The 230,686-nt window shown below is 31.0% G+C and carries 231 protein-coding genes, 1 pseudogene and 2 riboswitches (1 of these 234 cut by a window edge); of the genes and pseudogenes, 133 read left to right on the top strand and 99 right to left on the bottom strand.

The annotated features are described in order from the left end of the window. A protein-coding gene (locus tag N5D90_RS03050) for a cold-shock protein (protein ID WP_038330556.1) crosses the window boundary here: on the top strand, positions 1-157 show its 3' portion. It extends 35 nt beyond the left edge of the window; 157 of the gene's 192 nt are visible here — the last part of the coding sequence; its start codon lies beyond the left edge, outside the window; it ends in the stop codon at positions 155-157. A gap of 54 nt (positions 158-211) precedes the next feature. Here N5D90_RS03050 and N5D90_RS03045 read toward each other — a convergent pair whose 3' ends face one another. Beyond that, on the bottom strand, positions 212-757 hold the full coding sequence (locus tag N5D90_RS03045; RefSeq protein WP_280061512.1) for a hypothetical protein: 546 nt from the start codon (positions 755-757) through the stop codon (positions 212-214). A gap of 41 nt (positions 758-798) precedes the next feature. Between N5D90_RS03045 and N5D90_RS03040 the strand changes: the two genes are divergently transcribed. Genes N5D90_RS03040 through N5D90_RS03030 form a run of 3 tightly spaced genes read left to right on the top strand, consistent with a single transcriptional unit; the run spans position 799 to position 3,454 of the window. Next, a complete protein-coding gene (locus N5D90_RS03040) occupies positions 799-1,131 on the top strand; it encodes an MGMT family protein (RefSeq protein WP_038330558.1) in 333 nt (110 codons plus the stop codon). Positions 1,132-1,189: 58 nt separating this feature from the next. Then, positions 1,190-2,122 (top strand): ABC transporter ATP-binding protein, encoded by a 933-nt coding sequence (locus N5D90_RS03035; RefSeq protein ID WP_038330560.1) that lies wholly within the window; start codon positions 1,190-1,192, stop codon positions 2,120-2,122. 12 nt (positions 2,123-2,134) lie between these two features. Further along, a complete protein-coding gene (locus N5D90_RS03030) occupies positions 2,135-3,454 on the top strand; it encodes an ABC transporter permease (protein WP_038330561.1) in 1,320 nt (439 codons plus the stop codon). Positions 3,455-3,523: 69 nt separating this feature from the next. Here the strand turns inward: N5D90_RS03030 and N5D90_RS03025 are convergent, their stop codons facing one another. Next, positions 3,524-4,462, bottom strand: a complete 939-nt coding sequence (locus N5D90_RS03025; RefSeq protein ID WP_280061511.1) for a hypothetical protein — start codon at positions 4,460-4,462, stop codon at positions 3,524-3,526. Between the two features lie 137 nt (positions 4,463-4,599). Between N5D90_RS03025 and pepE the strand changes: the two genes are divergently transcribed. Then, a complete protein-coding gene (gene pepE / locus N5D90_RS03020; protein WP_280061510.1) occupies positions 4,600-5,322 on the top strand; it encodes a dipeptidase PepE in 723 nt (240 codons plus the stop codon). 64 nt (positions 5,323-5,386) lie between these two features. Here pepE and N5D90_RS03015 read toward each other — a convergent pair whose 3' ends face one another. From N5D90_RS03015 to N5D90_RS02980, 8 genes are all read right to left on the bottom strand, one after another. Beyond that, a complete protein-coding gene (locus tag N5D90_RS03015) occupies positions 5,387-7,021 on the bottom strand; it encodes a S8 family peptidase (RefSeq protein ID WP_280061509.1) in 1,635 nt (544 codons plus the stop codon). 123 nt (positions 7,022-7,144) lie between these two features. Continuing rightward, positions 7,145-8,746 carry a S8 family serine peptidase gene (locus N5D90_RS03010; RefSeq protein ID WP_280061508.1) on the bottom strand — a complete coding sequence of 534 codons (1,602 nt, stop codon included), beginning with the start codon at positions 8,744-8,746 and terminating at the stop codon, positions 7,145-7,147. Between the two features lie 4 nt (positions 8,747-8,750). Continuing rightward, positions 8,751-9,356 (bottom strand): WbqC family protein, encoded by a 606-nt coding sequence (locus N5D90_RS03005; protein ID WP_280045574.1) that lies wholly within the window; start codon positions 9,354-9,356, stop codon positions 8,751-8,753. A gap of 99 nt (positions 9,357-9,455) precedes the next feature. After that, the gene (lepB, locus tag N5D90_RS03000) at positions 9,456-11,018 is read right to left on the bottom strand and encodes a signal peptidase I (RefSeq protein WP_180904453.1); all 1,563 of its coding nucleotides are present in this window, start codon (positions 11,016-11,018) and stop codon (positions 9,456-9,458) included. 26 nt (positions 11,019-11,044) lie between these two features. Beyond that, complete coding sequence (gene dapB / locus N5D90_RS02995) at positions 11,045-11,749, bottom strand: 4-hydroxy-tetrahydrodipicolinate reductase (protein ID WP_280061507.1); 705 nt, start codon at positions 11,747-11,749, stop codon at positions 11,045-11,047. 9 nt (positions 11,750-11,758) lie between these two features. Continuing rightward, complete coding sequence (locus N5D90_RS02990; protein ID WP_038330578.1) at positions 11,759-12,337, bottom strand: DUF5683 domain-containing protein; 579 nt, start codon at positions 12,335-12,337, stop codon at positions 11,759-11,761. Next, entirely contained in the window at positions 12,327-13,217 is an 891-nt protein-coding gene (locus tag N5D90_RS02985; protein WP_038330580.1) for a ParB/RepB/Spo0J family partition protein, read from the bottom strand. Before N5D90_RS02985 ends, N5D90_RS02990 begins: the two co-directional genes overlap by 11 nt. Before the next feature lie 5 nt (positions 13,218-13,222). Continuing rightward, complete coding sequence (locus N5D90_RS02980) at positions 13,223-13,996, bottom strand: ParA family protein (RefSeq protein ID WP_038330582.1); 774 nt, start codon at positions 13,994-13,996, stop codon at positions 13,223-13,225. A gap of 418 nt (positions 13,997-14,414) precedes the next feature. Between N5D90_RS02980 and N5D90_RS02975 the strand changes: the two genes are divergently transcribed. Both N5D90_RS02975 and N5D90_RS02970 read left to right on the top strand, forming a co-directional pair. Further along, positions 14,415-15,797, top strand: coding sequence for an arginine decarboxylase (locus tag N5D90_RS02975; RefSeq protein ID WP_180904450.1), 1,383 nt, complete (start codon positions 14,415-14,417; stop codon positions 15,795-15,797). 31 nt (positions 15,798-15,828) lie between these two features. After that, the gene (locus N5D90_RS02970; RefSeq protein ID WP_180904449.1) at positions 15,829-16,803 is read left to right on the top strand and encodes a deoxyhypusine synthase family protein; all 975 of its coding nucleotides are present in this window, start codon (positions 15,829-15,831) and stop codon (positions 16,801-16,803) included. A gap of 55 nt (positions 16,804-16,858) precedes the next feature. On the opposite strand, the gene N5D90_RS02965 is transcribed toward N5D90_RS02970, so the two are convergent. The 3 genes from N5D90_RS02965 to N5D90_RS02955 form a co-directional block, all read right to left on the bottom strand. After that, the gene (locus N5D90_RS02965; protein ID WP_280061506.1) at positions 16,859-17,458 is read right to left on the bottom strand and encodes a hypothetical protein; all 600 of its coding nucleotides are present in this window, start codon (positions 17,456-17,458) and stop codon (positions 16,859-16,861) included. Positions 17,459-17,570: 112 nt separating this feature from the next. Beyond that, positions 17,571-18,017, bottom strand: a complete 447-nt coding sequence (locus tag N5D90_RS02960) for a KTSC domain-containing protein (RefSeq protein WP_280061505.1) — start codon at positions 18,015-18,017, stop codon at positions 17,571-17,573. A 56-nt stretch (positions 18,018-18,073) separates the two neighbouring features. Next, positions 18,074-18,607: a hypothetical protein gene (locus tag N5D90_RS02955; RefSeq protein ID WP_280061504.1), complete on the bottom strand. Its 534-nt coding sequence runs from the start codon at positions 18,605-18,607 to the stop codon at positions 18,074-18,076. Between the two features lie 192 nt (positions 18,608-18,799). On the opposite strand from N5D90_RS02955, the gene N5D90_RS02950 reads away from it, so the two are divergent. The 5 genes from N5D90_RS02950 (at position 18,800) to N5D90_RS02930 (ending at position 25,911) form a co-directional block, all read left to right on the top strand. After that, on the top strand, positions 18,800-19,360 hold the full coding sequence (locus N5D90_RS02950) for a hypothetical protein (RefSeq protein WP_280061503.1): 561 nt from the start codon (positions 18,800-18,802) through the stop codon (positions 19,358-19,360). Positions 19,361-19,589: 229 nt separating this feature from the next. Then, entirely contained in the window at positions 19,590-20,084 is a 495-nt protein-coding gene (locus N5D90_RS02945) for a hypothetical protein (protein WP_280061502.1), read from the top strand. A gap of 7 nt (positions 20,085-20,091) precedes the next feature. Then, the gene (locus tag N5D90_RS02940; protein WP_038330599.1) at positions 20,092-21,333 is read left to right on the top strand and encodes an efflux RND transporter periplasmic adaptor subunit; all 1,242 of its coding nucleotides are present in this window, start codon (positions 20,092-20,094) and stop codon (positions 21,331-21,333) included. A gap of 13 nt (positions 21,334-21,346) precedes the next feature. Next, the gene (locus tag N5D90_RS02935) at positions 21,347-24,502 is read left to right on the top strand and encodes an efflux RND transporter permease subunit (RefSeq protein WP_280061501.1); all 3,156 of its coding nucleotides are present in this window, start codon (positions 21,347-21,349) and stop codon (positions 24,500-24,502) included. A gap of 2 nt (positions 24,503-24,504) precedes the next feature. Next, positions 24,505-25,911: an efflux transporter outer membrane subunit gene (locus tag N5D90_RS02930; RefSeq protein WP_280061500.1), complete on the top strand. Its 1,407-nt coding sequence runs from the start codon at positions 24,505-24,507 to the stop codon at positions 25,909-25,911. Between the two features lie 57 nt (positions 25,912-25,968). Here the strand turns inward: N5D90_RS02930 and N5D90_RS02925 are convergent, their stop codons facing one another. From N5D90_RS02925 to glsA, 5 genes are all read right to left on the bottom strand, one after another. Further along, on the bottom strand, positions 25,969-27,618 hold the full coding sequence (locus N5D90_RS02925) for a B12-binding domain-containing radical SAM protein (protein WP_280061499.1): 1,650 nt from the start codon (positions 27,616-27,618) through the stop codon (positions 25,969-25,971). A gap of 29 nt (positions 27,619-27,647) precedes the next feature. Continuing rightward, a complete protein-coding gene (locus N5D90_RS02920; protein ID WP_280061498.1) occupies positions 27,648-28,355 on the bottom strand; it encodes a peptidylprolyl isomerase in 708 nt (235 codons plus the stop codon). Positions 28,356-28,407: 52 nt separating this feature from the next. Beyond that, positions 28,408-29,367, bottom strand: a complete 960-nt coding sequence (locus N5D90_RS02915; RefSeq protein ID WP_280061497.1) for a YeiH family protein — start codon at positions 29,365-29,367, stop codon at positions 28,408-28,410. Between the two features lie 73 nt (positions 29,368-29,440). Further along, entirely contained in the window at positions 29,441-30,334 is an 894-nt protein-coding gene (locus tag N5D90_RS02910) for a LysR family transcriptional regulator (protein WP_219033970.1), read from the bottom strand. Positions 30,335-30,340: 6 nt separating this feature from the next. Further along, a complete protein-coding gene (gene glsA, locus N5D90_RS02905; RefSeq protein ID WP_280061496.1) occupies positions 30,341-31,369 on the bottom strand; it encodes a glutaminase A in 1,029 nt (342 codons plus the stop codon). 97 nt (positions 31,370-31,466) lie between these two features. On the opposite strand from glsA, the gene N5D90_RS02900 reads away from it, so the two are divergent. After that, positions 31,467-32,483, top strand: a complete 1,017-nt coding sequence (locus N5D90_RS02900; protein ID WP_280061495.1) for a YCF48-related protein — start codon at positions 31,467-31,469, stop codon at positions 32,481-32,483. 247 nt (positions 32,484-32,730) lie between these two features. Then, entirely contained in the window at positions 32,731-33,147 is a 417-nt protein-coding gene (locus tag N5D90_RS02895) for an OsmC family peroxiredoxin (RefSeq protein WP_125350069.1), read from the top strand. A gap of 52 nt (positions 33,148-33,199) precedes the next feature. On the opposite strand, the gene N5D90_RS02890 is transcribed toward N5D90_RS02895, so the two are convergent. Continuing rightward, positions 33,200-35,050: a CocE/NonD family hydrolase gene (locus N5D90_RS02890; RefSeq protein WP_280061494.1), complete on the bottom strand. Its 1,851-nt coding sequence runs from the start codon at positions 35,048-35,050 to the stop codon at positions 33,200-33,202. 173 nt (positions 35,051-35,223) lie between these two features. Between N5D90_RS02890 and N5D90_RS02885 the strand changes: the two genes are divergently transcribed. From N5D90_RS02885 to N5D90_RS02845, 9 genes are all read left to right on the top strand, one after another. Then, entirely contained in the window at positions 35,224-35,670 is a 447-nt protein-coding gene (locus tag N5D90_RS02885; protein WP_038330618.1) for an SRPBCC domain-containing protein, read from the top strand. A 22-nt stretch (positions 35,671-35,692) separates the two neighbouring features. Beyond that, a complete protein-coding gene (locus N5D90_RS02880; RefSeq protein WP_115000356.1) occupies positions 35,693-36,100 on the top strand; it encodes an SRPBCC family protein in 408 nt (135 codons plus the stop codon). Between the two features lie 12 nt (positions 36,101-36,112). Continuing rightward, positions 36,113-36,505, top strand: coding sequence for a VOC family protein (locus N5D90_RS02875; protein WP_280061493.1), 393 nt, complete (start codon positions 36,113-36,115; stop codon positions 36,503-36,505). A 3-nt stretch (positions 36,506-36,508) separates the two neighbouring features. Next, positions 36,509-36,964, top strand: coding sequence for an SRPBCC domain-containing protein (locus N5D90_RS02870; protein ID WP_115000354.1), 456 nt, complete (start codon positions 36,509-36,511; stop codon positions 36,962-36,964). Beyond that, complete coding sequence (locus N5D90_RS02865; RefSeq protein ID WP_280061492.1) at positions 36,919-37,899, top strand: DUF1801 domain-containing protein; 981 nt, start codon at positions 36,919-36,921, stop codon at positions 37,897-37,899. Before N5D90_RS02870 ends, N5D90_RS02865 begins: the two co-directional genes overlap by 46 nt. Beyond that, positions 37,899-38,363: a DUF1801 domain-containing protein gene (locus tag N5D90_RS02860; RefSeq protein ID WP_115000350.1), complete on the top strand. Its 465-nt coding sequence runs from the start codon at positions 37,899-37,901 to the stop codon at positions 38,361-38,363. Before N5D90_RS02865 ends, N5D90_RS02860 begins: the two co-directional genes overlap by 1 nt. Before the next feature lie 3 nt (positions 38,364-38,366). Further along, complete coding sequence (locus N5D90_RS02855; RefSeq protein ID WP_280061491.1) at positions 38,367-39,023, top strand: DUF2461 domain-containing protein; 657 nt, start codon at positions 38,367-38,369, stop codon at positions 39,021-39,023. 27 nt (positions 39,024-39,050) lie between these two features. Next, a complete protein-coding gene (locus N5D90_RS02850; protein WP_280061490.1) occupies positions 39,051-39,497 on the top strand; it encodes a VOC family protein in 447 nt (148 codons plus the stop codon). A gap of 120 nt (positions 39,498-39,617) precedes the next feature. Further along, entirely contained in the window at positions 39,618-40,208 is a 591-nt protein-coding gene (locus tag N5D90_RS02845; protein WP_280061489.1) for a hypothetical protein, read from the top strand. A gap of 19 nt (positions 40,209-40,227) precedes the next feature. Here N5D90_RS02845 and N5D90_RS02840 read toward each other — a convergent pair whose 3' ends face one another. From N5D90_RS02840 to N5D90_RS02820, 5 genes are all read right to left on the bottom strand, one after another. Further along, the gene (locus tag N5D90_RS02840; RefSeq protein ID WP_280061488.1) at positions 40,228-40,692 is read right to left on the bottom strand and encodes an OsmC family protein; all 465 of its coding nucleotides are present in this window, start codon (positions 40,690-40,692) and stop codon (positions 40,228-40,230) included. Between the two features lie 96 nt (positions 40,693-40,788). Further along, positions 40,789-41,514 carry a hypothetical protein gene (locus tag N5D90_RS02835; protein ID WP_115000346.1) on the bottom strand — a complete coding sequence of 242 codons (726 nt, stop codon included), beginning with the start codon at positions 41,512-41,514 and terminating at the stop codon, positions 40,789-40,791. After that, on the bottom strand, positions 41,511-42,320 hold the full coding sequence (locus tag N5D90_RS02830; RefSeq protein WP_115000345.1) for a DUF4097 family beta strand repeat-containing protein: 810 nt from the start codon (positions 42,318-42,320) through the stop codon (positions 41,511-41,513). Before N5D90_RS02830 ends, N5D90_RS02835 begins: the two co-directional genes overlap by 4 nt. A gap of 21 nt (positions 42,321-42,341) precedes the next feature. Then, positions 42,342-43,169, bottom strand: a complete 828-nt coding sequence (locus N5D90_RS02825) for a hypothetical protein (RefSeq protein WP_280061487.1) — start codon at positions 43,167-43,169, stop codon at positions 42,342-42,344. Further along, on the bottom strand, positions 43,162-43,725 hold the full coding sequence (locus N5D90_RS02820) for an RNA polymerase sigma factor (protein ID WP_280061486.1): 564 nt from the start codon (positions 43,723-43,725) through the stop codon (positions 43,162-43,164). Before N5D90_RS02820 ends, N5D90_RS02825 begins: the two co-directional genes overlap by 8 nt. Positions 43,726-43,947: 222 nt before the next feature. Here N5D90_RS02820 and N5D90_RS02815 point away from each other — a divergent pair, with 222 nt between their 5' ends. Together N5D90_RS02815 and N5D90_RS02810 are read left to right on the top strand one after the other, a co-directional pair. Then, positions 43,948-44,898 carry a M20/M25/M40 family metallo-hydrolase gene (locus N5D90_RS02815; RefSeq protein WP_280061485.1) on the top strand — a complete coding sequence of 317 codons (951 nt, stop codon included), beginning with the start codon at positions 43,948-43,950 and terminating at the stop codon, positions 44,896-44,898. A gap of 58 nt (positions 44,899-44,956) precedes the next feature. Then, on the top strand, positions 44,957-47,152 hold the full coding sequence (locus N5D90_RS02810) for a radical SAM protein (RefSeq protein ID WP_280061484.1): 2,196 nt from the start codon (positions 44,957-44,959) through the stop codon (positions 47,150-47,152). A 141-nt stretch (positions 47,153-47,293) separates the two neighbouring features. On the opposite strand, the gene N5D90_RS02805 is transcribed toward N5D90_RS02810, so the two are convergent. Next, the gene (locus N5D90_RS02805; protein ID WP_115000335.1) at positions 47,294-47,878 is read right to left on the bottom strand and encodes a hypothetical protein; all 585 of its coding nucleotides are present in this window, start codon (positions 47,876-47,878) and stop codon (positions 47,294-47,296) included. A gap of 10 nt (positions 47,879-47,888) precedes the next feature. After that, complete coding sequence (locus N5D90_RS02800) at positions 47,889-48,560, bottom strand: hypothetical protein (protein WP_115000334.1); 672 nt, start codon at positions 48,558-48,560, stop codon at positions 47,889-47,891. Positions 48,561-48,979: 419 nt separating this feature from the next. Between N5D90_RS02800 and N5D90_RS02795 the strand changes: the two genes are divergently transcribed. The 3 genes from N5D90_RS02795 (at position 48,980) to N5D90_RS02785 (ending at position 52,394) form a co-directional block, all read left to right on the top strand. Then, positions 48,980-50,137: a homogentisate 1,2-dioxygenase gene (locus N5D90_RS02795; protein WP_280061483.1), complete on the top strand. Its 1,158-nt coding sequence runs from the start codon at positions 48,980-48,982 to the stop codon at positions 50,135-50,137. Positions 50,138-50,329: 192 nt separating this feature from the next. After that, positions 50,330-51,460 carry a 4-hydroxyphenylpyruvate dioxygenase gene (hppD, locus tag N5D90_RS02790; protein WP_280061482.1) on the top strand — a complete coding sequence of 377 codons (1,131 nt, stop codon included), beginning with the start codon at positions 50,330-50,332 and terminating at the stop codon, positions 51,458-51,460. 145 nt (positions 51,461-51,605) lie between these two features. Next, positions 51,606-52,394, top strand: coding sequence for a phosphatase PAP2 family protein (locus N5D90_RS02785; RefSeq protein ID WP_260392444.1), 789 nt, complete (start codon positions 51,606-51,608; stop codon positions 52,392-52,394). Here N5D90_RS02785 and N5D90_RS17120 read toward each other — a convergent pair. After that, positions 52,391-52,531, bottom strand: coding sequence for a PLD nuclease N-terminal domain-containing protein (locus N5D90_RS17120; protein WP_350324676.1), 141 nt, complete (start codon positions 52,529-52,531; stop codon positions 52,391-52,393). The two genes, N5D90_RS02785 and N5D90_RS17120, sit on opposite strands and share 4 nt — an antisense overlap. Positions 52,532-52,696: 165 nt before the next feature. Between N5D90_RS17120 and N5D90_RS02780 the strand changes: the two genes are divergently transcribed. The 16 genes from N5D90_RS02780 to N5D90_RS02705 all read left to right on the top strand — a co-directional run bounded on the left by N5D90_RS02780 (position 52,697) and on the right by N5D90_RS02705 (position 68,959). Beyond that, a complete protein-coding gene (locus N5D90_RS02780) occupies positions 52,697-53,956 on the top strand; it encodes a dihydrolipoamide acetyltransferase family protein (protein WP_115000323.1) in 1,260 nt (419 codons plus the stop codon). A 5-nt stretch (positions 53,957-53,961) separates the two neighbouring features. Then, complete coding sequence (locus N5D90_RS02775; RefSeq protein WP_280061481.1) at positions 53,962-56,016, top strand: thiamine pyrophosphate-dependent enzyme; 2,055 nt, start codon at positions 53,962-53,964, stop codon at positions 56,014-56,016. Positions 56,017-56,132: 116 nt separating this feature from the next. Further along, the gene (locus N5D90_RS02770; RefSeq protein WP_280061480.1) at positions 56,133-57,470 is read left to right on the top strand and encodes a phenylacetate--CoA ligase; all 1,338 of its coding nucleotides are present in this window, start codon (positions 56,133-56,135) and stop codon (positions 57,468-57,470) included. A 4-nt stretch (positions 57,471-57,474) separates the two neighbouring features. Next, complete coding sequence (locus tag N5D90_RS02765) at positions 57,475-58,047, top strand: TetR/AcrR family transcriptional regulator (RefSeq protein ID WP_115000316.1); 573 nt, start codon at positions 57,475-57,477, stop codon at positions 58,045-58,047. Position 58,048: 1 nt separating this feature from the next. Continuing rightward, positions 58,049-59,131, top strand: a complete 1,083-nt coding sequence (gene paaE / locus N5D90_RS02760) for a 1,2-phenylacetyl-CoA epoxidase subunit PaaE (protein ID WP_280061479.1) — start codon at positions 58,049-58,051, stop codon at positions 59,129-59,131. A 22-nt stretch (positions 59,132-59,153) separates the two neighbouring features. Continuing rightward, the gene (gene paaA / locus N5D90_RS02755) at positions 59,154-60,119 is read left to right on the top strand and encodes a 1,2-phenylacetyl-CoA epoxidase subunit PaaA (RefSeq protein ID WP_038335708.1); all 966 of its coding nucleotides are present in this window, start codon (positions 59,154-59,156) and stop codon (positions 60,117-60,119) included. Between the two features lie 4 nt (positions 60,120-60,123). Beyond that, positions 60,124-60,411: a 1,2-phenylacetyl-CoA epoxidase subunit PaaB gene (paaB, locus tag N5D90_RS02750; RefSeq protein WP_038335709.1), complete on the top strand. Its 288-nt coding sequence runs from the start codon at positions 60,124-60,126 to the stop codon at positions 60,409-60,411. Between the two features lie 3 nt (positions 60,412-60,414). Then, complete coding sequence (gene paaC, locus N5D90_RS02745) at positions 60,415-61,191, top strand: 1,2-phenylacetyl-CoA epoxidase subunit PaaC (protein WP_180906687.1); 777 nt, start codon at positions 60,415-60,417, stop codon at positions 61,189-61,191. After that, complete coding sequence (gene paaD, locus N5D90_RS02740) at positions 61,185-61,673, top strand: 1,2-phenylacetyl-CoA epoxidase subunit PaaD (RefSeq protein ID WP_180906688.1); 489 nt, start codon at positions 61,185-61,187, stop codon at positions 61,671-61,673. The genes paaC and paaD overlap by 7 nt, the downstream gene beginning before the upstream one ends. 6 nt (positions 61,674-61,679) lie before the next feature. Then, positions 61,680-62,465: an enoyl-CoA hydratase-related protein gene (locus N5D90_RS02735; protein WP_180906689.1), complete on the top strand. Its 786-nt coding sequence runs from the start codon at positions 61,680-61,682 to the stop codon at positions 62,463-62,465. Positions 62,466-62,468: 3 nt separating this feature from the next. Continuing rightward, positions 62,469-63,626, top strand: coding sequence for a 3-hydroxyacyl-CoA dehydrogenase NAD-binding domain-containing protein (locus tag N5D90_RS02730; protein WP_180906690.1), 1,158 nt, complete (start codon positions 62,469-62,471; stop codon positions 63,624-63,626). A 14-nt stretch (positions 63,627-63,640) separates the two neighbouring features. Then, entirely contained in the window at positions 63,641-64,054 is a 414-nt protein-coding gene (gene paaI / locus N5D90_RS02725) for a hydroxyphenylacetyl-CoA thioesterase PaaI (protein WP_180906691.1), read from the top strand. A gap of 79 nt (positions 64,055-64,133) precedes the next feature. Then, positions 64,134-65,339 carry a 3-oxoadipyl-CoA thiolase gene (gene pcaF / locus N5D90_RS02720; protein ID WP_280061478.1) on the top strand — a complete coding sequence of 402 codons (1,206 nt, stop codon included), beginning with the start codon at positions 64,134-64,136 and terminating at the stop codon, positions 65,337-65,339. An 81-nt stretch (positions 65,340-65,420) separates the two neighbouring features. Beyond that, a complete protein-coding gene (locus N5D90_RS02715; protein WP_280061477.1) occupies positions 65,421-66,014 on the top strand; it encodes a transferase hexapeptide repeat family protein in 594 nt (197 codons plus the stop codon). A gap of 60 nt (positions 66,015-66,074) precedes the next feature. Then, on the top strand, positions 66,075-68,126 hold the full coding sequence (gene paaZ / locus N5D90_RS02710; protein ID WP_038335718.1) for a phenylacetic acid degradation bifunctional protein PaaZ: 2,052 nt from the start codon (positions 66,075-66,077) through the stop codon (positions 68,124-68,126). Between the two features lie 77 nt (positions 68,127-68,203). Continuing rightward, positions 68,204-68,959, top strand: coding sequence for an enoyl-CoA hydratase/isomerase family protein (locus N5D90_RS02705; RefSeq protein ID WP_115000303.1), 756 nt, complete (start codon positions 68,204-68,206; stop codon positions 68,957-68,959). Between the two features lie 55 nt (positions 68,960-69,014). Here N5D90_RS02705 and N5D90_RS02700 read toward each other — a convergent pair whose 3' ends face one another. Then, positions 69,015-69,416, bottom strand: a complete 402-nt coding sequence (locus N5D90_RS02700; RefSeq protein ID WP_125350276.1) for a hypothetical protein — start codon at positions 69,414-69,416, stop codon at positions 69,015-69,017. 206 nt (positions 69,417-69,622) lie between these two features. Here N5D90_RS02700 and N5D90_RS02695 point away from each other — a divergent pair, with 206 nt between their 5' ends. Continuing rightward, positions 69,623-70,351 (top strand): LuxR C-terminal-related transcriptional regulator, encoded by a 729-nt coding sequence (locus N5D90_RS02695; protein ID WP_185144194.1) that lies wholly within the window; start codon positions 69,623-69,625, stop codon positions 70,349-70,351. 34 nt (positions 70,352-70,385) lie between these two features. On the opposite strand, the gene N5D90_RS02690 is transcribed toward N5D90_RS02695, so the two are convergent. Continuing rightward, positions 70,386-71,282, bottom strand: a complete 897-nt coding sequence (locus N5D90_RS02690; RefSeq protein WP_038335725.1) for a hypothetical protein — start codon at positions 71,280-71,282, stop codon at positions 70,386-70,388. 87 nt (positions 71,283-71,369) lie between these two features. Here N5D90_RS02690 and N5D90_RS02685 point away from each other — a divergent pair, with 87 nt between their 5' ends. Continuing rightward, entirely contained in the window at positions 71,370-71,804 is a 435-nt protein-coding gene (locus N5D90_RS02685; RefSeq protein WP_052217810.1) for an FKBP-type peptidyl-prolyl cis-trans isomerase, read from the top strand. Positions 71,805-71,862: 58 nt separating this feature from the next. Here the strand turns inward: N5D90_RS02685 and N5D90_RS02680 are convergent, their stop codons facing one another. The 6 genes from N5D90_RS02680 to N5D90_RS02655 all read right to left on the bottom strand — a co-directional run bounded on the left by N5D90_RS02680 (position 71,863) and on the right by N5D90_RS02655 (position 77,105). Beyond that, positions 71,863-72,213, bottom strand: a complete 351-nt coding sequence (locus N5D90_RS02680; protein ID WP_280061476.1) for a hypothetical protein — start codon at positions 72,211-72,213, stop codon at positions 71,863-71,865. Positions 72,214-72,234: 21 nt separating this feature from the next. Continuing rightward, complete coding sequence (locus tag N5D90_RS02675; protein WP_280061475.1) at positions 72,235-73,917, bottom strand: RluA family pseudouridine synthase; 1,683 nt, start codon at positions 73,915-73,917, stop codon at positions 72,235-72,237. A 102-nt stretch (positions 73,918-74,019) separates the two neighbouring features. After that, entirely contained in the window at positions 74,020-74,814 is a 795-nt protein-coding gene (locus N5D90_RS02670; protein WP_280061474.1) for a hypothetical protein, read from the bottom strand. Positions 74,815-74,952: 138 nt separating this feature from the next. Next, entirely contained in the window at positions 74,953-75,717 is a 765-nt protein-coding gene (locus N5D90_RS02665; protein ID WP_152606144.1) for a hypothetical protein, read from the bottom strand. A gap of 7 nt (positions 75,718-75,724) precedes the next feature. Continuing rightward, entirely contained in the window at positions 75,725-76,612 is an 888-nt protein-coding gene (locus tag N5D90_RS02660) for a glycosyltransferase family 2 protein (protein WP_280061473.1), read from the bottom strand. Further along, a complete protein-coding gene (locus N5D90_RS02655; protein ID WP_115000293.1) occupies positions 76,572-77,105 on the bottom strand; it encodes a methyltransferase in 534 nt (177 codons plus the stop codon). The genes N5D90_RS02660 and N5D90_RS02655 overlap by 41 nt, the downstream gene beginning before the upstream one ends. Positions 77,106-77,194: 89 nt before the next feature. Between N5D90_RS02655 and N5D90_RS02650 the strand changes: the two genes are divergently transcribed. From N5D90_RS02650 to N5D90_RS02615, 8 genes are all read left to right on the top strand, one after another. Continuing rightward, positions 77,195-77,587 carry a hypothetical protein gene (locus tag N5D90_RS02650; protein WP_115000291.1) on the top strand — a complete coding sequence of 131 codons (393 nt, stop codon included), beginning with the start codon at positions 77,195-77,197 and terminating at the stop codon, positions 77,585-77,587. Between the two features lie 46 nt (positions 77,588-77,633). Beyond that, on the top strand, positions 77,634-78,125 hold the full coding sequence (locus N5D90_RS02645) for an ester cyclase (protein ID WP_038335735.1): 492 nt from the start codon (positions 77,634-77,636) through the stop codon (positions 78,123-78,125). Between the two features lie 63 nt (positions 78,126-78,188). Beyond that, positions 78,189-78,347 (top strand): lmo0937 family membrane protein, encoded by a 159-nt coding sequence (locus N5D90_RS02640; RefSeq protein ID WP_038335736.1) that lies wholly within the window; start codon positions 78,189-78,191, stop codon positions 78,345-78,347. A 287-nt stretch (positions 78,348-78,634) separates the two neighbouring features. Beyond that, positions 78,635-80,104 (top strand): histidine kinase, encoded by a 1,470-nt coding sequence (locus N5D90_RS02635; protein ID WP_280045588.1) that lies wholly within the window; start codon positions 78,635-78,637, stop codon positions 80,102-80,104. Positions 80,105-80,183: 79 nt separating this feature from the next. Next, entirely contained in the window at positions 80,184-82,763 is a 2,580-nt protein-coding gene (locus N5D90_RS02630) for a zinc-dependent metalloprotease (protein WP_115000287.1), read from the top strand. Positions 82,764-82,772: 9 nt separating this feature from the next. After that, on the top strand, positions 82,773-86,114 hold the full coding sequence (locus N5D90_RS02625) for a SusC/RagA family TonB-linked outer membrane protein (RefSeq protein ID WP_280061472.1): 3,342 nt from the start codon (positions 82,773-82,775) through the stop codon (positions 86,112-86,114). A gap of 12 nt (positions 86,115-86,126) precedes the next feature. Next, positions 86,127-87,446 carry a RagB/SusD family nutrient uptake outer membrane protein gene (locus N5D90_RS02620; RefSeq protein ID WP_280061471.1) on the top strand — a complete coding sequence of 440 codons (1,320 nt, stop codon included), beginning with the start codon at positions 86,127-86,129 and terminating at the stop codon, positions 87,444-87,446. A gap of 56 nt (positions 87,447-87,502) precedes the next feature. Then, on the top strand, positions 87,503-88,264 hold the full coding sequence (locus tag N5D90_RS02615; RefSeq protein ID WP_280061470.1) for a LytTR family DNA-binding domain-containing protein: 762 nt from the start codon (positions 87,503-87,505) through the stop codon (positions 88,262-88,264). A 290-nt stretch (positions 88,265-88,554) separates the two neighbouring features. On the opposite strand, the gene N5D90_RS02610 is transcribed toward N5D90_RS02615, so the two are convergent. The 3 genes from N5D90_RS02610 to N5D90_RS02600 form a co-directional block, all read right to left on the bottom strand. Further along, positions 88,555-89,310 carry a DUF4241 domain-containing protein gene (locus tag N5D90_RS02610; protein WP_038335748.1) on the bottom strand — a complete coding sequence of 252 codons (756 nt, stop codon included), beginning with the start codon at positions 89,308-89,310 and terminating at the stop codon, positions 88,555-88,557. Between the two features lie 80 nt (positions 89,311-89,390). Then, on the bottom strand, positions 89,391-89,990 hold the full coding sequence (locus N5D90_RS02605; RefSeq protein ID WP_038335749.1) for a hypothetical protein: 600 nt from the start codon (positions 89,988-89,990) through the stop codon (positions 89,391-89,393). Continuing rightward, positions 89,983-90,558: a Crp/Fnr family transcriptional regulator gene (locus tag N5D90_RS02600; RefSeq protein WP_038335750.1), complete on the bottom strand. Its 576-nt coding sequence runs from the start codon at positions 90,556-90,558 to the stop codon at positions 89,983-89,985. Before N5D90_RS02600 ends, N5D90_RS02605 begins: the two co-directional genes overlap by 8 nt. A 108-nt stretch (positions 90,559-90,666) precedes the next feature. Here N5D90_RS02600 and N5D90_RS02595 point away from each other — a divergent pair, with 108 nt between their 5' ends. The 3 genes from N5D90_RS02595 (at position 90,667) to N5D90_RS02585 (ending at position 92,317) form a co-directional block, all read left to right on the top strand. Beyond that, positions 90,667-91,074, top strand: coding sequence for an Rrf2 family transcriptional regulator (locus N5D90_RS02595; protein WP_280061469.1), 408 nt, complete (start codon positions 90,667-90,669; stop codon positions 91,072-91,074). 60 nt (positions 91,075-91,134) lie between these two features. Then, positions 91,135-91,791: an NAD(P)-dependent oxidoreductase gene (locus N5D90_RS02590; RefSeq protein WP_038335757.1), complete on the top strand. Its 657-nt coding sequence runs from the start codon at positions 91,135-91,137 to the stop codon at positions 91,789-91,791. A 94-nt stretch (positions 91,792-91,885) separates the two neighbouring features. Next, a complete protein-coding gene (locus N5D90_RS02585; protein WP_280061468.1) occupies positions 91,886-92,317 on the top strand; it encodes a hypothetical protein in 432 nt (143 codons plus the stop codon). Positions 92,318-92,370: 53 nt separating this feature from the next. Here N5D90_RS02585 and N5D90_RS02580 read toward each other — a convergent pair whose 3' ends face one another. Both N5D90_RS02580 and N5D90_RS02575 read right to left on the bottom strand, forming a co-directional pair. After that, positions 92,371-92,745: a hypothetical protein gene (locus tag N5D90_RS02580; RefSeq protein ID WP_052217816.1), complete on the bottom strand. Its 375-nt coding sequence runs from the start codon at positions 92,743-92,745 to the stop codon at positions 92,371-92,373. Positions 92,746-92,855: 110 nt separating this feature from the next. Then, complete coding sequence (locus N5D90_RS02575) at positions 92,856-93,221, bottom strand: methylglyoxal synthase (RefSeq protein WP_038335760.1); 366 nt, start codon at positions 93,219-93,221, stop codon at positions 92,856-92,858. Positions 93,222-93,320: 99 nt separating this feature from the next. Between N5D90_RS02575 and N5D90_RS02570 the strand changes: the two genes are divergently transcribed. Beyond that, positions 93,321-94,370: a 2Fe-2S iron-sulfur cluster-binding protein gene (locus tag N5D90_RS02570; RefSeq protein WP_280061467.1), complete on the top strand. Its 1,050-nt coding sequence runs from the start codon at positions 93,321-93,323 to the stop codon at positions 94,368-94,370. A gap of 67 nt (positions 94,371-94,437) precedes the next feature. Here the strand turns inward: N5D90_RS02570 and N5D90_RS02565 are convergent, their stop codons facing one another. After that, on the bottom strand, positions 94,438-95,760 hold the full coding sequence (locus N5D90_RS02565; protein ID WP_280061466.1) for a solute carrier family 23 protein: 1,323 nt from the start codon (positions 95,758-95,760) through the stop codon (positions 94,438-94,440). A gap of 148 nt (positions 95,761-95,908) precedes the next feature. Between N5D90_RS02565 and N5D90_RS02560 the strand changes: the two genes are divergently transcribed. Further along, on the top strand, positions 95,909-96,130 hold the full coding sequence (locus N5D90_RS02560; protein ID WP_280061465.1) for a heavy-metal-associated domain-containing protein: 222 nt from the start codon (positions 95,909-95,911) through the stop codon (positions 96,128-96,130). Between the two features lie 60 nt (positions 96,131-96,190). Here the strand turns inward: N5D90_RS02560 and N5D90_RS02555 are convergent, their stop codons facing one another. Then, positions 96,191-96,535, bottom strand: a complete 345-nt coding sequence (locus tag N5D90_RS02555; RefSeq protein WP_280061464.1) for a hypothetical protein — start codon at positions 96,533-96,535, stop codon at positions 96,191-96,193. Between the two features lie 28 nt (positions 96,536-96,563). Further along, a complete protein-coding gene (locus N5D90_RS02550) occupies positions 96,564-96,836 on the bottom strand; it encodes a hypothetical protein (RefSeq protein WP_280061463.1) in 273 nt (90 codons plus the stop codon). Positions 96,837-97,011: 175 nt separating this feature from the next. On the opposite strand from N5D90_RS02550, the gene N5D90_RS02545 reads away from it, so the two are divergent. Together N5D90_RS02545 and N5D90_RS02540 are read left to right on the top strand one after the other, a co-directional pair. Continuing rightward, positions 97,012-97,494 (top strand): hypothetical protein, encoded by a 483-nt coding sequence (locus tag N5D90_RS02545; RefSeq protein ID WP_280038000.1) that lies wholly within the window; start codon positions 97,012-97,014, stop codon positions 97,492-97,494. 23 nt (positions 97,495-97,517) lie between these two features. Beyond that, complete coding sequence (locus N5D90_RS02540; protein ID WP_280061462.1) at positions 97,518-97,964, top strand: hypothetical protein; 447 nt, start codon at positions 97,518-97,520, stop codon at positions 97,962-97,964. Here N5D90_RS02540 and N5D90_RS02535 read toward each other — a convergent pair. Then, entirely contained in the window at positions 97,961-98,410 is a 450-nt protein-coding gene (locus tag N5D90_RS02535; protein ID WP_125349355.1) for a hypothetical protein, read from the bottom strand. The genes N5D90_RS02540 and N5D90_RS02535 overlap by 4 nt on opposite strands. A 192-nt stretch (positions 98,411-98,602) precedes the next feature. Between N5D90_RS02535 and N5D90_RS02530 the strand changes: the two genes are divergently transcribed. The 3 genes from N5D90_RS02530 (at position 98,603) to N5D90_RS02520 (ending at position 100,851) form a co-directional block, all read left to right on the top strand. Beyond that, a complete protein-coding gene (locus tag N5D90_RS02530) occupies positions 98,603-99,352 on the top strand; it encodes a GLPGLI family protein (protein WP_280061461.1) in 750 nt (249 codons plus the stop codon). A gap of 128 nt (positions 99,353-99,480) precedes the next feature. Continuing rightward, positions 99,481-99,780, top strand: a complete 300-nt coding sequence (locus N5D90_RS02525) for a DUF3861 domain-containing protein (RefSeq protein WP_115000261.1) — start codon at positions 99,481-99,483, stop codon at positions 99,778-99,780. 6 nt (positions 99,781-99,786) lie between these two features. After that, entirely contained in the window at positions 99,787-100,851 is a 1,065-nt protein-coding gene (locus N5D90_RS02520) for a nitronate monooxygenase (protein ID WP_280061460.1), read from the top strand. On the opposite strand, the gene N5D90_RS02515 is transcribed toward N5D90_RS02520, so the two are convergent. Further along, entirely contained in the window at positions 100,852-101,424 is a 573-nt protein-coding gene (locus tag N5D90_RS02515) for a TMEM175 family protein (RefSeq protein WP_038335776.1), read from the bottom strand. A 139-nt stretch (positions 101,425-101,563) separates the two neighbouring features. On the opposite strand from N5D90_RS02515, the gene N5D90_RS02510 reads away from it, so the two are divergent. Both N5D90_RS02510 and N5D90_RS02505 read left to right on the top strand, forming a co-directional pair. Then, entirely contained in the window at positions 101,564-102,115 is a 552-nt protein-coding gene (locus tag N5D90_RS02510) for a DUF1697 domain-containing protein (protein WP_280061459.1), read from the top strand. 17 nt (positions 102,116-102,132) lie between these two features. Beyond that, entirely contained in the window at positions 102,133-102,549 is a 417-nt protein-coding gene (locus N5D90_RS02505) for a hypothetical protein (protein ID WP_280061458.1), read from the top strand. 69 nt (positions 102,550-102,618) lie between these two features. On the opposite strand, the gene N5D90_RS02500 is transcribed toward N5D90_RS02505, so the two are convergent. Together N5D90_RS02500 and N5D90_RS02495 are read right to left on the bottom strand one after the other, a co-directional pair. Continuing rightward, positions 102,619-103,179: a TlpA disulfide reductase family protein gene (locus N5D90_RS02500; RefSeq protein WP_180906761.1), complete on the bottom strand. Its 561-nt coding sequence runs from the start codon at positions 103,177-103,179 to the stop codon at positions 102,619-102,621. A 70-nt stretch (positions 103,180-103,249) separates the two neighbouring features. Further along, on the bottom strand, positions 103,250-103,843 hold the full coding sequence (locus tag N5D90_RS02495) for a thioredoxin family protein (protein WP_280061457.1): 594 nt from the start codon (positions 103,841-103,843) through the stop codon (positions 103,250-103,252). 111 nt (positions 103,844-103,954) lie between these two features. On the opposite strand from N5D90_RS02495, the gene recG reads away from it, so the two are divergent. From recG to N5D90_RS02475, 4 genes are all read left to right on the top strand, one after another. Next, positions 103,955-106,060, top strand: coding sequence for an ATP-dependent DNA helicase RecG (gene recG, locus N5D90_RS02490; RefSeq protein ID WP_280061456.1), 2,106 nt, complete (start codon positions 103,955-103,957; stop codon positions 106,058-106,060). A 179-nt stretch (positions 106,061-106,239) separates the two neighbouring features. Further along, on the top strand, positions 106,240-106,404 hold the full coding sequence (locus N5D90_RS02485; protein WP_280061455.1) for a hypothetical protein: 165 nt from the start codon (positions 106,240-106,242) through the stop codon (positions 106,402-106,404). A gap of 238 nt (positions 106,405-106,642) precedes the next feature. Then, positions 106,643-108,166 carry a catalase gene (locus N5D90_RS02480; RefSeq protein WP_280061454.1) on the top strand — a complete coding sequence of 508 codons (1,524 nt, stop codon included), beginning with the start codon at positions 106,643-106,645 and terminating at the stop codon, positions 108,164-108,166. A 61-nt stretch (positions 108,167-108,227) separates the two neighbouring features. Further along, on the top strand, positions 108,228-108,746 hold the full coding sequence (locus N5D90_RS02475; protein WP_280061453.1) for an ankyrin repeat domain-containing protein: 519 nt from the start codon (positions 108,228-108,230) through the stop codon (positions 108,744-108,746). 58 nt (positions 108,747-108,804) lie between these two features. On the opposite strand, the gene N5D90_RS02470 is transcribed toward N5D90_RS02475, so the two are convergent. Both N5D90_RS02470 and N5D90_RS02465 read right to left on the bottom strand, forming a co-directional pair. Further along, positions 108,805-110,676 (bottom strand): Nramp family divalent metal transporter, encoded by a 1,872-nt coding sequence (locus N5D90_RS02470; protein ID WP_280061452.1) that lies wholly within the window; start codon positions 110,674-110,676, stop codon positions 108,805-108,807. Positions 110,677-110,771: 95 nt separating this feature from the next. Next, positions 110,772-112,679: an AMP-binding protein gene (locus N5D90_RS02465; RefSeq protein ID WP_280061451.1), complete on the bottom strand. Its 1,908-nt coding sequence runs from the start codon at positions 112,677-112,679 to the stop codon at positions 110,772-110,774. Between the two features lie 362 nt (positions 112,680-113,041). On the opposite strand from N5D90_RS02465, the gene N5D90_RS02460 reads away from it, so the two are divergent. The 5 genes from N5D90_RS02460 (at position 113,042) to ctlX (ending at position 118,649) form a co-directional block, all read left to right on the top strand. Next, positions 113,042-115,276 carry a bifunctional (p)ppGpp synthetase/guanosine-3',5'-bis(diphosphate) 3'-pyrophosphohydrolase gene (locus N5D90_RS02460; RefSeq protein WP_280061450.1) on the top strand — a complete coding sequence of 745 codons (2,235 nt, stop codon included), beginning with the start codon at positions 113,042-113,044 and terminating at the stop codon, positions 115,274-115,276. Between the two features lie 43 nt (positions 115,277-115,319). After that, a complete protein-coding gene (locus N5D90_RS02455) occupies positions 115,320-115,589 on the top strand; it encodes a hypothetical protein (RefSeq protein WP_280061449.1) in 270 nt (89 codons plus the stop codon). Between the two features lie 149 nt (positions 115,590-115,738). Further along, positions 115,739-116,716 (top strand): amidohydrolase family protein, encoded by a 978-nt coding sequence (locus N5D90_RS02450; RefSeq protein WP_180904365.1) that lies wholly within the window; start codon positions 115,739-115,741, stop codon positions 116,714-116,716. Positions 116,717-116,794: 78 nt separating this feature from the next. Further along, complete coding sequence (locus tag N5D90_RS02445; RefSeq protein WP_115000239.1) at positions 116,795-117,709, top strand: dimethylarginine dimethylaminohydrolase family protein; 915 nt, start codon at positions 116,795-116,797, stop codon at positions 117,707-117,709. A 1-nt stretch (position 117,710) separates the two neighbouring features. Then, complete coding sequence (gene ctlX, locus N5D90_RS02440; protein WP_038335795.1) at positions 117,711-118,649, top strand: citrulline utilization hydrolase CtlX; 939 nt, start codon at positions 117,711-117,713, stop codon at positions 118,647-118,649. Positions 118,650-118,685: 36 nt separating this feature from the next. Here the strand turns inward: ctlX and N5D90_RS02435 are convergent, their stop codons facing one another. The 4 genes from N5D90_RS02435 to N5D90_RS02420 all read right to left on the bottom strand — a co-directional run bounded on the left by N5D90_RS02435 (position 118,686) and on the right by N5D90_RS02420 (position 122,126). After that, entirely contained in the window at positions 118,686-119,447 is a 762-nt protein-coding gene (locus N5D90_RS02435) for a TIGR03915 family putative DNA repair protein (protein ID WP_038335797.1), read from the bottom strand. Next, the gene (locus N5D90_RS02430) at positions 119,447-120,712 is read right to left on the bottom strand and encodes a putative DNA modification/repair radical SAM protein (protein WP_038335798.1); all 1,266 of its coding nucleotides are present in this window, start codon (positions 120,710-120,712) and stop codon (positions 119,447-119,449) included. The genes N5D90_RS02435 and N5D90_RS02430 overlap by 1 nt, the downstream gene beginning before the upstream one ends. Positions 120,713-120,785: 73 nt before the next feature. After that, positions 120,786-121,214: a hypothetical protein gene (locus tag N5D90_RS02425; RefSeq protein ID WP_115000237.1), complete on the bottom strand. Its 429-nt coding sequence runs from the start codon at positions 121,212-121,214 to the stop codon at positions 120,786-120,788. Positions 121,215-121,310: 96 nt separating this feature from the next. After that, positions 121,311-122,126 carry a hypothetical protein gene (locus tag N5D90_RS02420; RefSeq protein ID WP_125349378.1) on the bottom strand — a complete coding sequence of 272 codons (816 nt, stop codon included), beginning with the start codon at positions 122,124-122,126 and terminating at the stop codon, positions 121,311-121,313. Positions 122,127-122,250: 124 nt separating this feature from the next. On the opposite strand from N5D90_RS02420, the gene N5D90_RS02415 reads away from it, so the two are divergent. The 3 genes from N5D90_RS02415 to N5D90_RS02405 all read left to right on the top strand — a co-directional run bounded on the left by N5D90_RS02415 (position 122,251) and on the right by N5D90_RS02405 (position 124,224). Further along, positions 122,251-122,664, top strand: coding sequence for a DoxX family protein (locus N5D90_RS02415; protein ID WP_221854462.1), 414 nt, complete (start codon positions 122,251-122,253; stop codon positions 122,662-122,664). Next, entirely contained in the window at positions 122,661-123,362 is a 702-nt protein-coding gene (gene def, locus N5D90_RS02410) for a peptide deformylase (protein ID WP_280045609.1), read from the top strand. Before N5D90_RS02415 ends, def begins: the two co-directional genes overlap by 4 nt. 76 nt (positions 123,363-123,438) lie before the next feature. Next, the gene (locus N5D90_RS02405) at positions 123,439-124,224 is read left to right on the top strand and encodes an alpha/beta fold hydrolase (protein WP_280061448.1); all 786 of its coding nucleotides are present in this window, start codon (positions 123,439-123,441) and stop codon (positions 124,222-124,224) included. A 40-nt stretch (positions 124,225-124,264) separates the two neighbouring features. On the opposite strand, the gene trmD is transcribed toward N5D90_RS02405, so the two are convergent. Then, positions 124,265-124,951, bottom strand: a complete 687-nt coding sequence (gene trmD, locus N5D90_RS02400) for a tRNA (guanosine(37)-N1)-methyltransferase TrmD (RefSeq protein ID WP_280035683.1) — start codon at positions 124,949-124,951, stop codon at positions 124,265-124,267. A gap of 252 nt (positions 124,952-125,203) precedes the next feature. On the opposite strand from trmD, the gene hemB reads away from it, so the two are divergent. Further along, entirely contained in the window at positions 125,204-126,199 is a 996-nt protein-coding gene (hemB, locus tag N5D90_RS02395) for a porphobilinogen synthase (RefSeq protein WP_038334133.1), read from the top strand. A gap of 55 nt (positions 126,200-126,254) precedes the next feature. Here hemB and N5D90_RS02390 read toward each other — a convergent pair whose 3' ends face one another. Further along, entirely contained in the window at positions 126,255-126,617 is a 363-nt protein-coding gene (locus N5D90_RS02390) for a hypothetical protein (RefSeq protein WP_038334136.1), read from the bottom strand. A gap of 116 nt (positions 126,618-126,733) precedes the next feature. Between N5D90_RS02390 and ffh the strand changes: the two genes are divergently transcribed. Continuing rightward, on the top strand, positions 126,734-128,095 hold the full coding sequence (ffh, locus tag N5D90_RS02385) for a signal recognition particle protein (RefSeq protein WP_115000224.1): 1,362 nt from the start codon (positions 126,734-126,736) through the stop codon (positions 128,093-128,095). Positions 128,096-128,548: 453 nt separating this feature from the next. Here ffh and N5D90_RS02380 read toward each other — a convergent pair whose 3' ends face one another. Beyond that, a complete protein-coding gene (locus tag N5D90_RS02380; RefSeq protein WP_181816309.1) occupies positions 128,549-128,689 on the bottom strand; it encodes a hypothetical protein in 141 nt (46 codons plus the stop codon). A gap of 275 nt (positions 128,690-128,964) precedes the next feature. Between N5D90_RS02380 and N5D90_RS02375 the strand changes: the two genes are divergently transcribed. From N5D90_RS02375 to N5D90_RS02360, 4 genes are read left to right on the top strand one after another with little or no spacing between them, the layout of a single operon-like run. Continuing rightward, positions 128,965-131,664, top strand: coding sequence for a TonB-dependent receptor domain-containing protein (locus tag N5D90_RS02375; protein WP_280061447.1), 2,700 nt, complete (start codon positions 128,965-128,967; stop codon positions 131,662-131,664). A gap of 27 nt (positions 131,665-131,691) precedes the next feature. After that, positions 131,692-133,020, top strand: a complete 1,329-nt coding sequence (locus N5D90_RS02370) for a DUF4876 domain-containing protein (protein WP_115000542.1) — start codon at positions 131,692-131,694, stop codon at positions 133,018-133,020. Positions 133,021-133,032: 12 nt separating this feature from the next. Continuing rightward, complete coding sequence (locus tag N5D90_RS02365) at positions 133,033-134,631, top strand: DUF6850 family outer membrane beta-barrel protein (RefSeq protein WP_115000543.1); 1,599 nt, start codon at positions 133,033-133,035, stop codon at positions 134,629-134,631. 7 nt (positions 134,632-134,638) lie between these two features. Continuing rightward, positions 134,639-135,787, top strand: coding sequence for a cytochrome-c peroxidase (locus tag N5D90_RS02360; protein ID WP_038334456.1), 1,149 nt, complete (start codon positions 134,639-134,641; stop codon positions 135,785-135,787). Positions 135,788-135,844: 57 nt separating this feature from the next. Here N5D90_RS02360 and N5D90_RS02355 read toward each other — a convergent pair whose 3' ends face one another. Genes N5D90_RS02355 through N5D90_RS02335 form a run of 5 tightly spaced genes read right to left on the bottom strand, consistent with a single transcriptional unit; the run spans position 135,845 to position 142,368 of the window. Further along, entirely contained in the window at positions 135,845-137,134 is a 1,290-nt protein-coding gene (locus N5D90_RS02355; protein ID WP_280061446.1) for a TolC family protein, read from the bottom strand. Between the two features lie 10 nt (positions 137,135-137,144). Beyond that, on the bottom strand, positions 137,145-139,559 hold the full coding sequence (locus N5D90_RS02350) for an ABC transporter permease (RefSeq protein ID WP_280061445.1): 2,415 nt from the start codon (positions 139,557-139,559) through the stop codon (positions 137,145-137,147). 22 nt (positions 139,560-139,581) lie between these two features. After that, complete coding sequence (locus tag N5D90_RS02345; protein ID WP_280061444.1) at positions 139,582-140,400, bottom strand: GIN domain-containing protein; 819 nt, start codon at positions 140,398-140,400, stop codon at positions 139,582-139,584. 11 nt (positions 140,401-140,411) lie between these two features. After that, entirely contained in the window at positions 140,412-141,122 is a 711-nt protein-coding gene (locus N5D90_RS02340; protein WP_280061443.1) for an ABC transporter ATP-binding protein, read from the bottom strand. A gap of 4 nt (positions 141,123-141,126) precedes the next feature. After that, positions 141,127-142,368, bottom strand: a complete 1,242-nt coding sequence (locus N5D90_RS02335; protein WP_280061442.1) for an efflux RND transporter periplasmic adaptor subunit — start codon at positions 142,366-142,368, stop codon at positions 141,127-141,129. A gap of 191 nt (positions 142,369-142,559) precedes the next feature. On the opposite strand from N5D90_RS02335, the gene N5D90_RS02330 reads away from it, so the two are divergent. The 3 genes from N5D90_RS02330 to N5D90_RS02320 all read left to right on the top strand — a co-directional run bounded on the left by N5D90_RS02330 (position 142,560) and on the right by N5D90_RS02320 (position 147,716). Beyond that, complete coding sequence (locus N5D90_RS02330; RefSeq protein WP_280061560.1) at positions 142,560-143,906, top strand: sigma-54 dependent transcriptional regulator; 1,347 nt, start codon at positions 142,560-142,562, stop codon at positions 143,904-143,906. After that, a complete protein-coding gene (locus N5D90_RS02325) occupies positions 143,906-145,228 on the top strand; it encodes a PAS domain-containing sensor histidine kinase (protein WP_280061441.1) in 1,323 nt (440 codons plus the stop codon). Before N5D90_RS02330 ends, N5D90_RS02325 begins: the two co-directional genes overlap by 1 nt. An 85-nt stretch (positions 145,229-145,313) precedes the next feature. Further along, positions 145,314-147,716: a heavy metal translocating P-type ATPase gene (locus N5D90_RS02320; RefSeq protein WP_280061440.1), complete on the top strand. Its 2,403-nt coding sequence runs from the start codon at positions 145,314-145,316 to the stop codon at positions 147,714-147,716. A 55-nt stretch (positions 147,717-147,771) separates the two neighbouring features. Here N5D90_RS02320 and N5D90_RS02315 read toward each other — a convergent pair whose 3' ends face one another. The 3 genes from N5D90_RS02315 to fumC all read right to left on the bottom strand — a co-directional run bounded on the left by N5D90_RS02315 (position 147,772) and on the right by fumC (position 150,189). Further along, a complete protein-coding gene (locus N5D90_RS02315; protein ID WP_280037933.1) occupies positions 147,772-148,224 on the bottom strand; it encodes an RES family NAD+ phosphorylase in 453 nt (150 codons plus the stop codon). Between the two features lie 2 nt (positions 148,225-148,226). Further along, complete coding sequence (locus N5D90_RS02310; RefSeq protein ID WP_038334185.1) at positions 148,227-148,661, bottom strand: antitoxin Xre/MbcA/ParS toxin-binding domain-containing protein; 435 nt, start codon at positions 148,659-148,661, stop codon at positions 148,227-148,229. A 130-nt stretch (positions 148,662-148,791) separates the two neighbouring features. Next, a complete protein-coding gene (gene fumC / locus N5D90_RS02305) occupies positions 148,792-150,189 on the bottom strand; it encodes a class II fumarate hydratase (RefSeq protein WP_038334188.1) in 1,398 nt (465 codons plus the stop codon). Between the two features lie 135 nt (positions 150,190-150,324). Here fumC and N5D90_RS02300 point away from each other — a divergent pair, with 135 nt between their 5' ends. After that, positions 150,325-150,531, top strand: a complete 207-nt coding sequence (locus tag N5D90_RS02300; RefSeq protein ID WP_038334195.1) for a hypothetical protein — start codon at positions 150,325-150,327, stop codon at positions 150,529-150,531. Between the two features lie 50 nt (positions 150,532-150,581). Here N5D90_RS02300 and N5D90_RS02295 read toward each other — a convergent pair whose 3' ends face one another. Continuing rightward, positions 150,582-151,034 carry an SRPBCC domain-containing protein gene (locus N5D90_RS02295; RefSeq protein WP_180904388.1) on the bottom strand — a complete coding sequence of 151 codons (453 nt, stop codon included), beginning with the start codon at positions 151,032-151,034 and terminating at the stop codon, positions 150,582-150,584. Positions 151,035-151,137: 103 nt separating this feature from the next. Between N5D90_RS02295 and pafA the strand changes: the two genes are divergently transcribed. From pafA to N5D90_RS02265, 6 genes are all read left to right on the top strand, one after another. After that, positions 151,138-152,784: an alkaline phosphatase PafA gene (gene pafA, locus N5D90_RS02290; protein ID WP_280061439.1), complete on the top strand. Its 1,647-nt coding sequence runs from the start codon at positions 151,138-151,140 to the stop codon at positions 152,782-152,784. A 265-nt stretch (positions 152,785-153,049) separates the two neighbouring features. Next, positions 153,050-153,472: a transposase gene (locus N5D90_RS02285; protein ID WP_280061438.1), complete on the top strand. Its 423-nt coding sequence runs from the start codon at positions 153,050-153,052 to the stop codon at positions 153,470-153,472. Positions 153,473-153,555: 83 nt separating this feature from the next. Next, the gene (locus tag N5D90_RS02280; RefSeq protein WP_280061437.1) at positions 153,556-154,617 is read left to right on the top strand and encodes a linear amide C-N hydrolase; all 1,062 of its coding nucleotides are present in this window, start codon (positions 153,556-153,558) and stop codon (positions 154,615-154,617) included. A gap of 53 nt (positions 154,618-154,670) precedes the next feature. Then, the gene (locus N5D90_RS02275; protein ID WP_280061436.1) at positions 154,671-155,840 is read left to right on the top strand and encodes a porin; all 1,170 of its coding nucleotides are present in this window, start codon (positions 154,671-154,673) and stop codon (positions 155,838-155,840) included. Positions 155,841-155,909: 69 nt separating this feature from the next. After that, complete coding sequence (locus N5D90_RS02270) at positions 155,910-156,686, top strand: hypothetical protein (RefSeq protein WP_038334203.1); 777 nt, start codon at positions 155,910-155,912, stop codon at positions 156,684-156,686. 84 nt (positions 156,687-156,770) lie between these two features. Beyond that, a complete protein-coding gene (locus tag N5D90_RS02265) occupies positions 156,771-157,604 on the top strand; it encodes a sulfurtransferase (protein WP_280061435.1) in 834 nt (277 codons plus the stop codon). Here N5D90_RS02265 and N5D90_RS02260 read toward each other — a convergent pair. After that, on the bottom strand, positions 157,547-159,307 hold the full coding sequence (locus N5D90_RS02260; protein ID WP_280061434.1) for a VanW family protein: 1,761 nt from the start codon (positions 159,305-159,307) through the stop codon (positions 157,547-157,549). The two genes, N5D90_RS02265 and N5D90_RS02260, sit on opposite strands and share 58 nt — an antisense overlap. A 236-nt stretch (positions 159,308-159,543) precedes the next feature. Between N5D90_RS02260 and N5D90_RS02255 the strand changes: the two genes are divergently transcribed. Then, positions 159,544-161,970 (top strand): outer membrane beta-barrel family protein, encoded by a 2,427-nt coding sequence (locus N5D90_RS02255; RefSeq protein WP_260392449.1) that lies wholly within the window; start codon positions 159,544-159,546, stop codon positions 161,968-161,970. A 97-nt stretch (positions 161,971-162,067) separates the two neighbouring features. Here the strand turns inward: N5D90_RS02255 and N5D90_RS02250 are convergent, their stop codons facing one another. Then, complete coding sequence (locus N5D90_RS02250; protein WP_260392450.1) at positions 162,068-163,168, bottom strand: PorV/PorQ family protein; 1,101 nt, start codon at positions 163,166-163,168, stop codon at positions 162,068-162,070. Positions 163,169-163,273: 105 nt separating this feature from the next. Here N5D90_RS02250 and N5D90_RS02245 point away from each other — a divergent pair, with 105 nt between their 5' ends. From N5D90_RS02245 to N5D90_RS02225, 5 genes are all read left to right on the top strand, one after another. Continuing rightward, the gene (locus tag N5D90_RS02245; RefSeq protein WP_280061433.1) at positions 163,274-164,014 is read left to right on the top strand and encodes a phosphatidylcholine/phosphatidylserine synthase; all 741 of its coding nucleotides are present in this window, start codon (positions 163,274-163,276) and stop codon (positions 164,012-164,014) included. Then, entirely contained in the window at positions 164,011-164,769 is a 759-nt protein-coding gene (locus N5D90_RS02240; RefSeq protein WP_180904396.1) for a 3'-5' exonuclease, read from the top strand. Before N5D90_RS02245 ends, N5D90_RS02240 begins: the two co-directional genes overlap by 4 nt. A 3-nt stretch (positions 164,770-164,772) precedes the next feature. After that, complete coding sequence (locus tag N5D90_RS02235) at positions 164,773-165,381, top strand: fumarylacetoacetate hydrolase family protein (protein ID WP_038334221.1); 609 nt, start codon at positions 164,773-164,775, stop codon at positions 165,379-165,381. A 204-nt stretch (positions 165,382-165,585) separates the two neighbouring features. Next, the gene (locus N5D90_RS02230) at positions 165,586-166,194 is read left to right on the top strand and encodes a hypothetical protein (protein ID WP_280061432.1); all 609 of its coding nucleotides are present in this window, start codon (positions 165,586-165,588) and stop codon (positions 166,192-166,194) included. A gap of 168 nt (positions 166,195-166,362) precedes the next feature. Beyond that, a complete protein-coding gene (locus N5D90_RS02225) occupies positions 166,363-168,132 on the top strand; it encodes a MutS-related protein (protein ID WP_280061431.1) in 1,770 nt (589 codons plus the stop codon). A gap of 10 nt (positions 168,133-168,142) precedes the next feature. Here N5D90_RS02225 and N5D90_RS02220 read toward each other — a convergent pair whose 3' ends face one another. Next, positions 168,143-168,799, bottom strand: coding sequence for an HAD family hydrolase (locus N5D90_RS02220; RefSeq protein ID WP_280061430.1), 657 nt, complete (start codon positions 168,797-168,799; stop codon positions 168,143-168,145). A 218-nt stretch (positions 168,800-169,017) separates the two neighbouring features. Between N5D90_RS02220 and N5D90_RS02215 the strand changes: the two genes are divergently transcribed. The 8 genes from N5D90_RS02215 to recN all read left to right on the top strand — a co-directional run bounded on the left by N5D90_RS02215 (position 169,018) and on the right by recN (position 176,196). Next, positions 169,018-169,485: a hypothetical protein gene (locus N5D90_RS02215; RefSeq protein ID WP_280048866.1), complete on the top strand. Its 468-nt coding sequence runs from the start codon at positions 169,018-169,020 to the stop codon at positions 169,483-169,485. 224 nt (positions 169,486-169,709) lie between these two features. Beyond that, positions 169,710-170,588 (top strand): 4-hydroxy-tetrahydrodipicolinate synthase, encoded by an 879-nt coding sequence (gene dapA / locus N5D90_RS02210; protein WP_280061429.1) that lies wholly within the window; start codon positions 169,710-169,712, stop codon positions 170,586-170,588. Between the two features lie 12 nt (positions 170,589-170,600). Then, a complete protein-coding gene (locus N5D90_RS02205; RefSeq protein ID WP_125349386.1) occupies positions 170,601-171,107 on the top strand; it encodes a ferritin in 507 nt (168 codons plus the stop codon). An 81-nt stretch (positions 171,108-171,188) separates the two neighbouring features. Further along, positions 171,189-172,070, top strand: a complete 882-nt coding sequence (locus N5D90_RS02200) for an outer membrane protein assembly factor BamD (RefSeq protein WP_038334250.1) — start codon at positions 171,189-171,191, stop codon at positions 172,068-172,070. 27 nt (positions 172,071-172,097) lie between these two features. After that, positions 172,098-172,421 (top strand): DNA-directed RNA polymerase subunit omega, encoded by a 324-nt coding sequence (locus tag N5D90_RS02195; protein ID WP_019973784.1) that lies wholly within the window; start codon positions 172,098-172,100, stop codon positions 172,419-172,421. Continuing rightward, complete coding sequence (gene coaBC / locus N5D90_RS02190) at positions 172,421-173,620, top strand: bifunctional phosphopantothenoylcysteine decarboxylase/phosphopantothenate--cysteine ligase CoaBC (protein ID WP_280061428.1); 1,200 nt, start codon at positions 172,421-172,423, stop codon at positions 173,618-173,620. Before N5D90_RS02195 ends, coaBC begins: the two co-directional genes overlap by 1 nt. 8 nt (positions 173,621-173,628) lie before the next feature. After that, positions 173,629-174,537, top strand: coding sequence for a DUF4835 family protein (locus N5D90_RS02185; RefSeq protein WP_038334260.1), 909 nt, complete (start codon positions 173,629-173,631; stop codon positions 174,535-174,537). Next, the gene (gene recN / locus N5D90_RS02180; protein WP_280061427.1) at positions 174,538-176,196 is read left to right on the top strand and encodes a DNA repair protein RecN; all 1,659 of its coding nucleotides are present in this window, start codon (positions 174,538-174,540) and stop codon (positions 176,194-176,196) included. Between the two features lie 71 nt (positions 176,197-176,267). Here recN and N5D90_RS02175 read toward each other — a convergent pair whose 3' ends face one another. The 5 genes from N5D90_RS02175 to N5D90_RS02155 all read right to left on the bottom strand — a co-directional run bounded on the left by N5D90_RS02175 (position 176,268) and on the right by N5D90_RS02155 (position 179,446). After that, positions 176,268-177,140, bottom strand: a complete 873-nt coding sequence (locus N5D90_RS02175; RefSeq protein ID WP_180904406.1) for a nucleoside phosphorylase — start codon at positions 177,138-177,140, stop codon at positions 176,268-176,270. Positions 177,141-177,205: 65 nt separating this feature from the next. Continuing rightward, the gene (locus N5D90_RS02170) at positions 177,206-177,535 is read right to left on the bottom strand and encodes a translation initiation factor (RefSeq protein ID WP_115002063.1); all 330 of its coding nucleotides are present in this window, start codon (positions 177,533-177,535) and stop codon (positions 177,206-177,208) included. Between the two features lie 85 nt (positions 177,536-177,620). Next, a complete protein-coding gene (locus tag N5D90_RS02165) occupies positions 177,621-178,349 on the bottom strand; it encodes a hypothetical protein (protein ID WP_280061426.1) in 729 nt (242 codons plus the stop codon). Next, positions 178,337-178,576 (bottom strand): hypothetical protein, encoded by a 240-nt coding sequence (locus tag N5D90_RS02160; RefSeq protein WP_038334320.1) that lies wholly within the window; start codon positions 178,574-178,576, stop codon positions 178,337-178,339. The genes N5D90_RS02165 and N5D90_RS02160 overlap by 13 nt, the downstream gene beginning before the upstream one ends. 168 nt (positions 178,577-178,744) lie before the next feature. Next, entirely contained in the window at positions 178,745-179,446 is a 702-nt protein-coding gene (locus N5D90_RS02155; protein WP_038334322.1) for a DUF1826 domain-containing protein, read from the bottom strand. Positions 179,447-179,557: 111 nt separating this feature from the next. Here N5D90_RS02155 and N5D90_RS02150 point away from each other — a divergent pair, with 111 nt between their 5' ends. From N5D90_RS02150 to N5D90_RS02125, 6 genes are all read left to right on the top strand, one after another. Continuing rightward, on the top strand, positions 179,558-179,773 hold the full coding sequence (locus N5D90_RS02150) for a hypothetical protein (RefSeq protein WP_280061425.1): 216 nt from the start codon (positions 179,558-179,560) through the stop codon (positions 179,771-179,773). 60 nt (positions 179,774-179,833) lie between these two features. Then, complete coding sequence (locus tag N5D90_RS02145; RefSeq protein ID WP_280061424.1) at positions 179,834-180,484, top strand: peptidylprolyl isomerase; 651 nt, start codon at positions 179,834-179,836, stop codon at positions 180,482-180,484. 96 nt (positions 180,485-180,580) lie between these two features. Next, positions 180,581-180,934, top strand: a complete 354-nt coding sequence (locus N5D90_RS02140; protein ID WP_280061423.1) for a YkvA family protein — start codon at positions 180,581-180,583, stop codon at positions 180,932-180,934. 162 nt (positions 180,935-181,096) lie between these two features. Continuing rightward, positions 181,097-181,558, top strand: coding sequence for a MaoC family dehydratase (locus tag N5D90_RS02135; RefSeq protein ID WP_280035653.1), 462 nt, complete (start codon positions 181,097-181,099; stop codon positions 181,556-181,558). Positions 181,559-181,653: 95 nt separating this feature from the next. Next, positions 181,654-182,568: a tRNA (adenosine(37)-N6)-dimethylallyltransferase MiaA gene (gene miaA / locus N5D90_RS02130; RefSeq protein ID WP_280061422.1), complete on the top strand. Its 915-nt coding sequence runs from the start codon at positions 181,654-181,656 to the stop codon at positions 182,566-182,568. Between the two features lie 3 nt (positions 182,569-182,571). Further along, positions 182,572-183,063 carry a 3'-5' exonuclease gene (locus N5D90_RS02125; RefSeq protein WP_280061421.1) on the top strand — a complete coding sequence of 164 codons (492 nt, stop codon included), beginning with the start codon at positions 182,572-182,574 and terminating at the stop codon, positions 183,061-183,063. 494 nt (positions 183,064-183,557) lie between these two features. Here the strand turns inward: N5D90_RS02125 and N5D90_RS02120 are convergent, their stop codons facing one another. The 7 genes and pseudogenes from N5D90_RS02120 to N5D90_RS02090 all read right to left on the bottom strand — a co-directional run bounded on the left by N5D90_RS02120 (position 183,558) and on the right by N5D90_RS02090 (position 187,265). Further along, positions 183,558-183,884 (bottom strand): DUF493 family protein, encoded by a 327-nt coding sequence (locus N5D90_RS02120; protein ID WP_280061420.1) that lies wholly within the window; start codon positions 183,882-183,884, stop codon positions 183,558-183,560. Positions 183,885-183,979: 95 nt separating this feature from the next. Beyond that, complete coding sequence (locus N5D90_RS02115; protein WP_280061419.1) at positions 183,980-184,501, bottom strand: GNAT family N-acetyltransferase; 522 nt, start codon at positions 184,499-184,501, stop codon at positions 183,980-183,982. Continuing rightward, the gene (locus tag N5D90_RS02110; protein WP_280061418.1) at positions 184,501-184,827 is read right to left on the bottom strand and encodes a multidrug efflux SMR transporter; all 327 of its coding nucleotides are present in this window, start codon (positions 184,825-184,827) and stop codon (positions 184,501-184,503) included. The genes N5D90_RS02115 and N5D90_RS02110 overlap by 1 nt, the downstream gene beginning before the upstream one ends. Positions 184,828-184,901: 74 nt before the next feature. Further along, positions 184,902-185,461 (bottom strand): annotated as a pseudogene (locus N5D90_RS02105) (Crp/Fnr family transcriptional regulator). A gap of 83 nt (positions 185,462-185,544) precedes the next feature. Next, entirely contained in the window at positions 185,545-186,249 is a 705-nt protein-coding gene (locus tag N5D90_RS02100) for a phosphoadenylyl-sulfate reductase (protein WP_038334367.1), read from the bottom strand. Between the two features lie 370 nt (positions 186,250-186,619). Beyond that, the gene (locus tag N5D90_RS02095) at positions 186,620-187,033 is read right to left on the bottom strand and encodes a hypothetical protein (RefSeq protein WP_280061417.1); all 414 of its coding nucleotides are present in this window, start codon (positions 187,031-187,033) and stop codon (positions 186,620-186,622) included. After that, complete coding sequence (locus N5D90_RS02090; protein ID WP_115000598.1) at positions 187,011-187,265, bottom strand: hypothetical protein; 255 nt, start codon at positions 187,263-187,265, stop codon at positions 187,011-187,013. Before N5D90_RS02090 ends, N5D90_RS02095 begins: the two co-directional genes overlap by 23 nt. A 122-nt stretch (positions 187,266-187,387) precedes the next feature. Between N5D90_RS02090 and ligA the strand changes: the two genes are divergently transcribed. Together ligA and N5D90_RS02080 are read left to right on the top strand one after the other, a co-directional pair. Then, positions 187,388-189,382, top strand: coding sequence for an NAD-dependent DNA ligase LigA (gene ligA / locus N5D90_RS02085; RefSeq protein ID WP_280061416.1), 1,995 nt, complete (start codon positions 187,388-187,390; stop codon positions 189,380-189,382). Beyond that, on the top strand, positions 189,382-189,939 hold the full coding sequence (locus N5D90_RS02080; RefSeq protein WP_280061415.1) for a hypothetical protein: 558 nt from the start codon (positions 189,382-189,384) through the stop codon (positions 189,937-189,939). The genes ligA and N5D90_RS02080 overlap by 1 nt, the downstream gene beginning before the upstream one ends. A 33-nt stretch (positions 189,940-189,972) precedes the next feature. On the opposite strand, the gene N5D90_RS02075 is transcribed toward N5D90_RS02080, so the two are convergent. Both N5D90_RS02075 and N5D90_RS02070 read right to left on the bottom strand, forming a co-directional pair. Next, the gene (locus N5D90_RS02075; RefSeq protein ID WP_280061414.1) at positions 189,973-190,938 is read right to left on the bottom strand and encodes a D-2-hydroxyacid dehydrogenase family protein; all 966 of its coding nucleotides are present in this window, start codon (positions 190,936-190,938) and stop codon (positions 189,973-189,975) included. A gap of 26 nt (positions 190,939-190,964) precedes the next feature. Beyond that, on the bottom strand, positions 190,965-191,507 hold the full coding sequence (locus N5D90_RS02070) for a hypothetical protein (protein WP_280061413.1): 543 nt from the start codon (positions 191,505-191,507) through the stop codon (positions 190,965-190,967). A gap of 327 nt (positions 191,508-191,834) precedes the next feature. Here N5D90_RS02070 and N5D90_RS02065 point away from each other — a divergent pair, with 327 nt between their 5' ends. The 6 genes from N5D90_RS02065 to hemL all read left to right on the top strand — a co-directional run bounded on the left by N5D90_RS02065 (position 191,835) and on the right by hemL (position 199,053). After that, positions 191,835-192,212 carry a VOC family protein gene (locus tag N5D90_RS02065; RefSeq protein WP_038334380.1) on the top strand — a complete coding sequence of 126 codons (378 nt, stop codon included), beginning with the start codon at positions 191,835-191,837 and terminating at the stop codon, positions 192,210-192,212. Between the two features lie 64 nt (positions 192,213-192,276). Continuing rightward, on the top strand, positions 192,277-192,924 hold the full coding sequence (locus N5D90_RS02060) for a DUF4846 domain-containing protein (protein ID WP_280061412.1): 648 nt from the start codon (positions 192,277-192,279) through the stop codon (positions 192,922-192,924). Further along, on the top strand, positions 192,896-193,030 hold the full coding sequence (locus N5D90_RS02055; RefSeq protein ID WP_262487866.1) for a DUF4846 domain-containing protein: 135 nt from the start codon (positions 192,896-192,898) through the stop codon (positions 193,028-193,030). The genes N5D90_RS02060 and N5D90_RS02055 overlap by 29 nt, the downstream gene beginning before the upstream one ends. A gap of 42 nt (positions 193,031-193,072) precedes the next feature. Then, entirely contained in the window at positions 193,073-194,239 is a 1,167-nt protein-coding gene (locus tag N5D90_RS02050; RefSeq protein WP_038334387.1) for a site-2 protease family protein, read from the top strand. 21 nt (positions 194,240-194,260) lie between these two features. After that, positions 194,261-197,707, top strand: coding sequence for an AAA domain-containing protein (locus tag N5D90_RS02045; RefSeq protein ID WP_280061411.1), 3,447 nt, complete (start codon positions 194,261-194,263; stop codon positions 197,705-197,707). A gap of 62 nt (positions 197,708-197,769) precedes the next feature. Further along, a complete protein-coding gene (hemL, locus tag N5D90_RS02040; protein WP_280061410.1) occupies positions 197,770-199,053 on the top strand; it encodes a glutamate-1-semialdehyde 2,1-aminomutase in 1,284 nt (427 codons plus the stop codon). A 41-nt stretch (positions 199,054-199,094) separates the two neighbouring features. On the opposite strand, the gene N5D90_RS02035 is transcribed toward hemL, so the two are convergent. From N5D90_RS02035 to N5D90_RS02025, 3 genes are all read right to left on the bottom strand, one after another. Continuing rightward, positions 199,095-199,505, bottom strand: a complete 411-nt coding sequence (locus N5D90_RS02035) for a hypothetical protein (RefSeq protein WP_280061409.1) — start codon at positions 199,503-199,505, stop codon at positions 199,095-199,097. Continuing rightward, positions 199,502-199,939, bottom strand: coding sequence for a hypothetical protein (locus N5D90_RS02030; protein WP_280061408.1), 438 nt, complete (start codon positions 199,937-199,939; stop codon positions 199,502-199,504). Before N5D90_RS02030 ends, N5D90_RS02035 begins: the two co-directional genes overlap by 4 nt. 312 nt (positions 199,940-200,251) lie before the next feature. After that, complete coding sequence (locus N5D90_RS02025) at positions 200,252-200,566, bottom strand: DUF4286 family protein (protein WP_280050922.1); 315 nt, start codon at positions 200,564-200,566, stop codon at positions 200,252-200,254. A gap of 111 nt (positions 200,567-200,677) precedes the next feature. On the opposite strand from N5D90_RS02025, the gene N5D90_RS02020 reads away from it, so the two are divergent. Then, complete coding sequence (locus N5D90_RS02020; protein WP_280061407.1) at positions 200,678-202,060, top strand: dipeptidase; 1,383 nt, start codon at positions 200,678-200,680, stop codon at positions 202,058-202,060. A 96-nt stretch (positions 202,061-202,156) separates the two neighbouring features. Continuing rightward, the gene (locus N5D90_RS02015) at positions 202,157-203,308 is read left to right on the top strand and encodes an FAD-dependent monooxygenase (RefSeq protein WP_280061406.1); all 1,152 of its coding nucleotides are present in this window, start codon (positions 202,157-202,159) and stop codon (positions 203,306-203,308) included. Between the two features lie 2 nt (positions 203,309-203,310). On the opposite strand, the gene N5D90_RS02010 is transcribed toward N5D90_RS02015, so the two are convergent. The 4 genes from N5D90_RS02010 to N5D90_RS01995 all read right to left on the bottom strand — a co-directional run bounded on the left by N5D90_RS02010 (position 203,311) and on the right by N5D90_RS01995 (position 206,648). Continuing rightward, the gene (locus N5D90_RS02010) at positions 203,311-204,966 is read right to left on the bottom strand and encodes an alpha/beta hydrolase-fold protein (protein WP_280061405.1); all 1,656 of its coding nucleotides are present in this window, start codon (positions 204,964-204,966) and stop codon (positions 203,311-203,313) included. A gap of 62 nt (positions 204,967-205,028) precedes the next feature. Then, positions 205,029-205,832 (bottom strand): AraC family transcriptional regulator, encoded by an 804-nt coding sequence (locus N5D90_RS02005; protein ID WP_280061404.1) that lies wholly within the window; start codon positions 205,830-205,832, stop codon positions 205,029-205,031. A 22-nt stretch (positions 205,833-205,854) separates the two neighbouring features. Next, positions 205,855-206,340: a hypothetical protein gene (locus tag N5D90_RS02000; protein ID WP_280061403.1), complete on the bottom strand. Its 486-nt coding sequence runs from the start codon at positions 206,338-206,340 to the stop codon at positions 205,855-205,857. Positions 206,341-206,345: 5 nt separating this feature from the next. Further along, positions 206,346-206,648: a hypothetical protein gene (locus tag N5D90_RS01995; RefSeq protein WP_038334436.1), complete on the bottom strand. Its 303-nt coding sequence runs from the start codon at positions 206,646-206,648 to the stop codon at positions 206,346-206,348. 169 nt (positions 206,649-206,817) lie between these two features. Here N5D90_RS01995 and N5D90_RS01990 point away from each other — a divergent pair, with 169 nt between their 5' ends. The 3 genes from N5D90_RS01990 to N5D90_RS01980 all read left to right on the top strand — a co-directional run bounded on the left by N5D90_RS01990 (position 206,818) and on the right by N5D90_RS01980 (position 209,126). Further along, on the top strand, positions 206,818-207,657 hold the full coding sequence (locus tag N5D90_RS01990; protein ID WP_280061402.1) for an aldo/keto reductase: 840 nt from the start codon (positions 206,818-206,820) through the stop codon (positions 207,655-207,657). Between the two features lie 123 nt (positions 207,658-207,780). After that, positions 207,781-208,875 carry a hypothetical protein gene (locus N5D90_RS01985; RefSeq protein ID WP_280061401.1) on the top strand — a complete coding sequence of 365 codons (1,095 nt, stop codon included), beginning with the start codon at positions 207,781-207,783 and terminating at the stop codon, positions 208,873-208,875. Continuing rightward, complete coding sequence (locus N5D90_RS01980; RefSeq protein ID WP_280061400.1) at positions 208,863-209,126, top strand: hypothetical protein; 264 nt, start codon at positions 208,863-208,865, stop codon at positions 209,124-209,126. The genes N5D90_RS01985 and N5D90_RS01980 overlap by 13 nt, the downstream gene beginning before the upstream one ends. Before the next feature lie 241 nt (positions 209,127-209,367). On the opposite strand, the gene N5D90_RS01975 is transcribed toward N5D90_RS01980, so the two are convergent. The 4 genes from N5D90_RS01975 to N5D90_RS01960 form a co-directional block, all read right to left on the bottom strand. After that, positions 209,368-211,434 (bottom strand): cytochrome c biogenesis protein CcdA, encoded by a 2,067-nt coding sequence (locus N5D90_RS01975; RefSeq protein ID WP_115000628.1) that lies wholly within the window; start codon positions 211,432-211,434, stop codon positions 209,368-209,370. Continuing rightward, a complete protein-coding gene (tilS, locus tag N5D90_RS01970) occupies positions 211,428-212,735 on the bottom strand; it encodes a tRNA lysidine(34) synthetase TilS (RefSeq protein ID WP_115000629.1) in 1,308 nt (435 codons plus the stop codon). The genes N5D90_RS01975 and tilS overlap by 7 nt, the downstream gene beginning before the upstream one ends. Positions 212,736-212,846: 111 nt before the next feature. Continuing rightward, on the bottom strand, positions 212,847-213,254 hold the full coding sequence (locus N5D90_RS01965) for an Rrf2 family transcriptional regulator (RefSeq protein WP_038334449.1): 408 nt from the start codon (positions 213,252-213,254) through the stop codon (positions 212,847-212,849). Between the two features lie 77 nt (positions 213,255-213,331). Continuing rightward, complete coding sequence (locus N5D90_RS01960) at positions 213,332-214,741, bottom strand: aldehyde dehydrogenase family protein (protein ID WP_038334472.1); 1,410 nt, start codon at positions 214,739-214,741, stop codon at positions 213,332-213,334. Positions 214,742-214,804: 63 nt separating this feature from the next. Here N5D90_RS01960 and N5D90_RS01955 point away from each other — a divergent pair, with 63 nt between their 5' ends. Further along, positions 214,805-215,239 (top strand): hypothetical protein, encoded by a 435-nt coding sequence (locus N5D90_RS01955; protein WP_038334450.1) that lies wholly within the window; start codon positions 214,805-214,807, stop codon positions 215,237-215,239. A 4-nt stretch (positions 215,240-215,243) separates the two neighbouring features. On the opposite strand, the gene N5D90_RS01950 is transcribed toward N5D90_RS01955, so the two are convergent. The 3 genes from N5D90_RS01950 to N5D90_RS01940 all read right to left on the bottom strand — a co-directional run bounded on the left by N5D90_RS01950 (position 215,244) and on the right by N5D90_RS01940 (position 219,415). Beyond that, positions 215,244-215,882: a LysE family transporter gene (locus tag N5D90_RS01950; protein ID WP_038334451.1), complete on the bottom strand. Its 639-nt coding sequence runs from the start codon at positions 215,880-215,882 to the stop codon at positions 215,244-215,246. An 83-nt stretch (positions 215,883-215,965) separates the two neighbouring features. Next, positions 215,966-216,697, bottom strand: coding sequence for an alpha/beta hydrolase (locus N5D90_RS01945; protein WP_115000630.1), 732 nt, complete (start codon positions 216,695-216,697; stop codon positions 215,966-215,968). A 96-nt stretch (positions 216,698-216,793) separates the two neighbouring features. Further along, positions 216,794-219,415: a valine--tRNA ligase gene (locus tag N5D90_RS01940; RefSeq protein ID WP_115000631.1), complete on the bottom strand. Its 2,622-nt coding sequence runs from the start codon at positions 219,413-219,415 to the stop codon at positions 216,794-216,796. 171 nt (positions 219,416-219,586) lie between these two features. Between N5D90_RS01940 and N5D90_RS01935 the strand changes: the two genes are divergently transcribed. Then, entirely contained in the window at positions 219,587-219,952 is a 366-nt protein-coding gene (locus N5D90_RS01935) for a DUF1573 domain-containing protein (protein WP_038334454.1), read from the top strand. Between the two features lie 12 nt (positions 219,953-219,964). Here N5D90_RS01935 and N5D90_RS01930 read toward each other — a convergent pair whose 3' ends face one another. Further along, entirely contained in the window at positions 219,965-221,566 is a 1,602-nt protein-coding gene (locus N5D90_RS01930; protein WP_407932332.1) for an LIC_10190 family membrane protein, read from the bottom strand. Continuing rightward, positions 221,566-222,222 carry a metal-dependent transcriptional regulator gene (locus N5D90_RS01925; protein ID WP_280045643.1) on the bottom strand — a complete coding sequence of 219 codons (657 nt, stop codon included), beginning with the start codon at positions 222,220-222,222 and terminating at the stop codon, positions 221,566-221,568. Before N5D90_RS01925 ends, N5D90_RS01930 begins: the two co-directional genes overlap by 1 nt. Before the next feature lie 106 nt (positions 222,223-222,328). Between N5D90_RS01925 and N5D90_RS01920 the strand changes: the two genes are divergently transcribed. Both N5D90_RS01920 and N5D90_RS01915 read left to right on the top strand, forming a co-directional pair. Then, positions 222,329-224,383, top strand: a complete 2,055-nt coding sequence (locus N5D90_RS01920) for a TonB-dependent siderophore receptor (RefSeq protein WP_280045646.1) — start codon at positions 222,329-222,331, stop codon at positions 224,381-224,383. Further along, on the top strand, positions 224,383-224,829 hold the full coding sequence (locus N5D90_RS01915) for a thioredoxin fold domain-containing protein (RefSeq protein WP_084106839.1): 447 nt from the start codon (positions 224,383-224,385) through the stop codon (positions 224,827-224,829). Before N5D90_RS01920 ends, N5D90_RS01915 begins: the two co-directional genes overlap by 1 nt. Before the next feature lie 58 nt (positions 224,830-224,887). On the opposite strand, the gene N5D90_RS01910 is transcribed toward N5D90_RS01915, so the two are convergent. Beyond that, positions 224,888-226,069 (bottom strand): homoserine dehydrogenase, encoded by a 1,182-nt coding sequence (locus tag N5D90_RS01910; protein WP_038331702.1) that lies wholly within the window; start codon positions 226,067-226,069, stop codon positions 224,888-224,890. A gap of 125 nt (positions 226,070-226,194) precedes the next feature. After that, positions 226,195-226,293: riboswitch (SAM riboswitch) on the bottom strand. 445 nt (positions 226,294-226,738) lie between these two features. Beyond that, positions 226,739-226,837: riboswitch (SAM riboswitch) on the top strand. Between the two features lie 45 nt (positions 226,838-226,882). Here N5D90_RS01910 and N5D90_RS01905 point away from each other — a divergent pair. Both N5D90_RS01905 and metH read left to right on the top strand, forming a co-directional pair. Next, the gene (locus N5D90_RS01905; RefSeq protein ID WP_280061398.1) at positions 226,883-227,881 is read left to right on the top strand and encodes a homocysteine S-methyltransferase family protein; all 999 of its coding nucleotides are present in this window, start codon (positions 226,883-226,885) and stop codon (positions 227,879-227,881) included. After that, positions 227,869-230,532 carry a methionine synthase gene (gene metH, locus N5D90_RS01900; RefSeq protein ID WP_280061397.1) on the top strand — a complete coding sequence of 888 codons (2,664 nt, stop codon included), beginning with the start codon at positions 227,869-227,871 and terminating at the stop codon, positions 230,530-230,532. The genes N5D90_RS01905 and metH overlap by 13 nt, the downstream gene beginning before the upstream one ends. Positions 230,533-230,686: the final 154 nt, after the last annotated feature.

The following is a 230,686-nucleotide window of genomic DNA, read 5'->3' as shown; positions in this document are numbered from 1 at the left end:
AAAAGGATACGGATTTATTAAAGATGACGAATCAGGAAAAGAGTACTTCGTACACGTTTCTGGTTTAACAGACAAAGTAGCTCAAAACGATAAAGTATCTTTTGACTTAGAACAAGGAAAAAAAGGCATCAACGCCGTTAATGTGAAAGTAATCTAATTAATATATTATCTCAACATATTTCTTGTAAGCGACCTGTTTAGGTCGCTTTTTTTATTCTTTGATTTCGTCACTATTTTGATAAAACTCTGCATCACGAAGCAATTCATTTACGAAATGATACAATCTTCCTAACTGATATTTTGCCAAATAATGACCATATAAACTCGCTAAATAAGTCCCTAAAGCAATCAATAACGCAACAGGTATACTCCAAATCCATACACTATTTCCTTGTACAATATATTCGGAAACCGCATAAGAGCCTAATGTGATAAAAATAGCTCCACTCAAACCATACAAAAATGCAAAAAATGTCCAAACATTAGAAGGCGGACCAATAATTCCTCTAACAACCAAATAATCAGGATGATCGTCATCTTCTTCAATTCGGATTTGCAATTGCGGATGCCAATATTTATCCTTGTCTTTTCGGACACGAATCATTGCAACTTCCTGATTGGCATAACCTCCGTATTCGGTAGAATTTGTTTCGAGGTGTTTTTTGATTAAATCAATAAATTCTTGTTTTGATAAATGTGTAAAAACCTTAAATCGTGGTCGGCTTAAAAGAGATTTAATTGGAACTTTTTGGCTCATATTCTATTACTTTCTTTAAATTTACAATAAATGTTTAGATTATGACAAAAATCATTTCTGATACTTATGAGAAAATTTATGAAATAGTTCGTCAAATTCCCGAAGGGCGTGTTTCTACTTATGGATTGATTGCAAAATATATAGGCGAAAAATTTTCTGCGCGTGTGGTTGGTTATGCAATGAATCATGCACATAATAGAGAAGATGTTCCTGCGCATCGTGTTGTAAACAGAAATGGTTTGTTAACTGGAAAACATCATTTTAATCCTTCGAGTTTGATGCAAAAATTGTTAGAGAATGAAGGAGTGGAGATTATAAATGATAAAGTGGTTAATTTTAAAGAAATTGTATGGGATCCGAACGAATCTCATTAAAATCTGTAACAAAATTTACTTTCTTCTTACTAATTTTACAAATCAAATGATATAGAAAATGGAATTTTTATTGCAAGCTCAAGGCTTAACAAGAAAATATAAAGATAAAGTTGCGCTTAATAATTTTAGTATCAATATTCCACAAGGTTCTATTTATGGACTTTTGGGACCAAATGGTGCTGGAAAAACAACTTTTATTCGTATTGTCAATCAAATTACGGCGCCAGATAGTGGAACGATTTTGCTAAATGGTGAACCTTTGACGAAAAAATCAATCGGACAAGTTGGTTATATGCCAGAAGAACGTGGTTTGTACAAGAATATGAAAGTTGGAGAACAGGCACTGTATTTTGCAAAACTGAAAGGTCTTTCTTCTGCTGAAGCTAAAAAACGTACCGAATATTGGTTCGAGAAACTTGATATGATGTCTTGGTGGAACAAGAAATTGAGTGAGTTGTCGAAAGGAATGGGACAAAAAGTTCAGTTTGTGATTACAGTTATTCATAATCCTTCTTTGCTGATTTTCGATGAACCTTTTAGTGGTTTTGATCCTGTAAACGCACAAATTATTGCGAATGAAATTCTTGAATTAAGAGACAAAGGAACAACAATTATTTTCTCAACACATCGTATGGAATCTGTTGAAGAAATGTGTGATCATGTGGCATTGATTAATCAATCGAATAAAGTGTTAGATGGAACGATTGAAGAAGTTAGAAATCAATTTAAGACAGGAAAGTTTTCGATTCAATTGAATGAAATTCCTGCTGATTCTCTTCAAAATTTAGCAAATGAATTTGAGATTTCGGATGTACGAAACATTAATCAACGAACTGAATTTAATTTATTGTATAATAAAGAAACACCAACCAATGTGATTTTAGATAAATTGATGCAAGTTGGACAAGTTCATCAATTCAAAGAGATTATTCCTTCGATGAATGATGTGTTTTTGGAAGCCGTTAAACAAAGTTCAATTCCTAATCTTTAAGCTAATTTTCAAATGAAAAATATATTTTTAGTTGCACAACGTGAGTTCTTTTCTCAAGTAAAAAACAAAGCGTTTATTGTTATGACTTTTCTTTCGCCTTTACTGATTGTTGGAGCAGGAGCGGTGATTTTCTTTTTGAGTTCTGCAAATAATTCCGAAGTGAAAAACATTGCAATTGTAGATGAAAGTACAGAGTTTGTAACCTCGTTTAAATCGACTAAACAAATGATGTTCAGTATTTACACGCCTCAAGAATTGAAATCGATCAAAGATACATTGAAAGGAAGCGAATATTTGAATGCGATTCTTCATATTCCAAAAAATACAGATGGAAATTATGATAATATCGAGAAAAATACAGAATTAATCACAAATGGAAATCTTGGAATTACTGATCGAGAAAAACTTTCGAGAACAATTAGTGATAAGATTGAAAAAGAAAAACAAGCAAAATCTGGTATTGATAAAGCTGCTTTAGAAGCTTCTAAGGCTCGCGTTAACCTGAATGTTTTCAACGTTACAGACGGAAAAGAAGACAAAGGAATGGAGTTGAAAATCGGATTATCGATGTTTTTAACTTACATTATTTTCATGTTTGTGATGATTTATGGCGTAAAAGTTATGCGTTCGGTTGTTGAAGAAAAGAATAATCGTGTTGTAGAAATTATCATTTCTTCTGTGAAACCTTTCGAATTGATGATGGGTAAAATTTTAGGAACGACAATGGTTGCAGTGACGCAATTTGCAATATGGATTGGAATGACAATGGGGTTATTGATTTTATTTCCTGCAATTGCAGCATCGAGAATGGATATGTCACAACAAATGATGAATCAAGCACAATTAGCGGAAACTAACCCAGATATGATGCAAAAAGTAACAGAAATTAGCGAAGTGTTGTTGACGTTTAATTATCCGTTAATCATTTTTGCTTTTATTGCTTATTTCATCTTGGGATATTTGTTTTACAGCTCTGTTTTCGCAGCAATTGGTTCTGCGGTTGACAATGATACTGATACGCAACAATTCACATATTTTCCTTTAGTTCCGATGATGATTGGACTTTATGGAAGTATGACAACTTTCGAAAATCCTGATGGTCCAGTTGCTTTTTGGTTATCAATGATTCCATTAACTTCGCCCATCTCAATGATTACTCGAATTCCTTTCGATGTTCCGATTTGGCAATTAGCTTTATCCTTATTTTTGCTTTTAATCAGCACCATATTTATGGTTTATATTGCTGGAAAAATCTATAGAATTGGAATTTTAATTTATGGTAAAAAACCAACTGTGAAAGAAATGGTGAAATGGATTTCCTATAAAAACTAATTTTACACAACTATAAAACCAAAAAAGAGCTTGATTTATCAAGCTCTTTTTTGATGATAGATATTCGATTTATTTTGTAATCAACGTAAATGTTTTATTCATAATAGAATCCACCTTAAAGGTTAATTTATCTGCACCTTTTGCATTTAAATGATCTGAATTTTTGAAATCTTTTTTACTGAAACTTTTATTATTGATAAAATAATCGATGAAAATGACATTATCATATTCCGATAAGCGATTAATATTATTTTTTAAGTTGAAATACTGAGGTGTTTTTATAACATAATTTTTATACAAATTAGTTGTAGGAGTAGCTAATAGAACAACTTTTATATCATTTGATTTTGCTTGTTTTATAATTTGTTCTAAATCATGATAATGTGTTTTTATAATATGTTGTATTTGATTTGAATTCAAATTTGCACAATGTCTTTCAAACGTTTTTTTAGCATAAATACTATCATTCCAACTTGGTTCGTATCGCTTATTTATATATCCATTAGTATCTATTGTCAAATTATTTTTATCCTCAATCCAATATTCTTTTATTCGATTATAATTAATATCAATAGGTTCTGAGAAAAATTCATAATTAAGATTTAAGTCGTTATTATTTATATCAATATTCCAATAAATTGAATAATATTTTAATTTTTTTTGATTAAAATCATTCAATTGTTTTGTAAACGAAAAATACGAAATGGGAATAATAATGGTTTTTAAATTGGGTAAATATTTTCGATTTTGTTCAAAAATTTTATAATCTAAATCCAATGATTGAGCAGAATGCGCAGCATTAAAAGTTTTATTTTTAAATAATTTTGGATTGAGTCCTGTAAAGGTATGAGAACTCCCAAGAATCAAAGTTTCTATTTGTTTTCCATTTTCTTTTAAATAATCTGCTTTGTATTTGTAATCGTTCGGAATTTTGCGAAGTGTTTGTTCTATTCTAATTATTGTCACAATAATAAATAAAGGTATAATGAAGCGTAATAATTTTTTCATGAAGATCTAGAAATCTTGAAATCTTGAAATTCCATTTTTTAGAATTGTACAAAAGTAAAGTAATTCGGTATAATTTTTTGTCAATTTTCTACCTATTTTCTTATTTTAAACTTACTTTTGAGTTAAAATTCGATAACATGATAAATCCAAATGATAGACTATTAGTGATAAGCACGAGTACTATTCACGGTTATAGTTTTTTAGAATATATAAAAGATGAAATCAAAGAATTTATTCAATCTGATGAAATCATTTTTGTTCCCTATGCGCGTCCTTCGGGAATTTCGTACGATGATTATACGCAAAATGTAAAAGATGCTTTGCAAACGGTTGGAATTTCTGTAAAAGGTTTGCATACTTTCGAGAATAAAAAAGAAGCCATTTTGCATGCGAAAGCGATTTTTATTGGAGGAGGAAATACATTTTTATTGCTAAAAACGTTATATGAACTTGGTTTGGTAGAAGAGTTGAGAAGTGCTGTACATAATGGAACGCCATATATTGGAACGAGTGCAGGAAGTAATTTGACTGGTTTAACAATTGGAACAACAAATGATATGCCGATCGTTTATCCACCAAGTTTTGATGCATTGCAATTTTTACCTTTTAATATTAATCCGCATTATTTGGATCCTGATCCAAATTCTACGCACAAAGGTGAAACAAGAGAAACGCGTATCAATGAATTTCACAAGTTTAATCATCAAGTTGTCGTTGGATTGAGAGAAGGAAGTTGGCTTCGCGTAGAAAATGGAGTGGTGGAATTGAAAGGAAAATTATCAGCCCGAATTTTTAGACAGAACGAACAACCAATTGAGATTGAATCTGGTGTTTTAGAGGAAAAAGTTTATAGTATTTAAATAAAAAATCCTCAACTAAATTTAGTTGAGGATTTCAATTTTAAAACAATTTATATAAAACTAATTACTTCAATTTTTTAGCAACATACATTTTTTCTGCTAATTGAACAGCTTTGTACGCATCAACAACACCGCCTGTTACAGAAATATCTGTTAAAGCAGGATTTTTGTTGACAGATTCTAACAAAATTTGTTTGATATCTGTTGCAGTTAATTTTGGATAATGTGCCCAAACCAAAGCCGCAACTCCCGCTACAACTGGTGAAGCCATGGAAGTTCCACTTTCGTTTTTGTATTCCCCATCTTTATTAGGAACGGTAGAATATATTTCATTTCCTGGTGCAAAAACGTCTACAGACTTTTTACCAAAATTAGAGAAACTTGCTCTTAAATTATTATTATCCATTGTGTTTGCTCCAACTGTAATTACGTTTTTAGAAACTTCTGCACCTTTGTTATCATAAACAGTAGGGAAGTGAATTTCGTCATCAATATTTACGTTTTCATTTCCTGCAGCTTTAATCAATAAAAGACCTTTTTTCTCAGCATATTTAAATGCATCCCAAACAATTTGTTTATCTGGAGAATAAGCTTTTCCAAAAGACATATTTAAGATTTTTGCTCCATTATCTGCAGCATAACGAATGGCATTTGCAACGTCTTTATCTCGTTCGTCTCCATTTGGAACTGTACGAACTGACATGATTTTTACATAACCATTTCCTGCGATTCCATCCATTCCAATTCCGTTCCCAGATTTTGCTGCAATAATTCCAGAAACGTGCGTTCCGTGCATAGAATCAGGACCGTCTACATCATTATTTCCGTAAAAACGTTCTGATTTATCAGCATAATTATCACCAACAATTGGACGAGGATCTAATTCTGTATTCAAGTTAATTTCAACTTGTTCTTTGTAATATTTTGTTCCTTCTGAAATTTCATTTCCAACTTCTGTTAAGAAATCTTTCATCGATTTTCCTTCCCAAGCTTCTTTCGGAACCATACCAAAAATAATCATCCCTTGTTGTGCTTCTTTAGAAACAGGTTTAAAAGACATCATATTTTTTTCATTCAAATCTTTTTCGCCCCATTCTTTAATCAAAGCAGGAAATGCAACAGAGAAAATATCATTCATCTGTACATATTGCGCAGCATTTTGTTTTGCTTCGGCTAATTTATTTTCGAACTCAGGTTTTATTTTTTGATATTCTTCAAATTCTTTTGGGAATTTCGTTTTGTTTGAAGCTGCATCTTTACTTTTTTCGAATAAATCGCGGTATTTTACAAAAAGACGTGTTAACTCTAATGTATCTCCATCAACATTTTTACCATCTTTTCCTCCGATAAAATTCCAACCGTGAATATCATCAACATAACCATTTTTATCATCGTCAATTCCATTCCCAGCAATTTCTTTGCTATTTGTCCAAATATTATCTTTTAAATCTGGATGAGTAATCTCAACTCCAGAATCTAAAACACCAACAATTAATTGTGATGGTTTACGTTTTTTTGATTCTAAAAATTGTAAAGCTTTTTGCGTATTTACACCATAAACACCACTTTCTTCGAAAGATTCGTGTTGCCAATATTTTTGATCAACTTTAGGTAAAGGTAGAGCAGTTGTCGTTTCTTGTGCGAACGATGCCACACCAACAAACATAGCAACTGATATACTTAATAAGAATTTTTTCATAATTGATTTTATCTATATGTCGAGAAACAACTGAAATTGTTACATCTAAAATTATCTCGATTTTAAACGCAAAAAAGGCTCCAAAATTTGAAGCCTTTTTATAATGTTGTGTTAAAATTAAAATTATTTCAACTTACGTTGTTTGTAAATTTCTTCAGCTTTTTGTACAGCTTTGTAAGAATCTACAACACCTCCAGCAACAGAAATATCTTTTAATTGATCGTTTTTATTTACTGTTTCCATTAAAATAGTACGAATATCTTCTGCTGTTAATTTTGGATAATGTGACCAAACTAATGCAGCAACACCAGCAACAGCAGGCGAAGCCATAGAAGTTCCGTTTAAGAAACGATATTGATCAACACCTGGATATGTTGCATAGATCTCTTGTCCTGGTCCAAAAACATCTACCGATTTTTTACCATAGTTTGAGAAACGAGCTTTTAAAGCATTTGGATCTTTAGTAGAAGCACCAACTGTAAGGACAGATTTAGAAACTGTATTTCCATTTCTGAAATTAGTTGGATAATGTACATGAACATCAATATCTTCGTTGCTATTTCCTGCAGCTTTAACGATTAAAACACCTTTATCAGAAGCATATTTGAACGCATCCCAAACTAAATCTGCATCAGGAGAATAAGGTTTTCCGAAAGACATGTTCAAGATTTTTGCTCCATTGTCAACTGCATAATAAATAGCATTTGCAACATCTTTATCGCGCTCATCTCCATTTGGAACTGTACGAACAGACATAATTTTTACATTATTTCCTCCTGTTGTTCCTTCAGAACCGATATTATTTCCTCTTACAGCACCGATAATTCCAGCAACGTGAGTTCCATGAGAAGACTCAGGTCCGTTAGAATCTCCGTTTCCATAAAAACGTTCTTTCTTATCATTTGGATTGTCAACATCTTTACGATCAACCAAATCTAGATTTAAGTGAGAAGATAAAGCATCTCCCTTCGCAGCACGACGAGTAGCTCCTAAATAGGTATTCGAAACTTCTTTCATCGTTTTGCCAACCCATTGCTCTTCTTTTAACTCACCAAAAATCCACAAAGCTTCTAAGATTTGAGAATCTGTTGGTTGATAATTCTTTAAAATATCTTTTGATAATTTAGTATCACCAAACTCAAGAACCATTTTATTTACACCACCTTCAACTGCATTCAATTTAGATTGAGCAACTTGTTGGTTATATTTTGCTTTTCCTACAGCACTTAAATATTCTTTTTCAATTTTTTGGAATTCAGCATATTCAGTAGGATTTTTTACAATAGCTTCGTGATTTTTCTTTTGATCGAAAGTTGCGTATTTAGATGATAAAGCTTTGTAAACACGTGTTAATTCAGTTGTATCATCATTGTAATTGATTCCTTTTGCAGTTCCTAAAAAAGACCAACCGTGTACGTCGTCAATGTAACCATTTTTGTCATCATCTATTCCGTTTCCTGGAATTTCTTTTGAATTTGACCACATATTTGCTTTCAAATCTTCGTGGAAATTTTCAACACCACTATCTAAAACTCCTACAATAATTGTATTTGCTTTTCTTTTGTTGTCTTTTAAAAATTGTAAAGCTTGATCTGTATTTACACCATAAACACCTGTTTGTTCTACACCTGCATGATACCATTTTTCTTTTGGTACTTCTGTTGTTTGTGCTTGAGCAAACCCTAATGTAAAGGCAAATCCTAAAGCAATAAATAATTTTCTCATGTTGTTATTTTATTAAGTTTTTTAAATATACTGCGGCACTTGGTCCTTCGCTAAAAAGTAAATCTAAGATACTCAAACCTTCTATAAACTCAAATTTATCATCAAAAACTTGCGCATATTCTGGTAAGTTATATTGAGGTGCTTTTTTAGCAGAAAATTGATTTCTGAAATCATTTTCAGGATTCAAATCTTGATAGGTTTCAGTTTTTGAAATATCTAAATCTAAGCTTAATTTCTTGTTGATGAAATCAATCGTTTTTAGATTAAAATCTAAAAGAAATTTCTCTTTTTGTTCTAAAATAGGAATAACTTCATCTTCATAATATTCAAAATATGGAGAACTTTGATAAGCTGATTTCAACGATTTGATGTGTTCTTTTTGCCAATCATATTCGTAAGAAGGTTGTAAATCTTTGAACAAACGAGTTCCGTTATGTAAGATTGGAATATTCAACATCAATTTACCATTTGCGCCCAAAATATACATGCGGTTACGGTAAGTTTGCTTTTGAAAATTTTCTTGAACTTCGATATCCAAAGTTTGGCTTTTTACCATTTCTGCATAGTAATCAATCGGTCCAAAATAAAAAGCTGCAAACGTATTTTTCATTCTATTATTTTATATGGAAATGTGCATTACAAGTAGCTTATAATGCACATTTATAGTGTTGTTAATTTTATAATTTAGAGGATTTTATCGCTCTTTTTATTAATATTTGTTTTTCTTCTTCTCTTTACGAGCTTTTACAATATCGTATCCAATCCAACCAATTAAGGCAATTAAAACATAAATTCCGTACGAAGTTTTGTCTGGATTATCATTATTGATTGATGTAAAGAAACGGTTCCAAATAAATTTCTTAGGAGCAGCAGGCTCGAACATTCCGTTCATATTTGCCCAAATCATAATTGGACGACCAATGATGTGATCTTCTCCAACATATCCAAAGAAACGCGCATCTAACGATTGATTTCTATTATCTCCCATCATGAAGTAATAGTTTTGTTTGATTTCGTATTTATTTGTTTTTTGATCGTTAATGTACACATCAAACTTACCATTCGCAGAATCTACACGCAAACTATTGTGCTCGTATTTACGAATTACATTGATGTATTGTGCTAAGGTTTCTTTGTTTACATCAACTACATCACCTTTTTTCGGAATATATAAAGGTCCATATTGATCTGTATTCCACGTTTTGTTTACAGGGAAAATCGTATTTGTACTATCAATTTTTCCATTTACAATGTGCTCTGTTTTTTCACCAACTGGTTGTAAAATTGGTTCAACAGAAACTACATTTGCATTAGATTTCATTGCTGTAACATGAGCATCAGTCAAAGCAGCAAATTGATAAATAAATGTTCCGTCAGCTTGTTTTGCAGCGTTATAATCAGTACTAATAATTCCGAAATTATCGTATAATAATTTATCGCTGAAAGGAGATTTTACAATAACTGTATACGCATGTTGAACTTGTGCATCTTTTTTCGGAATGAATTTTTTATCATTTACATATAAAACTCCATTACGAACTTGAATCGTTTCACCTGGTAAACCTACCAAACGTTTTACATACGCATCTTTACGATCGATAGCAGAATAAACAGAATCTGTAGGATAGTTGAAGACAACAATATCGTTCGATTTTAAATCTCTCCAACCTGGAAGACGCATATAAGGCAAACGCGCTTTGTCGATAAAACCATCACGGTAAATGAACTCAGAAAATGGAATTCCGATCGGCGTCATAGGAACGCGCGCTCCGTGACTTACTTTTTCTACAAATAAAGCATCACCAATTTTGATTGTATTTTCCATTGATCCTGTAGGAACAATCATTGGTTGAATAAACCAGTTATGAACCAAAGTTGCCAAAACAAGGGCAAAAATTAAGGAAGAAACAAATGTTGGTTTGCGTTTTTCTGGTCCTAAATATTTTGGATTATCAGAATAATTAACTGCAAAAATGTATAAACCTAAAGTCAAAACCATAATGACTTTGTCTTTTGTTTCAATTTTTCCGTAAGAATCTCCTAAATCAACAAAGAATACTAACCAAAAAATAGGACCAACAATTGGCAAATAAAATAGAATAATCCACCATTTTGGACGATGAATAATTTCTAAACCTTTCCAGATATTTAGAAAAGGAATATAAGCTTGAATTGCTTGCTTTCCAGCATTTTTATATAATTTCCAAGTTGCAGCTCCAAAGATTATATTGGCAATAATAAAACCAATTAACCAGTAAATTAGTACATGCATAAGTTTTTGATATTTAGTATTTTAATTTAGTTTAGTTCAAGTACATCTTTCATTGTGAAAACACCTTGTTTATTACAAATCCATTCCGCAGCAATCACGGCACCTAAGGCAAAACCTTTGCGAGAATGCGCAGTATGAGAAATCTCAATAGTGTCTACATCAGAGTTATATTGTACGATATGTGTTCCAGGAACGTCCTCGATTCTTTTTGCTTCAACTGGAATAATATCTTTTGCCTTTTCGTCCATCGACCAAGAATTATATGTTGAATTGTCAATAATTCCTTCGGCAATTGTAATCGCTGTTCCAGAAGGTGCATCAAGTTTTTGTGTATGATGAATTTCTTCTAGATTAATTTGGTATTCGTTACGATATTTATTCATCATTCGAGCTAAAATAGAATTTAATTCGAAGAATAAATTAACGCCCAAACTAAAGTTAGAAGCATATAAAAAAGCGGTGTTATTTGAAATTGCTAAATGATTAATTTCTTCTTGTTTATCTAACCATCCTGTTGTTCCACAAATTGTTGCGATTTTATTTTCAAGTAATACTTTAAGGTTGTCGTAAGCAAATTCTGGTCTCGAAAATTCTATTGCAACTTCAACATCATTTAATTCTTCCGCAAGTGGAGTACGAGATATTTTAAGTACAACTTCGTGTCCGCGTTGAATTAAAATTTCTTCAATGGCTTTTCCCATTTTTCCGTATCCTATTAATGCAATTTTCATCTGTAATTTCTAAAATTTTAAGTTAAATGCCAATCCTAAAACTGGCTCTAATGTCATTTCATCTTGAATGATTGTTGGTTTGAATGACATTTCTGTGTCATTACGAACTGTAAATAAATGCGCATCAACAGTTGCATCAACAATATTTAATAAATAAGCTAATGCTGTTAAAGCGACACTATAATCGCGTTTTCGTTTGTAATCGTCTTGAATAACTGCCAATTGTTCTGCAGATAAAATTCCTGAGAATTCGTTTGGTGTTCCTTCTCTTACTGCAATGTACGCTTTTCGGTATTTTTTGTACAAATTATTGTAATAAATCGTGAAACCAGTTCCTGTTCCTACTAAACCTAAAGCGATTGGTGCTTTCAACCATTTTTTGTTGTACAATTGTCCTGCACCAGGTAAGATAGCCGAATACAAAGAGGCTCTAATTGGACTTTTTTCCATCAAAACTTCTTTAGTTACGCTCATCGTATCATTTACAATAACATTATTTTCGACAACTACTAAAGAGTCAGTTTTAACTTGACCAAAAGCAAACGTCGATGAAATCGTTAATCCAAGTAAGAATGCTTTAATTTTCATTTAAGAATTTTCTTAATCGTTCAAACTCATCATCAGAAGTAAAATTCAAAATGATTTTACCTTTTCCATTATTTGCACGTTTTATTTCAACTTTTGTATTCAATGAATTTGAAATAGAACTTAATGCTTCCTTGTACTGAGAAGGCAATTCATTTGTTGCTTTTTTCTCAGGTTTTCCTTCTTTTATCGATTTGATTAAACGTTCTGTATCACGAACAGATAAATTGTTTTTGACAATTTTTTCGTAAATATCAAATTGTAAATCAGTATCATCAATAGCCATCAAAGCACGGCCATGTCCCATTGAAATCATTCCGTCACGAATTCCTGTTTGGATAATCGGATCTAATTTCAATAAACGCAAATAATTGGTAATAGACGTTCTGTCTTTTCCAACACGTTTACTTAATTCTTCTTGCGTTAACTTGATTTCATCAATCAATTGTTGGTAAGAAAGTGCAATTTCGATCGCATCTAAATCTTGACGCTGAATATTTTCGACTAATGCCATTTCCAGCATTTCTTGGTCATTTGCTAAACGCACATAAGCCGGAATTGTTTTTTTACCAGCTAATTGCGAAGCGCGAAAACGTCTTTCACCAGAAATCAATTCATATTCACCTGTTGGTTTTTTACGAATCGTAATTGGTTGAATAACGCCTAATGTTTGAATAGACGAAACCAATTCCTCTAAAGCTTTTTTATCGAAATTCGTTCGTGGTTGCCAAGGATTCGCGGTGATTTTTTCTAAATCTATTTCCAAAATGTTCCCAACCAATTTTTTAGCACCTTCATCTTGTGCTGTTTTTACAGTTGGTTCATCCTTTAATAGAGCAGATAATCCACGTCCTAAGCGATTATTTTTATTTGGCTTTGCCATTTTATTTAAACTGTATCGTTGTTGTTAATTAAAAATTCACGCGCTAAATTTAAGTAATTTTCTGCACCTTTACTTGCTGCGTCGTACTGAATAATTGTTTCGCCAAAACTTGGTGCTTCTGACAAACGTACATTTCGAGTAATAATTGTTTTGAAAACCATTTGCGGAAAATGATTGTTCACTTCGTCCAACACCTGATTAGAAAGACGTAAGCGCGAATCGTACATCGTTAACAATAAACCTTCGATATCCAATTCCTTGTTGTGATGTTGTTGAATTCCTTTTATCGTATTTAATAATTTACCTAAACCTTCTAACGCGAAATATTCGCACTGAATAGGAATAATCACAGAATCAGCAGCAGTAAGCGCATTCAGCGTAATCAAACCAAGTGAAGGCGCGCAATCTATAATAATATAATCATATTGATCTTTGATTTCTGATAACGCGTTTTTTAACATGTATTCGCGGTTCTCGTAATCTACAATCTCAATCTCGGCAGCAACTAAATCTAAATGAGCAGGCATCAAGTCTAGGTTTGGCGATTCTGATTGTAAAATAGCTTTGCTCGCAAGCACTTCATTTTCCAATACTTCATACGTTCCTGCTTCGATTTCATCCAAATCAAAACCCAAACCAGATGTTGCATTTGCTTGCGGATCTGCGTCAATTAATAAAACTTTTTTCTCTAAAACACCTAATGAAGCGGCAAGGTTTAACGAAGTTGTCGTTTTACCAACACCACCTTTTTGGTTAGCAATAGCAATAATTTTACCCATAATTTACGTTCAAAACGATTTCAAAAATACAATATTTAACCTTGCTAAACCTTAAAGAAAAAATAAATTTTTGAACAATTGTTGATTATTTGTCCTACATCATAAAACATCAGTTCTGTAAAGCTAAATTTTAATATTATTTTATCTTTTTAACAGAATTAAAAAACTTATATTTGCGGCAAGTATTTTTATAATTTTTTTAATAAAAAAAGTTGATGAGTTTTAACCTTTTATTCGAAAGCGTTGAGAATAGAAAGAGCTTTAACGCAGTAGTTTTAATGAATAGAAACGAATTTAAGAATTATTCTTTCCCCTTATTGCTTCGCAATGTATATTATGCGATACGTCTGTAATACCCTAAATTTTTTCTCGCAAAATTTTTAGAATTATTCAACACACGTAACATTTATAAAGCATAATGAAAACTAAATACATAGATTTAATCACGCAATCATTTGACTTTCCACAAGATGAATTTGAATTAGATGGAGAGTACTTAAAATTTAATGGAATTGACCTAAAAGCATTGGTCGAAGAACATGGTACACCATTGAAATTTACTTATTTACCTAAAATCTCGCAAAACATACAAAAAGCGAAAGGTTGGTTTGAAAAAGCGCGTGAAGAGTTAAACTATGAAGGAACTTACAATTATTGTTATTGTACAAAAAGTTCTCACTTTCGTCACATTTTAGGCGAAGCATTAAAAAACGATATTCACATCGAGACATCTTCTGCATTTGACATTAATATTGTCGAAAATTTGATTGGAGAAGGTCTGATTACAGACGATCAATATGTTGTTTGTAACGGTTTCAAACGTGAAGAATATGTAGAAAACATTGCTCGTTTGGTAAACAGCGGACATCGTAAAACAATCACAGTGATTGATAATTACGAAGAAGTTGATTTGTTTTCGGAAGCGATAGAAGGCGATTTTGAAATCGGAATTCGTATTGCATCTGAAGAAGAACCAAAATTTGAGTTTTATACTTCTCGTTTAGGAATTGGCTACAAGGATATTGTACCGTTTTATCAAACAATGGTAAAACCAAATGAACGCATTAAATTGAAAATGCTTCATTTCTTCATTAATACAGGTATTAAAGACAATTCATATTATTGGAATGAGTTGACAAAATGTTTGAGAGTTTATGTAAACCTTAAAAAAGTTTGTCCAGAATTAGATAGTTTGAATATTGGTGGTGGATTCCCAATCAAAAATTCGTTGAATTTCGAATATGATTACGAATACATGGCGAAAGAAATCTTGTTGCAAATTAAAATGATTTGTGATGAAGAAGGAATTCCCGTTCCAAATATTTTTACAGAATTTGGTTCGTTTACAGTAGGAGAAAGTGGAGGAGTGGTGTACAAAATTCTTTATCAAAAGAAACAAAATGATAAGGAATATTGGGATATGATCGATTCTTCTTTTATGACAACTTTGCCAGATGCTTGGGCAATTTCGAAACGATTTGTCATGTTGCCAATTAACCGTTGGTACGATAAGTATGAGCGTGTATTATTAGGAGGTTTAACATGTGATTCTGATGATTATTACAACTCAGAACAACATGTAAATGCTATTTATCTTCCGAAATATGATCAAGCAAAACCATTGTACATTGGTTTCTTTAATACAGGAGCATATCAAGATAATATTAGTGGATTTGGTGGAATTAATCACTGTTTGATTCCTCAACCAAAATATATTTTGATTGACGAAAATTACGAAGCAAAAGTATATTCTGAAGAACAAACGCATCAAGATGTGTTGAATACTTTGGGGTACAAATAATTGAATTTTAAATAAATAAAAAACAAATAAAATGAGTAAAGGACCAATCAGTCAGTTTATAGAACACAACTATAGACACTTTAATGCAGCTGCTTTAGTTGACGCTGCAAAAGGATATGAGCAACACTTGTTAGAAGGTGGTAAAATGTTAATTTCTTTGGGTGGAGCAATGTCTACTGCTGAATTAGGAATTTCATTAGCTGAAATGATTCGCCAAGATAAAGTGCACATCATTTCTTGTACAGGAGCAAATTTAGAAGAAGACGTAATGAATTTAGTTGCGCATTCTCACTATAAAAGAATTCCAAATTACCGTGATTTAACACCAGAGCAAGAGCGCGAATTGTTAGATACACACTTCAACCGTGTTACAGATACGTGTATTCCAGAAGAGGAAGCTTTTCGTCGTTTACAAGAGCATTTAGAGAATGTTTGGCATGCAGCAGAAGAAAAAGGAGAGCGTTATTTACCACACGAATTCTTATACCAAGTTGTAAATTCTGGAGTTTTAGAGCAATACTACGAAATTGATCCGAAAGATTCTTGGATTGTTGCTGCGGCTGAGAAAAATTTACCGATTGTTTGTCCAGGTTGGGAAGATTCTACAACAGGAAATATTTTTGCATCTAATGTAATCAAAGGAAATTTAAAAGCGTCTACAGTAAAATCTGGAATTGAATACATGATTTACTTAACAGAATGGTATCGTGCGAATTCTGATGGTAAAGGTGTAGGTTTCTTCCAAATTGCAGGTGGTATCTCTGGAGATTTCCCCATTTGTGTTGTTCCAATGATGTATCAAGATTTAGAGTGGACAGATGTTCCTTTCTGGGCATATTTCTGTCAAATCTCTGACTCTACAACATCTTACGGATCATATTCAGGAGCTGTTCCAAACGAAAAAATTACTTGGGGTAAATTAGATATCGATACACCAAAATACATGATCGAATCTGATGCAACAATCGTAGCACCACTGATTTTCAACTATATTTTAGGAAACTAATTAGAATATATTAAACATAAAAAAAACCACTTCATTCGAAGTGGTTTTTTTTGTGCTACTCTTTTCGTTCTAATAAATACCATTTATCATTCAATTTTTGAGAGATTTTATATTTATTTGGAAACTCATCATTGTTTTTATTCACTGAATTTTTAGCGTAAAACAATTTATTATAATTAAGTAAACTATATGTTTTTGTATCATGCTTTTTATTGAAATAATAACCAATAATTTGATTATTCTTATAAAAATCGGATTTCTTTTTCGAATCAATGAATAATTTAGATAATACTGGATTATTATTTATTGCTAAACTATCTGTTTGCATTATATTATTTTCTATATATTCTACTTTGATTGAATAAGAATACTTGTATTTATAGAAACTAACTTTTGAAGGATGATGAATTAGTTTTTTATAATCATCAAGAATCTTAGATTTAAAAACTCTTAAATTTTCTATAGTATCATTCTCAAAGTAAAAGTAATGAGTTGAATCGTTATAGAATACATTCATTTTACCTCTTAATTCATAATTAAGTTCAAATAAATTATCATTAGCTTCAATTGCTTGAATTGTTTTTTGATAATCAATTTTCTTAGAACAGCTTATTGTTCCTATAATAAGTACTGTGAAAAATAAAAAAAATCTCATTCAGTTTAAATATGATTTACAATAGGTAATATACATATTTTTAATCAAAACAATAGAAACCAAAAAACCACTTCTTGCGAAGTGGTTTTTTGGTTTTATATCGTTCCGATAATTAATCTTTCATTGCTTCACCAGCTTTTCTATGCGTAAATTTTCCATAGATATGTCTTCTAGCAAAACGGCTTGGAGAGTCAGAATTTACCATTTTGATGTACGTATTTTTAGGAACACCGAAATATTCGTAATGGTTTCCATCTAAATGTTCTACTTTCAAAATTTGTTCATCCATATAAAAATCATGAATGTTAGATTTTGCAGTTGTAATCGTATATTCTTCTTTGTTTTTTTCGTGCGTTTCAGGATTAATACTTACTAAAAAGTGGTATGCTTCGATCACAACTTTACTTTTTTCTTCAGCTTCTATTTTACCTGCATCGTCGTTGATAAATTTATCAGGATGCGCATCTTTCATCGTATTTCTGTAAATTGTTTTCAACTCTTTTAGAGTGACATTTTTATCAACTCCAAGTAATTTTCTGTGTTCTACAACGCTTTTCATAATTATAATCCTTTTTTCGGAGTGCAAAAGTACGGATTATAAATCACGAAATACGTTTAATATCCATAAGTTTCGTTAAGGTTATGATAAATAATTTTCTTTTTGTTGAGAATTTGATATTCAATTCCAATACTATCCTTGTTTATAGAAATCAGTTTAGCTTGCTGAATAGGTTCGTTTTCGTATTCATATCGCTTTGGATCATCAGAATTAATATTTAATGTTTCAGAAACAATATCACTATAATCTGGTCTCGCGATATTGTTTGATTTTTCTAAAATAGGAAATTTAGATTCAGAATTATAGATATAAGCACGTTTCATTGCCATAACTTTTTTCGTAACTACTATTTTATATTCATCATTTACTTTAATGGTTTGAATTGTATTCATATTGAATAAAAAACTAACGATAGATAGAAACGGAATTGCCATTGGTAAAATGCTCAATCCAACTAAAGCAAAAAGTAAAAAACCATAAATTTTGATATAGATAATTTTCCAAAATTTAATAACGATGTAAAAGGTGAAAATAATCCAAGTCCAAGCAAGAATTTGATAGGTATATTCTCCTTTTAAATTCAACCCCATAAGGTTTAAACTCAATAAAAATAAAATGAGGAGAACTGAAGAAATGATGTAGATTTTGAGTGATTTTGGCATTTAGGTTATGATTTATTTTTTCGAATATACATTATTTATATGATTTAATCGTTTTGTGTAAAATGAATTATCTCGAATATTTTTGTAATTTTAAACAAGCTAACAACAAACAAAATAAGTATGAAATTGAAAGACGTTCCTGAATTGAAAAACTCTATCTTAGATCTTCCTTCAAAGGAAAAAGATAAACTTCTTTTGCGTCTTATCAATAAAGATGAAACTTTAGTAGAACATTTGCATTTTCAATTATTAGAGGGTGAAAATGATTTGCAAGATCGTGTAAAAAATATTTATGAAAAGATTGATTTGCAGTTTAAAAAGTCTCATCACTTAATTAATCAGATTAATATAAATAGAAGTCATCGTCAATTGTTGTTGACGCTAAAAACATTGAGTGGAATCGTGAATTATCATGTTCAAATTACGAAAGATAAAGTTTCCGAATTTGAATTGAGAAAATATATCATTCAAGAATCTTTTAATCGTTATCCTTATCTTTTTGAAACTTATACAATAGGAGATAATGCAGAAAAATTATACAACTATCAACATGGGAGATTGAAATTGATTTTTTCTATTTTTAATAAATTTCATGAAGATTTAAAATTTGATTACCAGAACGATATTGATGAAATTAATACTTTTTTAAGAAAAACTCCTATAAATTTTAAACTTCAATAGTTCTTTTAAACAAAAGGTTGCTTATCTAATATTGTATAAAATAATAATTAAATTTACTATAATTGACTTATTATTAATTGGTTTGGTCTATTTTTTGTTAGTCTTAAAAATAGTGGATTAACAAATTATTAATTTAATTTATTGTTAAATAACGAAAAAAATACAGTTAGTTCTGTTTTAACCGAACTAACTTATATATATTTGCACGGTTTTATAGACTAAACACATTATGAATATAGATAATCATGCAGGTAACATGGTCTTATTCTGTAGTTTTAGTGCTTTTTTAGAGAAAACGTATAAGTTTCCTCCTTTAACAGCCAAATTGCAGGCATATATGGTTTTAGAATCAACTGAAGAAGGATTTACTTTTGAAGAACTTTTAGAGGTTTTCAATGTTAGTAAGAGTTCTTTGTCTAATTCGATTAATTACTTGCTATCGATGAAACATATTGAATATATAAACAAGATTAATTCTCGTAAAAGATATTTTAGATTAAATTTTAATTATTTGATAGAGAAGTTAGATTTTTTATTTGAAATGATTTCTCAAGATATAGGTTATACAAATCGAATAAAAGAACATAAACTAGCGAATAATACGCTTTCTAAGAATGTTGAAAATAGAGTAATTGATATCTATTTGGAACATCTTAATCAAACAAAAGTGATATTAGACGAAACAATACAAAAAATAAATAAAATTCAACTAGAAAATAAGTAAAAGTAATATGAAAAACGTTAACGTTATAATGGTTGGTGCTTTGGCAATAGCTTTGAGTTCTTGTGGAAAGAAAGACAATGCTGCTGCTCAACAAGCACAAGGTCCAACACCTTATCCGGTAGTTGATGTGCCTACGAAAGTGGTGACGAGTTATGATGAATACCCTGCAAATATTCAAGGTATCGTAAATAATGATGTTCGTGCAAAAATCCAAGGATACATTACAGAAGTTTATGTTGATGAAGGCCAATATGTACAAGCTGGTCAGCCTTTGTTCAAATTAGAAACAAATGTTTTAACTCAAAATGCGGATGCTTTAAAATCTGGTGTTGGTGCTGCGCAAGCTAATGTAAAAGCGGCTCAGGCTAATGTAAGTGCAGCGCAAGCGGCAGTGCAAGCAGCTCAGGTAGAGGTGAACAAATTAACTCCTTTGGTACAGAAAAACATTATTAGTAATGTACAATTAGAAACTGCAAAAGCTAATCTAGCAAAAGCACAAGCGAGTTACAATCAAGCTGTAGCGGCTAAGTCTCAAGCGCAGGCTGGTGTTACTCAAGCGCAAGCAAGTTATAAAGGAGCGCAAGCAAATGTTGACTATTCTGTTGTAAGAGCACCTATTAGTGGAGTAGTTGGTTCTATTAATTCTCGTCAAGGGACATTAGTTGGTCCTACGGATCAAACTCCAATTACTACAGTTTCAAATACAAGTAGAGTATATGCTTATTTCTCTATGAATGAGAAAGAATATTTAAACTTTATTTCTAAATCTGAAGGAGCTAGTTTAAAAGATAAATTAAACAAAATTCCAGCAGTAGAATTAGTATTAGCTAATGGAGATGTTTATCCTGAAAAAGGTAAAATACAAACTGTAACTGGTCAAATTAATCCAACAACAGGTACAATTGATTTCCGTGTTACGTTCAATAATGAAGCTAAGCTTTTGGCAAATGGTAACTCAGGACGTATTCGTGTTCCAAAAACTTATGTTGATGTATTGGTTGTGCCAGAGGCTGCAACATTTGAACAACAAGGTATGACTTATGTTTACAAAGTAACAAAAGATACAGCTTATGCAACTCCAATTACTGTTGTAGAGAGAGCAAATAACATGGCAGTTGTAAAAGACGGAGTAAAAAAAGGTGATAAAGTTGTTGCACAAGGTGTAGGTAAATTACGTGATAAAACAGCTGTTAAACCAACTCCAGCAAACTTTGATCAAATCGTAGAATCTACAAAAACGGTATTCTAAATTGTAAATAGATATGTTAAAAAAGTTTATTGAAAGACCCGTATTATCTACGGTAATTTCTATCCTTATATTGATATTGGGGATACTGGGGCTTATATCGCTTCCGGTAACACAATATCCAGATATTGCACCCTCTACTGTAAAAATTTCAGCTTCGTATCCCGGAGCGAATGCAAAGACAGTAATGGAGTCTGTAATTATTCCGATAGAGGAACAGGTGAACGGGGTTGAAGGAATGGATTATATTTCTTCTACTGCCTCTAATAACGGTTCTGCTTCTATCGATGTTGTATTTAAACCAGGTGTAGATGGAGATATCGCACAGGTAAACGTACAAAATCGTGTAGCACGTGCTACACCATTATTACCTTCGGAGGTGACTCGTTCTGGGGTTGTGACGCAAAAACAACAGACATCAGCATTGATGTTTGCTTCGTTTAGTTCAACAAACCCTAAATATGATGAGATTTATCTTCAGAATTATTTGAACATCAACATTATTCCAGCCTTAAAACGTGTAAACGGTGTAGGGGATGCAACTGTGTTTGGTGCGATGACTTATTCTATGCGTATTTGGTTAGATCCTTCTCGTATGGCTAGTTATGGTTTAGTTCCTTCTGAAGTTTCTGCAGCTTTATCTCAAGAATCTCTTGAAGCTGCTGCTGGTTCGTTAGGTGAAAACTCTGGACAATCATTCCAATATACAATCACATATTCTGGACGATACAAGACAGAAGATCAATATCGTAATATTGTTATTAAATCTTTACCAAACGGACAGGTTCTTAGATTAAAAGATGTAGCGAATGTAGAATTTGGTGCTCAATCTTATGCAGGACGTTCTGCAATGGATGGAGATCCTTCTGCTGTATTTGCTGTCTACCAAACGCCAGGATCTAATGCACAAGAAATTATTGTAAACTTAAGAGCTGAGTTAGAAAAAGCTTCTAAATTATTACCAGAAGGAGTTTCTTACACTATCTTAATGGATACAAATACATTCTTAGATGCGTCTATTTCTAAAGTTGTTCACACAATGATAGAGGCGTTTATCTTAGTATTTATTGTTGTATATATTTTCTTACAAGATTTCCGTTCTACATTAGTACCATTGATTGCGGTACCAGTGTCTATTATTGGTACATTCTTTTTCCTTAATCTGGCAGGATTCTCGTTAAACTTATTAACGTTATTTGCCTTAGTACTCGCCATTGGTATTGTGGTGGATGATGCCATTGTTGTTGTGGAAGCCGTGCATGCTCGAATGGAGTCTCATCACGAAGCTCCTATGGATGCAACGAAAAATGCGATGGATGAAATTTCTGGAGCGATTATCTCAATTACATTAGTAATGTGTGCGGTATTCGTACCAGTAACATTTATCTCAGGACCTACCGGAGTATTCTACAAACAATTTGGTATTACTTTAATTGTTGCCATTTTAATTTCGGCATTAAATGCTTTGACGTTATCTCCAGCATTGTGTGCTTTATTCTTAAAACCACATCAAGAAGGAGAGCAAAAACGTAACTTTATTCAACGATTCTTTGATGCTTTCAATGCTTCATTTGATCGTATGACACATAAATATGGTAATTCATTCAAATTTTTAATTAAACACAAATGGATTTCATTCTTATTAATTATTCTTAGTGGAGTAGGAATTTGGGGTATTGGAAAAATGATGCCAACAGGTTTCGTACCAACTGAAGATAACGGATTTATTATTGGTAATATCGAATTACCAGCGGGTGCTTCTATGGACCGTGTGTATGAAGTTGAAAAAGAATTCCAGAAAAAAATTGAAAAAATTCCTGGATTAGATAAAGCAACAATTATCTCAGGTAACTCTATTATTTCTGGAGCTGGTTCTAACTATGGTATGATGTTCATTAAATTGAAACCATTCGAAGAACGTACAACAGATGCTTTATCAGTACAATCAATCATTGGACAATTATTTGGTGCTGCAGCTCAAATTCCTGATGCTCAAATGATTTTCTTCCAACCACCATCAATTCCAGGTTTTGGTATGTCTTCTGGTTTCGAATTGAAATTATTAGATAAAACAGGTGGAGATATTGCTGATTTTGATAAAGTTGCAAAGGAATATATTGGTGCTTTAATGCAACGTCCAGAAATTATGTATGCTCAAACTTCTTTAAATACAGGTTTCCCTCAATACGAAATCGATGTTAATATTGAAAGAGCAAAACAATCTGGTGTTTCAGTAAGTTCTATTTTCTCAACTTTACAAGGATATATTGGAGGATTATATGCAGCTGACTTTACACGTTTTGGTAAACAATACCGTGTGTACATTCAAGCTTCACCAGATGATCGTATCAATGAAACAAGTTTAAATAAAATGTTCGTGAAAACGGATGCAGGTTCAATGACACCAGTTTCACAATTTGTGACTTTAAAACGTGTATATGGTCCTAACTCTGTTAACCGTTTCAACTTATTTACATCAGCTAATATTACAGGAGCTGTAAAACCAGGATTCTCTACAGGTGATGCAATTACAGCAATTAATCAAGTTTCTGAACAAACATTATCTACTTCTTACGGAACTGACTTTACTGGTCTTACTCGTGAAGAGATTAATTCAAGTTCTCAAACAGCAATGATTTTTGCTTTATGTATCGTATTCGTGTACTTTATTTTATCTGCACAATATGAATCTTATGTTTTACCATTCGCAGTATTATTATCTGTTCCTTGTGGTATGATGGGTGCATATTTATCTCAATGGTTAGCTGGATTAGAAAATAATATCTATTTCCAAATTGCCTTAATCATGTTGGTTGGTTTACTCGCCAAAAATGCCATTTTGATTGTAGAGTTCGCTTTACAAAGACGTGTACACGGAATGTCAATTATTCAGGCAGCTATAGATGGAGCGAAAGCTCGTTTACGTCCAATTTTGATGACATCTTTTGCCTTCATTTTAGGATTAATGCCATTAGTATTTGCAACAGGTGTATCATCTGCTGGTAACCGTTCTGTAGCAACAGGAGCAGCATTTGGTTTATTAGTTGGTACAATTTTAGGTTTATTTGTTATTCCAGTATTGTTTGTTGTTTTCCAAACGTTACAAGAAAAAGTTAAACCAATTAAATTTGATCGTCCACAAGAAGAAATTGAACATAATAATTCAATCTAAAAATGAAAAAGTACAGAATATTTAATATTACTTTAATCGCAGCTGGATTGTTTGCTGTTCAATCTTGTTTCGTAGCAAAAGATTATCATCGTCCTGAAGCTGTTGTAAATGAAGCAAATTTCAGAACAGATGTTATTGCAAAAGACAGTGCAAGTGTTGCAACTGTTTCTTGGAAACAAATTTTTACAGACACTCAATTACAAGCTTTGATTAATCAAGGTTTACAAAATAATTTAGATATACGTTCGGCACTGCAAAATATTGCAGTCGCTGAGGCGTATGCTAAACAAGGTAAAGCAGGTTATTTACCAACTTTATCTGTAGGTCCAAAATATACGTTTACAGAAAACTCTCGTAACACTCAGTTTGGTGCATTGATGTCAAAACGTGCACAAAGTCAATACGAAGTTTCAGGGAACTTAAGTTGGGAAGCAGATATTTGGGGTAAAATTAGAAGTAATCAACGAGCATCAGCTGCAACTTATTTGCAAACTGTAGAAGCGCACAAAGCGGTAAAAACACAAATTGTTGCTTCTATTGCAAATGCGTATTACAACTTATTGGCTTTAGATGAGCAAAAAAGAATTTTAGATAAAACTTTAATCAATCGCGAGCAAAGTTTAGAAACAACGAAAGCTTTGAAAGAAGCTGGGAATGTAACAGAAGTTGCAGTTAACCAAACAGAAGCGCAATTGTTCAATGTGAAATCATTATTGGTTGACGTGGAAAATGGAATTAAGATGAACGAAAATGTGATGAGTATTTTGTTAGGAACAAATCCTCAATCTATTAATCGTACAAACTTAGCTTCTCAGAAAATTAATGAAAAATTATCTGTTGGTGTTCCAGCTCAATTATTAGAAAATCGTCCTGATATCAAAGCTGCAGAGTTTGGATTGATGAACGCTTTTGAGAATGTTAACGTTGCAAATGCAAGTTTTTATCCTTCTCTTTCTATTACTGCTACAGGTGGTGTACAAGGAATTGATATCGATAAATTGTTTAGTGCGCAATCTTTATTTGCGACGGTTATCGGTAGCTTAACTCAACCTTTATTACAACAACGTAAATTGCGTACGCAAAAAGAAGTCGCTTTAGCAAATCAAGAAAATGCTTTGATTAATTACAAAAGCAAAATCTTAAATGCAAGTAAAGAGGTTTCCGATGCATTATACACATACGATGCAGCAACGAAGAAAGCTGAATATAAACAAAAAGAATATCAATTATACAATCAAGCAATTACCTATTCTGAAGAATTGTTAAACTACGGTATGGCAAACTATTTAGAAGTAATTACAGCAAGAGACAATGGCTTAAATGCTGAATTGAATGTTGTTGATGCGAAATTATCATCTTTATCATCAATGGTCGAATTATATCGCGCTGTTGGAGGTGGATGGCAATAAGCAATTCTAATCTTAACAAAAAACCTCTCAAATAGTTGAGAGGTTTTTTTTATGCTTTTATTTCTCTAAAACTTCGCAATGAATAATATTATGTGAAGTTCCTACAAATTCTATTAACCAATTTTCTGTTGTTTTTTCGATTCGATCTTCGTCTATCCAAATTTGATAATCAAATGAAATTGGAATCGAAACGAATTTACTTTTCGGATGCGAGGCAAGTTCACTCAAATCTTCCTCTATTTTTTGTTCCATTTCAAATAAATCTTTTGGCTTTGATTTATGAAAACTATAATAATCAATCGCGATTAATTCTAACACAATTTTATCGTTTGTAAATGTTTTTGCAAAATCAAACATCGTCTGAAAAACATCATTCAATGTATGTTTATGGAACAAATGATGTTGCTCAAAATATTGTCCTAATCCCATCAAAAAGTCAAAAATCGAATAGTTTTGCGAAATATATTTCAATGTTTCTGGCGTTCTTGGTTTGTTCCAATAAATCTCCAACGCATTTTCTAAAGCTGTAATATTTTCTAAATCTTTTTCACTTAAAAAATCACTTTTTATAATTTGATACGGAGGTAATTGATCAAAATGATAGCCGTAATTCTCGTATTTTTGACGAACTGGTGTACCTTTCAAAAATTTCAAAAAACCTAATTGCAATTCGGGTGGATAAAGCTTGAAAGTTTCTTCGAAACTAAACTTCAAATCATCAATATACTCTAAAGGCAAACCAACTATCAAATCTAAATGCATTTCGATTCGGTCTTTTAATTGATTGATAACATTTGACGTTTTTTCAAAATTTTGCTTGCGCGAAACTTCTCGATTACTTTGTTGATTAACAGTTTGAATTCCAATTTCGAAACGGAAAAGATTTTTTGGAACTTTTTCGTTGATGAATTTGATAATATCTGGATGAACAATATCGGCAGTAATCTCAAACTGAAAAACATTTCCTTCACGATAATGATCCAAAATAAATTGAAACAATTCAATTGTAAAATCTCGTTTGATGTTAAATGTTCGATCCAAAAATTTGATTGTTTTTCCATGTTTCATCAAATACAACAAATTTTCTTTGATAGTTTCCATTGGCAAATAGCGCATTTTATTGTCTAAACTTGCCAAGCAAAACTCGCATTTATAAGGACATCCACGAGAAGTTTCGATGTAACAAACCTTTTTCTCCAAATCCGCTGGATTATCGTATTGATAAGGATTTCGACCTTCTAATCGATTAATATCAAACTGAATATTTTGCGCATTGAAAACAACTTCGTTCTCTTTTTTGTAAACTAAATTCGGTACATTTTCTATTGCTGGATAATTCGCAGCAAATTCTTCAAACGGAATTTCTCCTTCACCTACAATAATATAGTCGATATAATTATTTGCAATCACATCGTCATATTCGTAACTAACTTCTGGTCCACCTAACAAAATTTTAGTTTCAGGAGAAATTTGTTTGATACGTTTACAAACTTCTAACGTCTGAGTAATATTCCAAATGTAGCAACTAAAACAGATAATATCGTATTTAGCACATTTTTCTGCAACTTCATCAAAGTCAGATTTAATCGTGAATTCTTTCCAAAAAATATTTCCACGATGATGATTCAAATCGTACAAAATACGAATCGCCAAATTGAGGTGAATATATTTTGCGTTTAAAGTCGTTAATAAAATTGATGATTGCATAATGTGTTATTGATGTGCAAAAATAATAATTAAAAACCAATCGCTGTTCCGCCTAGTGAAACACTGGTTTTGTTATACTTTGTAGGCGTTTTTTTCTTTTTCACTTTGATTGAAAAAATAACAGGTTCTAATGGTAATTCGTTTTTCGTTTCAACATTACTAATTTTCATGATTTTGTCTAGACCTTTTGTAATTTCTCCAAAAACTGTAAAATCATGATCTAAACGAGGTTGACCTCCATTTTTCAGATACTCAGTGTGTTGTTCTGCTGTGAATTTGATTCCTTTCTTCGCTTCTAAATTATCTAATTCTTGTGCTGTAATTTTCTTTCCTACAACAAAATAAATTTGATTATAATACGATGCTTTCTCTTTATTTCCATCTCTACCAGCGCCTAAAGCACCCATTTTATGAAAAGCTTTCGGATTAAATTCTGGTGCTAAACGAATCGGTTTTTGTTCTGGATGTTCGGCTTCTCGCGCCAAAATAGGGTCATCTAATTCTCCTCCTTGAATCACGAAATCTTTTACAACTCTGTTAAATTGAGCATTTGTATAAGTTCCTTTGTTAATTTCACTCAAAATCAAATCGCGATGCTTTGGTGTAAAATCGTATAGCATCACATCAAATTTTCCGTAATTCGTTTTGAATTTTAAAGTATAAGTTTGTGCAGAAACAAAACTCGAAATTGAAAATCCAATTCCGAGTGCAATATTTTTTAATAATCTATGATTCATTGTAAATTTTCTTGTTCTAAAGATAGCAACAAATATAGAAACCTGAATGATTTTAAGCTAAATTCATAATCATAATTAAACTTCCAACTCCAATAATTACCCACAAAATAATAGCCATTAATAGAGGTTTGTAACCAATATTTTTCATCATTTTGAATGATAAACTTGTTCCGATTAAGAATAATGTAAGCGTAAGTGCTGCTTTTGATAAATCGATAATAATTGGGCTAAATTGATGAACAAAAGGTATATAGGTATTCACACAAATAGCGATTAAAAATAGACCAATAAACCACGGAATATTAATTTTTGATGTGTTGTTTTTGAAAAACAATAAGGTTAAAAACGATAATGGAATAATCCAAAGTGCGCGAGCTAATTTCACTGTTGTAGCGATTTGTAAAGCTTCTTCTTCGTATTTACTTGCTGCTCCAACGACAGAACTTGTGTCGTGAATTGCGATAGCGCACCATAAACCAAATTCGTGTTGAGATAAGTTGAATAAATGTCCAAGCGGTGGGAAAATCAATAATGCAATTGAGTTTAATGTGAAAACTACTGCTAAAGCAACCGAAATTTGATTGGGTTTTGCTTTTGTAATTGGCGCGATTGCAGCGATTGCACTTCCTCCGCAAATTGCTGTTCCAGCGGAAATTAGGTAGCCTGTAGCTTTTTCAATTTTGAAGAGTTTGGTAAATAAAAATCCTAAAATCATCAACGTAGAAATACTTACAACGGTGAATACAATTCCTTCTTTTCCTGCTTGTATAGCCGAAAAAATATTCATTCCGAATCCTAAACCTACCACAGCAACTTTCAGTAAAGTGTTTGATACTTTTCGTGATTGTACTTCGTATGGATTTCCAAATATTTGCGCAACAACAAATCCTAAAACTAATGCGATAGGAGAGCTTATAAAAGGCATTAAACATAGAAATGCACAAATTAAAAAGATAACTTTTTGTGTAGTGAATTGTTGAAATAAGCCTTTTTCTGAATGTATAATTTTCATGATTTGAATAATTTTATGGTACAAATTTCTTGTACTTATTATTCAAAAAGAAATGATAAAAAGTAATCTATTATTACTTTAAGTTATAACTATTGCAAAAATTAATAAACAAATTCACCAATTTAGATTGATCACCTTCTGGAATGATAAAATTGAAATTACGTTCTATCACAAGGTTTTTAATGTCAATAATAGTTAAAGTTTGATTTTTAAGTTCTTGTAAAATAGATTGAATTGATAAAAACGCTAAAGCATCAGAATGTAACACATACGATTTTATACTTTCTGTACTTCCCAATTGAATTTCGATATTGAGTTCATTTAGCTTTATATTTTTCGATTTTAAAGCTAAATCAATGGTTTCTAAAGTTCCAGAACCAGGTTCCCGAAAAACCAACGGAATGTTCTTTAAATCATCTAATTTGATATTATTTTTGGTAAAAATAGAATGATTTTGACGAGAAACTAACACAATTTCATCTTTCATAAACGGAAAATAATGAAACGTTCTATTTTTGATTTGAGCTTCAATTAAACCGACATCGATTTTATGATTTCCTAATAATTCTTCAATTCTTTCCGAATTTTGAATCACCAAACTCAATTGAATTTCAGGAAATCTTTTTCGAAATTCTGCCAAAATAGGAGGTAATACATATTGCGCAATTGTCGTACTTGCACCCAAACGTAAAATTCCTTTTTGTTTTTCTTGTAATTGCCCAATTTCAAATTCCATTTTTTGATAAACAGAAAAAATTTCTTCTGTATATTTTAATAGAATTTCACCAGCTTTGGTCAATTTTATTTTCGTCCCATTTCGTTCAAATAACTTAATGTTAAGATTTAATTCAATTTCTTTAATGTGTTTTGTAACAGCTGGTTGTGTTATGTTTAATTCGTTTGCTGCTTTCGTGAAATTCAATCGTTTAGCAACCGTATCAAAAACTTTTAATCTAAAATCGAACATAAGAAATTATTGAAATAAGCTTAAATTGTATTGCTTTACCAAATCCAAAATCATATGATATCCAGCTGCGGAATTCCCATGTTCGTCAAGTGCAGGACTGAAAACGCCGATACCAATTTTGTTTGGAACGGAAACGGTAATTCCGCCACCAACGCCAGATTTACTTGGTAAACCAACGGTGCGTGAATATTTGCCACTAAATTCATACATTCCAGCAGTCAACATTTGAGATTGAATTAACTGTGAGATTTCTGGATTTTTATACGTTGCATCACCATCAAAACGTGTGCATTGATGCGCAAAGAAATAACCAATTTTAGCTAAATCTTCGGCAGTTACTTCGATAGAACATTGTTTGAAATAGTTGTTCAACTTTTCTTCATCACCTTCAATCAAGCCATTATTTTTCATCAAATAAAACATTCCACGATTTTTGTGTCCCGTTTCTTTTTCAGAATTATAAACGGATTTGCTATAATCTATCGAATTATTTTTGGTGATGTAGCGAACCATTTCAAGGATTTTTTTGAAAGGAATTTCACCTTCACCATCAATCATAGAAGTTGTTAAAATCGCACCAGCATTCATCATTGGATTCAGAGGTTTTCCTGTCGTTTCAAGGTTTGCGTAATGATTAAATGGTTTATCTGTTCCGAAATAACCCATTTTAGAAAATACATTTTTCTCCCCTTTTTCTGTAACAGCAATCATCAACGCAATGATTTTAGAAATACTTTGAATTGTAAATTTTTGATTGATATCGCCAACATTTATCACTTTACCATTTTCATTAACTACAGAAAAAGCAATTTTATCGGCTTGCATTTTTCCTAATTCTGGAATATAATCGGCAACTTTTCCTTCTTTGTAAAAAGCTTTATTTTTCTCAAGAATATCGCTTAATGTTTTTTCATTAATCTGTAAACTTTTCGAACTATTTTTTGACGTATTTTGCCCATAAACCGTTTGATTGATTGGATTAAAACACGTTAAGGTAAGACTTAAAAGTAATGTTGAGAATGTATATCGTTTCATTTTATTTGATGTAAAACACAAACTTAAAAAATATTTGGTTGATTCGCCGAGATAAAATAGTTTTATATAAAATGTAGAATCTAAAATTTATATAAAAATGAAATATTTCGTCCTATTGTTATCGAGTTTGTCTTTTGCGCAAACCTATCAAGTGATTAATGAGGAAAATTCGTCTGTTAGTTACCGAGGTTTGGCTTTTCAGGATGCAAAAACGTTTATTGTTTCGGGTTCAAAAAATACAATTGGTAAAACGACAGATGGCGGAAAAACATTTAGTTGGATTAATCCCAAAGTTGTAGAAAATAGAGATTTTAGAGATGTAGAGGTTTTAGGAAAAGATAATTATTTGGCTTTAGGAATTGATTCTCCTGCTTATATTTTGCAATCGAAAGATGGCGGAAAATCGTGGAATAAAGTGTATGATAATAATGAAAAAGGTATTTTTTTAGATGCAATTTATGTGGATAAAACTTCGAAGAAAATTACTGTTTTAGGCGATCCAATGTCACCAGATAAACCATTTGTATTAACGTCTTCGATTACTGATCCTACAAAATGGGAAGTTGCTAAATCGCTTCACGGTCAACCTTTACGTCTAAAAAATCCGAAAGAAGCTTTTTTTGCGTCAAGTGGAAGTAATTTGTATGTAGATGCGAAGCAAACCTTGATTGCTACAGGTGGAGAGTTATCAAATTTGTACTATTATACGCCAAAAGGTGGACAAATGTACGTATTAGAGAAAACGAAAAGTTCTACTTCTGGAATTAATGGAATGGCTTATGACGCGACAAATAATGTTGGATACTTGGTTGGCGGAGATTTTACAAAACCAGAAGATTCGAGCTACAATTTCTATAAATTTAAGTTGGCAAATGGAAAAATTACCTTTCAAGATTCTTGGAAATATCCAATGGGATATAAATCTGGTGTAACAATTATTTCAAAAGATAAAGTCTTGGTTTGTGGCTATTCTGGAGTGGATTATTCAGCGGATGGAGGACATAATTGGACTACTATTACAGAAGATAGTTACAATACTTGCACAGTTTCGCCAGATAAAAAATATGTGATTTTGGTGGGAAATAAAGGAAAGATTGGAAAAGTTACGTTGTAAAAGATTTCTAACATTAAAATTAGATTAGAAATTGATTTTCAATTTTATAAATAATCATTTTCTTAGTATATTCGAATAACCTAATACAATTCATAGTAAAGGGTGGTTAGTAGTTTTTTTAGCAAAAGTTCAGATAATTTTATCTGAACTTTTTTCGTTAAAATTATTCTTAAAGTTGAGAATTTATTCTTCTAATGATTTCATAATCTTTAACTTTAATAAAATTCAATCTAAAAAATATTCAAAAATGAAAAGAAGTGCAAAAGCAGTTTGGAATGGTTCGGTTACAGAAGGATCAGGAACATTAACCACACAAAGTACAGTATTAGATAATACACAATATTCGTTCAAAAGTAGATTTGAAGAGGGAGTAGGAACAAACCCAGAAGAACTTTTGGCAGCGGCTCATGCAGGTTGTTTTACAATGAAAACTTCAGGTTTATTGGGAGAAGCGGGATATACAGCAGAAAAATTAGAAACCGATTGTAAAATTGTTTTTGAAGGAGGAAAAGTTGTTCGCTCAGAATTAAGTTTAACTGCAAAAATTCCTTCGATTACAGATGAAGAATTTCAGAAAATAGCAAAAGAAGCAGAAGAAACTTGTCCGATAAGTGTTTCATTTAGCTTCGAAAAAGTATTGGTGTCTGCAGTTTTAGTGGAATAAATTGTTAGAATCAAAATAAAAAATCCAACAAATTACTTGTTGGATTTTTTTGTTATTTCAAAACAGGAATTTCGATATAAGAATCGTGATAAATTCGTTGTGTTTGTTTCAAGAAATCTTTCGCAGTTGCTTCGTAAACATTCATAAATTGTTGCGGATTACGGTCGGCTAAAGGAAACCATGTATTCTGAACTTGAATCATGATACGATGTCCTTTCTTGAAAGTATGTCCAACATCTGGCATAGAATACGTCACGTTTGTTTTCAGATTAGGAACCATTGCTTCGGGTTTTTCAAAACTATTGCGGTATTTTCCTCGCATAATTTCGGCACGAATCAAATTTTGATATCCAGCTATCAATTTTCCATTATATTTTGGTATATCTTCAGGGAAAACATCAATCAATTTTACTACATAATCAGCATCTGTTCCCGTTGACGAAACAAATAAATGATTGATAATTGGACCTGTAATCGTCATATCTTCCGTTAAAATATCGGTTTGATAAACCATAACATCAGGACGAGTTGACGCAAATCGTTGATCGTCGACCATATATTCTCGCGGACGACTTTCTAAAACACCACCTTGATACGGAACTGGATTATTTGGATCTGCTACATATTCATCAAAACTTACATTATTAGTCTGTTGAAAAGATATTTTTCCGTTAGCTTGTAAATACATTTTCTGCGTTGTCACATTCTTTGGAGGCCAAGTATCAAACTGTTTCCATTCGTTAGAACCTGTGATAAAAATTTGCGCTTCTGTTGGTTTGAAATTTCCTTTGTCTTTTAAATAATAATTGAAAAAAGGCAACTCAATTTGTTGTTGATAATATTCACCTGTTGGCGTTCCAAACTGCATATCACCAAATGTATCGGCTTTAGAGCGAACCCAACCACCATGAAACCAAGGTCCAGCTACCAAAATATTTGTTGCATTCGGATTTTGCTTTTCAATTGCTTTATAGGTTTCAAATGCACCATAAACATCCTCTGCATCAAAGAAACCACCAACCGTCATCACAGCAGGTTTCACATTGGTAAGATGCGGTAAAGGATTTCGATCTTGCCAAAATTGATCATAATCAGGATGCGCAAACAAATCATTGTAGAATTTGATATTATCTTGGAAATATTTATCCTTCAATTCCTTTACAGATCCGCCTTCTAAATAAAAACGGTAATTATCTTTGATTGGATATTCTAATGATTTTGGACCTTTATCTGGCGTAATTGGTTGCGGACGTTTCACACCAAATGACGACATAAATTTGAAAGAATCATTCAGAAATAAAACACCATTGTGATGAAAATCATCACCTAAAAACCAATTCGTAACTGGTGCTTGTGGCGAAACAGCTTTTAGCGTTGGATGTGAATTAACCAAACTCATTGTCGAATAAAATCCTGGATAAGAAATTCCATAGATTCCAGCTTTTTGGTTGTAATTTTTCATGTTTTTTGCCAACCATTCCAACGTATCGTAGGTGTCTGTACTTTCGTCTATTGCCTTTTTATTTTTCGTTTTATTAACTGGTCGTACATCTTCAAATTCGCCCTCGCTCATCCATTTTCCTCTCACATCTTGGTAGACGAAAATAAACCCTTCACGCATTTCTGCAGGGAAATTTCCAAGCGATTTTTTATACTCATTTGCTCCGTAAGGCGCAACTGTATAAGGCGTTCGATTAAGTAAAACAGGATATTTTTTGGTTTGATCTTTTGGCGTATAAATAGCTGTAAACAATTTCTTTCCATCTCGCATCGGAATTAATTGTTCAGTCTTTTCATAATACTCTCTAACATAGGCAGAATCTGCTTTTGCATCTTGCGCATAGCTAATCCCACTCATCAAAATAAGACTAAGTAGAGTGGCTTTTTGAGTAAATTTTTTCACGTGTTTATCAATTTTACAATACTATAAATGTAAAAAACTTTTAAATTTTACACTTATAAATCGAATTATTTTCTACAAATGATTTCAATATCGATAAAGTTTTAATTATTTTTTATGAATTCGAAAATTCGAACACTTTTTTTGACTAAATTAGTTAGCCAAAATCAATTGAAATGAAGTTAACTGTAAAAGCAACAATTCAAATTCAGAAATCTAAAAATGAAGTTTTTGATGCGATTGTTAATCCAAATAAAATGAATCAATATTTTATTGCTTCTTCGACGGGTGCTATCGAAACTGGAAAAATTGTTGAATGGAAATTTCCCGAGTTTGATGATATTTTTCCTGTAATGGGAGGCGATTTAAAACAAGATGAATATATTTCTTTTGATTGGAGCGGTGGAGTTGATGATATGTTGGTGGAGATTTTTCTCGAAAAAGGAGAAAATGATTCGACAATTGTTAAAGTCATTGAACATGAAATGAATGATGATGAAGCTGGAATTAAGCAATTGATGGGACAAACAGAAGGTTGGGCGAATTTCTTGGCGTGTCTGAAAGCTTATCTCGAATACGGAATTAATTTGCGCAAAGGTGCTTTTGATTTTATGAAACCTTAAAAATCAACAAAAAACTATACGTATGATCACAATCGAAACAATAATAAATGCTCCATTAGATCAAGTTTGGAAAGCTTTTAATTCTCCTGAAGATATTGTAAAATGGAATCAAGCTTCTGATGATTGGCATTGTCCAAAAGCAGAAAATGATTTGCAAGTTGGAGGAAAATTAAACAGTACGATGGCTGCGAAAGATGGCAGTTTTCAATTCGAATTTGAAGCTAAATATGACGAAATCATTCCAAATAAGTTTATTCGTTATTACATTGCAGATGGTCGCAAGGTTGAAATCAATTTTCATGAAGAGAATAATTTAACCAAAATCACAGAAAAATTTGAACCAGAAAGTCAAAATCCTACTGAAATGCAACAACAAGGTTGGCAAGCTATTTTGAATAGTTTCAAGAATTATGTTGAATCAAAACGCTAAAAATAGTAGAAGATGGATGAAAATAAATTGAAAATTGGTCAAATGGTTTGGGCTGATTTAACTGTTGAAAATTCGACTGAATTAAAAGATTTTTACAAAGAAGTGATTGGTTGGGAAGTCAAAAATGTTGCGATGAAAGATGACGAAGAGGAGTACAATGATTATGTAATGATGTCTTCTCCAGAAAATGCAGCTGGTGGAGTTTGTACGAAACGTGGGATGAATAAAGGAATTCCTTCGCAATGGATTATGTACATTAGTGTAGAAAATGTTGCGGAAAGTTTGCAAAAAGCGTTGGAAATGGGAGGGAAATCTATTCATGAGATTAAAAATAAAGAAGGAAATCTTCAATTTGCAATTATAGAAGATCCTGCTGGAGCTGTTTTTGGATTAGCAAATGCTTAAAATATGAAAAAAGTATCGTTTACAGAAGTTATTTATGCGCAGCCTAAGCATGTGCATAAAGTAATGATTGCACCAGATTCGTATAAAATTTGGACAAGGCCGTTTAGTGAAACTTCAGATTTTAAAGGAGATTGGTCCGAAGGTTCTCACGTTTATTTCACTTATGAAACTGAAAAAGGTTCGGCTGCGATGATTGCTACAATAGATGAAAATATTGTAGGAAAATCAATCAAAATGCGTCATATCGGAAAGCTGAACGAAGATGGTCAAGAGATTTTTGATGGACCAGAAATTGATGCGTGGAAAAATACAGAAGAAACCTATAAATTGGAAGATGTTGAAGGTCATACACGATTAACCTGTTCAGTAGAAATAGATGATCAGGTTTTTCCAGAAACTCAAGTCAGAGAAATGTGGATAAATGCACTACGCAAGCTGAAAGAGATTTGCGAGGAATAATGATGATGACAGATAATTTTACAACTATTGATGAATATATTCTTGGGTTTGATCAAGCCAAACAAGATATTTTAGAAAACATAAGAAAAATTATTTACGAAGTTGTACCACAAGCAACAGAAACGATTAATTATAAAATGCCCACTTTCCGATTAAATGGAAATGTGATTCATTTTGCGATGTTCAAAAATCATGTAGGGATTTATCCTGGAGCTGAAACAATCGAACATTTTCAAAATGATTTGACGGATTATAAAACATCAAAAGGTGCGATACAACTTCCTTTGGATAAAGCTTTACCGAAGAAATTATTGAAGGAAATTGTGTTGTATAAAGTTAATTTGATGAAGGATCAAAAATCTGGAGAATGGACAAAATATAATGGTAATTGGGTTGAAGCGAATGAGAAAATTCAACAAGTTGTAAATGAAACAGAACTAGTAAAAGAGTTTAAATGGGGTGGAGATATTTACACGTTCAACAAGAAAAATGTGTTAGCATTTAGTGGTTTCAAAAATCATTTTGCGTTGTGGTTTCACAATGGCGTTTTCTTGAAAGATCAATACAAAGTTTTGGTGAACGCAAATGAAGAAAAAACGAAAGCTTTGCGTCAATGGCGATTTAATTCTGCCGATGAAATTGATGTCGAAAAAGTAAGAGAATATGTCTTAGAAGCGATTCAATTGGTGAAAGATGGAAAAGAAATAAAACCTCAAAAATCTACGCCAAAAGAAGTTGATGGGATTTTGAAAGAAACTCTAAATCAAGATGATAAATTATTTACTTCATTTAAAGCTTTAACCCCTGGAAAGCAAAAAGAATACATCGAATATATTGATGAAGCAAAACAAGAGAAAACGAAAATTTCTCGTATCGAAAAAATAAAACCTATGATTATGGAAGGTAAAGGTTTGAATGATAAATACCGAAAATAATGCAATACGAAGTCGAAAATTTAGAAGAATATTTAACGTCAATTCCTGTAGAAAGAAAAGAAGCTGTTGAGAAATTAATTAAAATTTTGGCGGATAATTTACCCGCTGGTTTCGAGTTGCAGTTGAGCTATGGTCATCTTGGGTTTGTTGTCCCGCATTCACTTTATCCGAATGGTTATCATTGTGATCCGAAATCGCCGTTGCCGTTTATCAATATCGCTTCTCAAAAGAATTTTATTGCGTTATATCACATGGGAATTTATATGGATGATAAATTACTGAATTGGTTTGTTGATGAATATCCAAAATACTCGAAACGTAAATTAGATATGGGAAAAAGTTGTATTCGTTTCAAAAAAGTGGAAGATATTCCGTTCGAATTACTCGGAGAATTAGCGCAAAAAATTACGCCACAACAATGGATAGAAAATTATGAAAAAGTTCTACTTACTCGAAAAAAATAAATCATGTCACAAATCGATAAATTTTTAAAAAAAATAGAAAAAAATAATAACCGCGAATGGTTTACAGAACATAAAGTTGAATTTCATACGGCGAAAGCGGAAGCAGATTCAATTTTCAATGCGATTTATCAAGAATTAAGTAAAAAGGAAGAATTAGAACCGCTCAAAATTTATAGAATTTACAGAGATGTTCGTTTTTCTCACGATAAAACTCCTTATAAAACTCATTTTTCTGCACAAACAGGTCGTAAAAAACCACTTAATAGAGGTGGGTATTATTTTCATATTCAACCGAATCATAATTTTATTGGTGTTGGTTTTTGGGGACCAGAGCGCGATGATTTGCTTCGTATCAGAAAAGATATTGAAGTTTCGGATGAATTAGCAAAGATTTTGCAATCAAAAACGATTCAGAAAGAATTTGGAAAAATGCAAGGAGATGAAGTGAAATCTGCACCAAAAGGTTTTTCTAAAGATCATGAACGAATTGAATTATTACGTAAAAAGCAATATTTATTCATCAAGAATTTCACGGATGAAGAAGTTTTAGCAAAAGATTTTCCGCAGAAAGTGGCGAAATCAATTCAAGTTCTTCAACCATTTTTAGATTACATGACCGAGGTTTTAACAACCGATGAAAATGGTCAACCATTATATTAAAAAAATAATCACAAAAAATACAATATTATGGCTAAAGTACACGCTTACTTAAATTTTAACGGAGATTGCGAAAAAGCATTTCAGTTTTATGAAACTGTTTTTGAAACGCAAAATATTGGGATGTATAAAATGGGTGATATGCCGCCAAGTACAGAATTTCAGATTCCAGAAAGTGCAAAGGAAAAAGTTTCGCATGTGGCATTGTTTATTAATGAAACAACAATGTTAATGGGTTCTGATGTTGTCGAAGAATTTGGACAAAAATATCAAGCAGGAAATAACAATTACATTATGCTTGATGTCGATAATCCTGCAGAAGCGCATCAATTATATGATCGTCTTTCGGTGAATGCAAAATCATTAGAAATGCCTTTGGCAGAACAGTTTTTTGCTGAACTTTATGCGTCTTTTATTGATCAATTTGGAACACCTTGGATGATTCATTTTGAAGGAAATAAAGCGCATTCGATGTAAAATAAAATATTGTACTATTATTACAGATTTAATAACGAAATTGAACCTTAATAAAATAAGTATGAAAGATTATCGAATTCATTTTTACAGTCAAATTTTGGTAAAATCTTATTTATATCCATGAAATATAGCTTTTTACTTTTAATAATTATTTTTACTTCGTGCAATTCGTATAATGTAAATCGCCTCGAAAAAAATGTTTCTTTAAATGAAAATAATACTGTTCAGCTTAGTTTAGAGGAACAAAAAAATTATGTTATTATAAAGAATGATTTTCCAGAGGGTTCAGATAAACTTCATGAAAAAATTGACCAATCTGTAAAAGGATTATTTAATGATGAAAATACGATCGTTAATTCATTAGAGTTTTATGATAAATACTATAAGTCTAATGAATTTATGAATTTTATAAATCATGATACTTACTATGATTATGCATTTATTGTAGAGTTAAAAGTAGAACCGTATATTCAAGTAGCTCAGTATCTAAGTCTTAATAAAGCGAAATTACCTGAAGAAGGTAAAAGTAGATATAGCATTGCTTTACAGGTTCTTAATTTAAAAAATAGAGAGCTATTATTTTCTCAGCAAAGAAATTTTGAGTTAAATAATACAACATTAACTAAATCTCCAGAATTTATTACGTCTTATGAGGAAAATTATTTTATTAATAATTTTTCAGATATTTTTAGAAATATAATAAATTATTAAAACCGAGTTTAGCTCGGTTTTATTTTGCGCTACATTTTGCGTGATGATATACAGGAAAATTGCATGAATTCGCAATAAAGCACAATTCGTTTGCTTTTTTATGAAGTGAAATCGCCAACTCAATTTGTGATGAATCAGAAATAATGATGTCAGGAAATAAATCTACTTTTACAATCTTTCCGCTTCCATCAGGATTGACTTGCAATGTTGCTTCCGAATGATCTTGGTAAGAAATTACATCAATTTTATGTTGCATACAACAATATAAATACGACATCATGTGACAAGAAGTCAAACTACTCAAAAGTAAATCTTCGGGATTGTATAAATTTGGATCACCTTTGAAAGCTTTCGCAGCAGAAACCTCTAAATCAGGTTTTCCTTCAATCGAAATGTGATGACTTTTTGTATAAATTCTGCTTAAAGAAGAAGAAATATTATCTTTCTTCATCCAATTTAGCGCAACTTTAAATAAATGATTCATTGCTTAATTTTTATCAAAAATAATCTTTTCTAAAAGAAAAACACAACTGAGAATCCTCAATTGTGCTTTCAAAAAATGTTATAATTTATCTACTATTTATTTTCTCAAATAGACATTTCCATATTTAGAAGAAAATTCTTGCAATGGCTGTTTACCTACGTTTGCTGCAATTACTGAATGAAAATTATCTGACTTTATAGTCTTTATTGCAAAATCTAAATTCGTGTACATCTTCCCAAAAAAAGTTTCCACTTTTATTTCTCCAATTTGTTTTGCATTCATTGTTGCATCCACACTTCCGTAAGTTGATTGTGCAATAATCGGCGCATCAAAATTGATAACTTCAATTGTTCCATAAGTCGATTCGATAGCCGTTTTCATATGTTCAGGAACTTTGATTTCCAATACAATATCCATTTGTACGCCTGTAGAAACCGAAGAAGATTTAATGTCATTTGCATCAACATATTTCTGGTAATCCTCTTTGGTTTGAAATTGTTTTTTCTCACTCCCAAAAGTCGCTGTCACTTGATGCGGAATATCTTTTAGGTTAACAACTCTACCTTCGATGGTTTTTCCTTGACCGTTTTTGCTTTCAGTTAAGTTAAAATTCGAGTCATTTTTACCATTATTGATATTTACATTTCCAGAAATACTCACTTCGTTTTGTTTCCAAGTGGTGATTTTAATGATTTGTGGATAATCAAATTTTAATGTTAATTCTTGCCCTTTTTCAACTGAAAAACTCTTCTGAATTTTTGTTTGAGCGATTGATAAATTTGCCAATAAGCCCATTGCTAAAGATAAAATTACTGTTCTCATAACGCTCTCAAATATATTTTACTGTAATCTGATCTGAAAAGGAAACTTGTTCCACCACCATTTAACGTTCCTGTTGCTTGATTGTTAATTTTTATCATGTCAGACGAACTATTGTTCGCTTCTAATTTTAATGATAATTCGGGTGCAATCAAAATATCACCAAACGAAGTTGTTAATTTTACATTTGCTTTAGAAGATTTCGGAATCGAAGCATCCACGTGACCATAGATCGACACAAGCGACAAAGGACCTTTTACATTTTGACTAAATTTAGCATCGATAGAACCATAAATCGTGTTGATTGTTGCAGGACCCGTTACATTCTCTAATACAATATTGTTGTAGCTTGCAGTTGCTTCAACTTCATTTTCAATATTTTTGAACGTAATGGTACTTCCAAATTGAGATTGATGATTAAATGAAATTGTTACACCTTTCGGAACCAATATTTTGATGTTTGGAGGTGTCATTTGTTGAAGTTGTTTTACTTCGATTACACCATTTTTTTCTACAACATTTATTCCTAATTCAGTGTTGTCTTCAAGTCCTAATGAGTTGATTGAGCGCAATCCTTTTGCTCTTTCGTCATTATCTCGCGATCTTGTTTTAGTAGAAAAAACAATTTCGTTTCCATTGTAACCTTCGACTGTAACTCGTCCAAGATCAAGGTTCAGTTTTCCTTTACTTACAGCTAATTTGTACGTTTTCGAATTATCTTCATTCGCACTTTTCGATTCGTTTTGCGCAAAAGTGTACGTAGACATCATCATAAAAGATGCAGCTACCAAAAATATTTTTCTTATCATTTTTTGATTTTTTGTTAATTATTATTTTCTAAAAAGAACCGCGTACGCTTCGTCTTTCACAAACGGTTTTGTTGTAGGATCCAAAACCATTTCTTGTAATTTATTTGTTAATTTCAAATCGATTTGATCGTTATTGATATGCGCTATCATTCCTATTAATTCCATTTGTACCATCGGATCATCTTGCTTCATAAAAATGTCTGTTAACTCTTTTGAAACGTCCGATTTAGGTAATTTTGAAGCAAGTGCTTCGAGTGCATTTAGTCGCACAATTGTATTGTTGTCATTTAAAGCTAAGTTGTATAAACTCTTTTTTAAATTGTGATCAATACTTGGTAAATCAGCTATTTTTGCAATTGCATTAATACGATTACTTGTTGATTCTTGATCGTTTAATGAACTTAAAATTTCATTTTTAAGGTTTTCATCTATACCAATTAATTCTTCTTTTGCTTGAACAACTTTTTCAACTTTTTTCTCTTTCGTAATTCTTACAAACTGAATTTCTTTTTCATTTTGTTCAGTTTTAATTTCAGTTGGATAAACAATTTCTGGTTGAACTTCTTCTACTTTTTTAACCTGTTTTTCCTTAACAACTTCAATTGTTTTTGGCGAATTTACTTGATCATTTTTCAAGAAAAAATATCCACCAACACTCAATAGAACAAGCGCAGAAGCAGCAATACTCCAATTCTGAATTCTCCATTTCTTAGGTTGTTCAATTACCAAAGTTTTTTCCTCCTTTTTAGGAATCTCAGCCTGAATTCTTTTCCATAATTCAGCAGAAGGTTCTTTGTTTTGAAAGGCTTCTCTGTTTTTATCAATATGTTTTTTTAAAGAATCATTCATTGCAAACGGTTTGTTGTAAGGTTTCGTAAATTTTCTTTTTTGCACGATGATATTTACTTCTCACCGTGTTGTGGCTCAATCCCAAAAGTTGAGCAATGTCTTCTTGCGGCATGTCTTCGAACAGAAATAGATTCACAATTGTTCTTGTATCCGTAGGTAAATCTTCAATAGCTTGTTGCAATTCTTCAATTTTACCATCCAATATTTGTTTTTCTTCCAAACTTTCTTCACTGTCATCAATAATATTTGCTCCATCAACATCAGAAAAATAAACTTTGTTTTTTCGTAAATGCGAAATCGATTTATTAATCGCAACTCTACTGAACCAAGCTCCCAAATTCTCGATGTTTTTCAACTTTTGAATGTCAGAAAAAAGTGAAATAAAAATTTCTTGTGTCAAATCTTCCGCATCAGAAACTTCTGTCACCAAACGATAAACAGAATTGTAAACTGATTTCGAATAGCGATGATAGAGCTGAGTATAACCAGCCTCTACACCAGATTCGCACCAATCTAATAGTTGTTTATCATTTATTGAAAAATTTTCTTTCTCCAAAATTTTCAAGGTTTCATTGTTGTTTCTATTGTATAGACGCAGCAAGTTTTTGAATGTTGCATCAATTTTTAAAAAAGTTTTTGAAATTTAACAATTATTGAATTATTCACCCTGATTTTCAGTGATAATAAGCAAAATTAAATTTCTAAAATTATCCTATTCATCTATATTCTTGATTATTTTTCTATTTTTGTTAGACGTTATACTTAGTCGAAATTGAATATGAAAAAAATAGTTATCATCTTATCTTTGGTTGTAGGAACCAAGTCTTTTGCGCAAGAAATTGAAGTCAAAAATCTTAAAAAACACGTTTATTTTTTGGCTGATGATAAAATGAAAGGAAGAGGAACTGGAAGTGAAGAAAATTTGAAAGCTGCAAAATATATTGCGAAAGAATTCAAAAAATATAAACTTCAACCTTTAGGAGAAGATGGTTATTTTCAAGGATTTGAGGCGAAAGTAAAAAAAGTAAAAGTTGTTGATAGTATTCGTTCTGCAAAAAATGTGATTGCTTTTTTAGATAACAAAGCAGAAAAAACGATTGTGATTGGTGCGCATTACGATCATTTGGGAGAAGGAAAACAAGGAAGTTCTTTGGCGAAAGATAGTTATGGAATGATTCACAATGGTGCTGATGATAACGCTTCTGGCGTTGCTGGTTTGTTAGAATTGGCAAGATTTTACAGTAAAAATAAAGTGACAGAACCTGTTAATTTTTTATTTATTGCTTTTGGTGCAGAGGAGTTAGGTTTGGTTGGTTCACGTTATTTTGTGAAACATCCAACGTATGATTTATCCAAAGTGCATTGGATGTTGAACATGGATATGATTGGTCGTTTGAATAAAGAATCTGGCGTTTCAATTATAGGTTATGGAACTTCTCCAGCTTTTGAAACGATTTTTAACGAAATTAATCCGACTGATTTTGTCAAATTTTATACAGGTTATGAAGGTAGAGGTGGTTCGGATCAAACTTCGTTTTATGAGAAAGATATTCCAGTTTTATTTTTTCATACAGGCGGCCACGACGATTATCACAAACCAACAGATGATGCAGATAAAGTAGATTATGAATCGTTGAAAGGAATTCTTAATCTCGAAAAAGCTGTGATTGAAGGAAGTTTCAAAATTGAGATGATGCCATTTAGAAGCACTGATAAAACTGAAAAATAATTTATAAAATCTAAAATTATTTTTTTTCAATCCGTATTTTTGCAACAAATTTCAACGATTGAAAACGGATCTTTTATTAATCACACCACCTTTTACGCAATTAAATACACCATATCCTGGAACAGTTTACTTAAAAGGATTTCTAAACACACTTTCATATTCAACTTTTCAAGCTGATTTAGGTTTAGATGTCATCTTACAATTGTTTTCAAGAAAAGGTTTAATTGATTTATTTGAATTTATTCAAAATCAAGAAATTGAATTAGGTGATAATAGTAAAAGAATGGTGATGTTAAGCGATGAATATATCGCAACTATTGATCCTGTTATCCGATTTCTACAAGGTAAAAATTCGACCATAGCTGATTCAATTATTCAAGATGGATATTTACCAGAAGCTTCTCGTTTTGCTGAGGTTGAAGATTTGGAATGGGCTTTTGGTTCGATGTCTTTTCAAGATAAAGCGAAGCATTTGGCAACGTTATATTTAGAAGATTTATCGGATTTAATTATTGAAGCGGTTGACGAAAATTTTGGTTTTTCTCGTTATGCCGAACGTTTGGGAAGATCAGCAAATTCTTTTGATGAATTGTATCAAGAATTACAAAAAGATCCAACTTATATTGATAAAATTACACTTTCGGAATTAGAAAAATTAATTCAGAAAACGAATCCAAAAATGATTGGTTTTTCAGTTCCTTTTCCAGGTAATTTATATTCGGCTTTTCGTTGTGCTCAATATATCAAGGCAAATTATCCTGAAATTGTTGTGGACATGGGCGGAGGTTTTCCGAATACAGAATTACGTTCTTTAAGCGATCCACGAGTATTTGAGTTTTTCGATTTTATTACATTAGATGATGGTGAAGCACCAACTGAACAGTTGATAAAATACATCAATCAAGAAGTTGAAATTTCTGATTTGAAAAGAACTTTTACCCTTCAAAATCATCAAGTTTCTTATATCAATAATCAAACTATTCGAGATTATAAATTTAGCGAAGTTGGAACGCCAGATTATACGGATATCAAATTAGATCAATATATTTCTGTCATCGAAGTGGTTAATCCAATGCATCGTTTGTGGAGTGATGGGCGTTGGAATAAGCTGACAATGGCGCATGGTTGTTATTGGGGAAAATGTACGTTTTGCGATATTTCGTTAGATTATATCAAAATTTATGAACCGATTGCAGCAAAACAAATTGTGGACAGAATGGAAGAGTTGATTGAAACAACTCAAAATACAGGTTTTCATTTTGTTGATGAAGCAGCTCCACCAGCATTAATGCGAGAAGTTGCGTTAGAAATTCTTCGAAGAAAATTGACCGTAACGTGGTGGACAAATATAAGATTCGAGAAAAGTTTTACATACGATTTATGTAGATTACTAAAAGCTTCGGGCTGTATTGCGGTTTCTGGAGGTTTGGAAGTAGCTTCGGATCGATTGTTAAAACTGATTGATAAAGGTGTGACAGTGGAACAAGTTGCGATTGTGAATCGTAATTTTACCGAAGCTGGAATTATGGTACATGCGTATTTGATGTATGGTTTTCCGACACAAACGAAGCAAGAAACAATTGATAGTTTGGAAATGGTTCGTCAAATGTTCGAATTAGGAATTCTTCAATCAGGATTTTGGCATCAATTTGCGATGACAGCACATAGTCCAGTTGGGTTGAATCCAGAGAAATATGAAGTGATTAATCATAGCACCGAATTAGGAACTTTTGCGAATAATGATATGATTCACGAAGAAAAATCAGGCTTAATTCACGATCAATTCTCGTATGGATTAAAGAAATCATTGTTTAATTATATGCACGGTGTTGGTTTTGAATTGTCGCTGAATGAATGGTTTGATTTTAAAGTTCCGAGAACGTCAATTCAACAAAATTATATCGAAACTGTTCTAAATAATGAAACTTTTGTAACGCACAAACCAACGCAAAAAGTAGTTTGGTTAGGAGGGAAGCCTCAAATAGAATTTGTTACGAAAACCAAAAAAGGGAAGACTTTTGAGAATGCTGTTTTACAATTTCATACCAAACAAGATTATCTTGAAATTGTTGTAGATAAAGCGATTGGTGAATGGTTGGTTGATTTTGTTCAATACTTGAAAGAAAGTCCAAAAGCAGTTTCGTATCAACAAATGAAACAAAATTTTGAAGAAAAAATACAAATTGATTTTGAGATTTTTATCTATTCAAAACAAGCTGAAAAATTAAAAGAAACAGTTTTATTGATTGTTTAAATATATTTTATTAAATATACTTTTATTGATAAAGATAAGATTAATAAATCTTGACGATAAAAAATGAGCAAAATTATCAATATGGATTAGTAGAAGTAATGATGAAAAAAAAATCCAACTAATTAAGTTGGATTTTTTTATTTAAAAAGGATAAAAATCTTCTCTATTTTCTGCAGCAACAACTGACTTTCTTATAAAAAGGATATCAACAAAATTTGAATTTTCGTTTACTCCATTTATATCTCCCCAAATTACCCATCTTTTTAGTGTCGGATTTGTTCTTAACTGCCAAGAATGTAAATGATATTCGTTAAAAATATTATGTATTGCTCTAATTTCAGAAAAAGAGAAGCCAACATTTGAAAGAAAAGCTTCCCATTTATCGGAAGACATTTGTGTATCAAAACCAGCTCCATTACTTGGGTAATCACTGATTTTATATCTTTTTATGACAAACATTGCAGAAGAATTATCATCTGCCGTAAAATTCGCTACATTTTTATTAGGAACTAAATTTCCTTTGGTTGTTTTTCCAATTACATTATAATTTTCTGAATTAACAACAGGATTATGAGATGTTGAAGATTTTATAGGTAAATTATGTACACGTATTGTACCATTTACATCTAAAGATTCTGTTGGAGTATTGCTATTAACACCTACTTGTGCAAAAGCAAAATTTAGAAAACCTGCTAAAAATAAAGAAAATGTAAATTTTTTTTTCATTTTAATAGATTTAGAGTGAACGATCTTCTGCTGCAACATAATTAGACTTGATAAATAAAACATCAACATAAGCTTGTTCTTGTAGATTTATGATATCTCCAATAATTTTCCAAGTTCCACCGGAAGCCCCTTTCAGTCTATAATTGAAATAATCATCTTTCTTAAACTGAGCTTGAGTATCACTTGTAGCAGTTAGGAACTTATAACTTATATTCGAAATCATAGCTTGCCAGTTATCTACTTTCATACCTGTGTCACCATCGAAAATACCAGTAGAACTTCCTCCTGTGTAATTTGGATGATAACGACCAATGGCTCCTCCAACATTATCATAGAGATGATATCTTTTTATAACAAAATAGGCTTCAGAATCATTATTTGTAGTAAAAGATGTCCCAATTGTGTTATTAGGTATTAATTTTTCGTTATTCACTATTCCTAAAACACCATTAGCATCAGCTACAACAGGATATTGAGCTTTAAATAATTGATCTGGATTTTGAGAGGCAGTTCCAGAAGGAGTTGTATGTATACCTATGGTTCCGTTGTCTGGAAGTGTACGTACTCTAAGTGTCCCATCAATGTCTAATGTTTCAGTAGGTGTATTTGTTTTAATACCTACTTGAGAATAAGAATTTGAAGATAAAAGCCCTACTACAAATAGAATAAAATGTTTCTTCATAAAAAAGGTTTGTTGTTTGATGATTGAATTTTATATAAATTAAAGATATTAAATATTTATTTATCAAACGGTAAAGATAAAAATAATATTTATTTTCTTTATATGTATAATTGTGATTTACTTTGAAAATTTAAACCTATTTACAAATTAATTTTTTAACTCGCTTTTACATATTTTAATTATTCTAGTGTATTTGTTACATTCAATAAATAATTACTATATTTGAATTACAACAGAAAATAAATGCAAAAAATTAAGGAAAATATTAAACCTTTATTTGTTGGAATGAATAAGCAAACTTCTGCTTTACTTTCCAAAATTGTATTTGCTCAATATTCACACTAGAATATTGCAGATTATTTGTTGACGAATCTCGTCATCTATCTACCTTTTCATCAAAATAACAAACAAAATACGATATGCCACTTTATCATCATTTGGGAGAATTCCCACAAAAGCGACATACGGTATTCCGAAAACCAAATGGAGAATTATATGCAGAAGAATTAGTTTCTACGCATGGATTTTCGAGTACGTATTCCAATGTTTACCACTGTTATCCGCCAACTTTGGTAAAAGCGATTAGCGAACCTTATTCGGTAGAACCTAAAATTGCTCGCGCAAAACATTTAAAACATACATCTTTAAAAGGTTTCAAAGTAAAGCCAACCAAAGATTATTTAGAATCTCGTGTGCCAATTTTGGTTAACAATGATTTGCATATTTCATTGGCTGCGCCACAAGAATCGATGATAGATTATTTCTACAAAAATTCGATGGCGGATGAAGTAATTTTCATACACGAAGGTTCTGGAGTTCTGAAAACTGGTTATGGACAAATTGAATTTGAATATGGAGATTATTTAGTGATTCCACGCGGAATTATTTATCAGCTTCATTTTAATGATTCTAATAATCGTCTATTTATTACAGAATCATTTAGTCCAGTTGAAACGCCTCGTCGTTATCGTAATCATTTTGGACAATTAATGGAACATTCGCCTTTTTGTGAGCGGGATATTAAACGTCCTCAAAATCTTGAAACCAATGATGAACATGGAGATTTTAAGATTATGATCAAAAAAGAAGGATTAATTTATCCATATGTTTATGGAACTCATCCTTTTGATTTTGTAGGTTGGGATGGTTATCATTATCCATGGGCTTTTTCAATTCATAATTTCGAGCCAATTACAGGGCGAATTCATCAGCCGCCACCTGTTCATCAAACTTTTGAAGGTGCAGGATTTGTGATTTGTAGTTTTGTTCCGCGTCTTTTCGATTATCATCCAAATGCGATTCCAGCTCCTTATAATCATAGTAATGTAGATTCTGATGAGATTTTATATTATGTGGATGGAGATTTTATGTCGAGAAAATCGGTTGAGAAAGGGCAAATTACATTACATCCAGCAGGAATTCCACATGGTCCACATCCAGGAACAGTTGAAAAATCTATTGGAGCGAAAGAAACTCACGAATTAGCGGTGATGATTGATCCTTTCAGACCATTGATGTTAACTGAACAAGCGTTAGAAATAGAAGATCCAGATTATTATAAATCTTGGCTTGATTAAAAGTTATGAGTTGCGCGATTTGTCATCGTGAACTTGTTTCAATATCTCATAGGTTAATTTGAAGAAAAGCTGGAATAAATTAAGCTTGGCGTAACTGTCATTCTGAGCTTGTCGAAGAATCTAAATAATTATAGTAAAACTTAATACATTTTACTTTTTACATAATATATAAAAATAAAAAACACAATAAAAATGAGTACACAAACATTTGCAGAAAAAATAGCATTAGCACAAGATTTTCTTCCAATCAATGGAACAGATTATATCGAATTTTATGTTGGTAATGCAAAACAATCTGCACATTATTACAAAACAGCTTTCGGATTTCAGGAAGTTGCGTATGCAGGGCCAGAAACAGGAGTGAGAGATAGAGCTTCTTATGTTTTACAACAAGGAAAGATTCGTTTGGTATTAACTTCTGGTTTAAAATCAGATTCTCCAATTTGTCAACATGCAATGAAACATGGTGATGGAGTTAAAATTTTAGCACTTTGGGTGGATGATGCGTACGATGCTTTTGAGCAAACAACGAAACGCGGAGGAAAACCTTATATGGAGCCAACTACGATTACAGATGAGTTTGGAGAAGTAAAAATGTCTGGAATTTATACATATGGTGAAACGATTCATATGTTTATTGAACGTAAAAATTATGAAGGTTCTTTTATGCCCGGTTATGTGAAATCTGAATCAACATATCAACCAACAGATTGTGGTTTGTTGTATGTAGATCATTGCGTTGGTAATGTAGGTTGGAATCGCATGAATGAGGCGGTTGCTTGGTATCAAGATGTAATGGGATTTGTAAATATTTTATCATTTGATGACAAACAAATCAATACAGAATATTCAGCATTAATGTCGAAAGTGATGAGTAACGGAAATGGTTATTCAAAATTCCCTATTAATGAGCCTGCAGAAGGTCAAAAGAAATCTCAAGTTGAAGAATATTTAGATTTTTACGAAGGAGAAGGTGTGCAGCATATTGCAGTTGCAACTAAGGATATTGTAAAAACTGTAACAGAGCTTAAATCTCGCGGAGTTGAGTTTTTATCTGCACCACCAGAGGCTTATTACGATATGATTCCAGAACGTGTGGGTGAAATTGATGAGGATATCAAGAAGTTACAAGATTTAGGGATTTTGGTTGATTGTGATGAAGAAGGTTATTTGTTACAAATTTTTACAAAACCAGTTGAAGATCGTCCAACATTATTCTACGAAATTATCGAGCGTCATGGAGCACAATCGTTTGGAGCAGGTAATTTCAAAGCATTGTTCGAAGCTTTAGAAAGAGAGCAAGAACGTCGAGGAAATTTATAAATAAATATTTTTAAAAAAGCCATTGGATTATTTCTAATGGCTTTTTTCTTAATCAAATCTTAAGTTTTGTGTAAGGAGGTTTCAAATACATTTGTTCAATAAAATGAATGTGAAAATGAACCAAATTAAAACAAAAACGATATTAATGAATTGTGTATTACTTTCAATATTTTCGATAAAAGGGAATGCACAAGATACGATACAGCAAACTAAAACGGATTCTATTCAACTTGATTCTATTTCAAAACAGACATTTAATCCAGAAGATAAAGTTTATCATTTTAACGCCAAAAAGTTGATTATTCCTGCGACTTTAATTACGTACGGAAGTTTGAGTTTGGCAATTCCAGCGTTGGATAATTTGAATAAATCGACTCAAAAAGAGATTTTGGAAGATAAAACCAAAGGAAATCGATTTGATAATTATACACAATATTTGCCTGCGGTAGCGGTTTATGGATTAAACTTAGCAGGTGTTCAAGGAAAGCATAATTTACGAGATCGAACGATAATTTTAGCAACTTCTCAAATCATCAATACTGGTTTGGTGATGGGGTTAAAACACACTGTACAAGAGGAAAGACCTGATGGTACAAACAATCTTTCTTTTCCTTCAGGACATACGGCGAATGCGTTTTCTACGGCTCAATTTATGTTTCGAGAATACCAAGATTCTAATTTTTGGTTGAGTTTGGCTGGATATCCTTTGGCTGCTTTTACGGGTGTTTATCGTGTTATCAATAATCGCCATTGGGTAGGAGATGTTGTTGCTGGAGCGGGAATAGGAATTTTATCGACGGAATTGGCGTATTGGTTATTTCCTACAATTAACAATTGGTTTTCTCCCAAAAATAAAGAATCTAAAGTCGCAACAATGGTTTTTCCTGTTTATCAAAATAATCAAGCGGGAGTTGGTTTGGTGATGAGGTTTTAGTTATTTATAACCATATTTCGACCTTTTAAATAATATAAAATAGAACCTAAATATGGAATTAATACTACAACAAAAATCCATAGAAATTTTGTTTTTAAATTTCTAAACTGATGTGTAATAATATGTATTAAACACATTATTGGTAAAAAGGCCATTGTTAATGCAAAAAGAAACCATATCCCAACAAAAATATCTTCCATTGTTTAATTAATTTGCATAAAACTAATGAATATTTCAACTAACATTCATTAGTTTTTATAAAAAATCATTATCTTCAACGCTCAAAACTGCAAACAAATAAAATGAAGAATATAGAACTAACGATTCCAAAATTGGGAGAAAGTGTTGAGTCTGTACAATTGGTTCGTTTTACAAAAAACGTTGGTGATTTCATTCAAGAGGATGAGGTAATTGCCGAAGTTTCGACGGATAAAGTAGATTCTGATGTGCCTTCTACAACTGCTGGAAAAATTATTGAGTTTAGATTTAATGAAGGAGATGAAATAAAAATCGGAGAAGTTTTTGCTTTAATTGAGCCATCAGAAAATCAACAACAATTAGCTCAAAAAACTGAAAATGTTGAAGAAAAAAAGATTGAAACTGCTACAACTTCACAAACTATAAATTCAATCGATACAAATCAATTTTTATCACCTTTGGTAAAAAGTATTATTCAAAAAGAAAATCTTCAATCAACTGATATTTCACAAATAAAAGGTTCTGGTCGTGATGGGAGAATTTCGAAGAATGATGTGTTGAATTATATTAAAAATAAATCATTTACAACTAATAATTCAAGTAATGCTTTAAGTGAAAATAATGTAGTTTCAAGTTCTTCTTTTGGAGCGAAAGATGAAATCATTGAGATGGATAAAATGCGTCAATTGATTTCGAAACACATGAAAAAGAGTAAACAAACTTCGCCTCATGTGACGGCTTATGTAGAACCTGATGTTACGAATTTTGTGAAATGGCGCGAAGAAAATAAAGCTGCTTTTGAAGCAAAATACAAACAGAAATTAACGTTTACGCCGTTAATTGTAGATTGTGTTGTTCGGGCAATTAAAGATTTTCCAATGGTTAATGTATCAGTTGATGAAACTGAGACTAAAATAATCAAACACAATGAGATAAATATTGGAATTGCAACTGCTTTACCAAACAATAATTTGATTGTTCCTGTTATTCATCAAGCCAATGAATTGAATTTAGAAGGTTTAGCAAAAGGTGTAAATTCAATTGTAGATAAAGCGAGAAACAACAAACTTTCGCCAGATGATGTTCGTGGAGGAACGTTTACAATAAGTAATGTAGGAACTTTTGGTAATTTAATGGGAACGCCAATTATCAATCAACCCGAAGTGGCAATTTTGGCGACTGGTGTAATCAAGAAAAAACCAGCGGTTTTGGAAACTGAATTTGGAGATATTATTGTGGCAAGACAATTTATGTATTTGTCACTTTCGTTTGATCATCGTGTGATAGACGGATCTTTGGGAGGCGTTTTCTTGAAACGAATTTCAGATTACATGGAGAATTGGGATGTTAACACGCAAATTTAATCAGAATGGAAACCATATTATCAACAACAACATTACTTAAACAAGCATACGAATTATTGGTTACTGCAAAATCTTTAACCGAATTATACGAAGAAAATAAAGCTGTAACAAGCAAATATGTTCACGCAACAGCGCGTGGACACGAAGCAATTCAAATTGCAACAGGATTACAATTATTACCACAAGATTACTTAAGCGCATATTACCGTGATGATGCCATGTTATTATCAATCGGGATTACGCCTTATGAATTGATGTTGCAATTATTGGCAAAACGCGATGATATTTTTTCTGGAGGAAGAACGTATTATTCTCATCCAAGTTTGCGTCGAGATAATATGCCAAAAATTCCGCATCAAAGTAGTGCAACGGGAATGCAAGCGATTCCAACAACGGGAATTGCGATGGGAATGCAATACAAAGAGTTAGAAGGTCTTTGTGACGAAGAACTAAAACCAATTGCAGTTTGTTCGTTAGGAGATGCGTCTTGTACAGAAGGTGAGGTTGCGGAAGCTTTCCAAATGGCAGCGTTGAAACAATTACCAATTTTATATTTGGTTCAAGATAATGAATGGGATATTTCGGCTTCGGCAGATGAAATTCGTGCGCAAGATATTGCCCATTATGCGAAAGGTTTCAATGGTTTGGAAGTTTTTGTGGTTGATGGAACAGATTTCTTGGCTTCTTATGAAACGATTCAACGTGCAATTGAAATTATTCGTACAGAACGTCGTCCGATTTTGGTGCATGCAAAAGTTCCTTTATTGAATCATCATACATCTGGCGTTCGCAAAGAATGGTACAGAGATGATTTGGAGGAAGCACAATCTCGCGATCCTTATGATAAATTAAAACATACGTTATTAAATGAAGGTTTCGAAGAAAATGATTTAATCGAAATTGAGAATAAGATAAAAGAACAAGTTCAGGCTGAATATCAAGAAGCATTAAAAGCAGAAGATCCTCGCCCTGAAGATTTGTATACGCATGTTTTTGCGCCAACACCGATTACTGAAGAAAAAGGAAATCGTTCACCAGAAGGAAAAGAAAAAACAGTAATGGTAGATTCTGCGTTGTTTGCGATTCGTGAATTGATGGCAGAACATCCAGAAGCTTTATTATATGGACAAGATGTTGGGTTGCGTTTAGGTGGAGTTTTTCGTGAAGCAGCGACTTTAGCAAAACAATATGGAAAAAATCGTGTATTTAATACACCAATTCAAGAAGCCTTTATAATCGGATCTACAGTTGGAATGTCTGCAGTTGGCTTAAAACCAATTGTTGAGGTGCAATTTGCAGATTATATTTGGCCAGGATTGAATCAATTATTTACAGAAGTAGCGCGTTCTAATTACTTATCAAATGGCAAATGGCCAGTTTCTATGATTTTACGTGTGCCAATTGGTGCGTATGGAAGCGGAGGACCTTATCACTCAAGTTCAGTAGAAAGTGTTTTGACGAATATCAAAGGAATCAAAATTGCGTATCCATCTACTGGAGCGGATTTGAAAGGTTTGATGAAAGCTGCTTATTACGATCCAAATCCTGTTGTAATGCTAGAACACAAAGGTTTATACTGGAGTAAGATAAAAGGAACAGAAGATGCCGCGACTGTTGAGCCAGACGAACATTATGTATTGCCTTTTGGTAAAGCACGTGAAGTTTTAACGGCTGAATCTTCTCATAATCATAATTCTGTTTCGATTATTACATACGGAATGGGAGTGTATTGGGCAAAACAAGCGGCAAAGGGTTTTCCTAATCAAGTCGAAATTATCGATTTAAGAACTTTAGTTCCGTTAGATGAAGAAACAATCTTTAATAGTGTAAAAAAACACAATCGTTGTATTGTTTTGACAGAAGAAGCGAAGCAAAACTCTTTTGCACAGAGTATTTCAGGCTTAATTAATGAAGAGTGTTTTGAGTACTTAGATGCACCAATTCGTGTGTTAGGAGCGCAAGATATGCCAGCAATTCCATTAAATTCGACTTTGGAAGCAGAGATGTTACCCAATGCTGAAAAATTAAAAATATTGATTAATAGTGTTTTATCTTATTAAAAAGGCAATAATTAATAAGAATTGTATTTTTTACACTAAAAAAACTAACAAACGTTAGTTTTTTTAGTTTTTTTGATTAAATTTGTTATTATCAAAAATCAAAATCTGCAAAAATTATGATATTTAATCCCGAGATAGAACAAATGCCAATTGAAAAATTGCGCGTTCTTCAAAACGAAAGACTTCAAAACATGTTACAAAAAGTGTACAACAATGTACCTTTTTACAAAGAAGCATTTGATGCGGCTGGAATAAAACCAGAAGACATCAAAGGTGTTGAAGATCTACACAAATTACCTTTCACCAAAAAAACACATTTAAGAGAGAACTATCCGTTCGGATTATTTGCAGAACCAAAGAGCAACGTAATCCGTTTACATTGTTCAAGCGGCACAACAGGAAAACCAACTGTTGTAGGTTATACCAAAAATGACATCGAATTATTTTCAGAAGTAGTAGCGCGTTCTTTAGCAGCTTCTGGATGCGAACCAGGAATGACATTACAAAATGCCTATGGTTATGGTTTGTTTACAGGAGGTTTGGGATTACATTATGGAGCAGAAAAGTTAGGAATGACAGTTGTTCCTATTTCTGGTGGAAATACTGAAAAACAAATCATGTTGTTGAAAGATTTTCAGGCTGATGCGATTTGTGCAACACCATCGTATGCATTAACAGTAGCTGAGGAAATCAAGAAAAGAGGCGAATCATTAGAAAGCTTAAATCTTAAGTTTGCGATTTTGGGATCAGAACCTTGGTCAGAAGCCTTACGCCAAGAAGTAGAAGGAAGTTTAAACATCAAAGCTTCTAATATCTATGGATTGAGCGAAATTATCGGACCTGGTGTATCTAATGAAGATTATGAAGAGCAAGGAACAGGATCTTACATTTGGGAAGACCACTTCTTTCCAGAGATTGTAGACGAGAAAACAGGTGAGCCTGTACCTTACGGACAACCTGGAGTTTTAGTGATTACAACGTTAACAAAAGAAGCTTTACCATTGGTGCGTTATTGGACGGGAGATATCACAACCCTTACGTACGAACATTCTAAGAAAAGAACGCATATCAAAATGGGACCAATTATTGGTCGTGCAGATGATATGATGATTATTAGAGGTGTAAATTTCTTTCACACGCAAATCGCTGATTTTATTCCAGAATTCCCAGAATTATCGCCAAATTATCAAGTAGTTTTAACAAAACCTAAAAATATGGATGCTGTAGAAGTTGGATTTGAAATTAATCCTGACTATTTTGCAAGCCAAGGTTTCACTTGTGATAATTTGAACGACGAATCTAATCATGCATGTTGCAAATTAATCTCTAATATTCACAAAAAGATTAGAGATAATATTGGATTAGGAATGAATGTTAAATTGTATCAAGTTGATGGACTTCCGAAAAGTGAAGGAGGAAAATTAAACCGAATCATCGATAACAGACATTTATAAATATATGCCTAAACAAAGTAAAAAAGAACTGATTATTCAAGAAGCTGCATTAATCTTTAAACAAAAAGGTTATTCGGCTACATCAATGCGCGAACTGGCTGAAAAAGTTGGAATGGAAGCGGCAAGTTTATACAATCACATTCGTTCGAAAGACGAAATTTTAGAAGAGATTTGTTTTAAAGTTGCTAATCAATATGTTTCTCACATTAGTTCGATCGAAGATACAGACGAATCAAATGTTCAGAAATTGAGAGATTTAATTCAATTACACGTCAGAATGATTATTGATGAGCCAAACGAAGTTTCTGTTGCAAATAATGATTGGAAAAATCTTTCGGATACGAAAAAAGAATTGTACAAAACAATTCGAAAAGGATACGAAAAAAGAATCGCCAATCTTATCAAAGCAGGAATTGCAGCAGGCGAATTTAAAGACTTGAATGTTTCGGTTGCTTTATTTACTTTATTATCATCATTACGTTGGATAGAATTGTGGTACAAACCTGGACGAGATATCTCACCAGAGCAATTAGAAAATGACTTAATGACACTATTAATTAACGGATTTCAAAAATAATATGGCTATAAATTTTCACCAATTACGCGTTAAAAATGTAAAAAAGGAAACACCAGATTGTGTATCCGTTACATTTGAAGTGCCAGAAGAATTAAACCAAGAATTCAAATTCAAACATGGTCAATATTTAACGTTTAAGAATCTTCACAATAACGAAGAAATTAGACGTTCTTACTCAATTTGTTCAAGTCCTTTGGATAATGAATTAAGAGTTGCTGTAAAGAAAATTGAGGATGGAATTTTCTCGACATTTGTTAACGATACAATCAAAGTTGGCGATGTTCTTGATGTAATGACTCCACAAGGAAATTTCTTTACAGAAGTACACGAAGACAACAAAAAATTATATGTAGGAATTGTGGCAGGATCAGGAATTACACCAGTACTTTCTATCATCAAAACAGTTCTACAAACAGAACCTAACAGTGAATTTGTACTGTTATATGGAAACAAAAACAAAGGTTCGATTATTTTTAAAGAAGAAATCGAAGCATTAAAAAATAGATACATGCAACGCATTAGCGTTTACAATATCTTGAGTCGCGAAACGGCTGATGCTGAGATTTTGAGTGGTCGTATTGATAAAGCAAAAATTGAATATTTCTTGCAAAATATCATCGATCCAAAAGAAGTAAGCGAAGTTTTCCTTTGTGGACCAGAAGAAATGATTTTAAGCGGTCGTGACGCTTTTGTAGAAGCAGGAGTTGATGCAAAACATTTGCATTTCGAGTTATTCTATAGTGCATCTGCAGAAGCGAAAAAGGTAGAGCGTCAAAAAGCTGTAAAACAATCAGATGACACAATGAGTAAAGTTACCATCAAATTAGATGCAACAGCTTTACAGATTGATTTGGGTTATAATGGCGATACAATCTTAGATGCGGCTTTACAAAACGGAGCTGATTTACCTTATGCTTGTAAAGGTGGTGTTTGCGCAACTTGTAAGTGTAAAGTAGAGAAGGGTGAGGTAGAAATGGACATCAACTACTCACTTGAGCCAGATGAATTAGAAAGAGGATTTGTATTAGCGTGTCAAGCGCATCCTCGTTCTGCAGAAGTCGTGGTAGATTTTGATGCCAAATAATCAACTTTAAAAACGTTTAGAAATGAGTGCAAAAGAAATTGATTTTCAAGAAATCTTCGATAATAAGATTGAAAATGAAGTTCGTATCGAACCAAAAGACTGGATGCCAGACGCATACCGCAAAACATTAATTAGACAAATCTCTCAACATGCTCACTCAGAAATTGTTGGGATGTTGCCAGAAGCAAACTGGATTACAAGAGCACCTTCGTTAAATAGAAAGAAAATTTTGTTAGCGAAAGTTCAAGACGAAGCTGGACACGGTCTATATTTATACTGTGCAGCAGAAACATTAGGTGTTTCTCGTATCCAAACTTTAAATGATTTACATTCAGGTAAAGCAAAATATTCATCAATCTTCAATTATCCAACCCTTACTTGGGCAGATATCGGAATGATTGGTTGGTTGGTAGATGGAGCTGCGATTTTGAATCAAGTTCCATTATGTAGAACTTCTTACGGACCTTATGCTCGCGCAATGGTACGTGTTTGTAAAGAAGAATCTTTCCACCAAAGACAAGGTTACGAAGCATTAGTAGTATTATCAAAAGGAACACCAGAACAAAAAGCGATGTTGCAAGATGCAATGAATCGTTGGTGGTGGCCTACATTAATGATGTTTGGACCAAAAGATGAAGAATCTTCAAACTCAGAATTATCAATGAAATGGAGAATCAAACGTTTCTCGAATGACGAATTACGTCAACGTTTCGTAGATATTTCTATTCCTCAAGCCGAATATTTAGGATTAACTATTCCAGATCCTGATCTAAAATTCAACGAAGAAACAGGTCACTACGAATTCGGAGAAATTGATTGGGAAGAATTCTGGAATGTTGTGAAAGGAAACGGTAAATGTAACAAACAACGTTTGGATGCTCGCCGTAACGCACACAACGAAGGAGCTTGGGTTCGTGATGCAGCAACAGCTTACCACGAAAAAAGAAAACAAAGAGAATTAGAAAAAGAACAACGCAAAAACGCATAAAAAGATGGAAAATAGAGATTGGCCTTTATGGGAAGTATTCATTAGAAGTAAACAAGGGTTAGACCATAAACACGTTGGGAGCTTACATGCTGCTGATGCTACAATGGCACTAGAAAATGCACGCGATGTATATACACGTCGTTTAGAAGGTGTAAGTATTTGGGTGGTAGAATCTGCTAATATCCATGCTTCTAATCCTGATGAAGCAGAACAATTTTTTGACCCTGCAGAAGACAAAGTTTACCGTCATCCAACTTTTTATGATGTACCAGAAGAAATTAAAAACATGTAATTTATGACAAGTACAGTTTATCAAAACAATCAAAATTACATCGATTTTATCTTGCATTTAGCGGATACAAATCTAATTTTGGCGCAACGTTTATGCGAATGGTGTGGTCATGGTCCAATTTTAGAACAAGACATTGCAATGTCTAATATGGCGTTGGATCTATTAGGTCAAACTTCTAATTATTATGACTATGCTGCGGAAATGATCGGGAATGGAGCAACTGAAGATACGTTAGCAATGTTACGTGAAGAGCGTGAATATAAAAACTTATTGTTGGTTGAATTACCAAACGGACATTTCGGAGATACGGTTGCACGTCAATTCTTTTATGATTCTTACCATGCGTTATTGTTAGAACAATTCTTGAAAGTAAAAGATCTTAAATTACAAGCCATCGCTGAAAAATCATTGAAAGAAGTAAAATATCACTTAAAATGGTCTTCAGAATGGATGATTCGTTTAGGAGACGGAACACAAGAATCTCACGATAAAATTCAGGAAGCTGTAAACAATATTTTACCTTATGTAAAAGAAGCGTTTTTATTAGCGCCTTACCAAAAAGCTTTAGTTGAAGAAGGATTAATTTCAAGTCCAGAAGAATTTCAAACAACTTGGTTCGCAAATGTAAAAGCAATTTTAGACGAAGCTACAATCGAAGCTGATGTAGAAAATGCATTTGTACAAAAAGGAGGTAAAGAAGGTGTTCATACAGAGCATTTAGGATTTATCTTAACAGATTTACAATATTTACAAAGAACTTATCCTAATTCGCAATGGTAACCGAAAAAGAAATTTGGCAATACATGGAGGAAGTCGCTGATCCAGAAATTCCTGTGATTAGTGTAATCGATCTTGGTGTTGTGCGTAAAATTGAATTAATTGACGAACAAAGTGTCAATGTTACAATTACGCCAACATATTCAGGATGTCCTGCTATGAGTGCAATTTCAATTTCTGTTCGTTTAAAATTAATCGAAAAAGGATTCAAAAATATCAATGTCATTAATCAGTTGAGCCCTTCATGGTCAACTGATTGGATGACAGAAGAAGGAAAGCAAAAAATGAAGGCTTATGGAATTGCACCGCCAACCAAAAATCCTTCGTCTGATGCGCTTTTTTCGGATGAACAAAATGTAGAATGTCCACAATGTGGCTCTACAGATACCAGACTTATCAGTCAATTTGGTTCTACGGCCTGCAAAGCTATGTATCAATGCAATAGCTGCCACGAACCATTTGATTATTTCAAATGTCATCACTAAAAAATTATGGAAAATTCAACATCAATCCTATACACACAAGAGGGAGGAATTGCTACGATTACGTTGAATCGTCCTTCTGTTTTTAACAGTTTTAATCAGGAAATGATTAAATCTCTTCAACATCACTTGGATGTTGCAGCTCAAGATGTTTCTGTTCGTGCAGTGGTTTTAACTGGAACGGGGAAAGCATTCTGCGCTGGTCAAGATTTAGGCGAAGTTTTAGAAGAAAAAGAAATCGACTTCAATAAAATCGTTCAAGAAAATTACAATCCATTGGTTCTTAAAATTAGAAACATGGACAAACCAGTTGTTGCTGCTGTAAACGGTGTTGCTGCCGGTGCAGGAGCAAATTTAGCTTTGGCTTGTGACATTGTTGTCGCGAAAGAATCGACAAATTTTATTCAAGCTTTTTCTAAAATTGGTTTAATTCCAGATTGTGGAGGAACTTATTTCTTACCTCGTTTAATTGGACTTCAAAAAGCAACTGCTTTAATGATGCTGGCGGATAAAGTTTCGGCGGCTCAAGCTAAAGAAATCGGAATGATTTATGAGTTTTTTGCTGATGATATTTTCGATACTGAAGTTGCAAAGATTGCAGATAAATTAGCCAATCTTCCAACAAAAGGTTTGGCTTATACAAAGAAATTATTGAATCAAACATTTAATAATTCAATCGAAGAACAATTAATTCAAGAAGGATTATTTCAAGCTAAATCAGGGAATACATCGGATTATCAAGAAGGTGTAGACGCATTTATCGAGAAAAGAAATCCAGTTTTTAAAGGCGAGTAAGAAATGAAAAAAATAGGAATTATTGGTGGTGGAGCAATGGGTTCTGGAATTGCGCAAGTTTTTGCTCAATCTGGTCATTCTGTTGTTTTATATGACACAAATAAAGAAGCTTTAGATCGTTCTAAACAAAACTTAGCGAAGACTTTCGAGAAGTTAGTGGCGAAAGAAAAATATACTGCTGAAAAAGCACAAGAAATTCAAAACAAGATCGAATATGCAGATAGTTTAACAGCTTTTGCATCAATCGATTTAATGATTGAAGCAATTATTGAAAACTTAGATATCAAAAAATCAGTTTTCAAACAAGTGGAAGAAATCGTTTCTGACGAATGTATTTTAGCGTCAAACACTTCTTCTTTATCAATTGCATCAATTGCATCTGCGTGTTCAAAACCAGAACGTGTAATCGGAATTCACTTTTTCAATCCAGCACCATTAATGGCTTTGGTAGAAATTATTCCAGCTGTGCAAACACGCGAAGGATTAGCAGACGAAGTAAAAGCATTAATTCAATCTGTTGGTAAATTACCAGTCATCACAAAAGATACACCAGGATTTATTGTAAATCGTGTGGCTCGCCCATTCTACAGCGAATCGATTCGTTTATTAGAAGAAGGCGTAGCCGATGCAGAAACAATCGATTTTGCAATGACTTCTGTTGGAGGTTTCCGTATGGGACCTTTCGAATTAATGGATTTTATCGGTCATGATGTGAATTATCGTGTAACCGAATCTGTTTTCGAATCATTCTTTTATGATCCTCGTTTCAAACCATCTTTTTCTCAAAAACGTTTATTCGAAGCGGGATATTACGGACGTAAATCTGGTCGTGGATTCTACAATTATGCAGAAGGAGTGGAGAAAAAAGCACCATCTCAAGATCAAGCTTTATTAGAAAAAATCTACAAACGCGTTTTAGTGATGTTAATCAACGAAGCAGCTGATGCTTTATTTTTAAACATTGCAAACCGTGAAGATTTAGATACAGCGATGACAAAAGGTGTAAATTATCCAAAAGGATTATTGAAATGGGCGGATGAATATGGTTTGGAAAAAGTACAAGACGATTTAGATGAATTGTACAATTATTACCACGAAGACCGTTATCGTTTAAGTCCAATTATCAGAAATTACGTCAAAGAAAACAAAACATTCTACTAAAAAAATATCAAAACATGGAACCACAAAAGTTATTAAATGCAATGCTTGATCACGATAAATTTAGTGAATGGTTAGGTTTAGAAGTAATTGAAGTTAGAGAAGGATATGCAAAATTACAAGCAGCAATTCGTCCAGAAATGATGAACGGAGTAGGTTCTGTTCACGGAGGCGTTACTTTTGCGATGGCAGATTCTGCGTTTGCTTTTTCGTGCAATATGTACAATAATATTTCAGTTGCTTTAGATGTTCATATTTCATTTACGAAAGCTGGACACGAAGGTGATGTATTTACAATCGAATCGCAAGAAGTTTCTTCGACAAAAAGAACAGGTATTTACGATATCAAAGTTACGAATCAAAACAATGAGTTAATTGCTTTATTTAAAGGAACTTGTTTCAGAACAGGTAAACCTTTGATTGAAGAGTAAAATGTTATAAGTTCTACGTTATAAAGTTCTAAGTTTTTTGAACGTTAAGCGTAAAACGTATCACGTAAAACGTATAAAAATGAACCAAACATATATTATAGACGGAGTTAGAACTCCAATTGGTAAATTAAAAGGTGGATTATCAGCTGTTCGTCCAGACGATATGGGCGCAATGGTAATCGCCGAATTATTAAAAAGAAATCCATCAATCGATCCTGCTGCATTTTACGATGTAATTTTAGGAAATGCAAATCAAGCAGGAGAGGATAACCGTAATATTGCACGTATGTCGGCTTTGTTATCAGGATTACCTTATACAGTTCCGGGTGAAACGGTAAACCGTTTATGTGCTTCTGGATTATCGGCTGCAATTGCTGCGTCAAGAGCAATTCAAGTTGGTGATGCACAATTAATGATTTCTGGCGGAGCTGAATCGATGACTCGTGCACCTTTAGTAGTTTCTAAATCAGCCTCTCCATTTGGTGGTGATGCGCAAATTTATGATTCAACTTTTGGTTGGCGTTTTATCAACCCTAAAATGAAAGAAATGTGGGGTGTTGATGGAATGGGAAATACAGCAGAAAATTTGGCGGAGCGTGATAATATTTCGCGTGAAGATCAAGATTTATTTGCGGTTTGGTCTCAACAAAAAACGGCTGCTGCACAAGCTAATGGACGTTTAGCGAAAGAGATTGTTCCTGTTGTTATTCCACAACGTAAAGGTGATGCAATCATTTTTGATACAGATGAATTTCCTAAAAATAATACAACAATGGAAATTTTATCGAAGTTACGTCCAGCTTTCAAAGCAGATGGAACGGTAACTGCGGGTAATGCTTCTGGTTTGAACGATGGTGCGGCTGCTAATATTTTAGCTTCAGAACAAGCAATCAAAGATTTTGGTTTAACACCAATGGCGCGTATTGTTTCTTCTGGTGTTGCAGGTGTTGAGCCTCGTATCATGGGAATTGGACCAGTTAATGCAACGAAAATTGCGTTAGAAAAAGCTGGTTTAACAATGAATGATATTGATATTATCGAATTAAACGAAGCTTTCGCAGCACAGTCTTTAGCATGTACGCGTGCCTTAGGTTTAGCGGATAATGATGCTCGTATCAATCCAAACGGTGGAGCAATTGCTTTAGGACATCCACTTGGAATGTCTGGAGCGCGTATCTTAAATTCTGCGGCTTACGAGTTACAAGCAACAGGAAAACGTTATGCATTGGTTACAATGTGTATCGGTTTAGGACAAGGTTACGCTGTAATTATTGAAAGAGCATAAAATAGTTATTCGAAATTCGAAGTTAGTTTTTCGAGTAATACTAATTTCGAATTTCGTCAAACGAAAAACTATATTACAAAAATGATTTACGAATTCAAAGGATATAAACCCGTTGTTCATCCAACAGCTTTTATTCATCCACAGGCAGTGGTAACAGGAAATGTGATTATCGGGAAAGATGTATATATCGGTCCAGGTTGTGCATTACGTGGTGATTGGGGACAAATTATTATCGAAGATAATTGTAATGTACAAGAAAATTGTACGATTCATATGTTTCCGGGAACTACTGTTCGATTAAAAGAAAAAGCACATATTGGTCACGGAGCAATTATTCACGGCGCAACAATTGGTCGTAATTGTATGGTAGGGATGAATGCCGTTGTAATGGATAATGTTGTAGTGGAGGACGAATGTATCGTTGGTGCTTTAACATTTATAAAAGCTGATACGCATATTCCGACAAGAAGTGTTGTGGTTGGAAATCCTGCCAAAATCGTAAAACAAGTTTCGGATCAAATGATCGAATGGAAAGATCAAGGTACTCAACAATATATGCAATTACCAAGTGATTGTCATGAGAGTTTGAAACCTTGTGAACCATTAACAGAAGTTCCAGATTATTATTACGAGTCAATGGCAAGTAATTACAAGACTTGGAACGAAACAAAGTAAAACGGATTTCGAAATTCGAATTTCGTTGGACGTATAATAAAATACACAAACAACATAAAAATGGCTAAACAATTAGAAAATTATGCTTTAGGACAATGGACAAAAGGTTCGTCTGAAGGGCAAATGTTATATAACGCCATCAATGGCGAAGAAATAGGAACTGCATCATCAGCTGGATTAGATTTCGGTGCGATGATGGATTATGCACGTACAGTTGGTGGACCAGTTTTACGTAAAATGACGTTCCAAGAAAGAGGTTTAATGTTGAAAAAATTAGCCTTATACTTAATGGATCGTAAAGAAGAATTTTACACAGTTTCTTGGGCAACAGGAGCAACACGTGCAGATTCTTGGGTTGATATTGAAGGAGGAATTGGAAACTTATTTGCCAATGCATCTTTACGTCGTCAATTCGGAGATCAACCATTTTATGTGGAAGGAGAAACACATAAATTATCAAAAAATGGAACATTTTTAGGTACACATATTTTAACACCAAAACGAGGTGTTGCAATACATATCAATGCCTTCAATTTTCCAGTTTGGGGAATGTTAGAAAAAGTTGCCGTTAACTTATTGGCTGGAGTTCCAGCTATCGTAAAACCTGCGACAATCACATCTTTCTTAACGGAAACTGTTGTTCGTGCAATTATCGAATCTGGAATTTTACCTGACGGAGCTTTACAATTAATCACAGGTTCTGCAAACGGAATTTTAGATAGTGTAGAGTCAGAAGATGTTATAACTTTTACAGGTTCTGCTTGGACAGGACAAATGTTAAAAGCTCACCCAAGAATTACTTCAGAAGGTGTTCCATTCAACTTAGAAGCTGACTCTTTGAACGCTTGTGTTTTAGGAGAAGATGTACAAGTTGGATCAGCAGAATTTGATATTTTCATTAAAGAGGTTACGCGTGAAATGACAACAAAAGCAGGGCAAAAGTGTACTGCGGTTCGTCGTGCGTTAGTTCCAGCTCATTTGGTTGAGGATGTACAAATTGCTTTAGGACAACGTTTGGCAACGACTACAATTGGAGACCCAAATGTGGAAGGTGTTCGTATGGGAGCTTTGGCGGGAGCAGCGCAAGTAAAAGAAGTTCGTGAGAAAGTAGAAGAATTAGCTAAATCGCAAGAAATTATTTTTGGAAACTTAGATAATTTCGAAGTGAAAGGTGCTGATAAAAACAAAGGTTCTTTCATTTCTCCAATTTTATTTTTAAACAACGATCCATTCAATAAAACTGATGTTCACAATATTGAAGCTTTTGGACCAGTTTCTACGATTATTCCTTACAATGGAACTGCCGAAGCAATTGAATTAGTGCGTATGGGGAAAGGATCTTTAGTTTGTTCTATTGTTACTGCTGATAATGATATCGCGACTGAATTCGTATTAAATGCAGGTTCTTTACACGGGCGTATTGTTATTTTAGATGCAGAATGTATCAAAGAATCAACAGGTCACGGATCACCATTACCATTATTAGTTCACGGAGGTCCAGGTCGTGCAGGAGGAGGAGAAGAAATGGGAGGAAAACGTGGTGTATTACACTATATGCAACGTACAGCAGTCCAAGGTTCTCCAAATAAATTAACGGCTGTTACACAACAATATCAATACGGAGCAGATTACATCGAAGAAGATAAACATCCATTCGCGAAGCATTTCGAAGAAGTAAAAGTTGGTGATACATTAATTACAGCAAAACATACGATTCAACAATCAGATATCAATGCATTTGCAGCTTTATCTGGAGATAATTTTTACGCACACGTTGATGCAACTTCTTTGGAAGGAACTATTTTTGAGCGTAATGTTGCACATGGATACTATTTATTGTCAAAAGCGGCAGGTTTATTTGTTTTAGCGAAAAAAGGACCAGTTTTATTAAACTATGGTTTAGATGAATGTCGTTTTGTGAAGCCTGTTTATCCAGGTTCGACAATCGGAGTGCGTTTTACGTGTAAAGAAAAAATCGATCAAGAGAAAAAAGATGAAAACGATGTGGCAAAAGGAATTGTTCGTTGGTTGGTTGATATTTACGACGAAACAGGAGAAACAGTTGGTATTGCAACAATTTTAACAATGGTTAAAAAATTAAATCAAGATTAATTTATTTAGATAATGTGATAATTCGTTAATTAGCTAATAATTTTCAAATTATCACATTAACACATATTCAAATTACTATGGAAGCTTACGTAAAATCAGATATACAAAACGGAATTGGTACAATTGAATTCTTTCATCCACAAAGTAATTCAATGCCAGGTTCTCAATTAAGAAACTTAGCAACTGAAATCGAGAAATTAGGAAACGATGACGAAGTAAAAGTTATTGTTTTAAAAAGTGCTGGAGACAGAACATTTTGTGCTGGTGCATCTTTTGACGAATTAATTTCAATCAAAGATCGCGAAACTGGATTAGAATTTTTCTCAGGATTTGCACATGTAATCAATGCGATTCGCAAAGCACCTAAATTTGTTTTAGCTCGTATTCAAGGTAAAGCAGTAGGAGGTGGAGTTGGAATTGCATCGGCAGCTGACTATACTTTTGCAACGGAACATGCCGCAGTAAAATTATCTGAATTAGCAGTTGGTATAGGACCATTTGTAGTTGGACCAGCTGTGGAGCGTAAAGTTGGAAATTCTGCTTTTACACAAATGGCGATTAATGCAACTGAATTTCAGTCGGCTGATTGGGCGAAAGAAAAAGGTTTGTATGCAGAAGTTTATGCAAATGCAGTTGAAATGGATGAAGGAATCGATATTTTAGCTAAAAAATTAGCGAATTCAAATCCAGAAGCAATGAAACATTTAAAACGTGTTGCGTGGGAAGGAACAGAAAATTGGGACGAATTATTAATTGATCGTGCAAAAATTTCGGGTGAATTAGTTTTATCAGAATTTACAATTAACGCGATTAACAAATTCAAAGCAAAATAAAAGACAACTATAGTTTATATAAAAAATCCACTTCATTTGAAGTGGATTTTTTATCTTAAAATAATTTTGATTTTGCAATTGTTGTTTTTAAATCAACCATATGTCTCAGAGCGTTTACAAAACTTTCTCTCGCAGGCGTATTTGTAATCAACATTTTTAATTGCACATTTTTATCATCAACTTTTTTATTTGAAATTAAATAAAAAAAGTTATCCTCCGTAGTTACTTTCGTAACGTCTTTCCAATATATCTTACAATATTGTTTTTCATCATTGTACAATTTTACATAATCATCGGTAATTTCGAAATAATCTCCGTACAAATTATATGCTTGGCAATTGACATGATCTAATGTTGGTTTGTTTTCTTGTAACCAATTTAATGTTTCCGATTCCGTTTGCGCGTTTGTTACGACAAAGCTTCCTAATACCATTATTAAACTTACCAGTTTTCTCATCTTCTAAAAAATATATGAATTGTTTGTTTTTTTATTATCAAAACAATTTATATATAGTTGATTCTGAATTTTTTCTAAAAATATCTTTTGTTGTTGTGAGACAAAAATAGTATGAGAAAAAACACTATAAAATACCTCAATTGTTGTATTTTTATATAATCTGTAATACTCTAACTATGCCTAAAAAAAATCACTTTATGAAAGAATTGAGAGAAGAATTTTCAGATTTTTTTTCTCATGAAAATAATTTATCTAAAAAAACACATAAAAAATTAGATAAGCAATCTATTGATTTGAAATTAGGAACTTCTTATTCTTATATTTTAAATCATAAAACAGATAAAATAAAAGATGTAGAACCAATTATTTTAGAGATACATCCTTTTGAAAAACTTCCGAAAAAATATCAAGAAATTACAAATTTATATTGCAAAGAAGATATTGATTTTGTGAAATTTGCAGAAAAAAAAGGATTAGAATATCTGAAAAATATTGACAAAAAAGATATTTATGTTATAGAATATGCATTTCGTATTCGTAATTATCTAAATCAATTTGTTTATTTCGTTCACCAAACGATTCACAATTTTTCTGAGGATAATAGTAGAATAAATTTTACATATCATCGCAATATATATTTAGATATTTTAATTAAGCAAAATAAATACTTTGTAACAATTAGAAATTTAAAAAAGAATTTAATAGAATCTACTTTTATGTACGATTCCTTGAAAAATGAATTTCCGAATTTATCAAAACGAGAAAGGGAAATTGCTAATATGATTTTAGACGGCGTATCGGATAGACAAATATCTGAGCGCTTATTCATATCATATAATACTGTCCGTACTCATCGAAAAAATATATTACGAAAAACTGAGTGTAAAAGCGGTTTAGAGTTGTTGAGTAAATATAAACGTTTGAGAAATATATAAATAAAAATCCACTTCATTTGAAGTGGATTTTTATTTATAATTTAAAATACTCGTCTTTATAATATTTACTTTTCTTTGCATACAAAATATCTTTTTCTGGATTGAGAATAAGATTGAAACGTTTGATTAAATCGCCACCCATAATATTTTTGTGTTGAATTTTTATTGTGCTATCAAAAAATGACATAGGTACATTTTTGAATGTTTGATTTGCTAATTCGAAATCAGGTAAAATTGATTTTTTGGAAAGAATTACATTTCCAGCAGCATCACTTAGTTTAGATTCTCCAATAATTTCAAATTTTTCTAATAATTTATATTCTTTTGCAAAATCATCTGAAATCATCAAAGCACCAGAAAAACCTGTGTGAATCATAAATTCTGTTTCAACCGGTTTTTTGTCAATGAATGGAAAAGCTTTTATATACAGCGTTTCTTGAGAATATCTTGAATTTAATTTTGTATACTTTTTTAGTTTGGTAGGTGCTTTATCATAGACAAATAATTTATTCTCATCAAAATTGATTTCTAAATATTTTCCTTCGAAAAACTTCAAACCTATTTTTCCATCACTTTCATGTCCAGATTGTTTGTCGATAAAAATCGGAATTTTGCTAAACTCTTCATTACCAAATTTAATTACATTGTTCTTACTCATTTTCATATCCGAATATCCCGCCCAAGATGTCACATTGTTTAATGTATCAGAAATCGAAATAGATTTCATTTTTTTGTAAGAATCATCGATAATCGTAATATAATCAGAGCCTGTATGTAGCATCAGTTGTACCGTATCTTTTTGATTGATGATAACTGGCACTAAAATATTATTGTATTTTGTTAATCGAAATGGAATCTCTTTTACGATATTCTGCCCGAAAATAGTAATTGAAATAATAGTAAAAAGTAAAGTGAAAATTGTCTTTTTCATTTAGTTGTATTGTTTTATTAAAAGTAAACTAATTTGTAGAAATCATTAATATACTATAATTAAAAATATTCCTTTTAAATTTGCGGTATGGGAGTAGCTGAATTATTATTAAAACGCAAACAAGAATTGATCGAAAAGAACAAAACAGAAGGTTTAGCTTTTCGAGAAGAATATAAATTGAAAGAAGGTGTAACCGAAACCGAAAGTGGATTATTGTATGAAGTAATCACGATTGGAGAAGGAGTGAAGCCAACTTTATCTGATACGGTTTTGTGTCATTATCATGGAACAAATATCAACGGAGAAGTTTTTGATAGTTCGGTTCTACGCAAGAAACCTGCAGCTTTTCCTTTGGAAAATGTAATAAAAGGTTGGGCAGAAGGAGTACAATTAATGCCAGTTGGAAGTAAATTTAGATTTGTTGTAAAACCTGAAATTGGTTACAAAGACAGAGAGATTTCAAAAGAATTAGGACCTTATTCTACCATGATTTTCGAAGTAGAATTGATGGGGATTTTATAAAATATTTAAACAAAAAACCACTTCATTAGAAGTGGTTTTTTTATGCTTAATTTTTTCTCTAATTTTTCAATATTTCATCAAAAAATTCTTTCGAATCGTTATCAAATGTAGGTTTTTGTAATAATAATTGAGAAATTTTCACAATTTTATCAAAATCTTGTTGAGTAAAATATTCACCAAAATGTTCGTTGCAAAAATCACCTAAATTTCCTAAAACGATATTCACTTCCTCTTCGCTCAACTCACCTTTTTGTTTCCAACGTTCACGGAACAAACTTGCTGCTAAATATGAAGAAATATCGATCAAATCATCAATCGAAATATTAGATCCGTTTTGCAATTTTGCCATAATCAACGTATCCATATCGCGATAAATCACTTCTCGTATTGTCAAATCTTTATTTTCCATTTTTTGTATTCTTTCGCAAAATTAGAGATTAAAATTTGGTTCTACCTGAAATTTCATCAATTCTTTCGTTTTTGGATGTGTAAATTCCAAAGATTCTGCATGTAAATGTAAACGATTTGCTTTTTTGCCATATAAATCATCGCCAATAATTGGTGCATTTAGTCCCAAACGATGCGAAGCATGCATGCGCAATTGATGTGTACGACCAGTAATTGGATAAAAATAAACAAGCGTTTTATTGTCTTTTCTTGTAATGACTTCATATTTTGTTTGCGCTGTTTTTCCATGTTCATAACAAACCATTTGTCGTGGTCTGTCGTCTAAATCAACACGCAAAGGCAAATCAATAAAACCATTATCATGCTCGATATTTCCGTCTAAAAGGGCAATATAACGTTTATGAACTTTACGTTTAATGAATTGTTGTTGAAGAAGTTTATGACTCTCTTTATTTAAAGCTAAAACAAGAATTCCAGAAGTTGACATATCCAAACGATGAACAATAATTGGACCTGTAGCCAACGGAAATTGGTGTTTAATTCTAAGATAAACCGAATCTTTAATATCAATTCCAGGAACCGAAAGAAACTCTTCTGGTTTATTAATGACAACCAGATCATCATCTTGATATAAAATTTCTAACTCTTCAACAGTTGAATTTTGCTTCAATAATAAGTTTTCATTTAGTTCAATCCCTTGCAACATATGTCCTAAAATAGGCTCACATTTTCCTGTACAAGCTGGATAAAATTGTCCATGTTTTCTAACTTCAGACTTTGGCGAATCTCCCCACCAAAACTCAGCCATACAAATTGGTTCTAAATCATTTTGAAATGCATATTGCAATAATTTGGGTGCAGCACATTCTCCGGCAGCAGCTGGAGGTTGTTGAAATACTGTGTTCGAAAAAATCTCTAATAATCCTTTTTCTTGCTTAAACTTATTCAAGAACTGATATTGATTAAATAATTGATTTTGAAGAGAATTAGATTTTGTTTTTCGTTCTTCTTTTAAAGAACTGATTTCATTCTCAAAAACATTTATTTTGTTTAATAAAAGTTGTTTTTCAGCATCAAGTTTTTCACTCAAAACTCTGAATTCATATTTATCACGTAAACTTTGTTTTACTAAATCTTCTTCAAAAAATTGAATTTCTTCTTCAGATAAAGTTGATGAAATTGTTTCGCGTTGAGATTTTCGGTCTTTTTTATTTGATTTTAAAAGTTGTTTTCCTTCTTCAATTTTTAATTTAGAATTGATTTCAGATTGAAGAAAATCTTCTTTAAGTTGTAGATAGTTTTGATCATCCTCTATTGATTCTAAAATATGATTGATTTCATTTAAACGTTCTTCTTGTTCTAAGAAAAAACCATTTTTATTCAACATATCAAAAACAGGTGGAACAAAAATTTTGTGTTGATTTGAATTGGCTAATTTTCCTGAAACAGCTGCTAAATATCCGACTTCATTTTTTTTATTTCGAACAATTAAAACTCCAAACATTTTACCAATTGGAGTAGAAGATAGATCATTTTCTAAACCAAAATTATGTTCAAAATCGGTTTGATTTTCCAAGTATTCTTGTACCTCTTTGCATGCTTGTTTTGCAATTTCAGTTGGTTCATAATAAAATGGATAATCAAACTTTTTAGGAAGTTCGTATGCTGTAATTGGTTGTTTAAAATATTGAAAATAATTGGACATTTGTTTCTATAAAATCGATGCAAAGATACAGTTTAAGGTATAATTTTATAAAAGAATAGTTTTAAAATACCAAAAAAGAGCTTGATTAATCAAGCTCTTTTTTTAGTCGTCTATCGTATCTTTTTTGATGACTTTCGTATTATTCGGGACTTTTCCGTATAAAAAGTCGAGGTATATTTTACTGTACGAATTAAATAATTGGAGTAATTTGAAATAATTTACATCATTCAATTCTATTTTAGATTCGGTATTCGTTAATGCATTATCAATGAAATCTCTGATTTTGAATTTCGGAATTTTTAAATCGGTAGTGAAATAATCATCACCAAAATAATTTTTGATTTTTGTAATTTTATCATACTTATCTTCATAATCTAGTAATGCTTTTCGTTGTTTTGCTTTACCAGAAAAAACATCATAAATACGTCCAATATCCAATCTCGTCAACGTAATATCTCCACTCAGAAATCCAGCTTTCAACGAAGATGTATCTTTTATAGGTTTGATATCAGGATTAACGCCAAGACTTTTATAAAGTTTTGTTACAACATCAGCTTTTTTCCCATTTTTTACATCTTTTTCAAGAATTCCTGTCAACTTTTGACCAATATATGCGGTATTCAATTGAATTGTCTGAACAGCTAAATGCACTACAATTGTTTGTTTATTGAACAAATTTGGTCTAAGGATAATTAGTCGATTTTCGTACCAATCAGATTGTATTTTTAGCGTGTCATTTACTTTTGCTTGAATAAGAAAAGTTCCTGTAAAATTAGAAATTGTTGTATGATTTGTTCTCAGATTTGTAACGTAAACTCCTTCTGCTGTATCGTCAGAATCATCAATAATAATGTTTCCCTGAACCCATTTTTCTTGTGCAAAAATAAAATTCGACAACAGCAATATTAGAATGGTAAATAGTGATTTCAATTGTTCGTGATTATACGTTTAATTATTTGTACGAAGATAAGTCTTAATAAATTAGCATCAATTTTGTTAACGTTTATTGGCTAAATTTTAAAAATCTATTAAGAATTATTGATTTTTGTTTTGATTTAATTCATTCAAATAATCTTTTGCATAAGACTCTAAATCAATCATTATCGTACCAAATTGTCTACTCAAAACTTTTTCTTGAAGCGGATAACGTGCATTAACATAATATAAAAATTCTTCTATTTTATATTCAGGAATTTGTAATTGATTAGTATAAAAATCTGTTGGATAATAATGTTTAACTTCTTGAACGAGAGAAAGTTTTGTTTCGTAGTTACGTACACGACGTTGCTCACGGTAAAAACCATTCATATGACCAATTAATCGAACAGGATTTAAAACATCCAATGGTTTGAATTTGGCAATATCTCTTTTAGGTTCTAAATCTCGTAAACGTTGATCAAGTCCCATTTTATCGTATAAATCTGTTTTACTATCCGTATGATATTTGGGTTGTAAAGGACCTTTGCCAATTGTTGCACCGCTCAATTCAATTGTTTCAATATCCAAATGCGCTTGTAAAAAACCTTTGTTGTAAATGTTTTGATTGATTACAATTTTTCTAGGAATCAAAAAATCTGCTTCAAACAAAATCGTGTCGCCAACATTTGCTTGAATAGAATAATAACCCGAAGGGCTTGTATATGTCTTACTTTCTGACGTCAGATTTTCTATACGAGCACCAGAAACCGAGGAAATATAATCGTTTCCTTCGTCTACAACCACAGAACCAGTGATCAACTTATTTTGCGCAAAGCTGATGAATGGAAAGATAAATAGCGTGTATGTTAACCAATATCGCATGTTAGATTTAACCTTTTATTTTTTGTTTCATTTTCGACCAACGATAATTTCGGATGAATTTCTCTTGATCTCGATTTACCATTTTTTTTGTACCATTGGTTTTAGCTTCAAAAAAACCTTTCAAATAATACAAAATATACGTTGGTTTCTTTTTACGTAAAGCCAATTTTGTGCCAGCAATTAATGTAATCCAAAATCCGTAACCCAATGCATAATAAGCTGCACCTTGTTTGTAAAGCGCCGATTTATTGTAACTAGCACCAGTTGGTTTTAGATGTTTGATGTGTAAAGATTCGTCTGTAACAACTTTCCAACCATAATATTTACACAACAATTCGTCTACTGTATCCCAACCCATATGTGCGCGTAATCCACCAATTTTTTCGTAACAATTTTTTCGATAAGCCTTAAATGCGCCACGAATATGGTCTTTATCTGTCAGATTTTCAAGAATCCATTTTCCGTCTTTGTCAATATACGCAAAACCACCAACCATTGCAATATCTTCATCTTGATTAAAATGAGTTAAAATAGTCTCAAAATAATTAAACGGAATATCTAAATCTGCATCCAATTTAACAATAATATCATAATTAGGATCAATGATTTCGTAACCTTTCAAGAAAGCTTGTATCACTTTGCTTCCTGGTTGATGTTCACCTTTTGATAATATATTTCTTAATTTGATGAACGGATATTTTGTTGTAAATTCTTCTACAATTTGTTGCGTTTTATCGGTTGAATGATCATTTACAACAATCACTTCATAGGGCAAAACAGTTTGATTAACGAGAGAATTTAGCGTAATCGCAATAAAATCTTCTTCGTTATGTGCAGGTATAACAATAGAGTATTTAGTAAGTAAAGTCTTTTTTTCGTTCTGCGTAGACAGCATAATATCTTGGTGTAATTCTTCTTAATAAGGGTCTTATTCCCAGTTTGTTTGATGGATGCGTCCATTTGTGACGATGTATCACATTCCATCCAGCTTTTTCCATTAACATGTCAAATTGCCAATCTTCAAATTCGTGATAATGTACATCTCGCGCATCATTTTGATTACGATAAGCAGGTGAAAACCACAAACGCATCGGAATTGAAGCTAATAATTTATCTCCAGGCAAATTTCTTAACACTTCCATTGGATTGACTAAATGTTCTAAAATTTCTAAAGCCGTCACAAAGTTAGCATCATAATTTTGCAAATCCTTATAATAATAGTCCAAATCGTCGCCATTTGTATTTTTTACATCAAAACCATTTTCCAACATCACATCTGTAAAAGGATTTTTGATTCCCAAATCAAGGATTTTATCAGTGGGTTGAGCAAATTGCTTTAGCAAAGCTAAGGTTTCATTGTATCTTTTTTGTGGATATACTTTGTACATTGTGTTAGTTGTTTTCGGATGATAAATTTAATCATCTATTTTTAATATTGTTCGTTTCTATTTTAATTTTTTTATTGCAAATTTGCCAGATGAAAACGATCGGATATTATCGATTACGAAACAAAAATAAAGTAGAAGGTTTTGCGAAGGAGATTGATGGAGTAACCTATTTTAAAGGTTATAACGAATTCTCTTGGCACGAGAATGCTTTGCAATTTGATATCATAGATATTGGAATAAATATATTGGATAAACGAAATCGACGATTATTTACCAATGATATTGTGTTATATAAAGTTTCTAAAAAGCCATTTTTACGTACAGGTTTTGTCGTTTACGAACCAAAACTGAAAGAATTTGGAATCGTAGATCAACAAAGTTTTCATTTTACACCTTTCTATGTCGAAGGTTTGTGTTTGTTCGATCATGATAAACTCGAAGTGATTTCTCATTTATTTACGAAGAAAGAAAAGACTAAATAACTTATTCGGATAGATTTTTGATAATAGATTTTGAAAATCTATTACAATGAAAAAAATAATCGCTCCTTTATTATTTGGTTCAGCAGTTTTGCTTTCTCTTCAAATGATGAGTTGCACGAAGAATACTGAACCTAAAACTGAGTCTCAAGAAACTAATTCAAATTCTGAAATTGAATCAAACAAAAAAATTGTTCTTGATTTTTACCAACAAATGTTTGGTGATAAGGATTTAACTGCGGTTGATAAATATATTGCTCCAGAATATATACAACACAATCCTAATGTAGCAGATGGATCTGAGGCATTCAAAAAAGCTGCGGAAGGCTGGTTCAAAGGAGCTCCAAAAACCAAAATTGATGTACAACATATTGCGGCAGAAGGAGACTTGGTTTTCTTGCATATCAAAAATACAAATCCAGATGGTTCGCTAAAATCAACAATAGATATTTTTAGACTGAAAGACGGAAAAATTGTAGAACATTGGGACGTGCATCAAGATGTACCAAAAGAATCTGCAAATCCGCATCCAATGTTTTAAAATCAAAACTATACTTAGGCATTATTATTGTTTAAATCATTAAACCACTTAAAATATACTATTATGGGAAATTTAATTAACACAATTGCGGTAATATTAATTATTTTATGGGCAATTGGATATTTCGGTTTTGGAGAAGCAGTGGGTAGTTTTATCCACATTCTTTTGGTTTTGGCAGTTATTGCGATTTTATATCGATTGATTACTGGACGAAAATCATAAAATATCTCCCGTAAGGGAGATATTTTAGTTTATATTATATTGTCAATTGTTTGAAAATTATAATTTTATGATAAATGTTCTCTAATTTTTTAGATTAAAAAGCTTCCCTTAGTTTTGCAAAAAAAATTAGTTTGTCTTTTCGATTTCGAGTCCATTTATCCAATAAATCCATTTATGTTATAGCGCTTATTTTAAGTGTTATTGCTGTGTTTGCTCTTGTTATATTGAGTTTTTTGATTAATAAAGAAAGTCAAAAAAATAATGATGAGTTTGTCAAAAAAAGTTTTTTGAGAAAATATGAAGCAGTTGAATTTGAGTTTAAAAACATCGAAGAATACCAAGAAGTTTTAAAAAAAGTTGTTAAGAAGACAAATGAAAAAAATGTAGCAGATCATTTTTTGGTTTTGAATGAATTAAATTCAAATCGAAAGTTAATTCGCCATGATTGGTTTTCTATTCATCCTCCAGAAGCAAATCATTTTCCTGATAAATCAATCCTTTCAAAAGCTATTAATCAACCAAATATTAAAGAGTTTCAATCGATATATATTACAAAAAATCAACAGATTGATAATTTTCTATTGAATTATAAAGATACATTGTATTGGGTAAATTACGATTCTATCAAGTTGTCTGATGGACAAAATATGTATTACGGTTCGACGATTAATCTGTTTGATTTGTATAATTTTTTTACGACAGTTGATGCAACTTCGTCTAATTATATGTACGTTTTCAATAAAGATGGAATTTGCATTACGCATCCGAATGAACAATTTATTGGGAAAAATGTTTTCGATTTTACAGATATTCAGCCAAACGATACAATAACGAGTACAATTAATTCTAATTTTTCACAAGATTTATATACGTTGAATGATGCTTCGTCCGAGTTTATAAAAGATACGGATATTAAGCGTTTTATAAAACCTTTACACACCAAAAATTTTGATGGATATATTGTCGTGAATCATTTGAGTTATATCATTGATGAAAATGTAGAACGAACTAAATTTTATATAGGTTTTATTTTCTTAGGGACTGTTTTTTTAATTATAATTATCTTTTTGTTATTCAATAAAATAACATCTAAAACATACAAGGAAAAAGCGTTTGTAATTGAAGAAAAAAATAGGTTGTTAATTGAAAACGAAAAGATTAAAAACGCGAATACTCTAACGCAATTACAACAATTAAAGAATCAAATTAATCCACATTTTTTATTCAATTCCTTGAATTCTCTTTATATGTTAATTGGTTTGAACAAAGAGAATGCACAGAAATTCACGATGAATCTTTCTAAAATTTACCGATATCTTATTGTTCCGCCAAAGGAAAATGTTGTGCTTGTAAAAAAAGAATTAGATTTTATTGCACAATACATGGATTTGCATAAAAGTAGATTTTCGGAAGAATTGATTTTTGATTTACAAATCGAAGATTCTAAAAGCTTAGAAAAAAATATTCCCTATTTAGCATTACAGATTGTTATAGAAAACGCAATAAAACATAATATTGCTACAATTGATCAACCTTTGACTATAAATATTGTTGTGAAATCTGATTTGATTATCGTCAAAAATACTTTTCAGAAAAAAAATAAAGCAACAGAAAATGAGAAATTTGGTTTAAACTATTTACAAAAAATCTATCATTTTTATCAAGTTGATAATTTCTCAACAAAAGTAGAAAATGAAGATTTTATTTGTTTTTTACCTTATATCGAACCAAAATATCCATTCACTCCAAAAAACTAGCCACTCACTCCAAAAAACTATTATTATAAGAAAACTGCGCTTAAGTTTATGCCATAATTAATGATAATTTAATGTTCGAATGAGTCATAATAAGGAAAGAAAGAATTATAAATTAGCACTATATCTTGGTTTGGCAATGTCTTCGGCTGTTGTTTACGGACAAAAAAAAGAGGATAAAAAAGCTGAAAAAGATAAAACAGAGAAAAAGGATTCTACTGTAACGAAAGTTAAAAAAATAGATGAATTAATCAAGAAAGGAAGCTACAAGAAAGGATTGTTTAATACCATTCAAGTAAAAACTGATATCTATTTCGAGATTCCAGATAGTTTATTTGGACGTCAATTTTTGGTGGTGAATAAATTGTCTCAAGTTCCGATGGAAGTAAATGAAGCGGGCTTGAATAAAGGAATGAATTACGAAAACAAAGTAATTTCTTTTTATCACGATAAAGTAGCTAAAAAAGTGTGGGTAAAAACAATTGTTCCACAAGTTTCTTCGCCTAAAAATGACGCAATCACAGCTTCTGTAAAAGATAATTTCTCAGAATCGATTATTGAGGTTTTTGATATAGAAGCTCAAAACAACGATTCGACAGCTGTTGCGATTAAAGTGAACAAAATTTTTGATGGAAATCAAAAAAGTTTTAATGATGTATTAACGAACATAGGTTTAGGAGGTTCGGTAAAGGCAAATCTATCGTATGTGGAAAATGTGAAAACGTTTCCAGAAAACATTGTGGTTAAGTCTCAATTAACGACAAGCGTGAATGAAGGAGGGGTAGATTTGGCCGTTACCTTAGGTGTTACAAGTAATATTGTTTTACTTTCGACAACTCCTATGCAACCTAGGTTAGCAGATAATCGTGTGGGATATTTCACAGAAAAACATTGGTTTTTTAATGATGCTCAACACAAAATGGAAGATCAACGCTTTATTACAAAATGGCGTTTGGAACCAAAAGATGAGGATAAAGAAAAATATCTAAAAGGTGAATTAGTAGAACCTAAGAAACCAATTATTTATTACATCGATCCTTCGACACCAAAACAATGGCGTCAAAAAATTATTGCAGGTGTACACGATTGGCAAGTTGCTTTTGAGCAAGCTGGTTTCAAAAATGCAATTATCGCAAAAGAACCAACTGCTGATGACAAAGATTTTGATATTGACGATGTACGTTATTCGGTAATTACGTATGCAGCTTCTCCAAAATCGAATGCAATGGGACCTTCTGTTGTTGATCCGCGTAGTGGAGAAATTTTAGAGGCTGATATTATTTGGTGGCACAATGTAATGACTTCTTTGCATGATTGGATGCGTATTCAAACTGGTCCAATTGATCCAAAAGCAAGAGGAAATAAATTTAGTGACGAACATATGGGAGAAGCAATTCGATTTGTATCTTCTCACGAAGTTGGTCATACATTTGGTCTGAAACATAATATGGGTGCATCTTTTTCTTATCCAGTAGAATCTTTACGTTCGAGAGAATTTACGGATAAAATGGGTGGAACTGCACCATCTATTATGGATTATGCGCGTTACAATTATGTGGCACAGCCAGAAGATGGTGTTACAGCGATTACACCAAAAATCGGTTTGTATGATAAATATGCAATCGAATGGGGATATCGTTGGTTTCCAAATCAAGAAACGGAGAAAGCTTCACTTCGTAAAATGATTGAAAAACACGAAGATGATCCAATGTATTTCTATGGTGAACAACAAAGCTATTTAAGTACAATTGATCCGCGTTCTCAATCAGAAGATTTAGGTGATGATGCTGTTTTGGCTAGTGAATATGGTATGAAAAATCTTAAACGTGTTTCAGAAAATATTTTGAAATGGACGTACGAAGATGGGAAAAGCTATATCAATACAGGAAAATTATATTACCAAACTATCGGACAATGGGATTTATATTCAAATCATGTTTTAGCAAATGTTGGTGGAATTTATTTGAATAATACATATTTCGGAATTGATAAAAAGGCATACGAACCAGTTCCTGCGGATATGCAACGCAAAGCGGTTAATTATTTAAACGAAAATGTTATTCAATTACCAAAATGGTTATTCTTCAATGATATTTTAGATAAAACGTATGCAATCAAAAATTCGCCAATGGGACCATACGAGCAAACACCGTACACATTAGCGAGAGAAATGCAATATGGATTGATTTATAATTTATTTACCGACGATCGTTTATTGCGCTTGTTAGAAAATGAATTGAAACACCAAGAATTAAATTCAAACGAAAAAATATATACAGTTGAAAATTTATTTGATCAAGTAAGAAGTGCAGCTTTTGATAAAAAGTCAAACTTAACAATTCTTGAAAAAATGACTCAAAAAAATTATGTTGATGCATTAATTGTTTCAACAAACAAATTATTTGAGAAAACAACTGTTGCGGGACTTACAATTGACCAAAACCTACAAGTACCAACTATCTGTAATTATTTAGACGAAGAAAAAATGGCGCGTAATATCAACTATTCTTCTATGAAAAGAGTGTCGGAAGTGACAACCTATAAAAGAGCAGAATTACAACGCGTGTTGACTTTGTTAAACAAGAAAAAGAATAATGGAGATGCGTCTACAAAAGCGCATTATGCTGATTTAATCATCCGTATTAAAGAAGCTTTAAAGTAAGATATAGAAATGAAAAAGACACTCATTCTTTTGCCACTTTTTGCGGCAAGTATTGCGTTTTCTCAAGAAAAGAGAGTGATTACAGGTTCGGTTCAAGACGAAAAATCGTTGGTTGGAATTGCTGGTGCGTCTGTTAAAATTGAAGCTCAATCAATTTCGACAAAAACAGATCAAAAAGGAATTATAGAAAGTGTAACGGTTGGTACTGTTACAGATGAAGATGGTTTCTTTTCATTAGAAGTTCCTGCAGGTACAAAATCTGTATTGATTAGTTATTTAGGCTATGATTCTAAATTAGTTGAACTTTCTACAGATTTAGCAACATATCATGTAAGCTTAAAATCAACTTCAGGTGAAGTTCTTCCAGAAAATAATGATCTAAAAGAAGTTGTTGTTACAGGTTATCAAAAAATTGAAAAACGTAAACTAACATCGGCAGTATCAACTGTAAAAATGGATGACATTCAACAAGCTGGTGTTGCTAGTGTTGACCAATTGTTAAGCGGACAAATTGCTGGTGTAGCTGTTTCTACAGAAACTGGTTCGCCTGGTTCGCCAAGTAAAATTAGGATTCGCGGTACTGCTTCTCTTTCAGGTCCACAAGATCCGTTATGGGTGATTGATGGTTTACCATTAGAAGGAAATGATGTACCAAACTTTAGTGATAAAGATAACATCGATCAATTGCAAAACTTTTCTATCGCTGGTTTAAATCCAAACGATATCGAAGATATTACAATCCTTAAAGATGCTGCTGCAACGGCTATTTATGGAGCAAGAGCTGCAAATGGTGTAATTTCGATTACAACAAAACGTGGTAAAAAAGGCGCTATGACGGTTAATTTTTCTGCGAATACATTTGTGACAGCTCGTCCAGATTTTGGTCGTTTAAATTTATTAAATGCTTCACAGAAAGTTGATCTTGAATTAATGCTTGCTAGTCGCGATGATTTAACGTATCGTACTGATAAAGGTGAAGTGATGCGAATTTTGCAAAAGAATGGTCAATTAAATGCTTTACGAAATGGAGGATTTAATTCTTTAGATCTTATCACGCAAAATCAAATTAATTCTTTACGAAATAACACTACCGATTGGGGAAAATTATTGTATCGTAATGCAATTAACACGCAATATGGTTTGAGTATTTCAGGAGGAAATGATCGTTCTGATTATTACTTCTCATTAGGATATTATGATGAGCAAGGAACAACGATCGGAACTGGTTTTGAACGTTATAATCTTACTTTAAAAAACAATTATAAACTTAACGATAAATTAGATGTAGGGATTTCTATTTTTGCAACTTCAAGTGATAAAAAATCTTTTGTAACAGATGCAGATGCGTCTATCAATCCGATTAATTATTCACGAAATGCGAATCCATATTTATCTCCATTCAATGCAGATGGTTCTTATCGTTATGACAACGATATTGATGGATTTGAAGATCGTTCTGTTCCATTCAATTTTATCGAAGAAAGAGAAAACACAAATTATACATTAAAAAACCGTTCGTTAAAAGGTATTATTGATCTTAATTATCAATTAGCAAAAGGTTTAAAATTAACATCTCAATTCGGAATTCAGTACGATAGTAACAAAACAGAAAAATACGCTGAGCAAGAAACTTATTTTACGCGTAAAATGAAAGAAGGAACGCGTTATTATAAATCTGGACAATATTTGTATTTCTTACCTGACGGAGGAGTTAAACAAAATTGGGATAACGAATTTTTTCAATATAACTGGAAGTTACAAGGAACATATAGTACTACGATTAACAATCGTCACGAAATTGATTTGATGGCTGGGACAGAAATTCGTCATACACAAAACGAAACGACTTTAACACGTGCTTTTGGTTACAATAAAACGACGAAAACAGGAACGCCAATCGTTTTCCCAAATTCAAGTTTTGCAGCAGAAAAACGTTACGAAACGTATAGAGAAATGCCAACGGAAGAAAATGCTTATGTATCTACATTTGCAACCGCTTCGTATACATTAGACAGAAAATATACAGTTTTTGGTAGTGTTCGTTATGATGGTACAAATTTATTCGGTGTTAATAAAAAATATAAATACTTACCAATTTGGGCAGTTTCTGCTTCTTGGTTAGTTTCAAAAGAATCGTTTATGGAGAACATCGATTTTATTTCGAATCTTCGTTTACGCGCTTCTTATGGTTTACAAGGAAATATTGATCGTAATACTTCACCTTTCTTTATTGGTGAATATAATGATGCAACAATTTTACCAGGTAATAAAGAAGATATTATCAATGCGATTAATTTACCAAATGATTTGTTGCGTTGGGAAAAAACAACGAATACAAATGTTGGGTTAGATTTAGGTCTTTTCAAAAATCGTATCAACCTTGCTGTTGATGTTTACAATCGTAAAGGAACAGATATGATTAGTATGCGCGAAACACCATTAGAAACAGGTTTTGAATATACAATGGTGAATTGGGGAGAATTAACAAACAAAGGTTTCGAGATTGCTTTAACAACTCGCAACATTGATAAGAAAAACTTTAAATGGTCGACAACAATTAATTTTGCGCACAACAAAAGTAAAGTTCTTAAAGAGCAACAACGTGAAAATAGTTTAATTCCATCTCGTGAAGGTTTACCTGTAAATGCAATTTTTGCTTTAAAAACAGCTGGATTTGACGAATACGGAAATCCAATGTTTTGGAAAGGAGATGAAAAAGTTTCTGCAAAAGAATTCTTTGCTTTATATGACTTATACGAAGATTTTTTACCAGGAGAAATTGTGGATTCTAAATTAACAAGCGAAGAAAAACGTAAATTATTTACTTATATCGGAGATCGCGATCCTAAATTTACAGGAGGTATTATCAATAATTTCAAAATTCACAATTTTGATTTAACGATTTCTGCAGCATTCAATTTAAAACAAACGGTGATGAAAACACCTTCTTATCGTGGAATGGAATTGGATCCAGGTCGTAATTATACGCAAGATATTTTCGAGGCAGGTTCTACACTTCCAGGAATTACAAGTCCAATTAAAGGAGATAACGATAGTTGGATGGCGAACAAATGGTTTGCAGGAAACAATGCAAACGCGTACAATTTATTAGACATTTGGGCGAAAGAAATTAGTTATATGCGAATCAGTAGTATTCGTCTTGGTTATACTTTACCAAACAAATATGCTGAGGTTGTTGGTTTCAAAAGTGCTCGTTTTAGTTTAGAAGGACGTAATTTATTTGTATTTAGTAATGGATACAAAGGTTATTTTGATCCAGAAACTTATGGAAATATTTATGCACAACCAATTGCTAAATCTGTAACAGTAGGACTTAATGTTTCTTTCTAAATTTTAAATCAAATGAAAAAAATATTTTTATTATTAAGCATAGTTGCAGTTAGCTTTACAGCAGTTAGTTGTGACAATTATTTGGATATTGAACCAGATGGAAAAGTGATTCCAAAATCGGTAGAAGATTATCGAATGGTATTAACAAATGCTTATTCAAAATATCCAACACACAAGTCGTTGACAGCTTTACGCACGGATGAGGTTACATTGAATGAATATTCAAATGACTTTATTTCGTACCGTGAAATTGCACAATGGAAGGATACAAATCCAGATCAAATCTCAATTCAATTTCCTTGGGTTAGTTTTTATACAGTGATTTTTTATGCCAATCAAATCATCAACGAAGGACCAAAAACAATGGAAAACTCAGCTGAAAAAGATCAATTATTAGCAGAAGCTTATGCGTTACGTGCGTATGCGTATTTTGATTTGGTGAATTTATATGGAAAACCATATAATTCGGCAACAGCAAGTACAGACAAAGGTGTTCCTTTAAATTTAAAAGTAGATTTAGAAGCAACGCTTAAACCTTCATCTGTTCAAGAAGTTTATAATCATATTGAGTCTGATTTAGCGCAAGCAACAAAGTTGATGAAAATGGATCAGCAATTAGCTGGATTAAATTATAGATTCTCAAATGCAGCTTTAAATGCTTTAGAAGCAAGAATCGCTTTGTATAAAAATGAATGGCAAAAAGCAATTGATTTTTCTGATTCAACACTAAAAATCAAAGGTGATTTAGTAAATTTGAACACAACAAAACAAGTTCCAAATCATTACACATCTGCCGAATCTATTTTAGCTTTAGACAATACATTGAATCCCGCTGTACAATATATGGCTTATGTCTCGCCAGAATTATTAAGCAGTTATGATACTCAAAATGATTTACGTTTTCCTCTTTATTTTGAGAAAAGTGGATCAAAATATAAAGTGATCAAAGGTGGAAATTCAGAGTTCAAAACGTCTTTCCGTGTAGCTGAATTATATTTTATCAAAGCGGAGTCATATTTGAAATTAAACAAGCTAGATCAAGCAAAAGCAACTTTATTTTCGGTTTTACAAAATCGTTATACAACAGCTGGTTTTGCAAAATTACAAACTGAAATTTCTGCGATGAATTCTACTGAATTGATGAAGTTTATTTTAGATGAACGTTTCAGAGAATTTGCGTTGGAAGGACAGCGTTGGTATGATTTACGTCGAGCAAATCAAAAACAAATTATACATCAAATTTCGGGTAAAGAGTATATTTTACAAGAAAATGATGTTCGTTATACAATAGAAATTCCACAAGCAGCTAAGCTCAATAATCCTCATTTATAACATTTTTAGACCGTCTTTATTCATCATTTAGACGGTTTTTTTATACTTTTGCATTCATGAAAATTGCAATTGTAGAGGACGAACTATTGGCGGTTACTTATCTAAAAAATCTGTTAGAGGAGCAATCTATTGTTGCTATTTCTTCGATTACAATTTTGCGTTCAACAAAGCAAGCAACAGAGTTTTTTAGAGAAAATTCGGTTGATTTAATCTTCATGGATATTCATTTGGGTGATGGGAAAAGTTTCGAGATTTTTCAGGAAGTTGAGATTCTAACGCCAATTATTTTTATCACAGCTTATGATGAATATGCGATGAAAGTTTTCAAGCATTTTACAATTGATTATATTCTGAAACCCTTTGAAGTAGAGGAGTTGCATATTGCATTGCAAAAATTTAAAACAATTCGTACAAGTTTTGATATTTCGCCAACATTACAATCTATTGCTGTTTTAGAAAATTCTCCGTCCGAGATTATGCATCGTTTTTTGGTAACTAACGGAAATAAATTACGTTCGGTAGAAGAACACGAGATTGCTTATTTTTTTGCTTCGGGAAAACATCTTTTTATAAAAACGAAAGATGATCAAACCTATATTTATGATGACACAATAAAGGATATTATAAATAAATTGGATGAGACTATTTTCTTCAAAATCAATCGAAAGTTTATTGTTCACATTGATGCAATTATTGAAATAATAAAACATTCAAGTCAAAAAATTGAAATTCATCTTCAACCAAAATCAGAAGCTGAACAAGCTATTTTTATTAGTAAAACACAGATTAATAGTTGGATGGATTGGATGAATAGATAAAAAAAATCTCGCATTTTTGAGATTTTTGTTTTCACTCAATTCGTTCTAATAAATACCAATTATCTTTGAATTTTTGAGAGATTTTATATTCATTTTGAAAATTCATAACTATTTTTATTCTCTAGACTTTTAGTGTAAAATAGTTTATTATAGTTACTTAATCTATATGTTTTAGTTTCAAGTTTTTTATTAAAATAGAAGCCAAGAATTTGATTGTTCTTATAAATTTCTAAACAAAAAAATCCCTCAATTTCTTGAAGGATTTAAATATTATTTGATCGAAAAATTAATTACAACCATTCGTCATCATCTTCTGAATCTTCTAATTCAGCATCGATGAATTGAATATAAAATGCAACAATTTCTCCTTTTTCATTGTAACCAAAGTAAGCAGGGTAGATTCCTTCTCCAAAACCAGCTTGAAAAATTGGCGATTTGAATTCTGTATTTGGAATTGTCCAATTGATCCAATCTCCTTCTTCTGACTGATATTTTGGGTTATTTTTAGCGTTCTCTACGAATAATGCATTGAAATAATCATCGTATAAATTTACATCACCTTTGCTTTCGAATTCATCAATAAATTTTACAAAAGAATCTTTTGCTTCTGCATCAACAATTGTAGCTAAACCACTTTCGATAGAAAAACCAAAATATTCTCCTTCTTGTAATTCGTCAATCAACTCAATCCCTTTCATTGCTTCTTCGTAACGAACAGGTTTTTCGTTTGTAAAAGCAACTTTGATACAACCAATCAAATTCTCAACGTCACCATCGTCTTCAAATTTTACGATGCTTGCAGTTACAGGAAAATTACCTTTTGGCGTTTCAAGGAAATAAGGATCTTTATCCATTGATAAATATTCTCCCAAAGGATCATTTACAAAGATTTTACCTGATGGTAAAGAAACTTCTCCCATTTCGATTTGGTCGATTTCTACACCTCCAATTTCTTTATCTGTAAAATATTTTTCTAAATCATTAGGAGCTAAAGTGAATTCTCTTTTAGATTCCCAAGTTTTTAACCATTCTGCTGTTGGTTGCATAAATTATTGTTTTTAAGTGGTACAAAATTACATTAAATAATGAGAGTAACTCAACTTTTATATGTTAGTGAAAAATTAAATTATCTTAATTTTTTTCTCAATTCGTTCTTATCAATATCATATTCTAAATGCATGATCGAAATTAAATCATCTTCAGAAAGTAAATTGTTTTTGTAATATTGAATTAAAAATGATTCGATTTTAGAAAATTCATTTAACGATTTTTGTAAAAAATAAGCTTCAACAAATTGATTATCTTTTGTTTTTAATGTAATCAAATTACTAATTCCGTGCGAACCTTCTGGATTTTCGAACTCACCAAATTCCTTTACAGCTTTTCCTTTGTAATCTTCATTATCAATGACAATAGAAAACAAATCGTTGATTGAAAAAGTTTGATCCTTTACAGAAATTGTATCTTTTGTAAATGTCAATTTTCCATCAAAATTACCTTTCAATTCTGCCGAAGGTCGCTTAAAATAACCATTCCAATAAGCAACAGCTGTTGCTAAAAGCCCAATAAAAATGTAATAATACGTTTGATTTTTGAACACTTTCAGTTCCAAAAACACAAAACTAATTACAGTAACGGCGAGAAATGATAAGATGACTTTTGCAATCTGTTTATTATTTTTTTTAGGTTTTTCTGGTACAAAAATTTCAAAACTATAACTATCCATGTGCTATTTCTTTACGAACTCTACTTAAACTTTCGGGTGTGATGCCTAAATATGAAGCGATCATCCATTGCGGTATGCGAGAGAGTTGGTTGGGATAAAGACGCATAAATTCTAAATAACGAGTCTTTGCAGATGCACCAAGTAACAAATTAATACGATCTTGTAAACTACGCACATGATTTTGAATTAATTTATTTTGAGCAGCTAAATAATTTGGATTTAATCGAGTGATTAAATCATTCAATTTTTCATTCAATAAAATAACGGTAGAATCTTCTATTGCTTGAATATAAAATTTTGATTGTTGCTTACAAAAAGCACTATTTCTATCACTTACAATCCAATTTTCTGTACCAAATTGCAAGACATGTTCTTTTCCATTTTCATCTATTGTATAAGAACGAATAACGCCAGATTCAACAAAAAAATAATCTTCGGAATATTCGCCAGGTTCTAAAATAAATTCATTCTTTTTGATGTGTTTTACCACCAAAAATTTTTCAATTTCTGCCCATTGTTCTTCTGTCAGATCAATAATATTTGATAAATGTTTTTTATAATTTTCCATATGTATAGGAGTATGCAACAAATTTAAGAGAAATTAATCAATAAAATTGTATCAATATTTGTTACAATTAAAAAATTTGTACTAAATTTGTCCCATCGATATAGAGAAATGAATAATTTAAGATTTGCAACGGCGATTCATATTTTAGTTTTGACTGAAAAATTCAAGGGACAATTAATAACTTCTGATTTTATTGCGGGAAGTATTAATGTGAATCCTGTTGTGGTTCGTCGTGAGATTAAATTCTTGAAAGAAGCAGGTTTCATCGATTCGAAAAAAGGGAAAGAAGGAGGAATTTACTTAGTTAAAGATTCTGCTGATATTTTGTTAGGCGATGTCTATAAAATTGTCAATCAAGAAAATGTTTTTGGAAGAATGAATCATACCAATCCAGAATGTCCAGTTGGTAAACAAATGAATAACAATCTTGAAAAATTATTTTATGATGCTGAATCAGAGTTGATTAAGTCGTTAAATCATAAAACTTTAAAACAATTTTCTGATGAATTTCAGTAAAAATTTTTATCTTTAAATGTAACAAAATTAATTACAATATAAAATCAAAAATTAAATAAAATGAGAGTAGCAGTAATTGGAGCAACAGGTTTTGTAGGCTCACATATCGTAGAAGAATTGGTAAATAGAAATCAATCTATCAAAGCATTTGCACGAAATACAGACAACGTTTTGGATAGTAAAAACGTAGCTAAAGTGGCATTAGATGTAAACGATGTGCAAGCTTTGGCGACAGATTTGAAAGGTGCTGATGTGGTTGTAAGTGCTTTTAATGCAGGTTGGACAAATCCAAATATTTATGAAGATTATTTGAAAGGCGCAAAAGCAATTGAAGAAGCAACTAAATTGGCTGGTGTAAAACGTTTGATTGTTGTTGGTGGAGCGGGAAGTCTGTATGTGAATGATAAAAAAGAACTGCAAATTGTAGACGCGCCAGATTTTCCTGAGCAAATAAAACAAGGCGCTTTGGCTGCGAGAGATTATTATAATATCTTGAAACAAGATAATGAGTTGGATTGGACAATGTTTTCTCCAGCGCCAGAAATGCATCAAGGAACTTCTGGAGAGCGAAAAGGTACGTATCGTTTAGGGAATGATGTACCTGTTTTCAATGCAGAAGGTCGTAGTATTTTGTCTGTGGAAGATGTTGCAGTGGTGATTGCAGATGAAATTGAAAATGCCAATCATATAAAAAGCAGATTTACAGCAGCTTATTAGTGTTTTTAAATAAATTTATAATAAAATTATTTTTATGGGACAATTTTTTGTTTTTGGTACGGTTTGTGAAAAACAGATAGCAAATACAAGAATAATGAAATTGTCAATCGCAATAGGATGTTTAATTCTAAGTTTAGGATTTGTTCTAATATGCTCTTTTCTAAATCTTGGTGTATTTTTTAATCAACTGCTTGGAGTAGTTTTTCTGTTCTGTAGTTTGTTTATGGGATATTTAGGTTTTGTCAATTTATTTGAACACCTAAATCATTCAAGATTAGTAAATAAAGGAGTAAAAGTAAAAGCACATATTATTGAAATAAAAAGAGGTTTATTAGGAGAAAATCATTTGCCAGACTATATAGTTGAAGTTTTTTATAAACATCCAAATACTGAAAAAATTTATTATACAGAATTTGAATATTTTGGAGATGTTAACGCAAGTGAGAATCTAAAGAAAGGAAAAGAGGTTGATATTTTAATCGATCCTCAAAATCCAGAAAATATTTATTATAAAAATGTAATTTAAAAAGGCTGTCCTAACAAATAAGACAGCCTTTATTATTTTTATTCGGATAAAAACTATTGTTTGATATACGTTTTATTTCCATTGTCATTGATGTAGTATTTTCCACCTTTTGGTCCTACATAAACTTTGTGCCCATTGTAAGTACCTGCAGTGGTAGTTTTAGCTACAGTCGTTTTCTCCACTTTTTTTTCTGAAACTACTTTTTTATCAGTTGTACCTTTAGGGGTAACTTCAGTTTTCTTAGTTGTGGTTACTTTTACATCCTTTTTAGCATCTGTTCCTTTTTTATCTGCTGATGCTTTAGTTGTTGTTTTTACTGTTTCTGTCTTAGTTGCTTTTGTTGGAGTTTTTGTTTGAGCAAATGCTACAGATGATCCAGTAAAAGCAAATAAGCTAAGCGCGATAGCTGTTTTTTTAATTAAATTCATAGTGATTTTGTTTTGAATTGTTATTTATATTCAGTTAAAATTTCTATTCAATATTAAACAAATTATCATCCAAAACAATAAGAATAAACTTAAGATTAGCTTAAGAAAAATTATTTTAAATGATCCAATAACATTTCTGCTGTCGCTGGGTTTGTAGCTAATGGAATATTGTGTACATCGCACAGTCTCAATAACATATTTACATCTGGTTCGTGCGGATGTTTTCCCATCGGATCTCTAAAAAAGAAAACCATATCTGTTTTTCCTTCTACAACTCGAGCAGCAATTTGCGCGTCACCACCAAGAGGACCAGATAGATAGCGCGTAACTTTTAGTCCAGTTTGCTCCGCATACTTTCCTGTCGTTCCTGTTGCGATAAATGTGATATTATTATTGTTTAAAGCTTCTTTATGTTTCATTAAAAAATTGACCATTTCAGCTTTTTTTCCATCATGAGCGATCAATGCTATTTCCATATATTTTTTCTATTTAATCTAAAATATTACTTTTGTACAAAGTTAGCAGAACAATCTTAAATAACGAGTTGTTTTCAGAATTATAAATAGTATACGACTATGAAATTTAATTTATTAACGGTAAAAGAAATTGTAAAATTAACGGCTGATGCTGTTCAAATTTCGTTTGATGTTCCTGAGGAATTACACGAAGAATACAATTTTTTACCTGGACAATATATCACTCTTAATATTAATGGAGAACGAAGAGATTATTCTTTGTGCGAATCTCCTAAAGATAAAAAATGGAGCATTGGTGTTAAATCTCAACCAAATGGAAAGATTTCTTCTTATTTAGCAAATGAGTTAAAAGTTGGTGATCAATTGGAAGTTTCTACGCCAAGTGGACGTTTTACAATTCCTACAAAACCAAATGAAAAACGTACGTTATTAGCTTTTACAGCGGGTAGTGGAATCACGCCAATTATGAGTATGTTAGAGTTTACGTTGCAGACTGAAGAGTGGGTAAATTTTCATATTTTTTATGTGAATAGAGACGAAAACTCAATCATGTTCAAAGAGCGTTTGACAGAATTGAAACAAAAATATCCAAACAATGTTTTTATTCATCATTTCTATACACGTCAAGATCAGGAGAATTTCATTTACAATGGACGAATTGATGAGAAGAAATTTGATTTAATCTTGAATCAAATTATTGATATCAACGAAGTAGATGAAGCAATGGTTTGTGGACCAGAACAAATGATTTTGACTTTAGCGAAGAAAATCAACGAAGCTGGAATTATCGAGAAACATATTCATTTTGAAATGTTTAATCCTTCAGTGAAAACAGAAGATATTTTTACAAAACATGACGAAGGACCTCAAACGGTTCAAGTTACTGTAACGCTTGATGGAGAAACTTCTGAAGTGACTTGGGATAGAGGAAAAAATTTGATTGATACGATGTTAGATGCTGGTATTGACGCACCATATTCATGCAAAGGAGGTGTTTGTTCGTCTTGTATGTGTAAGATAACGAAAGGTGAAGTGCATATTGGAGACAACTATGTATTAACAGATTCTGATTACGAAGAAGGAATGACTTTAGCGTGTATTTCTCGTCCAAAAACAGCTACTTTAGCAATTGATTTTGATGAAGTTTAAGAACAATATATTCTAAATAAAAAAGACGGAAATTATAAGTTTCCGTCTTTTTTTATTTTATGATAATCTAATTTTCTTCATCAAACATTTCCTTGAATGAGACAAATTCTCTTCCCGGAAGAATTAAATTTAGAGCAACTCCAATTATAGAAGCCAAAGCCATTCCTTCTAAAGAAAATAAATCTCCGATGTGAATTGCCGCACCACCAATTCCTATAATTAGGATAACAGATGAAATGATTAGGTTTCGTTTTATCTTAAAATCAACTTTATTTTCGATTAGCATTCTCAAACCGCTCGAAGCAATAATTCCAAATAATAAAATTGAAACGCCACCCATAACTGGTGTTGGAATTGTACTTAATAAAGCTGAAACTTTACCACAAAATCCAAATAAAATAGCAAAACAAGCTGCTCCAATAAATACATAAATACTAAAAGCTCTTGTAATAGCTAAAACACCAATATTCTCGCCATACGTCGTGTTTGGAGGCCCACCTAAACAAGCTGCAATCATTGTTGCAATTCCATCTCCTAACATAGATCGGTCTAAACCTGGATCTTCAATTAAATCTCTATTCACGACTTTACTCAAAACTAATTGATGTCCGATATGTTCAGCGATTGGTACAATTGCAACCGGAATCATTAAGAAAATAACATACCAAGATAATGTAGGCGTATAATCTACAAAAGGAACCGTAAAATCTGGAATCATAAACCATTTTGCTTCTATAACAGGATTTAAATCAATAACACCCATTGTAATTGCAAAAATATATCCTCCAATAATTCCGACCAAAACTGGAATTACACTCAAAAAACCTTTACTGAAAATTGCTGTAATTATCGTGATAATTAACGTAACAAAACCAATTGTAACATAGGTTAAATCATATTCACCAGAAGGATTATTCGTCACCATTTTGATTGCTGTAGAAGCTAATCCCAGACCAATTACCATAATTACTGGACCAACAACAATAGGAGGTAAAAGTTTCATTAACCATTTTGTTCCAGCCGTTGCGATAAATAGTGCGACCAATGAATAGGTAACTCCTACCAAAAAACTACCAACCAAGAAACTTCCTGTCGCAATTCCACTTTCTGGGTTTGCTTCTAAAGCTTTCATTGCGATAATTGGATTGATAAAAGCAAATGAAGAACCAAGGTAAGAAGGGACTTTTCCTCGCGTAATTAAGATGAAAACTAAAGTTCCGATTCCGCTCGAAATTAATGCAATTGCTGGTGACATTCCTGTCAAAGCAGGAACTAAAACTGTTGCACCAAACATTGCAAAAAGATGTTGTATACTTAATAATATACCTTGTCCTAACTTCGGTTTTTCGTCGATAGCTAAGACAATATTTTGGTCATTTTGTTGACTCATTTGTAAAGAAATTGAAATTGTTTTGTTTGAATGCAAAAGTAGCTCAAAACGATTAATAAGTACAGAAATCATATAACTATTTAGCGAAATCTTGTAAACGATTTTGTGCCAATTCTAGCGAAATTTGTAAAATAAAAATCAATGAATTATGAAAACAAAAGAATTAAAATTCAAAACAAATATAAATTGTAGTGGTTGCGTGAGCAAAGTGAAGCCTTTTTTGGATAAGTTAGATGGTTTAGAAGCTTGGGAAGTTGATACTGATAATCCTGATAAAGTTTTGTCTGTAAAAATTAATCAAGCAACAGACGAAGAAATTATTGATACAATTGAGGAAGTTGGTTTTTCAGCTGAATTAATTGAAGAATAGATATTTTTTTAGGTAGAATGACTTATTTTTTGTGATAATTTAAGTCAATATAATCTCAAGTTAATCTTGTATTGACTTGAGATTTTTTATTTTATTTTTTCGAAATTGTAGAAAGAAAAGTACGCCCATTGCAAGTTGAAGGATGAATAATAAAATAATCCACGTATTCATTTTTGCTGCAAAATCTGATAATTGGTTGTACATTATATCATATTTATCTATTGAAGTTTCAGCTATATTTTTCACAAACTGTATATCATTCGATTTTTCAATCAGCATAATTTGTTCACCTTTATAACCTTCATTTTTATTCGGAACAAGCTCAATTTGATTAGCGCTTACAAAAAACAGAAAAACACTAATGATTGTAGATAAAAATAATAGAAAATAATTGATGTATTTCATGGGTTATAAAATCTTTCGTAAAGATACATTAACTTTTCTTAGCTTGCTTTATATGCGCCAAATGATGATTGCAATGCCAAGCATATATCGCAAGATTTGTTTTTAAATCAATCCTAATTGCCCAGCCTTCTGGACGATATTGTTGTTCTAATTCAGCTTCTGAAAGAGAGGTAATTTCATTCTGAATTTTTTGTGGAAATTCACGAATTATTGAAATCCATTGTTCAATAGATTCTTTATTAAATGATGCTGGAATTTCAAATTTTCCAATCGGATATTTTAAATTTTCAAGTGTTTTCATATTGTTCTTAAATTTAATAAATTATACAACTTTACTGATAAAAATTATTCTATTTTCTTAGAACGAGTCACTAACTTTGCAACTTCAAAAAATAATTGTGCAAACCAAACGCATCATAAAATTTGTCACCATACTGATTATTTTTGTAATTCAGTTTTTGTTTCTATTTGCGATAATGAACGAGCGGATAGAACATTATGTTGTGCCATATATTATTGTTGCGATTTGTGCTTTGTTGTTAATTGTTTACCGCAAATTCCCGTTACATCATCACGAATATTCATTTGATCGAAAAACATTAGTTTTATGGATTCCTATAGCGGCAATTATAACGTATTTAATCAATAATCAACTTGGTTTAGGAGGCGTTTTTTCAGCTGGAATTATCGGAACTTTAGGTTCTTTTTTAACGAAGTTTAATCCTCGTTCAGAATATCTAAAACAAATTGCTGGACCTATTTATTGTGGCGCTTTCATTGGAATGACTTCGCTTGATTTTCAGTATGTTTATTGGATGATTATTACGGCAGGAGTTTTTACAGCCTTGTTGTTTTTTGCTACAAAATCGTTATTTGTTGGTGTGGGAGGAAAGCTGGGAACGTTAGCATTTATAGGTGTTTTGTTAAGTATGTTGTTGTTTAAATTAATTGCGGGCTAATGATTATTGAATTTTTAATATTAATGATGTGTTCAATAATAGCTTCATTAACAACGTACGAATTAAATATTCGTTTCAAACAAGGTCCAGTTCGTGCTTCTGCGATGATTGCGATGATTGTAGGCGGATTTTTCTATTTCTTTCCGACAATTTTACCTGAGTTTTATACCAAAAATATTCCGTTGTATGTAATAGGTGGAACTTTCATTGGGATGGTATCATCAACCATAAATATCAGTTATTTTTCGTTGGTTTTTTCTCCAATTTTATTTGCAGTTTTATTGCATTATACGAGCAAAATTTTCAATGGTTATGGAGGTGCGTTAGGTACAACTGCTTGCATCTCATTGATGTGTACAATGGCATTCCCAATTATTACAAAAAATAAAAAGGTGACCTATGGTTATCGCTTAATTCGAATTATTTTCAAGAAAAGAAAACGGAATAGAATTATTAAACGAAAAGTTTAATCAAAGCAATTGAAAACTATCTCTCCCAATGTTTTACTTTTCCAATAATTGATTTGTTTAATTTCTGATTCTCCTAATAATTCTAAATCAGAAACGTCAACTTTTTTGTTTAATTCTTTTGGATTCAGAAGGATTAAACTTGAGTTTACTTCGGCTTTTAATTGTGAAATTAATTCAACAGGAAAGTCAATAAATTTCAAATCGAAACATCTATTTTTTTCGACACAAGCAAAGATTAAATAAGTAGAATTTACAATCAAATAAAATTCTTGTTTTGTCTTTTGATGATTGATTTTAATTTGATAAAAGTTAGAAGAATCATTCGCTTTCAGAACAATTTCTGTCTTGATAAATGGATAATTAATTCCTTTCAGAATTTTCTCTAAATCTTCTATTGTATAATTAGGAGTGGCGTCAAAACCTGTAATTCCTTTTTGTAATTTCATAAATTTTGGTTGTCAATATATTTTAAAAGTAATATTTATTCGTTCAATTTGTATGATTCTCAACTTTAGGAAATTGTTAAGTTTTTAAATCATATTTTATGAATCTGATATGATTTATTGTGTCATATTTAACAAATTCATTTCATTTGATTCTTTACTTTTGAAACTAACAAAACCATAAATTATTATAACATGAAAAAACTTATACTTTCGGTATGTTTTACGACTATTTCTTGTATTGCTTCGTTTGCACAAGCTAAAAAGGAGAACATAAAAGTAATCTATAACACAGATTTTATTTTAGATTTCGATAAAATCAAAAGTAGTATTCCTGCTGCGTATCAAGCGAGTTTCAAAAGTGAAATAGATCGCGGAATTTCGGTGAAATTTGTATTGGAGAGTAATGGAAAAATGTCTTCTTTCAAACCTGAAATTAAAATTGATAATAATCAATCTAATGACAATTCTATTGCGCAGATGATTATTGCTGCAGAAGCAAATCCACAATATAAAGATTATGAAAAAAATGAATTTTATAATGTGAAAGATTTTGGTGTGAAAACCTTTTTGATTAAAGATAAAATTTTTGATTATCAATGGAAAATCACCAAAGAAAAAACAGAAATAGCAGGTTATAACGCGACAAAAGCAGTTGGAATAGACGAGGATGGAAAAGAGGTGATTGCGTGGTATACAACGAGTTTACCTTATAGAGATGGTCCTTATCGTTATGCTAATTTACCAGGCTTGATTGTGAAAGCAGAAATGTCAACAGATGAATTCAAGGCTGTTTTTACGATGAAAGAAATCGAAATTTTAGATAAAGATGTTGTGATTACTTTGCCAACAAAGGGAAAAGTTGTGACAGACAAAGAATTTATGGCGGAAATGAAAGCAATGAATGAACGTCATAATCAAGTAAATCAGGGAGTTGATAAATAACGAAAGAAGAGTTGCAAAAATGTGACTCTTTTTTTGAATAAATATTATTGATTTATTCAATCAATTAAACGAATAATCATTTTGATTTTTGATAATTCTAATCTGTTACTTTTGGAAAAATTAGATTTATGACAAAAAAAGGAAATCACTACAAATTAACATTAGAACAGACCGAATTATTAGACAAAGATGCGCCATTACAAGCTCCAATTGTTTTAGATTTTATGAATCATGATGAGATTTTTAAGATTATTGAAATGATAAAATCTAAAAACCCGTTCGAAAATGAAAATCAATCAGTGGAATTTGCAATAGGTTTGAAGTTATTTTTGGAAGTGGTAATGAAGAATAAAAATAATCCAATTTTTGAGGATTTACTTCCTGCAATTAAAGCTTTTATGCCTAAATTGAAAGAAAATTTAAAATAAAAAAAGATGATTTGGCAAAATGAACTAACAGCATTATTTGGTGTAAAATATCCGATTATTCAAGCACCAATGTTTGGAGTAACGACACCAGAAATGGTTGCTGCAGCAAGTAATTGTAACTGTTTAGGTTCTTTGCCAATTGCCGATTTGGATGCAGAAAATTCGTTGAAGCGAATCTATCAAACCAAAAAATTAACGAATAAACCTTTTGCTGTCAATATTTTTGCAAACGATATTCCTGAAATCGCACCAGAATTAAAACAAAGGTATAATGCAACAAAAGATAAGTTAATTGAGCTTTCGCATCAACAAAAATTTGATGTTGTTTTTCCTGAGATTGAAGCTGTAAAACCAAATGGTTATAAGGAACAAATAGATGTGATTTTACAAGAAAAATGTAATATCTTGAGTTTCACTTTTGGTAATTTGGATGATGATTCAATTAATCGTCTTAAAGAACATAACGTAACATTAATAGGGACTTGTACGACGCTGGATGAAGCGATACAATTGGAAAAGTCGAATATTGATGTGATTTGTGTGCAAGGAATTGAAGCAGGTGGACATCGTGGAACTTTCAATCCAGATATTTTGCCTCAAATTGGTGGCTTTTCATTGTTTTCGCAAGTAAAAGATGTTGTGAAAAAGCCGTTGATTTTTGCTGGTGGAATTTATGATGCGAAAACACTTTTGGCGGCCAAACAGTTGGGTGCAGATGCTTTTCAGATTGGTAGTTTGTTTTTGTGTTCCAATGAAAGTGCGTTAAAATCGTTCGAAAAAGAACGATTAAAAAATGTAAAAGAAAATGAAATTATCTTGACAAAAAGTTTTTCTGGAAGATATGCACGAGGAATAGATAATGAATTTATTCGTTTGTTTGAAAATTCTGAGTTTGTTTTACCTTATCCTTATCAAAATAAATTAACAAATCCGTTAAGAAATGCTTCTAAACTGAACGAAAATACAGCGTTTACGAATTTATGGTTAGGACAATCTTTTAAAAATTTTGAAGAAGATTCTACATCAAATCTTCTTCAAAAATTAATTGATTCAGTGGAAAATTATCAATAATTATCGCATCGATTTTTCAATTCTTCTATCTGGAATCAGCCATAATAAAGCGATTAAAGCATAAATAATAATACCAATTTCGGGTTTTATAAATGAAATTCCGATTCCGACTAAATAACCAATACTAGAGGTTTTTTCTTTTAAACTTCTACTCACAGACTTTCCAATAACAGATTCCTTTCCTTCTTGTTTTATAGCAATTTTTTCAATAATCATAAATGCTACACTGCTCATAAATAGGACAAATCCATAAAAAGCAACAGGAAAAGTTGAGTCATAATTTTCGCCCATCCAACCCGTGGAAACTGGTAGCAAAGACAACCAAAAAAGTAGATGTAAATTACTCCATAAAATCCCACCATTTACTTTCTCAATCGCCTGAAAAAGATGATGATGATTGTTCCAATAAATTCCAACATAAATAAAACTGAACAAATAATTCAGAAATTTTGGGATATAAGGTTTCAAACTCATGATATCATCTCCAAGAGGAACTTTCAAATCTAAAACCATAATGGTAATAATAATCGCGAGAACGCCGTCGCTAAAAGCTTCTAATCTATTTGTAGTCATAGGCTTTATTAGTTTTTTATTATTCAGAATGATGCTAATTTATCAAAATTATTGTAACAATTAGGGATTTGTTTTAAAATTTCTATTATATTTATTTTCATAATTTTAAACCAAGTTTCTCGTAAATAGAGATAGTTTTATGAATACTTTTATTGCAATCCTGAGAGGTATAAATGTAAGTGGTAAAAAAATCATCAAAATGGATGTTTTGACCAAACTTTTAGAGGAACTTAGACTGGAAAATGTGACGACTTACGTACAAAGTGGAAATGCTGTTTTTTCGACAAATTTGACTGATATTAAAGAAATTGGAGATTTAATTCACGATAAAATTGTTGAAAGTTTATCTTTTGAAGTTCCGGTTTTGATTCTTACCATCGAAAAATTAAAAAACATTATTGAAAATAATCCATTCTTAAAGGATTTGAGCATTGATAAAGAGTTTTTACATTATACGTTTTTAGCCAATAAACCTTCGGAAATTAATACTGAAAAAGTTGAAAGTTCAAAAACTGAAGATGAACAATATTTTGTTGCTGATGATGTTGTTTATTTATATTGTCCTTCTGGTTATGGAAAAACAAAATTAACCAATAATTTTTTCGAAAAACTACTAAATGTAAGTGCTACAACACGTAATCAAAATACAACAACTTCTTTATTGCAATTGGCTTTGATGAGAGAAAATTAAAAGAGAATTTAAAAATTATGCATCCAATTATACGAAATATTTTAGCATTTATTGCGGGATTAATTCTCGCGAATATAGTGAATATGTGTTTGATTATTTTAGGAAATAATTTAATTCCAGCGCCAGAAGGAGCAGATATTTCTTCAACGGAAGGTTTGCAAGAAACAATGCATTTGCTACAACCACAAAATTATCTTTTTCCATTTTTAGCACACGCTTTAGGATCGTTTACAGGAGGATTTATCATTGCAAAATTTGCCGCTACAAACAAAATGACGTTGGCAATGGCTTTCGGAATTTTATATTTATGCTTTGGATTGTACATGATCGCCGTAGTTCCTGCACCAACGTGGTTTTCTGTGTTAGATGGATTTTTGGCATATTTACCAATGACTTACATCGGCGCTAAATTAGCTCTATTGAAAAGAAAGTAGAAAATATTTTAACATAAAAAAGCCGTTATTAATCAATTAATAACGGCTTTTTTATGTTTTTGAATAAAATTATTCAGCGATTAATTTATCTAATAAATCATTAATTTCTTTATCATTCCAATCTCTTGTTTTTGTTTCTTTCAACACAACTTCACCTTTCTTATTTAAAATATATGTCGTTGGAAAAACCTTTGGCAACATATTATTAGAAATTGGACTATTTGGCTCATAAACTGGCATTGTATAATTATTTTTTTGCAAAAATGGATTGAAAACTGTTGGTTTATCCTGAATTGCAATCAATACAAATTTTACTTTTTGTCCTTTTGCTTCATACAATTTCTGAATTGTTGGCATTTCTGCTACACAAGGAGGACACCAGCTTCCCCAAAAATTTAGAAAAACAACTTCACCACTTTTCTTGAAATCAATCAAGTTTGTATTCGCAGCGCCGTTATGGCCAATTAAATCAATATCATAATCACTTTCTGTTAATTCTATATCAGAACCAGCAACGTGGCTATTATCTTCCATTTTACCTTTAAAAAATGTCCCAATTGGCGTAAACATAATAGCGACTAAAGCGACAACTACAACGATGGCAAAAATAATTTGCTTATTTCCTTTCATTTTTCTTTTTCAATAAAATCTTACACAAAGATGCGAACAAATAACAAGTTGAACAAATTGAAAAAAATGATTAATTACCGATGTTTTCGTCAATCAAATCTAAAATTTCATTTACAATATCTTCACCTTTATTATTGTTGTAATATTTTTGTAAATCTTCGTGAAAATCATCTGCCGAATACGTGTCAGGATTACTTTTGAAACGCGCCAACATTTCCATTCCAGCTTGTGGACGAGGACCAAAACGGAAAGCTTCTTCATTTTCTTCATTCACTCCAATAATAATCGGAATAGAAGCTGCTCCATTTGTTTTGTATTTTTCCATCAACTCCAAGTTTTCATCACGTAAAACATAATGCGTCGAAACTTGAAGTGCATTTGTCAATTTCTCCACAACAGGCAAAATTTGAGATGCATCACCACACCAACCTTCTGTAATTATTAATAATTTTAAATTATTTGAAGTTGATTTAACGCGTGTTTCTTGCGCAGGATTTAAACTGAATGTTTTAAAAATTCTGTTCATGCGTTGCAATCCCAAAGCATAATATTGTACATATTCTTTCGGATCATCGTTTTCGATTTCGTTTTCCAAATCATCTTCAACGCGTGTGATATAATCTTCGTATGATAAACCTTTGTTGATGTATTCTGTTAAATTCATTTGATTCTAATTTGTTACAAATATAATGCAATTCTACGAGCTTATTTTGTAACAATGATGACATTGTTTGTCGTTAAAAATTGGTAAATTGCGACTTTCGAAAGTAGAAAAATGTATCAAAATCCATTAAAAAAAACAATAGAATATTTAAAAGGTGCTGGACCTGAGCGTGCTAAAACATTGCAAAGTGAATTCAGAATTTTTAGATACGAAGATTTGATACAACATTTTCCTTTTCGTTATGTTGATAAATCAAAATTCTATAAAATTTCTGAAATTTCTTCAACAGCTGCCGAAATTCAATTGAAAGGTAAAATTGTTAGTTTAGAAGAAATTAATCAAGGAAAAGTAAAACGTTTGGTTGGGAAATTTCAAGATGGGACAGGAACTTTAGAATTGGTTTGGTTCAAAGTTTCTTCTTGGCAAAAGGAGAAATTGAGAAATGATCTTTTCAAAGAAGTTGTTATTTACGGAAAACCAAATGTTTTCAATAATAATTTCAGTATCACACATCCTGAAATTGAATTAGTTGAAGATGCAAAAAATATTCCGCTTGGATTATTTCCTGTTTATCCGAGTACCGAAAAGTTGACGAAAAAAGGAATTACGAATCGTGTTCTTCAAAAAATGATGATGAATCTTTTTGCTGAAAATATTGATATTCCTGAGAATTTACCATTAAATGTTCTCGATCATTATAAATTAGTTGGAAGAAATGAAGCCTTAAAAGCAATTCATTTTCCAAAAGATGTAACAGAATTAAATGCGGCAATTCGACGTCTAAAATTTGAAGAATTTTTCTTTCTAAATCTTGCTAATCTCTCTCAAAAAGCAGTCAATAAACAAAAGAATAGAAGTAATCCTTTTCCAGAAATTGGTCATTATTTCAATACATTTTATAATGAATATTTACCTTTTGAATTGACAAATGCGCAAAAAAGAGTGATAAAAGAAATTCGTTTTGATCTTCGTCAACCTGCACAAATGAATCGTTTGTTGCAAGGTGATGTTGGCTCTGGAAAAACGATGGTTGCGTTGTTAACGATGTTGATTGCAGTTGACAATGGTTTTCAGGCAGCTTTAATTGCGCCAACCGAAATTCTTGCACAACAACATTATGAGAGCATTACAGAATTGCTGAATGGTTTGGATGTTTCGGTAGAATTATTAACGGGTTCGGTGACAAAGAAAAAGCGTCAACCTATTTTAGAAAATCTTGAAAACGGAAATCTTAAAATCATTATTGGGACGCATGCTTTGTTAGAAGACAATGTGATTTTTCAGAATTTGGGATTAGCTATTATTGATGAACAACATCGCTTTGGAGTCGCTCAACGTGCTAAATTTTGGAGAAAAGCTAAACTTCCGCCGCATATTTTAGTAATGACAGCTACACCAATTCCTCGTACACTTTCGATGACAATGTATGGTGATTTGGATGTTTCAGTGATCGATGAATTACCAAAAGGACGAAAACCTATTAAAACGCTTCATAAAACGGATGCACATCGTTTGAGTGTTTTCAAATTTATGAAAGATGAAATTGCGAAAGGTCGTCAAATTTATGTGGTTTATCCATTAATTGAAGAATCAGCAAAATTAGAATTGAAAGATTTGATGGATGGCTACGAAAGTATTTCTCGTGCTTTTCCGTTGCCAGAATATGCGATAAGTATTGTGCATGGTCGTCAAAAACCTGCTGATAAAGAATTTGAAATGAATCGTTTCAAAAATAATGAAACGCAAATTTTGGTTGCTACAACTGTGATAGAAGTTGGTGTAAATGTCCCAAATGCTTCTGTTATGATTATTGAAAATTCTGAACGTTTTGGACTTTCTCAATTGCATCAACTTCGTGGTCGTGTAGGTCGTGGTGCGGAACAATCGTATTGTATTTTGATGACAGGTGGAAAATTGAACGAAGTTTCGAAACGTCGTATACAGACGATGTGTCAAACAAATGATGGTTTTCAGGTAGCCGAAGTTGATTTGGAATTGCGTGGTCCTGGTGATATGATGGGAACGCAACAAAGTGGTGTTTTAAATCTTAAAATTGCAGATTTAGCCAAAGACAAAGAGGTTTTGTATGCAGCAAGAAAATGTGTGGAAACTATTCTTTCGCAAGATCCGACACTTTCTTCACCAGTTTGCGAACCAACAAAAAAATATTTTATTGAAAATCATAAAGATAAAGTTGGTTGGAGTCAAATTTCATAAAATTTAACATTAAGGATATGATTAGATGATTTTTTTGGTATAATTTATGGTAAATTAAAAACAAATACAAAACACTGAATTTTATTAGAAACTTTTAATTTTATCAGTTGTGTTAAATAAAATTAACATAAATAAATATTTTTAACACAATATTAGCGTCAACCAAAAAATTATCGATTATGATGTACACAAATTTAGAACTTATCAGAACTCCACAAGGAGTAGAGGTTGAAGGAAACTCTTTATGGAAGTTTAATCAACACTTGAATTTAATGGTATTAATCGCTAATGAATCGATAAAAATTAAACCTTCTATTTCTTTTCAACGATTTAGAAAAAATTAAATAATATCTCTCAAAACCGCTTATTTAGCGGTTTTTTTATTTCTAAACTTCTTTATCATTTTTATTTATTCATTTATTGCGAAATAATATATCATCTTATTCTTCCTTGTAAATAATTGAATTGTAATTATTATAAAAATTAATTATATTTCATAGATTTTATAGATTTGATTTATAGTTGTATCCGATTTAGTTTTGCTCTGTCTTAAAATGATAAATAAAGAATAAAACTATAATTATGATCAAAAGAAGTTTAGTATTAAGTTTAGCATTCCTTTCTACGATTGGATTCGCGCAACAATTAACAACAAACACAGGTGCTCCAGTTGGAGATAATCAAAATTCTAAAACAATCGGAAATAACGGACAAGTTTTACTAGAAGACATTCATTTAATTGAAAAATTAGCAGCGTTTGATCGCGAACGTATTCCAGAACGTGTTGTTCATGCACGTGGAGCAGGAGCTTTCGGAGAATTTGTAGCTGATAAAGATTTTTCTGATGTAACGATGGCTGATTTCTTGTCTACAGCTGGTAAAAAAACACCATTATTTGTACGTTTTTCTACTGTAACACATCAACAAGGTTCGCCAGAAACTTACCGTGATCCACGTGGATTTGCAGTGAAATTTTACACAGAACAAGGAAATTACGATTTAGTTGGAAACAATTTACCTGTTTTCTTTATTCGCGATGCGATCAAATTCCCTGATATGGTACATGCTTTCAAGCCTTCTCCTGTAACAAATGGCGCATCTGATCCAAATCGTGTATTTGATTTCTTCTCTAATTTGCCAGAATCTACGCATATGTTAACGTGGTTGTTTTCAGATTACGGAATTCCAGCAAATTTTCGTCAAATGGAAGGAAATGGCGTACATGCTTACAAATGGGTAAATGCAAAAGGTGAAGTAACTTATGTGAAATACAAATGGGTTCCTCAACAAGAAACTAAAAATTTAACGCAAGAAGAAGCGGATAAAATTCAATCGACTGCAATAGAACATGCAACATTAGATTTACGTAATAAAATTGAGAAAGGAAATTTTCCGAAATGGGATTTATATGTTCAATTATTGAAACGAGAAGATTTTGATAAATTAGATTTCAATCCTGTTGATGTAACGAAAATTTGGCCAGAATCTGTTGCAAAATTAGTTAAAGTTGGAACAATGACATTGAATGAAAATCCAACGAATTATTTTCAACAAGTGGAACAAGCAGCATTTGCTCCAGCCTCTTTGGTTCCAGGAATTGAAGCTTCTGAAGATAAATTATTACAAGGTCGTTTGTTTTCATATTTTGACACGCAACGTCACCGTTTAACGGGTAATTTTCAACAAATTCCTGTAAATGCGCCAAAAAACAGTGTGAAAACATACAATCAAGATGGTTATATTTCGATCCGAGAGCAAAAAGGTGATGTAAATTATCAACCTTCAACTAATCTTCCTGAGGTTGTAGACAATGCAAAATTTAAGTATTCAAAATCTGTTTTTCCTGCGGGAGCAACAACAACTCAGCACGTCATTGATAAAGAAAATAACTTTGTGCAAGCTGGAGATTTGTACAAATCATTCTCTAAAAAAGATCAAGATAACTTAATCAAAAATTTATCAGGAGCTTTGAATGCGGTTAAAAATAAAGTAATTGTTCATAAAATGATTGCACATTTTTACCAAGCAAATACAGAATATGGAACACGTTTGATGAAGGCTACAAATACTTCTATGAACGATGTAAAGCAATATTTACCAAAATAATTTCTATTGGATTGGAGTCGATTGAGTTCGACTCCATGACTTTCATAAAATCAATATTATCATGAAAAAGTATATATTTTTAGCCTTATTTCTATTTAGTTTTTCTTCAATTTATGCGCAAGATTTGTTTAGTGCGGCGAGAGAAAATAATGTGAAGCAAATAGAAGAATTAATTTCGAATGGAAAGCATGTAGATGAAGCAAATCAACGCGGATTCACACCTTTAATTTTAGCGATTTATAACAATAGTTCAGACGTTGCGAAAGTATTATTATCAAAAGGGGCAAATCCTAATGCGCAAGATTTATCTGGAAATAATGCGTTGATGGGCGCAGCTTTTAGAGGATTTCCTGAAATGGCAAATTTACTAATTGCGAATAAAGCTGATGTCAATCAAGTGAATTTCAATGGCGCTTCTGCTTTGATTTTTGCAGTAACATTTGGTCAAAACGAAATTGCTAAGAAACTAATCGAAGCTGGTGCAGATTTAAACATTAAAGATAATAATGGTAAAACTGCTTTAGATCATGCTATTCTACAAGAAAATAAAGAAATGATCGAGTTATTATCGATCAAATAATTTTTATATTTTTAATCTAATCAAAAAGGCATTCAAAATTTCTCTGAATGCCTTTTTATTATTTCGCAATAAACACCGGAATATTAACGCGATGTCTTAATTTATTAATCGTTTCGCCAAAAATAAAATCCATAAAACCTCGGTGTCCGTGCGAACCAACAATCAACAAATCTGCTTGATTTCGTTTACAAATTTCAGCAATCGAATTGATTCGATTATTGTAACCTAGTTCGATTTTAGTTTCATTAAACAAAGGACGAATGATTTCTGCATATTGTTCCAAACGTTTCAAATCTGATAAAGATTCCTCATCATTCGTACGCTCTCCCGTATATTTCGCAGAAGCACTTTCAACAATATGAACCAAAATAATGGCAGATTCAGTAGTAGCTAATTGCGTCGCATAATTGATAACTTTTCGATCCGTTTTCGAAAAATCTAACGCAACCACAATCTTTTTGAAATGTTGATTTGAGATTTCTTCTAACGTAAACTTTTCAAATGGTTCATGAATTTCTTTTTGATTTTCTTCATTTTTCTTCAACATAATTGGAATAAAAAATGTCAGCAATAATAAAACTAAAAGCCCTATTTCTAATGCTACAAGAAAAATGTTTAAAGTGTAAGATTCACTATTTGTCATCCATTTATTCACCTCTTCATACACTAATTGCGCATTCAGAAATGAAATAATAAAAGCGATTGTCCATGCAAAAAATTTGGTTGTTGTATTGATTGCAAAATTCCCCATTTTCGCTTTATCACTCACAAAATGAATTAATGGAATTACGGCAAAAGCCAATTGCATACTTAGAATAACTTGACTGAAAATCAATAAAGATCCAACTTCTTTTTCACCAAAAATAAGAATAACCACAACAGCTGGAACAACGGCTAATAATCGAGTTAAAATTCTTCTCAAAACAGGATTAATACGCAAATGTAAATATCCTTCCATCACAATTTGTCCTGCTAAAGTTCCTGTAACTGTTGAACTTTGTCCTGCTAAAATTAGAGCAACTGCAAATAATTTTGGAGCCAAATCTGTTCCTAAAGTTGTACCTAATAATCTATAAGCATCACTCAGTTCAGCAACATCGTGATAGCCGTTTTTATGGAATACGGATGAAGCTAAAATTAAGATTGCAGCATTGACAAAAAAAGCTAAATTAAGAGCAATTGCACTATCCCAAAAGTTATATTTGAGTGCTTTTTTGATTGAAAAATCATCGCGTTTTATTTGCCGCGTTTGGACGAGTGCAGAATGTAAATAAAGATTATGAGGCATTACAGTTGCACCGATAATCCCAATACTGATGTACAATGCAGCGCTATTTGGAATAGATGGAATAAATCCTTTTGCAACTTCTCCAAAATCTGGTTTTGCTAAAAACATTTCCGTCAAAAAACATAAACCAATCATTGTGATTAAACCAACAATGAAAAGTTCCATTTTTCGCATGCCTAATTTCTGAAGATAAAGTAGAAGAAAAGTGTCTAAGAAACTGATTAAAACACCATAAATTAAATCAATTCCAAAAAGTAAATTTAGACCAATTGCCATACCTAAAATCTCTGCTAAATCACAGGCTGCAATTGCTATTTCGGCTAAAATGTACAAGACGAGATTCATTCCTTTTGGATAAGTTTCTCGGTTGCATTGCGCCAAATCTTTTCGTCGAACAATTCCCAAACGTGTACACAAACTTTGTAATAACAAAGCCATAATGTTACTCATCAACAAAACCCAAATCAAAGTATAACCAAATTGACTACCACCCGCTAAATCGGTTGCCCAGTTTCCTGGATCCATGTAACCAACGCTTATTAAGTAGGCCGGTCCAAAAAAACTTAGAATTTTTCTAAACTTTCCTTTTTTGATTTGAACACTTTCGTGCACATCTTCTAATGATTTTGATTGATTTGGCATTGAATGATATTTCTAATCCAAATTTATGTAAAAATGAACAAAAAAAGCAGTAATCCTAAGAATACTGCTTTAGAAATAGTGAATGAATAAATGGATTATATTGACGAAGTTGTAAAGGCTACGCCAACATTTCTTCTTGAAAATTCGTGAATTAATTCATCTAAAACTGTAGGATCATCAATTGTAGATGGAATTGTGAATGGTGTTCCGTCTGCAATCTGAGATAAAGTTTTGCGTAATATTTTTCCACTTCGCGTTTTTGGTAATCGGCTAACTATTATAGATGTTTTGAAACAAGCAATTCCGCCAATTTCTTTGCGTAATAAAGCAATCAAATCTTTTTCGATTTCTTCTTCCGATTTCGATGCATTTTCTTTTGTAACAATCAATCCGATTGGAATTTGACCTTTCAATTCATCCTTAATTCCTACAACTGCACATTCAGTAATATCAGGATGAGAAGAAACCAACTCTTCCATTGTTGCAGTGCTTAATCGGTGACCAGCAACATTAATAATATCATCTGTTCGACCTGTAATAAATACAAAACCATTTTCATCTTTAAAACCTCCGTCACCAGTTAAATAATGATTTGGAAATTGTTGAAAATAACCTTTTATAAATCGGTGTTCATTTCGCCATAAACTTGTCATACAACCAGGAGGAAGTGGAAGCTGAATCACAATAGAACCTTCTTCTCGCGTATCATTTTCTTGACCTTCGTCGTCAACAATTTTAATATTATAGCCAAAAACAGGCAATCCAGCTGCACCAGGTTCAGGCATTATATTTTCGACTCCAGCACAAATTCCTAACATTGGCCAACCGCTTTCTGTTTGCCACCAATGATCGATTACGGGCAATTTTGAAATTTCTTTTAACCAATAATAAGTAGATGTATCACAACGTTCTCCCGCTAAGAATAAACGTTTCAGACTTGATGTATCATATTTTTGGAATAATTTTCCTTCTGGATCTTCTTTTCGGATTGCTCTAATTGCTGTTGGAGCCGTAAAAATATTTTTGATTTTATGTTCTTCAACCATTCTCCAAAAAGCGCCTGCATCAGGAGTTTTGATTGGTTTTCCTTCGTAAATAACTGTTGTAACACCATAAATTAACGGCGCATAAACGATATAAGAATGCCCAACAACCCAACCAATATCGCTTGCAGTAAGAATTGTATCACCTGGTTCTAAATCGTAAAAATATTTCATCGTCGAATTTAAAGCAATTGCATAGCCTCCCGTATCGCGTACGACACCTTTTGGCGTAGAAGTTGTTCCAGAAGTATACAAAATATATAATGGATGCGTACTCGGAACTTCGATAGGTTCTGCAGGTTGATGTTGATACATTTCATCATAGGTATGAACGTTATCTGCTGTTAAATCATCGGTGTGATTTGGACGCTCAAAAATGATAATGTTTTTTGGCTTGTAAAGTGTTAATTCAATTGCTTCATCAATCAATGGTTTATAATTAATTTGACGATTAATTTCTACTCCGTAAGATGCCGAAATAATAACATCAGGTTGCGCATCATCAATACGAATCGCTAATTCTGGAGCAGCAAAACCTCCAAAAACAACAGAATGTATTACACCAATTCTCGCACAAGCAAGCATCGCAACAATTGCTTCTGGAATCATTGGCATATAAATAATTGCTGTATCACCTTTTGATAATCCTAACGATATAAGACCTCCAGCAAAACGACTCACTTTTTCTAAAAGCTGATTGTATGTAATTTTTTGAACAACTTCTGTAACAGGAGAATCGTAAATTAAAGCAAATTGTTCTCCACGTCCAGCTTTTATATTTTCCTCCAAAGCCAAACGACTCATGTTTATTTTTCCATCAACAAACCATGAATAATATCCGTTTTCATTTTGTTTTAAGATTTGTTCAGGGTAAGTTGACCATGCTAATTTCTGCGCTTCTTCTTTCCAAAAAAACTCAGGTTCTTCAATACTTTTTGAGTATAAAGTTTTGTAATCCATTTATGTGTGTGTTGTGTTTTATTTGTTTTGTTAAGTTAGAAAAATGTTTAGAATTAATAATAAAGTTTAAAATGTTTGTTTTAGGACATTTAAATATTTATCAACTATACAATAAAAAGTAGTATTTAATTGTAAATTGATAAAATCAGATTGTATTAATCAACTTTTATTGTTAAATTAATAGTGTAAAAAATACATTATAAATTTATATTGAATAAAAATAATGACTTAAAATAAGCGATAAAATCAGTTGAATATTATAGTCTATAAAAAATAAAATATTGTATATTTAATCCTTCGAAGAAAGCAGATATATAAAGGGAATTAACGCTTTTTTCTAAATCAACAAAAACATAAGAAAGATGGATACGCCTCATGTTATTACAGACGAACAATTAGAGAGAGAGAACATTGAGATAACGAGACGTTATAAAGAGATGCTTCAAAATACATATGTCACTTTATCAGATGAAGACAAAAAGCTGATTCGTAAAGCTTTTGATTTGGCTGTAGACGCGCACAAAGATCAGCGTAGAAAAACAGGCGAGCCATACATTTATCATCCGATTGCTGTTGCCAAAATTGTAGCCGACGAAATTGGCCTTGGAGCTACGTCTATTGCCGCTGCTTTGATGCATGATGTGGTAGAAGATACAGAATTTACGTTAGAAGATATTGAGAAACTTTTTGGTAAAAAGATTGCAAAAATTATAGACGGATTAACAAAAATTGCGGTCTTAAATAAACAAGATGTTTCGATACAATCAGAAAATTATAAAAAATTATTACTGACTTTATCTGAAGATGTTCGTGTGATTTTGATCAAAATTGCCGATCGTCTACACAATATGCGTACGTTAGAAAGTATGCGCGAGGATAAACAGTTGAAAATAGCATCCGAAACCATTTTTATTTATGCGCCTTTGGCTCATAGAATGGGATTGTATAACATCAAATCAGAATTGGAAGATTTGAGTTTGAAATACACTAAACCAGATGCATATTTTAATATTGAACATAAATTAACAGAAACTGAAGCCGAAAGAAAAAAATACATTGATGATTTCTGTAAGACTATTTCAGAAAAACTTGAAGCCGAAGGTTTAGAATTTGAGATAAAAGGTCGTTCAAAATCAATCAATTCAATTTATCGAAAAACGGTTAATCAAGGAATTCCTTTCGAGGAAGTTTTTGATTTGTTTGCCATTCGTGTAATTTATCGTTCGGATAAAAAGAATGAAAAATTCTTAGCTTGGAAAATTTATTCGTTGGTAACGGATTTATTTATTCCAAATCCAAAACGTATGCGCGACTGGATTTCTCAACCCAAAACAACGGGTTATGAATCGCTTCACGTAACGGTTATGGGACCACAAGCGCGTTGGGTAGAAGTACAAATTCGTTCTGAAAGAATGGACGAAGTTGCCGAAATGGGTATCGCTGCGCATTATAAATACAAAGAAAATGTCTCGGATGACGAAACGAAAGTTGATGAATGGATTCATCAAGTTCGTGAAATGTTGGAGCAAGAAGATACAAAGGATGCGATTGAGTTTATGGATAATTTCAAGTTCAATTTGTACTCCAAAGAGATTTATGTTTTTACGCCAAAAGGAGACTTGCATTCGTTGCCAAAAGGAGCAAGTTCGTTGGATTTTGCTTACTCTATTCACACCAACGTTGGTGACCATTGTTTGGGTGCAAAAGTGAATGGAAAATTGTATCCATTGTCGCATCAATTGCAAAGTGGAGATCAAGTAGAAATCATTACTTCAACGCAACAAAAACCAAAATTAGAATGGTTAGAATATGTTGTAACGAGTAAAGCGAGAAGTAAAATTAAAGCTTCTTTAAACTCAGATAAACGTAAAGTTGCAGAAGATGGAAAAGAAATTATTCAACGAAAATTAAGACACTTAAAGGTTGATTTTAGTGAAAATACGATTAATCAGTTACAGCAATACTTTAAGTTAAGTTCGAGTCAAGATGTGTTCTATAATGTTGCAATGGGAATTATTGACAACAACGATTTGCGCAAATTTGCGGAACGAAATACAGGCTTTACTGGATTAATTAACCGTTTCAGAAAATCAACATTTAATACGACTAAAAAAGATGATATTCCTGTAGACAAAACGAAATTAGATAGTCTTGTTTTTGGGAATGATGAAGAGCGTTTAGATTACGAATTAGCGAGTTGTTGTAATCCAATTCCAGGTGACAAAGTATATGGTTTTATCACAGTTTCAAAAGGAATAAAAGTACATAAGGTAGATTGTCCAAATTCAGTTTCGTTGCAAGCAAATTATGCGTACAGAATTATAAAAGCGAAATGGATTGATTCTTCTCAACAAGAGTTCAAAGCGTTAATTGAGTTACAAGGATTGGATCGCGCTGGAATGGTGAGTGATATTACGTTAGTTATTTCGAAAAATAATTCATTGAACATGCATAGTATTAATTTGTCTGAAGATGCAGGTATTTTTGATGGAAAGATTACGGTTTCTGTTAAAAATAAAGCCGAATTAGAAAAAATTATGATGGAATTGAAGAATATTGAAGGAATTCAGTCTGTAAAACGAACATATAAAAATTAGTTTTTATAAAATATTTGATTAACTTCATATAAATTAACGATTTATGAAAAAATTATTATTAGCTTTTGCATTCCTTCCAATGTTGAGTTTTGCACAAGATGTAAATGAATCTCCACGTAAAGGAATTTTTGATAGTTCGGTTATTAAAGAATCAAATGATCCCGCAGTTTTTCTAGATGGAGAAAGAGTAGATAAAAGTATTTTTACTAAAATGAATTCAGATGATATTAAATATATTGCTGTAATCAAAACAGATAAAAAATATCCAAACGGGAAAATTGATATTGTTTCGAAAAAAGAAAAAGAATCATAAATAAAAAAAGTCCAACATATCGTTGGACTTTTTTATTCGCTGATGTTACTAACAAAGGCACAAAGTTACACAAATCTTTTTGATAATATCGCTTCATTTCTCTTGAATAATCTTGTTAATTTTACATCCCGAAAACAAACAAACTCACGATGAACAAACAAAACTATAATCCAATTGAAGAAGTACTTGAAAAAATCAACGAAAAAGGAGGTTGGGTTAATACGCATTCACACTTAGACAGAGCTTATTCATTGACTTCGGACACTTTCGCATTATCTAATTCTTACCTAAAAGAAAAATGGCATTTAGTTGATGATATGAAACGCAATTCATCTGTTGATGATATTTATTTCCGCATGGAAAAAGCGATTAATTTCATGTTAGAGCAAGGTTGTCAAGCAATTGGTTCTTTTATTGATGCAGACGAAGTGATTGAAGATCGTAGTATACAAGCGGCTCAACGCTTAAAAGATAATTACGGAAAAGACATCGAAATGCGTTTTGCAAACCAAGTGTTGAAAGGAGTTATTGATCCTAAAGCGCGCGAATGGTTTGATATGTCTTCTGATTTTGTGGATATTATCGGAGGTTTACCTGCAAAAGATTTCGGTAGAGAAGATGAGCATTTAGATATTTTATTATCAACTGCAAAATCAAAAAATAAATTGGTTCACGTTCATGTTGATCAATTTAATACAGACGAAGAAAAAGAAACTGAGCAATTAGCTTTGAAAACGATCGAACATGGAATGCAAGGAAAAGTTTCTGCGGTTCACTCAATTTCTGTAGCGGCTCATCCAAGAAAATATCGTTACGAATTATATGATTTAATCAAAAAAGCAGATATGCACATTGTTTCTTGTCCAACTGCATGGATTGATCATAATCGAACAGAGCGTTTGGCGCCTTCGCACAATTCGGTAACGCCAGTAGATGAAATGATTCCAAGAGGAATTAATGTTGCTTTCGGAACAGATAATATTAATGATATTTATAAACCTTTTTCTGATGGTCATTTGTTAACAGAACTGCGTGTAATGCTAGAGTCTTGCCACTTTTATGATGTGGAACAACTTTCTAATATTGCAACAGTAAATGGCTTGAAAGCTTTAGGAATTCAAAAATAAAATGTATATTTATACAAAATTAAATCTCGCAATTGCGGGATTTTTTTTGGAACACAAAATTAAAAACCACAATAAATTATGCGATTAAATGTACAGAATGAAACGGCTCAACTGCAAACTGTAGTCTTGGGTCGAGCAGAATCTAACGGAGCTAATCCTACACTTGATCAGACGTTCGATGCAAAATCTTATGAAACCGTAAAGAATAACGATTATCCAAAAGAAGAAGATTTGATTGCGGAAATGTCAGAATTTGAACAAGTTTTGAAGAAATATAATGTTGAAGTTTTACGTCCAACATTGATCGAAGATTGTAATCAAGTTTTTTCTCGTGATGTCGGTTTTGTAATTGAAGATGAATTCTTTATCGCGAATATTATTCCAGATCGTTTAGAAGAATTACAAGCCTATCGCGAAATAAAACGTCAATTCAAAGGAAATAAAATCAATGCGTTACCAGAAGAAGTTTATGTAGAAGGTGGCGATGTAATTTTGTATAACGACTATATTTTTGTTGGAACGTACAAACAAGCTGATTTCAAAAATTATAAAACAGGACGCACAAATGTTGAATTTGTAGAGTATATCAAAGCTAAATTTCCCAATAAAAACGTCTTGGATTTTGAATTGAAAAAGAATGATGAAGATCCTTACGAAGGAATTTTACATTTAGATTGTACATTTAATCCTGTTGGGAAAGATAAAGCGATTATTTATAAAGACGGCTTTTTATTTGAGCATGAATATCAGCAAATTGTCGATATTTTTGGGAAAGAAAATTTATTCGAAGTGACAAAAGAAGAAATGTATTGGATGAATCCTAATGTGTTTTCAATTTCTCCTGAAGTTGTTGTTTCTGAGAAAAATTTTACGCGTTTAAATGATCATTTAGAAAATGTATGGAACATAAAAGTGGAACGAATTAATTACAGAGAAGTCTCTAAAATGGGAGGTTTATTAAGATGTTCTACAATGCCATTAATCAGAAAATAACATGAAACAAAAACAATATACATCAACTATTTTGATGGTTGAGCCAACAGCTTTTTATTACAATCCAGAAACGGCTGTTAATAATTATTTCCAAACGGAAACAACAGATTCTCAAGAAGATATTCAGAAAGAAGCGTTAGAAGAATTTCAAGGAATGGTTTCTGCTTTGCGTTCAAAAGGTGTAAATGTTATCACGATCAAAGATACTGCTTCGCCACATACGCCAGATTCTATTTTTCCGAACAATTGGATTTCTTTTCACGATAACGGAAATGTAGTGTTGTATCCGATGTTTGCAAAAAACAGGAGAGAAGAGCGTCGTGAGGAAGATGTATTGAGTTTGTTGGAAGAAAAAGGTTTTCATATAGATGATGTGATTGACTTTACATCGGCAGAAGAAGACGAAATTTTCTTGGAAGGAACAGGAAGTATTATTCTTGATCGTGAACATGAACTGGCTTATGCATGTATTTCTCAACGAACTGACGAAGATTTATTGATTGAATTTTGTGAGGAATTAGAATATACACCAGTTATTTTTCATGCGAATCAAACTGTAAATGGAGAACGTAAACCGATTTATCACACCAATGTAATGATGTGTATTGCAGATAAATATGCGATTATTTGTTTAGATTCTATCGATGATAAAAAAGAAAAGAAAGCGGTTTGTGAGTACTTATTAGAAGCTGGAAAAGAAATTATTGCAATTACAGAAGCGCAAATGCATCAATTTGCTGGAAATATGTTGCAAGTAGGTGGTTTAGGACAATCATATTTGGTGATGTCGCAAACGGCTTATAATTCGCTTAATCAAGAACAAATTTCTAAAATTGAGGCTTATAACCCAATTTTACCTGTTAAGATAGATTTGATTGAAAAATTAGGTGGAGGAAGTGCCCGTTGTATGATGGCGGAAGTTTTCTTACCAAAGAAATAAAAAATACACAAAAGGCTACAAATTTCGTAGCCTTTTTTAGTTATACTCTGTCAAGTGTTTCCAAAAACGTTTGGGCATCATTTGGATTTGTAACTTCGAATTTTTCCTTGCTTCGATTGTTGTCGAATTAAAATAAGATTTCCACAATTCTTGGTACAAATTTTCATTTACATCAATGTATTCAGTTAGAGCAGTTGAAGATTTTGGTGTAAAATTTAATTGTATTTGTTGAACATTTCCAGAAGATTTTTCATAATAAATTCCATATTTTCGAATCGTGTCGTAAATAATCCAATTCTGGTCAGCATATCTTTTTCTGAAATGATTAATAATTAAAGGTAAAACATTATATTTTGGATCAGTTTTCGCAAAAAATAAATCTTGATTAATCTTTTCAAAACGGATAAATGCTTCATGATGATGCTTTTCTCGATGAACTGATCGATACATTTTCATGACATAAAAAACATAATCATTTCCATAATTTAATTGAACTGCAGCTGTTTCATTTATGATTAAACAACAATAATAAAACAGCTTTTCGTAGGCTTCAGCTTCTTCTGACAAGAAAACAGCTTGTATAGCTTTGTAACTGGTTTTATTTAGTTTGTCTTTTAGTTTTTTATGTACTCTTTTTGCTTTTGTTTCATCTGTAATCACAGTATAAACTTCATCAAACATCGATGGTAAAAAATCTCTTTCAGAAACTACTTTTATTTGCTTCGGTTTTCTAACATAATAATCAAAAATCAGCGTTAAAAAACCTTCAAAACTATTATCAAAAACATAAATTTCCATTAGTCAAAAAGATTTAATTGATTTGGCTGATTTTTAAGATATTTACTTTTACTAAAACTCAAAATTCTATTTTTAATTTGCGAACCAAGCAAATCTTTTTGTTGAAATTGATCATCTGCACACGTCATGAAAAATTTTGCTCTATTGTAAGCAATTCCAAGACGTTTTAATTGATAAGAATAGATTTTCCCAAACTTTCGAGCGGTAACAATTTTCTTCGCAGATTGAACACCAATTCCCGGAATTCGTAGAATTAAATGATAATCGGCTGTATTAATATCAATCGGATAAAGATGTAAATTTCGTAAAGCATAGCTCAATTTTGGATCAATATCAGTATCCAAATGAGGATTTTGTTGATTAAGAATCTCCGTTACATCAAATTGATAAAAACGCATTAACCAATCTGTTTGATACAGTCTATTCTCTCGTAACAAAGGTGGTTGAGTTCCGATAGACGGCAACATATTATCATTGTGATTGATTGGAATAAAACCTGAATAATACACACGTTTTAACTGGAAATCATTGTAATATTGATTTGCTGTATACATAATTTGCATATCATTTTCGGGCGTTGCACCAATTACCATTTGTGTAGATTGCCCAGCAGGAACAAAGGTTGGAGTAGATTTGATTAATTTTCGTTCAGCATTAAACTCAACTCGTTGTTGATGAATAAATCCTAAAGGTTTTTTTACATCTTCGTGTGATTTTTCTGGTGCAACTAATTTAAGTCCTTCTTCTGTTGGCATTTCGAGATTTATGGACATTCGATCAGCATATAAACCAGCTTCTTTCAATAATTCATCACTCGCTCCAGGAATCGTTTTGAGATGAATATATCCATTAAAATTCTCTTCAAGACGTAACTTTTTCGCAATCAAAAGCAAGCGTTCCATCGTGAAATCAGTATTTTTGAAAATTCCAGAACTTAAGAATAAACCTTCAATATAATTTCGACGATAAAAATTAATCGTTAAATCAACCACTTCTTGCACTGTAAAAGCAGCACGTTTTACATCATTACTTTTTCGAGAAACGCAAAAAGCACAATCATAAATACAATGATTCGTTAATAGAATTTTGAGTAAAGAAACGCATCGACCATCTTCTGTAAACGAATGGCAAATCCCCGACATAGATGCATTTCCTAAGCCTTTGTTTTGGTTTTGTCTTTTACTTCCGCTCGATGAACACGAAACATCATACTTCGCTGCATCTGCTAAGATGCTCAACTTTTCATTAATTCGATCAAAATTCATTCTACTTTGCTTTAAGCAAAATGAATTCTTTTAAAAGTCAAACAATGTCGCTGAAAAAAGTTTAACAAAAAAATTAATCATATTCTAAATTGATTAAAAGTTCAGTCTTTAATCGGCTGATAAAATTACAATCTAATTCAGCAAGAAGAATATCAATTAGTTGAGATAAAAAATCGCGATGAATATAATTAAATACAAAGGTTTTTTCATTGGTCATAAAATAAAAATCAAAATGACTAAAATAACCAGAAATTGATTTAATCTCTAATGTTGGAAGCTCTTCGGGCTGAAAAAAATCACTTAATTTTGAGCGATAATTATGTATTTTCTTGATAGAATTTGAAGTAGAATCAACATATTCTATATTCAAATCTTCAATTTCATCTGAATAAAATTGAAATAAAAATTCGTTTTTAGGATAATCATTTATGTACAAATTGAAACGATTATCTTTTTGGTATAACTGAAAAAGTCGATTAAATTCTTGCACATTATTGATCATAATAGATGAAGTTAAATGATTGATTTGAATAAATTTAATGACATTTAGTTAAATAATCAAATAAAAAAGAGCCAAATTAGCTTGGCTCTTGTATTTTTAGTAACGTACTGTTCTTGTTGTATTTGAAATTGGTTGATCGATATCTTTGGCGTATTGTGTGCGTTTTGTCCAATTTTTGTGATTATCATATTGATATTTAATCGTCGAAATATTCTTTACTTTTCCTGTTTCATCAAGCACTGTTTCTTCGATAATATTATTGTTTTCATCAAATTTTCGAACATATTTATTGACTTGTTTATTGTCTTTGTCTACATAAGTTTCCTCTATTGGATTGCCTTTTGCGTCATTTTTATAATTCAACGTATAAGTTCCTTGATTATATTTCACCAATGTTTTGACTAAAAATCCATTTTGATATTGAAACGTTTTCTCGATAAAAACATCCGAATCTTCCAATAAATTAGTTTCTCTTTCGTAAGTTACATTCTGATTTTGATCTAATTTATATTCCGTTTTAGAAACATTGACATCATTTTCGCTTTTCGTCACGATATAACCATCTGTTGTATATTCGTAATCAAAATTGAAAACTAAACTTTCGTCATTGTTTTTCATTTCTCTCGAAATCAATTTATTTGATTCATTGTAATTAAATGTTTCAGCAAAAGTTTTATTTCCAGCTTCATCAAAATAATCACGTTTTGTTGGATTTCCATCTTTATTATACGTTGATTTTGTGTAATATTCGGTTTCATAACCTTCGATAAACTTCATGCGAATACGTGCTTTTTGCATCGATTCTTCAATAAAAGTTGGATTTCCTAAAACATCATTTTGCTGTAATTCAGATTTTTGAGCAAATGCAAAACCTGAAAATAATATCGTAATTAAAGCAATGTTTTTTAACATATGTTGTATTTTTTTATTCTTGAATAGAAAGATTAACCAAAATTAATCCAAAAATGTAGATTTCTTGATCTATTTAAAGGTGAACGTAAAAACTAGAACTTATATTTGAAAAAAATTAAAAAAAATGAGCACAAAATTTAAACTTTTAGGAAATCAACCTGCATTTATCGATTTATCATTGTTATTAGTACGTTTAGCTGCTGGTGGATTTATGTTTACACACGGATTCGGAAAATTACAAAAATTAGTCAATGGTAATTTTGAATTTGGTGATCCAATTGGACTTGGACCAGAAGTATCTTTGGGTTTAACGGTTTTTGCAGAAATTCTTTGTGCTTCTTTAGTTTTAGTTGGATTATTTACTCGTTTAGCAGTGATTCCACTAATCATTACAATGTTAGTTGCGGTATTTATCGTACATGCGGATCATGATTTTGGTAAAAAAGAATTGGGATTATTCTATTTAATCAATTATTTAGTTATATTTTTATCAGGCGCAGGAAAATATTCTTTAGACAAATTGATCCTTAAAAAATGATAAAAACATTAACCTATAGCTTATTGATTTGTTCTTCTGCATTATTTGCTCAATCAAAAAATATGAAAAACATTGTTTATACGCCATTAACAAAGGCAGAAACGACATTAATAAAAGAAAAGAATTCCTATGATCCTTTTCGTGTTTTATTAACGACTTCGGATGCAGATACAAAAATCTTAAAATCAATTTCTATTGATATTGATCCAAAAGATCCGTTAATCAAATTATTGGCCGATCGTATGTATGCGACTGTACAAGATGAGGCGAGTAAAGGTGTTGGAATTGCTGCTCCGCAAATTGGGATTAATCGCAACGCGGTTTGGGTGCAACGTTTTGATAAAGAAGGCGAACCTTTTGAGTTTATTATCAATCCAAAAATTACTTGGTATTCGGACATTGTTCGTCACGGTCGTGAAGGTTGTTTATCTATTCCTGATATTTTCGGAAAAGTGTATAGAAGCTTGGTTCTTCGATTGGAGTATTATGATTTGGATGGAAATTTTCATGATGAAACGGTAGAAGGTTTTACAGCGGTTATTTTTCAGCACGAATACGATCATTTAACAGGAACGTTATTTACGGATCGAATGAAAGAGCAAGAAAAGCTAAATTATGTGAAAGCAGAAGTAATGAACGATGTTTTTTACTTGAAAAAGACTGGTTCTTTTATAGATGACGACGATGATGAAGATTAAAAATTTCTTAAAACGTAGAAATTATTATGCTTGGCATAGTTTTTAGTTTAATTTTGCGAAAAACTTATTTAGAAAATTGTTAGCATACACTACATATAATCATCCAACGAGTACAGAATGGGTTACTTTTGTTCATGGAGCAGGAGGAAGTTCTACGATTTGGTTCAAGCAATTGCGTGAATTTCGCAAACATTTTAATGTTTTGTTAATGGATTTGAGAGGACACGGACGTTCTAAGAAAAACTTGAAAGCGCTTTTCGAAAAACGTTATACTTTCAAATCAGTTTCAAAAGATGTAATTGATGTTTTAGATCATTTAAATATTGATAAAACGCATTTTGTTGGGATGTCTTTAGGAACGATTGTAATTCGACAATTGGCAGAAGATTATTCGGAGCGATTCAAATCAATGGTGATGGGAGGCGCTATTATGAAAATTAATTTCCAATGTCAATTTTTGATTAATGTTGGAAATACGTTCAAACATATGTTGCCTTATTTGATCTTGTATCGAATTTTTGCTTTCGCTATCATGCCAAAAAATACGCACAAAGAATCAAGGTTATTATTTATCAATGAAGCGAAAAAATTGTATCAAAAAGAATTTTTGAAATGGTTCAAACTTACTGCGGATGTCAATCCGTTGCTAAAATGGTTTCGAAAAGTTGAATTGAATATTCCGACTTTATATGTGATGGGAGCAGAAGATCATATGTTTTTGCCTTCGATTCAGGAATTAACAAAAGCGCATACTAAACATTCAGAATTGATTGTTATCGATGATTGTGGGCATGTTGTCAATGTCGATCAACCACAAATTTTCAACGATAAAGTAATTGAATATATTCATCGAGTTAAATAAAAAATACTAAAAAAAGCTTCCAATTAGGAAGCTTTTCTATTTATTTTGATCTTTTTTCTAACAAATCTGGGCGACGTTCTTTTGTACGTTCAATTGCTTTTTCATGCAGCCATTCCTCTATTTTAGGAAAGTTACCAGAAAGTAAAACATCAGGGACTTTAAGACCTTTAAATTCGGCTGGACGCGTATAAATTGGTGGCGCCAACAAATCATCTTGAAACGAGTCTGAAAGGGCAGAAGTCTCATCTCCAATTACGCCAGGTAACAATCGAATAATAGAATCAGCCAAAATAATTGCGCCAAATTCTCCACCCGAAAGTACATAATCACCAATAGAAATTTCTCTTGTCACATACATATCTCGAATACGTTGATCGATACCTTTGTAATGTCCACAAATCATCATAAGATTTCCTTTCAACGACAAATCATTCGCAATTGTTTGATTCAACGTTTCTCCATCTGGCGTCAAATAAATAATTTCATCATACGTGCGTTCATCTTTCAATTTCGAAATCATTTTGTCCAAAGGTTCGCACATAATCACCATTCCAGAAGTTCCACCGTACGGATAATCATCTACATGACGATAACGTCCTTTTCCAAAATCTCTCAAATCGTGAACATGAATTTCAGCTAAACCTTTGTCTTGCGCACGTTTCATAATCGAGGCAGAAAATGGACTAACTAATAATTCGGGTAAAACAGTGATAATATCTATTCGCATGTTGCAAAGATATTTGTTTAGCTACGTTTGCGCAAGTTTAAATCTATTTTTTGAATTTGATTGTTTTAACAGAATTTATAAATTCTTCTTGTCATTTTACAAGAAGTTAATCCAAATAATATGATGAATGACAAATATTTTAACTGATTATTCAAATGATTGATTTTCTTTTAAAATTAATAAATATAATTGATATTATTCATTAGCCTTATTCAAATGAAATCGAGTAAATTTGTCTAAAATTTTAATCAAATGTTTTTATATAACAGACATAGACGACTACGCAAAAATGAATCAATTCGTAGTATGATTCGCGAAAATCATTTGTCACCAAACGATTTTATTTTACCAATTTTTATGGCTGAAGGAGAAGGTGTAAAGGAAGAAATTGCTGCAATGCCAGGTATTTACCGCCAATCTCTTGACAATACTGTAAAAGAAGTAAAAGAAATTTGGGATTTAGGTATAAAATCAGTTAACATATATTGTAAAGTTAGTGATAACTTAAAAGATAACACAGGTAAAGAGGCTTGGAATCCAAACGGATTGATGCAAAATACAATCAAAGCAATTAAAGATGCTGTTCCAGAAATGATTGTAATGCCAGATGTTGCCTTAGATCCATATTCAATTTATGGCCACGACGGAATCATCAAAAATGGGGAAGTTATTAATGATGAAACAGTTGATGCTTTGGTAAAAATGACGTTGTCTCATGCAGAAGCTGGTGCCGATTTTGTTGCGCCTTCTGATATGATGGACGGTCGAATAGGAGCGATGCGTGCTGCGTTGGAGGAAAACGGTTTTCATAATGTAGGAATTATGACGTATGCTGCGAAATATGCTTCATCTTTTTATGGACCTTTCCGTACTGCTTTAGATTCTGCGCCAGTTGATTCTCAAGAAATTCCGAAAGATAAAAAAACCTATCAAATGGATTACCATAATTCGCAAGAAGCGCTGCGTGAAGCAATTGCAGATGTAGAAGAAGGTGCAGATATTTTGATGGTAAAACCTGGTATGGCTTATTTAGATATTGTGAAATTAGTGAAAGATAATTTACAAGTTCCAGTTTCTGTTTATCAAGTTTCAGGTGAATACGCAATGATAAAAGCTGCTGTAGAAAAAGGTTGGTTAGATAATGATAAAGTTATTTTAGAATCTTTAACTTGTTTCAAAAGAGCAGGAGCAGACCTAATTTCAACTTATTTTGCAAAAGAAGCTGCAAGATTATTGAATGATCAATAAATTAGTTCAAAATAGAAATAAAAAACCACTTCATTTGAAGTGGTTTTTTTGTGTTTTAAAGCGAATAATTAATCATTTTCGCTGTAAATTGTTGTTTTTCTAATGTAGATAGAAAATATTTTTGTTCAGCTTCAGCTTGTTCTTTTTTCTGATAATTCTTTTCGTAACCCGTTTGAATTTCTTTTAAAGAATTAATCGTTCCATTTTTCAATAAATAATTCTGAAACTTTGTATATCTATCTGCTAATTTGCCGTAGATATCCTTGTTATCGATGTTTGCTTCATAAACATCTGTCACATAAACTTCATTATCTTGTCCATAAGCGATGGAAAAAAAATAATAAGTTTGGTTATTCTTTGTTTGACTGAAAACCACCCCAGTAACAAAGAATAAAAATAGTACTAAACCTTTTTTCATTCAACCAAAATTTGAGCACGCAAGTTAATCATTATAACTTAATTAAAACCCTTGTTGTGTGATTTTGTATTATTCGGTATAATTTTTTTATATTTGTGTCCTAAAATTGACTCAAAATGTTTCAAAATCTTCAGGATAAATTAGATAAAGCATTACATACCTTAAAAGGAAAAGGACAAATTACAGAAATTAACGTTGCAGAAACCGTAAAAGAGGTGCGTAGAGCCCTTGTTGATGCCGATGTTAGTTATAAAGTTGCAAAAGATTTTACAAATACGGTAAAAGAAAAGGCTTTAGGTGAAAACGTAATTACGTCGCTTAATCCTGGACAATTAATGGTAAAAATTGTTCATGATGAATTAGCAAAATTAATGGGAGGTGAGGTTACTGAACTGAAAGTAGACGATAATCCGACAATTATTTTGATTGCTGGTTTACAAGGTTCTGGTAAAACAACTTTTTCTGGTAAATTAGCTAATTTCCTAAAAACTAAGAAAAACAAAAAAGTATTATTAGTTGCTGGTGATGTTTATCGTCCAGCTGCCATCAATCAGTTACAAGTTTTAGGAGAGCAAATTGGTGTAGATGTTTATGCTGATTTAGAAAACAAAAATCCTGTAGAAATTGCTCAATCAGCGATTGTACAAGCAAAACAAAATGGAAATAATGTAATTATTGTCGATACAGCTGGTCGTTTGGCGATTGATGAGCAAATGATGGATGAAATTCGTCGCGTTCACCAAACAGTTAATCCTACCGAAACTTTATTTGTTGTAGACTCTATGACAGGTCAAGATGCGGTGAATACTGCAAAAGCTTTCAATGAAGTATTGAATTATAATGGAGTTGTTTTAACAAAATTAGATGGTGATACACGTGGTGGAGCTGCATTAACGATTAGAACTGTTGTTGATAAGCCAATCAAATTTATTTCTACTGGTGAGAAAATGGAAGCTTTAGATGTTTTCTATCCAGAACGTATGGCAGATCGTATTTTGGGAATGGGTGACGTTGTTTCGTTAGTAGAGCGTGCTCAAGAACAATTTGACGAAGAAGAAGCAAAACGTTTACAAAAGAAAATTGCCAAAAATAGCTTCGATTTTGATGATTTCTTAAAACAAATTCAGCAAATCAAACGTATGGGTAATATGAAAGATTTGGTTGGAATGATTCCTGGTGCTGGAAAAGCGTTGAAAGATGTAGATATTGACGACAATGCTTTTAAAGGTGTTGAAGCGATTATTCACTCAATGACGAAAAAAGAGCGTCAAAATCCAAATATTATCGATAATTCTCGTAAGAAAAGAATTGCAGCTGGTTCTGGAACATCTTTACAAGAAGTGAATCAATTATTGAAACAATTCTCTGAAATGGGTAAAATGATGAAATTTATGAATTCTGCAAATGGTAAAAAGATGATGGAAACAATGTCTAAAAATATGCCAGCAGGTGGATTCCCAGGAATGCCAAAAATGTAATAACAATTATATATAACTAAAAACCTCCAAATTATTGGAGGTTTTTTTATAGATTTTATTTTTGCTTCGTAAACGTTAAGTTTGAACCATCAACGTAGGATTGATCCAAAATCAAAGTCGTAGATGTATGAGTCGAAAGCTGTTATAAAAAGTAAGATAAAATGTTTCATACATCTATTTATTTGTTAATTATAAATTTAAATAAAAAACGTTTAACTAAACATTAAATATAAAAGTTAGTGGTATAAGGTTATTCAATTTAACATAATAAAGATTATAACATTATTATTTCTATGAAATATTAATGTTAATAATCTTTATTATGTTAAATAAGAAAATTAAAGAATCTCCTAGACAGATATTTTTTATAGAGTTTAGATATCCTTTTTGGAATATCCATATGTTCTAATTATTCTAGATTAAATAATCTAAAATTTGAATGTTCTTTGCTTATTATAATTTCATTGTACCGGTTACAATAAATATAGTTTTATTTGGAGCAACCTCAAAAACCCAAGAATTAACAATTTTTGAAACTTTACACTTTATATTTAATTCTTCATAAATTTCACGTTCAAGAGTTTCTTCTGGCAATTCATTTGGTTATAATCTTCCTCCAGATAATTCCCATTCATTTCGATTATTCTTTATCAATAAATATTTACCATTTATTCTGATTATCCCTTTTATAGATATACATTCTTCTTTCTCTAAAATCGATAAATTCAATCACTTTCTATTTAACATAATCTATGACCTAATAACATTGCTTCTTTTGATTAATATTTAATGTTTTATTAAAATATGATTTTTGTTCTATTGCTATTTAGATTAGTTTAAAATAAATTTGCAACACAATTTTCTTATTGATGAAAAAAGGTTTATTAGCGCTCTCACTATTGGGTACATTTAGTTTTGTAAATGCCCAACGAATTTTAACTGGTACTGTGACGGATGAAAATGGTCAAAAATTATCTAATGTTCAGGTTCAGGATCCTCAAACCAAACGATGGACACAAACAAATTCGGACGGTTTTTTTACAATAGAATTAACGAACGAGAATACTAATTTGTCTTTTTCTCAAAAAGGAAAAGAAACACAAGAAATTGTTGTAGACTCTTCAGAAAATAATGTTTCGATTGTCTTATACAATCAAACTTTACGTTTGGAACAAGTTGATATTTTCCCGAAAAAGAAAAAGGAATATTCAGAAATTACGCTTGGTAAAGAAGCAATAGAAAATGTGCAAGCGTTTTCGTTAAACGAAGTTTTGCAACAATTACCAGGACAAGTTACAATGGATTTTAACAACAACGAATTCAAAAATGTTGTTTTTAGAACTGCGATTTCTTCAAATAATTTGGGATTATCAGGAAGTTTGTCAAGTAATACAAATAGTGATCGCAAAGATTATTTTCAGAATAAAGCGTTTGGGACGTCGATTGTAGTCAATGATATTCCAATTTCAAACAATGAAAATATGCAAGCGTTTACCTCTTTAAATGGTGGTGGTTTCAATGATTTTAACAATCCAAGCTATGGTGTCGATTTGCGTCAAATTACAACGGCTAATATCGATGAAGTAAAAATTATTCAAGGAATTGCTCCTGCAAAATATGGTGATTTAACTTCAGGACTAATCATTATCAATTCTAAAGTTGGTTCAACTCCCCTACGCGCTTCTATTTCGATGTTAGATGCGACAACAGAATATAATATATCAAAAGGTTTCAAGCTTAATGATAGAAATTTCTTGAGTTTGTCGGGGAATTATTTGGCTTCTAATGAAGATGTTCGCGATAATTTGAAATCCTATAATCGTATTACAACAAATGCTGCGTGGAAATCATCGAACAAAATCAATACATTGGTTAATACTTTAGAAGGAAGTTTTGCAATCAATAATGATAAAATAAAATATGATCCAGATGATATTTCGGATCCTAAAATAAAGAATGATAAGTTCACGATTCGATTATCTAATAATCTGAAATGGAACTTGAAAAAAGATTGGATTGATGCTTTAAATGTTGACGCAAACATCAATTATGAGAAGCAAAATTCGAAAGAAGAACGTTGGAATAATGTCGCAACTGCTGCGGTCACAACTTCTACGGAAAATGGAATTTCGGATGCGATATTTTTACCAAATCAATATACATTTGTCAAAAATGTAGAAGGAATTCCGATGTCTACTTTCTTAAATATAGAAGGTGTAAAAAATTACGAATCTAAAAACAATTGGAACCATACTTTTTCTGTTGGTTTATCTTCTCGATCAAGCTCTAACAAAGGTCGCGGAACATATACGGACGAAAATACAACGCCTAATTATTATACATTAAGTGGAGCAAAAGGTGGTTTGGGTTATCGTGATTATAATTTCAAAAACACCAAAACGCAATGGCAATTGTCTGTTTATGCAGAAGATAGAATTGTGAAATTTGGCGAAAATGATAATGTTTTCAAGTTAGATTTAGGTTTTAGATTCGATAATCAATATGGAAATAACACATTTCAACCGCGTATAAATACATCTTACGCGTTCAATAAAGTGTTTAGAATTCGTGGTGGATACGGAATTGCTTCTAAAGCACCTTCGTTGAATCAACTATTTACGGGAGATCGAATTTACGATCGTTTGTTGGGAGACGGAATTTATTATGTCAATAATAAGCAATATGGCTGGATTGAAACGTTTCTTTTGGAAGGAAATAATTTAAATTTGAAACCAAGTAGATCTTACAATTCAGAAATAGGTTTTGATGTTAATTTGCCTTTCGGATCATTAAATGTAACAGGATATTATAATCAATTGAAAGATGGTATTTCAAAAGTTTATCATGCAACAACTTTAGAAGGTTCTACAATTAGTGTGGACACGTCTACTTCTACTCCAACCTATTCTGTAACTGGAAAAGAAGCTTATCAAATTATTTATAATACTTTAGAAAATAACTTAGAATCGACGGATAAAGGTATCGAAATGTTTATAAATTTTAACCGAATCAAATCTCTAAATTTAGATATTTCGGTGAATGGTTCGTACACAAAAACAACAAATAATAAGCCTGTTTATGAATATGAAGCTTCTACAAATGTTTTAGCAAAAGAAAAATATGCTGTCTATTATAATCCAAAATCGAATGATGAAGCTTTAATGTTTGGAACAAATTTTAATTATCATTTGAAAAAAGTTGGATTGATTTTATCTCTTCGTACAGAACATATTTTTATTCAAAATCATGATAAATACAACAATAGAAATCCAATAGGATATTTGGATGAAAATTCTGTTTATCATGCAATTCCTGTCGAAGATCAAGGAAATACAGATTTGTACGGACATTTGATTAAAGCGCCACAAAAAACATTAGCAGAATTACAAAATTCATTGCATAATTTCCATTTACGCATTTCGAAAGATTTCTTGAATGGATTCAAAGTATCTGTTTATACAACAAATGTTTTTGGTTTAAAACCTACTTATATCAACGATTCTGGAGAAAGAAGAGTCTCTAATATTGCAAAATTTTCATTGGGAGGTAAAATTGAATACACTTTCTAATTCTAAACAATTTCAAAAAAGATTATTATGTTAAAAAAATATATACTTCTCACTCCTATTTTAGCAAGTTTATTATTTAATTCTTGTTCTGATGATGATTTTGGAAATTCAGCGGTTCAACCCGTTACATTTACAACAAAGGTTACTTTTGATAGCGATTTTGATGCTTCAAAATTACCTGTAAATGCGAAAACAATTCTTAAAAATACGCAAACAGGAATGATATATGAAGCGGTTACTAACAGTAATGGTGAAGCGGTTTTTCCTCAACTAATTCCAGGAACATATTCAGCGAATGTTAGTTTTTCATTGACTCCAGCAGAGTTTGAAACTTTATTTGGATATGATGCAGGAACGGAAGATAATATTGAGTTTAATGGATCTGCGCAAAATGTGAGTGTAAATTCTTCAAATATTTCAATTGCTATAGAGTTGAATTCGGCTAAAATAATTGGTGGTTTAATTTTAAAACAAATCTATTACGGAGGTTCTGATATCAAAGAAGGCGCTTTGTTTAGAGATCAATTTATTGAGATTTACAACAATTCGAATGAAGTAATTTATGCAGATGGTTTAATTTTTGGGCAATTATTTGGTGCTAATACAGTCGAATCTCAATCATATTCTCAAGCAAATGGACAATTAGATTGGTCCAAAGGTGAAGGAAATACAAAAGGTGCTGAAGCGAATACGGGTTATGTGTATGTTGCGAATGCGGTTCGTATTCCAGGAAATGGAACGACTTATCCAGTTCAACCAGGTCAAAGTATTACAATTGCGCAAACGGCGATAAATCATAAAGGAAATTATACCGATGCAAATGGTAAAGTGATCGAAATTCTGAAACCAGAGTTAACGGTCGACTTATCAAATGCCGATTTTGAGGTAAATATGACGAGTTATTTAGGTTCTCAATATTCGTATGATATTCAAAATCCTGCTGTTCCAGATTTAGATATTGTGTGGTGGGCAAATGGAAATAAAGATTTATTGTTAGACAATTTAGGTCGTCAAGCTTATATTCTTTTTAGAGCTGATGAAAATGATATAAATGGTTTTGGTAAGGTGAGAAATCCATCAAATAAAACAACATATCAATATTTACAATTGCCGAATGATTTTATTTTAGATGCTGTAGAAACAACACAAGATATGGGAACTAAATTGGTTCCGAAAAAATTACAGAACAAACAAGATGCTGGTTATGCTTATTTAACAGCGGGTTCTTATACATCAACATCTATTATTCGTAAAACTCAAAAAACAATTAATGGTCGTATAATTTTGAAGGATACAAACAATTCCACAAACGATTTTGTAAACATCAAAGCTGAACCAAAGATTTTTGCGCAATAGAAATTAAAAAACATGAAATCAATTGATTTAACAACATACGATAACAAATTATTGAAAATTGTTTCTTTTGCGTGTTTACTTTTCGGAAGTACATCATTTGCACAAGAAAATGATTCGATAAAAGTAACTTCTAACGAAGCTGAACAAGTTGTAAAAGATTTGAATTGGCAATTACCCGTTGCAACACATTCTTTACCGATTAAAGATTATACACATACAGGGATTTATTTGAGTCATCAAAACAATCAATTTGCGCGTAAACAAACAGCCGAAGAAACAAATCGTTATGGTTTTTTGAGCGAAGGTTTGTACACAACTGAAAATGGTTTTAGAATTTTCGGAATGATAGATTTGCAGAAATTCAATGAAAAAAATCTATCATGGAATCTTTCTGATGAACGTACTGATGAGCAACAAGTGCTTTCTCCGCAATATTTCTACGTTCCGCGTGCAGCAGATTGGGATAATCAGCAATATTTGATTCGTGGTGGAGTTTCGAAAAATTTTGGAAACTTAACATTAGCTGCTAAAGCCGAATTGAATGTCAATAAAATGGCGCGTAAATTAGATCCTCGTCCAGAAATCAAAAACAATAAATTAGTTGGAGAAATTCAAGTTGGTTATGAAATTTTTGATGGACATCAAATTTTTGTATTAGGTGCATATGGTCGAAAAGACAAGGATTATAGCTTAAAGTATAAAGGAAGAAATCAAGATGTAGAAGAAAATTCAAGTACCTATTTGCGTTACATGGCAGGTTATGGTCGCGAAATTAATAATCCATTGAGAAATAAAATAGATAACGAAAAAACAATTTACGAATATTTTACACGAAATATCATTTCTAAAATCGGTGGTGGATATCAATTTAGTTCAGACAATACAAAGTTGATTTTAGGTTACAATTACCAAGAAAATCAACAGCGAATGTATGATAGCAAAACCAAAGAAGATAAGTTCTTTATCTATGTTTGGGATATCAACGAGCATTTTGCTTATGCGAATTTTATGACAAAATTTGATAACAATACAATCAATGCGCGTTTAGATTTTTCGAGAAAAGATGGCGAAAATTACGATGTTTCTATCGGTGGAATGAATTATCAAAATCGTTTACAAAATCTAAATTTAGATGTTAATTTAGCGAATCGTGATCTTACAAAAATGAATTATTTTCTTGGATTCAAAACAAGCTATAATCAGAACAAATATTACGATGCTTTAGCGATATATGACATGAAAATTAAATCGTTGGATGTTGGTATTTATGGAAATAAAGATTTGATGTTGAATAATAATTCGAAATTAAATGTCGGTTTAGCTTTTAATTATTATGCATTGTTAGATTCTTATTTTGATTATACAAAAATGACTGGAGTAAACGAAGATACTTTTTACAACAATGTTGCGGCTTATGATTATGCGTACAATACAACCAATCATTTTGATGCTTCAACGTCTATTCGTTACATTTTACCTGTAAAAAACAATAAAACAATCGAGTTGTATACGCAGTTAAAAGGTATATTTGCAACAAATAAGAGCAATTTTACCGAAATCAATACAGATAATACGTATTTAATGAATTTCGGAATTCAATTAAATTATTAGAATGAAGATGAAAAAAATGCTTCCAATCGTTGCATTTGGTGCGACTACTCTATTTTATGCGTTTAATAGTAACAAAATAATCGATCAAGGTTATACAGTTACCGAATTACGTGCATTGTATAGTAGCGGAGATCAGTCAAAATGGCCTAAACCAATTGTGGACGAAAGTGTTTTGAAAGATGGTTTTGAAGATATTGGTACATTAGGCGAAGTTCCTTTTCCTAAAGATAATCCGTATTCTAAAGAGAAAGCTGAGTTAGGAAAATCCTTATTTTTTGATCCTCGTTTATCAAATTCCAATCAAATTTCTTGTGCAAATTGCCACGATCCTGAGTTGAATTGGGGCGATGGTCGTCGTGTTCCTTATGGTGAAGATCGACAGTTGGGAGCGCGTAATTCGCCGAGTTTGATGAATGTTGCTTACTCAAAAGTAATGTTTTGGGATGGTCGTGCAAAAACATTGGAAGAACAAGCAGAATTTCCGATTCGTGATAAAAAAGAAATGAATCATCACATTGATTTTGCAACAAAACGAATTGCTGAAATTAATGGTTACAAAGAATTATTTAAAGCCGCTTTTGGTGACGAAAAAGTAACGAATGACCGTATTACAAAAGCAATTGCAACTTTTGAACGTACAATTTTATCTCCGAAAAATAGATTTGATAAATTTATTGCAGGAAAATCGGATGAATTAACTGATCAAGAAATTGAAGGTTTACATCTTTTCCGCACAAAAGCGCGTTGCATCAATTGTCACAATACAGCGTATTTTTCGGATAATAAATTTCATAATATTGGTTTGACATATTATGGTCGAGAATACGAAGATTTAGGTTTATACAATACAACTAAATTGGCTAAAAATGTTGGCGAATTCAAAACACCTTCATTGCGAGAAGTTCCTCAAAATGCACCTTATATGCACAACGGACTTTTCCCTACAATTCGTGGCGTAATCAATATGTACAATGCCGGAATGTTTCATTTTCAACCAAATGAGAAACAGAAAAATGATTCATTATTTCCGAAAACAACAGAGTTAGTTCAGAAATTGAATTTAACTGCTTCGGAAATGGATGCGTTAGAAGCTTTTTTGATGAGTTTGAAACAGAATCAATACAAAATGCGTCCACCGCAATTACCAAATAAATAACAAATTATAAATAGCAAAACGACTCAATAAATTGAGTCGTTTTTTGTTTTCGGATGATTAATTAGCTACTAAAATTTTTAATTGATTTTGAATAAATACTTGACTCAAATTATTATTGAGTTCATTGTATTTTGATTGCAATACTTGATTTTTAGACGATTTGTAAACCGAAGCATCAACTTTATCAAATTTATATTTTGTTTCTGTAGTTTCAAAAGATTGCTCAGAAGCTTTTACAATTTCAATTAAAGATTTCGTCAAATCTTCTAATAAATTCAGTTTTTTTAATTCAAGATTGACCAAATCATTTAAACGTTTTTCTTCTTTATTTTTTTGCGCTTCATTCAATTGCAATTCAATTTTTTTCAATTCACGTTGTTGCGCTGTATTTCCTCTCGAATAAATCGGAATAGAAAGATTCAAGCCAATGTATTGACTTTTATTGTCTTTTAATTGATTCCCAAACTGAAAATTTGTATCCGCTAAACTCTTAATTTTTTGTGCATAAAAAGTTCCGTATGAATAATTCAAAAATAAACTTGGTAGATATTTCCCAAATAACTGTTTATATTCTTCATTGATTTTCTTCATATTCAACTCATATTTTTCAATAGATGGATAAGTTGAATAATTGAATTCATTCTGATTTATTTCATCTAATAAAGATTGTTGTAACGTCATGTTTTCTGGTAAAACACTTGTAATATTCAGTAATTGAATCAATTGAGTTTTACTTATAATTTCTTCATGTTTAGATTTTTCCAAATCATTTTGTTCTTGAAGTACGATAACTTGAATATCATAAAAATCACTTTTCGGGCGCTTCCCTTCCTCTACTTCCTTTGAAATTCGAACAAATTGTATCTGAGAATTTTCCATTTGAGATTTCAAAACAATTCGCCATTCTTGCAAAGCCAAAGCCGCCATATATTTTTCTAAAACTAACAAATCATATTGATTTTGAATTGTTTTTAATTCAAGTTTTTCTAATTCGATATCATAGTTTTGAATTGTTGTTTGATTTAATTTAGAAAAATCAAACAAATTAATTTGAGCATTAATTGATAAATTATCTGACTGAATATTAGAAGGTTCTCTTGTATTAGTTGAAGGGTCAATTGAGGATCCAAAATTATACGCATGCGAAACCGAAGCATCAATAGTTGGTAAAAATTGCGAAGCAAAAGAACGTTTATTTTTCACTTTCTGATCAATTTTTATCGACTGAATTTTAAAATCAGGTTGATTTTCTCTCCCTAAATTCAAACAATCTTCTAACGTTAGGTTTTGTGCTTTTCCCAAAAATGAGAAAAGCACAACCATTAATAAAAAATATTTAGCATTCATAAATAGAGAATTATTCGTATTTCAGGTAATTTAAACTATTGATTCGTGTAGCAGAATAAGCTTTTATTAAAACAACAATTAAGGTTAAACTCAATAATAAAACAAAAGCAAACACATAAATCCAGATTGAGATATCAATGCGATAAGCAAAGTTTTCTAACCATTTTTGCATCAAAAAATAACTTGGTAAAATTGCAAGTGCAAAACCTATAAATGCGAAATAGATATATTGTTTTGATAAAATTCGTAGTAAAGAAGACGTTTCAGCACCTAAAACTTTTCGAATGGCTATTTCTTTGTATTTACGTTCGATTGTGTAAGATGAAAGCGCGAATAATCCAAACAACGCAATTGTAATCACAATAACATTCAAGATCTTGAACATTTTTTCTTGTTTTGTATAATTTTCATACGAACGTGCAAACTGTTTGTCTACAAATTCATATTCGAAAGGATAATCTTGATCAACTTTGGCTTTCCAAAACTTCTCGATATTATCTATGGTCTGTTTATCAGTATCTATTTTAATCAAAACATCTTGCAAATTGTACGATAACCAATCAACAACTTTGAAATGGAAAAACATCATTGGTCGTATTTTATTTTGCGGTTCTCCTAAATTGAAATCTTTTGTTACACCAATAAGCTTCAATTTTTGTCCATTCCATTCAAATTCATCATTCAGTTTCAACGTTTCTCCAAAATATTTTTTTGCGGTTTCATTTATTAATACATTCGAAATTGTATCGGACGAAATCATTGGATTTAAATCTCTTCCTTCTTTTAATTGAATTTTCATCATATCCAAAAAACCAAAATCAATTCCCATATTATCTGTCACCAATTGTTTTTCTTTTACTCGAAAACTTGTATTAGACATAGCTCCAAGAGAACCAAACTTGAACGCAGTAGCATTTACAGCTTGTACACCTTTTATTTTTAGTAAATCTTGTTTGAAACTGTTATAAAAATCAAACTTTTTATCAGCTAAATCTTGTCTTTTAAATGGAATACTAATTACTTGATTACCTGAGAAACCTAAATCTTTTTTTGAAATGTAATTCATTTGTTGAATAACAAGAGTTCCTGCAACAATAAAGAATGTAGCAATTGAAAATTGTAAAATCAACATTCCATTTCGTAACCAAATTCCATTTTTACTTCTTGAAAAATTACCTTTTAAAACGTTCAGTTCTTTAAAATTTGAAACATAAATAGCAGGGAAAATTCCAGCAATAACAACTACGATAACAAAAATTACAATCAAATATGGAATAAACGAAGTAATATACAATTCTAAATTTTTGTCAATTAATTGATTATATGTAGGCAAAAAAACTTCAACAAAAGCTAATGCAACAATAAATGACAAAACTGTGGTTATTGTAGTTTCTATGATAAATTGTAAAACAATATTTCTTTTTGTAGCACCAACAACTTTTCTTATTCCTACTTCTTTCGCTCTTCTAATTGCTTGTGCAGTAGAAAGATTTATATAATTGATAATCGATAAGATCAAGATTAAATAAGATAACCCTAAATTGATTTGTAAGAATAGTTTATTCCCCATTCCTTCTGGCAATCGAGAAACTTTTGCATTTAATCTTGAGTCGTTTAATGATTGGAACTTTACAGTTACTGGTTCATAAATCTTTACAAATTCTTTTACAGGTATTCCTTCGTTTTTTGCATTTTTTAAAGTATTATTTTCATAAAAAAGTTGTGTTCCTAATTTTTCAACTTCTTCTTTATCAGCAGTATTTTTTAATTTGATAAATAATCCAGAACCATAATTTCCCCATTGATCTTTTGTATCTTCTAAACGTTTATAGATATTTGAAACAACCATTTTAGGTTGAAAACTAGTATACTTGTTTGTTTTAAAAACTCCATAAATAGGCATTTTTCTGCCATCAAAAGTTGTCAAAGTTTTTCCTACAGGATTTTCAGTGCCAAAAATTTTAGCTGCCTCTTTTTCTTCTATTGCAACACCATATCTATTTTTTCGAAAATTATCTACACTTCCTTTTACAAACTTGAATGGAATAAAATCAAAAAAATTCTGATCTGTACTAGTAATTCCAGTAACATAAACTTTTTTATTATCGACGTAAAAAGTTTCTTGTCCATACCAACCTTCAAACCAACAATAACTTTCTATCTTATCTGATTTTTCTTTTAAGTAACGAGGTAAAGGTTCAACACTTGTAGGCCAAGTTTCTCCACCTTTTTGAAATACAGTTAATGTTTCAAATACGCGATCAATATTCGGATTCCATTTATCGTAACTCGTTTCATCTTTCCAATATAAAGTCGAAAAAATAACACCAGCAATTCCGATAGCTAAACCAAGAATTGTAAGAAATGTAAATCCTTTGTTCTTGATCGTATTTCTTAAATATATTTTAAACCAATTTTTTAGCATCGATTATATTATTTTTTTCGAATTAATAAGAACCACCATTTTCATTCAAAACTTTAGAAAGCTTATCACGCTGAATTGTTATATCAGTTGGTAAACCTTTTATCGTAATCTTACTAGCTGTATTTGCATCTACTAAAAGTTTTTGTGAAACCCAACTTGTAATTGAAGAAGCATTATTTGCTATCAAATTTGCTCTTGTTGCATTCAGTTTTTTCAAGTCTGAAATGGATCCACTTGTCGCCTTTATATCTAATTGTTTAGTTTCTCCTTTTAAAGAAACTATTGCTCCATTTGAAATATTAATCGTTGTGTTTTCTGAATTGATTTTTGATTCCCAAATAGATCCAGAACTCATTTTAGAAGTTATAGTTTTAGAGGTGATATTTCCATTCAATTGAGCACCAGACGACAAATCAATCTCTAAATGATCGGTTTTTAGAGATTTAAAAACGATTTGTGCTCCAGAAGTTTGTTTAATTCTCAACACATTTGATTTAAAATTATCTTCAAACGAGATTTTTGAGCCAGAAGTCATCGAAATCCTTTCTAAAGCTATACCATAAACACTTATATCAATCTTTGAAATTGTAACATTTGGTTGGTTTTTAGTATCTATATAAACTTCTAAAACATTATTTTTTGTACTTGTAATAATGTAATTTAAATTTTCTTTTTTATCTGTCTCGACAATTACTTTTGGAGAATCTGAGTTATAGTAATTGATATTTACGACTGATTTACAGATAATTTCGTTAAAATTTTCAATATTTCTTGATTCTGTAATTTGAGCATTCAATAAGATTGTTGTCAAATTGAACAATAGAAGAATATAATTTTTCATGGTTTATCAATTTAAATTTTAGTTTTCTCAAAAACATTTACATTTTTCTGATTCATTTTTTCAGAAAGAATTTCACCATCTTTCATGGTAATAATTTTATCAGAATAAGCCGCGTCATGAGCTGAATGCGTTACCATCAAAATTGTAGAACCTTGCGCATGTAAATCGGTTAATAGCTCCATCACTTCATTTCCATTGATACTATCCAAATTTCCTGTTGGTTCATCAGCCAAAATTATTTTAGGATTAATCACCAAGGCTCTTGCAACTGCAACACGTTGTTGTTGACCACCAGAAAGTTGCTGTGGATAATGTTGTAAACGATGAACAATATTTAATTTTTCTGCAATTTCTTGTACTCGTTTTTTTCGTTCTGAGCTTGAAACTTTAGAATAAATCAAAGGCAATTCAATGTTATCATAAACTGATAATTCATCAATTAAGTTGAAATTTTGGAAGATAAATCCTATGTTTTCTTTTCTAACTTGAGAACGTTTCGATTCGTTGGCATTAGACATTTCAAGATTATTCAAAGCATAACTTCCTTCATTGAAAGAATCCAATAATCCAATAATATTCAATAAAGTAGATTTTCCACAACCCGAAGGTCCCATAATGGAAATAAATTCTCCAGAATTGATTGTTAAATTAATCCCATTCAAAGCTTTTGTTTGAACATCTTCTGTAATAAATATTTTTGATAAGTTTTCTATTTTAATCATGATGTTATTTTTTTATTGTTAATTCTTGTACTTCTTTATAATCTTCGTAATTCGAAATAATTACTTTTTCATTTGTTTTTAATCCTGAAATCACCTCGTAAACACTCGGATTTTCTCTACCTAATTCAATTTTTCTACGTGTTGCTTTATCGTTATTGATAACAAAAATCCATTTCCCTTGTGTTGTTGTATAAAAGGATCCTTTTGGAATAACTAATTTCTTTTCTTTTTCGGATAAGATCAATTTTACTCCTACGGATAAACCTTCTTGTAAATTTTCGGGAATTTTATCAATAAATTCTAATTCTGTTTTAAATTTTCCGCTTTTTATTTCTGGAGAAATCTTAGTCACTTTTACTTTTATGATTTTTCCTTTAATTTCGATTTGTCCATATTGATTCTCTTGTATTCGATCCAAATAATATTCATCAACCATTGCAACCAATTTGTATCCGCTTAGAATATCCACTTTTCCAATACTTTTCCCTGCTTCTATTGATTGTCCTAATGTCGCTTCAAAAGAGCTTAAACGACCAGTTTCAGGTGCCAAAACCAAGAAATTTTGCTTATTTTTTCGAAGTGTTACCAAACTTTTTTGCATGATAGCTAAAGCTTCATTAATTTGTTTTAATTGAATCGAATTTGATTCACGTTCCTTAACTAAACTTTTCTGTATAATTGCTTTTCGTTCTTGTTGGTAGCGCATTTTTTCCTTTGTATTTTCCCATTCATTTTTCGCTAACACTTCTCTATTATACAATTTTTGATTCAATTCATAATCTAATTTTGATTGATTAAAATCGTGTTCAATTCCTACAAAATCCTTTGATAAATCCAATTCTTGATTCCGAATAGATAGTTTTGCAACATTTAATTGATTCATTTGTTCGATAATTGCCGTTTCTTGCGTCAAAAAATTAAGTTCCGTATTCGGATTATATAATCGTGCAATTGGCAAACCTTTTGTAACCATTTCTCCATTTTCTACAAATATTTCTTGAACAGAACCACCTTCTATCACATTGATAAAGATTGAATTAATTGGTTCTATTTGTGCCTGAAAAACAACAAAATCTTCAAAATAATCTTCAGAAACGTCTTTTATCATCAATTCATTTGCACTTACAGTTAAAGCTCGTGGTCGATTCATCAAATAAAAACTCGAACCACCTAAAATTATGGTTGTCACAGCAATTATTCCGAGGCGTTTATATTTTTTATTTTTTTGATTGATTTTCGTATCCATTATTTATTAAATTTACCAAACAGCCGTTTATTTATGGTTATTTTACTAATTATCAATACGTAATAAATGTGCCCAAAATTTATAATTTCTTAAAGCATTGAAATCAATTCTTTTAAAAACTTATAATAAAAATTGACTGTCCGAAAACGAACACTTATTTGTTCAGAAACGGACACATGACAAAACTAAATATGAAGAAAACTTTAGCCACTATACTGATTTTAGACGATCAAGAAGAAATATTAATTGCAAGTCGACTACTTTTGAAACGTCAATTCGAAACAATTATCACTTGTTCTGATTCCAAAAAGATTCCACAAATCTTGGTAGAAAATGAAATTGATGTTGTTTTAATGGACATGAATTTTAGAACAGGTTATGAAGATGGAAAAGAAGGAATTTTTTGGCTGAAAGAGATTCAACATGCGCAACCAAAAACGAAAGTAATTTTGATGACGTCCTATGGAAGCGTAGAAACTGCGGTTGAAGGTTTAAAATTAGGTGCGATTGATTATATTTTAAAACCTTGGGATAATGATAAATTGGTTGATCTTATAAAAGAAGCGATAAAACAGCGTAGAAAATCGAAGCAAATAAAAGAACCAAAAGAAAATAAGTTGTTTTATGGAAATTCTCCAAGTATCGAAAAAGTATATAAAATCACCAATAAAATTGCAAAAACTGATGCAACAATCTTGATTTTAGGCGAAAATGGAACCGGAAAATCAGTTTTGGCAAAATCAATTCATGAAAATTCTACACGAAATACAGAAAAATTTATTCATGTTGATTTAGGTTCTTTGAATGAAAATCTATTTGAAAGTGAGTTGTTTGGGTATAAAAAAGGAGCATTTACCGATGCGAAAGAAGATACAATTGGTCGATTTGAAGCTGCAAATAATGGAACGATTTTTTTAGATGAAATCGGGAATTTACCAAATCATTTGCAAGCAAAACTTTTGCAAGTGATTCAGAATAAAGAAATTATTCGTTTAGGAGAAAGTTCACCAAGAAAAGTCGATGTTCGTATAATTGTTGCTACGAATGCGAATCTTGAAAAAGCTATAAAAACTGGTCATTTTAGAGAAGATTTGTATTATCGAATCAATACCATTTCGGTTACAATGCCGAATCTTAGCGAACGAAAAGAAGATATTAAACCTTTAATTGATTATTTTTTAGAACTTTATACTGATAAATATGAGGTCGAAAAACCAGTTATTAATGAACAAATTTTGTATCAATTAGAAAACTACGATTGGAACGGAAACATTCGAGAATTGCAAAATAGAATTGAACGTGCAGTTATTTTAGCGGAAGAAAATGAAATTACGATCGAAAATTTAGGTTTTACAACATTTATTCCTCAAAAAATTACTGATAATTCAAATAATTTGAATGAAATAGAACGAAATAAAATTATAGAACGTTTACACTTTTTTGAAGGAAATATTAGTAAAACAGCAGAAAATTTAGGTGTTTCTCGTGCTGCTTTATATCGAAAATTAGAAAAATATAACATTACGAATTATAAATAATGAAACGCAATTCTCTTATTTTTCAGTTAGTATTTAGAATACTTTTTTTAGCATTTCTTCTGTTTATGTTGGCTTTTATTGGAATCAAAAATTATTGGTTTTCATTTACATTTGTATCCATTATTACAATTATATCGATTACGGAAATAATTCATTTTTCTAAAAATTATCTTTCTAAAAATCAAAAAATTATAGATGCTTTATTGTATAATGACTTTAGCTTAAATATTAATCAAAATCAATATAAAAAAGACAATTCTGCATTAAAATTATATCATAAAATTAAAGAAGAACATGTTTTAAATTCGTCTAAAGAAATCATTTATCATCAATTATTGAATGCAGTTCCGTTTGGTTTTTTGATTCTTAAAAAAGAAGAAAATGATCGAAAAATTATATTTATCAATCATCATTTTCAACAAATATTTAGCGTTCCAAAATCAAGTTCGTGGAATTATCTAAAAAAATTGATTCCACAGTTTTGTGAAACTTTAGAAAATAAAGAATTTGATGATTTTAAAAGTACAATTGACATACAAATTAATGATGAAGAGCGACAAACTTATCTGATTCAGAACACAAAAACGTTGATTGCTCATGATGAATATGCGATTATTTTTATTGATTCGATTCAGCGCGTGATTGATTCCACTGAAAAAGAGGCTTGGATGAATATTATGAAAGTCATTGCGCATGAAATCATCAATTCTTTGACGCCTATTTATTCATTAGCAAATACCACAAAAACTTATTTTGAAACGGACAATTTAGATAAAAATGATTATGATGATATTCGTTTGAGTTTGGATACAATTATGAATAGAAGTCAGCATTTACAGACGTTTGTAGAGCAATATCGTCAATTAACCATGTTACCAAATCCTGTTAAATCGACACAAAATTTGTATGAAATTATCCAAGGAATTGAGCAATCTTTTTCGGCTGAATTTCATCAAAAAAATATTGTATTTCAGAATTTAATTCCAGAAAATATTAAAGTTGAAATTGATCGAATTTTGTTTGAACAAGTTTTGATTAACTTAATCAAAAATGCGATTTATTCATTAGAAAATGCAGAAATTAAATCAATTGAAATTTCATCGAAACAAACCGATAATCGATTGCAAATTATTATTCAAGATTCTGGACAATTGATTGATGAAGAAATCATTTCCAAAATATTTTTACCTTTTTATACAACTCGAAAAGATGGTGCAGGAATTGGTTTGACACTTTCCAAAAACATTATAGAAGCGCACAAAGGTTATTTGTATTATCAACAAAATGATGGAGTAAAACGTTTTAATATCATCTTAAAGTAATTGGTAAAAAGTGTAACTTTAACCTCTAATTATATAATACTTTCTCGCCAAAATCTTTGGAAATTTGTCCTATAAAATTACTGTTATGAATGCACAAACACTTACTATACCGATTATCAATTTGAATTCAGAAAAAGATGTTGAATTAATCAATAAATTACTTTCTGAAACAGAAAATCTTGATGAATATACTGTGAATTTAAACGCTAAAACGATTAATGTTTCGGCAAAAAAATTATGGAAAGTTTCCCCTAAAATCTATGAAACTTTAAAGCAAAATAACTTCAAGATAGATTCTGTCGAAAAGTCGTATCCCGTTCTCAATATGACGTGTGCTTCGTGTGCGAGCAGTTCTCAAGCAAATCTTAATCGTCAGTTGGGCGTTGTAAATGCGGAAGTGAATTACGGAAATGGAATGGGAAAAATCGAGTACATTCCTACTCTTGTTTCCCCAGAAAATTTGAAAAATGCTTTAGTAGAAGTTGGATACGATTTGGTGATTGATGAGTCTAAAAATCAAGATGAAGAAATAGAACAACTTCACGAAGAAAAGTATAAAACACTGAAAAATAAAGTAATTTGGGCTTTAATTTTTGGAGTTCCTTTATTTATTATCGGAATGTTTTTTATGGATATGCCTTACGGAAATTACATTATGTGGGCACTTTCTACGCCAATTCTTTTTATTTTTGGACAACAATTTTTCGTCGGTGCTTGGAAACAATTGAAAAATAAATCGGCTAATATGGATACTTTGGTTGCTTTGAGTACTAGTGTAGCCTATCTTTTTAGCGTTTTCAATACATTATTTCCAGAATATTGGCACAGCAAAGGTTTACACGCGCATCCTTATTTCGAGGCTGCTGGTTTAATCATCGTTTTTATCTTGATTGGTAAATTGATGGAAGAACGTGCGAAAGGAAATACTTCCGAAGCGATCAAGAAATTAATCGGTTTACAACCTAATACTGTGTTGGTTGTGAAAGATGGAAATCAGGTTGAAGTGAAGATTGAAGATGTACAAATTGGCGATTTGATTGTTGCAAAACCTGGAGATAAAATTGCGGTTGATGGAATTATTGTTTCGGGAGAATCTTTTATCGATGAAAGTTCATTGACAGGAGAGCCAATTCCGGTAGAAAAAGGAATTGATGCGAATGTTTTTTCAGGAACTTTAAATCAAAACTCTCCTATTCAATATAAAGCCTTGAAAGTAGGGAATGATACACTTTTGTCTCAAATTATTCAATCAGTAAAAAATGCACAAGGAAGTAAAGCGCCAGTTCAACAATTGGTAGACAAAATTGCAGGTGTTTTTGTTCCGATTGTGATTATTATTGCAATTTTAACGTTTATTACTTGGTTAATTTTAGGTCAAGAAAATGCTTTTACAATGGCACTTTTATCGATGATTACTGTGCTTGTTATTGCTTGTCCTTGTGCACTTGGATTGGCAACGCCTACCGCGATTATGGTTGGAATGGGAAAAGGTGCTGAGCAAGGAATTTTGATCAAAAATGCCGAAAGTTTAGAATTAGCGAAGAAAATTGATACAATTATTTTAGATAAAACAGGAACAATTACCGAAGGAAAACCGAAAGTACAAGAATTGATTTGGTTTGATGATTCTGCTAAAAATGTACTTTATACAATCGAAAATAATTCGCAACATCCTTTAGCAAAAGCGATTACAGAACATATTGGAGAGCAAGATATTTTACCTGAACTAAAAATTGAAGATGTATCTGGAAAAGGTTTGAAAGCTAATATTTTAGATAAAGTTTATTATGTTGGAAAAACAAGTTGGATAAATGAATTAAATATTCAGATTGATGAAAAGGTTGAACAAGCTATTCAAGATTTTTCGACTAAAAATTATACCACTTCTTTCTTTGGAAATGATGAAAAAGTTTTGGGATTAATTGGAATTTCTGATGAAATAAAAGCAACTTCTGTTGAAGCTATTAAAGCTTTTCATGAAAAAGGAATTGAAGTTTGGATGGTAACTGGTGACAACGAGTTTTCGGCAAATGCAATTGCAAAACAAGTCGGAATTGATCAAGTGGTCGCAAATGCTTTACCAAATGATAAAATGAATATTATCAAAGATTTGCAACAAAAAGGAAAAGTTGTTGCAATGGTTGGTGATGGAATTAATGATAGTGCAGCGTTGGCTCAGGCAGATGTTTCGATTGCAATGGGTAATGGTTCTGATATTGCGATTGATGTGGCAGAAGTTACGTTGATTGGAGGAGATTTGACAAAAATAGATCATGCAATTAATTTATCTACGCAAACGGTCAAAACAATTCATCAAAATTTATTTTGGGCATTTATTTACAATATAATCGGAATTCCAATCGCTGCTGGAGTGCTTTATCCAATTAACGGATTTTTGTTAGACCCTATGATTGCTGGCGCAGCAATGGCTTTGAGTAGCGTAAGTGTTGTAACAAATAGTTTATTGTTAAAGTATAAAAAGATTTAATAATCTCTAAAATATTTATAAAAAAATCGGCTAAATATTTAGTCGATTTTTTTTTTTATAACAAACGATCATCCCAATTATAATCTTCTAATTCTTTGATTTTAACCTTTGAAGCAAAACCAGGATGTTTTGTATTGATTAAATAATTATACTCTTTTGGAATAATTGACGATGGAACTTTCATGACCAAATATTTAAAATCTTGATACCAAGCAGAACCAATTTCTTGTAACTCGGGATAAGCCTCTACAGATTGCCAATTTTTAGGTAATTTAGACTTCTTTATTTCATAAATCTCATCTTCTTCACAATCAATTTCTATCACTAATAATTTGTACGAATTATCAATGCTAATAGAACTTCGGTGCACGACCAATTCTAAGGTTGAGAGCGCACGAGAACTTCCTGTGTAAATAACAAATTCATCATTTTTATTCCATCTGTTGGCAACTCCAGAAGCTTGTAATGATTTTGAATATCTCGCTTTACGAATATTGAAAACTAACATTATTACACGTTTTCTCCGTACTCTATCGCAGTTAAACGATTATCGATAAATTTGAGACCTGAAACTGTATCAAGAAAATCTGCTGGCGATTTTTTATCTAACAAAACATTAGGCGTTGTTAACCATTTCTCAAAATCATCTTTTGTATTGAAAACCTCCAAACCGTGCTTGTATAAAGAAATCAATAAAACAATATGCTCTTTTGTATTGTCTTTAAGAGATACATCTTTTGTTTTGTAATTTCTGTAGGTACGCGTTGTGATATTTAACCAACTTGAGATTATTTCGTCTTTTAGCGTTGATAATTCATCAAGATATTGAATGTATTTTTGATCAATATTATAACGATTTACGTAAAAATAAACACTCGTAAAATCTCTTACTTCAGGGATTTCATTTATGATTTGTTCGTATTTTTTTAGTTTAACAGTTGCCATAATTCTAAACTTTTACTAAAGTTACAATTTTTCCTCTTAAGAAAGGAACTTTTTCTCAAATTTAAATAAATTTAACAAAAAAAGAGGTTACCTAAGCAACCTCTCTGTGATATAATGATTTAAAAATTTCTTATTTCAAAGAACCAACCATATCTTCTGGTTTCACCCATTCGTCAAATTCTTCCGCAGTTACATATCCTAATGCAATAGCAGTTTCTTTTAACGTTGAGTTATTTTTGTGAGCTGTTTGAGCAATTTCTGCAGCTTTGTAGTAACCAATTTTTGTATTAAGCGCTGTAACCAACATTAATGAATTATCAACTAATTCTTTGATACGGTTATAATTTGGCTCGATACCTTGAGCACAATGCTCATCAAAAGATACACAAGCATCTCCTAATAAACGTGCAGATTGCAAGAAGTTTGCAGCCATAACTGGTTTGAAAACATTCAATTCGTAATGACCTTGAGTTCCACCAATTGTAATCGCAACATCGTTACCCATAACTTGAGCAGCAACCATTGTTAACGCCTCACATTGAGTAGGATTTACTTTACCTGGCATGATAGAAGATCCTGGTTCGTTTTCTGGAATGATAATTTCTCCAATACCTGAACGAGGTCCAGAAGCTAACATACGAACGTCATTAGCAATTTTGTTTAATGAAACAGCTAATTGTTTCAAAGCTCCGTGAGTTTCTACGATTGCATCGTGAGCAGCTAATGCTTCGAATTTATTTTCTGCTGTTACAAATGGATGTCCTGTAAATTCAGCAATGTATTTAGCAACTAAAACATCGTATCCTTCTGGCGTGTTAAGACCTGTACCTACAGCAGTACCACCTAAAGCAACTTCAGATAAATGTTCTAATGTATTTCTTAAAGCTTTTAAACCGTGGTTTAATTGAGCTACGTATCCAGAAATTTCTTGACCTAATGTTAATGGAGTTGCATCCATTAAGTGTGTACGACCAATTTTTACAACAGATTTAAACTCTTCTGCTTTTTTAGCTAATGTATCACGTAATTGCTCAACACCTGGAATTGTTACTTCAACAACTGCTTTATAAGCAGCAATGTGCATTCCTGTTGGGAAAGTATCATTAGAAGATTGAGATTTGTTAACGTCGTCATTCGCTTTAAGAACTGGTTCACCTTCTCCAATTTTGAATCCAGCTAAAACTTGCGCACGATTAGCAACTACTTCGTTCACATTCATATTAGATTGAGTTCCTGAACCTGTTTGCCAAATTACTAAAGGAAATTGATCATCTAATTTTCCTGCTAAAATTTCGTCACATACAGCCGCAATAGCATCACGTTTTTCAACAGGTAAAACACCTAATTCAGCATTTGCATAAGCAGCAGCTTTCTTTAAGTATGCGAAACCTTCTACAATTTCGTGAGGCATAGAAGCCGCAGGACCAATTTTAAAGTTGTTACGAGAACGTTCTGTTTGAGCACCCCAATATTTATCTGCAGGAACTTTTACTTCCCCCATGGTGTCTTTCTCAATTCTGTATTCCATTTTGGTATTTTTTATTATTTATTATTGTTTACTTATCTCACAAATTTAAGAAATCGTTTGATGAAAGAAAAGTGATTAATGTTAGTATTTCTATAAATTTTATTTACTAAGTTTGTATCACATAAAAATAAAATCATGATTCAATTTTTAGGTTTCTTATTATTCTTAACAATCGCTTTATGCGGATTCTGGGGTATCATCTTTTTTGCAACGATGGCTATTTCTTGGATTCCATTTTGGGTTGCGAATTTAAGAAAAGAAAAAGCAGGAATAGTAACAGCAGAAGATCCTCGTCCGATTTTACCAAATCAAGAAGGAATCACAGTATTATTCAAAAAATAATAAGCTGTTAAAAAAATTTAAAAGGAACTTGACGAAGTTCCTTTTTTTATTTATTCTACTTTCGAATCTTCTTCGTAATTTCCTTCCAAATAATTTTTCAAACTAATTCGGATAATTTCCGTCCAACCAGCTTCAAAACTTTCGCGCGAGAAATTCTTATCATCAGGCGGAAAAGTTTCAATTCCTTCATGAATCAGCGTTAATTTTGTTTGCGGAACAATTTCATCTGTTAATTCATCCAAAATAAATGTAACAACAGAATTTCCTTCGTAGACTGGATATTTCCATGTATAAGCTAATAATTTAGTCGGCTCTACTTCTACTATTTTACAATGATGTAAATACGATCCCCCATAAAATTCAAACTCAAATCCAACTTCTGGAACAAACTTCTCAATATCAAAATACCATTTATCAAAAGCAGCTTTTGTCGTCAAAGCATTCCACACTTTGTCAATTGAAACATCAAAAATTTCTACTATTTCTACAGGCTTTGCACTCATACTCTATTTTTTTATGATTTTGTTTAATTTACTAATTTTTTAATTATTATTTAAATTTAGCCCAAAATTTAATTGTTACATTTGCTATTGTAAAATTTTTAAAATGAAATTTAATAAGACTTTTTTAAGTGTTTTAGGATTATTTGCTGGTCTTTCGCTATATGCGCAACAAGAGGTTAGCCGTCCAAAACTAGTAGTTGGTATCGTTGTCGATCAAATGCGATGGGATTATTTATATCGTTACCAAGATAGATATTCTACAGGAGGTTTCAATCGTATGTTAAACGAAGGTTTTAGTAACGAAAATACCTATATTCCTTATATACCTACTTATACAGCTATCGGTCATAGTACTATTTATACGGGTTCTGTACCTGCTATTCATGGAATTGCTGGGAACGATTTTATCATTCAAGCAACAGGACAAGAAATGTATTGTACGCAAGATGACGCTGTAAATGGGGTTGGTACTTCTTCAAAAGCTGGAAAAATGTCTCCAAAAAACTTGTTGACATCTACAGTTACTGATCAATTAAAATTAGCAACTAATTTTCGTTCAAAAGTATATGGAGTTTCGTTAAAAGATCGTGGAGGAATATTACCTGCAGGTCATTTTGCTGATGCTGCTTTTTGGTTTGAAGGGGAATCAGGAAATTGGGTTTCGAGTACTTTCTATATGAATGAGTTGCCAAAATGGTTGCAAAAATTCAATGATAAAAAAGTTGCTGAAAAATATTTAGACAAATGGAATACACTTTATCCGATTGATACGTATGTACAAAGTGAAAAAGATGGAAATCCATACCGCGAAAATTATAAAGGATTAGATAAAATGCAATTTCCTTATGATTTGAAAGCGCTGAAAAAAGACAATGGTTTAGGTTTGATTCGCTCTACTCCTTTCGGAAATTCGTTGACAAAAGATATCGCAATCGAAATTATTGATAACGAAAAATTAGGTCAAAACGAGAAAGGAATTACAGATTTCTTAGCGGTTAGTTTCTCTTCTACTGATTATGTTGGACATCAATTTTCTCCAAATACAATCGAAGCTGAGGATACTTATTTGCGTTTAGATAAAGATTTGGAACAATTATTTAATCATTTAGATCAAAAAGTTGGAAAAGGACAATATTTGGTTTTCCTAACTGCTGATCATGGTGGAGCTCATAATCCAAAGTATTTCCAAGATAAAAAAGGAAATGCTGGATATTTCCCAACTGGAGAAGTTAAAAAAGCATTGAACGCTAAATTACAAGAGAAATTCAAAGCTGCTGATATTGTACGTTCATTGACAAATTATCAGGTTCATTTGAATTATCAAACAATCGAACAAAATAAATTAGACGAAGAAGATATCAAAGAAGAAATCGTAAAATTTATGCAAAAAGTCGATGGCGTTTCTTTCGTAGCTGATATGGATAAAATTGGAGAAGCTTCTATTCCTGCAATTATCAAAGAACGAATGGTTAATGGTTTCAATCGTAAACGTAGCGGTGCTATTACTTATATTTTAGAACCACAATGGTACGGCGGAAAACAAAATGCTGGAGGAACAACGCACGGAACTTGGGGTTCTTACGACGCTCACATTCCATTTGTTTTGATGGGTTGGGGAATAAAACATGGTAAAAACAATAATCGTGTTTATATGACAGACATCGCTCCTACAGTTGCAGCATTGCTACATATAGAAGAGCCAAACGGAAATATTGGCGAGCCAGTTTCTGAAGTAACAAATCCAAAATAATCTTATAAAAGATAATTTTAAAAACGCAACTTAATTAGTTGCGTTTTTTTGTTACTATAATTATTATTTATTCTATTTCAATCATTTATATTTTAGAATTAAAGAAATTAACGATTAACATCTATTACGTAATTTTAGTAAATCAGGAATTTATATCATTGATAATGAAAAAAATATAAATAAGAGGGATTAATGAGGGATTTGTTTTAGAGGATAAATCAACATTTTTCGTTGATTTGTAATAGAACGTAATTATTACAAGATCATGAAAAATTTTAGAGAAATACATATTGGTAGTTTTATTAAGAATGTTGTTCAAGTAAAAGAAATAGATACTGGAAGAATCTTAAATTTCTTTAAATGTCAAGAAGATCAAATTGAGGAAATGTATAACAAATCAAGTTTAGATTCAGATTTACTTCTTCGATGGTCGAAGTTATTAGAATATGATTTGTTTAGATTATATTCTCAACATCTCATGTTGTATAGTCCTGTTATAACGAATAAAACCAATAAAAAAGCGAATGTTAATTCGTTGCCAAAATTCAGAAAGAATATTTACACCAAAGAGGTTATTGATTTTATTTTAGATCAGATTAAAAATGAAAAAATGAGTAAGAGAGAAATTATAGAACGTTATAATATTCCAAAAACAACATTATATAAATGGATAATTAAATACAATTAATTCTAATATTCTACACAATATTAGTAAAAGAGTATAATTTTCTCCAATTAAATTAATAATTTTAACAATCTAAATACATCATAATGAAAAAGACTTTTTTAAGTAAATTAACTTTGACATTATTCTCTACCAACCTATTTTTTTTATTATCTCCACAAGTAGATGCATGCACAAGAGTTGTCTATAAAGGTCCAGAAAATACTGTAATCACAGCTCGTTCTATGGATTGGAAAGATGAAATTGATGCAAATATTTGGGTTTTTCCTAGAGGTCTAGATCGATCTGGTAATGTCGGAAATGCTTCGGAAAAATGGACTTCAAAATACGGAAGTGTAATTGCAAGTGCTTGGGATATTGCTACAACAGATGGCATGAACGAAAAAGGACTTGTTGCAAATGTTTTGTGGTTAGTAGAAAGCCAGTATCCGCAATTTAATCCAAAAGGAACAAAACCAGGTGTTACAATTGCAGCTTGGGCACAATATGTTTTAGATAATTATGCTACAGTAAAAGAAGCAGTAGATGATTTGAGAAAAGAAAAATTTGTAATTGTTTCTGATTATATTCCCGGAACTCAAAAATTTACAACTTTACATCTTTCAATTTCTGATGCAAATGGAGACAATGCAATTTTCGAATATGTAAATGGTAAATTGAAAATACACCACGATCCATCTTATACAGTAATGACAAATTCTCCAGTTTTTGATGAGCAATTAGCAATTAATCAATATTGGAAAGGAATTCCAGGAACAATCATGTTACCAGGAACTAACAGAGCTGCTGATCGTTACGTAAGAGCATCATATTACATAAATGCGATTCCGCAAACCGCTGATACTCGTACTTCTATTGCAAGTGTTTTTAGTGTTATTAGAAATGTATCGGTTCCGTTAGGAATTTCTTCAGAAGCAGAACCTAACATATCATCTACAAGATGGAGATCAGTTTCAGATCACAAAAATCTTGTTTATTACTTTGAAACTACAAAAACTCCAAATACATTTTGGGTTGATTTAAAGAAAATTGATTTTAGTAAAAATGCAAAAACAAAACGATTAAGCGTTAGCAAAAATGAAACATATGCTGGCGAAACTTCACAACTTTTTAGTGATGCAAAACCATTTACATTTGTTGGAATTTAGATCGAAAAATTAATTAATATTTTTTGACAAATTGTTCTAAATCAACATTCAATATGATTGCCAATAACAAACATTTTATACCTGCCTTTCTATTATTTGGATTTATTGTTAATGCTCAACAATCGAATGATTCAATTGATATTTCGATAAGACCTTACACTAGTTTGAGAGGTCATCTTGCTATGCATGATAAAGTAATGGAGCTACAAGAAAATGCCTCTCGTGCTGGAATTGAAATTAATCTAAAAAAAGGAAACATTGCATTTGTAGCTGGTGTTGAATTACAAATAAATATGTTCAAAGGAAACTCGTCGTTTAATGTTGATGGAAATCTAGATAGTGATCTTTTGACAATTGTTTCAGAACAAAAACAACAAGTTTTTGGTAATCGCTTGGGTTACTTAGGAATTGATTTGTCTAAATATGGTAAAATAACATTTGGTAAACAATGGAGTGTTTACCGAGATGTTACAGCTTATACAGATCGTTTTAATGTATTTGGAGGACGCGCTTCTGCAACTTTTACAGGTGGAACAGATGGAGGTTTGCTAGGAACAGGACGAGCAGATCAATCAATAATTTACAGAAATAAAATTAAAGCTTTTCAATTTGGTGCTCAAATCCAAACAAAAGGTGGAAATGATGATAAAATTATTGATGGTTTTGGTTTTTCTGCTCAATTAGAATTAAATCAAAATATTAGTATTGGAGCTGCATTTAACCGTGCTTTTATAGCTCAAAACTTAATTGATGATAATCATATTCTAGGTTTATCTGGACATCCAACTTTTTATTCAATTGGTTCAAAATATACGAGTAAACAATTTGATGTTAGTCTACTTGGAATCTTACAACAAAATGGAGATTTTACACCTATTTCATATCAATCTGAAAATACAATTAATCCTTCTTATGTTTTTGATGCAAAAGGTTTTGAAACTGCTATGAAATATAAACTAAATAAATTTTCAATTTTAGGAGGTTATAATTTATATGTTCCTGAAACAAAGAAATCTGTTGAAAATATTAGTATTGATAAAAAATTCAGACGAAGTGATTTGATTACCGGATTAGAATATCATCCGATGAAATATGTACAATTGTATACAGAACAGCGCATCTCTTTTGGTAAAAATTATGCTGGTAAAAAAGAACAAAGCGTTTTTACATTGGGAATGAAACTAGATTTATCTAGACAATTTAACAAGAAACTTAACCTATAATAAACCATAACTAACTTAACTTTTCTCTCTATTATTTGAAATAATTAATAAAACGAAACTTAAAAAATCATGTTTAACTTTTTTCAAAAAAGCACATTTTTAATTCTATTAGCATCAAGTACTCAAACTTTTGCTCAAGACTCAATTCAATCCGATAATTCTTGGCATTTCAAAGTAGAACCAAATATGATGTTGCCACACATGAAAGGAAAAGCGAGTGTTTCTCGACTTCCGAATGTACATGTAAGTCAATCTCCATCAGACTTTTTTGAGCATTTGAAATTTGCCGGAATGTTAACTTTTGAAGCCGAAAATAAAGATTGGGTAATTACATCTGATATTATTTATGCTTCTTTAGCTGCAAATGTTAAAAAAGATCCTTTAGTTTTGGATGGCAAATTAACATCAAAACAATTCTCTTTTGAAGCTGGTTTATTGAGAAAAATAACTCCTTGGTTAGAAGCTGGAATTAGTATGAACCTTGTAAATATTAAATCTGGATTTGATGTAAATCTAATCAATCCAATTTCTTTAAAACCAATGCATTTAGATCGTAATCTTTCTAAAACCTGGGTAGATCCTATGTTGGTTGCAAGAACAAGAAATTTACCAAACAAAAAGTTTTTGTATAATGTTTCTGGAGAAATTGGAGGATTTGGAATTGGATCAAAATTAGCTTGGCAATTAGAAGGATTGGCTGGTTATCAATTCTCTAATTTATTTTACGCAATGGCGGACTATCAAATCATAAGTATGGACTACGAAAAAGGAAGTAATAATTCCAATTTTGTTTATGATATGGATATGTTTGGACCGATGATAAAAGTCGGATTTAATATAAAATAGTTTTAAAATCAAACTGAAAAATATATAGAAAACGTTATCTATTAATGATAACGTTTTTTTACTTTTATAAAAAATAAAACAGAAATGACTTTCAATTCGCCAATCATATCAGCACAAGAATTACAAGATAATTTACCTCTTAAAAATTTAATTATTTTAGATTGTACGATTGATAAAGTTGGAAAATCGATTAAAGATGAAGAATTAGAATTAATTCCGAATTCTCTTTTCTTTGATTTGGAAGGAAAATTTTCTGATCATTCTTCGCAATTTCCTCATACACTTGTTGATGAAGAAACTTTTACAAAAGAAGCTCAACATTTGGGCATTAATCAAGATTTTATCATTGTTTGTTATGATCGTTGGGGCGTTTATTCTAGTCCGAGAGTTTGGTGGATGTTCAAAGCTATGGGACACAAAGAAGTATATGTTTTAGATGGCGGATTAACTCTTTGGCAAGAAAATAATTTTGACACAACTTCTACTTATTTTCAACCTAATGTAAAAGGTAACTTTATTGCTGATTTTCAATCGAATTGGTTTGCTGACACACAAGTTATGTTAAATGCAATAAATGATGAGTCGAAAATGATTATAGATGCTCGATCAGAAGGGCGTTTCAAGGGTACTTCCCCTGAGCCAAGACAAGGTTTACGAAGCGGACATATTCCAACTTCTAAGAATTTATTTTTTGAGAATGTTTTAGCTGGTACAACATATAAATCAAAAGAAGAACTAAAATCTATTTTCGAAAAATTGACAGATTCATCCAAAGAAAATATTTTTTCATGCGGTTCTGGAATTACAGCTTCTATCCTAGCCTTAGCTTCAACAATTGCCGGTTTTGATGAGGTAAGAGTTTATGATGGTTCTTGGTCTGAATGGGGCGCTGACGAAAACTTACCGATTAAAAGATAATTTTCGACTTCTTTTTTCAACGAATTATAATCATTTAATTTTACAACTTTTACATTTTCACTTTCTTGTAAACCACAAGCGGTTGTTGTAATAATTGGAATTCCATAAGAAACAGCTTTTATAAGTTGTCGTGGTTGATTTTCGATAATTGTTGGATAAATGATTAAATCAATTTCATCATAATTTCCATTAAATTTTTCAACTTCGACATCATTCCAAAAATTATCCATTTCGAGATTTCGTCCAAGAATTACCAATTTTAAATTGAGTTCTTTTGCTAATTTTCGCATTTCATACGCTCCTTTTCTACCAATTGCAGAAGCAGGAAAAAGAATTTTATTCCCAGTTTTTTGATTCAAATTTTGTTCAATATTCCAATCAAGTTTCACAATTTTATGTTGAAACATTTTCTGAATATCTGTATGTGGACTAATAATTTTTTGCGCTTTGTTTAACGCATTATTTTCTAAATCAATTAAATTTTTATTTGCTCTAAAATCTTTCAAAGTCTTACTTTCTGGATAAATGAAATGTGAATAATCCAATCTTTCATGCAAAGTTTCAATAGGTAATCTTGTCATCAAAACATCAAAAGTTCTTCCGCCTAACATTCCGTTTTTATAAATAAAGGGCAATAAATTTTGACTAATAACTAAATGAGTACTTTCGATTGGAATTAATTTTGAAGCAGAATTTGCTATTTTTTCATCTAGTTGTAATGATAGTTCGAATGGATTTTTATTTTTGGAAAATCGTAATTTCAAAGCTCTATAAATTCCAGAAAATAAAGTTGTCTTGCTATCTTTATGAGAAGAAAAACTCCAATTATAGCGATTCGTTTTGACGAAAAAATTCTTTTTCATCGAAAATATAAAACGATCATTCTCATTTATATTTTTCGAAATATATGCATCATATTCTGGCCATTTTTCATCCAAAATATAAGTCGTCGTTTTAATATGTTGATTTTTATGTGATTGATCTTCATGTTGATGACAACTATCGTTTCCACACGAATAACAATCATTTAAAAAATTGAAAGCCAATTTACTATCAATATTTTCTGATAATTTTAAATCTTTATTTTGACTTTTATAGCGAACAATTAAATGAGTAGAAGTTAATTCAGTTTCGATTCTAAAATCATAAGCCGAACGAAAACGTAAATCAATATAATTCCATTTTACAGTCGCATCGCGATCCTTTTCCGCCAACGAACCTTGTATGATTTTGGTATGTTTATGACGCTCAATAATTTCGAAATTTGCGTTCAAAGCCGCATCATACAACGCATTAGATAATTGGCACAAACCTCCAGCAATCGTTGGTACAATGCAACCTTCCTTTATTTCTCGACCAACCACATAACCTTGACCATAATTTGGATTACCAATATGTTTCCAAAAGCTAAATGTTTCGTTGGCTTTAATTTCTAAACCATTAATTTTTTGAGAAGCAATTCGAAGATTCTGAATTTTACCAGCTGTTAAAATCCAATTTTCTTTTGTGTCATTTGGATTCCAAAGTTCACTTTCAGAAAATGCAATAATCGGTTGATCAATTAATTTTGAATCAAATTGAAATTTTGTAGGATTATCTTGAATATTTTTCAGCCCACGAAGACCAATTAAAACAGAAGATTTTAATTTAAAAATAAGACTTTTCGTAAAACTATGTTGTTCTATAAGTTCTGGTTGACTCAAAATAGTAGATTTAGGTTGTTGATTTATAAAATTATAAAAATTTTGACTTCCAATAATTATTAATATTAGTGATTATTAAATATGTTAATTTATTTTAGTACTTTGTTTTGCATAGTAGTATATTTTATATAGATTTGTAAAAGTTATTTGATGAATAAAATTACAATTTTGATAAAAATATAGTTTTTGTCATGTAACTATTTAAAAGAATTAACGTCTATAATAAAATTAACACTATGAAACATCTATTTTATATATCTGCATTATGTTTGAGTTGCACCGTAATGGCACAAACAAAATTTTCGGGTAAAGTATTGAATGAAAAAGATAATAATCCAATTTCGTTAGCTGAAATTGTTTTATTGAATGAAAAATCTGAACTATCAAATGTTACAGACGAACAAGGAAATTTTGTTTTTGAACAAGTTGAAGCTGGAAAGTATGATTTTGCGATTTTGGTAAATTTTGATACGATTTATAAAGAAAAAATAGAAATTAATGCTGAATTAACAAAATCATTCAAAATTAATATGCCAAATATTGATTTGAAAGAAGTTGTAATTGCTAAAAAAGTTTTTCAGAAAAAAGCTGATCGATTTGTTTTCGATGTTTCAAATTCTCCTGTTGCAAAAGGAAATGACGCGTTTAATCTGCTTAAACAAACGCCTTTAGTTTCTTCTACAGATGGGAAAAATCTTAAAATTCTGAATAAATCTGACGTTATTATTTACATCAACGGACGAAAATCTAATATGGATAATGAAGCTGTGATAGAAATGTTGAAAAATACACCATCAGAAAATATTCAGAAAATTGAAGTCATTACAACGCCTGGAAGTGAATTTTCTGTTGAAGCAAATACTGGAGTCATTAATATTGTGATGAAAACGACGACAACAAACGGTTTGAATGGAAATGTGAGAATTGTAGATCAACAGGCTTATTTTAATAGTCAAAGATTGAATGCTGGTTTAAACTATAGAAAAGATAAATTGGCAATTAATTCTGGGATTTATATTGGAAATAACAAATCTCGAGAGAAAAATATTTTATCGAATGGAAATGCTCATTTTATCAATGAATCGAGAGGAATTGTAGATGATCCAAATAAGAATGTTGGCGGAAATGTAGGATTTGATTATGAATTAGCTAAAAATCAGAATATTGGTTTAACCTATAATTTTAGATACAATAAGAGTTTTGATTCAAAATTTAAGTTAGATAATTTTTATAATCATGAATTTAAAAATCAAACAATTAATCTCGAAAATGCTCAAACAAGAAATCATTCGTTCAACTTAAATCACGAAATAAGAACTGATAGTTTGGGAAGTAAATTAGTTACAAATGCTTCTTTTCTTAATTATAAACGAGAGATGAGAAGTACAAATACAACAATCCCTGTAGATAATGAAAATGTTGAAATCTTCAGACAAAATGTACCTCAAATTATCAATAATTTTAGTGCAAATGCTGATTATACGCTAAAAACTAAAAAAGAAAATACGTGGTTATTTGGAGGAAGTTATACATTCACAAAAACGGATAATGATACTAAACAAGAGAGTTTTGTGAACGATAATTTTATCAAAGATGAAATTTTGAGTAATCATTTTTTATACAAAGAAAACATTGCTGGATTGTATTTAACTTTTGAAAAACAAGTTTCTGAAAAGTTATCAGGGAAAATTGGAACACGATTAGAAATTACAAAAACGAATGGCGATATTCTTGATAAGAATAATTCATTCAAAAATAATTACAACAATATTTTACCTTATTTATCTCTAAATTATGTGATTCATCAAGATCATAATGTCAGTTATTCTTTTTCGAGTCGCGTTCGTAGACCAGCTTTTTGGGAATTGAATCCATCAAGAGTTTATCTTACTCAGACAAATTATATTCAGAACAATCCATTTATGATGAGTTCTAAATTCTATAAACAAGAGTTAAATTATTTGTATAAAAGCGCTTATTTTTTCAATGCAGAATTTGAATATATTGACGATGCGACAAGTCAATTGCCTTTGCAAGGAACAGTAAAAAATCTTGAAACAGGTGAAACAACAGAGTTTTTGCGTTACATTAGAATGAATTATGGGAACAAAAAATCATTAAACCTTTCGGTTGGAATGAATAAGAGTTTTTATAACGGAATTTGGTCTGCGAATTATATGTTTATTTATATGTATCAAGCATATAGAGGGATTGTCGATAGTGATCCTACCTATATTCAAAAACCTGGTTTTGAAGAAAAAATTTCGACTTATGTTGTTGATCGTCAAGCATCGAATATTTATTTTAAATTAGATAATACAATACGACTTTCTTCGAAAAAAGATTGGTTTTTAGGTGTTAATTATTGGTATCTATCACCTTTAGAAATCGAACTAGGGAAACTTGGAAAACAACATAGTTTTGATGTAAATATCAAAAAAATATGGAATAATTGGACTTTAATGTTCGAAGCTTATGATTTATTCAATACAAATGTCACAACAATAAATAGTAAACAAGAAAATGGAAGTTTCAATAATGTTTGGCAAAACCAATACAACAGAGAATTTTCAGTTAGTTTATCATACAAATTTGGAAATCAAAAACTGAAAAAATCAAGACAAATTGATGAAGCAAATAGTACAATAAAATCAAGATTATAAAAAATAAATAACATGAAAAAAGACTGCAAATTGCAGTCTTTTTTGTTTATTAAAAAATTCAAATTGAATTGATTGTATTATATTTTAAATGATAAATTTATCTCCACTTATCCATCTCGAAACGAACAGAAAAAATGTTAGAATATAATCCCAAGCCACTGTCTCCAAAGTTTGTTAAAGCATAATCAATCGAAATTCCTTTGTATTTGAAACCTACCCCAACATTTGGCTGAATTTGAGTTTTATCTTTCCCATCAAATTGCGAAATTTTCTGTAAATTATTCAATCCTCCACGTACAAAAACCATGTCATCATAACCTAATTCAAGACCAACTTGTGGCGAAATCGAAAATCCTTTTCCAGAAATTGCAGCATTAGTTTGTTGAAATTCGATATTCATATCAATCTCTCCCAACAGCGAAACTCGTTCATTAAAATCGAAACGTTTTCCAACTCCAAATTGTAATTTAGGCATTGTTAATTCGATATTTTCTCCTGGCAAATCATTCAAAATTGTTGGCTCACCTTCGTTACTTGGCTCGTCAACTGTAATTTCTTTTAACTTTTCTTTGTTAATACTCCACGCATTGAAAGTCGTTGTAATATCGCGCGCCATCAAACCAAAATACATTTTATTATCAGTACGATATTGCAAACCAAGATCAATTCCGAAACCAAATCCTTGCGCAAATTTCCCAATATGTCGATAAACAATTTTAGCATTTGCGCCAAACTGAATATCTTTATTGTTGAACACATTTCCCGCATAAGACATCGTCAAAGCATAATCTGCTGTAGAAAATTTAGAGATTTTATCGTAATTAATATTTCCTTGATTATCAATTAATTCCGTAGTATTCAAAATATCATCAACACCAAAACGCGTAAACGAAAAAGCTATCGTAGAATTACTTTCTCTCAACGGAATTGCAACCGCTGCATAATCAAATTTCGCAATCGACTGAAAATATTCGGCATGCATCGCCGCAGCTTCCCAATCGTAAGTGATTTCCGTTAATCCAGCAGGATTCCAATAAGCCGCATTTGCATTTCCAATATTCGCCACAACCGCATTACCCATTGCAAACGAGCGCGCATCAGCACCAATATTCAAAAACTCGTTCGAATATTTGCGTGTGGTTTGAGAAAAAGCAAATTGACTTGCCAGAACAGATAATATAAGGAATGTCTTTTTCAAAATTGATGAATTACGAATATAAAAACTCAAAAATAGTGGTTTTATTGTGTTTAAAAAGGATTCAGATTAATTTTTGTTTGTACTTTTGTGATGAAAAATTCATTTATGAAATTATTTACAATTCCAAATTTTCTAACACTACTTAATCTTTCTTGTGGTGTATTATCAGCCATTTTCATGATTTCGAGCAATGCTCAAATCACAACTACCACAGTTACAATTGTGATGGTTTTGATGTTGATTTCGTTGGTTGCCGATTTTTTGGACGGAATGGTTGCACGATTAATGAATATTGGTAGCCCGATTGGAAAAGAATTAGATTCTTTGGCAGATTGTATTTCGTTTGGAGTTGTGCCAGGATTGATGTTATTTTCGATGTTTAATCATTTTTCAACTGATTTTATTTATGAAAATGAGAATTTAAAAATTGCTGCAATTTCATTATTCGCCTTTTTAGTTCCTGCTTTTTCGGCGTTACGATTAGCCAAATTTAATTTAGATGAAGATCAAGAAACGTATTTCAAAGGTTTGGCAACGCCATCAAATACCTTATTTATTTTCTCATTATTTTCAATCTATTACAATAATGGACAAATTATAAATCCATCTGTTGATCCGTATTTATTAATTATCGTGTCTATTGTATTTAGTGTTTTATTAATTGTCGATTTACCATTATTTGCCTTAAAATTTAAAGGATTGAGTTGGGCAGAAAATTATTATAAATACATTTTCTTAATCATTACATTAGGTTTAGTGGCTTGGTTGCAAGTCGCTGCAATTCCGCTAATCATCTTATTGTACATCATCATCTCAATCATTTTCAGAAAAGAAATTACAAAATGAAATTAACTAAAAATATCTGTTTCTTTGATTTAGAAACAACAGGAACTAATGTTTCAAAAGACCGTATTGTCGAAATCTCTATCGTAAAAGCTTTGACAGATGGATCGAAAGAAGTAAAAACTTGGAAAGTTAATCCTGGAATTCCAATTCCACCAGAAACAACTTTAATTCACGGAATTTCTGACGAAGATGTTGCCGATGCGCCTTCTTTCAAAGAGCTTGCTCCTGCGATTATGGAAATGATTAAAGATTCTGATTTGGCTGGATACAATTCAAATCGCTTTGATATTCCGCTTTTGGCAGAAGAATTATTGCGTAACGGGTTTGATTTTGATTTATCAAAACATCGTCCAATTGATGTGCAAGTGATTTATCATAAAATGGAACCTCGTAATTTGAGCGCTGCTTATAAGTATTATTGTGATAAAGATTTGATTGATGCACATTCTGCGGAAGCTGACACAATTGCGACTTACGAAGTTTTGATGGCGCAAATCGAGAAATATGACGAACTTGAAAATGACAATAAATTTTTGAGCGAATTTTCATCTCAACGTAAAACGGCTGATTTAGCTGGATTTATTCAGTACAATGATAAAGACCAAGAAATTATTTCGTTTGGTAAATATAAAGGACAAGTTGTGACGGATATTTTTGCGAAAGATCCAGGTTATTATTCGTGGATTCAGAATGCTGATTTTCCTTTATATACAAAGAAAGTTTTTACACGAATCAAATTACAAAACGGTTTTTAAGCGATGAAAATTATTTGTGTCGGACGAAATTACGTCGAACATGCAAAAGAATTAAATAATCCAATTCCAGAATCTCCAATGTTTTTCATGAAACCAGATTCTGCAATTTTGAGAAAAGGTTTTCCTTTTGTGATTCCAAGTTTTACGAAAGAAGTTCATTTCGAAACGGAAATTGTGATTAAAATTGATCGAGTTGGAAAAATGATTCAGCCTCAATTTGCAGATCGTTATTTCTCAGAAATCGGTTTAGGTATTGATTTTACAGCGCGCGATGTACAACAAGAATTAAAAGAAAAACGTTTTCCTTGGGAAATTGCAAAAGCTTTTGATGGTTCTGCATTTGCTTCGGATTTCTATCCAAAAGAAAATTTTGATTTAGAGAATTTAGCGTTCAAATTAGATCGAAATGGAGAAAACGTGCAAACAGGAAATTCAAAAGATATGATTTTTCATATCAATACGTTGATTGCAGAATGTTCTAAATATTTTACCTTGAAAAAAGGCGATTTAATTTTTACAGGAACGCCAGCTGGAGTTTCTAAAATCAATTCAAAAGATACCTTAGAAGGTTATTTGAATGATGAAAAAGTATTCGAAATAAAAGTGTTGTAACTCAAATGTTATTAATTTCATGACTAAACTAATCGTAAAATTTAATTAATAAATAATCTAAAAATGATTAATAACACATTTCTTATTGAAATTAAATCTAAAATTGATAATAATAATAAATTTAGTAGTAACGATTTTAAAATTTTTTACAAAAATCCATATCTAAATATTATTTATATCTACGATGATAAATATTATTTCAAAGTGAAAATTCCACAATATGCTTCAAGAATTATCAAAACTGAAAAATATGGAAGTGGAATCTTAGCAGGTGAAAGAGAAATAGAAATTAAACAATATGAATTTACAGGAACTACTTCTCCTGGAAATTTTTCTATTAAAGAAGAACTGAACTTAAAAGGAAAATCAGATTTATTTGAAGAGTTAGAATATTGGCTTATTAATTTATGGGAGGAAATAACTATCTCACCAGAAATTAGAAGAATAAATGAAATTGAAGAAGAAATTAACAAAATAAATCAAAATTTTGAAAACATTTCTGAAGACAATTTCTCAAAAGATGAAATAGAAACTTTAAAAGAAAAATTGGATATCCTTGAACAACAATTCAATGAAAAATTAGAGGCTGAAATTGAAGATAAAGAAAATTTAAAAAATAATTTAAGAGAATTACATAATGAAATAGAAAAACTTAAATTTCAAAGTCAAATACTAAATAAGAAAAATTGGTTTAAATCATTTGGTGGTAAAATTTTTACATGGATTTCTAAAGAAGAGAATAGAAAGTTTTTAAAGGATACTGGAGAATTCATAAAACCTCTTTTACCAGATTCAATTAATAACATTTTATAAACTTTTCATTTAATTTTTATTATCGTAAAATTGCTTATTAAAAATAATTTCATTTCATACGAATTCACAATTTAATAAGGAAACCATTGAATTTAAAATAAGATACAGAGCGAAAATTTCGCTCTTTTATTATTTATACCATTACCTTTAAACAGAAATAAATAATAAATGGAAGAGTATTTAAAAATTGAAGAAAAATTACTTGCAGATTTTAGCCATTTGAAAGCTAAGAAAAATAAAATCAGCAATATTAGGCTTGTTGTATTTATTATTGCAGTTGTATTTTTCTTGCTTTATGTTACGTCGAGCAACAATTTTTATCTTATTATTTCTTCTATTTTATTTATTGTTTTCATCGTTTTAGTGGTTAAAACATCTAAAATTTCTTCGCAACTCAATTATTCAATTCAAGCATTAGAAATTATTAATCAAATAAAAACGGATGATTCTATCGATCAATTTATTGAAGATAATTCTCAGTTCAATAATGTTTACAACAAAGATTTAGATATTCTGGAAGGAAATTCAATCTTCAATCGAATCAATAAAACGCAAACTCGTATTGGTAATTTACAGCTCAAACATTTTTTATCGAATTTGATTTTAAACAAATCTGAAATTATTGATAGACAAAATGCTTTTGAAGAATTGGCTGAAAAAAGAAATTGGATTGTGACATTTTTGACGTTTACAAAGCGATTAAACATGAATCAATTTTCAATTTTTGTGTTCGAAAATCGGGTATTTAATACTGATTCAATAAAATTATTTCCTATTATCATTTCTGTTTTGAATATTTTGTGCTTTATCGCTTTAGCAATTATTGGTTTTCCGAAAGAAATTGTTTTTTATTGGATTTTGGGTGCAGTTATTATTTCGAATGCAATTTCCATGTTTTATAAGCAACAACTTCGACGAATTGCGGCGTACACGACAATGAAAGCAGATGAATTGGATAATTTATATGAAGTTTTTCGACATATTGAAAATGAAAATTTTGAATCAAAACTAAACACTGAAATTAAAAATACGTTTGTAAATCCTTTTAAATCATCAGATTTAATCAAGACGATTTCGTCAACAAAAGAAACTTTAGATGCAGCTAATTTCCCGATTGTAGGTTTTGTGTTGAATACGTTTTTCTTGTGGCGATTACATTATTCGATAAAATTTGAAAATGAAGTTCAAAAAACGGTTCATCAAATCAAACCTTGGTTAGATGAATTGGCGAAATTAGAGGCTTTTGTGTCATTTGCTTTGTTTAATGATAAATACAAAACGTTTACTTTTCCAGAAATTGTAGATGAACCTTTTGCATTAAAAATCACGAATGGTTTTCATCCTTTATTAGATGAAAAAACGGTTGTGAAAAATGATTTTGAAACCAATCGTCCAAACAATATTGCGATTATTACAGGTGCAAATATGGCTGGAAAAAGTACTTTTTTGAGAACAGTTGGAACAAATTTGGTTTTGGCAATGAATGGCGCAAAAGTGAGTGCGGAAAAAATGTCATTTTACCCAATGGATTTATTTACAAGCATCAGAACTGTTGATAATTTATCTTCTGGTGATTCTTATTTCAAAAATGAGATTAACAAATTGAAAATATTAATTGAACGTTTAGAAAATAATCAACCACAGATTATCATTTTAGATGAGATTTTGAAAGGAACAAATTCCGAAGATAAACTAATAGGTTCGCAAAAATTTTTAGAGAAATTAATTAAATCTCACACAAAATTGATTGGTTTTATCGCAACCCACGATTTAGAATTAACGAAAATGGAAAGTGAAAATCCTGATCATATTATTAATTATTGTTTCGAATTAAAAAACGTGGACAACAATTATTATTCGGATTATAAATTAAGAAAAGGCACGACCAAAATGATGAATGCCATTTTCTTAATGAAACAATTTAGGATTATTGATTAATCTTAAATTGTTAATTTAATTCTTTGATAAAATTCGCATCAATCGCATTAAAATCATCTACAATACAATTTGCTTTTGAAATATCTTGTTGTTTCGAATTTACACTTTTGTAACCCAAACAATACAAACTTGCTCGTAAAGCCGCTTCTACTCCATTTTTACTATCTTCGATAACAATACATTCGCTTTGTTCGGACTTTGCTAAATCAGCGGCATGCAGAAAAATGGCTGGATCTGGTTTTGATTTCGGAAAGTTTTCGCCAGAAACTTTATGCGTAAAATATTGATTCAACTCAAAACGATTAAAAACACGGTCAATTGTAGATTTTGAAGCCGATGAAGCCAAAATCAATTCAATTCCATTATTGTATAAATCTATAATCAACTTCTCTACGCCATCAATCAAATATAAATCTGTTTTTGTGTCAAAAGCTTCATTAAAAATTGTACGTTTTCTCAAAACTAAATCGTTCACTTCTTCTTTCAGATCGAATTTATCTTTTAAGATTTGATAAACATTTTTTGTCGATTGCCCTGTAAATGTGGCAAATAATTCTTCAGTAACCGGAATATTCAGTTCTTTATAATGTTCGAAATAAGCATATTTATGTACTGGTTCTGTATCGACAATTACGCCGTCCATATCGAAAATTACAGTTTTAATCATTGTTATTTTGTTTCTACAAAATTAACTTTTTTAAGAGAATGATGTAAAAGTTTGAACTTTAGAATGATTTTAAATTAATCGATTATATTACTGATATAAAGGATTGTATCCGAAACCAAACAACAATACTTATGTTAAAACTTAACATTAAGATAACATTTGCACGCTTTTTGTAAAATTCTTGGCAAACAAAGTTAAAAACTGAAAATTTAATAAAAATGAAAAAAGTATTATTAGTAGCTGTAATGGCATTAGGAATTTCTCAAGTAAATGCTCAAAACTATAAAAATGCTTTAGGTGTTGTTGTAGATTTAGGAGATGGTGAAACATTAGTAGGTCCACAATTCAAGCACTCTTTTGATGGTAAAAATGCGGGTAACGTACAAGTTATGTTTGGAGATAACATTACTGTTTTAGGTGCAGATTATACGTATAATCAACCTTTTTCTGGTGCAAATGGATTAGGATGGTATGTTGGTGTTGGACCTCAATTATCTTTTGTAGATGGAGGTAAATTTGAGGACAAAACTTATTTTGCAATTCGTCCGCAAGCTGGTTTAGAATACAAAATTCCTTCTGCTCCATTGGCTTTACATTTTGATTGGAAACCATGGTGGAACTTAACAAACGATTCTAACTTCGAAGCTGGTCGTTTTTCTTTAGGATTTAAATACACATTTAACTAATCAAACGTTAAAAATATAGTAAGCCACTCACTTGAGTGGCTTTTTTTATAAGTAAAATCATATAATCTATACATAAATTAATTTTATTCCTCTGAATTAATCGTTATTTTTGAAAGATTTTGGATTTTATCTAAGACCAATTATAGATTAACTCTATTATTTGATTATTCAAGATATAATTCCGAATTTTAACTTAGTATTAGATTTAATAACATTTATAGAAGATGAAACAATTAATTGGGACAGGAGTTGCTTTGGTTACGCCTTTTCAACAAGATGGTACCGTAGATTATGCTGCATTAGAAAATTTAGTAAACTATAGTATCGATGGCGGTGTTGAATATTTAGTTATTTTAGGAACTACTGCAGAAGCAGCAACACTTACAAAAGATGAAAAGAAACAGGTAATCGAAACAATAAAGAAAGCGAATGCTAATCGTGTTCCGATGGTTTTGGGTATTGGAGGTAACAATACGGCAGAAGTTATTAATGAATATCAAGAAACAGATTTGAGTGATTATATCGCAGTTCTTACAGTTTCTCCTTATTATAATAAACCAAATCAAGAAGGGATTTACCAACATTATAAAGCGATTGCAGAAAGTACAGATGCCAACATTATTTTGTATAATGTTCCTGGTAGAACGGGTTCTAATATCTCAGCAGATACAACAATTCGTTTAGCAAATGAATTCAAAAATATTGTTGCGATTAAAGAAGCTTCACCAGATTTCTTACAATCAACAGATATTATTCGTAAAAATACACGCGAAGATTTCAATATTATTTCTGGTGATGATGAATTCGCTGTTCCAATGACTTTAGCTGGAGGTTCTGGTGTTATTTCTGTTATCGGACAAGGTGTTCCAACTGTTTTTACAGATATGATTCGCAAAGCAATCAACAAAGAAGTTGTTGCTGCGTACGAAGGTCATTACAAAGTTGTAGAAATTACACGTGCTATTTTCGAGGAAGGAAATCCTTGCGGAATAAAAGCTGTTTTAGATAACAAAGGCGTTTGTAAACCATTTACAAGATTACCTTTAGTTGCTGCATCAGCTAACTTGACAACAAAAATTAACCAATTATTATCAAACATTTAAAAAAATAAAGCTATGATAAAAGATACAATATTAGACGCATTAAACAAACAAATCAAATTAGAAGGAGATTCTTCTCAATTATATTTAGCAATGGCTTCTTGGGCTGAAGTGAAAGGTTTAGAAGGAACTGCAAATTTCTTGTACTCGCATGCAGACGAAGAACGTATGCATATGTTAAAATTAATTAAATTTATTAACGAAAGAGGTGGAAAAGCGTTTGTTCCACAAATTGAAGAACCAAAACAAGATTTCACAACACTGAAAGAAGTTTTTACTGCAATTTTAAACCACGAATGCTTTGTATCTGAATCAATTAACGACATTGTAGGCTTAACATTAGAAGAAAGAGATTATTCAACTCACAATTTCTTGCAATGGTATGTTTCTGAGCAAATTGAGGAAGAAAAATTAGCAAGAAATATCTTAGATAAGTTAGAAATGATCGGATCTGACAAGGGAGGTTTATATCTATTTGACCGTGACGTAGTTACGTTAAGCGTAGACGCAACAGCGGAATAAATCAAAACTTTGAGATTTTATTAAGAGGATAAGAAAAAAATATTTTATACTTTAGTCCTCAAATTTTATTAAATTTGCAGAATGTTTAAAAAACTAAGCTTAGTAGTTTTAATTGGCGCTTCTTTAGTGTCTTGTAACAAGACCTATAACAAAGCGATGAAAAGTACGGATAAAGACGAAATCTTTACATTGGCTACACAATTGTATCAAGATGGTAAATATGATTTGGCAAACGAATTGTATGAAAAAATTTCTACATCATTTGTAGGAACAGAAAAATCTGCGGACATTGCCTATAATATGGCACAAGGTAACTTTAACGAAAAAAGTTTCCGTTTAGCAGGACATCAATTCAAAAGCTTTGCAGGAGCTTATCCTATGGATAGCCGCGCAGAAGAAGCGTTGTTCAAATCTGCATTTTCTTATTACAAAGATTCGCCAAAATATGACTTGGATCAAACAAGTACATATACAGCAATCAGTGAGTTACAAGGATTTATCAATTCGTATCCAGAATCAGCACACGTTGCAGAAGCGAATAATTATATTACAGAACTTAGACAAAAATTAGAGTTAAAGTCTTTCGAAATTTCAAAAGTTTATTACAAAACAATGAAATACAAGGCTGCTGGAGTTTCTTTTGACAATATGGTTGATGAATATCCAGATTCTAAATTTCGTGAAGAAGCAATGATGTATTCATTACGTTCTAAAACAGAATTGGCATTAAATTTCTCTCGTATCGAGAACAAGGATTTACGTTTACAAGATGCTAGAACACAATATCTATTGTTAACAAGATATTATCCACAAACAAAATTTAAAGCAGAAGCTGATAAATTGATGGAGAAAATCGACAAAGATATGGTGGAGACTAAAAAACAATTAGCTGATATAGAAGTAGCTAAAAAGAAATTTGAAGCTGATCAAGCTGAATTAAGCAAAGAGCAAAATAATAAATAATAGTAAAATATATAAAATTCTTTCATTATGAATTTCAAGGATATCGGTGCAGCACCAACAACACAAACTTATGATCGTAATAAAATCGATGAGAAAACAGGAAACTTATACGAATCGATTGTAATTATGGGTAAAAGAGCAGAACAAATCAACCAAGAAATGAAAACTGAATTAATTCAGAAATTGGATGAGTTTGCTGCACATACAGATTCTTTAGAAGAAGTTTTTGAAAACAGAGAGCAAATCGAAGTTTCAAAATTCTACGAAAGATTACCAAAACCGACTTCTATTGCGGTTAAGGAATGGTTAGACAATGACGTATATTACAGAAATCCAAATGAGGATAAATAATGTCTGTTTTACATAGTAAAAAAATTCTTTTGGCAGTTTCTGCCGGAATAGCGGCCTACAAAGCCGCTTTTCTTGTTAGAGGGCTTATCAAAAAAGGAGCTGATGTCAAAGTTATTATGACGCCAGAAGCTCAAAACTTCGTTACTCCACTTACACTTTCCACGCTTTCCAAACATCCAGTCGAATGGGAATTTTTCGGTGATAAAGGGGATTGGAATAATCATGTGGAATATGCTCTTTGGGCAGATTATATGATTATTGCGCCTTGCACAGCAAATACGTTGTCACATATGGCAGATGGGACATGTGATAATTTAGTTCTAGCAACTTATCTTTCAGCTAAATGTCCTGTATATTTTGCTCCAGCAATGGATTTGGATATGTACAAACATCCTTCAACTTTAGAAAATATTGCTAAATTAGAATCTTTCGGAAATATTTGTATTCCTGCTGAAGCTGGTGAATTAGCAAGTGGATTGGTTGGAGAAGGTAGAATGGCTGAACCTGAAAACATTATTGCGTTTTTGGAAAGTACAATCGAAGCTACTCTCCCACTTCACGGAAAAAAAGTAGTGGTTTCTGCTGGTCCTACATACGAAAACTTAGATCCTGTTCGTTTTATAGGTAATTATTCTTCTGGAAAAATGGGATTCGAGATTGCGAAAGCTGCTACTAATTTGGGTGCTAAAGTTACCTTGGTCAGTGGTCCAAGTCACGAATCTGTTACCGGTTTTCCTATCGATCGAATAAATGTTGTTTCTGCTCGTGATATGTACGAAGCGATGCACGCTAATTTTGCTGATGCTGATGTTGTTGTAATGTCGGCGGCTGTTGCAGATTATCGTCCAAAAGAAATGGCTGAGCAAAAAATTAAGAAAGAAAATGATGATAATTTAATTATCGAATTGGTGAAAAATCCTGATATTCTAAAATCGTTAGGCGAAATCAAAACACATCAATTATTGGTTGGTTTTGCGTTAGAAACGAATAACGAAGAAGAATATGCAAAGAAAAAATTAGCCAAAAAGAATCTTGATTTTATAGTTCTTAATTCGATGCAAGATAAAGAAGCTGGTTTTCAGAAGAATACAAACAAAATTACAATTATTGACAAAGATTTATCAATGCAACAATTTGATGCAAAATCAAAAACAGATGTTGCAAAAGATATTTTAAATGTCATTTTAAATAAGTTATAAAATTTATTATGAAGAAATTAGCCTCAATTTTCTTTTCGTCGTGTTTAGCTATTTCGGCTTTCTCGCAAAATATTATTGCAGATGTAAAAGTCGATTATTCTCAAGTTCAAGGATCTAACACACAGGTTTATCAAACTTTAGAAAGATCATTAAAAACATTTATTAATTCAACAAAATGGACAAATGATCGTTTAAAAACATACGAAAGAATTGAAGCTAGTTTCGTCATTAATATAATTGAACGAGAGGGAAACAGAATGAAAGGTACGATTTTAGTACAATCTCGTCGTCCTGTTTTTAACTCAACGTACTATACGCCTGTTCTTAATTTATCTGACGATAATTTTACGTTTCAATACCAAGAATCTGAAGAATTAATTTTCAATGATCGCAAATTCAGTGGAAAAAATTTGACAGATGTATTAACGTATTACATTTATTTAGTTTTGGGATATGATGCAGATACGTTTGCGAAAGAAGGCGGAACTGAGTATTTCAAAATGGCGAAGAAAATTGCTGATTTCGGTCAAGCAAATAATAACTTCTCTGGTTGGAGCGAATTAGATGGAATAAAATCGCGCACAGCTTTAATTAACAATATTCTAAAATCGGATAATTCTACACTTCGAAATATTATCTATCAATATCATAGAAACGGCTTAGACATTATGTCTGAAAACGAAGTTCGTGGTAAAAATGCGATTGGAAATACGTTATTGCAATTAGAATTTTACCAAAGAGGAAATTATTCTCAATTTTATCCGCTAGAACTTTTCTTAACAGCAAAAAATAGCGAAATTAGTCAAGTATTTTCAGGCGGACAGGTTTCTACGGTGAATATCGAAAAACTAAAAGGAATTTTAAATTCAATCGCGCCAAAATACAACGACAATTATTGGAATAAATTGAAAAAGTAAATGTTAAAAACTCTTCGCGTTAATAATTTTGCCATTATCGATCAATTGGAGATTGATTTTCATCAAGGTATGACCACAATTACCGGTGAAACTGGTGCTGGAAAATCGATTTTGTTAGGTGCTTTAAAATTAGTTTTAGGCGAACGTGCCGATTTAAAAGCCTTGAAAAATATTGATGAAAAATGTATTATCGAAGCTGTTTTTGAGATAAAAAATCTTGAATTAAATGATTTTTTCGAAGAAAATGATTTGGATTACGAAGACGAATCTATTCTGAGAAGAGAATTATTACCATCTGGGAAATCGCGCGCTTTTATCAATGATACGCCTGTTAAAGTCTCTATTTTGCAAGAATTATCAGAATTATTGATTGATATTCATTCTCAATTTAATACACCTAAAATTTTTGAAGCTGATTTTCAACTTTCGATGTTGGATATTTACGGAGAAAATAAAGACTTATTGAAAGAATATAAGAAGGATTTTAACCACTATATTTCTACGAAGAAAAAGATAAAAGACGCTCAAAATTCGTTAGAAAATCAATCTCAAGATTTAGAATATAAATTGCATTTGTGGGAAGAACTGAACAATGCTTCGCTAAAAAATGAGGAATTAGAAGAGTTGGAAATCGAGATAAAATCTTTGTCAAACGTAGAAGAAATTATTTCGACTTTGAATGAAACTTACCAATTTTTGGAGCATCCTGAAATGGGAATAATTTCTCAATTGAATGAAGCAAGCAATAAATTGAATAAAATTTCGGATTATAATTCACAATACAATTCGATTTACGAGCGATTGATTTCATCAAAAATAGAATTGCAAGATATTTCGGGTGAAATGAGTAGTTTGATAGATTCGACTGAAATTAATCCTGAAAGATTACAAGAAATTACAGATCGTTACGATTTGATTCATAAATTATTACGTAAACACAATGTAATTTCCGTTGAAGAATTAATTGCAAAACGTGATGAATTAGAAAGTCAAACTTCTGGTTTTGATAATTTGAGTGATTTAATTATTCACTTAAATAAAGAATTGAATTCAATTTCAGAAAAACTTGAAAAACAATCAATTAAGATTAGAAAAAATAGATTTTCTTCTATCGAGATTATCCGAAAAATTATCTTAAATACGTTATCACAATTGGGAATGGAAAATTCTCAATTAACCATTCAATTAAATGAAACAGCAGATTTTACAGCAACTGGAAAAGATGAAGTTTTGTTTTTATTCTCAGCAAATAAAGGAATGGAACCTCGTATTTTTGAAAAATCTGTTTCTGGTGGAGAACGTTCTCGATTGATGTTAGCGATTAAAAAATTATTGGCAACACATCAACATTTACCAACGTTGATTTTAGATGAAATTGATACAGGAATTTCGGGAAAAGTTGCGAATGAAACAGGAAAAGTAATGCAAAAAATGGCAGAAAATATGCAACTTTTAGTGATTACGCATTTGCCGCAAGTTGCTTCAAAAGGAAATTATCAGCTAAAAGTTTACAAAGAAGTTGTAGACGAAACGACACAAACAAATGTGATTGAATTATCTCAACAACAGCGCTTAGAAGAAATTGCTCAAATGATTTCTGGTTCAGAATTAACAGACGCAGCAATCAATCAAGCAAAAGAATTAATGAATTTGAATTAAAATTTCAAAACCATATAATATCAAAAAAGCTCGAGAATTTTCTCGAGCTTTTGTTTTATATAAATCTGAAATTATTTCGTTAACTTTTCCAACGAATATTCAATCATTGCATCAACTGCTTTGTAAGAATCGGCACTAAATTCACCTAAAATTCTATTCGCAACAATTGCATTTATCGATAACGCTTCGTGTCCCATCATTGCTGACAACCCATAAATTGCAGAAGTTTCCATCTCGAAATTAGAGATTCTTAAACCTTCATAATTAAAAGTTGTTAAACGCTCATTAATATCAGCTGGATTTGGTTGCAATCTCAAATAACGCCCTTGAGGTCCGTAAAAACCACAAGCTGTAGCCGTTACTCCTTGAATTGTTTTTTCAGAAGCCAATTTATCTAACAACAAATCAGATCCTTTTACTAAATATGGACGTGCCTTATTTGATGACCAATCAACATGTTTGATAAAAGCATCTTCTACCTCTTTATTCATCACCGCTTCGCTCCCAACATAATAATGCAAAAGTCCATCTAAACCTAAACCGTGAGAACCAATAACGAAACTATCAACAGGAATATCTGCCTGTAAAGCTCCAGAAGTTCCCATACGAACAAATGATAATTTTCTGAAATCTTTTTTGATCTCACCAGTTTCTAAATCGATGTTAGCCAAAGCATCTAACTCAGATAAAACGATATCAATATTATCCGTTCCCATACCAGTCGAAATAACTGTTAAACGTTTACCATTCAACGTTCCTGTATGCGTTACAATTTCTCTTTTGCTTGCTGTGTGCTCGATTGTATCAAAATGTCTTGAAACTTTTTCGACACGATTCGGATCACCAACAGTTATAATAGTATCTGCTAAATGCTCTGGTCTTATATTACAATGGTAAACACTTCCGTCTGCATTTAAAACTAATTCTGATGCTGCTTTACTCATGATTTTATAATTAAAAATAAGAGAACAATATACAATTTTTATCAGTAATAATTGTAAAGAAATTATTAACCACCTACTCTTTTCACTTTAAATCCTTTATCTTTCAAAAAGGCCATAATCTTATCGCGATAATCTCCTTGAATGATGATTTGTTCGTCTTTAAAACTCCCTCCAACACCCAAAAATTGCTTAATTTCTTTTGCTAAAAGTTTGAAATCTTCTGTTTCTCCTTCGTAACCTTCTATTATTGTATTTATTTTCCCTTTTCGTTTCTCAAACTTACAAATTAAGGGTTCTTTCTGAATCCATAACTCATGTTGTTCTTCATTTGATACTTCTTCTGGCTCAGGTATATGATCGGGAAAAAGATTTTTTAATTGATCTTGTAAATCCATAGTATTTGATGTAATCCTTGTAATAAATGGCGTTGTAAAATTGGAATTCGTCCATTTGTACCATTATAATTACAAAGATAAAATTTTATTGCAGTTGTTTTATAAACCAATTTGGAACTTTATCTGAAACTATTTCAAGTTCATTTCTCTTAACTTGTGCAAACAATCTCATTTCTTGAGTTGAATTATCAAAAATATAGCCTTTATCTACAATTTTTAAAGCTGGAAACAAATTCATTAAAGTAGAATGATATCGTTTAATCACCTTTTCATCGGGTACAGCGTGTCCACCTTTTTCTACTCTATTTTCAATTCGAGAAATATTAATCAAAGGGTCTTCAATGCAGACAAAATACATATATGTTTTGAAACCACGCTTTTTAGCATCCACTATTTCATCAATTTTAGAAGGATGACTCATTACCGTTTCAAATGAATAAGATTTACCTTTAATCAATAAGTGTTTTCGGATAAATGAAGTAATAAAAGATGCTTCGTAACTATGTGTAGACTTAGATTTATCAACCAAAACATTATTTCGAAACTGCACATCAATTACTTTTCCTTCATTATTTGCTTTTTCGAATAATGAAATTGAAGCAGGCTCAGCTTTGAAATCTTCAAAATCTTTTTCGGTAAGTTTTAGTTCATATCGATCCAAATCAATAAAACCTTTTGAAGAAATTTCTTTCTCAATCAAATCTGAATTAATGAAATATCCAGCATTAAATTTTGATGAGATTGAATCGAATAAAGTAGACTTTCCAGATCCATTTGGACCAGCAAAAACGCGTAAACGTTTTATTTTAGACATAATTTAGCTCCTTTTTTCAATTCAGCTGGAACTTTTATTCTATCTATTGTTTTAATCACCTTAATTTCTCCATTAGGTTTTCTCTCGATGATTCGATTTCCTTGAACATATTGAACTGATAAATCTAATGCTTCTGAAACTCTAATTGCAGCTTGCGATGCAGATTTAGCTAAACGATTTAACGCTCCTGCTTCTTCTAATTTTAGTATATCTGATTCTTTGTTCATAATGATAGAAATTAAATTAACAATAATTATTCACCAATAAATATACGCAAATTTAGTGAAACCATTGTAATAATAAAAGCTTGAGTTCATTCAAAAACCTAACCTTTTGAATCTAAATTATATAATTTTTATTAAAAAACTATAAAATAATTATTTGATAATTTATTCCTAACAAATTAACAATAATCGATATTCATCTTTATTTTCTTTCGGCGCGCGATGTACGCAAGGCAAAACTTTTTGTTCTGGATGATCAACTGCCAATCGCCAAAGATTTCCTAATCCTAAATTAATTGGTTCTACACCTGGACGAATTTGATAATGCAAATCAAAGAAATATTCTTTCAAAAAATCTTCAAATCCATCGATGTGTCCATCATATAATTCGAATAATTTTTCTCTAATTTCAGAAATCAAAATTTTTTGTTCCACATCTTCATTCGCAACAATATCACTGGAAGCACCATTGTAAGTACACAAAAAAGTATCCGTAGGAATTGATGAACGATCAACGTGAAATGAATAAACATCTGTTGAAATAAAGTCAAATTCAGTATCACGTTCGTAACATTTTAGTAAATTTAAAGTTGGCGAAGCACCAAAATCAGTTAATTGTTGTAAATCATTGATCAAAATATTTCTCGCTTTAATTCCTTCTTTAGATAAATCCAGATCATTTAAATCATCAATAGAAATAACAGTAATATCATCTTTTAAAATCAATTGATTCACAATTTCCTCAAAATCACCTTCCAAATTTCGTTGCCAATTTATCGCATTATTTTTCCCAGAAAAAGCTGTATGTACAAGTTCATCAAACGAAGAAACGACAAGAACTTGTTGTTGATTAGAATTATTTTGAGCAATCATATAACCGCAAAATTACTATTTATCGAAAAATAATTCAGCCTAAAAATTAAATTATTCCGAATGCAAATTCTCCTTTACAAAAGTTGTATTTTTACCAAAGATTAAAAGACAATGGAAAAAGAAATTATCACCAAAACATTTACATATAAAGGCCACACCAAAACTTTTAGCGCAGAAGTGCAACCTTTACCGCCTTTCAATCCACAAACGATGGATCGCGTGAAGTATGAGGAAACCAAAGAAGCCCATTATATGCTTGCCGAAGCGGAAGTTTATAACCAGAAAACAGAATGGTTTTTTAAAATTGAACAAGAATTGCAAAAATAATGAAACGACACTTACGCTAAGTGTCGTTTTTTGTTTAAGTTTAATCCACAAAATTAAAACATGAAACAAATTACTCTAGCATTATTTACACTTATTACGCTTTCAGCTTGTACTTCTAGCAAAACGGTTTTTCATAAAAAATGGACAACGAAACAAGCACCAGAAAATTTTGTTGCTCGATTTGAAACAACAAAAGGAGATATTGATATCGAAGTTGAAAGAAAATTATCGCCAAAAGCTGTAGATCGTTTTTATCAATTGGTTAAGTACAATTTTTTCGAAGATGGTACTTTTTATCGCGTTGTTCCGAATTTTGTTGCACAATTTGGAAATACTGACACAATTGTTTCAAATCAATGGAAAAAGTTTATTGTAGAAGATGAACCTGTTATTGCTGGAAATAATAAAGGAGCTTTGAGTTTTGCGCGCGCTGGAAAAAACACAAGAGATTTGGATTTGTTTATTAATCTGAAAGATAATCATCGTTTGGATACAATCAATTCGAATGATGTAGTAGGTTTTCCAAGTTTTGGAAAAGTGGTGAACGGAATGAATGTTGTAGAAAGTTTGTATGATGGTTACGCTGGACAAACAATGGAAGACGAAGAAATTTTTAACAGTACAAAATTAATGCGCGAAAGATATCCAAAACTTGACAAAATATTGAATGCAAGAATCATTAAATCAAAGAAGAAAGAAACAGTAAAATAATGTGACATAAAGTTTTAACATGACACAAAAATCAATTTAAATGTTTTGGCATGTACTTTGTAATACATAATACGTTTTTAAAACATATTTTGTGAAATGAAAAAATCAAAATTCTTTAAAGTCGCTGGAGCAGCAGCAATGGCAGCTCAAAAAGACAAATCTTTTTTTGAAAAAGTAAAGGCTTTTTTCAATATGTTAGGTGATTACAAAAAAGGAAGTTATAAACCTGACAATATGAATTTATTTCTTGGATTTGTAGCAACTTTATACATTATTTCTCCTATTGATATTATTCCAGAAGCACTATTTGGACCTTTTGGTTTGATTGATGATTTTGGGATTTTACTTTTTGGAATGAAATATTTCAACAAAGAAGTTATAAAATATCTTGCATGGAGAGATATGCAAAGAGCGTACGCAAATGTTGAAGATGCAAAAATTATTGATTAACAATAAATTAAATAGCTATAAAAAATCCGATTGAATTTTCAGTTGGATTTTTTGTTTCAGATTATTCAAAAAGTGCTCTCTTTCTCATAAATAAAATTTATTATCTGCCGATTATTCATTAGATTTGAGCAATACAATACTAAAAACTAAAACACCTGAATAATGGTTATTATTAATAATTTCGATGAATACAAAGCTTTCGAAGGTAAAGAAATAGGTAAATCTGACTGGCATATAATAAATCAAGAACAAATCAATCGCTTTGCTGATGCGACTTTAGATCATCAATGGATTCATACAGATCCGGAAAAAGCAGCTAATGAAGGACCTTTCAAGAAAACGATTGCACATGGTTATTTAACGCTTTCTTTAATTCCTCATTTGTGGGATCAAATTGCGGAAGTTCGTAATATCAAAATGTTAATCAATTACGGAATCGAAAGTTTGAGATTTGGACAAGCTGTTTTGGTTGATAGTGAAGTAAGATTAACTGCAAAATTGAAATCTATTACAAATTTGAGAGGAATTGCAAAAGTTGTCATCGAAGCAAATTTAGAAATTAAAGATAATCCGAAACCTGCTTATACAGCGGATGTGGTTTTCCTTTACCACTTTAATGATTAATCAGTAATCAATATAATTTACAAAGCTTCTATTTTTTATAGAAGCTTTTTCTTTTCATAAAATATCGAAGTATCTTGCGCTCGATTTTATATAGCATGCAAAAAATTCAAAATAATAAAACCTTAATTTCTATTGTTGGACCGACTGCAATTGGTAAAACAAATTTGGCAATAGAAGTTGCAAAATATTTTCAATCCGAAATTATTTCTTGTGATAGTCGTCAATTTTTCAAAGAAATGAAAATAGGAACTGCTGTTCCTTCTGAGGAAGAATTGGTTGAAGTGAAGCATCATTTTATTCAAAATATTTCTATTCACGAAAAATATTCGGTTGGTGATTTTGAGCGTGATGGTTTAGCTTTTTTGGATAATTATTTCGAAACAAATGACATTTGCGTTATGGTTGGCGGTTCAGGTTTATATGAAAAGGCAATCACAGTTGGCTTTGATGAATTTCCCGAGGTTGATCCTAAAATCAGAGAAGATTTAAATAATGAGCTTGCTGAATTTGGAATTGAAAAATTGCAAGAAGAATTGCAAGAAGTCGATCCAAAGTATTTTGAAGAAGTTGATATTTTCAATAAACAGCGTGTAACACGTGCTTTAGAAATTTACCGAGCTTCGGGTTTACCTTTCTCTCATTTCAGAAATCAAGATTTGGACAAACGTCCATTTAACATAATTAAGATAGGTTTAGAACTTCCTCGCGAAGAAATGTATGACCGTATCAATCTTCGAGTTGATATGATGATGAACGAAGGTTTATTAAATGAAGCTAAAAATTTATTTCCGTTAAAAGATTTGAATGCTTTGCAAACTGTTGGTTATCGAGAATTGTTTGATTTTTTTGAAGAGAAAATTACATTAGATTTTGCAATTGAAGAAATCAAAAAAAATACAAGACGTTTTGCAAAACGTCAAATGACATGGTTCAAAAAAGATGAAACTGTCAATTGGTTTTCTCCTTTCGATCAAGAAAATATCATTAATTTTATATCGAACAAAATCTAAATTATGGAAAATTTTGTTGCTATCGATTTTGAAACTGCAAACAATTATCGCAATTCTGCTTGCGCGGTTGGAATTGTAACTGTGACGGATAATGTGATTACGGACGAATATTACACGTTAATTCAACCACCTTTAAATCAATATAATTATCATAATATTTTGGTTCACGGAATTCGTCCCGAAGACACAATTGATGCACCAAGTTTTGAAGACGTGTATTTTGAAATCAAACATCGTTTACAAAATCAGCTTGTTGTTGCACATAACGAATCGTTTGATCGTTCTGTTTTAAAAAATACAATGGAGTTTTATAGCCTCAATTATTCTCAACTTAACCTTTCCGAAAAGTGGGAATGTACATACAGAATTTTCAAACAAAAAGGAATTGTTCCTACAAAATTATCAGATTGCGCGCGCCGATTTAATCTTCAGCTCAACCATCACGAAGCTTTATCTGATGCAAAAGTTTGTGCACAATTGTACTTATTAAAATAGTTTTTACTAAATATTTATCTGGTTAAACATTTAAAAATAATTTTACATAAATTATAAAATATTTATATTGAATATTATATCCGTTTACAAATACTTGTAAGTATTTACAAGTATTTAAAATTGATTAATTACACTTTACTGTTCAGTTTTCTAAGAAAAATTTAATGAAGTAAAAATTCAATTATAAATAAGGATATTTTGATTTTGTGGAATGAATTGAAAATATAAAAATTTGAAAATTTGCTTTTAGAATTTTTGATATGATGAAGTATAAACTAAAGTTTAGTTCTAAGAATTTCTTTCGAAATTGGATAATTTTAAGAAATTAAAAAATTGATTTCAATTAGGAATTTGATCGAAGAAGTAAAATAATTACGTTATGTATTTAACATAATTAAGAAGATTATTTTGGGAAGATTTATTTAAAATCGAAGATTGATTCCTCCCCTACTCTTTTTAAAAACACAAAAAAAGGTTGCAATTGCAACCTTTTCTTATAACATTATAACACCTTCTATTTTCGAAACTTCTTTGTAATAATTGATTACTGTATCCGCATCAATCACATAAAGTTTTATCGAAATAGATGTATATTTTCTATTTTTTGAAGCTTTATATTCAAATTCAGCATTTGTTCCAGCAAAAATTTCTTTGATTTTTTTCATCGTTTCTTCACTTGAAGGATAAATGAATTTGAACAAATAATCTGCTGGAAATTTTTGTACATCATCTAATCTCTCTCTAAATTTTGCATAAAAATCTTGCTCGTTGTGAGAGCTATCTGGTATTTCTTCGAATGTATAATCTCTATTTGTGTCCATATCTATTATTTTATTGTTACAATGTCAAAAACAATACCACTTCACATTATTGATAAAATATAGAATTAATAAGACATTTTGGCATATTTTAAATCTTATAATTTCAATCTCATCATATAATCAATTTGTTCATCATCACCAAGTCTGAAAATATGTTGATCAAATTTTTCGAAACCATTTTTTAAATAGAAATTAATCGCAGAAATATTCTTTTCCCAAACTCCCAACCAGATTGAATGTAAGTTGAAATTCATCGTTACTTCTACAGCTTTATTAAAAAGAATTTGTCCAATTTTCTTTCCTTGAAACGATTCTAACACATAAATTCTTTCAATTTCTAAAGAATTCATATCATAAATTTCTGTTTGAGCATCACCAATATTCAATTTCAGATAACCGACAACTTCTTGGTTAATCATTGCAAAAAAGAACAACGAATTTTGATTCTTTACTTCTTTTAATAATTGATCTTCTGAAAAACTTTCGTTCAAATATTTTTGCATATCTTCTTCTGTATTAGAAGAAGAAAATGTATCTGCAAATGTCTTTTTAGAGATTTCTTGAAGTTTTAAAATATCTTTTTCTTCAACTCTTTTTATTGTAATTTCTTCGTTCATTAATGCGAAACAAATTTTAATCCTACAATTGAACTAATTAATGTAAAAATAAAGAATATTCTCCAAAAATTAGCAGGTTCTTTGAATACAAAAATTCCGATTAAAACTGTTCCAACAGCACCAATTCCAGTCCAAACTGCATAAGCAGTTCCCAAAGGTAAGGTTTGTGTTGCTTTGATTAACAATGCCATACTTGCGACCAAACACACTGCAAAAGCGCCGTACCACATATACATTTCTGAGCCTGTTGTTTCTTTGGCTTTTCCTAAAGATGATGTAAATCCAATCTCGAATAATCCTCCTAAAATCAATAAAATCCAATTCATTTTGTTAATATTTTACTGCAAAGATGAATTAGAAAAAAATAGTATTTTTTTACAAATGTTAAAAAATTATTCGCTTAAATTTCGGCGCGAATCCTACTTAATGTCACTTGGGAAATTCCTAAATATGACGCGATATAACCTAATTGTACACGATTAATCAAACTTGGATTTTCTTCTAACAATTTTTTATAACGATCAATCGCCGTTCCCAGTTGCCTAGAAATAAAACGCTCTTCAGTTTTTATCAATTCAATTTCAGCAAGTTTTCTTCCCCAATTTGCAATCTCTAAATTAGTTGCATAAATAACTGTAAATCAGAAGATTTAATTTCATATAACTCGCAATCTTCCATCAATTCAATTGTTTCGTAACTAATTTTATTTTCGACATAACTTCGCATCGATAAAATCAAATCGCCTTCTTTCCCAAACCAAAACGTAATTTCTTTTCCATCATCAATTATATACGCGCGAACAATTCCTTTTTTGATGAAATATAGCTTTTTTTCAACTTTATCGGCATCAATAAGCGTGGTGTTTTTTGGTAATTGAATCAGTTGCATTTTATCTGCAATCAATTGAATAGACTGCGAGGAAAGTGGTGAAATTTGATCTAAGATTTGTTCTATTTCCATTATTGAAACTTGTCTAGTAAAAGTAAACAAAAAACTCAACCTAAAATAGGCTGAGTCATTCAAATTAAATTAACACCTGAAATCTACTTTGCATGTAGACCGCATTCTTTTTTACTATTATCTTCCCACCACCATCTACCGGCACGAAAATCTTCGCCTTCGTTTATAGCACGTGTGCAAGGAGCACAACCAATACTTATGAAGCCCTTATCGTGTAGTGGGTTGTAAGGAACTCTATTTTCTTTCAAATACTCAAAACAATCCTCTGTTGTAAAATCAATCAATGGATTGAATTTGAATAATTGTTTTTCTTCATCAAACTCTATTTCGTGCATATCATGTCGATTATTCGATTGCTCTGCGCGCAAACCTGTAATCCAAACTGATGCTTCTTTTAATGCACGATTCAGAGGAATTACTTTTCTGATATAGCAACATTGTTTTCTTAAATCAACCGAATCATAAAAAGAATTAATTCCATTTTCTTCAACAAACTTTTCTAACTCCTCTGTTGGCGGATAAAATGGTTTAATCTTCGCTTGATATTTCAATTCAGTTTTGTTCCACGTATTGTAAGTTTCCTGAAAAACACGTCCTGTATCTAAAGTGAAAATCTCAATATTATCTAATTTTTGACTCAAAATAGCATGCGAAATAACTTGATCTTCGAAACCAAAACTTGTCGAAAAAAATATCTTTTCTTTTACATTATCATTCAAGAACAACAATTTTTCATCTAAACTTGACTGTGCTATTACTTCCTCTAATATTTCTTTTAGTTGATTCATTTTGCATATATAATCTCTATAGTTTTTATAGAGTAATTATTTTTAACAAATGTATAAATTCCAACTTTCTAAACAAAACTAATCTCGACTAATTTTATAGATATAATGCAATATAGAATCAATAAATTATATAAGCAAATTTTATTTATACTTAAATCATCTACGAGAATAAATTATCATATTCGTAAAAAAGAAGAAAATCAGTCCAAATTGGCATTAAACAGAGGTTTTCGAAGAGTTTAAATTATTAATTAACTCAAAAAACAATATCATTATTAGGATAAAAATATTTAAAATATCATAAAAATAAATTCTATCTAATCATCTTCGAGAACAAATTATGAATATCATAAACGAAAAAAGTCAAACTTTACAAAGTTTGACTTTTTAATTTATATTTTTTGTAATGATGAATTAGGACAAAAATGGACGAAAATAACCAAATCCAATAACCGAAAAGTGGTAAATCATATTCATGTATTTGTAAAATATCTAATCTTGTCAAATGATTAATTCCGTATAATGACATTTGAATAACAGCGATAATACCTAATATTAATCCTATTTTTTTCTTATAAAAAATCCAAGATAATAATAATGTAAAGTTCCCTAACCAACAAAAAAAGTCCAAATAAGGAAAAGTCATCCATCCGACATAAGCGTATATATATCCTGAATATTCTTCGGGATTGTCAAAAATGAAATGCACAGGTAAAATCAAACTCACCAAATAAGTTAAAATACTTACATATAAAAACAGATTATTTTTCCAATTTAGCTTCAAATTCTTCTATTTGTTTTTCCAATTTTTTATTCACTTTTTTCAATTTGTTTTGAGGACTAAACATTGCATAAACCAGCAAACCTACTCCTACTCCCACAACAGCGCCAACTTTTTCGTTCTTATTAATTGCTTTCGAAATTGCAATTCCTGCTGCTGCTCCAGTTGTTACGATAGAAACTGTATTTTCAAAACCTTTTGATTTTGTATCTAAAACTTCCAATAAATTATTCATAGTTGATTATTTTTTTCAGTAAACGTTGCAATAAATATTCCTAAATATAAATCATTCCAAATTATTTTAAAAATTGTTCGTATTAATTCAAGTGTTTATCTTTGTTCGGTAACATTTTTAGAATGGAAATACAAGACAAAATTTTAGCGCTTCGAGAAGAGCTTACTCAGCATAATTATAATTATTACGTTTTAGATAATCCCACAATTTCTGATTTCGAATTTGATTTGAAATTGAAAGAATTGAAACGATTAGAAGACGAAAATCCTATTTTTTTTGATGTCAATTCTCCTACACAACGCGTTGGTGGAATGGTTACAAAAAATTTTCCGACGATTACGCACGAATTCAGAATGTATTCGTTAGACAATTCATATTCAGTTGAAGATTTGCAAGATTGGGAAAAACGAATTGAGAAAACGTTAGGTGAAAAAGTAGAATTTGTTTGCGAATTGAAATATGATGGCGCTTCGATTTCTATTTTGTATGAAAATGGAGAATTGACACAAGCTGTAACGCGTGGAGATGGAACACAAGGTGACGAAATCACGAATAATATTCGTACGATACAATCTGTTCCATTGAAATTGAAAGGAAATTATCCTGAACGATTTTATATGCGTGGCGAAATTACAATTCCGCTCAATAAATTTGCTTCAATTAATGAAGAACGCGCTAATAATGGTTTAGAATTATATGCTAATCCTCGAAATACCGCTTCTGGATCGTTGAAATTACAAGATAATACAGAAGTTGCAAAACGTGGTTTACAATGCTTTCCGTATTATTTTATTGGAAATAATTTACCTTATTCTACGCAATGGGAAATGCTACAAGCCGCTGATGAATTAGGTTTTAAGATTCCGCATACGTCAAAATTATGTACTTCTTTGGAAGAAGTTTTAGCTTTTGTAGATCATTGGGATATCGAACGTAAAAATTTACCTTACGAAACGGACGGAATTGTGATCAAAGTGAATTCTTTTTCGCAACAAGATGAATTAGGTTATACTGCAAAATCTCCACGTTGGGCAATGGCTTATAAATTTAAAGCTGAAGCTGCCGAAACCGAATTATTGAGCATCGATTATCAAGTTGGTCGAACTGGAGCGATTACGCCTGTTGCGAATCTTGCGCCTGTTTCTTTGGCTGGAACGATCGTAAAACGTGCTTCTGTTCATAACGAAGATATTATCAAAAAGTTGGATATCCGCATTGGTGATATGGTTTATGTGGAAAAAGGCGGCGAAATTATTCCGAAAATTGTCGGTGTTAATACTGATGTTCGCCAACCTGGAACCGAAGAAATCGAATTCATTAAAAATTGTCCTTCTTGCGGAACAGAATTGATTCGTAATGAAGGCGAAGCGCAGCATTATTGTCCAAATGAGAATGGTTGTGAGCCACAAATTATTGGAAAATTAGAGCATTTTGTTTCTCGAAAAGCAATGGATATTGAGGGCTTAGGTGGTGAAACAGCGGTTTTGTTACACAAAGCAAATTTGCTAAATAACATTGCTGATTTTTATACTTTACAAAAAGAAGATATTTTGCCTTTGGAAAGAATGGCTGAAAAATCTGCTCAAAATATTATTAATTCTGTCGAAAAATCTAAAGAGCAACCTTTCGAAAAGGTATTGTATGCGATTGGAATTCGTCATGTTGGTGAAACGGTTGCAAAAAAATTGGTGAAACATTTTCAAACGATTGATCGTTTGATGAATGCTACAATGGAAGAATTAGTTTCTGTAACGGATGTTGGAGAAAAAATTGCAATTTCGATTAAGGAATATTTTAAAGAAGAACAACATCAGATTTTGATTCAACGTTTACGTGATTACGGGTTGAATTTCGAGATTGGAGAAGAAGCAAAACCTTTGTCAGATTCTTTGGAAGGCAAAACGTTTTTGTTTACAGGAACTTTGACAAAATTCAATCGAACTGATGCACAAAAAATGGTGGAAGATCATGGCGGGAAAAATATTTCTGCAGTTTCTAAAAACTTAAATTTCTTGGTTGCTGGCGATAAAGCTGGAAGTAAACTGAAAAAAGCAGAAGAAATAGGAACAGTTGTTGTGTTGACGGAAGACGAATTTTTAAATATGATTAATGGCTAATGGAATCAGGATTAATTGCTGTCATTATATTCGGAATTGTATTATTGATTTTGATTCCATTTATCTATTATGGATTGCGAATGGCAGGCTACAACAAATCTGCAATGATAGTTTCGCTTGCGATATTTTTTATTGTGATGATTCCGATGGTGAAATATGGTTACAGAAGTCAAATGTATTCTAATGATGATTTGAAAACAGATTTACATCAAGCTGGAATTGGTTTTAAAGGAAATTTAAAAATTGTTTCGACAGATATTTCTGGAATTAAAAACATGAAACAAGAAACGGTTTTGATTATGGACTCTGCCGATGTCAATACAATTATTAATCGTATAGAAACTGATTCTCGCTTCAAAATTTCTCCAGAAATGTTGAGTTTGAAAGAAGAATTAGGCTCGAATGCAAAACATAAAACCAATAGAAATTATCGTTTCAAAGATAATTTTATTTTAGAAACTTACGGAATGTCTGATGATTACACAATTCGATATTCGGAACTGAAATTTAGAAAAGGAAACGACACGGTTTTCTTCAAAAAAGAAGAAGTGTATTAAATAAAAAAATCCGTCAATTGACGGATTTTTTTATTAGTCTAAAACTTCAAGGTTTGCAATATTGATTGGATTTCCTTCAATAAAATTCACTATATTTTCAAAAGCTTTTGAGAAATATAATTCGTAACTATTTTCTTCTACATAACCTAAATGCGGTGTGCAAATTACATTTGGATTCGTTAAAAATTCATTGTTTTTATCATAAATCGGCTCAGAATCATACACATCTAAAGCAGCATAAGTTGGCGTTTTTTGACTTAAAGCTTTACTTAAAGCATTTTCTTCAATCAATTCAGCACGAGAAGTATTTACAATAATTGCATCATGTTGCATTAATTTCAAATCTTCAAATTTCACAATTCCTTTTGTTTGCTCATTTAATCGAATATGAAGAGTAATAACATCACTAGTAGAGAAAAACTTTTCTTTAGAATTACTTGCCTGAAAACCATATTCTATCGCTTTTTGACGAGAATTTTCACTTCCCCAAATCTGAACTTTCGCTCCAAAAGCTTTCGCATATTGAGCAATCATTTGTCCAATTTTCCCATAGCCCCAAATTCCAATCATTTTTCCATGGATTGTAGAACCAATATTGGTTTGCCACTCTCCTTTCTTCATCGCTTCGATTGCTTGCGGAACTTTTCGAGTCGCATTCATAATCAACATCCAAGTAAGTTCTGCAGGCGCAATTGGTGAGCCAATTCCTTCGGATACAGCAACTCTGTGCTTAGTACAAGCAGCTAAATCTAAATGATTTGAAATTTTACCTGTTTGGCTGATTAATTTCAAATTAGGTAAAAGTGATAATAATTCGTCATCAATTTTTGTACGTTCTCGTATTAAAACTAAAATTTGAACATCTTTAATTTCACTTGCTAAATCCTTTGCAGTTGTATATGATTTATTTAAAACTTTAATATCATAATCTTTTACTAAATCAAAACATTTTAGTTGCGAAACGGCATTTTGATAATCATCTAATATGGCGATTTTCATTGTTTATATTTTTAATAAATGTAAAACTATTTTGTAGTTTTTCTAGCTAAACTACTATTTTTTAATAATTGGTTAAACTCCTTTAATACACGCTTTTCTTCACTCTTAATAAAAATATCTGAAAATGGCGCCCCATCATCTTGATTACTTTTATAGTTTATTAATTTATTATTTGAATAATAGTAACGGTCCTCAATTATTTCAGAATCGTCGTAATTAAACTCTTTTAAATAATAAGGTACATTGTATTTCAAATTTTTCTCAAAAACAAAAGACAATTTATTATTCAACAAATAATATTCAGCTAAATATTGTCCAGATTCACCAAATTTTCGTACCACAATTTTTTCTAATTTATCATGATTGTAATAATAATTAATGTAACCACCATCAGCAGAATTATCAGTTTCAACTTCTTTTATTTTTGACCAATTTTTAATTGAATTAATTCGAGTAAAATTTGCTTTGATCGTTTTAATTTCTTCACTTTTAACTTTGTCATTTTTCTGAGCAAAAGAAGTCATCACAGAGAATGTTACGAGAACGAAAAAGAATACTATTTTTTTCATCTAAATCAATATATTATATAAACTATATGAGTAAAATTAAAGTATTTATTTTCGATATATTTTTACAAATCCTTTTATTAAGCTAAACACACCGATTATAAATCCTATGATGATAAAAAGAAATCCAGCAAGTAAAAAATATACACCATAATCGTTTTTGTTATAATCCAAATTAAAGCCATATCCAGTCGAGAATATTCCTGTAATAAAAACACAGAGCGAACAGATAAAAAGTTTTGTATATCGATTTTGTTTGAACATGATTAAATATTTCCATAAAATTCAATAAAATATACTAATTTTCAATCAATAATAATAGTGAATTTTATGCAATTTAGAGTTGCTCGACATACCAACCAAATCAATGAAATCAGGGATTTTTATATAAAAGTTTTAAATTTTGAAATCCTTGGAGAGTTTAAAAATCACAATGGATATGATGGCATTTTTATTGGAAAAACAGATTTAAGCTGGCATTTAGAATTTACAACAACTCACGAAAATATCAATCATCACTTTGATGAAGACGATTGTTTGGTATTTTATCCAACAACGCAACAAGAATATGACGAAATCATTGAGCGTTTAGAACTTCATCAGATCAAACCAATAAAATCTAAAAATCCGTATTGGAATGAAAATGGAATTTCTTTCTTAGATCCTGATGGATTTGTTGTCATTGTTTCACCTTTGAGAATTAAATAATTTGAAAAAATACATCTGTTTCATATTGCCATTTTTTATCTTCAGTTGCAAAGATGAAAATTCTATGCATACTAAAAATCATCAAGACTCAATTCAAAAAATTGTTGAAAAAGAAAGTTTTATCAACGAAAAAGCAAATAAAATAATTGATCGATATTCCGTACTAAAAGGTTTTCAAAGAGAAAATTATAATCAAAATGAATTCGGCTATTTTCTACAACATTTGCAATTAAAAGACTTTGGAACACTTGTAAAATTCTATAATGGAAACGAAAAACCTGTAAATAATGTGTACAATGCGGTGATTGATTTACCGATTGGAAACAAAGATTTACATCAATGTTCAGATGCAACAATGCGTTTGAGAGCTGATCTTCTCTACCAACAAAAGCGTTATGATGAAATCTCTTTCAACTTTTTATCGGACGAAAAACCACGCAAGTTTACTGATTTTGCAAATGGAGATTATTCACCAGAAAATTATTGGAAATATTTGGAATATGTTTTCAGTTACGCAAATACAGCTTCTTTGAAAAAACAATTGAAATTGGTAAATTTTGAACAGATAAAAATTGGTGATATTCTTTTGCAACAAGGAAATCCTTATGGACACGCGGTTATGGTAGTCGATTTAGCAAAGAATAAACAAGGTGAAAAAAATTGTTTTACTTGCTCAAAGTTATATGCCAGCACAAGAAATTCAGATTCTTAATAATCCGACGGATAAAAAATTAAATCCTTGGTATAAAGTGCAACAAGGTAAAATTAAAACTCCAGAATGGTTGTTTACAAGTGATGATTGGAAAACGTGGGATTAAACGTAAATTTGAATTATATATTAAAATCTAAATTCCACATTTATGGGCTATAACATTTACAATTTATTTTTTGCCATTGTCCCAAAAAAGCTATTCTTTTTTTCTTTGCCATTTTTATTATTATATTTTGTTAATCCTGAATATTTTCAAATAGTAAAATTATTTTACTACTTTATTTTTGCTTTTGTTATATTTCGTTTATCAATTATAGGTCACGAACTTGCCCATTTATTTATGGCTAAAATGACAAATGCTAAAATCTTAGGAATTGAATTTGGGAATATTAATGATTTGATTATTTATGAAAAAAATATATCGAATTTTAAATTAAAAATTTATAATCATATTAATTCTGGGTCAGTACATGTAAGTTTAGATAATCCTAACCTTAATAAGTATAAAAGAATTTTGATTTTTTCTGCTGGCTTTATATTTAACGCAATCTTAATTTTTATTGGATTCATAATTTTTATCCAAAATGGAATACTTGGTTATTTAATTATGTTTCCTAATGTCATTCTTTTTCTTAGCACATTTATCCCATTTAAATATAACTATAATGGGATTTCAGGTGATAATGATATGTTGAGCATTATCAATTTGATATTGAATAAAAATAAAATAATTCATATTTCAGAAATTGAAGAACAAAGAAACTATTTGATTTATAATGATAAATATGAAAGTCTAAGAGAAATCAATCAAAAAATTTTGCAACAAAAACCAAATGATTATTATTCTCATTTCATTGATTTTTATTTAGATGTCCGAAATAATTCATCAAACGATTGCCAAAACAAAATAGATTATTTACTAAATAATTTAGAAAAAAATAGACAATATAAGCAATATGTAAATAATAATGTTTCTTATTACTACAGCTTAAATGAGAATTACGAATTGGCAGATTTATATTCAAAAGATGTAAATAAATTAACAAAATCTATAAATTTTATTTCAACACGTTCCGTTTGTTTAGCTTTTAATGAACAATGGTCAGAAATATGTACTATATTAAATAATCGAGTTTCAAAAACAATTACTCATCATACTAATTTACTCAATTCATTAGTTTTTGGCATCGCCCTTATGAAGTTAGGTAATGAAAAAAGAGGAAAAAAATACATTGATTTTGCCGTAAAACATAAAAAGAGTATGTTTGCAAGTGATGATTTTATATTCAAAAAACTTCTTCAAAAAATTGATTAATTTTACACCAAATTAATCGCCGTGAATCGAGAAGAAATAGGAAATCAACTGCTAAATGAAGTTTTACAAATCCAACTTGCCAATAAACCAATCAACTCTAAATATTTAGATTTAAAACGTTTGGTTGAAAATATTGCGTTTGAGTTGACAAAAAACGAAGCTTTACAGTTTTCTAACTTTTTCTCGAAACTATCTTTTATCTGTAATCAATACCAAGTTTCAACTAAAATTCATTCGTTTCGTAAAACAGCTCAACGAATTCTAAGCGAAAAATACGAACCAACTGAACACGAATATTTCACACATTATAAATATGTTGCGGATTTTATTTCTTCGATTTATGAAGTGATGATTCCGGCAGAAATTATCTATTATTTTCCTGAAAAAGAATTTTATACCAACAAAATTCTTACTCGAAATCGGGTAAAAAAATTACGTGTTCAAGTAATTGAAATCAAGCGAGATTGTTTGATTTGTGATCATGAAGATAATGAAACAGATGAGAATATTACAGTTCAAATTGATGAAGATGGCGTAAATGAAAATTTTACTTCTGTTGAAGATTTTTGGGTTGGTGCACAATTAAATTTAGTCAATTCGACGATTGATGAAGAAGGAATTTATCATCCGCGTTTTATCATTCTCGAACCAGATTATTTGGTTGATATTTCGGCAATTGCTGAATGTTTTCAGGATTATGGAACTTCTGAATTGCATTATATTCAGAAAAAATTTGAAGAAGCCCCAAACAGCAAACACATTCGTTTAGGAAATTTTGCTAATTCGGTTGTCGATCACTTTTCAACAGAAAACATTGAAAAAACGGATTTTAATGAGATTTTCAAGAATGATTTTAAAAATTATCCTTTAGAATATACGGCTTGCAACGATTTGACGAATCCACAAGATTTGAAAGATTATTATTTAGAAGCAAAAGGTCATTTTGATCGTATTCAAAAAGTTTTGACTGAAGACTTTCCGCAATATGATATTTCGTTGGATCGTGCATTAATAGAGCCTTCTTTTTTGTGCGAACAGTACGGAATTCAAGGTCGTTTGGATTTATTGGACATTAATCCTGAAGGAAAGAATAAAATTATCGAGCTAAAATCTGGTGGTGCACCTTTTCCTGATGACGGAAAAAGTGTCAAGCCAAATCATGCGACGCAGCTCTTTTTATACTACCAAATTATTGGTGTTTTGTATGATTTAGAGTTTAAAGATGTCACAAAAAACACCGAAGGTTATATTTTCTATTCGAAAGTATATCAAGGAAATTTACGTTTTGATGTACCAACTTTAGCACGAGTTCAACGCATTTTTGATTTAAGAAATCGAATAATTATCAATGAAAATCGTTTAGCAAATCATACATTAACCGATATTGAATCAACTATTTATTCGATTAAACCTGCAAACTTCATTAAACGAAAAATCAACCCTCGTTTCAAAGAAATTCTAGAAGAACAATTGGATAAATTTATCTATCCGATCAAAAATAGTTCTCCATTAGAAAAAGCCTATTTTTATTCGTTTACCAATTTCATTGCGAAAGAGCAATATATGGCGAAACTTGGTTTGGGACAATCGACTTCTAACAATGGTTTGGCGAGTTTGTGGCTGAATACTTTCGAAGAAAAAAACAATAATTTCGAGATTATTTATGATTTAGAAATTGTAGAAAATCATATTTCTGATCCAAAACGAGAAATTAAATTAAAAAGAACCAATCCTGCTAATGATTTTATTTCGATTCGAGAAGGTGATATTTGCATTCTTTATCCTCGGAATAATTTCAAAGATTCTGTTTTAACAAATCAGGTTTTTAAATGTACGATCAAAAGTATTTCGAGAGAATTTATTGTGTTACGTTTTCGTTATCAACAACCAAATACACGATTTTTTGATTCGTTTGATTCAACAGGAAAATGGGCTTTAGAGCGCGATTTCATGGATTCTTCTTTCGTTTCGATGTACCGAAATTTATATGGATTAATTCATTCTTCTAAAGCAAAAAAAGATTTGATTTTAACGCAATCTGTTCCAAAAAGTGAAATGGATTATGATTATTTTAATTCAAATCTTTCGGATGAACAAAATCGAATTCTGAAAAAAGCACTTTCTACAAAAGATTACTTTTTGTTGAATGGACCTCCAGGAACAGGAAAAACATCGATTATCATCAAAGAATTGGTGAAAGAAATCTATGAAAAACAGGATTGTAACATTTTGCTTTTGGCGTATACAAATCGTGCAGTTGATGAATTATGTGAATCGATAAATTCGGCTATTTCTGATCAAATTGAACAAAAATTCATTAGAATTGGGAATGAATTATCTACTTCTCCTGAATTTCATCAAAATTTATTGAATAAAATTATTGAACAAAAAGATGCCGATTTAGAGCAAAAAGGAGAAAAATTTTCGAGAAAAACAATTCAAGATATTATTCGTAAACAACGCATTTTTGTTTCGACCGTAGCTTCGATTTCAAGTAAAAATGATATTCTGAAGTTGAAGAAGTTTGATACCATTATTATTGATGAAGCTTCGCAAATTTTAGAACCACAAATTGTTGGGATTCTACCAAAAGCAGAACGTTTTATCATGATTGGTGATCACAAACAATTGCCTGCAATCGTTTTACAAAATCCTGAATTAGCGAAAACAAATAACGAATTATTAGAAAATATTGGTTTAATTAATCGTAAAAATTCTATTTTCGAGCGTTTGTATGAATTTTGTGAACGAAATAATTACGAAAATGCGTTTGACCAATTGACTTATCAAGGAAGAATGCACGCTGAAATCGCAGATTTTCCGAACAATTATTTTTATGATGGAAAATTAAACGTAGCCTTTGATATTCCAAATTTAAATGATGAAATAAAACAAAGTTTAAATCGTCAACGTGCAGATTTACATTTTGAACATTATAATCAATCAAATAATTTACAAAACTTTATCACGAATCATCGTTTTGCATTTATCAATGTTGACGAAAATCCTTATTTGCCTTCAACGAATGTACAAGAAGCCGATTTGATTGTGAAGTTTGTGCAAGAAATTATTCATTTATATGAAATCAATCAAAAACCATTTGATCCAAAGAAAACAATTGGAATTATTGCCCCTTTTAGAAATCAAATTGCGTTGATTAAACAAAAATTAGAATTAGCAAATATTCCAAATCACGAACAAATTACAGTTGATACAGTGGAACGCTATCAAGGAAGTCAGCGCGATATTATTCTGTATAGTTTTGCTGTGACGTATCATTCGCAATTGAATGCCTTGGTGAATATGAACGATCAAGGAAATGTAGATAGAAAGCTGAATGTTGCCTTAACGCGCGCAAAAGAACAATTATTTTTAATTGGAAATCAAGCCATTTTGAAAGAAAATCAATTGATTAAAACCTTAATTGATTATTTAGAAAATAAATCTACCTATAAACTAACAATCTAATTAAAATCACTTCTTAATTCGTTTAAGATTCAGTAAATTTGTGCAACTATTTGTAGAAAATTATGTTGTATCAAAGAAGTAGCGCATTATTCAAAGACGCGCAAGAATATATTCCGGGAGGTGTAAATTCTCCTGTTCGTGCATTTAAATCTGTTGGAGGAACGCCAATTTTTATCAAAAAAGCCGAAGGTGCCTATATTTATGATGAAGATGGACGTGCTTACGTGGATTACATCAATTCTTGGGGACCAATGATTATTGGGCATACAGATCCGCGTGTTTTGAATGCGACTGTTGAACAAATGAAAAATGGTTTTTCTTTTGGTACACCAACTGAATTGGAAACTGAAATTGCTAAGTTAATCACATCCGTTGTTCCAAATATCGACATGGTTCGTATGGTGAACTCTGGTACAGAAGCGTGTATGTCTGCAATTCGTTTGGCAAGAGGTTATACAAATCGTGATAAAATTGTAAAATTTGAAGGTTGTTACCACGGACATTCAGATTCATTTTTGATTAAAGCTGGTTCTGGTGCTGCAACTTTTGGAAATCCAAATTCTCCAGGTGTAACGCAAGGAACAGCGAAAGATACGTTGTTGGCAGAATACAATAATTTGGAAGATGTAAAAGCTTTATTCGAACAAAATAAAGATGAAATTGCAGCCATTATTGTTGAGCCAATCGCAGGAAACATGGGGTGTATTGTTCCAGAAAAAGGTTTCTTAGAAGGTTTGAGACAAATTTGTGATGAAAACGGTGCTTTATTAATTTTTGATGAGGTAATGACAGGTTTCCGTCAAGCGATGGGAGGTTCGCAAGAGCGTTTAAACATCAATGCGGATATCGTTACATTTGGTAAAGTAATTGGTGGTGGTTTCCCTGTTGGAGCTTTTGCTGCTCGTCGCGAAATCATGAATCACCTTGCTCCTCTTGGTCCTGTTTATCAAGCTGGAACTTTATCTGGAAATCCAATTGCGATGCGTGCTGGTATCACAACGTTGAATATTATTAATAATGATAGAGAATTATTTAATCGTATTGATAACGCAACTGAAACTTTAGATAAAGAGATTTCTAAAATCTTTGCAGAAAAAGGAATTCCAAATCATATCAATCGTTTAGGATCGATGATGTCTGTGTTCTTTACTGAACAAACAGAAATCAAAAACTTTACAGATGTAACGAAATGTAATCACGAAAGATTCAATAAATTTTTCCATCATTTGTTGACAAACGAAGTTTACATCGCTCCTTCTGGATACGAAACTTGGTTTATTTCTGATGCAATCAAAGATGCAGAAATCAATAAAACATTAGATGCTGTGAGAAGCTTCGAAGGTTAATAATAAACAAAAAATGCAGTAGTTTTCTACTGCATTTTTTATTAAAATAAATCATCATCGATCATTTTAGCTCCTTTTAAGGTTGCCATATAACGAAGTGCTTTGATGTATTTTTCTATTAATTCAGGATTATCTATTTTGAAAAATATACAAGTATTCAGCCCGTTATACATTGTATTTGAAATAACAACAATTTGATTTTTTGTATCTGTTTTGGATACATCTTTTATTCCACTCCAATTAATTTTCGTATATGCTCCATTGTCGGAATAAGCATGAAGTATATCACCGTTAATTTCTAATCTCCTTGCTCCTTCCTGAACTGTGATAGAACTAACGTCATAAACTTCCGCTTTTTTTGTATTCAACCATTCGAGTGTTTGTTCCTCTGTTTGAGCATTTACCCATACAAAGCTGAAAAACAAAAGAATTAATATCAATAAATTTTTCATTTGATATAATTTACACTTTTTAAATATGCTGCATCTGTTTCTTTCGGAATATCCATCCAAACCCAATCAGCTTCATAGTCAGGATCCCAAATTCTTATTTTAACACCAATCAAATTGTCAAGTTTATATTGCAAAACAAAATCCTTTCCAATAAAAATTTTATCATCTGTAATTTTATAACCATCATAGATATAAACCTCTTCGTTCGAATTTGGAAGATAAAAAAAAGCGGTTTTATTATGAGGATTTAAAACTAGTGTTTTATTTCTCAAATCATCAGGCAGACTGTACATTTTACCATTTTGATCTTCTAACCGAATAAGCCGCCAATTATTTTCAGTCAAAATTTTAATCTTCTCTTTTAAGCTTAAATCTTGTGCTTTCGCACTTCCAACTCCTAAAACGAACACAAATAGTATAATTATTTTTTTCATAACGAAATATTTATAACCAGTTTATTTGAAGTAAATCTCTTTCAATTTTAAATGAAATAAAATACCTCAAATGAAGTATTTTTACTTATTGGTTTTCATCAATTTACTCTATTGACTGTATCATGAAGATATAATAGAAATCTGTCTTAAAAATTTAAAGAAAATTACAGAAAAAATATTTTGATTGAATATGCTCAATATTTATTACAAAAAGGAGAGTTGAGAAAGAAGTATCTTGAATTTAGAAAAAAGTAAAAAAAAGAAGCAGAATATGATTATTGATAAAAAACTGTCAATTTAGACAGTTTTTTATCAACTAAAATCTCCTATATGTTCCATTTCACTTTCGAAACTTAGCACTTTAGTCGCATATTTTTGCAAACTTTTTTGCTTAATTTCTGATAAAAAATTATTCTTGAATTTATCTAAAGTCAATTCATCATTCACAAATAATTGCAACGAATAAGAAACTGCTCCTGGTTCTACATGAGAAGTTATTTTTCCTAAACGAGCGCCAATAAAACAATTTGATTTCAAATAATCATTAATATGCTCTTTCTGAATCCACTCAAACCAATCGTCATGCACCTCTTGTTCAACAATAAAAGTTGTATTATATAATATCATTCTCTAATTTTTTGCAAAGATACAAAGGTTTTCGCATTATATTTTTCTTGAAAAAGAAAGTCTAATCAAGATTTTATTTTTAAATTTACCTATTATTCATAACAAACAAAGATGAACAATACGCAACAATTTATACAAGAGAATAAACAACGTTTTCTTGATGAATTAATCGAATTACTTAAAATTCCTTCAGTTAGTGCTGATCCAGCCTACACACAAGACGTAAATGATGCTGCCGAAATGGTTGCAAAATATTTAAAAGAAGCAGGTGCTGATAATGTTGAAGTATGCGAAACAGAAGGTTTTCCTGTTGTTTACGGAGAAAAAATAGTTGACGCTTCAAAACCTACTGTTTTAGTTTACGGACATTACGATGTACAACCAGCTGATCCTTTAGAATTATGGGAATCTGGACCATACGAGCCAGTAATCAAAAAGACAGAAATTCATCCTGACGGAGCAATTTTCGCTCGTGGTTCTGCTGATGATAAAGGTCAAATGTTTATGCACGTTAAAGCTTTTGAGGCTTTAAACAAATCAAACGAATTATCTTGTAACGTTAAATTTATGATCGAAGGTGAAGAAGAAGTTGGTTCTCCTTCATTAGTAAATTTCGTTAAAAACAATAAAGAGAAATTAAAAAATGATGTGATTTTGATTTCTGATACTTCTATGATTTCAAACGAACAACCTTCTATTTCTGTTGGTTTACGTGGTTTATCTTATGTAGAAGTTGAGGTAAAAGGAGCTAATCGCGATATGCACTCTGGTGTTTATGGTGGGGCTGTTCCAAATCCGATTAATGTTTTAGCAACAATGATTGGAAAATTAATCAATGAAAAAGGTCACATTACAATTCCAGGTTTTTACGAGCCAATTCTTGAACTAACAGAAGATGAAAGAGCTGATTTAGCTAAAATTCCATTTGATGTTGAAGAATACAAAAAATCTATCGGTATTCCTGATATTCAAGGAGAAGAAGGTTTTTCTACAATCGAGAGAGCGTCTATTCGTCCTACTTTAGATGTAAACGGAATTTGGGGAGGATACATTGGCGAAGGTGCTAAAACAGTTATTCCTTCTCATGCGTATGCTAAAATCTCAATGCGTTTAGTTCCAGGACAAGATCCTAATGTTGTAACAAAACAATTTGCAGATTATTTCCCAACTTTAGCACCATCTTCAGTAGAAGTAAAAGTAAAACCACATCACGGTGGTAAACCTTATATTTTACCAACAAATCACCCAGGTTTTATCGCTGCTAAAAAAGCATTAGCTGAAACTTTTGAGAAAGAAGCGTTAGCTGAAAGAGCTGGAGGATCTATTCCAATTGTTGCTTTATTCGAAGAAGAATTAGGAACAAAATCTGTTTTGATGGGATTCGGATTAAACTCTGACGTTATCCACTCTCCTAACGAACATTATGGTGTATTCAATTTCTATAAAGGAATCGAAACTATTCCATATTTCTACAAATATTTTAACGAACAATAATTTTCGACAAAATAACTTCTGAAAAGCGAATCAATTTGATTCGCTTTTCTTTTTGGTTTATAGTAGAATGATTAATTTTGAACTTTATTTTTATCAATGAGTAAAAAATTCTTAATCGCTGGTGCAGGAATTGCAGGTTTAACTTTAGCAAAAGCTTTGCAAGATTTAAATTATGACTACGAAATTTTCGAGGCTTCTCCAGAAGTTCGTGGAATTGGAGCTGGTTTTGGCTTGGCTTCTAATGCAATGAAAGCGTTTGAAATTCTTGGTTTAGCAAAAGAAGTTGCGCCTTTGGGACATATGTTAGAAGATTTTGAAATTCAAGATTGGAAAGAAAAAACAATTCTGAAAGCGGATACAGAACGATTAAGAAAAAACTACAACAACGAAAATTTTGCGATTCATCGTGCAGATTTGCATCATTATTTAGTTTCGAAAATTGATTCGAATAAAATTAAAACGTCAAAAAAAGTGAAGCTTTTCGAACAATCTTTTGAGAAAGTTGTGCTTCATTTTGAAGATGGAACTTCTACCGAAGGTGATTATTTGATTGGTGCAGATGGAATAAATTCTACAATTCGTCAACAATTGTTGAAACAGTCGACGCCTCGTTATGCGGGTTATATATGTTGGCGTGCTATTGTAGAAGATAAATCTTACAATTCAAAAAAGAGTATCGAAACATGGGGACCGAATGGTCGTTTTGGTTTGACACCTCTTATCAATCATCAAATTTATTGGTACGCTTGTGTCAATACAAAACTAAATTCTGAAGTCTACAACTATACGTTGAGTGATATTAAAAATCAGTTCAAAGATTATTCGGGACAAATCAGAAATACTTTACAAAAAACGAATCCAGAAAGTATAATTGCTACGCCAATTATGGATATTAAACCGATTAATAATTATGCATTTAATCGTGTCTTATTAATTGGAGATGCAGCACATGCAACCACACCAAACATGGGACAAGGCGCATGCATGGCGGTGGAAGATGTTTGTGTTTTGTATGATGAATTAATCAAAAAAGATACTGATGTTTTGTTAGCTTTTGAGCATTACAATCTACGCCGTTTAAAACGCACACATTATATTATCGACACTTCTCGTTTAGCTGGAAAAGTTGCTCAAGTTGACAATAAATTCTTAATGAATCTCCGAAATTTTGCTTTCCGAAATTTACCACAATCTTTGATGCAAAGTCCTTTAGAAGACTTGTTGGAAGAAGATTTTATGAGGGTTTAGAGTTATAATTCAAAATCAATGTAATTAATCCAAAGTTGTACTTTGTCCATATTTTTATTGAAATTTTCCTTCATAAAAGATGGATTGTAATCTACTTTTTGATTGTATATCAATTTATTATTGGCATAGACTTTTAATTTTTTGTTCAGATTAATCATTTCAGGAGTAATATATAATCGAAATGATTTTACAGAAGATGTTTCAATATTGAATCTATTTTTTGAATAATTTGCTTTGATTTGACCTGATTTACGAGGAAAATTAAAAGCTATTTTATCCACATCTTTTACTTGCAAACTGTCATTATCATCATATTCTAACCATTTTGTTATTTTGAAATTATAGTTTTTTTGCCACTCTTTTTTAGGTGAAATAGTGTCTAATTTTGTGATTTCTATCCAATCAACTTTTCCGTATTTTACATCATCAGTTTCCCAAATTAATTTATTCGGAAATGGATTTCTTTTTCTATTCAATAAATCATCAAACAAAATTTTATGTGCAGGTTCTGAACCATTAAACTCTGGAAACCAATGCGGATAACCATTGTATCGATAATCTTTATAATCAATATGTAATGATTGCATCAATGCAGTTAAATCATCGTTTGCTTGTGGTGGAAAATAATAATCTAAATCTGTAGAGAAATTTATATAAGAACGATTCAATATATTTTGAATAAATGTTCCTCCTGTTCTAACAATTGGCTGCGTATTAAAGCCATAAAAACCTGCAAAAGAAGTGGGTTGTTTTACTAAATAATTAAAAGAACCACTTGCTCCATTAGAATGTCCCGTTAAAAAAACTTTATTATCATCTACATTAATTGTTGATTTTATTTGACGAATTATTTCTGGAATCATGTAGAATCCTTTATCTGAAGTTAACCAGTTGTAATTTTTATCAGCTTGAGGAAATACTAAAATAACATCATGTTTATTAGCATATTTTGTATAAAATTTATTCCAACCTTTTAAATTATCATCTGTAGAAAATGTTCTCAACTCATTATAATTTACAGCTCCATGAAGAAAAATAAGCATTGTATATTTCTTATTTGGATTATAATTTTTAGGTAAATGAATAAAATAAGAAGATTTTAAAGTGTCATTGATAGGAAAAAAAATAGAATAATTTTGTTCTTTCTTCGATAAATAAGATGAAGAATTTCTTAAACTTTTATAAAATTTTTCCTTATCATTAATATCTACATTACTTGATTTCTTAGTTCTAAAAAATTCATCATTTGTCAATTGAATACTATCATAAAATTTTTTAGATATTTTATTTGAAGTTTCTACTAAATTCAACCAACGGTTATCTTTTAATAAGTTTTTAAACTTTATTCTAGAATCTTTATCTAAAATAAAATACCAACCAGGAAAAGGTTTAGAATTTTTCTTAACTAACTTTTCTAAAAAATCAAAACATTGAGTAGCTTGATTAACTTCGTTAGAAAGTTCAGCAGCATCATATAAATCGAAACTATTAATACTGTCTTTATGTAGATTGAATGCTTTTGTATAATAATCTAAAGCTAATTCCTTTTTATCTTCTTCAATTAGCTTTTCAGCTTTTGAAATTAAACTAGAATATGTTTCTTGGCTAAAAACTTGTGAGGATAATAATGCGATAAGTATAAAGATATAATTTTTCATGGGTTTAATTTTGTATAAAAATACCATCAACAACCCTAATAAACTTGTAAAATTGGGACATTTTAATCTTTATAGAATCTCCAAAAAGTATCTTCCTCTCCTATTAATTCTCCATTTTTATAAAATTGATTCGGCGATTCAGAAACAAATTTTTTATATAATCTATTAAAATGAGATTGATCCGTAAAATTTAATTTATGTGCAATCGACGTAAATGTCTCATCAGGATTATGTAACAATTTCTCTTCGATAGTTTTTCTAAATAAAACAATTTCATGAAAATTTTTAATGGAAACTCCAATATTTTCTTTGAAAACTCTATTGATATGTTTTCGACTAAAACCTAAATAATCAGCAAGTTGATTAACTGTAAAATCATCATAATGTTTAAAAATATAATCTATTGAATTTTCTATAATTACATTTTCAATTCTAGTTATTTTATTCAATAAAATAGGCTCAATTATTGAAAGAAATTCTTCAGATTTTATGTGATTAAACAAATGATTGCATTCATCTTCATTGAAAAAATCTAAATCATCTATAATACTTGAGAAATCTATATTAGTCAGAAATTGATTGATTCCAAAAGGTTTAAAAACAATCACAAAACGTTCAACTGAACCAATTTGCTGAATATGTAAAACATCTGATCGTAGAGGAGTAAAAATTTGAAGAGGAATACCATTTTGTTTGTAAACCGTATTTTCTTCTATATATTCATGCGATTTGTAAACAGAAATCGTATTATTATAATGTGGAAAACAATCATATACAGTTAATGTATTATCATGTTTAATATCAACATAATAATAATCAATATACTTTTTTAGTAGTTTGTTATTAGGTTTAAATGTTGTGAACATTAATAATTTTTAATCTAGATATTTAGCAGTTATGCAAAACGAATTTTAAATTACTTCTTAACGTATATTTCTTGTTGACATAAGAAGTTAACAAATCTCCAAAACTCATATCAAGAGTTTCTCTTTGATTAGTTGAAAATAATTTCCCAATCTTAATCAAATATTTATTTAAGTTAATCAAATCAAAAGTAGATTCTTTGACCAACCAAAACAGAAAATATAACGGAAGTAAAACCATATTGAATAGAACTTGGAATCCATTCGCTAATTCTCCTTCTAACAAAAAATGTTTTGAATAATCAAATTTAGAAAAATCAATATCATATTTTTCTATAAACTCTATCAAAAGTGATTCATTATCTAATCCTGATAAAAATAAATCTTTCTCAATCAGAACATCAACATTTTCAACTTTTTCTTTTGTGGTTTTTTCTAGAAAATTTTTAACTTCTATATACGATTGTCTCAAAGTCGCGAAATCTATATATAAAATCTGTTTTTCTTCCATAACATCTACTTCAACAGCACATTATCTTCTAATTCTTGCTTCGAAATTTGAAAATGCTTATCAAATTCTTGTTCAAAAGATTCTAAATCCATTGTAATTTCCCAATCACCAAATTCATTTTCGAACAAATCTGTTAGATATTCTTTTAAATCATCTAATTTTTGTTGAATAAATTCATTTTGCTGAATTTCTTTCTCTTCTTTTTTATCTAATACAACTTGTTGATTGATTTTTTTCAGAATCAAAGCATTAATAAATTCTTCATGCGTATTCATAAAATCCTCAATCGTACCTGTAAATTGTGTCATTTTTTTATATTTTTTCCATTCACATTTCGAGAATAAATATAGAACTATTTTATTAACAAACAATTAAATTTAAGATTTCTATAAATGAGTTTTAACATAAGAATTAACGTCTACTAATTATTGAAATTGGTTGTTTTAAGATAAATTTGAATACATAAATATTGAAAAAATGGAAAACTTTAAACTATCAAATGGAATCGAAATTCCTGCAATCGGATTTGGAACATGGTTATTAGAAGGTGAAAAAGTTACAGTACCTCTAAAAATAGCGCTAGAAAAAGGATATACTCATATTGACACAGCAGCAATCTACAAAAATGAAAAAGAAATTGGCGCTGTTCTCAAAGCTGAAAATGTAGATCGTAGCAAATTATTTATAACGTCTAAATGTTGGAATACTGAGCGTGGTTACGAAAAAGCAATGGCTGCATTTAAGCAAACTTTAATAGATTTACAAACTGATTATTTGGATTTATATTTGATTCATTGGCCTGCAAATGAAACGCAATTTCCTGATACTTGGGCAGAATTGAATGCTGGAACTTGGCGAGCTTTCGAGGAAATTTACAAATCTGGAAAAGCAAAAGCGATTGGTGTGAGTAATTTTAATATCAATCATTTGGAAGCTTTATTTGAGACGGCTGAAATCAAACCAATGGTTAATCAAATTGAGATTCATCCAGGACATTCGCAACCAGAATTAGTCGATTTTTGTAAGCAACACAATTTATTGGTTGAAGCATGGAGTCCACTTGGTTCAGGAAGAATTTTGGAGAACGAATTAATTGTTTCTTTGGCGGATAAATACAATGTTTCAGTTGGTCAAATTTGTATAAATTATTGTTTGGCAAAAGAAATTTTACCACTTCCTCGCTCCTCTTCTGAAAAAAATATTGAAGCGAATTTAACTTCAAATAATTTTAAATTGAGTGCTGAAGATGTAAAAGCGATTGATGAAATGCCTGCAGATGGTTTTTCTGGATTGAATCCTTCAATGGTTGAATTTTAACAAGTTAAACGAATTCATTAAAATAAATTTAAAAAACCTCTGTTTTGCAGAGGTTTTTTCGTTTTAAATCTTCAAAAAATCAATACTTTTACTTTTTTAAATGATAAAATAAAATTATTAGATATGAGCCAAAATCCTGAAAATCCATTCAAAACTTATTTTGATCAAACCCTTGAAAGATGTGGTTTTGATGAAGATTTGAAAGCTGGTATTTTATTTTTTTTAGGTGAAAGTATTATTGCTGCGAACACCAATCAGTTGATGAATATGTTTGCGGAAGAAGAAAAGATTCAGCAAGAATTTCGTCGTTTGTTTACGTTGTATGCTACACCAAATGATGACATCAATCCTTTTGAAGCTTTAGACACAGCACCAATCAAGCAAATTATTTATACATACAACGAAATTTACGTTAATGTAATTAGAAAGAAATCATTTGATTTTGATAAAGTTATCAATGAAAATTTAAAGTCTGAGTTTAAGTTAGATTTTATTGAAGAATTTGAAAATAAACAATATAAATTAGTTACAAATCATAATTTAAATACTTCTTTTTTCAAACAGATTGGAACGTATCTTAATCAGTTTGAATTGAGTTATGAGGATATTTATTTGGCTGGAATTAATTATTATCAAACGAATCAGAAAGTAGATTTTGAAGGAATAAATGTATTGAATTTAAATATTATTGATAGTTTTTCACCGTTGTACACAACATTGTTTCATTATCCATTATTGTACACATATTATCCAACAAATCTGAACGCAAACCATTTGTTTAGTTCGATTTTGCAGTTCCTTTATTTACATACCAACACGGATATTGCTAAACATATTCACGCTTTTCACAACCATATTTTTTATGAAAATAACCCGAGAAGAGTTCGTAAAGGTTGGGAATTTGAAGAATTGGAACGTGGCGTTTTGATTTCGCAAACTTTTCATAATGCATTAAATATTCGTAAATCTCCAATTTTCGGGACACGTGCAGACTTTTTAGCTTCGGATAATTATTTATTAAATGAATTGAAAGATCAAAATATTCCGTTAGAGAATTTTAAAGCCTTGATGACTAAAACAATTGAAGAATATTACGAGGCAGATATTGATGAAGTGGTTGCTGGAAAGCTAAATCATGCTGAATTTTTACAATTATTAGCGATTATTTTCTACGAAACTTCTGCTAATGCAATGATTATTAAATCATGGAAAAACTAACAATTAATCAAGAAAATAGAATCAATTTAGAAGAACATTTTGGTGAACTTTTGCCAAGATTACCTTTTGAAATAGTTTCATTTTACGAATCGAGTAATTCTTGGGAAGGACAAATTGAATATAATTTGAATTTGAAAACGGGAGAATTGACGTACAATACCATCGAAAATGTAAAACATCAAATCGAAATTTCGCCTGAAATGATAAAACGCATCGAAAGTGAAATTATCTTGATGTTGGAAAATTTATAAACTAAAAAATCTCACAAATGTGAGATTTTTTTTATCTATTCATCCAATCCATCCAACTATTAATCTGCGTTTTGCTGATAAAAATAGCTTGCTCAGCTTCTGATTTTGGTTGAAGATGAATTTCAATTTTACTTAAATGAATATAAAATAAAAACAGTAGCAACTTGTTAGCTACTACTGTTTAATTTATGTATTTAATCTCTGAAAAATTGTATATATTTTTCAGGACGGGACAAAATAATTATTTCGCTTTATACTTCGCGATTCCATCTCGTAACCATTTTAAGTAAACTTCTACATCAAGTTCAGCTTCTAAAGGTTTTGAGAAACGATTCAAATCTTTATCAACCAAAATATAATAAGGTTGCGCATTTGCATTAAAATGTTCAATCTCGAAAGAAGTCCATTTATTACCTACTGTTTTCAAATTACGACCTAACGCTTTCGAAAATACTTTTTGATCTTCTGGTAATTCTTTTGCTTCATCAACATATAACGAAACTAAAACAACATCTTCAGCCAGAATCTTTTTCACACGCTCATCGCTCCAAACACGTTCTTCAACTTTACGACAGTTTGCACACGCATGCCCAGTGAAATCTAACAACATTGGTTTTCCAACTTTCGTTGCATAAGCCGCAGCCTGATCGAAATCTTTGAATGCAGGAATTCCATGAGGTCCAGCAACCATATTAGGATCATCAAATTTAGCTGTCGCTTGTCCACCGCCTACACCTTCGTGAAAACCTCGAGGCGCTTCAGAATAAGTCATTGGAGGTGTTAAACCACTTAATAATTTTAATGGTCCACCCCATAAACCAGGAATCATGTAAATCGCAAATGATACTGAAACCAATGCAAATAACATTCTCGGAACACCTATAGTTTGTACTGGTGAATCTAATTCTAATCTAAATTTTCCTAAAAGATATAATCCTAAGAAGATAAAAATTGCAATCCAAAATGCTAAGAAAATTTCTCTTGGTAACCAGTTCATTTGCCAAACTAAATCAGCATTTGATAAGAATTTTAAGGCAAAAGCTAATTCAATAAATCCTAAAGAAACTTTGATTGTATTTAACCATCCTCCTGATTTTGGCATTGAATTTAACCATCCTGGGAACATCGCAAATAATGTAAATGGAATAGCTAATGCTAAAGAGAATCCGAACATTCCTACGATTAACGAATAATAGTTTCCTCCTTGCGTCGCTTGAACTAATAACGAACCGATAATTGGTCCTGTACAAGAAAATGAAACTAATGCTAATGTGAATGCCATAAAGAAGATACCAATTAATCCACCTTTATCAGCACCTTTATCAGCTGCATTTACCCATTTACTTGGTAATGTCAATTCGAAAGCTCCGAAGAATGAAATTGCAAATACAATAAAAATTGCAAAGAAAGCTAAATTTACCCACGGATTTGTTGACATTTCATTTAGGACAGATGGTCCAAAAATAACTGTCGCCAATAAACCTAATGCAACATAAATAACAATAATTGATAATCCATAAATAAAAGCCTTTCCAACTCCTTCTCCTTTCGATTTACTTTGTTTTGTAAACATACTTACTGTCAAAGGAATCATTGGGAAAATACAAGGCATTAATAACGCCGCTAATCCTCCTAAAAATCCTAAAGAAAAGATTTTCAATAAACCATTATCTTTCTTTTCGTTATCTGCTAATAAAGAATCATCAACTTTTTTGATCGTATCTTGTGTTGCAGCAACAACTGCTGTAGAATCATCTTGAACAGAATCTTGCGTAATTTCAGTTACGGCAACTGTATCTTTTGCTTCTGTAGCATCTACTGGCTTTGCCTCTTCTTTCGTCTCTTCAACTTTTGCAGAAGGCGTTAATTTTATCGTTCCGCTTGTTTCATCTGGTGGCAAACAACGTTCGGCATCACACATCTGAAATTCGATTGTGTACGATACATTTACAGGTTTATCACCCGAAACTTTCACTTTTTGAACAAATTTTACTTGATTTTCGTAATATTTTTCATCTTGTTCAAAAATTTGGCTGTATTTATCTATACGTTTTCCAATTTCTCGCGCACCTCCAACCAATTTTGCATTTGCAGCTGGTTTAAATGATGCACTTGCTGGAATTCCAATTCCTCCATCAGGATGTTTCATTGAATAAAGGTGCCAACCTTTATCAATTTTTCCTGTTACCTCGATTTCAAACTCATTTTGTCCAACCTCCTTCACCGAACTCGACCATTTTGCAGGACTAAATAATTGTGCGTTGACTAAAATTGGAAACAAAAAAAGTATCCAAAGTTTCTTTAACATACTGTAATGTTTAAAAAGTTTTTACTTGTTTCTGTCGTTTTGAAACGTTCATCCAAACGATGATTTACTACCCAAATAATCTGATCTTTTTGGTCACAAAGCAACCAAACCTTCTCTTTTTCTAACTTAGAAAGTTTCAAATCTTTCATAAACTTACTCAACAATTTTTTTTGACCTTTCATTCCAATTGGATAAAAGAAATCTCCCTCTTTCACTTTTCTAAGTTTAAGCGGAAACAAAATTGATGTAAAGTCTACTATTTCAGTAGCGTTTTCGTGTGGATTTATCGATTTCACGAACTTCAAATTTAACGAATTGATTTCAATTAACTCATCAAAAATCGTTAATTCATCTTCATTTTCTTTTTCTATTTTTTGCAACAATAAATTTTCTCGATTTTTAATTAATCGATAAGTTGCTGATTTTATTTCACTTCCCGTTTCTGCATCCAAAAATTTCAAAATTTCTTTGCTTGACGAAAATCCATATTTTTCGAACAAATAATGCAAAAAAGTTTCTAATGGTTGAAGTTTTTTTAATGCTGAAATTTCAATTTCAATCGGATTATCTCCTGAAAATAAATTACTTCTAATTTCTTCAACTTTATTTTGTACAATTTGATAATTATCGTTGATATGATTTAAACTTGACAAAAAATTCTCATCAAATTGCGGATGAAGCTCTTTTAGGATTGGTGTAATGTAATGACGAATCTTATTTCTGGTATAATCATCCGTCGCATTCGTATAATCTTCTCGCCAATTGATTTCATTTGATTTTGCATATTCCAACAAATCATTTTTCGTGAAACTCAAAAGTGGACGAAAGATTTTACCATTATCAATTTGCATTCCGACCAAACCTTTCAAACCTGTTCCACGAGAAAGATTAATCAAAAATGTTTCGATATTATCATCCAAATGATGTGCTGTCACCAAAACATCCAAACGATTTTGTTGTTGAACTTGCTCAAACCACTCATAACGCAAATTTCGACAAGCCATTTCGACCGAATAATTTCCTGTTTTCTGATAAGCCGCAACATCAAAACGAACTGAATGAAATGGAATATTATATTTTCCGCAATATTCTCTCACAAACATTTCATCACCATTTGCGTCTTCTTCACGCAACTGAAAATTACAATGTGCAACCTGAAAATTTGCAGCAGTTTGACGAAATAAATCTAACAAAACCATGCTATCAATTCCGCCACTAATCGCCAATAAATAGCGATGCGTAGAAAAAAAATGTTGATCTAAAAGTTCTTTAAACTCTTGTTGTATAGATTTATTTTTCATGAAATATAAATGTTCGAAATTAGGAAGAATTCTCGAAAAAGAGTTATACTTTTTTTCTTCGTTCTTATAAAATTTTCCAATAAAAAAGCCTGAAAAACTCAGGCTAAAGATTTATTTTAAACTTTCTAAAGATTTATTTTCAAGAATTTCTAAAGTCGAATCTCTCAATTCAACCATCACTTTATTCAATGTACAAACGCCTTCGTTAGGGCAATCATCACATTTTTCATAGTAATTTTTACTTACACAAGGCAAAAGCGCGATTGGTCCTTCTAAAACACGAATCAAAGAAGCTAAACTGATATCTTTCGCATCGCGCGCCAAATAATATCCGCCTCCTTTTCCTTGTTTCGAATTAACGAAACCTAACTTTTTTAAATCCAATAAAATAGCCTCCAAGAATTTTTTTGGAATAACTTCTGTTTCAGAAATTTGTCCGATTAAAACTGGTTTGTTACTTTCTTGTCTGGCCAAATGAGCCATCGCTTTTAGTCCGTATTTTGTCTTTTTTGATAACAATTCTATAAGATTTAACTACAAAAATAACGTTGATTGTTGTATAAAACAAATATAAAATTAAATCGTTGAACCGAGATTTAAAAATATTTCATCAAAAAATCAATTACCTTTTGAGTTGTAGAATTATAGGGATAATTGAGAAATTTTGATGGTGACAAAAACCGATTGACTTTTAAGATCGGTTTCATATGCGAAAAATCTTTGAAACCTGCATAACCTGTTGAAGCTCCAATTCCAGAATTATTAACTCCGCCAAAAGGCAAATTTGAATGTAAAACCTGCACCAATGTTTCGTTAATTACCACAGAACCAGATGAAGTTTCATTCTTAATTTTATCAATAAAAATAGAATCTTTCGAAAAAATATATAACGCTAAAGGCTTTTCTTTCTGATTAATAGATTCAATTACTTCATTTATTTCTTTAAATGTATAAATCGGAAAAATTGGTCCAAATATTTCTTCTTCATTTATTTTTGCATTTATTGGAACATCTGTCAAAAAAGTTGGTTTAATGTACAATTCAGCTTCAATGTATTCATTTCCAAAAGGACAATTTGCACCATTTTCTATTGCATTTTCAATCAAGTTTTTTAATCGATTATAATTTTGAAGATTTACAATTCTCGCTAAATCTTTCGATTGAGCAGGATTTTTTCCAAAAACTTTTTCAATATGTTCAATAAACATATTTATAAATTGCTCTTGAAATTCTTCTTTAATCAAAATATAATCTGGCGCAATACATGTTTGACCAAAATTTATCAATTTTCCCCAAACTGCTTTTTCAACCACTTCTTGCATCGGAATTGTTCCATCAATAATCAAAGGCGACTTTCCCCCTAACTCCAACGTCACCGAAGAAAGATGTTTTGCACCTGCTTGCATCACAATTTTACCCACTTTTGGCGAACCTGTAAAATGAATATGATTAAATTTTTTGGTTAACAAATAAGTTGTTTCCTCAATTTCTCCTTCAACTAGAGCGACATGATTTTCTTCAAAAACTTCAGAAATAATTTTATTAAGAACTTTTGAAACATTTGGACAAAACTCCGAAGGTTTAAGAATTGCTGTATTTCCAGCCGAAATACAAGCAACCAAATGCACTGAACACAATTGAAAAGGATAATTCCAAGGCGAAATAATCAAACAATTTCCCAAAGCTTCCGGTTGAATTTGCGCTTTTGAACCGAAAAAAAGTAGATTATTTGAAACTGATTTCGTTTTTGTCCAACAATTCAAATTCTTTCGAAATAATCGAATTTCAGCTAAAACTGGAAATATTTCGGTAGAATCAGCTTCAATTTTAGATTTTCTTAAATCCAAAAACAATGCTTTTTCTATTTCAGCACGATGATTTAGAATTGAATTTTCTAAGTTTTTCAAACTTTCTTTCCGCTGATAAACAGTAAGATGACGAATATTTGCTTTATTCTCACATTGCTTATCATAAATCTCATCTATTTTCGTTTTAAAATCTGACACATGAAAAAATTTGAACGTTAATTTACTACTATTTTGAGTATTTTTAATCCCAAAAAGCGACAAATGAAAAATAATCTTACTTTGGTTGATAAATTAAATCACATCAAAAATTTATTTATTATTGGTAAAAGTGATGGAAATTTGAATGAAAAAGAGATTCAAATTATCTCTGATATTGCCAAATACCATGAACTTTCTGCTAAAGATGTAAGTTATATTCTGAACGAAAACACGAAGTTTGATTTTACGTTGCCTAAAACATTTACAGATCGACTTTCTTTGTTGTACGACGCTGTTTTGTTAATGGTTGTGGATTTGAATATTCATCAAAATGAAAAGGCAATTTGCATTGATTTGGCTAAAAAATTTGAGTTTAATCCTCAAATTATTGATGAATTAATTGAGGATATTTTGAGTTATATTTTAGAAGGAAAAGAATGCGATGAAGTGATGGAATATTTGGTTAAATACTCCCATCCAAAGCAAAATTTGAATTAAATTTTTATTGAAAAAGCTGATAAATCGTTAACAAAGAAATCACACTCGTCACTCCTCCAATTACATAGTTGATATTCTTCAAAATAAATGAATCTTCTTCCGATTTTGAGTTAAAAAATTTCAGATACAGACCAAAAATAATCATCGAACCAACTACAACTCCTAAAGCAAAAACTGAGCTATTTGGTTGTCCAAAAACATTAACATTATACGAAACCAACGTTGCGCTTAAAAACACATAAAAAGGTATAGGAAAAACATTTACAGCGGATAACAATAATCCGTAAATGAATTTATTTTTTTGTTTTACATCACCTTGTTGTTTTAGCTTTTTATTCTTCTTTTTTTGATCTTGTTTCTTCGCAAAAAAGAGAAAATAAATCGTAATAATTACAAAAACAGCTAATCCAACTTCCCTAAAAATTTTGGTAACTTCTTCATTAAAATCAATAAATTTTGCTAGAAAAATTGCTAAATAAACCTGAATTGCAATCGTAACCGCAGTTCCAGACATAAAAGTATATGCACTTTTTACTCCTTCTTGTTTCCCAATTTTTACCACCGTCATATTCAACAATCCAGGAATGGACGATCCAATAAAAGCTGTGAAAATTCCGATTAAAAGTAGTTCTAAATACTGCATTAATTCTTTTTAAAAAGGTTTGCAAATTTAGACAAACTTGTTGGAGAAACCTATTGAAGTCATATGAATCATTCAAAAAAATATTACTTAAACGTCCATATTAACGCTGATTCTATTGATGAATTGAAAATTGTGAAATGATTTTGAGAAGGATCATGTAAATAATTCCAATTTGATTTCAAGTTATCTTTTTCTTGCAATTTTTCTACAAATTGATCAGTAAACTTTGAAATTGAAACTGTTTTAGAACTTGAAATCCAAATCTTTTTATTTACTAACAGATTAAAATCAAATTTTTCAAAATAAGAATCAAACAATTCGTGATTATTCCACCAAAGCGAAGGATCAATTGCAATAAAAGAATCAAAATAATGTGGAAAATAAAACAATATATCCATTACCAACAATCCGCCTAAAGACTCACCTACAATGATTTTCGAGTTATTTGTCTTGTAATTTTTCGAAATATGAGGAAGCAATTCTAACACAATAAATTTTTCAAAATTCTCTGCATTTCCATATTCTGGAACCCATTTTTTGTCTTTTACAACATTTGTATTTCTTGTAAAATCAAAATTTCGATTGATATTTTCGATTCCCACAATCATCAATGGTTGAATACGATTTGATTTAATTAACTCATCAATAAGCTTTGTTATTTGTTTAAATTTCTCATTAATGCCGCCATCCAATAAATACAAAACAGGCAAACTTTCATTTTTAAAACGTTCTGGAATCCAAACAAAAATATTTCTTTCTTGATTTAAAAATTCAGAATATAACTTTTCCTTTTTGTAATTTAATTCGCTTGACATATCTACTTTTTTGAGACTTTATTAAAGTTAATTGAAAAAAATCAATAAAAAAACCACTTCAAATGAAGTGGTTTTTAAATTTTATTTTGATAAAAATTACAATGAAGCTAATTGTTCTTCAATTTGTGCAATTTTTTCTAAAGCATCTGCCTCTTTTTTGCGTTCTGCATTAATTACTTGTTCTGGCGCACCAGCAACAAATTTTTCGTTTGATAATTTTTTACGAACAGAATTTAAGAAACCTTTGTTGTAATCCAACTCTTTTTGTAATTTCTCGCGTTCAGCTTCAATATCGATATTATCAGACATCGGAACCATAAATTCTAATGTCCCAACGCGGAAAGCAAAACCTTTTTCTGGTTTATCTCCTGTATTGAAATTAGAAACATTTCCTAATTTAGAGAAAACATCTACATATATTTCGTTCGCAGCTTGAGCATCAGCAAAAACTTCTAAAGCTTCTTTTGGTGACATTCCTTTTTCTGAACGTAATCCACGAATTGCTGTAGTTGCTTCTTTTGTATTCTCGAAATTCTTGATAATTTCTTCGTTGAAAGATGTTACTTCTGGATATTTAGAAACAATCAGTGCTTCATCATCCGTTCTTTCAGCAATTAAATGCCAAATTTCTTCTGTTAAGAAAGGCATAAATGGATGTAAAACTTTCAATACATTTTCTAAATAAGAAATTGTTGCTACATAAGTTTTTGCATCAATTGGCTCACCAAAAGTAGGTTTAATCGCTTCTAAATACCAAGAACAGAAATCATCCCAAATCAATTTATAAATCGCCATCAATGAATCAGATAAACGATATTGATCGTAATTATGTTCGATATCTGCTAACGCTTGTTGGAATTTATTTTCGAACCAGTCAACCGCTTTTGCTTGAGCAGAAGTTTGTTCTAAATCTTCTTTCACTTCCCAACCTTTGATCAATCGGAAAGCATTCCAAATTTTATTAGCAAAATTACGTCCTTGTAAACATAAATCAACATCGAAAGGTAAATCGTTTCCAGCAGGCGCCGTTAACAACATTCCCATACGTGTTGCATCTGCACCATATTCATTCATCAATTCGATTGGATCTGGTGAATTTCCTAACGATTTTGACATTTTACGTCCTTGTTTATCACGAACAATTCCTGTAAAGTATACATTTTCGAAAGGTAATTCGTTGCGATACTCATATCCAGCCACAATCATACGCGCTACCCAGAAGAAAATAATATCCGGACCAGTTACTAAATCTTGTGTTGGATAATAATAATTGATTTCTTCATTTTCTGGCTCATTAATTCCGTTGAAAACAGAAATTGGCCATAACCAAGAAGAAAACCAAGTATCTAACGCATCTTCGTCTTGACGTAAATCTTCGATTGTTAATGCTACATTTCCTGTTTTTTCTTGTGCTAATGGTAAAGCTTCTTCTTTTGTTATAGCCACAACGAAATCTTCGTTTCCATCACCATAGAAAAATGCAGGAATTTGGTGTCCCCACCATAATTGACGAGAAATGTTCCAATCTGTTACATTTTCCATCCAATTACGATACGTATTTTTAAATTTCGCAGGATGAAATTTAATCGTATCATTCATTACATTATCTAAAGCTGGTTTAGCTAAATCTGTCATTTTCAAGAACCATTGATTAGAGATTTTAGGCTCAATCACCGCTCCTGTTCTTTCAGATGTACCAACTTTATTATTATAATTTTCTACTTTTTCAAGTAAACCTTTTTCTTCTAATTCTTTCTCGATTTCTTTACGCGCTTTGAAACGATCTAATCCAGCATAACTTAATCCTAAATCATTCAATTTCGCATCATCTGTAAAAATATCAATGAAATCTAAGTTATGTTTTTTACCTAATTCGTAATCGTTTACATCGTGCGCAGGCGTAACTTTAAGACATCCTGTACCAAATTCGATATCAACATACTCGTCTTCGATAATATTTACTTTACGACCAACGATTGGAACAATAACTTGTTTTCCTTTCAACCATTCGTAGCGCTCGTCATTTGGATTAATACAAACTGCAGAGTCACCAAAAATTGTTTCAGGACGAGTTGTCGCCACAACAATATATTGATCAGTTCCGTCAACTTGATATTTTAAATGATATAATTTTCCATTTTTATCAACATGGATAACTTCTTCGTCAGAAATATTTGTCTTCGCTTCCGGGTCCCAGTTTACCATACGGTATCCACGGTAAATTAATCCTTTGTTATATAAATCAACAAAAACACGTTGAACAGATTCAGATAAATCTGGATCCATCGTAAATTTTGTACGATCCCAATCGCAAGAAGCTCCTAACTTTTTCAATTGATCTAAAATAATTCCACCATGCTTATGCGTCCAATCCCAAGCATGATTAAGAAATTCTTCACGACCAATATCAAATTTAGAAACACCTTCCTCTTTTAATTTCGCAACAACTTTCGCTTCAGTAGCAATCGAAGCATGGTCTGTCCCTGGTACCCAACAAGCATTGAATCCACGCATACGCGCACGACGAATTAAAACGTCCTGAATCGTATTATTTAACATATGTCCCATGTGTAAGACTCCTGTTACATTTGGTGGTGGAATGACGATTGTGTAAGCTTTTCTTTCATCTGGAGTAGATTTAAAATACTTCTTCTCCATCCAGTATTCATACCATTTTCCTTCAACTTCCGTTGGCGTATATTTAGATGCGATTTCCATTATTTATATATGACTTAAAATAAATTTGGGCAAATTTACACAATCTGCCTTAAACTGCCTAGTATATTAAATATATATTATAAAATTGGAATGTTATTTGTAATAAATTCGAAAGTAATTTTATTTAAAGTAAAATTCTTTTGTACATTTGATTATAAATTAATTATCGTCATGAAAAAATTAATGTTTTTAGGTGCTTTTGCTTTAGGCGTTACAAGTTTATTTGCTCAAACACTTAGTTTAGAAAAAGAAGAAATTCAATTTGGAAATATAAAGTTGAATACTGAAGTAACAGCTAAGATGAAAGTAACCAATTCTGGTGATAAACCTTTAATTCTTAAAAGCGTTGTTGGATCTTGTGGATGTACAGTTCCTGAATATCCTACAACACCTATCGAACCAGGAAAATCTGCGGATATTACTGTTAAATATTCAAGTGGTTCTGTGACTGGAGATTTTAATAAATCTGTAACAATTACATCTAACGATCCAGTTTCTTCTCGAAAAATTTTCAGAATAAAAGGAAAAGCAGAATAATAGTAAAGCAAGTTATTTAACTTGCTTTTTTTGTTCTTCTTTCAAAATGTTTAAAATCTTCTCTCTTTTTTTTCTGTCCATTTTTTCAAAATAAAAGCCTTTTTTTACATCAGTAGAATCAATTTGTTGTAGATAAATTTGATATTGTAGAAATTTTTCTAATTTGGTTTTACTTATATTTAAATTATTAATGTTCAATTCATTTTCTTTATAATTTCCTGGAATTAAAATTTGATCAAAATTTATACTTCTTATATAAGAAAATGATTTAATATTTTTGAAATAATCACCTTTAAAAATAGAAAATATTAAAATAAATGAAGTAATATATACAAATATTAAACTTAATAATTCTGAATATTTATTAAATATTTTTAAGTTAACTAATTTAAAAATAATTAATAAATCAATAATTAATACATCTAATAAAAATCTAAATTGATTAGAAAAAATTAATATTATTAATAATTTCACTATACAACAGAATATTAACGATTTTATAAAATAATTCTTTTTATAGAAGCCTATTAACAAATTGAAAATTGTTAAACAAATAATTAAAAGAAAAATTATTGTTCGAGAAGATGATTGAAAAAAAATAGCTTGAAAATATTCAGTTGTATTCATTCTAGCTACTTCTTCAAACGTAAACGAATCTTTAAGTGGAATAAATTTACCGTTCTGTGCAGATAATTCATATAAATGCTGTGGTGAAGCCCATTCCAAACCTTTTATTGAAGAAAATTCTAAAGGAAATAAAGGATTTGCTGAAACAATAATTCCTTTACAACAAAACAATAAAGCAATAAAAATAAGTAAAAATAAATTCTTGTCTTTTAAATTTTTGTATTCTTTATTTCTTAAATATTCAATTCCAAAAAATAAAATTAATACAATACTTATTGGTTTAATTACAAATAAAATAGCAGCGTAAAAAAGGTAATCAGACGCTTTATTTTTATAACGTAAATATTCATTGATTAATAGAATCGTAAGAACAAAAACAGGAAGATCTGGTGAAGGAGTATTTAAAAAAAATATAAAAAGGAGATTAAAAATGAGAAGTTTTTTCTGCTTCAATTCGAAAACATAGAGATTGAAGATTAAAAATAAACAAAAATTTAATCGATAATAAATATCCAATGTTTCGTTAATAGAAGCTTGCAAAATATGCCAAAAACTATTTTGCGCCAAAACCCATTCAAAATTAGAAAGCCCTTTTACAAAACCAGCAAAATCTAACCATTTTATTGTCGGAATATAATAACCAAAATGATCTAAAATAAAAGGATACGTAACGGCGACCAACAATCCAACAAAAGTAAAAGCATAAAAATATCGTGATATATTTTTAAGTTTCAACAAACTTCGCTTCACTTCGTTTCTATGATAAATTAATGATAGAATCGCAATTAAAATTAATACTACTTCGTATGTAAAATTTAATGGAAGAAAAAATGCGACGAAAAAACTTATCAGTCCAACTCCTATCATTCCATTTATGACTGTAAACGAAATAGTTGAATTAATTCGAGAAAAAATTTTCTGAAATAAAAATCCAAACCCTAAAAAATAGAAAAATAAGGCGATTGATAAAAAAAACTGAAAAACCATTATTTACCTAACAATCTTGAAGTTACATGACTACTAAATGATTCAATTTCATTTGATTTTAGAAATTTAACTTTCATTGTTCCATCAAAATCTTCGACTGAAATGATTTCAATTTCATCATTCAAATGAATATTTTTTGAATTCAAATATTTCAAAAATTCATCTGAAGAACCAATGACAGCACAAATTTCCACTTTCTCACCTTCTTTAAATTCTGCCAACTTTTTGTAATTGATAATTTCTATTTTTCCGTTTTTATCTGGAATTGGAGAACCATGCGGATCTACTTTAGGAAAATTTAATAATTCGTCCATTTTATCGAAAAAAATTGAACTTTGAATATGTTCTATTTGCTCAGCAATTTCATGCACTTGCTCCCAGCCAAATCCCATTTTATCTACCAAAAACATCTCTGTCAATCGGTGTTTTCTTACAATCAAAGAAGCTTTTAAAATTCCTTTATCAGATAACCGAAGTGGTTTATACGATTCATAAATCACCAATTCTTTTTCAGCTAATTTTTTCATCATACTATTTACAGTAGGCATTTTTATTTCCAAATGCTTACTCAAATCCTTCACATTCACTTCTCCTTTTCCATTTTCAGAAAGATGAAATAATGCTTTTAGGTAATTTTCTTCGACCAATGAATTCATAGAAACAAATATAGTTGAAAATTAAGTAAAATTTAGTAATTCATTTTTAATAATATTTTTGTTAGATTTGTCTAACTTTTTAATTTGATTATAAATTTTACTTGATATGAAAACAACATTTTATTTATTCATTGCTTTAACCTCCATTCTATCAAATGCTCAAGAACAAAAAGATTCTATTTATGTGAAAGATACTTCAGAAAATTTAGATGAGATTGTAGTTACAGGAACAATGAAAGCTGTGAGAAAGTCTGATAGTCCAGTTCCAATTGAAATCTATACACCGAAGTTTTTTCAAAAAAATCCAACACCTTCATTATTTGACGCTGTACAATTAATAAATGGTGTTCAACCGCAATTAAATTGTAACGTTTGCAACACAGGTGATATTCATATTAACGGAATGGAAGGTTCATATACCATGATTTTAATTGATGGAATGCCAATTGTTTCTTCTCTATCTACAGTTTATGGTTTGAGCGGAATTCCGAATTCTTTGGTTGAACGAATAGAAGTCGTAAAAGGGCCAGCATCTTCCCTTTATGGAACAGAAGCTATGGGAGGTATAATTAATGTAATTACCAAATCTCCTAAATCTGCTCCAAAATTATCTTTGGATGCTTTTACAACTTCTTGGTTGGAAACCAATCTTGATGGTGGATACAAATATAATTTAGGAGAAAAGGTAAATGGTTTATTTGGCTTTAATTACTTTAAATATGGAAATAAGAAAGATAAAAATAACGACGGTTTTACAGATGTAACATTACAAGATCGCATCACATTATTCAATAAATTTGATTTTGAACGTCAAGAAAATAGAACAGCATCGGTTGCTTTACGTTATTTATATGAAGATAGATGGGGAGGTCAAATGAATTGGAAAAGAAAACTTCACAGAGGAAGCGACGAAGTTTATGCTGAAAGCATTATGACAAATCGTTTTGAAGCGATAGGAATGTATCAATTACCTCTAAAAGAGAAAATAATGACTCAATTTTCTTATAATTTTCATCAACAGAATTCATTTTATGGTCCAGAATCGTATCAAGGAAAACAACAAGTTGTTTTTGCTCAAGCTTATTGGGATAAAATAATTGGACAACATAGTTTACTTTTAGGAACTTCATTCAAGTATACTTATTACGATGATAACACAAGAGGGACTGGAGAATATGATGAAGATAATAATCTAATTAAGAATAACCCTATGAATACACCAATTCCTGGTATTTTTGTACAAGACGAATGGACATTAAACTCTGAAAATAAATTATTACTTGGTTATCGATTTGATTATGATAAAACACATAAAGGAATACATTCTCCAAGAGTAGCTTATAAATTTTCACCTTCATCTCATCATACTTTAAGAGCAAGTTTTGGTACAGGATTTCGTGTTGTAAATGTTTTCACAGAAGATCATCGTGCATTAACTGGAGCTAGACAAGTAGTTTTTGAAAATGAATTAAAACCTGAAAAATCATATAATGGAAATATTAATTATGTGTTCAAACTACCAACTTCTTTTGCAGCTCTAAATTTTGATTTCACAACATTCTATTCTTATTTCACAAACAAAATTATTGCTGATACAGATACTGACGAAACAAAGATTATCTATGACAATTTAGATGGACACGCAATATCTCAAGGAGTTTCTTTAAATATAGATGCAACATTTGACTTTCCTCTAAAAATAATGCTTGGCGCAACCTATATGGATGTTTACAAAAAAGAAAATGGCGAAAAAGAAGTTCAATATCACGCACCGAAATGGTCTGGAAATTTCTTAGCAAGTTATGCATTCAAAAAAGGTTTTACTATTGATTTAACCGCCAATTATAATGACAAAATGAAATTACCTCGCGTAGAAAATGATTATCGACCTGAATATTCAAAGCCAACTTTTATTGCCAATATTCAATTGAGTAAATCATTCAAAAATAATATTGAAATCTATGGTGGAGTAAAAAATATTTTTAATGTTTTACCAAAAGGCGATGTTATTGCTCGTTGGTGGGATCCATTCGGAGAACCAGGAAATGGCATTACTCCTCCTAAAGGAAGAAACGATGTTATTTTTGAGCCAAATGATTACAGCTATACACCTATGCAGGGAACAAGAGGTTTTATAGGTGTCCGATACAATTTACGTTAATGAAAATCTGGTACTTCATATTCATTTTATCATCATTGAATCTCCAAGCACAGATTTCATTAGAAAAATTTAATTCAATTTTTAATGAAAATCCTAAACCAATTCTGCTTTATTTTTCAACCAATTGGTGTAGTTACTGTATGATTCAAAAGAAACAATTAGAAAAAGATGATGAATTACTTCAAATTCTAAATAATGACATTTATTTTATTGAATTTGATGCAGAAACAAATGAATCTATTATTTTTTTAAACAAAAAATATGAACCTAAATCGAATAAAAAAACTCATCCATTTTTGGAAGAATTTATTGATAAAAACGAACAAATTAGTTATCCATATTGGGTTTTAATCTCAAAAGATTTTAAAATTGAAATGACTTATGCTGGATTAATTAAAAATAAACCACTAAAACTTTTATTGAAAAAGTATTTACAAAAACCTTAATTTTTAGATTTACAAAAAAAAGCCTCAATGTTAATTGAGGCTTTTTAATCACAAAAATTTACTCAAACGCAATTATCGAAAGTTTTGGATTTTCAATAATCTCTTTTTGTTTGAGCTTTTCTATATCAATCACACCAACAATGTGATTGTAATTTTTACTTTGATAACGCTCTTCTATTTCATCAAAAATGTTTGAAACATCATCTGCTTGATTCTCAAAACCGATATAAATTCTCTTTTTTCCTGTTTGATTAAAAACTCCTTCTTCTTTGTTTTCATATTTTCGAATCGAATATTGATAATCATATTTTAACGCAGAAATATCACTCAAAACAGCCGAAGAAGTTGGGAAACGTCCTGCTCCTTTTCCGTATAAAAATTGTTCATCCGAAAGCGAACTTCCAATCAAAACACCATTATATTCGTTGTTTACAAGCGCAATTGTTTTATTTAATTCAACAAAAGTTGGTAAAACTGTTGATGTAATTTCACCTGTTTGATGATTAATTTTAGAATTCGCAATCAACTTTATTGTATAATTTTTTTCTTTCGCGTATTTAAAATCTTCCACTTTCAATGAGGTAATTCCTTTTCGAATAACTTGCTCAACATCAATCTTTTTACCAAAAGCATGCAAGGTAATAATTGCTAATTTACTCGACGCATCAAAACCCTCCACATCAGCCGTTGGATCAGCTTCTGCAAAACCACTTTCTTGCGCTGCTTTTAAGGCATCTTGATACGACTCATTTTCATTTGCCATTTTCGTCAAAATGTAATTTGTTGTGCCATTTACAATTCCTGAAACATAATTCAATAAATCGTTATCAAAATATTCTTCTAAATTTCTAATAATCGGAACTGATCCACAAACAGATGCTTCATAAAGAAAAGAAACATTATTTTTTGCTTGCAAATCCAATAATTCTTTGTGATGATCGGCAATCAATTTTTTATTTGCACTTACCACATGTTTTCCTTTATTGAACGCTTTTATAATGATATCATGCGCCGCATCAGCATCCGAAATTAACTCAACAACAACATTTATTTCATCATCATTTAAAATATCATCCGCATTAGTCGAAAATAATTCAGACGGAGCATTTCTAGGTTTAGAATTATCTTTAATCACAATTTTTTTAATTGCAGCATTCAACTGTGGTTTTTCTTCCAATACCTTGTAAATTCCTTCTCCTACAACTCCAAATCCGAACAATCCGATATTTATTTTTTTCATGTATTCTTTTGTTTTAATAATTTTTTATCAGAGAAGAGTGAAGAAAAAAATGGTTCAATCGCATAAAAACAATTGAACCATTTTGAATAAAGAATATTATTGAATGATTGGTTTACAGTAGTTTTTATTCATCTTTCCTATAAGGATGGATTTAGCACCTTGATTTGTTAATCAGGTTGCTAAAGTTTCTTTGGGCCATTTCCCTCCACTTTTCTTGATAAAATGTAAATTTTAATGAACTATTTCTGAGGACAAATTTAGGCGAAAGAATTCTATATTTCCAAATTTATTTTGCTTCTATAATTTAATATTTTCTGTAATTAGTAATGAAAACACACAAATTATGAATTTTATTCTACAAATATTTATATATAAAAATAATTTTCTAAAAAATACAATTAAAAGAAAAAACAAATCTTAATATTTTTTAATAAAAACCTATTTATATTAAAAATATTCTAAAAACAATTCGTTTCAATAAGTGATTAAAATATTATTTCTGTAAAAACATTGTTATAAAGAATTATTTTCTAAAATAAATTTAAAAATTGACCTATTAGAGATTTTGAACTATTCCAAACAAAAATTATTTCTATGAACCAAATTCTAAACTCGTTTTTTTTATTCTTGATTTTTTTATTCTCAATACTTTAAATAATTTTGCACATAGCTTTATAAAGAAAGATGGAGGGAATAGGCCCGTTGAAATCTTAGCAACCCAAAGTATAGTTGGGTGCTAAATCCTACTCAAATAGAGAAAGATAAGGACACTCACCTCACACTTCTTCCCATAAGGCTTTTAAAATATTTAGAATGAAATTAGTTGATATACTAAAAGAGCGTATTGTTATTTTAGATGGTGCGATGGGAACAATGATCCAAAAGCATAATTTACAAGAAGAAGATTATCGTGGAGAACGATTCAAGGATTTTCATACTTCTTTAAAAGGAAATAACGATTTATTGGTTTTAACGCAACCGCAAATTATCAAAAATATTCACCGAGAATATTTGGCTGCTGGCGCGGATTTGATCGAAACAAATACGTTCAATGCCAATATTATTTCTATGGTTGATTATGATATGGTTGATTTGGTTGATGAATTAAACTACGAAGCCGTTCGTTTAGCGAAAGAAGCTTGTGAAGAGTTTTCTACGCCAGATAAGCCTCGTTTTGTTGTTGGTTCTTTAGGCCCTACAAACAAGACAGCCTCTATTTCACCACAAGTAAATGATCCGAGTTATCGCGATGTGGATTTTGATTTATTGGCAAATGTTTATTATCGTCAAGCAAAAACAATGTTAGAAGCTGGTGCCGATATTTTACTTGTCGAAACTATTTTTGATACGTTGAATGCAAAAGCAGCATTTTATGGAATTCAAGATGCAATAGAAAAAACAGGAATTAATGTTCCATTAATGGCTTCTGGTACAATTACAGATAAATCTGGACGCACCCTTTCTGGGCAAACAACCGAAGCTTTCTTGATTTCATTAGAACATATTGATTTAATTTCAGTTGGATTAAATTGTGCTTTAGGTGCAACAGATTTGATTCCATATTTGGAAGTTTTAGCCGAAAAAGCGCCATTTTATGTGAGCGCATATCCAAATGCCGGTTTACCAAATGCTTTCGGAGGATATGATGAAACTCCTGAAATGATGCGAGATTTTATCAAACCCTTCTTGGATAAAAAATTGGTAAATATTTTAGGCGGATGTTGTGGAACTACACCTGACCATATCAAATTGATGGCAGATTTAGCAAAAGAATACGAACCTCGAAAAATTAATGTAGAATGTCAAGCGTAAAAATTCAACTTTCTGGATTAGAACCTTTAATTGTACGTGAAAATTCAAACTTTGTAAATGTTGGTGAACGTACAAATGTAACTGGTTCTAAAAAATTCTTGCGATTAATCAAAGAAGAAAAATTTGAAGAAGCACTTCAAGTTGCACGTGATCAAGTAGATGGCGGCGCGCAAATTATCGACATCAATATGGATGAAGGTATGCTTGATGGTGTGGCTTCTATGGTAAAATATTTACGTTTGATTGCTTCTGAACCTGATATTTCGAAAGTGCCAATTATGATTGATTCTTCGAAATGGGAAATTATCGAAGCTGGTCTGAAAAATGTGCAAGGTAAAGCAATTGTGAACTCAATTTCTTTGAAAGAAGGAGAAGAATTATTTATTGAACATGCCAAAAAAATTAAACGTTATGGCGCTGCAACAGTGGTTATGGCGTTTGATGAAAAAGGTCAAGCAGATAATTATGAACGTCGAATCGAAATTGTAAAACGTTCGTATGATATTTTGGTGAATGAAGTAAATTTCAATCCAAGAGATATCATTTTTGATGTGAATATTTTCCCAGTTGCAACAGGAATGGACGAGCATCGACGAAATGCAATCGATTTTTTTGATGCAACAAAATGGATCAAAGAAAATCTTCCGCATGCATTAGTTTCTGGTGGAGTTTCGAATGTTTCGTTTTCGTTCCGTGGAAATAATGCAGTTCGTGAAGCGATGCACACAGCGTTTTTATATCACGCCATCAAACACGGAATGGATATGGGAATCGTCAATCCAGAAATGATTGAGATTTATGATGATATTCCAAAAGATTTATTAGAACACGTTGAAGATGTTTTATTGGATCGACGTGATGATGCGACAGAGCGTTTGATTGATTTTGCCGAACATCTAAAAGGTGTTACAAAAGAGAAAAAGAAAGATGATGCTTGGCGCGAATTACCTTTGGAAAAACGAATTGAAATTTCTTTAGTAAAAGGAATTACAGAATTTATTGATGAAGATACTGCCGAAGCTTTAGAAAAAATCGGTTCTCCTTTACGCGTTATTGAAGGTCCTTTGATGGATGGAATGAATGTCGTTGGAGATCTTTTTGGAAGCGGAAAAATGTTCTTACCTCAGGTTGTGAAATCAGCGCGTGTAATGAAAAAGTCGGTTGCTTATCTAACCCCTTTTTTAGAGGAAGAAAAACTTAGAAATAAAACAGATAAAGAGCCTTCAAAAATCTTAATGGCCACTGTAAAAGGAGATGTTCACGATATTGGAAAAAATATTGTTTCTGTCGTTTTAAGCTGTAATGGTTTCGAAATTATAGATTTAGGTGTAATGGTTTCTTCTGAAACAATTTTAGACGAAGCGCAAAAAAATAATGTTGATGTAATTGGTCTTTCTGGCTTGATTACCCCTTCGTTGGATGAAATGGTGCATGTTGCCAAAGAAATGAAACGTCTTAATCTTGATATTCCATTAATGATTGGTGGTGCAACGACTTCTAAAGCGCATACAGCTGTTAAAATTGCACCAGAATATGATAAAGCGATTCATGTTTTAGATGCTTCGCGTTCGGTTACGATTTGTCAAAAGTTAATTGGAAATCAACAGGCAGAATTACTTACAGAAACAACTACTGATTACACAAAAATTAGAGAAGGTTTCTTGAATCGTGCTGTATCAAAGGAATATCTATCAATTGAAGATGCTCGAAAAAATAAATTAAAAGTTGATTTTGAAGAAAATAAACCTTTTAAACCAAATAAATTAGGTGTTTTCACGCATCGAACAACAGTTTCTGAATTAAGAGATTTTATAGATTGGACTCCATTTTTCAAAACGTGGGATTTACACGGAAAGTTTCCAGCGATTTTAGATGATGAAATTGTCGGAACAAATGCGAAAGAATTATATGTTGATGCATTGTCGATGTTAAATAAAATCGAAACTGAAAATTTAGCAAAACCAAAAGCTGTTTTTGGGCTTTTCAAAGCGAATACGGTAAACGATGACACGATTGAATTGTTTGATGAAAATGATAACAAAATCGAAGAATTCTACACACTTCGTCAACAAGCAAAAAAATCGAAAGAGCAACCAAATATTTCGATTGCTGATTTTATTGCGCCAAAAGATTCAGAAATTCAAGATTATATAGGTGCATTTGCGGTGACTGCAGGACAAGAAATTGAAGAGGTTGCCAAAGCTTACGAAACGAATTTAGATGATTACAATTCGATTATGGTAAAAGCAATTGCTGATCGTTTGGCAGAAGCTTATGCAGAATGTTTGCACAAATATGTTCGTACAGAAATTTGGGGTTATGGAAAAGATGAAACTTTATCAAATGACGAATTAATTTCAGAAAAATATAAAGGCATTCGTCCTGCTCCAGGTTATCCTGCTTGTCCTGACCATTTAGAAAAAGAAACGATTTTCAAAATTTTGGATGTGGAGAAAAATGCAGGAATTGAGTTAACAAGTTCGTTGGCGATGTATCCCGTTTCGTCTGTTTCAGGTTATTATTTTGGAAATCCAGAAGCAAAATATTTTGGAGTTGGAAAAATAAAAATGGATCAGGTTGAAGATTTTGCTAAACGTAAAAATATAGAACTTGATAAAGCTGAGCGTTGGTTGAGTCCTAATTTGGCGTAAAAGCGTTAAGCAAAAATAAATTTTATCTTTCTGAATACAGCATTTCGAAATAAAGAATCTCAGATTCCTCGACAAGCTCGGAATGACAAGAAACGCAAAGTCATTCTGAACTCGTTTCAGAATCACACAAGTTTGGGTGAGTTGCTGAAATAAG

Origin of the sequence: Empedobacter sp. GD03797 (genome assembly GCF_029842105.1) — a bacterium.
GTDB classification, from domain to species: domain Bacteria; phylum Bacteroidota; class Bacteroidia; order Flavobacteriales; family Weeksellaceae; genus Empedobacter; species Empedobacter falsenii_C.
This window is presented reverse-complemented; position numbering and strand designations above follow the sequence as displayed.

Coding starts and splice junctions, on each gene's coding strand:
- N5D90_RS02270 (WP_038334203.1), top strand. CDS start 155,910: ATGTTTAACTTTTTTCAAAAAAGCACATTTTTAATTCTATTAGCATCA.
- N5D90_RS03010 (WP_280061508.1), bottom strand. CDS start 8,746: ATGAGAAAATTATTTATTGCTTTAGGATTTGCCTTTACATTAGGGTTT.
- paaD (WP_180906688.1), top strand. CDS start 61,185: ATGGTAACCGAAAAAGAAATTTGGCAATACATGGAGGAAGTCGCTGAT.
- N5D90_RS02240 (WP_180904396.1), top strand. CDS start 164,011: ATGAAATTAACTAAAAATATCTGTTTCTTTGATTTAGAAACAACAGGA.
- N5D90_RS02205 (WP_125349386.1), top strand. CDS start 170,601: ATGATAAAAGATACAATATTAGACGCATTAAACAAACAAATCAAATTA.
- N5D90_RS02990 (WP_038330578.1), bottom strand. CDS start 12,337: ATGAAAATTAAAGCATTCTTACTTGGATTAACGATTTCATCGACGTTT.
- N5D90_RS02430 (WP_038335798.1), bottom strand. CDS start 120,712: ATGAATTTTGATCGAATTAATGAAAAGTTGAGCATCTTAGCAGATGCA.
- N5D90_RS01985 (WP_280061401.1), top strand. CDS start 207,781: ATGAGCCAAAATCCTGAAAATCCATTCAAAACTTATTTTGATCAAACC.
- N5D90_RS02100 (WP_038334367.1), bottom strand. CDS start 186,249: ATGAATCAACTAAAAGAAATATTAGAGGAAGTAATAGCACAGTCAAGT.
- N5D90_RS02200 (WP_038334250.1), top strand. CDS start 171,189: ATGTTTAAAAAACTAAGCTTAGTAGTTTTAATTGGCGCTTCTTTAGTG.
- N5D90_RS02435 (WP_038335797.1), bottom strand. CDS start 119,447: ATGGAAATTTATGTTTTTGATAATAGTTTTGAAGGTTTTTTAACGCTG.
- N5D90_RS02980 (WP_038330582.1), bottom strand. CDS start 13,996: ATGGGTAAAATTATTGCTATTGCTAACCAAAAAGGTGGTGTTGGTAAA.
- N5D90_RS02940 (WP_038330599.1), top strand. CDS start 20,092: ATGAAAAACGTTAACGTTATAATGGTTGGTGCTTTGGCAATAGCTTTG.
- N5D90_RS03030 (WP_038330561.1), top strand. CDS start 2,135: ATGAAAAATATATTTTTAGTTGCACAACGTGAGTTCTTTTCTCAAGTA.
- N5D90_RS02280 (WP_280061437.1), top strand. CDS start 153,556: ATGAAAAAGACTTTTTTAAGTAAATTAACTTTGACATTATTCTCTACC.
- N5D90_RS02845 (WP_280061489.1), top strand. CDS start 39,618: ATGAAATATAGCTTTTTACTTTTAATAATTATTTTTACTTCGTGCAAT.
- N5D90_RS02795 (WP_280061483.1), top strand. CDS start 48,980: ATGCCACTTTATCATCATTTGGGAGAATTCCCACAAAAGCGACATACG.
- N5D90_RS02470 (WP_280061452.1), bottom strand. CDS start 110,676: ATGCCAAATCAATCAAAATCATTAGAAGATGTGCACGAAAGTGTTCAA.
- N5D90_RS02685 (WP_052217810.1), top strand. CDS start 71,370: ATGGGAGTAGCTGAATTATTATTAAAACGCAAACAAGAATTGATCGAA.
- def (WP_280045609.1), top strand. CDS start 122,661: ATGATAAAAACATTAACCTATAGCTTATTGATTTGTTCTTCTGCATTA.
- pepE (WP_280061510.1), top strand. CDS start 4,600: ATGATAAATCCAAATGATAGACTATTAGTGATAAGCACGAGTACTATT.
- N5D90_RS02000 (WP_280061403.1), bottom strand. CDS start 206,340: ATGGAAGAAAAACAGATTTTATATATAGATTTCGCGACTTTGAGACAA.
- N5D90_RS02010 (WP_280061405.1), bottom strand. CDS start 204,966: ATGAAAAATTATATCTTTATACTTATCGCATTATTATCCTCACAAGTT.
- N5D90_RS01945 (WP_115000630.1), bottom strand. CDS start 216,697: ATGTCAAGCGAATTAAATTACAAAAAGGAAAAGTTATATTCTGAATTT.
- N5D90_RS02880 (WP_115000356.1), top strand. CDS start 35,693: ATGATCACAATCGAAACAATAATAAATGCTCCATTAGATCAAGTTTGG.
- N5D90_RS01905 (WP_280061398.1), top strand. CDS start 226,883: ATGAAATTAGTTGATATACTAAAAGAGCGTATTGTTATTTTAGATGGT.
- N5D90_RS02970 (WP_180904449.1), top strand. CDS start 15,829: ATGAGTAAAGGACCAATCAGTCAGTTTATAGAACACAACTATAGACAC.
- N5D90_RS02825 (WP_280061487.1), bottom strand. CDS start 43,169: ATGAATGATTCTTTAAAAAAACATATTGATAAAAACAGAGAAGCCTTT.
- N5D90_RS01910 (WP_038331702.1), bottom strand. CDS start 226,069: ATGAAAAAAATAAATATCGGATTGTTCGGATTTGGAGTTGTAGGAGAA.
- N5D90_RS02770 (WP_280061480.1), top strand. CDS start 56,133: ATGATATTTAATCCCGAGATAGAACAAATGCCAATTGAAAAATTGCGC.
- N5D90_RS02645 (WP_038335735.1), top strand. CDS start 77,634: ATGAAAAAAATAATCGCTCCTTTATTATTTGGTTCAGCAGTTTTGCTT.
- N5D90_RS02510 (WP_280061459.1), top strand. CDS start 101,564: ATGAATACTTTTATTGCAATCCTGAGAGGTATAAATGTAAGTGGTAAA.
- N5D90_RS02020 (WP_280061407.1), top strand. CDS start 200,678: ATGAACAATACGCAACAATTTATACAAGAGAATAAACAACGTTTTCTT.
- N5D90_RS01915 (WP_084106839.1), top strand. CDS start 224,383: ATGAAAATCTGGTACTTCATATTCATTTTATCATCATTGAATCTCCAA.
- N5D90_RS02360 (WP_038334456.1), top strand. CDS start 134,639: ATGAAAAAAATGCTTCCAATCGTTGCATTTGGTGCGACTACTCTATTT.
- N5D90_RS02465 (WP_280061451.1), bottom strand. CDS start 112,679: ATGGATTACAAAACTTTATACTCAAAAAGTATTGAAGAACCTGAGTTT.
- N5D90_RS02660 (WP_280061473.1), bottom strand. CDS start 76,612: ATGCTGTCTACGCAGAACGAAAAAAAGACTTTACTTACTAAATACTCT.
- N5D90_RS02860 (WP_115000350.1), top strand. CDS start 37,899: ATGCAATACGAAGTCGAAAATTTAGAAGAATATTTAACGTCAATTCCT.
- N5D90_RS02680 (WP_280061476.1), bottom strand. CDS start 72,213: ATGGAAAATAAAGATTTGACAATACGAGAAGTGATTTATCGCGATATG.
- N5D90_RS02835 (WP_115000346.1), bottom strand. CDS start 41,514: ATGAGAACAGTAATTTTATCTTTAGCAATGGGCTTATTGGCAAATTTA.
- miaA (WP_280061422.1), top strand. CDS start 181,654: ATGCAAAAAATTCAAAATAATAAAACCTTAATTTCTATTGTTGGACCG.
- N5D90_RS02170 (WP_115002063.1), bottom strand. CDS start 177,535: ATGGATTTACAAGATCAATTAAAAAATCTTTTTCCCGATCATATACCT.
- N5D90_RS02840 (WP_280061488.1), bottom strand. CDS start 40,692: ATGAATCATTTATTTAAAGTTGCGCTAAATTGGATGAAGAAAGATAAT.
- hppD (WP_280061482.1), top strand. CDS start 50,330: ATGAGTACACAAACATTTGCAGAAAAAATAGCATTAGCACAAGATTTT.
- N5D90_RS02955 (WP_280061504.1), bottom strand. CDS start 18,607: ATGGGGTTGAATTTAAAAGGAGAATATACCTATCAAATTCTTGCTTGG.
- N5D90_RS02460 (WP_280061450.1), top strand. CDS start 113,042: ATGGATACGCCTCATGTTATTACAGACGAACAATTAGAGAGAGAGAAC.
- hemB (WP_038334133.1), top strand. CDS start 125,204: ATGTTTTTATATAACAGACATAGACGACTACGCAAAAATGAATCAATT.
- N5D90_RS02175 (WP_180904406.1), bottom strand. CDS start 177,140: ATGAGTAAAGCAGCATCAGAATTAGTTTTAAATGCAGACGGAAGTGTT.
- N5D90_RS02475 (WP_280061453.1), top strand. CDS start 108,228: ATGAAAAAGTATATATTTTTAGCCTTATTTCTATTTAGTTTTTCTTCA.
- N5D90_RS02425 (WP_115000237.1), bottom strand. CDS start 121,214: ATGATCAATAATGTGCAAGAATTTAATCGACTTTTTCAGTTATACCAA.
- N5D90_RS02125 (WP_280061421.1), top strand. CDS start 182,572: ATGGAAAATTTTGTTGCTATCGATTTTGAAACTGCAAACAATTATCGC.
- N5D90_RS01920 (WP_280045646.1), top strand. CDS start 222,329: ATGAAAACAACATTTTATTTATTCATTGCTTTAACCTCCATTCTATCA.
- N5D90_RS02025 (WP_280050922.1), bottom strand. CDS start 200,566: ATGATATTATATAATACAACTTTTATTGTTGAACAAGAGGTGCATGAC.
- N5D90_RS02455 (WP_280061449.1), top strand. CDS start 115,320: ATGAAAAAATTATTATTAGCTTTTGCATTCCTTCCAATGTTGAGTTTT.
- N5D90_RS02665 (WP_152606144.1), bottom strand. CDS start 75,717: ATGCGATATTGGTTAACATACACGCTATTTATCTTTCCATTCATCAGC.
- glsA (WP_280061496.1), bottom strand. CDS start 31,369: ATGAAACGATATACATTCTCAACATTACTTTTAAGTCTTACCTTAACG.
- N5D90_RS02145 (WP_280061424.1), top strand. CDS start 179,834: ATGAAACAAATTACTCTAGCATTATTTACACTTATTACGCTTTCAGCT.
- N5D90_RS02520 (WP_280061460.1), top strand. CDS start 99,787: ATGATTTGGCAAAATGAACTAACAGCATTATTTGGTGTAAAATATCCG.
- N5D90_RS02140 (WP_280061423.1), top strand. CDS start 180,581: ATGAAAAAATCAAAATTCTTTAAAGTCGCTGGAGCAGCAGCAATGGCA.
- N5D90_RS02815 (WP_280061485.1), top strand. CDS start 43,948: ATGAAAAAAATAGTTATCATCTTATCTTTGGTTGTAGGAACCAAGTCT.
- N5D90_RS02715 (WP_280061477.1), top strand. CDS start 65,421: ATGATTTACGAATTCAAAGGATATAAACCCGTTGTTCATCCAACAGCT.
- N5D90_RS02115 (WP_280061419.1), bottom strand. CDS start 184,501: ATGAACGAAGAAATTACAATAAAAAGAGTTGAAGAAAAAGATATTTTA.
- N5D90_RS02895 (WP_125350069.1), top strand. CDS start 32,731: ATGAAAAGAAGTGCAAAAGCAGTTTGGAATGGTTCGGTTACAGAAGGA.
- N5D90_RS02910 (WP_219033970.1), bottom strand. CDS start 30,334: ATGTTCGATTTTAGATTAAAAGTTTTTGATACGGTTGCTAAACGATTG.
- N5D90_RS02915 (WP_280061497.1), bottom strand. CDS start 29,367: ATGAAAATTATACATTCAGAAAAAGGCTTATTTCAACAATTCACTACA.
- N5D90_RS02675 (WP_280061475.1), bottom strand. CDS start 73,917: ATGTCCAATTATTTTCAATATTTTAAACAACCAATTACAGCATACGAA.
- N5D90_RS02935 (WP_280061501.1), top strand. CDS start 21,347: ATGTTAAAAAAGTTTATTGAAAGACCCGTATTATCTACGGTAATTTCT.
- N5D90_RS02570 (WP_280061467.1), top strand. CDS start 93,321: ATGAAATTTAATTTATTAACGGTAAAAGAAATTGTAAAATTAACGGCT.
- N5D90_RS02965 (WP_280061506.1), bottom strand. CDS start 17,458: ATGAGATTTTTTTTATTTTTCACAGTACTTATTATAGGAACAATAAGC.
- hemL (WP_280061410.1), top strand. CDS start 197,770: ATGTTGTATCAAAGAAGTAGCGCATTATTCAAAGACGCGCAAGAATAT.
- N5D90_RS02355 (WP_280061446.1), bottom strand. CDS start 137,134: ATGAATGCTAAATATTTTTTATTAATGGTTGTGCTTTTCTCATTTTTG.
- N5D90_RS03015 (WP_280061509.1), bottom strand. CDS start 7,021: ATGAAAAAATTCTTATTAAGTATATCAGTTGCTATGTTTGTTGGTGTG.
- N5D90_RS02900 (WP_280061495.1), top strand. CDS start 31,467: ATGAAATATTTCGTCCTATTGTTATCGAGTTTGTCTTTTGCGCAAACC.
- N5D90_RS02060 (WP_280061412.1), top strand. CDS start 192,277: ATGCATACTAAAAATCATCAAGACTCAATTCAAAAAATTGTTGAAAAA.
- N5D90_RS02235 (WP_038334221.1), top strand. CDS start 164,773: ATGAAAATTATTTGTGTCGGACGAAATTACGTCGAACATGCAAAAGAA.
- N5D90_RS02485 (WP_280061455.1), top strand. CDS start 106,240: ATGATGTACACAAATTTAGAACTTATCAGAACTCCACAAGGAGTAGAG.
- ffh (WP_115000224.1), top strand. CDS start 126,734: ATGTTTCAAAATCTTCAGGATAAATTAGATAAAGCATTACATACCTTA.
- N5D90_RS02830 (WP_115000345.1), bottom strand. CDS start 42,320: ATGATAAGAAAAATATTTTTGGTAGCTGCATCTTTTATGATGATGTCT.
- N5D90_RS02640 (WP_038335736.1), top strand. CDS start 78,189: ATGGGAAATTTAATTAACACAATTGCGGTAATATTAATTATTTTATGG.
- N5D90_RS01990 (WP_280061402.1), top strand. CDS start 206,818: ATGGAAAACTTTAAACTATCAAATGGAATCGAAATTCCTGCAATCGGA.
- N5D90_RS02630 (WP_115000287.1), top strand. CDS start 80,184: ATGAGTCATAATAAGGAAAGAAAGAATTATAAATTAGCACTATATCTT.
- N5D90_RS02450 (WP_180904365.1), top strand. CDS start 115,739: ATGAACAAACAAAACTATAATCCAATTGAAGAAGTACTTGAAAAAATC.
- N5D90_RS02700 (WP_125350276.1), bottom strand. CDS start 69,416: ATGAGAAAACTGGTAAGTTTAATAATGGTATTAGGAAGCTTTGTCGTA.
- N5D90_RS02225 (WP_280061431.1), top strand. CDS start 166,363: ATGGAAGAGTATTTAAAAATTGAAGAAAAATTACTTGCAGATTTTAGC.
- pcaF (WP_280061478.1), top strand. CDS start 64,134: ATGAACCAAACATATATTATAGACGGAGTTAGAACTCCAATTGGTAAA.
- N5D90_RS02590 (WP_038335757.1), top strand. CDS start 91,135: ATGAGAGTAGCAGTAATTGGAGCAACAGGTTTTGTAGGCTCACATATC.
- N5D90_RS02620 (WP_280061471.1), top strand. CDS start 86,127: ATGAAAAAAATATTTTTATTATTAAGCATAGTTGCAGTTAGCTTTACA.
- N5D90_RS02595 (WP_280061469.1), top strand. CDS start 90,667: ATGAATAATTTAAGATTTGCAACGGCGATTCATATTTTAGTTTTGACT.
- N5D90_RS02195 (WP_019973784.1), top strand. CDS start 172,098: ATGAATTTCAAGGATATCGGTGCAGCACCAACAACACAAACTTATGAT.
- N5D90_RS02445 (WP_115000239.1), top strand. CDS start 116,795: ATGCGATTAAATGTACAGAATGAAACGGCTCAACTGCAAACTGTAGTC.
- N5D90_RS02120 (WP_280061420.1), bottom strand. CDS start 183,884: ATGGACACAAATAGAGATTATACATTCGAAGAAATACCAGATAGCTCT.
- N5D90_RS03005 (WP_280045574.1), bottom strand. CDS start 9,356: ATGAAAAATACGTTTGCAGCTTTTTATTTTGGACCGATTGATTACTAT.
- fumC (WP_038334188.1), bottom strand. CDS start 150,189: ATGGAATACAGAATTGAGAAAGACACCATGGGGGAAGTAAAAGTTCCT.
- N5D90_RS02185 (WP_038334260.1), top strand. CDS start 173,629: ATGAAGAAATTAGCCTCAATTTTCTTTTCGTCGTGTTTAGCTATTTCG.
- lepB (WP_180904453.1), bottom strand. CDS start 11,018: ATGCATGTACTAATTTACTGGTTAATTGGTTTTATTATTGCCAATATA.
- N5D90_RS02515 (WP_038335776.1), bottom strand. CDS start 101,424: ATGACTACAAATAGATTAGAAGCTTTTAGCGACGGCGTTCTCGCGATT.
- N5D90_RS02495 (WP_280061457.1), bottom strand. CDS start 103,843: ATGAATTTAACAGAATACATCAACAAAGGTTTATCATACGAAGATTAT.
- N5D90_RS02805 (WP_115000335.1), bottom strand. CDS start 47,878: ATGAAAAAAAAATTTACATTTTCTTTATTTTTAGCAGGTTTTCTAAAT.
- N5D90_RS02165 (WP_280061426.1), bottom strand. CDS start 178,349: ATGTCTAAAATAAAACGTTTACGCGTTTTTGCTGGTCCAAATGGATCT.
- paaE (WP_280061479.1), top strand. CDS start 58,049: ATGGCTATAAATTTTCACCAATTACGCGTTAAAAATGTAAAAAAGGAA.
- N5D90_RS01975 (WP_115000628.1), bottom strand. CDS start 211,434: ATGTTAAAGAAACTTTGGATACTTTTTTTGTTTCCAATTTTAGTCAAC.
- N5D90_RS02480 (WP_280061454.1), top strand. CDS start 106,643: ATGATCAAAAGAAGTTTAGTATTAAGTTTAGCATTCCTTTCTACGATT.
- N5D90_RS02310 (WP_038334185.1), bottom strand. CDS start 148,661: ATGGCAACTGTTAAACTAAAAAAATACGAACAAATCATAAATGAAATC.
- ctlX (WP_038335795.1), top strand. CDS start 117,711: ATGAAACAAAAACAATATACATCAACTATTTTGATGGTTGAGCCAACA.
- paaB (WP_038335709.1), top strand. CDS start 60,124: ATGGAAAATAGAGATTGGCCTTTATGGGAAGTATTCATTAGAAGTAAA.
- paaC (WP_180906687.1), top strand. CDS start 60,415: ATGACAAGTACAGTTTATCAAAACAATCAAAATTACATCGATTTTATC.
- N5D90_RS01930 (WP_407932332.1), bottom strand. CDS start 221,566: ATGGTTTTTCAGTTTTTTTTATCAATCGCCTTATTTTTCTATTTTTTA.
- N5D90_RS02065 (WP_038334380.1), top strand. CDS start 191,835: ATGCAATTTAGAGTTGCTCGACATACCAACCAAATCAATGAAATCAGG.
- N5D90_RS02135 (WP_280035653.1), top strand. CDS start 181,097: ATGGTTATTATTAATAATTTCGATGAATACAAAGCTTTCGAAGGTAAA.
- N5D90_RS02870 (WP_115000354.1), top strand. CDS start 36,509: ATGAAAAAAGTATCGTTTACAGAAGTTATTTATGCGCAGCCTAAGCAT.
- N5D90_RS02885 (WP_038330618.1), top strand. CDS start 35,224: ATGAAGTTAACTGTAAAAGCAACAATTCAAATTCAGAAATCTAAAAAT.
- N5D90_RS02415 (WP_221854462.1), top strand. CDS start 122,251: ATGAGCACAAAATTTAAACTTTTAGGAAATCAACCTGCATTTATCGAT.
- N5D90_RS02565 (WP_280061466.1), bottom strand. CDS start 95,760: ATGAGTCAACAAAATGACCAAAATATTGTCTTAGCTATCGACGAAAAA.
- N5D90_RS02325 (WP_280061441.1), top strand. CDS start 143,906: ATGAAACGCAATTCTCTTATTTTTCAGTTAGTATTTAGAATACTTTTT.
- paaA (WP_038335708.1), top strand. CDS start 59,154: ATGAGTGCAAAAGAAATTGATTTTCAAGAAATCTTCGATAATAAGATT.
- N5D90_RS02575 (WP_038335760.1), bottom strand. CDS start 93,221: ATGGAAATAGCATTGATCGCTCATGATGGAAAAAAAGCTGAAATGGTC.
- N5D90_RS02785 (WP_260392444.1), top strand. CDS start 51,606: ATGAATTGTGTATTACTTTCAATATTTTCGATAAAAGGGAATGCACAA.
- N5D90_RS02775 (WP_280061481.1), top strand. CDS start 53,962: ATGGAAACCATATTATCAACAACAACATTACTTAAACAAGCATACGAA.
- N5D90_RS02780 (WP_115000323.1), top strand. CDS start 52,697: ATGAAGAATATAGAACTAACGATTCCAAAATTGGGAGAAAGTGTTGAG.
- N5D90_RS02765 (WP_115000316.1), top strand. CDS start 57,475: ATGCCTAAACAAAGTAAAAAAGAACTGATTATTCAAGAAGCTGCATTA.
- N5D90_RS02035 (WP_280061409.1), bottom strand. CDS start 199,505: ATGAAAAATTTATTGATATTAATTCTTTTGTTTTTCAGCTTTGTATGG.
- N5D90_RS03025 (WP_280061511.1), bottom strand. CDS start 4,462: ATGAAAAAATTATTACGCTTCATTATACCTTTATTTATTATTGTGACA.
- N5D90_RS02075 (WP_280061414.1), bottom strand. CDS start 190,938: ATGAAAATCGCCATATTAGATGATTATCAAAATGCCGTTTCGCAACTA.
- coaBC (WP_280061428.1), top strand. CDS start 172,421: ATGTCTGTTTTACATAGTAAAAAAATTCTTTTGGCAGTTTCTGCCGGA.
- N5D90_RS02650 (WP_115000291.1), top strand. CDS start 77,195: ATGAAAACGATCGGATATTATCGATTACGAAACAAAAATAAAGTAGAA.
- N5D90_RS02560 (WP_280061465.1), top strand. CDS start 95,909: ATGAAAACAAAAGAATTAAAATTCAAAACAAATATAAATTGTAGTGGT.
- N5D90_RS02985 (WP_038330580.1), bottom strand. CDS start 13,217: ATGGCAAAGCCAAATAAAAATAATCGCTTAGGACGTGGATTATCTGCT.
- N5D90_RS02655 (WP_115000293.1), bottom strand. CDS start 77,105: ATGTACAAAGTATATCCACAAAAAAGATACAATGAAACCTTAGCTTTG.
- N5D90_RS02390 (WP_038334136.1), bottom strand. CDS start 126,617: ATGAAAAAAGGTTTAGTACTATTTTTATTCTTTGTTACTGGGGTGGTT.
- metH (WP_280061397.1), top strand. CDS start 227,869: ATGTCAAGCGTAAAAATTCAACTTTCTGGATTAGAACCTTTAATTGTA.
- N5D90_RS02315 (WP_280037933.1), bottom strand. CDS start 148,224: ATGTTAGTTTTCAATATTCGTAAAGCGAGATATTCAAAATCATTACAA.
- N5D90_RS02030 (WP_280061408.1), bottom strand. CDS start 199,939: ATGAAAAAAATAATTATACTATTTGTGTTCGTTTTAGGAGTTGGAAGT.
- N5D90_RS02960 (WP_280061505.1), bottom strand. CDS start 18,017: ATGAAAAGCGTTGTAGAACACAGAAAATTACTTGGAGTTGATAAAAAT.
- N5D90_RS02505 (WP_280061458.1), top strand. CDS start 102,133: ATGCATCCAATTATACGAAATATTTTAGCATTTATTGCGGGATTAATT.
- N5D90_RS02540 (WP_280061462.1), top strand. CDS start 97,518: ATGATGTGTTCAATAATAGCTTCATTAACAACGTACGAATTAAATATT.
- N5D90_RS02335 (WP_280061442.1), bottom strand. CDS start 142,368: ATGGATACGAAAATCAATCAAAAAAATAAAAAATATAAACGCCTCGGA.
- N5D90_RS01925 (WP_280045643.1), bottom strand. CDS start 222,222: ATGAATTCATTGGTCGAAGAAAATTACCTAAAAGCATTATTTCATCTT.
- N5D90_RS02875 (WP_280061493.1), top strand. CDS start 36,113: ATGGATGAAAATAAATTGAAAATTGGTCAAATGGTTTGGGCTGATTTA.
- paaI (WP_180906691.1), top strand. CDS start 63,641: ATGGAACCACAAAAGTTATTAAATGCAATGCTTGATCACGATAAATTT.
- N5D90_RS02005 (WP_280061404.1), bottom strand. CDS start 205,832: ATGTTCACAACATTTAAACCTAATAACAAACTACTAAAAAAGTATATT.
- N5D90_RS02530 (WP_280061461.1), top strand. CDS start 98,603: ATGAAAAAACTTATACTTTCGGTATGTTTTACGACTATTTCTTGTATT.
- N5D90_RS02930 (WP_280061500.1), top strand. CDS start 24,505: ATGAAAAAGTACAGAATATTTAATATTACTTTAATCGCAGCTGGATTG.
- N5D90_RS02155 (WP_038334322.1), bottom strand. CDS start 179,446: ATGATTGCTCAAAATAATTCTAATCAACAACAAGTTCTTGTCGTTTCT.
- N5D90_RS02615 (WP_280061470.1), top strand. CDS start 87,503: ATGAAAATTGCAATTGTAGAGGACGAACTATTGGCGGTTACTTATCTA.
- N5D90_RS02555 (WP_280061464.1), bottom strand. CDS start 96,535: ATGAAATACATCAATTATTTTCTATTATTTTTATCTACAATCATTAGT.
- N5D90_RS02525 (WP_115000261.1), top strand. CDS start 99,481: ATGACAAAAAAAGGAAATCACTACAAATTAACATTAGAACAGACCGAA.
- N5D90_RS02370 (WP_115000542.1), top strand. CDS start 131,692: ATGTTAAAAAAATATATACTTCTCACTCCTATTTTAGCAAGTTTATTA.
- N5D90_RS02055 (WP_262487866.1), top strand. CDS start 192,896: ATGCCAGCACAAGAAATTCAGATTCTTAATAATCCGACGGATAAAAAA.
- dapB (WP_280061507.1), bottom strand. CDS start 11,749: ATGAAAATTGCATTAATAGGATACGGAAAAATGGGAAAAGCCATTGAA.
- N5D90_RS02215 (WP_280048866.1), top strand. CDS start 169,018: ATGAAAAAAGTATTATTAGTAGCTGTAATGGCATTAGGAATTTCTCAA.
- N5D90_RS02375 (WP_280061447.1), top strand. CDS start 128,965: ATGAAAAAAGGTTTATTAGCGCTCTCACTATTGGGTACATTTAGTTTT.
- N5D90_RS02535 (WP_125349355.1), bottom strand. CDS start 98,410: ATGAAATTACAAAAAGGAATTACAGGTTTTGACGCCACTCCTAATTAT.
- N5D90_RS02350 (WP_280061445.1), bottom strand. CDS start 139,559: ATGCTAAAAAATTGGTTTAAAATATATTTAAGAAATACGATCAAGAAC.
- N5D90_RS02365 (WP_115000543.1), top strand. CDS start 133,033: ATGAAATCAATTGATTTAACAACATACGATAACAAATTATTGAAAATT.
- N5D90_RS02015 (WP_280061406.1), top strand. CDS start 202,157: ATGAGTAAAAAATTCTTAATCGCTGGTGCAGGAATTGCAGGTTTAACT.
- N5D90_RS02585 (WP_280061468.1), top strand. CDS start 91,886: ATGAAATTGTCAATCGCAATAGGATGTTTAATTCTAAGTTTAGGATTT.
- N5D90_RS02945 (WP_280061502.1), top strand. CDS start 19,590: ATGAATATAGATAATCATGCAGGTAACATGGTCTTATTCTGTAGTTTT.
- N5D90_RS02605 (WP_038335749.1), bottom strand. CDS start 89,990: ATGGATAGTTATAGTTTTGAAATTTTTGTACCAGAAAAACCTAAAAAA.
- N5D90_RS02855 (WP_280061491.1), top strand. CDS start 38,367: ATGTCACAAATCGATAAATTTTTAAAAAAAATAGAAAAAAATAATAAC.
- N5D90_RS02705 (WP_115000303.1), top strand. CDS start 68,204: ATGGAAGCTTACGTAAAATCAGATATACAAAACGGAATTGGTACAATT.
- N5D90_RS02070 (WP_280061413.1), bottom strand. CDS start 191,507: ATGAAAAAAATAGTATTCTTTTTCGTTCTCGTAACATTCTCTGTGATG.
- N5D90_RS02300 (WP_038334195.1), top strand. CDS start 150,325: ATGATTCAATTTTTAGGTTTCTTATTATTCTTAACAATCGCTTTATGC.
- N5D90_RS02925 (WP_280061499.1), bottom strand. CDS start 27,618: ATGCAATCATCAATTTTATTAACGACTTTAAACGCAAAATATATTCAC.
- N5D90_RS02950 (WP_280061503.1), top strand. CDS start 18,800: ATGAAATTGAAAGACGTTCCTGAATTGAAAAACTCTATCTTAGATCTT.
- N5D90_RS01980 (WP_280061400.1), top strand. CDS start 208,863: ATGGAAAAACTAACAATTAATCAAGAAAATAGAATCAATTTAGAAGAA.
- N5D90_RS02265 (WP_280061435.1), top strand. CDS start 156,771: ATGACTTTCAATTCGCCAATCATATCAGCACAAGAATTACAAGATAAT.
- N5D90_RS02080 (WP_280061415.1), top strand. CDS start 189,382: ATGGAATCAGGATTAATTGCTGTCATTATATTCGGAATTGTATTATTG.
- N5D90_RS01950 (WP_038334451.1), bottom strand. CDS start 215,882: ATGCAGTATTTAGAACTACTTTTAATCGGAATTTTCACAGCTTTTATT.
- N5D90_RS02730 (WP_180906690.1), top strand. CDS start 62,469: ATGAAAAAAATAGGAATTATTGGTGGTGGAGCAATGGGTTCTGGAATT.
- N5D90_RS02625 (WP_280061472.1), top strand. CDS start 82,773: ATGAAAAAGACACTCATTCTTTTGCCACTTTTTGCGGCAAGTATTGCG.
- N5D90_RS02850 (WP_280061490.1), top strand. CDS start 39,051: ATGGCTAAAGTACACGCTTACTTAAATTTTAACGGAGATTGCGAAAAA.
- N5D90_RS02975 (WP_180904450.1), top strand. CDS start 14,415: ATGAAAACTAAATACATAGATTTAATCACGCAATCATTTGACTTTCCA.
- N5D90_RS02150 (WP_280061425.1), top strand. CDS start 179,558: ATGGAAAAAGAAATTATCACCAAAACATTTACATATAAAGGCCACACC.
- N5D90_RS02110 (WP_280061418.1), bottom strand. CDS start 184,827: ATGAATTGGATTTTATTGATTTTAGGAGGATTATTCGAGATTGGATTT.
- N5D90_RS03035 (WP_038330560.1), top strand. CDS start 1,190: ATGGAATTTTTATTGCAAGCTCAAGGCTTAACAAGAAAATATAAAGAT.
- N5D90_RS02340 (WP_280061443.1), bottom strand. CDS start 141,122: ATGATTAAAATAGAAAACTTATCAAAAATATTTATTACAGAAGATGTT.
- N5D90_RS02500 (WP_180906761.1), bottom strand. CDS start 103,179: ATGAAAGGAAATAAGCAAATTATTTTTGCCATCGTTGTAGTTGTCGCT.
- pafA (WP_280061439.1), top strand. CDS start 151,138: ATGAAATTTAATAAGACTTTTTTAAGTGTTTTAGGATTATTTGCTGGT.
- N5D90_RS02735 (WP_180906689.1), top strand. CDS start 61,680: ATGGAAAATTCAACATCAATCCTATACACACAAGAGGGAGGAATTGCT.
- dapA (WP_280061429.1), top strand. CDS start 169,710: ATGAAACAATTAATTGGGACAGGAGTTGCTTTGGTTACGCCTTTTCAA.
- N5D90_RS02690 (WP_038335725.1), bottom strand. CDS start 71,282: ATGAAAAAGACAATTTTCACTTTACTTTTTACTATTATTTCAATTACT.
- N5D90_RS02160 (WP_038334320.1), bottom strand. CDS start 178,576: ATGAACAAAGAATCAGATATACTAAAATTAGAAGAAGCAGGAGCGTTA.
- recG (WP_280061456.1), top strand. CDS start 103,955: ATGTATCAAAATCCATTAAAAAAAACAATAGAATATTTAAAAGGTGCT.
- N5D90_RS01940 (WP_115000631.1), bottom strand. CDS start 219,415: ATGGAAATCGCATCTAAATATACGCCAACGGAAGTTGAAGGAAAATGG.
- N5D90_RS02610 (WP_038335748.1), bottom strand. CDS start 89,310: ATGCAACCAACAGCAGAATGGTTAAAAACTTGGGAATCTAAAAGAGAA.
- N5D90_RS02580 (WP_052217816.1), bottom strand. CDS start 92,745: ATGAATTTAATTAAAAAAACAGCTATCGCGCTTAGCTTATTTGCTTTT.
- N5D90_RS02050 (WP_038334387.1), top strand. CDS start 193,073: ATGGGCTATAACATTTACAATTTATTTTTTGCCATTGTCCCAAAAAAG.
- N5D90_RS02295 (WP_180904388.1), bottom strand. CDS start 151,034: ATGAGTGCAAAGCCTGTAGAAATAGTAGAAATTTTTGATGTTTCAATT.
- N5D90_RS03040 (WP_038330558.1), top strand. CDS start 799: ATGACAAAAATCATTTCTGATACTTATGAGAAAATTTATGAAATAGTT.
- trmD (WP_280035683.1), bottom strand. CDS start 124,951: ATGCGAATAGATATTATCACTGTTTTACCCGAATTATTAGTTAGTCCA.
- N5D90_RS02275 (WP_280061436.1), top strand. CDS start 154,671: ATGATTGCCAATAACAAACATTTTATACCTGCCTTTCTATTATTTGGA.
- recN (WP_280061427.1), top strand. CDS start 174,538: ATGTTAAAAACTCTTCGCGTTAATAATTTTGCCATTATCGATCAATTG.
- N5D90_RS02545 (WP_280038000.1), top strand. CDS start 97,012: ATGAACGAGCGGATAGAACATTATGTTGTGCCATATATTATTGTTGCG.
- N5D90_RS17120 (WP_350324676.1), bottom strand. CDS start 52,531: ATGTGTTTAATACATATTATTACACATCAGTTTAGAAATTTAAAAACA.
- N5D90_RS02800 (WP_115000334.1), bottom strand. CDS start 48,560: ATGAAGAAACATTTTATTCTATTTGTAGTAGGGCTTTTATCTTCAAAT.
- N5D90_RS02320 (WP_280061440.1), top strand. CDS start 145,314: ATGAATGCACAAACACTTACTATACCGATTATCAATTTGAATTCAGAA.
- N5D90_RS02220 (WP_280061430.1), bottom strand. CDS start 168,799: ATGATTAAAACTGTAATTTTCGATATGGACGGCGTAATTGTCGATACA.
- N5D90_RS02550 (WP_280061463.1), bottom strand. CDS start 96,836: ATGAAAACACTTGAAAATTTAAAATATCCGATTGGAAAATTTGAAATT.
- N5D90_RS02345 (WP_280061444.1), bottom strand. CDS start 140,400: ATGAAAAATTATATTCTTCTATTGTTCAATTTGACAACAATCTTATTG.
- N5D90_RS01935 (WP_038334454.1), top strand. CDS start 219,587: ATGAAAAAATTAATGTTTTTAGGTGCTTTTGCTTTAGGCGTTACAAGT.
- N5D90_RS03045 (WP_280061512.1), bottom strand. CDS start 757: ATGAGCCAAAAAGTTCCAATTAAATCTCTTTTAAGCCGACCACGATTT.
- N5D90_RS01995 (WP_038334436.1), bottom strand. CDS start 206,648: ATGACACAATTTACAGGTACGATTGAGGATTTTATGAATACGCATGAA.
- N5D90_RS01955 (WP_038334450.1), top strand. CDS start 214,805: ATGAAAAATAATCTTACTTTGGTTGATAAATTAAATCACATCAAAAAT.
- N5D90_RS02245 (WP_280061433.1), top strand. CDS start 163,274: ATGAAATTATTTACAATTCCAAATTTTCTAACACTACTTAATCTTTCT.
- N5D90_RS02600 (WP_038335750.1), bottom strand. CDS start 90,558: ATGGAAAATTATAAAAAACATTTATCAAATATTATTGATCTGACAGAA.
- N5D90_RS02330 (WP_280061560.1), top strand. CDS start 142,560: ATGAAGAAAACTTTAGCCACTATACTGATTTTAGACGATCAAGAAGAA.
- tilS (WP_115000629.1), bottom strand. CDS start 212,735: ATGAAAAATAAATCTATACAACAAGAGTTTAAAGAACTTTTAGATCAA.
- N5D90_RS02090 (WP_115000598.1), bottom strand. CDS start 187,265: ATGAATAATTTATTGGAAGTTTTAGATACAAAATCAAAAGGTTTTGAA.
- paaZ (WP_038335718.1), top strand. CDS start 66,075: ATGGCTAAACAATTAGAAAATTATGCTTTAGGACAATGGACAAAAGGT.
- ligA (WP_280061416.1), top strand. CDS start 187,388: ATGGAAATACAAGACAAAATTTTAGCGCTTCGAGAAGAGCTTACTCAG.
- N5D90_RS02420 (WP_125349378.1), bottom strand. CDS start 122,126: ATGTTAAAAAACATTGCTTTAATTACGATATTATTTTCAGGTTTTGCA.
- N5D90_RS02285 (WP_280061438.1), top strand. CDS start 153,050: ATGAAAAATTTTAGAGAAATACATATTGGTAGTTTTATTAAGAATGTT.
- N5D90_RS02255 (WP_260392449.1), top strand. CDS start 159,544: ATGAAACATCTATTTTATATATCTGCATTATGTTTGAGTTGCACCGTA.
- N5D90_RS02920 (WP_280061498.1), bottom strand. CDS start 28,355: ATGAATCATAGATTATTAAAAAATATTGCACTCGGAATTGGATTTTCA.